General features: G+C 71.3%; 188 protein-coding genes, 4 pseudogenes and 1 riboswitch. Of the genes and pseudogenes, 100 read left to right on the top strand and 92 right to left on the bottom strand.

What is annotated here, in order from left to right; genetic code table 11:
* On the bottom strand, positions 1 to 506 hold a 506-nt coding region (locus tag ACTOQ2_RS23210; RefSeq protein WP_440102094.1), incomplete at its 3' end, for a helix-turn-helix domain-containing protein.
* Positions 507 to 980: 474 nt separating this feature from the next.
* Between ACTOQ2_RS23210 and ACTOQ2_RS23215 the strand changes: the two genes are divergently transcribed.
* Together ACTOQ2_RS23215 and ACTOQ2_RS23220 are read left to right on the top strand one after the other, a co-directional pair.
* Entirely contained in the window at positions 981 to 1778 is a 798-nt protein-coding gene (locus ACTOQ2_RS23215) for a GntR family transcriptional regulator (protein ID WP_440102095.1), read from the top strand.
* 295 nt (positions 1779 to 2073) lie between these two features.
* Positions 2074 to 3354, top strand: a complete 1281-nt coding sequence (locus ACTOQ2_RS23220) for an MFS transporter (RefSeq protein ID WP_440070257.1) — start codon at positions 2074 to 2076, stop codon at positions 3352 to 3354.
* Positions 3355 to 3404: 50 nt separating this feature from the next.
* Here the strand turns inward: ACTOQ2_RS23220 and ACTOQ2_RS23225 are convergent, their stop codons facing one another.
* Complete coding sequence (locus tag ACTOQ2_RS23225) at positions 3405 to 4367, bottom strand: endonuclease/exonuclease/phosphatase family protein (protein ID WP_440102097.1); 963 nt, start codon at positions 4365 to 4367, stop codon at positions 3405 to 3407.
* A 136-nt stretch (positions 4368 to 4503) separates the two neighbouring features.
* On the bottom strand, positions 4504 to 5565 hold the full coding sequence (locus tag ACTOQ2_RS23230; RefSeq protein ID WP_440102099.1) for an LLM class flavin-dependent oxidoreductase: 1062 nt from the start codon (positions 5563 to 5565) through the stop codon (positions 4504 to 4506).
* Between the two features lie 155 nt (positions 5566 to 5720).
* Between ACTOQ2_RS23230 and ACTOQ2_RS23235 the strand changes: the two genes are divergently transcribed.
* Entirely contained in the window at positions 5721 to 6182 is a 462-nt protein-coding gene (locus ACTOQ2_RS23235) for a cupin domain-containing protein (protein WP_440102101.1), read from the top strand.
* Between the two features lie 170 nt (positions 6183 to 6352).
* Here ACTOQ2_RS23235 and ACTOQ2_RS23240 read toward each other — a convergent pair whose 3' ends face one another.
* A complete protein-coding gene (locus tag ACTOQ2_RS23240) occupies positions 6353 to 6934 on the bottom strand; it encodes a class I SAM-dependent methyltransferase (protein ID WP_440102103.1) in 582 nt (193 codons plus the stop codon).
* Positions 6935 to 7231: 297 nt separating this feature from the next.
* Between ACTOQ2_RS23240 and ACTOQ2_RS23245 the strand changes: the two genes are divergently transcribed.
* The 5 genes from ACTOQ2_RS23245 (at position 7232) to ACTOQ2_RS23265 (ending at position 15049) form a co-directional block, all read left to right on the top strand.
* Positions 7232 to 7780, top strand: a complete 549-nt coding sequence (locus tag ACTOQ2_RS23245) for a hypothetical protein (RefSeq protein ID WP_440102105.1) — start codon at positions 7232 to 7234, stop codon at positions 7778 to 7780.
* Between the two features lie 398 nt (positions 7781 to 8178).
* Positions 8179 to 10716: a glutamate--cysteine ligase gene (locus ACTOQ2_RS23250; protein ID WP_440102107.1), complete on the top strand. Its 2538-nt coding sequence runs from the start codon at positions 8179 to 8181 to the stop codon at positions 10714 to 10716.
* 121 nt (positions 10717 to 10837) lie between these two features.
* Positions 10838 to 12625: an N-acetylglutaminylglutamine amidotransferase gene (locus tag ACTOQ2_RS23255; RefSeq protein ID WP_440102109.1), complete on the top strand. Its 1788-nt coding sequence runs from the start codon at positions 10838 to 10840 to the stop codon at positions 12623 to 12625.
* Positions 12625 to 14796 (top strand): S9 family peptidase, encoded by a 2172-nt coding sequence (locus ACTOQ2_RS23260; protein ID WP_440102111.1) that lies wholly within the window; start codon positions 12625 to 12627, stop codon positions 14794 to 14796. The genes ACTOQ2_RS23255 and ACTOQ2_RS23260 overlap by 1 nt, the downstream gene beginning before the upstream one ends.
* Positions 14797 to 14866: 70 nt before the next feature.
* Entirely contained in the window at positions 14867 to 15049 is a 183-nt protein-coding gene (locus tag ACTOQ2_RS23265; RefSeq protein ID WP_440102113.1) for a nucleotidyltransferase domain-containing protein, read from the top strand.
* Between the two features lie 84 nt (positions 15050 to 15133).
* On the opposite strand, the gene ACTOQ2_RS23270 is transcribed toward ACTOQ2_RS23265, so the two are convergent.
* From ACTOQ2_RS23270 to ACTOQ2_RS23320, 11 genes are all read right to left on the bottom strand, one after another.
* On the bottom strand, positions 15134 to 15334 hold the full coding sequence (locus tag ACTOQ2_RS23270; RefSeq protein ID WP_440102115.1) for a hypothetical protein: 201 nt from the start codon (positions 15332 to 15334) through the stop codon (positions 15134 to 15136).
* Between the two features lie 51 nt (positions 15335 to 15385).
* Entirely contained in the window at positions 15386 to 15685 is a 300-nt protein-coding gene (locus ACTOQ2_RS23275) for a hypothetical protein (protein ID WP_440102117.1), read from the bottom strand.
* 38 nt (positions 15686 to 15723) lie between these two features.
* Positions 15724 to 16467 carry a respiratory nitrate reductase subunit gamma gene (gene narI, locus ACTOQ2_RS23280; protein WP_440102119.1) on the bottom strand — a complete coding sequence of 248 codons (744 nt, stop codon included), beginning with the start codon at positions 16465 to 16467 and terminating at the stop codon, positions 15724 to 15726.
* A complete protein-coding gene (narJ, locus tag ACTOQ2_RS23285; protein ID WP_440102121.1) occupies positions 16464 to 17135 on the bottom strand; it encodes a nitrate reductase molybdenum cofactor assembly chaperone in 672 nt (223 codons plus the stop codon). The genes narI and narJ overlap by 4 nt, the downstream gene beginning before the upstream one ends.
* Positions 17132 to 18793: a nitrate reductase subunit beta gene (gene narH, locus ACTOQ2_RS23290; protein WP_440102123.1), complete on the bottom strand. Its 1662-nt coding sequence runs from the start codon at positions 18791 to 18793 to the stop codon at positions 17132 to 17134. The genes narJ and narH overlap by 4 nt, the downstream gene beginning before the upstream one ends.
* Positions 18793 to 22503 (bottom strand): nitrate reductase subunit alpha, encoded by a 3711-nt coding sequence (locus ACTOQ2_RS23295; RefSeq protein ID WP_440102125.1) that lies wholly within the window; start codon positions 22501 to 22503, stop codon positions 18793 to 18795. Before ACTOQ2_RS23295 ends, narH begins: the two co-directional genes overlap by 1 nt.
* A gap of 90 nt (positions 22504 to 22593) precedes the next feature.
* Positions 22594 to 23643 carry an MFS transporter gene (locus tag ACTOQ2_RS23300; RefSeq protein ID WP_440102127.1) on the bottom strand — a complete coding sequence of 350 codons (1050 nt, stop codon included), beginning with the start codon at positions 23641 to 23643 and terminating at the stop codon, positions 22594 to 22596.
* 41 nt (positions 23644 to 23684) lie between these two features.
* The gene (locus ACTOQ2_RS23305; RefSeq protein WP_440102129.1) at positions 23685 to 23837 is read right to left on the bottom strand and encodes a hypothetical protein; all 153 of its coding nucleotides are present in this window, start codon (positions 23835 to 23837) and stop codon (positions 23685 to 23687) included.
* A 474-nt stretch (positions 23838 to 24311) separates the two neighbouring features.
* Entirely contained in the window at positions 24312 to 24569 is a 258-nt protein-coding gene (locus ACTOQ2_RS23310; RefSeq protein WP_440102131.1) for a hypothetical protein, read from the bottom strand.
* Between the two features lie 177 nt (positions 24570 to 24746).
* Positions 24747 to 25985 (bottom strand): ROK family transcriptional regulator, encoded by a 1239-nt coding sequence (locus tag ACTOQ2_RS23315; RefSeq protein ID WP_440102133.1) that lies wholly within the window; start codon positions 25983 to 25985, stop codon positions 24747 to 24749.
* Positions 25986 to 26236: 251 nt separating this feature from the next.
* On the bottom strand, positions 26237 to 27169 hold the full coding sequence (locus tag ACTOQ2_RS23320; protein ID WP_440102135.1) for an AraC family transcriptional regulator: 933 nt from the start codon (positions 27167 to 27169) through the stop codon (positions 26237 to 26239).
* Between the two features lie 113 nt (positions 27170 to 27282).
* On the opposite strand from ACTOQ2_RS23320, the gene ACTOQ2_RS23325 reads away from it, so the two are divergent.
* Positions 27283 to 28149, top strand: coding sequence for an NmrA family NAD(P)-binding protein (locus tag ACTOQ2_RS23325; protein ID WP_440102137.1), 867 nt, complete (start codon positions 27283 to 27285; stop codon positions 28147 to 28149).
* 124 nt (positions 28150 to 28273) lie between these two features.
* Here the strand turns inward: ACTOQ2_RS23325 and ACTOQ2_RS23330 are convergent, their stop codons facing one another.
* The 3 genes from ACTOQ2_RS23330 to ACTOQ2_RS23340 form a co-directional block, all read right to left on the bottom strand.
* Entirely contained in the window at positions 28274 to 29464 is a 1191-nt protein-coding gene (locus ACTOQ2_RS23330; protein ID WP_440102139.1) for an FUSC family protein, read from the bottom strand.
* 302 nt (positions 29465 to 29766) lie between these two features.
* Positions 29767 to 31248, bottom strand: a complete 1482-nt coding sequence (locus tag ACTOQ2_RS23335; RefSeq protein WP_440102141.1) for a cryptochrome/photolyase family protein — start codon at positions 31246 to 31248, stop codon at positions 29767 to 29769.
* 249 nt (positions 31249 to 31497) lie between these two features.
* Positions 31498 to 32133, bottom strand: a complete 636-nt coding sequence (locus ACTOQ2_RS23340; RefSeq protein ID WP_440102143.1) for a TetR/AcrR family transcriptional regulator — start codon at positions 32131 to 32133, stop codon at positions 31498 to 31500.
* 113 nt (positions 32134 to 32246) lie between these two features.
* On the opposite strand from ACTOQ2_RS23340, the gene ACTOQ2_RS23345 reads away from it, so the two are divergent.
* The 3 genes from ACTOQ2_RS23345 to ACTOQ2_RS23355 all read left to right on the top strand — a co-directional run bounded on the left by ACTOQ2_RS23345 (position 32247) and on the right by ACTOQ2_RS23355 (position 34772).
* On the top strand, positions 32247 to 32489 hold the full coding sequence (locus ACTOQ2_RS23345) for a hypothetical protein (RefSeq protein WP_440102145.1): 243 nt from the start codon (positions 32247 to 32249) through the stop codon (positions 32487 to 32489).
* A gap of 38 nt (positions 32490 to 32527) precedes the next feature.
* Positions 32528 to 33088 carry a hypothetical protein gene (locus ACTOQ2_RS23350; RefSeq protein ID WP_440102147.1) on the top strand — a complete coding sequence of 187 codons (561 nt, stop codon included), beginning with the start codon at positions 32528 to 32530 and terminating at the stop codon, positions 33086 to 33088.
* A 565-nt stretch (positions 33089 to 33653) separates the two neighbouring features.
* A complete protein-coding gene (locus ACTOQ2_RS23355) occupies positions 33654 to 34772 on the top strand; it encodes a hypothetical protein (protein ID WP_440102149.1) in 1119 nt (372 codons plus the stop codon).
* Positions 34773 to 34925: 153 nt separating this feature from the next.
* Here the strand turns inward: ACTOQ2_RS23355 and ACTOQ2_RS23360 are convergent, their stop codons facing one another.
* Complete coding sequence (locus ACTOQ2_RS23360) at positions 34926 to 35849, bottom strand: AraC family transcriptional regulator (protein ID WP_440102151.1); 924 nt, start codon at positions 35847 to 35849, stop codon at positions 34926 to 34928.
* A 114-nt stretch (positions 35850 to 35963) separates the two neighbouring features.
* Here ACTOQ2_RS23360 and ACTOQ2_RS23365 point away from each other — a divergent pair, with 114 nt between their 5' ends.
* Entirely contained in the window at positions 35964 to 36515 is a 552-nt protein-coding gene (locus ACTOQ2_RS23365) for an NADPH-dependent FMN reductase (protein WP_440102153.1), read from the top strand.
* A 238-nt stretch (positions 36516 to 36753) separates the two neighbouring features.
* On the opposite strand, the gene ACTOQ2_RS23370 is transcribed toward ACTOQ2_RS23365, so the two are convergent.
* Entirely contained in the window at positions 36754 to 38358 is a 1605-nt protein-coding gene (locus ACTOQ2_RS23370; RefSeq protein ID WP_440102155.1) for a phospholipase D family protein, read from the bottom strand.
* 396 nt (positions 38359 to 38754) lie between these two features.
* On the opposite strand from ACTOQ2_RS23370, the gene ACTOQ2_RS23375 reads away from it, so the two are divergent.
* A complete protein-coding gene (locus ACTOQ2_RS23375) occupies positions 38755 to 41637 on the top strand; it encodes a carbohydrate-binding protein (protein WP_440102157.1) in 2883 nt (960 codons plus the stop codon).
* Positions 41638 to 41703: 66 nt separating this feature from the next.
* Positions 41704 to 42867, top strand: coding sequence for a ThuA domain-containing protein (locus ACTOQ2_RS23380; RefSeq protein WP_440102159.1), 1164 nt, complete (start codon positions 41704 to 41706; stop codon positions 42865 to 42867).
* Between the two features lie 178 nt (positions 42868 to 43045).
* Here the strand turns inward: ACTOQ2_RS23380 and ACTOQ2_RS23385 are convergent, their stop codons facing one another.
* Both ACTOQ2_RS23385 and ACTOQ2_RS23390 read right to left on the bottom strand, forming a co-directional pair.
* Positions 43046 to 43906, bottom strand: coding sequence for a class I SAM-dependent methyltransferase (locus ACTOQ2_RS23385; protein WP_440102160.1), 861 nt, complete (start codon positions 43904 to 43906; stop codon positions 43046 to 43048).
* Positions 43903 to 44199, bottom strand: coding sequence for a hypothetical protein (locus ACTOQ2_RS23390; protein WP_440102162.1), 297 nt, complete (start codon positions 44197 to 44199; stop codon positions 43903 to 43905). Before ACTOQ2_RS23390 ends, ACTOQ2_RS23385 begins: the two co-directional genes overlap by 4 nt.
* A 62-nt stretch (positions 44200 to 44261) precedes the next feature.
* Between ACTOQ2_RS23390 and ACTOQ2_RS23395 the strand changes: the two genes are divergently transcribed.
* Entirely contained in the window at positions 44262 to 44897 is a 636-nt protein-coding gene (locus tag ACTOQ2_RS23395; protein WP_440102163.1) for a TetR/AcrR family transcriptional regulator, read from the top strand.
* A gap of 135 nt (positions 44898 to 45032) precedes the next feature.
* On the opposite strand, the gene ACTOQ2_RS23400 is transcribed toward ACTOQ2_RS23395, so the two are convergent.
* Positions 45033 to 45389, bottom strand: a complete 357-nt coding sequence (locus ACTOQ2_RS23400) for an ArsR/SmtB family transcription factor (RefSeq protein WP_440070289.1) — start codon at positions 45387 to 45389, stop codon at positions 45033 to 45035.
* 56 nt (positions 45390 to 45445) lie between these two features.
* Here ACTOQ2_RS23400 and ACTOQ2_RS23405 point away from each other — a divergent pair, with 56 nt between their 5' ends.
* Together ACTOQ2_RS23405 and ACTOQ2_RS23410 are read left to right on the top strand one after the other, a co-directional pair.
* The gene (locus ACTOQ2_RS23405; RefSeq protein WP_440102164.1) at positions 45446 to 46210 is read left to right on the top strand and encodes an SDR family NAD(P)-dependent oxidoreductase; all 765 of its coding nucleotides are present in this window, start codon (positions 45446 to 45448) and stop codon (positions 46208 to 46210) included.
* A 131-nt stretch (positions 46211 to 46341) separates the two neighbouring features.
* Positions 46342 to 46797 carry an N-acetyltransferase family protein gene (locus ACTOQ2_RS23410; protein WP_440102166.1) on the top strand — a complete coding sequence of 152 codons (456 nt, stop codon included), beginning with the start codon at positions 46342 to 46344 and terminating at the stop codon, positions 46795 to 46797.
* A 133-nt stretch (positions 46798 to 46930) separates the two neighbouring features.
* Here ACTOQ2_RS23410 and ACTOQ2_RS23415 read toward each other — a convergent pair whose 3' ends face one another.
* On the bottom strand, positions 46931 to 47662 hold the full coding sequence (locus ACTOQ2_RS23415) for an SDR family oxidoreductase (protein WP_440102167.1): 732 nt from the start codon (positions 47660 to 47662) through the stop codon (positions 46931 to 46933).
* 120 nt (positions 47663 to 47782) lie between these two features.
* Between ACTOQ2_RS23415 and ACTOQ2_RS23420 the strand changes: the two genes are divergently transcribed.
* Together ACTOQ2_RS23420 and ACTOQ2_RS23425 are read left to right on the top strand one after the other, a co-directional pair.
* A complete protein-coding gene (locus tag ACTOQ2_RS23420; RefSeq protein ID WP_440070293.1) occupies positions 47783 to 48259 on the top strand; it encodes an Rrf2 family transcriptional regulator in 477 nt (158 codons plus the stop codon).
* 324 nt (positions 48260 to 48583) lie between these two features.
* On the top strand, positions 48584 to 51772 hold the full coding sequence (locus tag ACTOQ2_RS23425) for an AfsR/SARP family transcriptional regulator (protein WP_440102169.1): 3189 nt from the start codon (positions 48584 to 48586) through the stop codon (positions 51770 to 51772).
* 190 nt (positions 51773 to 51962) lie between these two features.
* Here the strand turns inward: ACTOQ2_RS23425 and ACTOQ2_RS23430 are convergent, their stop codons facing one another.
* Genes ACTOQ2_RS23430 through ACTOQ2_RS23460 form a run of 7 tightly spaced genes read right to left on the bottom strand, consistent with a single transcriptional unit; the run spans position 51963 to position 60759 of the window.
* Complete coding sequence (locus tag ACTOQ2_RS23430; RefSeq protein WP_440102170.1) at positions 51963 to 53234, bottom strand: Zn-dependent hydrolase; 1272 nt, start codon at positions 53232 to 53234, stop codon at positions 51963 to 51965.
* The gene (locus ACTOQ2_RS23435; protein ID WP_440070296.1) at positions 53231 to 53407 is read right to left on the bottom strand and encodes an MbtH family protein; all 177 of its coding nucleotides are present in this window, start codon (positions 53405 to 53407) and stop codon (positions 53231 to 53233) included. Before ACTOQ2_RS23435 ends, ACTOQ2_RS23430 begins: the two co-directional genes overlap by 4 nt.
* A gap of 1 nt (position 53408) precedes the next feature.
* Positions 53409 to 54167, bottom strand: a complete 759-nt coding sequence (locus ACTOQ2_RS23440) for a thioesterase II family protein (protein ID WP_440102171.1) — start codon at positions 54165 to 54167, stop codon at positions 53409 to 53411.
* Positions 54164 to 57199, bottom strand: coding sequence for a condensation domain-containing protein (locus ACTOQ2_RS23445; RefSeq protein ID WP_440102172.1), 3036 nt, complete (start codon positions 57197 to 57199; stop codon positions 54164 to 54166). The genes ACTOQ2_RS23440 and ACTOQ2_RS23445 overlap by 4 nt, the downstream gene beginning before the upstream one ends.
* 20 nt (positions 57200 to 57219) lie before the next feature.
* Positions 57220 to 57909, bottom strand: coding sequence for a TIGR00730 family Rossman fold protein (locus ACTOQ2_RS23450; RefSeq protein WP_440102173.1), 690 nt, complete (start codon positions 57907 to 57909; stop codon positions 57220 to 57222).
* A 10-nt stretch (positions 57910 to 57919) separates the two neighbouring features.
* Positions 57920 to 59260 carry a crotonyl-CoA carboxylase/reductase gene (gene ccrA / locus ACTOQ2_RS23455; protein ID WP_440070300.1) on the bottom strand — a complete coding sequence of 447 codons (1341 nt, stop codon included), beginning with the start codon at positions 59258 to 59260 and terminating at the stop codon, positions 57920 to 57922.
* Positions 59257 to 60759: an amino acid adenylation domain-containing protein gene (locus tag ACTOQ2_RS23460; RefSeq protein ID WP_440102174.1), complete on the bottom strand. Its 1503-nt coding sequence runs from the start codon at positions 60757 to 60759 to the stop codon at positions 59257 to 59259. Before ACTOQ2_RS23460 ends, ccrA begins: the two co-directional genes overlap by 4 nt.
* A 143-nt stretch (positions 60760 to 60902) precedes the next feature.
* Here ACTOQ2_RS23460 and ACTOQ2_RS23465 point away from each other — a divergent pair, with 143 nt between their 5' ends.
* Genes ACTOQ2_RS23465 through ACTOQ2_RS23500 form a run of 8 tightly spaced genes read left to right on the top strand, consistent with a single transcriptional unit; the run spans position 60903 to position 79856 of the window.
* Positions 60903 to 65348 (top strand): SDR family NAD(P)-dependent oxidoreductase, encoded by a 4446-nt coding sequence (locus tag ACTOQ2_RS23465; RefSeq protein ID WP_440102175.1) that lies wholly within the window; start codon positions 60903 to 60905, stop codon positions 65346 to 65348.
* Positions 65345 to 67045: a fatty acyl-AMP ligase gene (locus tag ACTOQ2_RS23470; protein WP_440102176.1), complete on the top strand. Its 1701-nt coding sequence runs from the start codon at positions 65345 to 65347 to the stop codon at positions 67043 to 67045. Before ACTOQ2_RS23465 ends, ACTOQ2_RS23470 begins: the two co-directional genes overlap by 4 nt.
* Positions 67042 to 70074, top strand: coding sequence for a type I polyketide synthase (locus tag ACTOQ2_RS23475; protein ID WP_440102177.1), 3033 nt, complete (start codon positions 67042 to 67044; stop codon positions 70072 to 70074). The genes ACTOQ2_RS23470 and ACTOQ2_RS23475 overlap by 4 nt, the downstream gene beginning before the upstream one ends.
* Entirely contained in the window at positions 70071 to 71702 is a 1632-nt protein-coding gene (locus tag ACTOQ2_RS23480; RefSeq protein WP_440102179.1) for an amino acid adenylation domain-containing protein, read from the top strand. Before ACTOQ2_RS23475 ends, ACTOQ2_RS23480 begins: the two co-directional genes overlap by 4 nt.
* A gap of 8 nt (positions 71703 to 71710) precedes the next feature.
* Entirely contained in the window at positions 71711 to 74851 is a 3141-nt protein-coding gene (locus ACTOQ2_RS23485; protein ID WP_440102181.1) for an amino acid adenylation domain-containing protein, read from the top strand.
* 13 nt (positions 74852 to 74864) lie between these two features.
* Positions 74865 to 75293 (top strand): aspartate 1-decarboxylase, encoded by a 429-nt coding sequence (gene panD, locus ACTOQ2_RS23490; RefSeq protein WP_440070382.1) that lies wholly within the window; start codon positions 74865 to 74867, stop codon positions 75291 to 75293.
* On the top strand, positions 75290 to 75646 hold the full coding sequence (locus ACTOQ2_RS23495) for an acyl carrier protein (protein WP_440102183.1): 357 nt from the start codon (positions 75290 to 75292) through the stop codon (positions 75644 to 75646). Before panD ends, ACTOQ2_RS23495 begins: the two co-directional genes overlap by 4 nt.
* Positions 75627 to 79856 carry a non-ribosomal peptide synthetase gene (locus ACTOQ2_RS23500; protein WP_440102185.1) on the top strand — a complete coding sequence of 1410 codons (4230 nt, stop codon included), beginning with the start codon at positions 75627 to 75629 and terminating at the stop codon, positions 79854 to 79856. Before ACTOQ2_RS23495 ends, ACTOQ2_RS23500 begins: the two co-directional genes overlap by 20 nt.
* Before the next feature lie 69 nt (positions 79857 to 79925).
* On the opposite strand, the gene ACTOQ2_RS23505 is transcribed toward ACTOQ2_RS23500, so the two are convergent.
* The 4 genes from ACTOQ2_RS23505 to ACTOQ2_RS23520 form a co-directional block, all read right to left on the bottom strand.
* On the bottom strand, positions 79926 to 80276 hold the full coding sequence (locus tag ACTOQ2_RS23505; RefSeq protein WP_440102187.1) for a hypothetical protein: 351 nt from the start codon (positions 80274 to 80276) through the stop codon (positions 79926 to 79928).
* A gap of 1079 nt (positions 80277 to 81355) precedes the next feature.
* Entirely contained in the window at positions 81356 to 82561 is a 1206-nt protein-coding gene (locus ACTOQ2_RS23510; protein ID WP_440102189.1) for a WD40 repeat domain-containing protein, read from the bottom strand.
* 154 nt (positions 82562 to 82715) lie between these two features.
* Positions 82716 to 83162 carry a cytidine deaminase gene (locus tag ACTOQ2_RS23515; RefSeq protein ID WP_440102190.1) on the bottom strand — a complete coding sequence of 149 codons (447 nt, stop codon included), beginning with the start codon at positions 83160 to 83162 and terminating at the stop codon, positions 82716 to 82718.
* 79 nt (positions 83163 to 83241) lie between these two features.
* Positions 83242 to 84168, bottom strand: a complete 927-nt coding sequence (locus ACTOQ2_RS23520) for a hypothetical protein (protein ID WP_440102192.1) — start codon at positions 84166 to 84168, stop codon at positions 83242 to 83244.
* Positions 84169 to 84441: 273 nt separating this feature from the next.
* Between ACTOQ2_RS23520 and ACTOQ2_RS23525 the strand changes: the two genes are divergently transcribed.
* The 3 genes from ACTOQ2_RS23525 (at position 84442) to metH (ending at position 90946) form a co-directional block, all read left to right on the top strand.
* Positions 84442 to 84612: a hypothetical protein gene (locus ACTOQ2_RS23525; protein WP_440102194.1), complete on the top strand. Its 171-nt coding sequence runs from the start codon at positions 84442 to 84444 to the stop codon at positions 84610 to 84612.
* 417 nt (positions 84613 to 85029) lie between these two features.
* The gene (locus tag ACTOQ2_RS23530) at positions 85030 to 86964 is read left to right on the top strand and encodes a nucleic acid/nucleotide deaminase domain-containing protein (RefSeq protein ID WP_440102196.1); all 1935 of its coding nucleotides are present in this window, start codon (positions 85030 to 85032) and stop codon (positions 86962 to 86964) included.
* Positions 86965 to 87169: 205 nt separating this feature from the next.
* Positions 87170 to 87245: riboswitch (S-adenosyl-L-homocysteine riboswitch) on the top strand.
* Positions 87246 to 87349: 104 nt separating this feature from the next.
* A complete protein-coding gene (metH, locus tag ACTOQ2_RS23535) occupies positions 87350 to 90946 on the top strand; it encodes a methionine synthase (RefSeq protein ID WP_440102198.1) in 3597 nt (1198 codons plus the stop codon).
* A gap of 204 nt (positions 90947 to 91150) precedes the next feature.
* Here metH and ACTOQ2_RS23540 read toward each other — a convergent pair whose 3' ends face one another.
* Complete coding sequence (locus ACTOQ2_RS23540; RefSeq protein WP_440102200.1) at positions 91151 to 91783, bottom strand: ATP-binding protein; 633 nt, start codon at positions 91781 to 91783, stop codon at positions 91151 to 91153.
* A 344-nt stretch (positions 91784 to 92127) separates the two neighbouring features.
* Here ACTOQ2_RS23540 and ACTOQ2_RS23545 point away from each other — a divergent pair, with 344 nt between their 5' ends.
* From ACTOQ2_RS23545 to ACTOQ2_RS23560, 4 genes are all read left to right on the top strand, one after another.
* Positions 92128 to 93504, top strand: coding sequence for a helix-turn-helix domain-containing protein (locus ACTOQ2_RS23545; RefSeq protein ID WP_440102202.1), 1377 nt, complete (start codon positions 92128 to 92130; stop codon positions 93502 to 93504).
* Positions 93505 to 93691: 187 nt separating this feature from the next.
* On the top strand, positions 93692 to 94345 hold the full coding sequence (locus tag ACTOQ2_RS23550; RefSeq protein WP_440102203.1) for a DUF433 domain-containing protein: 654 nt from the start codon (positions 93692 to 93694) through the stop codon (positions 94343 to 94345).
* Positions 94326 to 94754, top strand: coding sequence for a hypothetical protein (locus ACTOQ2_RS23555; RefSeq protein WP_440102205.1), 429 nt, complete (start codon positions 94326 to 94328; stop codon positions 94752 to 94754). Before ACTOQ2_RS23550 ends, ACTOQ2_RS23555 begins: the two co-directional genes overlap by 20 nt.
* 172 nt (positions 94755 to 94926) lie before the next feature.
* Positions 94927 to 95079, top strand: a complete 153-nt coding sequence (locus ACTOQ2_RS23560; protein ID WP_440102390.1) for a hypothetical protein — start codon at positions 94927 to 94929, stop codon at positions 95077 to 95079.
* A gap of 385 nt (positions 95080 to 95464) precedes the next feature.
* On the opposite strand, the gene ACTOQ2_RS23565 is transcribed toward ACTOQ2_RS23560, so the two are convergent.
* Positions 95465 to 97657 (bottom strand): MMPL family transporter, encoded by a 2193-nt coding sequence (locus tag ACTOQ2_RS23565; RefSeq protein ID WP_440102207.1) that lies wholly within the window; start codon positions 97655 to 97657, stop codon positions 95465 to 95467.
* Positions 97658 to 97752: 95 nt separating this feature from the next.
* Here ACTOQ2_RS23565 and ACTOQ2_RS23570 point away from each other — a divergent pair, with 95 nt between their 5' ends.
* The gene (locus ACTOQ2_RS23570; protein WP_440102208.1) at positions 97753 to 98367 is read left to right on the top strand and encodes a TetR/AcrR family transcriptional regulator; all 615 of its coding nucleotides are present in this window, start codon (positions 97753 to 97755) and stop codon (positions 98365 to 98367) included.
* 390 nt (positions 98368 to 98757) lie between these two features.
* Here the strand turns inward: ACTOQ2_RS23570 and ACTOQ2_RS23575 are convergent, their stop codons facing one another.
* Positions 98758 to 99471, bottom strand: coding sequence for a hypothetical protein (locus ACTOQ2_RS23575; RefSeq protein WP_440102210.1), 714 nt, complete (start codon positions 99469 to 99471; stop codon positions 98758 to 98760).
* 108 nt (positions 99472 to 99579) lie between these two features.
* Complete coding sequence (locus ACTOQ2_RS23580) at positions 99580 to 99705, bottom strand: hypothetical protein (RefSeq protein ID WP_440102212.1); 126 nt, start codon at positions 99703 to 99705, stop codon at positions 99580 to 99582.
* A gap of 104 nt (positions 99706 to 99809) precedes the next feature.
* Between ACTOQ2_RS23580 and ACTOQ2_RS23585 the strand changes: the two genes are divergently transcribed.
* The 3 genes from ACTOQ2_RS23585 (at position 99810) to ACTOQ2_RS23595 (ending at position 104496) form a co-directional block, all read left to right on the top strand.
* Complete coding sequence (locus ACTOQ2_RS23585; protein ID WP_440102213.1) at positions 99810 to 102113, top strand: polysaccharide lyase 8 family protein; 2304 nt, start codon at positions 99810 to 99812, stop codon at positions 102111 to 102113.
* A 476-nt stretch (positions 102114 to 102589) separates the two neighbouring features.
* Entirely contained in the window at positions 102590 to 103063 is a 474-nt protein-coding gene (locus ACTOQ2_RS23590; protein WP_440102214.1) for a hypothetical protein, read from the top strand.
* Between the two features lie 329 nt (positions 103064 to 103392).
* The gene (locus ACTOQ2_RS23595) at positions 103393 to 104496 is read left to right on the top strand and encodes a lytic polysaccharide monooxygenase auxiliary activity family 9 protein (RefSeq protein WP_440102216.1); all 1104 of its coding nucleotides are present in this window, start codon (positions 103393 to 103395) and stop codon (positions 104494 to 104496) included.
* A gap of 95 nt (positions 104497 to 104591) precedes the next feature.
* Here the strand turns inward: ACTOQ2_RS23595 and ACTOQ2_RS23600 are convergent, their stop codons facing one another.
* The 6 genes from ACTOQ2_RS23600 to ACTOQ2_RS23625 all read right to left on the bottom strand — a co-directional run bounded on the left by ACTOQ2_RS23600 (position 104592) and on the right by ACTOQ2_RS23625 (position 112067).
* On the bottom strand, positions 104592 to 106019 hold the full coding sequence (locus tag ACTOQ2_RS23600; protein WP_440102217.1) for an MFS transporter: 1428 nt from the start codon (positions 106017 to 106019) through the stop codon (positions 104592 to 104594).
* A 23-nt stretch (positions 106020 to 106042) separates the two neighbouring features.
* Positions 106043 to 107140, bottom strand: coding sequence for a GntG family PLP-dependent aldolase (locus ACTOQ2_RS23605; protein ID WP_440102219.1), 1098 nt, complete (start codon positions 107138 to 107140; stop codon positions 106043 to 106045).
* Positions 107141 to 107279: 139 nt separating this feature from the next.
* Entirely contained in the window at positions 107280 to 108638 is a 1359-nt protein-coding gene (locus ACTOQ2_RS23610) for an ATP-grasp domain-containing protein (RefSeq protein WP_440102221.1), read from the bottom strand.
* Positions 108635 to 109666, bottom strand: a complete 1032-nt coding sequence (locus tag ACTOQ2_RS23615; protein ID WP_440102223.1) for a PLP-dependent cysteine synthase family protein — start codon at positions 109664 to 109666, stop codon at positions 108635 to 108637. Before ACTOQ2_RS23615 ends, ACTOQ2_RS23610 begins: the two co-directional genes overlap by 4 nt.
* Complete coding sequence (locus ACTOQ2_RS23620; protein ID WP_440070338.1) at positions 109663 to 110571, bottom strand: GHMP family kinase ATP-binding protein; 909 nt, start codon at positions 110569 to 110571, stop codon at positions 109663 to 109665. Before ACTOQ2_RS23620 ends, ACTOQ2_RS23615 begins: the two co-directional genes overlap by 4 nt.
* Entirely contained in the window at positions 110568 to 112067 is a 1500-nt protein-coding gene (locus ACTOQ2_RS23625) for a lyase family protein (protein ID WP_440102225.1), read from the bottom strand. The genes ACTOQ2_RS23620 and ACTOQ2_RS23625 overlap by 4 nt, the downstream gene beginning before the upstream one ends.
* A gap of 126 nt (positions 112068 to 112193) precedes the next feature.
* On the opposite strand from ACTOQ2_RS23625, the gene ACTOQ2_RS23630 reads away from it, so the two are divergent.
* Together ACTOQ2_RS23630 and ACTOQ2_RS23635 are read left to right on the top strand one after the other, a co-directional pair.
* The gene (locus ACTOQ2_RS23630) at positions 112194 to 112934 is read left to right on the top strand and encodes a helix-turn-helix domain-containing protein (RefSeq protein ID WP_440070340.1); all 741 of its coding nucleotides are present in this window, start codon (positions 112194 to 112196) and stop codon (positions 112932 to 112934) included.
* 7 nt (positions 112935 to 112941) lie between these two features.
* Positions 112942 to 113601, top strand: coding sequence for a LuxR C-terminal-related transcriptional regulator (locus tag ACTOQ2_RS23635; protein ID WP_440070341.1), 660 nt, complete (start codon positions 112942 to 112944; stop codon positions 113599 to 113601).
* Between the two features lie 162 nt (positions 113602 to 113763).
* On the opposite strand, the gene ACTOQ2_RS23640 is transcribed toward ACTOQ2_RS23635, so the two are convergent.
* Positions 113764 to 115140, bottom strand: a complete 1377-nt coding sequence (locus ACTOQ2_RS23640; protein ID WP_440102227.1) for an alpha/beta fold hydrolase — start codon at positions 115138 to 115140, stop codon at positions 113764 to 113766.
* Here ACTOQ2_RS23640 and ACTOQ2_RS23645 point away from each other — a divergent pair.
* Positions 115127 to 116926, top strand: coding sequence for a sensor histidine kinase (locus tag ACTOQ2_RS23645; RefSeq protein WP_440102229.1), 1800 nt, complete (start codon positions 115127 to 115129; stop codon positions 116924 to 116926). The genes ACTOQ2_RS23640 and ACTOQ2_RS23645 overlap by 14 nt on opposite strands.
* Before the next feature lie 11 nt (positions 116927 to 116937).
* Entirely contained in the window at positions 116938 to 117582 is a 645-nt protein-coding gene (locus ACTOQ2_RS23650; RefSeq protein ID WP_440102231.1) for a response regulator transcription factor, read from the top strand.
* Here ACTOQ2_RS23650 and ACTOQ2_RS23655 read toward each other — a convergent pair.
* Both ACTOQ2_RS23655 and ACTOQ2_RS23660 read right to left on the bottom strand, forming a co-directional pair.
* Positions 117567 to 118244 (bottom strand): 4'-phosphopantetheinyl transferase family protein, encoded by a 678-nt coding sequence (locus ACTOQ2_RS23655; protein ID WP_440102233.1) that lies wholly within the window; start codon positions 118242 to 118244, stop codon positions 117567 to 117569. The genes ACTOQ2_RS23650 and ACTOQ2_RS23655 overlap by 16 nt on opposite strands.
* The gene (locus tag ACTOQ2_RS23660; RefSeq protein ID WP_440102235.1) at positions 118241 to 119080 is read right to left on the bottom strand and encodes a metallophosphoesterase family protein; all 840 of its coding nucleotides are present in this window, start codon (positions 119078 to 119080) and stop codon (positions 118241 to 118243) included. Before ACTOQ2_RS23660 ends, ACTOQ2_RS23655 begins: the two co-directional genes overlap by 4 nt.
* 273 nt (positions 119081 to 119353) lie before the next feature.
* Between ACTOQ2_RS23660 and ACTOQ2_RS23665 the strand changes: the two genes are divergently transcribed.
* Entirely contained in the window at positions 119354 to 120445 is a 1092-nt protein-coding gene (locus tag ACTOQ2_RS23665; protein WP_440102237.1) for a M4 family metallopeptidase, read from the top strand.
* A gap of 49 nt (positions 120446 to 120494) precedes the next feature.
* Here ACTOQ2_RS23665 and ACTOQ2_RS23670 read toward each other — a convergent pair whose 3' ends face one another.
* Together ACTOQ2_RS23670 and ACTOQ2_RS23675 are read right to left on the bottom strand one after the other, a co-directional pair.
* Positions 120495 to 121091: a hypothetical protein gene (locus ACTOQ2_RS23670; RefSeq protein WP_440102239.1), complete on the bottom strand. Its 597-nt coding sequence runs from the start codon at positions 121089 to 121091 to the stop codon at positions 120495 to 120497.
* On the bottom strand, positions 121049 to 122695 hold the full coding sequence (locus tag ACTOQ2_RS23675) for a PHP domain-containing protein (RefSeq protein ID WP_440102241.1): 1647 nt from the start codon (positions 122693 to 122695) through the stop codon (positions 121049 to 121051). The genes ACTOQ2_RS23670 and ACTOQ2_RS23675 overlap by 43 nt, the downstream gene beginning before the upstream one ends.
* A 254-nt stretch (positions 122696 to 122949) precedes the next feature.
* On the opposite strand from ACTOQ2_RS23675, the gene ACTOQ2_RS23680 reads away from it, so the two are divergent.
* From ACTOQ2_RS23680 to plsX, 5 genes are all read left to right on the top strand, one after another.
* Positions 122950 to 123279: a protealysin inhibitor emfourin gene (locus ACTOQ2_RS23680; protein ID WP_440102243.1), complete on the top strand. Its 330-nt coding sequence runs from the start codon at positions 122950 to 122952 to the stop codon at positions 123277 to 123279.
* Between the two features lie 293 nt (positions 123280 to 123572).
* The gene (locus ACTOQ2_RS23685; protein WP_440102244.1) at positions 123573 to 125294 is read left to right on the top strand and encodes a S8 family peptidase; all 1722 of its coding nucleotides are present in this window, start codon (positions 123573 to 123575) and stop codon (positions 125292 to 125294) included.
* 336 nt (positions 125295 to 125630) lie between these two features.
* Positions 125631 to 127091 carry a phytoene desaturase family protein gene (gene crtI, locus ACTOQ2_RS23690; RefSeq protein WP_440102246.1) on the top strand — a complete coding sequence of 487 codons (1461 nt, stop codon included), beginning with the start codon at positions 125631 to 125633 and terminating at the stop codon, positions 127089 to 127091.
* On the top strand, positions 127088 to 127987 hold the full coding sequence (locus ACTOQ2_RS23695; RefSeq protein WP_440102248.1) for a phytoene/squalene synthase family protein: 900 nt from the start codon (positions 127088 to 127090) through the stop codon (positions 127985 to 127987). Before crtI ends, ACTOQ2_RS23695 begins: the two co-directional genes overlap by 4 nt.
* A gap of 133 nt (positions 127988 to 128120) precedes the next feature.
* A complete protein-coding gene (gene plsX, locus ACTOQ2_RS23700) occupies positions 128121 to 129092 on the top strand; it encodes a phosphate acyltransferase PlsX (protein WP_440102250.1) in 972 nt (323 codons plus the stop codon).
* A 108-nt stretch (positions 129093 to 129200) separates the two neighbouring features.
* On the opposite strand, the gene ACTOQ2_RS23705 is transcribed toward plsX, so the two are convergent.
* Positions 129201 to 129884, bottom strand: a complete 684-nt coding sequence (locus ACTOQ2_RS23705) for a spheroidene monooxygenase (RefSeq protein WP_440102251.1) — start codon at positions 129882 to 129884, stop codon at positions 129201 to 129203.
* Between the two features lie 67 nt (positions 129885 to 129951).
* Here ACTOQ2_RS23705 and ACTOQ2_RS23710 point away from each other — a divergent pair, with 67 nt between their 5' ends.
* On the top strand, positions 129952 to 130548 hold the full coding sequence (locus ACTOQ2_RS23710) for a glycerol-3-phosphate acyltransferase (protein ID WP_440102253.1): 597 nt from the start codon (positions 129952 to 129954) through the stop codon (positions 130546 to 130548).
* On the opposite strand, the gene ACTOQ2_RS23715 is transcribed toward ACTOQ2_RS23710, so the two are convergent.
* Genes ACTOQ2_RS23715 through ACTOQ2_RS23725 form a run of 3 tightly spaced genes read right to left on the bottom strand, consistent with a single transcriptional unit; the run spans position 130499 to position 134125 of the window.
* Complete coding sequence (locus ACTOQ2_RS23715) at positions 130499 to 131770, bottom strand: glycosyltransferase family 2 protein (RefSeq protein ID WP_440102255.1); 1272 nt, start codon at positions 131768 to 131770, stop codon at positions 130499 to 130501. The genes ACTOQ2_RS23710 and ACTOQ2_RS23715 overlap by 50 nt on opposite strands.
* Before the next feature lie 2 nt (positions 131771 to 131772).
* Positions 131773 to 133266: a phytoene desaturase family protein gene (locus tag ACTOQ2_RS23720; RefSeq protein ID WP_440102257.1), complete on the bottom strand. Its 1494-nt coding sequence runs from the start codon at positions 133264 to 133266 to the stop codon at positions 131773 to 131775.
* A gap of 34 nt (positions 133267 to 133300) precedes the next feature.
* Complete coding sequence (locus ACTOQ2_RS23725) at positions 133301 to 134125, bottom strand: carotenoid biosynthesis protein (protein ID WP_440102259.1); 825 nt, start codon at positions 134123 to 134125, stop codon at positions 133301 to 133303.
* Positions 134126 to 134476: 351 nt separating this feature from the next.
* Between ACTOQ2_RS23725 and ACTOQ2_RS23730 the strand changes: the two genes are divergently transcribed.
* Positions 134477 to 135064 (top strand): hypothetical protein, encoded by a 588-nt coding sequence (locus ACTOQ2_RS23730; RefSeq protein ID WP_440102261.1) that lies wholly within the window; start codon positions 134477 to 134479, stop codon positions 135062 to 135064.
* Positions 135065 to 135273: 209 nt separating this feature from the next.
* On the opposite strand, the gene ACTOQ2_RS23735 is transcribed toward ACTOQ2_RS23730, so the two are convergent.
* Complete coding sequence (locus ACTOQ2_RS23735; RefSeq protein WP_440102262.1) at positions 135274 to 135480, bottom strand: hypothetical protein; 207 nt, start codon at positions 135478 to 135480, stop codon at positions 135274 to 135276.
* A 98-nt stretch (positions 135481 to 135578) separates the two neighbouring features.
* On the bottom strand, positions 135579 to 136301 hold the full coding sequence (locus ACTOQ2_RS23740; RefSeq protein ID WP_440102264.1) for a sulfotransferase family protein: 723 nt from the start codon (positions 136299 to 136301) through the stop codon (positions 135579 to 135581).
* Positions 136302 to 136559: 258 nt separating this feature from the next.
* On the opposite strand from ACTOQ2_RS23740, the gene ACTOQ2_RS23745 reads away from it, so the two are divergent.
* The 11 genes from ACTOQ2_RS23745 (at position 136560) to ACTOQ2_RS23795 (ending at position 151060) form a co-directional block, all read left to right on the top strand.
* Positions 136560 to 138119, top strand: coding sequence for a class I adenylate-forming enzyme family protein (locus ACTOQ2_RS23745; RefSeq protein ID WP_440102265.1), 1560 nt, complete (start codon positions 136560 to 136562; stop codon positions 138117 to 138119).
* 70 nt (positions 138120 to 138189) lie between these two features.
* Positions 138190 to 139758 carry an NAD(P)-binding domain-containing protein gene (locus ACTOQ2_RS23750; RefSeq protein WP_440102267.1) on the top strand — a complete coding sequence of 523 codons (1569 nt, stop codon included), beginning with the start codon at positions 138190 to 138192 and terminating at the stop codon, positions 139756 to 139758.
* A gap of 20 nt (positions 139759 to 139778) precedes the next feature.
* A complete protein-coding gene (locus tag ACTOQ2_RS23755) occupies positions 139779 to 140954 on the top strand; it encodes an alpha-hydroxy acid oxidase (protein ID WP_440102269.1) in 1176 nt (391 codons plus the stop codon).
* Positions 140945 to 142492, top strand: coding sequence for a cytochrome P450 (locus tag ACTOQ2_RS23760; protein WP_440102270.1), 1548 nt, complete (start codon positions 140945 to 140947; stop codon positions 142490 to 142492). Before ACTOQ2_RS23755 ends, ACTOQ2_RS23760 begins: the two co-directional genes overlap by 10 nt.
* A 28-nt stretch (positions 142493 to 142520) precedes the next feature.
* A complete protein-coding gene (locus ACTOQ2_RS23765; RefSeq protein ID WP_440102272.1) occupies positions 142521 to 143861 on the top strand; it encodes a cation:proton antiporter in 1341 nt (446 codons plus the stop codon).
* Positions 143862 to 144003: 142 nt separating this feature from the next.
* Positions 144004 to 144693 (top strand): response regulator transcription factor, encoded by a 690-nt coding sequence (locus ACTOQ2_RS23770; protein ID WP_440070366.1) that lies wholly within the window; start codon positions 144004 to 144006, stop codon positions 144691 to 144693.
* On the top strand, positions 144690 to 146048 hold the full coding sequence (locus ACTOQ2_RS23775) for a sensor histidine kinase (protein ID WP_440102274.1): 1359 nt from the start codon (positions 144690 to 144692) through the stop codon (positions 146046 to 146048). Before ACTOQ2_RS23770 ends, ACTOQ2_RS23775 begins: the two co-directional genes overlap by 4 nt.
* A 128-nt stretch (positions 146049 to 146176) precedes the next feature.
* Positions 146177 to 146938 carry a sulfite exporter TauE/SafE family protein gene (locus tag ACTOQ2_RS23780; RefSeq protein WP_440102275.1) on the top strand — a complete coding sequence of 254 codons (762 nt, stop codon included), beginning with the start codon at positions 146177 to 146179 and terminating at the stop codon, positions 146936 to 146938.
* 189 nt (positions 146939 to 147127) lie between these two features.
* Positions 147128 to 147475 carry a bifunctional 3-phenylpropionate/cinnamic acid dioxygenase ferredoxin subunit gene (locus ACTOQ2_RS23785; RefSeq protein WP_440102277.1) on the top strand — a complete coding sequence of 116 codons (348 nt, stop codon included), beginning with the start codon at positions 147128 to 147130 and terminating at the stop codon, positions 147473 to 147475.
* A 69-nt stretch (positions 147476 to 147544) separates the two neighbouring features.
* Complete coding sequence (locus tag ACTOQ2_RS23790; RefSeq protein ID WP_440102279.1) at positions 147545 to 148675, top strand: aromatic ring-hydroxylating oxygenase subunit alpha; 1131 nt, start codon at positions 147545 to 147547, stop codon at positions 148673 to 148675.
* 51 nt (positions 148676 to 148726) lie between these two features.
* Positions 148727 to 151060 carry an FdhF/YdeP family oxidoreductase gene (locus tag ACTOQ2_RS23795; RefSeq protein ID WP_440102280.1) on the top strand — a complete coding sequence of 778 codons (2334 nt, stop codon included), beginning with the start codon at positions 148727 to 148729 and terminating at the stop codon, positions 151058 to 151060.
* A 682-nt stretch (positions 151061 to 151742) separates the two neighbouring features.
* On the opposite strand, the gene ACTOQ2_RS23800 is transcribed toward ACTOQ2_RS23795, so the two are convergent.
* Complete coding sequence (locus ACTOQ2_RS23800) at positions 151743 to 152549, bottom strand: response regulator transcription factor (protein WP_440102281.1); 807 nt, start codon at positions 152547 to 152549, stop codon at positions 151743 to 151745.
* A 105-nt stretch (positions 152550 to 152654) separates the two neighbouring features.
* Between ACTOQ2_RS23800 and ACTOQ2_RS23805 the strand changes: the two genes are divergently transcribed.
* Entirely contained in the window at positions 152655 to 153497 is an 843-nt protein-coding gene (locus ACTOQ2_RS23805) for an SDR family NAD(P)-dependent oxidoreductase (protein WP_440102283.1), read from the top strand.
* A gap of 330 nt (positions 153498 to 153827) precedes the next feature.
* Here the strand turns inward: ACTOQ2_RS23805 and ACTOQ2_RS23810 are convergent, their stop codons facing one another.
* Positions 153828 to 154046 (bottom strand): DUF397 domain-containing protein, encoded by a 219-nt coding sequence (locus tag ACTOQ2_RS23810; RefSeq protein WP_440102285.1) that lies wholly within the window; start codon positions 154044 to 154046, stop codon positions 153828 to 153830.
* Positions 154037 to 154840, bottom strand: coding sequence for a helix-turn-helix domain-containing protein (locus ACTOQ2_RS23815; protein WP_440102287.1), 804 nt, complete (start codon positions 154838 to 154840; stop codon positions 154037 to 154039). The genes ACTOQ2_RS23810 and ACTOQ2_RS23815 overlap by 10 nt, the downstream gene beginning before the upstream one ends.
* Before the next feature lie 108 nt (positions 154841 to 154948).
* Between ACTOQ2_RS23815 and ACTOQ2_RS23820 the strand changes: the two genes are divergently transcribed.
* A complete protein-coding gene (locus ACTOQ2_RS23820) occupies positions 154949 to 155410 on the top strand; it encodes an ATP-binding protein (protein WP_440102289.1) in 462 nt (153 codons plus the stop codon).
* A gap of 75 nt (positions 155411 to 155485) precedes the next feature.
* Here the strand turns inward: ACTOQ2_RS23820 and ACTOQ2_RS23825 are convergent, their stop codons facing one another.
* Complete coding sequence (locus tag ACTOQ2_RS23825) at positions 155486 to 156100, bottom strand: TetR/AcrR family transcriptional regulator (RefSeq protein WP_440102290.1); 615 nt, start codon at positions 156098 to 156100, stop codon at positions 155486 to 155488.
* Positions 156101 to 156186: 86 nt separating this feature from the next.
* Here ACTOQ2_RS23825 and ACTOQ2_RS23830 point away from each other — a divergent pair, with 86 nt between their 5' ends.
* Positions 156187 to 157203 carry a hypothetical protein gene (locus ACTOQ2_RS23830; RefSeq protein WP_440102291.1) on the top strand — a complete coding sequence of 339 codons (1017 nt, stop codon included), beginning with the start codon at positions 156187 to 156189 and terminating at the stop codon, positions 157201 to 157203.
* Positions 157204 to 157290: 87 nt separating this feature from the next.
* Here ACTOQ2_RS23830 and ACTOQ2_RS23835 read toward each other — a convergent pair whose 3' ends face one another.
* Both ACTOQ2_RS23835 and ACTOQ2_RS23840 read right to left on the bottom strand, forming a co-directional pair.
* The gene (locus tag ACTOQ2_RS23835; RefSeq protein WP_440102293.1) at positions 157291 to 158115 is read right to left on the bottom strand and encodes a hypothetical protein; all 825 of its coding nucleotides are present in this window, start codon (positions 158113 to 158115) and stop codon (positions 157291 to 157293) included.
* Positions 158116 to 158834: 719 nt separating this feature from the next.
* Positions 158835 to 159551 (bottom strand): SDR family NAD(P)-dependent oxidoreductase, encoded by a 717-nt coding sequence (locus ACTOQ2_RS23840; RefSeq protein WP_440102294.1) that lies wholly within the window; start codon positions 159549 to 159551, stop codon positions 158835 to 158837.
* A 296-nt stretch (positions 159552 to 159847) separates the two neighbouring features.
* Between ACTOQ2_RS23840 and ACTOQ2_RS23845 the strand changes: the two genes are divergently transcribed.
* Positions 159848 to 160243 carry a winged helix-turn-helix transcriptional regulator gene (locus tag ACTOQ2_RS23845; protein WP_440074177.1) on the top strand — a complete coding sequence of 132 codons (396 nt, stop codon included), beginning with the start codon at positions 159848 to 159850 and terminating at the stop codon, positions 160241 to 160243.
* 434 nt (positions 160244 to 160677) lie between these two features.
* Positions 160678 to 162240: a pectate lyase family protein gene (locus ACTOQ2_RS23850; RefSeq protein ID WP_440102295.1), complete on the top strand. Its 1563-nt coding sequence runs from the start codon at positions 160678 to 160680 to the stop codon at positions 162238 to 162240.
* Between the two features lie 160 nt (positions 162241 to 162400).
* Here ACTOQ2_RS23850 and ACTOQ2_RS23855 read toward each other — a convergent pair whose 3' ends face one another.
* From ACTOQ2_RS23855 to ACTOQ2_RS23885, 7 genes are all read right to left on the bottom strand, one after another.
* Positions 162401 to 162727 (bottom strand): DUF1048 domain-containing protein, encoded by a 327-nt coding sequence (locus ACTOQ2_RS23855; protein WP_440074180.1) that lies wholly within the window; start codon positions 162725 to 162727, stop codon positions 162401 to 162403.
* A gap of 1 nt (position 162728) precedes the next feature.
* The gene (locus ACTOQ2_RS23860; RefSeq protein ID WP_440074181.1) at positions 162729 to 163085 is read right to left on the bottom strand and encodes a DUF1048 domain-containing protein; all 357 of its coding nucleotides are present in this window, start codon (positions 163083 to 163085) and stop codon (positions 162729 to 162731) included.
* Positions 163082 to 163408: a PadR family transcriptional regulator gene (locus tag ACTOQ2_RS23865; RefSeq protein WP_440074183.1), complete on the bottom strand. Its 327-nt coding sequence runs from the start codon at positions 163406 to 163408 to the stop codon at positions 163082 to 163084. Before ACTOQ2_RS23865 ends, ACTOQ2_RS23860 begins: the two co-directional genes overlap by 4 nt.
* A gap of 142 nt (positions 163409 to 163550) precedes the next feature.
* Positions 163551 to 164474, bottom strand: coding sequence for an RNA polymerase sigma-70 factor (locus tag ACTOQ2_RS23870; RefSeq protein WP_440102297.1), 924 nt, complete (start codon positions 164472 to 164474; stop codon positions 163551 to 163553).
* A 154-nt stretch (positions 164475 to 164628) separates the two neighbouring features.
* Complete coding sequence (locus ACTOQ2_RS23875; protein ID WP_440074187.1) at positions 164629 to 165102, bottom strand: carboxymuconolactone decarboxylase family protein; 474 nt, start codon at positions 165100 to 165102, stop codon at positions 164629 to 164631.
* Between the two features lie 107 nt (positions 165103 to 165209).
* Entirely contained in the window at positions 165210 to 165929 is a 720-nt protein-coding gene (locus ACTOQ2_RS23880; RefSeq protein WP_440102299.1) for an ABC transporter permease, read from the bottom strand.
* Positions 165930 to 165962: 33 nt separating this feature from the next.
* Positions 165963 to 166847 (bottom strand): ABC transporter ATP-binding protein, encoded by an 885-nt coding sequence (locus ACTOQ2_RS23885; protein WP_440102382.1) that lies wholly within the window; start codon positions 166845 to 166847, stop codon positions 165963 to 165965.
* Positions 166848 to 167320: 473 nt separating this feature from the next.
* Here ACTOQ2_RS23885 and ACTOQ2_RS23890 point away from each other — a divergent pair, with 473 nt between their 5' ends.
* Together ACTOQ2_RS23890 and ACTOQ2_RS23895 are read left to right on the top strand one after the other, a co-directional pair.
* A complete protein-coding gene (locus ACTOQ2_RS23890) occupies positions 167321 to 168385 on the top strand; it encodes a sensor histidine kinase (protein WP_440102384.1) in 1065 nt (354 codons plus the stop codon).
* Between the two features lie 19 nt (positions 168386 to 168404).
* A complete protein-coding gene (locus ACTOQ2_RS23895) occupies positions 168405 to 169007 on the top strand; it encodes a response regulator transcription factor (protein WP_362694354.1) in 603 nt (200 codons plus the stop codon).
* A 201-nt stretch (positions 169008 to 169208) separates the two neighbouring features.
* Here the strand turns inward: ACTOQ2_RS23895 and ACTOQ2_RS23900 are convergent, their stop codons facing one another.
* Positions 169209 to 170081 (bottom strand): helix-turn-helix domain-containing protein, encoded by an 873-nt coding sequence (locus tag ACTOQ2_RS23900; RefSeq protein WP_440102302.1) that lies wholly within the window; start codon positions 170079 to 170081, stop codon positions 169209 to 169211.
* 188 nt (positions 170082 to 170269) lie between these two features.
* Between ACTOQ2_RS23900 and ACTOQ2_RS23905 the strand changes: the two genes are divergently transcribed.
* The gene (locus ACTOQ2_RS23905; protein WP_440102304.1) at positions 170270 to 171127 is read left to right on the top strand and encodes an SDR family NAD(P)-dependent oxidoreductase; all 858 of its coding nucleotides are present in this window, start codon (positions 170270 to 170272) and stop codon (positions 171125 to 171127) included.
* A gap of 147 nt (positions 171128 to 171274) precedes the next feature.
* Complete coding sequence (locus tag ACTOQ2_RS23910; RefSeq protein ID WP_440102306.1) at positions 171275 to 171835, top strand: YciI family protein; 561 nt, start codon at positions 171275 to 171277, stop codon at positions 171833 to 171835.
* 117 nt (positions 171836 to 171952) lie between these two features.
* Here ACTOQ2_RS23910 and ACTOQ2_RS23915 read toward each other — a convergent pair whose 3' ends face one another.
* Complete coding sequence (locus tag ACTOQ2_RS23915) at positions 171953 to 172753, bottom strand: IclR family transcriptional regulator (RefSeq protein ID WP_440102307.1); 801 nt, start codon at positions 172751 to 172753, stop codon at positions 171953 to 171955.
* A 130-nt stretch (positions 172754 to 172883) separates the two neighbouring features.
* Between ACTOQ2_RS23915 and betA the strand changes: the two genes are divergently transcribed.
* Positions 172884 to 174530, top strand: a complete 1647-nt coding sequence (gene betA, locus ACTOQ2_RS23920) for a choline dehydrogenase (RefSeq protein WP_440102309.1) — start codon at positions 172884 to 172886, stop codon at positions 174528 to 174530.
* A 106-nt stretch (positions 174531 to 174636) separates the two neighbouring features.
* Positions 174637 to 174816: a hypothetical protein gene (locus ACTOQ2_RS23925; protein ID WP_440102311.1), complete on the top strand. Its 180-nt coding sequence runs from the start codon at positions 174637 to 174639 to the stop codon at positions 174814 to 174816.
* A gap of 191 nt (positions 174817 to 175007) precedes the next feature.
* Here the strand turns inward: ACTOQ2_RS23925 and ACTOQ2_RS23930 are convergent, their stop codons facing one another.
* Positions 175008 to 175361, bottom strand: a complete 354-nt coding sequence (locus ACTOQ2_RS23930) for a MerR family transcriptional regulator (protein WP_440102312.1) — start codon at positions 175359 to 175361, stop codon at positions 175008 to 175010.
* A gap of 60 nt (positions 175362 to 175421) precedes the next feature.
* Between ACTOQ2_RS23930 and ACTOQ2_RS23935 the strand changes: the two genes are divergently transcribed.
* Both ACTOQ2_RS23935 and ACTOQ2_RS23940 read left to right on the top strand, forming a co-directional pair.
* Positions 175422 to 176204 carry an alpha/beta fold hydrolase gene (locus tag ACTOQ2_RS23935; RefSeq protein WP_440102314.1) on the top strand — a complete coding sequence of 261 codons (783 nt, stop codon included), beginning with the start codon at positions 175422 to 175424 and terminating at the stop codon, positions 176202 to 176204.
* 48 nt (positions 176205 to 176252) lie between these two features.
* On the top strand, positions 176253 to 176504 hold the full coding sequence (locus ACTOQ2_RS23940; RefSeq protein ID WP_440102316.1) for a hypothetical protein: 252 nt from the start codon (positions 176253 to 176255) through the stop codon (positions 176502 to 176504).
* A 41-nt stretch (positions 176505 to 176545) separates the two neighbouring features.
* On the opposite strand, the gene ACTOQ2_RS23945 is transcribed toward ACTOQ2_RS23940, so the two are convergent.
* From ACTOQ2_RS23945 to ACTOQ2_RS23965, 5 genes are all read right to left on the bottom strand, one after another.
* Positions 176546 to 176971, bottom strand: a complete 426-nt coding sequence (locus tag ACTOQ2_RS23945) for a tautomerase family protein (RefSeq protein WP_440102317.1) — start codon at positions 176969 to 176971, stop codon at positions 176546 to 176548.
* A gap of 142 nt (positions 176972 to 177113) precedes the next feature.
* A complete protein-coding gene (locus tag ACTOQ2_RS23950) occupies positions 177114 to 178544 on the bottom strand; it encodes a vanadium-dependent haloperoxidase (RefSeq protein ID WP_440102319.1) in 1431 nt (476 codons plus the stop codon).
* Positions 178545 to 178782: 238 nt separating this feature from the next.
* Positions 178783 to 179418, bottom strand: a complete 636-nt coding sequence (locus ACTOQ2_RS23955; RefSeq protein WP_440102321.1) for a pyridoxamine 5'-phosphate oxidase family protein — start codon at positions 179416 to 179418, stop codon at positions 178783 to 178785.
* Positions 179419 to 179455: 37 nt separating this feature from the next.
* The gene (locus tag ACTOQ2_RS23960) at positions 179456 to 179977 is read right to left on the bottom strand and encodes an HPP family protein (protein WP_440102323.1); all 522 of its coding nucleotides are present in this window, start codon (positions 179975 to 179977) and stop codon (positions 179456 to 179458) included.
* A 185-nt stretch (positions 179978 to 180162) separates the two neighbouring features.
* A complete protein-coding gene (locus ACTOQ2_RS23965) occupies positions 180163 to 180705 on the bottom strand; it encodes a carboxymuconolactone decarboxylase family protein (RefSeq protein WP_440102325.1) in 543 nt (180 codons plus the stop codon).
* Between the two features lie 113 nt (positions 180706 to 180818).
* Here ACTOQ2_RS23965 and ACTOQ2_RS23970 point away from each other — a divergent pair, with 113 nt between their 5' ends.
* A complete protein-coding gene (locus tag ACTOQ2_RS23970) occupies positions 180819 to 181460 on the top strand; it encodes a CGNR zinc finger domain-containing protein (protein WP_440102327.1) in 642 nt (213 codons plus the stop codon).
* Positions 181461 to 181533: 73 nt separating this feature from the next.
* Here the strand turns inward: ACTOQ2_RS23970 and ACTOQ2_RS23975 are convergent, their stop codons facing one another.
* The gene (locus ACTOQ2_RS23975) at positions 181534 to 182100 is read right to left on the bottom strand and encodes a DoxX family membrane protein (RefSeq protein WP_440102328.1); all 567 of its coding nucleotides are present in this window, start codon (positions 182098 to 182100) and stop codon (positions 181534 to 181536) included.
* 1107 nt (positions 182101 to 183207) lie between these two features.
* On the opposite strand from ACTOQ2_RS23975, the pseudogene ACTOQ2_RS23980 reads away from it, so the two are divergent.
* From ACTOQ2_RS23980 to ACTOQ2_RS24010, 7 genes and pseudogenes are all read left to right on the top strand, one after another.
* Positions 183208 to 183387, top strand: a pseudogene (locus ACTOQ2_RS23980) (helix-turn-helix domain-containing protein); the annotation flags it as partial.
* A 57-nt stretch (positions 183388 to 183444) separates the two neighbouring features.
* On the top strand, positions 183445 to 184170 hold the full coding sequence (locus ACTOQ2_RS23985; RefSeq protein WP_440102386.1) for a substrate-binding domain-containing protein: 726 nt from the start codon (positions 183445 to 183447) through the stop codon (positions 184168 to 184170).
* 227 nt (positions 184171 to 184397) lie between these two features.
* A complete protein-coding gene (locus ACTOQ2_RS23990) occupies positions 184398 to 184814 on the top strand; it encodes a cupin domain-containing protein (protein ID WP_440073694.1) in 417 nt (138 codons plus the stop codon).
* A gap of 69 nt (positions 184815 to 184883) precedes the next feature.
* The gene (locus ACTOQ2_RS23995; RefSeq protein WP_440102330.1) at positions 184884 to 185366 is read left to right on the top strand and encodes a cobalamin B12-binding domain-containing protein; all 483 of its coding nucleotides are present in this window, start codon (positions 184884 to 184886) and stop codon (positions 185364 to 185366) included.
* Complete coding sequence (locus ACTOQ2_RS24000) at positions 185363 to 186691, top strand: methylaspartate mutase (protein WP_440102331.1); 1329 nt, start codon at positions 185363 to 185365, stop codon at positions 186689 to 186691. The genes ACTOQ2_RS23995 and ACTOQ2_RS24000 overlap by 4 nt, the downstream gene beginning before the upstream one ends.
* A gap of 55 nt (positions 186692 to 186746) precedes the next feature.
* The gene (locus ACTOQ2_RS24005; protein WP_440102333.1) at positions 186747 to 188729 is read left to right on the top strand and encodes an FAD/NAD(P)-binding protein; all 1983 of its coding nucleotides are present in this window, start codon (positions 186747 to 186749) and stop codon (positions 188727 to 188729) included.
* Positions 188726 to 190381 (top strand): AMP-binding protein, encoded by a 1656-nt coding sequence (locus ACTOQ2_RS24010; protein ID WP_440102335.1) that lies wholly within the window; start codon positions 188726 to 188728, stop codon positions 190379 to 190381. Before ACTOQ2_RS24005 ends, ACTOQ2_RS24010 begins: the two co-directional genes overlap by 4 nt.
* A gap of 208 nt (positions 190382 to 190589) precedes the next feature.
* Here the strand turns inward: ACTOQ2_RS24010 and ACTOQ2_RS24015 are convergent, their stop codons facing one another.
* Positions 190590 to 190760 carry a fasciclin domain-containing protein gene (locus tag ACTOQ2_RS24015; RefSeq protein ID WP_440102388.1) on the bottom strand — a complete coding sequence of 57 codons (171 nt, stop codon included), beginning with the start codon at positions 190758 to 190760 and terminating at the stop codon, positions 190590 to 190592.
* A complete protein-coding gene (locus ACTOQ2_RS24020; protein WP_440102337.1) occupies positions 190699 to 191658 on the bottom strand; it encodes an RNA polymerase subunit sigma-70 in 960 nt (319 codons plus the stop codon). The genes ACTOQ2_RS24015 and ACTOQ2_RS24020 overlap by 62 nt, the downstream gene beginning before the upstream one ends.
* A 207-nt stretch (positions 191659 to 191865) precedes the next feature.
* On the opposite strand from ACTOQ2_RS24020, the gene ACTOQ2_RS24025 reads away from it, so the two are divergent.
* The 11 genes and pseudogenes from ACTOQ2_RS24025 to ACTOQ2_RS24075 form a co-directional block, all read left to right on the top strand.
* On the top strand, positions 191866 to 192483 hold the full coding sequence (locus ACTOQ2_RS24025) for a dihydrofolate reductase family protein (protein ID WP_440102338.1): 618 nt from the start codon (positions 191866 to 191868) through the stop codon (positions 192481 to 192483).
* A 173-nt stretch (positions 192484 to 192656) separates the two neighbouring features.
* Positions 192657 to 193460 carry an IclR family transcriptional regulator gene (locus tag ACTOQ2_RS24030; RefSeq protein WP_440102340.1) on the top strand — a complete coding sequence of 268 codons (804 nt, stop codon included), beginning with the start codon at positions 192657 to 192659 and terminating at the stop codon, positions 193458 to 193460.
* Positions 193461 to 193547: 87 nt separating this feature from the next.
* Positions 193548 to 195005 carry an aldehyde dehydrogenase family protein gene (locus ACTOQ2_RS24035; protein ID WP_440102342.1) on the top strand — a complete coding sequence of 486 codons (1458 nt, stop codon included), beginning with the start codon at positions 193548 to 193550 and terminating at the stop codon, positions 195003 to 195005.
* Positions 195006 to 195044: 39 nt separating this feature from the next.
* Positions 195045 to 196322, top strand: coding sequence for a betaine/proline/choline family ABC transporter ATP-binding protein (locus ACTOQ2_RS24040; protein WP_440102343.1), 1278 nt, complete (start codon positions 195045 to 195047; stop codon positions 196320 to 196322).
* Positions 196322 to 198316 carry an ABC transporter permease gene (locus ACTOQ2_RS24045; protein WP_440102345.1) on the top strand — a complete coding sequence of 665 codons (1995 nt, stop codon included), beginning with the start codon at positions 196322 to 196324 and terminating at the stop codon, positions 198314 to 198316. The genes ACTOQ2_RS24040 and ACTOQ2_RS24045 overlap by 1 nt, the downstream gene beginning before the upstream one ends.
* Before the next feature lie 142 nt (positions 198317 to 198458).
* Positions 198459 to 199454 (top strand): ABC transporter substrate-binding protein, encoded by a 996-nt coding sequence (locus tag ACTOQ2_RS24050; RefSeq protein WP_440102346.1) that lies wholly within the window; start codon positions 198459 to 198461, stop codon positions 199452 to 199454.
* Between the two features lie 273 nt (positions 199455 to 199727).
* Positions 199728 to 202154: a GcvT family protein gene (locus tag ACTOQ2_RS24055; protein WP_440102347.1), complete on the top strand. Its 2427-nt coding sequence runs from the start codon at positions 199728 to 199730 to the stop codon at positions 202152 to 202154.
* A 132-nt stretch (positions 202155 to 202286) separates the two neighbouring features.
* Positions 202287 to 203507, top strand: a complete 1221-nt coding sequence (locus ACTOQ2_RS24060; protein WP_440102349.1) for a sarcosine oxidase subunit beta family protein — start codon at positions 202287 to 202289, stop codon at positions 203505 to 203507.
* A 13-nt stretch (positions 203508 to 203520) separates the two neighbouring features.
* Positions 203521 to 203799: a sarcosine oxidase subunit delta gene (locus tag ACTOQ2_RS24065; protein WP_362850066.1), complete on the top strand. Its 279-nt coding sequence runs from the start codon at positions 203521 to 203523 to the stop codon at positions 203797 to 203799.
* A gap of 109 nt (positions 203800 to 203908) precedes the next feature.
* A pseudogene (locus tag ACTOQ2_RS24070) lies at positions 203909 to 206968 on the top strand (2Fe-2S iron-sulfur cluster-binding protein); the annotation flags it as partial.
* A 345-nt stretch (positions 206969 to 207313) separates the two neighbouring features.
* A pseudogene (locus ACTOQ2_RS24075) lies at positions 207314 to 207697 on the top strand (sarcosine oxidase subunit gamma); the annotation flags it as partial.
* A gap of 84 nt (positions 207698 to 207781) precedes the next feature.
* Here ACTOQ2_RS24075 and ACTOQ2_RS24080 read toward each other — a convergent pair.
* The 3 genes and pseudogenes from ACTOQ2_RS24080 to tnpA all read right to left on the bottom strand — a co-directional run bounded on the left by ACTOQ2_RS24080 (position 207782) and on the right by tnpA (position 210608).
* Complete coding sequence (locus ACTOQ2_RS24080) at positions 207782 to 209221, bottom strand: MFS transporter (protein WP_440073713.1); 1440 nt, start codon at positions 209219 to 209221, stop codon at positions 207782 to 207784.
* Positions 209222 to 209780: 559 nt separating this feature from the next.
* Positions 209781 to 210170, bottom strand: coding sequence for a VOC family protein (locus ACTOQ2_RS24085; protein WP_440102351.1), 390 nt, complete (start codon positions 210168 to 210170; stop codon positions 209781 to 209783).
* Between the two features lie 9 nt (positions 210171 to 210179).
* Positions 210180 to 210608: pseudogene (tnpA, locus tag ACTOQ2_RS24090) on the bottom strand (IS200/IS605 family transposase).
* A gap of 25 nt (positions 210609 to 210633) precedes the next feature.
* Between tnpA and ACTOQ2_RS24095 the strand changes: the two are divergent.
* Positions 210634 to 211776 (top strand): RNA-guided endonuclease InsQ/TnpB family protein, encoded by a 1143-nt coding sequence (locus ACTOQ2_RS24095; protein ID WP_440102353.1) that lies wholly within the window; start codon positions 210634 to 210636, stop codon positions 211774 to 211776.
* Between the two features lie 375 nt (positions 211777 to 212151).
* Here ACTOQ2_RS24095 and ACTOQ2_RS24100 read toward each other — a convergent pair whose 3' ends face one another.
* From ACTOQ2_RS24100 to ACTOQ2_RS24115, 4 genes are all read right to left on the bottom strand, one after another.
* Positions 212152 to 212967 carry a S1 family peptidase gene (locus ACTOQ2_RS24100; RefSeq protein ID WP_440102355.1) on the bottom strand — a complete coding sequence of 272 codons (816 nt, stop codon included), beginning with the start codon at positions 212965 to 212967 and terminating at the stop codon, positions 212152 to 212154.
* Between the two features lie 24 nt (positions 212968 to 212991).
* Positions 212992 to 213186: a hypothetical protein gene (locus ACTOQ2_RS24105; protein ID WP_440102357.1), complete on the bottom strand. Its 195-nt coding sequence runs from the start codon at positions 213184 to 213186 to the stop codon at positions 212992 to 212994.
* Complete coding sequence (locus ACTOQ2_RS24110; protein WP_440102359.1) at positions 213176 to 214105, bottom strand: polysaccharide deacetylase family protein; 930 nt, start codon at positions 214103 to 214105, stop codon at positions 213176 to 213178. Before ACTOQ2_RS24110 ends, ACTOQ2_RS24105 begins: the two co-directional genes overlap by 11 nt.
* A 546-nt stretch (positions 214106 to 214651) precedes the next feature.
* Entirely contained in the window at positions 214652 to 215674 is a 1023-nt protein-coding gene (locus ACTOQ2_RS24115) for a LacI family DNA-binding transcriptional regulator (protein WP_440102361.1), read from the bottom strand.
* Positions 215675 to 215781: 107 nt separating this feature from the next.
* On the opposite strand from ACTOQ2_RS24115, the gene ACTOQ2_RS24120 reads away from it, so the two are divergent.
* From ACTOQ2_RS24120 to ACTOQ2_RS24140, 5 genes are read left to right on the top strand one after another with little or no spacing between them, the layout of a single operon-like run.
* On the top strand, positions 215782 to 217143 hold the full coding sequence (locus ACTOQ2_RS24120) for an ABC transporter substrate-binding protein (protein WP_440102363.1): 1362 nt from the start codon (positions 215782 to 215784) through the stop codon (positions 217141 to 217143).
* A gap of 1 nt (position 217144) precedes the next feature.
* Positions 217145 to 218035 (top strand): carbohydrate ABC transporter permease, encoded by an 891-nt coding sequence (locus tag ACTOQ2_RS24125; RefSeq protein WP_440102365.1) that lies wholly within the window; start codon positions 217145 to 217147, stop codon positions 218033 to 218035.
* On the top strand, positions 218032 to 218856 hold the full coding sequence (locus ACTOQ2_RS24130) for a carbohydrate ABC transporter permease (RefSeq protein ID WP_440102368.1): 825 nt from the start codon (positions 218032 to 218034) through the stop codon (positions 218854 to 218856). The genes ACTOQ2_RS24125 and ACTOQ2_RS24130 overlap by 4 nt, the downstream gene beginning before the upstream one ends.
* Entirely contained in the window at positions 218853 to 219707 is an 855-nt protein-coding gene (locus ACTOQ2_RS24135; protein WP_440102370.1) for an ROK family protein, read from the top strand. Before ACTOQ2_RS24130 ends, ACTOQ2_RS24135 begins: the two co-directional genes overlap by 4 nt.
* Positions 219704 to 220768, top strand: coding sequence for a glycoside hydrolase family 68 protein (locus ACTOQ2_RS24140; RefSeq protein WP_440102372.1), 1065 nt, complete (start codon positions 219704 to 219706; stop codon positions 220766 to 220768). Before ACTOQ2_RS24135 ends, ACTOQ2_RS24140 begins: the two co-directional genes overlap by 4 nt.
* Before the next feature lie 151 nt (positions 220769 to 220919).
* Here the strand turns inward: ACTOQ2_RS24140 and ACTOQ2_RS24145 are convergent, their stop codons facing one another.
* The 5 genes from ACTOQ2_RS24145 to ACTOQ2_RS24165 form a co-directional block, all read right to left on the bottom strand.
* Positions 220920 to 223655 carry a beta-L-arabinofuranosidase domain-containing protein gene (locus ACTOQ2_RS24145; RefSeq protein ID WP_440102374.1) on the bottom strand — a complete coding sequence of 912 codons (2736 nt, stop codon included), beginning with the start codon at positions 223653 to 223655 and terminating at the stop codon, positions 220920 to 220922.
* Between the two features lie 150 nt (positions 223656 to 223805).
* Positions 223806 to 225458, bottom strand: coding sequence for a glycoside hydrolase family 27 protein (locus ACTOQ2_RS24150; protein ID WP_440102376.1), 1653 nt, complete (start codon positions 225456 to 225458; stop codon positions 223806 to 223808).
* A 21-nt stretch (positions 225459 to 225479) separates the two neighbouring features.
* Entirely contained in the window at positions 225480 to 225665 is a 186-nt protein-coding gene (locus tag ACTOQ2_RS24155) for a hypothetical protein (protein WP_440102378.1), read from the bottom strand.
* A gap of 13 nt (positions 225666 to 225678) precedes the next feature.
* Positions 225679 to 227514 carry a family 43 glycosylhydrolase gene (locus ACTOQ2_RS24160; protein WP_440102380.1) on the bottom strand — a complete coding sequence of 612 codons (1836 nt, stop codon included), beginning with the start codon at positions 227512 to 227514 and terminating at the stop codon, positions 225679 to 225681.
* 229 nt (positions 227515 to 227743) lie between these two features.
* Positions 227744 to 227914, bottom strand: a 171-nt coding sequence (locus ACTOQ2_RS24165; protein WP_440100479.1) for a non-reducing end alpha-L-arabinofuranosidase family hydrolase, incomplete at its 5' end; no start/stop codon positions are given.

The raw sequence follows: 227914 nt of genomic DNA on the forward strand, positions 1-227914 counted from the left end.
CGGGCCAGTTTCCGGGTGGACTCGCCCGTGCGGATGGTGCCGAGCCGGGGCAGTGTCACGTGGCGGCGGTCGGCCTCCACCCGGATCGCGCCGGTGGTGAACCGGCACGAAAGGGCGGCGCGGTGCTTGGACCTGAACCGGGCAAACCCCATCTTCGGCCCCTTACGGGTGCCGTGACGCGAAGCCGCCCAGTTCCTCAGCGCCCGCGCCACCCCGTCCAGGCCGGTGGTGTAGGCCTCTTTGGAGTGCTCGGCCCACCACGGCGCGACGGTGTTCTTGGCGGTGTTCCAGGCCCGGCGCAGACCGTACAGCGACCACGGCACCTCGGTCAGCATCTCATCCGCGAGGCCGTAGGACTGCTCAGCCGCACGCTGGGACAAGGCGGCCTTGACGCGGGCCAGGCCCCAGTTGAAGGCGAACCGGGCCGCGCCGCAGTGGGAGGCGAGCAGGCGCGCCTGCTCGGGGGTGGGGTCCAGGGCATAGCGGTAGGCCTGGTGGACCCGCATCAACCCTCCCCCTCACGCTACGTCACCGACCGCCAACGTAGCGTAGGAGTCATGATCAATGACTCCCCGATCGGCGAACAGACCGACGCCCGCCTCGGGAGCGCAGGAAGCCGCAGACGGAGCCGGTGGCCTTGCCAGCCGTGACGGTGGAGGGGTCGGTGGAGGCGGGCACGTCGATGAAGACGCCTGCGCCTTAACCCACTCTTTCACGTTCACTCACACATCCTGATACATGCTCAACCACCAACTGCTTCCAACCCCCAGGCCAGAGTGCCCGTTGACCGCGCGTCCTCTCCCGGAGTGAACGGCTCGCGCCTCCGATGGAGAACGACCCGTGCCCCGGGCGGGCGCGTGCGACGGCCCGGCGGCCGTCGCCGGGGGGCCTTCCGGGCCGTCGGTACCGGCACCGGCCCGGCCCGGAAACAGGGAGGACTAAAATCCCCGGTGGTGTTGAGCGCGAGGAGGCGGGCCCCGATGGATCTGGAGACGTTGCGCGATGTTTCCGGGCTGAGCGACCCCGTGGAGCGCGCACGGGTTCTGAGCCGTCTCATCACCGAAGAGCAGGGACTCCTCGCGGAGGCGGCGAAGATGCGTCGTCAGGCGATCGCCGAAGCCCGCGACTCGGGGATGAGCCTGGAGGACATAGGGACGAGTCTGGGCGTGTCCCCCGGCCGCGTCTCCGAGGAGTCTGTGGTCCGCACGTCCGAGGAGTTCGTGGTCCGCACACCCAGGGTCCTGGTGCGGCGGGCGCTGCCGACCGACCCCGCCGTGCGGGCTTCCGCGTCCCTGTTCCTCGCCGAGGCGGAACGGCAGGGCGTCACACCGGGCCGCAGGATGCTCTACGTGGGCCCGGAGCCGGCCGGTGAGCACGTGGCCGCCTGTCTGCGAGTCGAACCCGGCGCCGAGGTGATCGCCCGGCGGAAGATGATGACGGCCGACGGGATCCCGGTGCGCATCGCCACCAGCTACTTCCGGGCGGACCTGTTCGGGGGCACCCGCCTCGCCGAGCCCGGGTTCGTCAAGCCGTCGCTGCAGTCGGCGCTGGTCGCCCTCGGCCACACCTTCGGCCGAGCCGAGGAGACCCTGACGGCCCGCCCGCCGACATCCTTCGAGTACGAGACCCTGGAGCTCGAACCGGGGGAGTGGGTCGTCCAGGTCCTTCGCGCCGGCTACTCCGACGAGGACGTGCCCGTCCACGTCCTGGAGACCGTCTGCGCCGCGAACAGGCACGTCTTCCCGATCGGCCAGGTCTCCGGGCACGACGAGTTCTGACCGGCCCCGCCCGGTCCGGTCCGGTCAGGCGGGCCGGAGGCGGAGCGGGCTCGGCTGCCCGCGGTGCCCGCGGCGGCCTGACGCGCGGCCGCGCCCTCGCCGGGGAGGCGTTCCCCGCCCGAGGAAAACCCGCCCGAGGAAAAGGGGAGGCCGGGGCGGGCGGGGCGGCTGTATGGTCTGCGGTATGACCTGGCGACATTGATCCTCAACGATCGGTCGGTCCGGCGCGAGCTGCCGTGGACCCCCGGAGATGCCGAGCATCCCGAGTCCGCCCAGCCTCCGCGAGAAGGACCTCATGACCACTTCTTTTCACCGTGCGCCCGAAGGGCGTGCGAAGCGCCTGGCAGCGACGCTCTACGCCTACACCCTCCTTGATGAGTTCGTCCTGTTCTACCCGTTCTACGCATTGCTGTTCGTCGACACGGGTCTGTCGACCGCCGAGATCTCCTCGCTCCTGGCGATCTGGTCGGTCACCTCCGTCGCGTTGGAGGTCCCCTCAGGGGTGTGGGCCGACGCCGTCTCGCGGCGCGCGCTGCTCGCCCTGGCGCCGCTGCTGGCCGCCGCCGGCTTCGGCCTGTGGGTCGCGGCCCCCTCCTACTGGGTGTTCGCCGCGGGCTTCGTGCTGTGGGGCGCCTCCGGAGCGCTGCAGTCGGGCGCGCTGGAGGCGCTGGTCTACACCGAGCTCGACCGCCTGGGCGCGGCCGGCCGCTACGCCGCGATCATGGGCCGCGCCCGCGCGATCGGCACCGGCGCCGTCGTGGTGTCCACGGTCGTGGCCGCCCCGGTGTTCGCCATGGGCGGCTATCCGCTGGTCGCCGCCGGCAGCGTCCTGGCGTGCGTGCTCGCCGCGGTGGCCGCGCTGGCCTTTCCCGAACACCGCGTACGCGCCGGGCGGGAAACCGGACGGGAAGGCGAGGGGGCCGCGGAGGGGGCCGATGAGGAGGAGGTGCCCGCGGGCGGGTATGCCGCGATCCTGCGCGAGGGGCTGCGGGCGGCGCGCGCCGACCGGCCGACGCGCCGGGCGCTGCTGCTGGTGCCGGCGGTGACGGCCCTGTGGGGCTCGCTGGAGGAGTACACCCCGCTGCTCGCGATCGGCACCGGCGTCGCCACGCACCTCGTGCCGCTCCTGGTGCTCCTGGTCTCCGTGGGGATCGCGGCCGGTGGCCTGCTCGCGGCGGCCGGGCGGAGCTTCACGGACCGGGAGTTCGCCGCGCTCCTCGCGTTCGGGGCGCTGGCGCTCGGCGCGGGCGCGGCGGGCGGGACCGCGGCGGGGTTCGTCGCCCTCGCGGTGGCCTTCTGCGTCTTCCAGATGGCGAGCGTGCTGGCCGACGTACGGCTGCAGGAGAGCATCACCGGCCCGGCCCGCGCCACCGTGACCTCGCTGGCCGGGCTGGGCACCGAGCTGGGCGCCGTCCTCGTCTACGGCGGCTACGCCGCGGCCTCGGCGCTGGCCGGCCATGCCGCGATCTTCACCGCGTCCGCGGTGCCGTACGCCGTCCTCGCCCTGGTCCTGTTCCTCGGCGGGTCCCGCTCGCGAAGATCGGCGACCGCCCGGGTCCCGCTCGGCGGTCCGTGAGGCGGGCCGGGTTCAACGCTTCGCGAAGCGGTTCGTGAAACGGTCCGGGTTCAGCGCTTCGTGAAGCGGGGCAGGCCCAGCTCGGCGAAGACCGGGCGGTGGTCGGTGTCCGGGAGGCGGTGGACGCCGAAACTCCTGATCGCCATGCGCGAGTCGGCGAGCACGTGGTCGATCGTCACCCCGGGGACGGGTTCCCAGCCCTGCTGCGGCCAGGTGGGCGTCAGGCCGTGCCCGGTGACGTCGGCCGCGTCGCGGTAGCCGCTGTCGAGCAGGTCGCGTACCAGCCGGTGGTCGAGGGTGGCGTTGAAGTCGCCCGCGAGCACCCGCAGCTGCCCGCCCGCCCTGGGCAGCGCCCGCAGTCCCTGCTCCCAGCACGGCACCTTGTCGCCGTACCGGGGCGCGCAGGGGTGGACCGAGACGACCTCGATCTCGTGGCCGCTCGGGTGCTTGACCACCCCTCGCGCCTGCCGGAACCTGCCCAGCGCGATCAGCGGCTTCTCGGCGACGGGGTGCTTGGAGTAGATGCCCGAGCCCCACACCCCGTCGACCGCGCGGTCCACGACGTGGGGCATGCGCCGGCGCAGCCCGGCCGCCTCCAAGCGGTCGCGCGCGGTCGGGGTGACCTCCTGGAGGGTCAGCACGTCCGGGTCGAGGGAGCGCACGAGCCTCATCAGGACGTCGGTGTCGCCCGCGCCGACGGCGAGGTTCGCGGCGAGCACCCGCAGCCGTCCCCCGTCGGCGGCGGGCTGATCCGTGTCGCCGAAGTACCGGGGGAGTACGGCCGTCGCCAGCACCGCGCTCGTGACCAGGGCGACGGCCGCGGCCGCCCAGCGGCGCAGCCCCAGCGCCAGGAGCAGCGGGATCGCGGAGGCCGCCGCCACGTACGGCGTGAACGCCACCAGGGCGACCCACTGCCAGAGCGGGGTCCACCCGCCGGCCCTGAGCGCCGCCCAGGCCGCGAACGGCAGCACCACCGGCCAGACCAGCAGGCCCACCCATCTCGATCTGATCATGCACCCGGAGCGTAACGGCCTTCTGTGCAGATTCGGTGGAGATCTACGTCTTTACCGGCGCAGATGGGCGATATCCGTCCAGCGGCCCTCGTCGAAGCACAGAAACGAGAGCCGGCGGAGGCGGTGGGTTCCCGGGTCAGGAGCCGCCGGTGAGGTCGTACGCCTGGGCGATGAGCTCGAAGGAGCGGGCCCGGTCGGCGGTGCCGTGGACCATCGTGGTGATCATCAGCTCGTCGGCCTCGGTGCGCTTGCGGAGATCCTCCAGCCCCTGCCGCACCCCGGCGGCGTCCCCCAGCACCACCTTGGACAGGTGGTCGTCGAGGAAGTCCCGCTCTATCGGGCTGTACGGGTAGTTCTCGGCCTCCTCGGGCGTGGGGATCGGCTGCGGGGTCCCGCGCCGCAGCCGCAGCATGGACAGCCCGCCGGAGCGGGCCAGGCGCAGCGCCTGCTCGGGGGTCTCGGCGGCGATCGCGGAGACGCCGATCATCGCGTACGGCCGGTCGAGGACGGCGGAGGGCTCGAAGGACGACCGGTACAGCTCAAGGGCAGGGATGGTGTTGTTCCCGCTGAAGTGGTGCGCGAAAGCGAACGGCAGGCCGAGCATCCCGGCGAGCTGGGCGCTGAAGCCGCTGGAACCGAGCAGCCAGATCGGCGGGCGGCCCGACTCGGGCGAGCGGGGCACCGCGACGACCCGCTCCAGCGGGTGGCCCTGCGGGAACGCGCCGTCCAGGAAGGCCGTCAGCTCGGCCAGCTGCTCGGGGAAGTCGTCGGCGTCCAGGCCGTGCCGCCCGCGCAGGGCCCTCGCCGTGGCGGGGTCGGTGCCGGGGGCCCGGCCGAGCCCGAGGTCGATACGGCCCGGGTGCAGCGCGTGCAGGGTGCCGAACTGCTCGGCGACGACCAGCGGGGCGTGGTTGGGCAGCATGACGCCGCCGGACCCCAGCCGGATGCTCCTGGTCGCGGCGGCCAGATGGGCGATCAACACCGCGGGCGAGGAACTCGCCACGGAGGGCATGCCGTGGTGCTCGGCCACCCAGATCCGGTGGTAACCCCACTCCTCCGCGCGCCTGGCCAGCTCGGTGCTCGCCTTCAGGGTCTCGGTGGGCGTCACTCCCGAACCGACGGTCGCCAGTTCGAGGATCGACAGGGGCACCTCGGAGGAGCCGCGGGCCGTCCCGCGGATGTTGTCGTCATCAGCCATGTAGGCGGCAACCAGGCCGGACAGAGGTTTATTTCTGTTGACCGCCCGATTTCGATCTTGCATGAGCCGGCGAGACCGGTTCGCGGTTCGGCGAGACTTGACGGGAGTCGTGGGGCGCTCGCGCCGCGCAACTCCGACCGAACCAGGAGCGACCGATGCCGATCGTCCTTCCCGAAGATCCGTTCCACCGCCGCCTGCACCACATCGCGCCCGGCGGCCTCACCTCCGAGACCGCCCAGACCGGCGGCATGCGCCGCCGCGCGGCCATCAGCGGCGCCACCGTCGGTTCCAGCCGCCTGTGGATGGGCCAGACCCACGTGGCGCCCGCCACCGTCTCGGCGAACCACCATCACGGCGAGTCCGAGACCGCCATCTACGTCGTCAGCGGCAACCCCTCGTTCGTCTTCGCCGACATCGAGGGGGAGGAGCCCGTCGAGGTGCGCATCGACACCGAGCCGGGCGACTACATCTTCGTGCCGCCCTTCGTCCCCCACAGGGAGGAGAACCCCGACCCCGACCTGGAGGCGATCGTGGTCATCGCCCGCAGCACCCAGGACGCCATCGTGGTCAACCTGGACGATCTCACGTGGACGGGGCCGGTCCTGACCTCGCGATGACGGCGGGCCCCGCCGTCATCGCGAGGTTCCCACCCGCCCCCGGCCCGCCCGGCCGGGAGGAACCCCGCCCGATCACCTCCGCCGTCGTCTTTCACCCGTCCGCCCGCCGGTGGATCCCGGCGGGCCGTTCATTCGCCGCCGGTGTCCCCGGCGGGTCGCCCGCCGGCCACTCAGCCGCCGGCGGTCCCCCCGGCCAGCCGATCGCTCGCCACGACTCCGGTGTACACCAGGGCGGGCGGTACGTTGCGCCAGATCGGGCCCAGGGTGTCGACGGTGGTGAACGTGCTGTTCATGAGACCGCGGAAATGCCGGAAGCGCCGGAACGGCATCACGGTCAGCGTCGTGATGGTGCTGAAGGCGCCGCCGGGGGTGAGTGAGGCCGCGATCTCCTCCAGAACGCGTTTCTGCTGGGCGTCCTCGAACAGGGTCCAGGGAAGCGAGGAGACGATCGCGTCCGCGTGGGACAGACCGGCCTCCCGCAGCAGCTTGCCGAGGTCGCCCGCGTCGCCGGGGATCACCTCCAGCCAGGGTCTGCTGCGCCGCAGGTGGTCCACCATGCCTTCGTTGACCTCCACGGCGAGCTGCCGTCCCCCCGGGGGCAGCCGGTCGCGGATCGCGTCGCTGATCACTCCGCCGCCGGCGCCGAGTTCGACGACCACGGCTCCGGGGGTCGTGGGGACGATCGAGGACACCAGCCGGGCGACGGCCTTCGAGCTGGGAGCGATCGCCCCGAGTTGGTGGGGATTACGCATGATCGCGCCGAGGAATGTGAGCGTGTCACTGCCGGCAGGACGAGTTTGAGAGAGCATCGACAGCTTATTCCCCCAGTTGAGGGGGTTATGCCAGTTTAACGGGCTTTGATGATCGGGTCTCCGCCGCCGTGCGGCTGCCGTACCACTGCTGTATCACCGCCGTACCAACGCTGTACAGCCGCCGTTCCGGTGATCGGGGAAACGACACCGCGAAGACGGTTCCCACCCGCCCCTGCCCGGGGGAGGTGGGGCGAGGTACCGTCGTCTTATCGGATCCCGGTCATGAGGGGAGCCGCCATGCCAGACGATTCCGATCACGTGCTCGACTCCATCGACGGCGCCGTCGACGAATGGCTCGCCATGAGCGACGACTCGATGCGCTGGACGCCGCCGGAGAAGGCGCGGCCGAAGCCCCAGTTCGGTCTGCCGGTGCCGCCGCTGCCGCAGGTGCTGGAGGAGTTCCTCCAGGAGGTCGGCACCCGCCTCGGCCCGCCCGCCCAGGCCGTGGTCGACGCGTTCCGCCCGCTGGGGGAGGGGGTGGTCGACGCGGTCTCCACGTTCCTGGACAGCCCGCCCGTGCGGCAGCTCATCGATCCGCCCGATCCGTCGGACGATCGTCCGGAGGCCCTCGGGATCCGCGCGTTTCCCGACACGTTCGGGCCGCCGCCGGAAGACGCGCCCCGGCCACCGCGCATGATCGAGTCGCGTCCGGACGAGGCCGAGCTGCTCCCCGGCCCGTCCGGCCAGTCGGACCCGCCGGGTTCGCCCGACCCCGCCGAAGCCTCCCCGGCCCGGGAGCGGCCGGACGCCGGGCCGTCAGGGCGTGACGAGTCCCCGGCCGGGTAGCCCGCCCGCGTGGGCTCTGTTCACCGGGCCGGGCATGAGGGGGAGCCCGGCCGTGGTTCCCGCCGCGGTCAGGGGTGATCACGCCGGGCCGGGCGTGGCCGGGGACAGGGATCGTCACGCCGGGCCGGGCGTGGCGGGGTCGCGTCCTGACCTCGGGCGGAGTTTCGCCGGAGAGGTCCGTCCCGTCGCCGGCGGCCATCGATGTCATCTTCGAAACCCGCGTGACATCTCCCGCCCGAAAGAGGTGAGTCCGCGCGCCGAAAGGGAAGCGGGTCTGTCCGGCAGGGGGCGACCTCACGGCTTCACTTTCTCGCAAAGTGCCTCGTGAAGTGCGGAACTCCTTTTTTCGGGCAAAGAACAAAAAACCCCATGAACCGGCGTACTTCAGGAGTGATGAAATGGCGGGTCTGGCGGGGCCGATCGCGGTCGGTGTCGAAGAGGAGTTCCACGTCGTCGATGTCGACACCCGGCACCTCGTCCCACGGGCCGGCGTCCTGCTTGAGCAGTTGCCGGCGAATCGCTTCACCCACGAGCTGCAGCGTTCGGTCGTCGAGGCCAACAGCAGGCCCTTCATGCATCTGGAGGACCTCGGGCACGACCTGACCGCGCTGCGCCGCACGGTGATCCAGGCCGCGGACGGCCTCGGCCTGGGAATCGTGGCGGCGGGAAGCGTGCCGCTGGTGGATCTGGAGGCGTTGAAGATCTCCCCTGATCCCCGCTACGAACAGATGCTCGCCGACTACCAGCTGCTCACCCGCGAGCAGCTGATCTGCGGGACGCAGTTCCACGCCGACGTCGAGGATCGCGACCTGGCGGTGGCCGTCGCCCACCGCTTGGCCCCCTGGATCCCCCCGCTGCTCGCCCTGAGCTCCAGCTCGCCGTACTGGCTGGGCTCCGACACCGGGTACGCCAGCTACCGCCCGCTGCTGTGGCAGCGCTGGCCCACCGCCGGTCCGGTGCCCAGGTTCGAGTCGGCCGCCGAGTACGACCGGGTGGTGCGGGACCTCGTCGCCTCCGGGGTGATCACCGACCCCGGCATGATCTACTTCGACATCCGGCCCTCGGCGCACCTGCCCACCATCGAGCTGCGGGTCTGCGACGCCTGCCCCCGGGTGGGCGACATCGTGCTGATCGCCGGGCTGTTCAGGGCGCTGGTGGCCAGGGAGCTGGAGGCGGCGCAGAAGGGCCCCGAGCGCACGGTCCGGCTGGAGATGGTCCGCGCCGCGTCGTGGCGGGCGTCGCGCTCCGGGCTGGAAGGCGATCTCGTCGACCCGGTCGACGGCACCCCGGCGCCCGCGGGCGAGGTGATCCGGCGGATGATCGACGGCCTGCGCCCGCAGCTGGAGCAGTGCGGCGACTGGGAGCTCGTCACGTCCCTGGCCAGGGAGTCGCTGGCGCGGGGAAGCTCCTCGGCCCGCCAGCGCGAGGCGTACGCCCGCAGCGGCAGGCTGTCCGACGTGGTCGACCTCGTCATCGCCGAGACGCGCTCCGAGGAGTGGGAGACCGCCTTCGGCGGTCCGATGCCGAGGATGCACACCAGTCTCCTCGACGGCTACGAGGCTCCCGGCGACGAGGCGATCATCGAGGGAACGGTGCGCGAGTCCTACCAGCCGGTGCTGCGGGTCCTCGACCGCCTGGGCGTGGAAGGACTGCGCGACCGGGAGGAGAAGCGCGACGCCTACCAGCGCCGCAACGGCATGACCTTCCAGGTCGAGGGCGGCGGCGAGAGCCGGATCTACCCGTTCGACCTGGTCCCCCGCCTGGTCCAAGGCGGCGAGTGGGCCGAGATCCAGCGGGCACTGCCGCAGCGGGTGCGCGCGCTGGAGGCGTTCCTGCACGACGTCTACGACGGGCGCGAGATCATCAGGGACGGCACGATCCCCGCCTGGGTGGTCGACGAGTCGCCCGGCTACCGCAGGCCCGGCCGCAGGGTGCCGCAGGGCACCATGCGCTGCGCCGTGGCCGGGCTGGACCTGGTCCGCGACAACGTCGGCCGCTGGGCGGTGCTGGAGGACAACCTGCGGGTGCCCTCGGGCCTCGGATACGCCGTGACCAACCGGCGGCTGGTCGCCGAGCTGATGCCGGAACTCGTCCGCGGCGAGGAGCTCGCCGACCCGAGGGAGGGCCTGCGGACGCTGCGGGAGGCACTGCTCGCGGCGGGCTCCGGCGACCCGTCGGCTCTCGCCGTGGTCTCGGCGGGGCCCGAGGACTCCGCCTACTACGAGCACAGGATGCTCGCCGAGGAAATGGGGGTGGTCCTGGCCGTACCGGCCGACCTGTCCTTCAAGAACGGCAACCTGGAGATCGACGGGCGCAGGATCGAGGTGCTCTACCGCAGGATCGACGAGAGAGACCTGCTCGACGGCCGCCTCGGGCTGGAGATCATGGACGCCGTCGAGCGTTCCGCGCTCGTCCTGGCCAACGCGCCGGGCAACGGCGTCGCCGACGACAAGTGCCTGTACCGGTACGTGCCGCGCCTCATCGAGTACTACCTGGGCGAGCGGCCCCTCATCGACAACGTCCCCACCTACCTGTGCCGGGACGCCGAGGACCGGGAGCAGGTGCTCGACCGGCTGGCCGAGCTGGTCGTCAAGCCGGTGGACGGGTTCGGCGGGCAGGGCGTGGTCGTCGGCCCCGACGCCTCCGCCGAGGAGCTCGAGCGGGTCAGGAAGACGATCCTCACCGCACCCGAGGGCTGGGTCGCCCAGGAGACGGTCCGGCTGTCGACGCACCCGACCTTCGACGGGCGGCGGCTGAGCCCGCGCGTGGTCGACCTGCGGGCCTTCGTCTGCTCCGGCGAGACGGCGACGGTGCCGCCGACGGCGCTGACCCGCGTCGCCCCGGCCGGCAGCATGATCGTCAACTCCTCCCAGGGGGGCGGTTCCAAGGACACCTGGCTGCCGAGGAGGGCCGCCGGTGCGCGGCTTGAGCGGTGAGCTCAGGCGTGGGCCGGTCACCGATGCGTGAGATGCGTGAGATGCATGAGATGCATGAGATGCGTGAGATGGGTGATCTGGGTGACGGGCTCCGGCCCGAGCCGGTCACCGGGGGGTTTCGATGTGTGGTCTGAGCGGTGAGCTCCGGTTCGACGGCCGCCCGGCGGACGTCGCCGCCGTGGCCCGGATGAGTGACGTGATGCACGACAGGGGACCCGACGGGGCCGGCCTGTGGTCGCTGGGGCCGGTCGCCCTCGGCCACCGGCGCCTGAAGATCATCGACCTGTCGGACCGGGGCGCCCAGCCGATGGTGGACAGCGACCTCGGCATGGCGGGGGTCTTCAACGGGTGCCTGTACAACTACCGCGAGCTGCGCGAGGAGCTGGAGGGCCTGGGCTACCGCTTCTTCTCCACCTCCGACACCGAGGTGCTGGTGAAGTCCTTCCACCGCTGGGGGACCGGCTGCGTCGACCGCTTCAAGGGCATGTTCGCCTTCGTGGTCGCCGAGCGCGACACCGGCAGGCTCACGCTCGGCCGCGACCGGCTGGGGATAAAGCCGCTGTACCTCACCCAGGACGCCGGGCGGCTGCGCTTCGCCTCGTCGCTGCCCGCGCTGCTCGCCGGGGGAGGGGTGGACACCGGCATCGACCGGGTGGCCCTGCACCACTACATGACCTTCCACTCCGTGGTGCCCACCGAGCGCACCATCCTCGCCGGGGTGCGCAAGCTTCCCCCGGCCACCGTACGCACCTTCGAGCCCGACGGAACCGTCACCGACCACCTGTACTGGCAGCCGCCCTACACCCGGTCGGCCCTGCCCGAGTACGCCGGGCTGACCGCGGACGAGTGGGGCGAGGTCGTGCTCGACCGGCTGCGGGCGGCCGTACGCAGGCGCATGGTCGCGGACGTGCCCGTGGGCGTGCTGCTCTCCGGAGGCCTGGACTCCAGCCTGATCGTCGCGCTGCTGGCCGAGGAGGGACAGCCGGGCCTGTCGACCTTCAGTATCGGGTTCTCCTCGGCGGGAGGGGAGCGGGGGGACGAGTTCGCCTACTCCGACCTGGTCGCCGCCGAGTTCGGCACCGATCACCAGCGCATCCCCATCGACGACGCCCGGCTGCTGCCCGCCCTGGAGCACGCGGTGCGGGCCATGAGCGAGCCGATGGTCAGCCACGACTGCGTCGCCTTCCACCTGCTGTCGGAGGAGGTCTCCAAGCACGTCAAGGTCGTCCAGTCCGGCCAGGGCGCCGACGAGGTGTTCGCCGGCTACAGCTGGTACCCGCCGCTCGCCGGCGTGTCGCGCGAGGACGCCGCCGTCGTCTACGAAAGGGAGTTCTTCGACCGCTCGCACGGGACGCTGGGCGCGATCCTGTCGCCCGACTACATGCCAGCCGAGGACGTCAGCGGCGATTTCGTCCGGCGCCACCTCGCGCGGCCCGGCGCCGACACCGCGCTCGACGCGGTGCTGCGCCTGGACACGAACGTCATGCTCGTCGACGACCCGGTCAAGCGCGTGGACAACATGACCATGGCCTTCGGGCTGGAGGCCAGGACCCCCTTCCTCGACCACGAGTTGGTCGAGCTGGCCGCGGCCTGCCCGCCCGAGCTCAAGCTCGCCTCCGGCGGCAAAGGCGTCCTGAAGAGCGCCGGCCGCAAGCTGCTGCCCGCCGAGGTCGTCGACCGGCCCAAAGGATACTTTCCCGTCCCGGCCATCAAACACATCCACGGCCCGTTCCTGGAGCTCGTCAGGGACGCGCTGACCGGTCAGACCGCGAGGTCCCGGGGCCTGTTCGACCAGCCGTACGTCGACAAGCTGCTCGCGGCACCGGACGAACACCGCACTACCCTGGGTGCCAACGCGTTGTGGCAACTCGGACTCCTGGAGCTGTGGTTGCAGGCACAAGGAGTTTGATGACCGAAATTCTTGGCGCCCGTTCTGGTCCCTCGATGGGCACGGGCCTGACCGCCTGGAGCTGCCGGGCGCCCGCGCTGGCGCCCGACCTGAGCGCCGTCGCCTTCGTCGGCGACCGGGACGGCTCGCCGCAGGTCTGGATCCAGCCTCTCGGCGCGGAGCTGGAGGCGTGGCCCCCGGGGGAGACTCCGGAGGCCTTCCAGGGGGAGGACCCGGAGGCCTGGCCGGTCGACACGGGACCCGAGCCCGTCGCCGACGTGAGCTGGTCCCCCGACGCCCGGCGTCTGGCCGTCCTCGTCGTGCCGGGCGGCGGGGAGCACACGCAGGTCTGGACGGTGCGGCCCGACGGCGGCGATCTGCGCCCGCTGGCCGCGCCCGAGGGCGGATCGGCGTCGTTCGTGCGCTGGACCGGCCAGGGAGAGGTCCTCCTCGTCGCGGAGGTCTCCTCCTGTGGCCGTACGGACGCGGTGCTGATCGACGCGGCCTCGGGAAGCCGGGAGGTCATCGCGGGCGGGGCACTCCTGCAGCCGGCCGCGGTCAGCCGCGACCACCGGCGGATGCTGCTGCGACGCGGCCCGCGCGGCGTGCGCCGAATGTACGTGGCCGATCTTCCGGCCCTTCCCGGCGAGCCCACGGGCCACCATCCCGCCCATCCCGGCGGTCTCGTCCCCGGCCTGCTCCATCCCGGTGATCTCGTCCCCGGTCTCTCCCATCCCGGGGATCTCCCCTCGGACCCGCCCGGCGGGCTCTCCGCCGACCTTCCCGCCGTGATCCGCTTCGATCTCCCTCCCGGCGATCTCCACGACATCTCGCCCGGCCTCACTGTCGACCCTCCCGCAGGGATCCGCTTCGACCTTCCCCCGGGCCATCTCTCCGACGTCCCGCCCGGCCTTCCCGCGAGCCTTCCCGACGAGGCCGCGGGCGACCTGCCGGGCCACGGGGAGCGGCCGTTGCTGGCCGGGCTGACCGGCACCACCGACTACGGGATCCTCTCTCCCGACGGGACGACCGCCTACCTGCTGTCCGACGTCGGCCGCGACCGGGCCGCGCTGGTCGCGGTGGGCGAGGACGGGGCGGGGATCGTGCTGGCAGAGCGTCCCGACGCCGAGCTGGACCAGTTCGCGCTGAGTGCCGACGGCCGCATCGCCGTCCTGGTGTGGAACGACTCCGGCCGGTCGGAGCTGGAGGTGATCGAGACGGCCACCGGCGAGACGCGCCCGCTCCCGCCCCTGCCCGCCGAGGTGGTGTCCTCGATCAGGGTGTCCCTGGACGGCAGCCTGGCCGTCCTGGCGGCCGAAGGGCCCGGCCACCCCTCCCACGTGCTGCTCTGCGACCTGGCGACCGGCGGTTACCGGCGGATCGCGGGATCCGGGCGGATCCCCGGGGCGGCCGACGCGGAGCTGATGCGCTTCCAGGCGCGAGACGGCATGGAACTGACCGGCTGGCTCTACCGGGTCCCGGGCGTCCCGGGGCCGGCGCCCTTCGTCGTCTACCTGCACGGCGGCCCCGAGAGCCAGGAAAGGCCCACCTTCAACCCGCTGTTCCAGAACCTGCTGGCCGCCGGGATCGGGGTGCTCGCGCCGAACATCCGCGGCTCGTCGGGATTCGGGCGGGCCTTCCGCAACGCCGACAACCACGCCCTCCGCTTCGACGCGATCGACGACGTCGCCGACTGCGCCCTGGAACTGGCACGGGCGGGCCTCGCCGACCCGGCCAGGATCGCGTGCATGGGACGCTCGTACGGCGGCTACCTGACGCTGGCCGCCCTCGTCACCCACCCGCGCCTCTTCCGCGCCGGAGTCGACGTCTGCGGGATGGCCGACTTCGAGACCTTCTACGAGCGGACCGAGCCGTGGATCGCCGCGGCGGCCGTCAGCGAGTACGGCCACCCCGTCGCCGACCGCGAGCTGCTGCGGGCCCTGTCGCCCCTGCACTCCTTCGACCGGCTGGCCGCTCCGCTGCTGATCGTGCACGGTGCCCGCGACACCAACGTCCCCCTGTACGAGGCCGAGCAGGCGCTCCAGGCGGCGCGGGCCCGCGAGGTGCCCTGCGAGCTCCTGCTGTTCGAGGACGAGGGGCACGAGATCCGGCAGATCGCCAACCGGGTGACCTTCGTCAAGAACGTCGTCGAATGGCTCAGATGGCACCTGGCGGTCCCCGACCCGGCGTGAGGCCTCGTTCCCCGCGTTTCCGGCGTGACGCCTCGTTCCCCGCCCGGCTCGCCTCGGTGACAATGGCGGTATGCCGCGTACGGAAACACCGTGGGGACCGTGGGAACCAGCTCCGCTGGCCGAGGTCGTCGAGCTGTTTCGCGGGTTGGGGACACCCTGGTGGATCGCCGGAGGATATGCGATCGAGCTGGAGGTCGGCCACGCCTACCGCGAGCACGCGGACATCGACGTGGATCTCCTCCGCCACGACTAGGCCGCGGCGCGTGGGCTGCTCGCGGGATGGGACCGCTGGGCCGCCGACCCGCCGGGCACTCTGCGACCGTCCTGGTGGCGGCCATCAACGAGTGGCTGTGACCAGTGCATTCGACCGAGTGAGGAGTTGGACGACGGCGAGCGGCCGGGCACGTATCAGCGCACCGGCCGCGGCAGTCCAGATGATCCAGGTGGACACCGAGTTGGTGGCCCGCTCCAACAGGGGTGTCGTCCCGTGCAGGCCGTACGCTGCCCAGCCGAGCAGCAGCCCGAAAGCCGCGGTCACGGTGAGGATGATGACGGGAGGGACGCGGCGGGGCGGTTGGTTTGCTGTGGTTCAGGCGGCTTGGGGCGCCGGGTGTGGTTCGAAGAAGGTGCCGTCGTGGAGCATGGCGAACAGCACGTCCACCCGGCGGCGGGCGAGACGCATCAGGGCCTGTTCAGGGTGTTCGACCTCGGCCTTCTTCCGCTCGCAGCAGGCTCTGGAGGCGGAGCCGGCCAGGTCCGCGTCCTCGGCCAGGGTGAGGGCTGTGGTCCGTGGCAAGGCGCCCCCGACGATCGTCTTGGCGGCGCGGCGGGAGTGGTGCTCCCGGGCCTGGGCGAGAAGATCGGCGGTCAGGTCCTTCAATGAGGTCACGCTGGTGGGCTCACCCGGAATGCCCTGTGTGGAATGGGTTATTTCACTCTTTCCCATCCGCGGCGAGGGGCCCGGTTCCCGAGCTGGTCATCGCGGCTGCGATAGACGATGTAGGGCCGGGCGAAGTAACCCAGCGGGGCGCTGAAAACGTGGACCAGGCGAGTGAAGGGCCACAAGGCGAAGAGCAGGAACGCCGCGAGGCCGTGCAACTGGAACCCGAGAGGAGCCTGCGCCATCAGCTCGGGATGCGGGCTGAAGCGGAAGACCCCGCGAAACCACACCGACACACCTTCCCGGTAGTCGTAATGGCCGAACAGGTTGGCGATGACCGTGTTGACGAGCCCGAGCACGATGACCGTGCCGAGCACGGCGTACATCACCTTGTCCGTCTTGGTTGTGGCGCTGAACACCGGACCGACCATGCGCCGGCGGTATATCAGAATGCTCATCCCGGCCAGGGTGCAGAAGCCGGCGACGGTTCCCATGCCGACGGCCATGATGTGGTAGAGGTCCTCGGATATGCCGACGGCCTCGGTCCAGCTCTTGGGAATGCCCAGGCCCATCACGTGGCCGAGCAAGACGATGAGAATGCCGAAGTGAAACAGCGGACTGCCCAGGCGCAGCAGCCGGTTCTCGTAGAGCTGCGAGGACCGGGTGGTCCATCCGAACTTGTCGTAGCGGTAGCGCCAGAAGTGCCCGACGACGAAGACCGTGAGGCAGACGTAGGGCACGACCACCCACAGCAGGATGTCCATACCACCGGTGGGCTGTGGGGCGTTCATCGGCGAGCTCCCATGGTGTTGGGCATGTACTCCGGCGGGGCGAACGGCTGCAGGCCGACCTCTTCGTTTGGGGGGCCCGCCGCGGCGAGTCGGGCCACCGCGTCGCGGTCCTTTCCCTGGAGAGGAGGCAGTGTGCGGCAGACGGCGACGACGACGTCGGCGTAGGGTGACGTGGCGTCGGTGAGCGCCAGACGCAGCAATTCGAGGCCCGCGCGGTGCTCCAGGAGAAGACGCCGTCCTTCTGCGAGGTTTCCGGTGGCGCCGAACTCCAGCAGGACGGCGAGATGGTCGGGCAACTCGTGGTCCGAGAGTTCGAGGCCCGCGGCGCGGTAGGCCTGTTTGAATCGCAGCAGAGCCATGCCGCGTTTGCGGGTGTCACCGTGGGCGTAGTAGCTGAGGTAAAGGCAGCATCGGCGACGGGTGTCGAACATCTCGACGTAGTGGGCGGCGAGGCGGATCGAGGTCGTCGACTCGGCGTGGTCGAGGAAGTCGTTCAGCGGGACGCACAGGTCCTCGGGCAGTTGCGCCACCCCTGATCGCAGAAGCGGCAGTTGCCCGAAGAGCTTGTCGTCGGGGTAGTCCAGCAGCAGGGAGGCCGCCTGCCAGGCGATCGCGTGCTGCCGATCCGTCTGGGCGCCCCGGGTGCCTGCCCGTCGTGTGCGTTTCATCGCTTCGGCCCTTCCCTCGGCGGGAACAGTCCGGCCGGGGTGCCCTTGCCGTCCCAGTTGAGCAGGTTGACCCGCGTCTTCTTGTCGTCGGGGGAGGAGACGGTGTCGGAGGTCTGGCGTTCCTTGAGCATGTGGAAGTTCTCCACCGCGATCGGAGTCGCCCCGCCCGACCCCTCGCCGAACGGTCCCGATCCGCCCATGCCCGGGCCGCCCTCGTAGCTGAGGCTGCACTCGGTGGCGATCTCCTCAAGTTTGTGCGCCTGCTCGGCGTGCGCGGGCGGGATGACGTAGCGCTCGTCGTATTTGGCGACCGCGAGCAGCCGGTACATGTCGTACATCTGCTCGCCGGTCATTCCGACCGCGCCGGGGATGGTCTCGTCGGGGTCTCGGCCCATGTTGATGTCACGCATGTAACAGCGCATCGCGGCCAGTCGCCGCAGCACGGCGTTCACCGGCTCCACGTCACCGGCGGTGAACAGCTCGGCGAGGTATTCGACCGGGATGCGCAACGCGTCGATGGCCGCGAACAGGTTTCCCCTGTCCTCGGCGTCGTGGCCGGTGTCCTTCACGACGTCAACCACCGGCGACAGCGGCGGTATGTACCAGACCATCGGCAGGGTTCGGTACTCCGGGTGCAGCGGCAGGGCCACCTCGTACTTGTTGATCAGTGCCCAGACGGGGGAGCGCTGTGCCGCCTCGATCCAGTCGCGCGCAATCCCCGCGCGTTCGGCCTCGGCCATGACGGCGGGGTCGGACGGGTCGAGGAAGACGGAGCGCTGCGCGGCGAACAGGTCCCTGTCGTCCGGTGCGGACGCCGCCTGCAGGACCCGGTCGGCGTCGTAGAGCACCAGCCCGATGTAGCGAAGCCTGCCGACGCACGTTTCGGAGCACACGGTGGGCAGGCCTACCTCGACGCGAGGGAAGCAGAACGTGCACTTTTCGGCCTTGCCGGTCTTGTGATTGAAATAGATCTTCTTGTAAGGGCAGCCGCTGACACACATGCGCCAGCCCCGGCATCTGTCCTGGTCAACCAGGACGATCCCGTCCTCGGAGCGTTTGTAGATCGCACCGGACGGGCAGGACGCGGCGCACGACGGGTTGAGGCAGTGTTCGCAGATACGCGGCAGGTAGAACATGAACGTCTGCTCGAACTCGAACTTCACCTTGTCGGCGATGTTCCTGAGCATGACGTCCTTGTCGCCGTGGTCGGGTGATCCTCCGAGGTCGTCGTCCCAGTTGGCCGACCACGCGATCTTCATGTCCTTGCCGGTCAGCAGTGACTTCGGACGGGCGACGGGAGTGTGCTCCTGCAGGGGCGCGTTGGTGAGCGTCTCGTAGTCATAGGTCCACGGCTCGTAGTAGTCCTGGATGGACGGCAGCTTCGGGTTCGAGAAGATCGTGATCATCTTTTGGAGGCGCCCGCCGCCTTTCAGCGTGAGCCGTCCTCGCCGGTTCAGCTTCCACCCGCCACGCCAGCGCTCCTGGTCCTCGTACTGGCGCGGGTAGCCCTGTCCCGGGCGGGTCTCCACATTGTTGAACCACACGTACTCGACGCCGCCGCGGTTGGTCCACGCCTGCTTGCATGTCACCGAGCAGGTGTGGCAGCCGATGCACTTGTCGAGGTTCATCACCATCGCCATCTGGGCCATGACGCGCATCAGTACTGGACCTCCTGGTCGCGGCGGCGGATAACCGTCACCTCATCACGCTGGTTGCCGGTCGGGCCCAGGTAGTTGAAGGCGAACGACAGCTGCGCATAGCCGCCGATCAGGTGTGTCGGTTTGATGAGCAGACGGGTGAGCGAGTTGTGGATGCCGCCGCGTTTGCCCGTCGTCTCGGTCCGTGGCACGTCGATGAGGCGGTCCTGCGCGTGGTGCATGTAGACGGTCCCCTCCGGCATGCGGTGGGAGACGACGGCCCGGGCGACGACGACGCCGTTGCGGTTGACAGCCTCGATCCAGTCGTTGTCATGCACGCCGATCTTCGCGGCGTCCTCCTTGCTCATCCAGATCGTCGGTCCGCCTCGCGACAGGCTGAGCATGAACAGGTTGTCCTGGTATTCGGAGTGGATGGACCACTTGCTGTGCGGGGTGAGGTAGCGGACCGTGATGCCCAGCACCCCGTTGTCCCCGATGCGCGGCTCGTCGAACAGCGTGTGCATGTTCAGCGGGGGACGGAAGACCGGCAGTTCCTCTCCGAGTTCGGCCATCCAGTCGTGGTCGAGGAAGAAGTGCATGCGCCCGGTGAGGGTGTGCCACGGCTTGAGGCGCTCGACGTTGATGGTGAACGGGGAGTAGCGCCGCCCCCCGGCCTCGGTCCCGGACCACTCCGGAGAGGTGATGACCGGTACGGGGCGGGCCTGGGTGTCGGCGAAGGTGATCTGCTTGCCCTCGTGCTCGGCGGCGAGGTCGGCGAGCTTCGTGCCGGTCCGGGCCTCCAAGGTGTGGAAACCCTGAACGGCGAGGCGCCCGTTGGTGGTACCGGACAAGGCGAGGATCGCCTCGCACGAGTCGATGTCCCGGGCCAGCGACGGTCGGCCGTCACCTGCGCCTCCCCGGACCGTGCCGTTCTTATGGCGTAGGTAGTCGACCTCGCGGGTGACGTCGAAAGTGATGCCCTTCGTCGTGGCGCCGAGAGTGTCGACCAGGGGCCCAAGTGAGGCCATCTTGTCGCCGATCGCCTCGTAGTCCCGCTCGACGACCACCAGTTTCGGCATCGTGACGCCGGGTACCGGCTCGCACTGCCCGGCCTTCCAGTCGCGGACAACGCCGTGCGGAGTCGCCATCTCGTCGGGCGTGTCGTGCAGCAGTGGCACCGCGACGACGTCGCGCCGTACTCCGAGATGGCCGGCGGCCAGGCGACTGAACGCGCGGCCGATCGTCAGGAAGGCGTCGTGGTCGGTGCGTGTCTGCCACGGAGGGGCGATCGCCGGGTTGAACGAGTGTACGAAGGGGTGCATGTCGGTGGTATTGAGATCATGCTTTTCGTACCATGTCGCAGCCGGCAGGACCACGTCGGAGAACACCGTCGAACTGGTCATCCGAAAGTCCAGGGTAAGCAGCAGGTCCAGCTTCCCCGTGGGGGCCTCTTCGTGCCACACGACGTCTTTCGGGCGAAGTCCGGGCGGCGACTCCGCGGCGCGCACGGAGGAGTCGGTGCCGAGAAGATGCTTGAGGAAGTACTCGTTGCCTTTGGCGGAGGAGCCGAGCAGGTTCGCGCGCCACATGGTGAGGATGCGGGGGAAGTTCTCCGGCGCGTCGGGATCCTCGCACGCGAACCGCATGCGGCCTGCCTTGAGCTCGTCCACCACGTAGTCGCCGACGGATACGCCGGCGGCCTCCGCGTCGTCGGCCAAGGTCAGGGAGTTACGGTTGAACGTCGGGTAGGACGGCATCCATCCCATGCGGGCGGACTGGGCGATGATGTCCGCCGTCGTCTTGCCGGCGAGCTGTCCTGCTCCGCCTGTGCCGGCGAGGGTGTCGGCGCCGAACCGGTCGTAGCGGAACTGGTCGGTGTGCAGGTACCAGTAGGCAGTCTGGATCATCTGGCGTCCCGGCCGGCTCCAGTCGGCGGCGCCCGCGAGTGTGGAGTAACCGGTGATCGGGCGGACCTTTTCCTGCCCCACGTAGTGGGCCCAGCCGCCACCGTTGACGCCCTGGCAACCGGTGAGCGTGGTGAGCGTGAGGAAGGAGCGGTAAATGGTGTCGGAGTGGAACCAGTGGTTCGTCCCCGCCCCCATGATGATCATGGATCGGCCGCGGGACTCCTCGGCGTTCGCGGCGAACTCCCGGCCGATGCGCGCCGCCTTCTCGGCGGGCACACCGGTGAACTGCTCCTGCCAGGCCGGCGTGTAGGGCTCGGCGGCGTCGTCGTAACCGCTCGGCCACTGCCCGGGGAGTCCCGGGCGTGCGACGCCGTACTGGGCCAGGAGAAGGTCGAAGACGGTGGTGACCAGGCGCCCGGCGATCCGGCGTACCGGTACCCCGCGCACCATCGCAGCCGCCGAGCCGTCCGGCTCGTCGAAGCGGGCCAGGTGTACCACCGCGGTGTCCGCGTCGTCGGCGTGGAGGCTGAGCAGCGGCTCGACGTCACCGAGCTCGAGGTTCCACCGTTCCTTGCCCTCCTCGCCGAAACGATGCCCCAGGGAGCCGTTGGGCACGACGGCCTCGCCGGTGCGCCCGTCGATCAGGACGGTCTTGAACGCGGCGTTTTCCTGCGCCGCCGTGGCGTCGCCGAGATCGGCGGCGGTGAGGAACTTCCCGGGGACGCAGTGCCCGGCACGCTCGTCGAGACCGACCAGGAAGGGCAGGTCGGTGTAGCGCTTGACGTAGTCGGTGAAGTACGGAACCTCACACCGGACGAAGAACTCGGTCAGGATCACATGACCCATCGCCATCGCCAGGGCACCGTCGGTGCCCGGATGAGCAGCGAGCCATTCGTCGGCGAACTTCACGTTGTCGGCGTAGTCGGGGGAGACGGCGACGACCTTCTGTCCCCGGTAGCGGGCCTCGGCCATCCAGTGCGCGTCCGGCGTACGGGTCACCGGCAGGTTCGAACCCCACATGATGAGGTAACCCGCGTCCCACCAGTCGCCGGACTCGGGAACGTCGGTCTGGTCTCCGAAAACCTGGGGCGAGGCGACCGGCAGATCGGCGTACCAGTCGTAGAACGACAGCATCGCCCCGCCGATGAGCGACACGAACCGTGACCCGGTGGCGTGGGAGACCATGGACATCGCGGGTATCGGCGAGAATCCGGCGACCCGGTCCGGCCCGAACTCCTTGATCGTATACACATGGGCGGCGGCGATGAGTTCGGTGGCCTCCTCCCAACTCGCGCGCACAAGGCCGCCCTTGCCGCGGGCGGCCTTGTAGCGCCGCGCACGTTCGGGGTCGGAGACGATGTCGCCCCAGGCCAGCACCGGGTCGCCGAGCCGGGCCTTCGCCTCGCGGAACATCTCCAGCAGCACCCCGCGGACGTACGGGTAGCGCACCCGGGTCGGGGAGTAGGTGTACCAGGAGAAGGCGGCGCCGCGGGGACAGCCGCGAGGCTCGTACTCGGGCCGATCGGGGCCCACGCTCGGGTAGTCGGTCTGCTGGGACTCCCAGGTGATGATGCCGTCCTTGACGTACACCTTCCACGAGCACGATCCGGTGCAGTTCACGCCGTGGGTGGAGCGCACCACTTTGTCGTGACTCCACCGGTCCCGGTAGAAGGAGTCCGCCTCGCGTCCACCGATCTGGTACATCGTACGCAGGTCCTTGGAGACCTCGGCGCGGGTGAAGAACCGGCGCGTGCGTACCAGCGCCTGGCTGAACGGGTCGTCCAGCCCGTCCCCGGACGCCCCTGACCACGAATCACTGCTCACGCCTGATGCCTTCCGTTGATTTCATCGCCGCCTCGCCACTGCGTTCGAGTGCGTTGAAGCCGTCTCCTCCCAGTCGCCGTACCGCCCGCATCAGGCACCACCCGAACCCGCCCCGGCCACACGCCGTAACGCGGCCGAACGTATCGCCGTCACCGTCAGCGCGGCGGTCAGCGCGGCGACCACGGCCAGCAGTGCCAGGCCCAGGGCGTAGGACCCGAACCGACCGTAGACGAAACCCATCACCAGGGGCGGGACGAACCCGCCCAGACCACCGGCGGCTCCGACCAGGCCGGTGATCGAACCCACCTTGTCGGCCGGGGCGCCCTGGGCGACCAGCGCGAAGGTGGCTCCACTGCCGATGCCGAGAGCCGCGGCCATGGCCAGGAACGCGATCGTGCCCACGGGCATCAGGGCCGGGGTGAAGGCTTGCGTCGTGGCTCCGGTGACGACCACGAGATAGCCGAGGGCCAGGATCGGCACCGGCCCGAACCGATCGGACAGCCAGCCGCCGACGGGACGCATCAGGACCGCCAGCAGCACGAAGCCCGCCATCCGATTAGCCGCGTCGGCCTGCTCCAGCCCGTAGGCGGTCTGCAGGTAAGCCGGCAGGTAGACCGAGAACGCGACATAACCGCCGAACGCCACCGCGTACAGCACGCAGGCCTGCCAGGTGATCGGCAGTCTCGCGGCGGCCCTCAGGCGCGCCCCGAGTGGCTGGGACGGGACCGTGCGCCCGGGTGCGTCACGCATCATCGTCCAGGCGATGACGGCATAGACCGCCAGCACGATCGCGGTGAGCAGGAAGGGCGCCGCCGAACCAGCGGATTTCACAAGCTTGACCGTGGTCAGGGCGCTGATCGCGGTGCCACCCATGCCCACTCCGAAAACCCCGATGGCCAGACCCCTGCGGTGCGGGGGAAACCAGGCGCTGACGAAGGGCACTCCCACGGCGAACACGGTCCCGCCGATGCCCAGGAAGAAACCGCCCGCCAGCAGCGCCGCGAATGAATTCTGCCCCGCCACGCCAATGAACAGGACCGGGACGATGGTGGCGGCCGAGACCAGCGGGAACATCACCCTGCCGCCGAAGCGGTCGGCGAGCGCGCCGACGGGGATACGCCCCAGCGAGCCGACGATCACCGGGATCGCGACCAGCAGAGCCTGCTGAGAGGCCGACAGGCTCAGCAGTTCCTTGAACCTCGGGCCCAGAAGTTCACCGCGAAGCCCAGCGTCGCCAGCCCGAGCATCACCAGCGATTGACGGCCGGCGCCGGTCGGCGCTTCATCTTCGGCCTTGGCGGCGCTCGTCACGTCTCCCCGTGTCGCATCTGTCATTAACCTGCTTCTCCCCCGTTTGGCGGTGGTATGCCCAAGATGGCGGCCAGACCCCTGCCATCACAGTGCCAACAGGCTCACTTCGGACGCCGCCCAAAGTCCCTTTCGTGAGTGACTTTCGACCTGTTCCACGACGGAGCTGTCAATAAACGCATAAATAGGAGGCGCTGCACGCCTTCTTTGACTCCGCCAGGGCCCCGCCGGCGCGCCTCGATCGAAGGGTGCGCCGCCCATACCGGTTACCGCATCGTCCGCTGGATCGAAGACCCTCTCTGTCGGACTGCTGCGAGATGTGGGACGTATAAGCCTTTTAATGTGAAGCAGGACGAGACAGGACCACCAAGACAGTGCCGGGTTCCCCGGCTCTGCGGGACCTTCGGAGTCGGTGTTCCCCTCGGATCCCGGCCGGTGCCGGGATCAGTATCGTCGCGGCACGCTCCGCGCCCACCCACAGGCCATCGGCCCGAAGCTGTTTCAGCGACGACCGGGTATCCGGGTAGAGATCATCCTCACTGAACCACTCGGCCGTCCCGCAGCGGCACGCTTCTCCCGCTCCTCGTACAGGTCGAAGCCCGGACGAAAAATCTGGAACGTCTCTCGGTAGTCCAGCTCGCGCGCGATCACCGCACCGAAGGTATGCCGGGGAACGCCCAGCCAGTCGGCCCACGTGCTGTACTCACGCGTCTCGTCCACCAGACACTCACCGACGTCGAACACCACAGCTCTGATCACGACCAGCAGCCTACGACGCACCACCGGCCTCTATCCATCGGCCTCGGGCGGTGAACCTGCCTGAAGTCGCGATCCTGTCTCTCTCGTCGGGGGTTGTTCGGCGGATGGCCTCCGCCTTGCGGCTGGGCGGGGTGCGGAGGCCCTGGCATGGGCCGCTCGTTCACCGGGGAAAGCCGGTCAACGTGGGGCGGAGTACGCCCCTCCGGCCCGGCCGGCACTTTGGGTGAGCACCTCCAGGGGGTTGGCCAGTACCTCGGAGAAGGCGAGCTCGGCCGCGCCGGTCAGGGTGGCGTCGTCGCCGAGGGCCGAGGTGCGCAGCCGCACCCTCTCCCGGGAGATCACCAGCACGTTGGCCTCGACCCGGCTGTGGACCTGGGCCGCCGAGCCCTGGTAGACCTCGCGCAGCATCCCGCCGAAGATCACAAGGCCGGGGTTGAAGAGGTTGATCAGGTTCGCCACCCCGATGCCGAGCCAGTCGCCGATCCGGCGCAGCGCCTCCACGGCCGCGACGTCCCCGCGCCCGGCGGCGTCCACCACGGCCCGTACGCCCTCGCGGCCGGTCAGCTCGGAGGAGCGGCCGGCGGCGTCGATCAGGGCCTGCTCGCCGACCTCCGCCTCCAGGCAGCCGTGCGAGCCGCACCCGCAGGGCCGCCCGTTGTACGGGTTCACCATCATGTGCCCGAGCTCGCAGCCGTACCCGCCGTCGCCGTCGAGCAGCTTGCCGCCGACGATGATCCCGCCGCCCACGCCGACGTCCCCGTGCAGGTAGACCAGGTTCCGGAAGCCGACGCCCACCCCGCGCTCGTGCTCGGCCAGCGCGCCCAGGTGGGCCTCGTTGCCCACCGACACCGGCAGCCCGAGCCCCAGCCTGAGACCGAGCTCGGTGCCGAAGGCCTGGTCCACCCAGCCCATGTTCGGCCCGAAACGCACCATCCCGTCACCGGGCCGGATCATGCCGCAGTAGGCCGCGCCGACCCCGACGCACACCGCGTCCGGGCGTGCCTCGCGGTACATCTGGCGGGCGAACCCGGCGAGGGTCCCGACCACGTCGTCGAGGTCGGCCCCGGCGCGCGGCCGGACCGCCTCCCTGCGGTCCAGGACCGTTCCGCCCAGCCCGACCCTGGCGGCGACCAGCCGGTCCACCCGGACGTCGAAGGCGATCACGTAGACCCGGTCGGACTCCGGCCGGACCACCAGCGACGGCCGGCCCGCCCTGCCGGTGTCCTTGGGGAGTTCCTCGCGGACCAGGCCCGCCGCGGTGAGCTCCCCGGTCAGCCCCATGATCGTGCTGCGGTTCAGGCCCATCCGGTCGGCCAGTTCGGTGCGGGAGAGCGGGCCGCCCAGGTGCACGTGCCGGAGCAGGGCGCCAAGGTTGTGCTGGCGGATCTCCTCCTGGGACCGACCGGCTTTCAGCATCGTGGGGATCCTGACGACTCGGGGCTTGCCATCGTTGCGCGCCGCATCGGCGGGACGGGGCGGCCACGCCGACCGCGAGCACTGGAACAGATCCTGTCACACCAGGACAACACCGGCCGGTGGCCGCGAGAGTATTTCCCCGTTGCTCCCGGCCGGTGGGTGCGGGATGTCCGGATGTCCACCTTCGGGCCGGTGGAGGGCCGGTGGAGGGCCGGTGGAGGGCAGGGCGTCGGCGATCGTGGCCGGGCGTGCTACCCGCCCGTCCGATGGCGGCTCGGGGACACGCCGCGTACTCGTTTGAAAGCCACGCTCAGCGCGAAGGCGTTGGCGTAGCCGACGTCCCGGGCGACCGAGTCGATCGTGGTGTCGGAGGAGCGCAGCAGATCGGCGGCGAGCGCCATTCGCCAGCCGGTGAGATACGCCATGGGGGGCTCCCCCACGAGGGTGGTGAACCGGCGCGCGAACGCCGCGCGCGAGGCGCCCACCTTTTCCGCCAGTGAGGCCACCGTCCACGGGCGGGCCGGGTCGTCGTGGATCAGCCGCAATGCCGGACCGATCAACGGATCGCTCTGCGCCCGGTACCAGCCGGGCACCTGAGCCTCGGGGCGGGCGAACCAGGCGCGCAGGGTCGCGAGCAGCGCCAGATCCAGAAGCCGGTCAAGGACGACCTGCTGGCCGGGCCCTTCGCTGTTGACCTCTTGAGCGAGCAGCTCCATGATCGGGGACTGCTCGCTCGACCGCGGCACGAGCACGACCTCCGGCAGGGCGTTCAGGAGCCGCTCGCTCACATCTCCGCTGACCTGGTAGGTCCCGCTGGCCACGATCGCCGACCCGTCAGGGGTGCGTCCGCTCGTGCGCGGCCCGAGCCGCAACTCGTCGGTGACGTCGATGCCGTCCATGGTGGTCAGCCGGTTGCCCGGATGGACGATGATCTCCGGCGGGGTCGATGGATCGTCGCTGATCGTGTACGGATCCGGGCCCTTGACGATGGCCACGTCCCCGGTGCGCATCAGCACCGGCTCACCCCTGTCGAGCATGATCCAGGCGTGCCCGCGCAGCGTGGTGGCCAGGGCGAGCGGGGCGCCGTCGGAGATCCGCAGCGACCACGGTGGTTCCAGGATCGCCTGACAGAACGCCGCGCTTCGGGCACGAACGCCGTCGAGCAGGTCAGCGAGCGGATCCACCACCTCAGTTTAGACGGACAGAAATGGAAGTGAGCGTACGGAATATGGATCGTCTCTCCCGGCGCGTGTTCACTGGGGTGTGACCCACCTCGACGACTCACCGGAGGTATCCGATGTACGCGATCACAGGAGTGACAGGCCACGTGGGAGGGGCGGCGGCCCGGGACCTCCTGGCCAAGGGGGAACCGGTGCGAGCCGTGGTCCGCGACGCGGCCAGGAGCGCGGAATGGATCGGAGCGGGAGCCGAGGTCTCCGTCGCCGACTTCGGCGACAGGGCGGCGCTGGCGGAGGCGTTCCGCGGTTGCCGCGGGGCGTTCGTCCTGCTGCCGACGGATCCGGTGGCGGCCGACGCCGACGTCTACCATCGCCTGCTGGCCGACTCGATCGCCGGTGCGGTCCTGGACAGCGGCGTCCCGCACGTGGTGATGCTGTCCTCGATCGGGGCCGAGCTGGCCGAGGGCACCGGTCCCATCCGCTGGCTCCACCATATGGAGAACAGGCTGCGAGAGACGGGCGTGCTCCTGACCGCGATTCGCTCGTCGCACTTCCAGGAGAAGGTCGAAACGGTGCTCGGCGCCGCTCTCGGGGCCGGCGTCTACCCGGTCTTCGGCGCGTCGGCCGATGTGCCCGTCCCGATGGTCGCGACACGCGACATCGGCAGGGTGGTCGCCGAATCCCTCACGGCGCCCGCCACGGCCGGCGAGATCATCGATCTGGACGGTCATCAGTACTCGGAACGGCAGGTGGCCGAAGAGCTGGCGGCCGTTCTCGGCAGGCCGCTCACGGTGGTGACCATCCCGCAGCCCGCATGGGTCGGCACGATGGTGGAGGCGGGCGTTCCGCCCCAGCTCGCCGAGGAACTCGCCGGCCTGTACGACGCCGAGCAGCGAGGCATCCTCCAGCCCGGAGGCGACAGGCGGTTCACGTGCACGACCCCGCTCGGCGAGACACTGCGCCATCTCGTGAAGACCACTCTTTGAGCTGGGCCGAAGGGCTCTCACCGGATGGTCTCGGCGCTGAGCCCGAGGCCGGCGACGTCGCGACCGGCTGAGATCCGGTACGCGACGGCCGGGCCGCAGCGGGAATTCAGCGGGGCGGTCGGCCTCACACCACGGCATCGGCGACATCGGCGACATCGGTGGCCTCGGCGATTTCGGCGGTGGCGTGCAGGGTGGTCAAGATGGTCAGGATCCGCTCGGCGTCGGTGAGCAGGCTTCCGGTCACGGCCCAGCCATGCGGCTGGTCCAGCCGGCCGGTGCGGACCTCTTCGGTCATCTGTTCCTGGATCGCGCCGGCCCGCTCCAGCGCGGCGGAGATCACCGCGTTCAGCCTCGCGGGCTCATCGGCGGTGCGCATCTGCGCCTGGAGCGCCTGGGCGAGCAGGTCCAGCAGCGCGGCGTAGTCGCGGGCGAACTCGTCGCTGATCCACGGCGGAGCGTCGGCGTGGCGGTGCCGGCGCTGGGCGGCATAAGCCAGCGCTCGTACCAGGGCGTGGATGTGCACGCCGATCTCGCTCATCGCCTCCAGCAGCCCTTCGTGATCATCGTTCGTCTCGGGGACGCGGGTGCGGCGCAGGTTGTAGCGGCGGCTTTCCGCGCCGGCGGCGATGGCCGCACTCGCTCGGGCCAGATGGGAGTCCAGCCGGGCGGCGTGGCGCTGCCAGCCGGGCAGGTCCGACAGATCACAACGCTCGCGCAACCCGCCTGCCACGGCCTCCAGCAGTTCGGCGGCCTCCTTGCTCAGCCGGCGCACCGCATCATAGGGGCGGCGCTGGTACAGCGGCGGCCACAGCATCGCGTTGACCACTCCTCCGGACAGCGCGCCGATGCCGGTGGCCACCACATAGGCCAGCAGATAACGCTCCTGGGAGGCGGCGCCGAACGACAGCATCAGCACCGCGGTGGTCGCCACGTCCGTGCCGTGCCGGCCCATCCGCCGCCAGCGAGCGGCCACCAGCGCCGGTGGCACGACCAGCACCAGGCTGAAGGCGTTGAGGCCGATCAGGTGGCCGACGCTGCCGGCCAGGATGACACCGGCGGCCACCGCGCACACCCGCCGCACCCCGTTGGTCAGTGTCTGGTACACCGTCGCGTGCACCATGATCACAGCGGTGGCCGGGGCGATCCACACCGTCTCGCGCGGCAGCAGCCGATCGGCCAGGAACCAGGCCAGCACCGCGGCCAGGGTCGCCTTGGCGATCTGGCGCAGCTCGAAGCGCTGCTCGGAATCTCGCCGGCCCAGCCCGGCCAGCTGGCCACGCAGATACCGCACCTCACGGCGAACCGTTGTCCGCAACCAGTTCATGTTCCGGTTAATCACCATGTGGCATTTACCTAATGTTGTGACCGGAAACCTGCGCCGGGCTCGCGACGACCAAAGGCCGGAAAGATCATCAGATGTCGACCCGGCGACCCCCTCCAGTCTCGGCACCAGCGACCATCGCCTGGCGAACGGTGAACGACACACGCCCCCTCGGGCAGTGTTTCCGCAGGTCGCGGTGACCATCCGCACCACGATCCATCTCACCGCCAACGGCTGTGTTCGCGGTCCTCGACCCCGCATCCGTGCCGCCCACCGGACCGGCGGGCGGGCCGGGGTCAGGGGGGTGCGTCGCCGCGTGCGGCCTCCTGGGCGCACACCTCGTCCAGGTCGTCGAGCCGCCGCATGCCGTGCACGCCGCGGGCCGTGCGCGGGTTGGCGGCCAGCCACTCCTGGTTGCGGGCGAAGAACCACCAGTAGCCCGCGGTGAACGGGCAGGCGTCCTCGCCGGTCCGCCGGGAGGGCCGGTAGCGGCAGGGCGCGCAGAAGTCGCTCATGCGGTTGATGTACGCGCCCCCGGCCGCGTACGGTTTGGTCGCCAGCATGCCGCCGTCGGCGTGCTGCGACATGCCGATCACGTTGGGCACCATCACCCAGTCGTACCCGTCGACGAAGCAGCGGTGGAACCAGTCGGTCAGCCGCGCGGGGTCGTACCCCCGCTGGAGCGCGAAGTTCCCGAGCACCATCAGCCGGACGATGTGGTGGGTGAATCCGGTGTCGCGCACCTGGGCGAGCGCCCACGACAGGCAGCGCGCCTCGACGGCGCCGGCGTCCAGCTCCTCGAACCAGGCGGGCGGCGCCGCGCGGGCCGACAGCCGGTTGAGGTCGCGGTAGTCCTCGCCGAAGTGCCAGTACAGGTGCCAGATGTAGTCGCGCCAGCCGATGAGTTGCCGCACGTAGCCCTCGACGCTCGCGAGCGGGGCGTGGCCCGCCCGGTAGGCGGCCTCGGCGGCCCGTACGCACGTCATGGGGTCGAGCAGCCCGAGGTTGATGGCGGGCGAGAGCATGCTGTGTGCCATGAACGGGTCGCCGGCGAGCATCGCGTCCTGGTGCGGGCCGAAGGCGGGCAGCCGGTGGCCGACGAAGCGCCGCAGCGCGCTGCGGGCCTCCGCGGCGGTGGCGGGGAACGTGCGCGGGCCGTCGCGCCCGACGAAGGACATCTCGCCGTCGCGTTCCCACCGGTCGAGGTCGTGGCGCACCCGCTCGTCGACCTCGTCCTCCTCGGCCGTCCACGGGCCGGGCACGTCCAGCCCTCCGGCGGGCGGCGGCTCGCGGTTGTCCGCGTCGAGGTTCCACCGGCCGCCGGCGGGCTCGTCGCCGTCCATGAGCACGTCCAGGCGGCGCCGGGCGTCGCGGTAGAAGTCCTCCATGAGCAGCCGGTGGCCGTCTCTGCCCTTGGCCCAGGCGGCGAACTCCTGCGCGGTGCTGGTGAACCCGCGCGAGGGCAGGACTGTCACCTCGGCGCGGCCCCGGACGAACGCGTCGGCCGCGTGGCTGGTGGGCCCGCAGACGGTGACCCGGCCGCCGGCGCGGCCGAGCGCCTCGGCGAAGGTGTCGGTCCGCAGGAACAGCGCGCGGTCGCCCAGCTCGGCCGCCCGGTGCCGCAGCGCCGAGAGCACCAGGTGCGCCTTCTGCCGGTGGTAGCGCCGCCGCCGCAGCACCGACCTGGCCTCGACCAGCAGCACCGGCTGGTCGTCGGAGTCGAGGAAGTGGTCCCCGAGCTGATCGGCGAAGAGCCATCGCCTGCCGTGTTCCCCCATGCCGCCATCTTGGCAGCTCGGCGCGCCGCTTCCTCCGCGCCTCGCTGGTCGAACCGCGTACGATACGGCTCCTCGTAGCGGCCGCGCCCGGCCGGCAGGGCGGCGTTCGCGCCGCCGGCTCGACGCCCCGGCCGGCAGCGGGCGCGGGTGGTCGTCGGAACGCGTCGTCGAGCCGGCGGCGCGGCTACTCGCGTGAGGATCCTTCCTCGACGCCGACGTCCCACGTCACAAGATCGGCGACAGGGCCGGTCAGCGTGCGGGCGCGTCAGCGGCGTCTTCGGGCCCCGCCGGTCCGGTGTCGCCGGTGGCGGCGTGAACCCGCAGGAGCCTCTCGACTCCGTGCAGGAAGGTCTCGCAGATCAGCACCGGGTCGAACAGGCAGCCGGCGGCCATGGCGCCGTCGCGCATCATCACGAAGTGGCGGCCGGCGGGCTCGGCTCCTGTCTCCCGGACCTCGGCCAGCAGTTCCGTGACGGTTTCCAGGAACCACTGGCGGTGGGCGAGCACGGCCTTGCGCACCGGGGACTCGGGGTCGGGAAACTCGGCGGCGGCGTTGAGGAAGGCGCATCCCCGGAAGCCGGGGGACCGGATGCCTTGGGCGATTGATTCGCCGAGGGCTCGGACGGTGCCGGCGGCCGGGAGCCCGGCGGCGAGGGCCTCGTCCGCCTGGCTTCGCATGATCCGGTCGACCACGTTCAGGTAGGCGAGGACGAGGTCTTCCTTGCCGGGGAAGTGCCGGTAGAGGGTGGCCCGCGTCACCTGCGCTTCCGCGACGATGCGATCGATGCCGACGGCGTGGATGCCCTCCGCGTAGAAGAGCCGGGTGGCCGTGTCGAGCAGCCGCGATCGCGCTTCGGACGGCCGGCCTTCGGATTGGCTGCGCATGCCGCCATTCTAATAGGTAGAACGTTCGGTCTTGACAGTCCGCGCCGCAGGTTGCCATGCTGTGTCGCGATAGAACGTTCTGTCTTGCGGGGAGTTGTTCCAGTGGTTCGTACATGCGAGCACGCACCGCCCCGCTGTTCATCGGTACAGCCGTGGTCACCCGCGGCCGGCCTGTCGGCGGCGACCCCGACGTCAAGGCCCTGGTCTACGTGGCCGGCCAGGTCCTGGACGCGGGAGAAAGCCCGGGCTCGCCGGCCCGGATTCCCGCTGAGCACCCCATGCCGGCACCGCGGACGACCGAGATCCTGACCGTCGCCGCCGACCTGATCGAGAAGGCCGGCCGCGGGACGCGCTGAACCGCTCTCCTCGTCACTTCTCCACTGAAAGGCTCACCATGAGCACCATCGTTGCTTCGCCCCATGTTTCCGGGACCGCGTCCGCGCTGCGGCGGCTGTACTTCGTCCGGTTCGCGTTCGCCATCGTCTGGGCCCTCGCGATGTTCACGACCGCCTCGCAACTGGGTCCGGTCGCGGTCACTCTGCTCGTGCTCTACCCGCTGTTCGACGTGGCCGCCGCCGTCATCGACGCCCGCGCGACGCGCACCACCGGATCACCCGCCCTGCTGTACGTGAACATCGCGGCCAGTCTGATCACCGCCGTCGGCGTGGCCGTCGCCTGCGCGTCCGGTATCCCGGCGGTGCTGCGCGTGTGGGGCGCCTGGGCGATCGTGGCCGGGCTGGTCCAGCTGATCGTGGGTGTCACCCGCCGCAAGATGGGCGGCCAGTGGCCGATGATCATCAGCGGCGGCATCTCCGTACTCGCCGGTGCGTCGTTCATCGCCGGTGCCTCCGCGGCCAACCCGACGCTGATCAACGCGGCCGGCTACGCCATCCCCGGCGGCATCTTCTTCCTCATCTCGGCCCTCCGTCTCGGCCGCGCCGCGAAGGGGAACTGACGCGACTCCTCCGCTTCCTGAAGGAAGCGGCTTCTCGCTGAGCTGCTTGCGCAGCCCGACGAAGGGCAAGCCCTGCCCTGAGAACGTCGATCCCCACTGCGGCGCCCGCTCCACCGGTCAGGCCGGTTTTTCACCGTATTTATTTATCTTTGCGGCCTGCTGCTGATAACAGATCGGTAAGACCGTACTGTCATGGGCCGCATACAGTGGGTGATTTTGCCAGGGTGAGGAGGCCAGACGCGACACGGGAGGCGAGATGCACGGTGAGCACGATCGCACTCACGGCCACGGCCTCAAGGCGAGACCGCGAGGGCGCATGCCGTACGCCGACCCGCCGCTCCCGCCTCCCGCAGAACCTCCGCACCCCGCCGGGTTCCCCGGCTCCGCGGGGCCTCCGGAGCCGGCCGGGCCGCCGCGATCCGTACGCCTTCCGGAGTCTTCGCGCGCCGGGCGCGTTCCGGCGCCCTCGGAGCCTCCGCGACCCGGGGGGTTTCCGGAGTCCCGGACGCCCGCGGAGCCGGCGCTTCCCTCGGATCCCGGCCGGAGCGAGGGGGAGGGGGCGTCGGTGCCGCGCGGGCCCGCGCGGCACTGGAAGGACGAGGAAACGGGCAACGCGAACGACGCGGGCGACGCGGGCGACACGGATGACGCTGCCACCCGTCCGATGGTCCGCCACTCCTGGACATACCTCGACAGCAGGCCGTTCTCCATGCCCCCGCCCCCCAGCCCGTGGCGGCGGCCCTGGGCCCGCCTCTCGCGCGACCAGCTTCTGAGGCCCGCGCTGATCGCCGGGTTCCTCGCCGCCGCGGGGGTCGGCGTCTGGTCGTCCGGCTGGTCCCCGTGGGGCGGGGTGCCCATCGCCGGCACGTCGCCCGCGTCTCCCGGGGAACGCCTCCTCGCCGGGCGCGACATGGTGATCACCCCCTCGCGGGCCCCGGTGGTGGCCGAGACGGACGCGAAGGCGCCGGCGGGGAAGCGGAAGGCCCTCGAGGGCGAGAAGGGGCCGGGCGCGGCGGGAGCCGGCGGTGGCGGCGGGAAGAAGGTTCCGGGGCGTGATCCGGAGCGGGTGCTCCCGGCGGAACGGGCCCTTTCCGGCGCCGGAAACATCCGGGACGAGTGGGTCGAGCGGGTGGAGCGTGCCCAGACCGTCAAGAAGCCGGCCAAGCGGGCCGGGCGGCACCGCGAGGGTGAGGGCTCCGCGCGGGCCGGTGCCGGGCCGGGAGGGACGGGCGGGGCGGGAACCGCCGCGCCGGGGACCGGTGCCAGGCGGGCGAACGGAGGCGCCGGGCATGAGAGCGGAGGCCGGGGGGGCGGAGGCGCCGGGCGGCGCACCGCGAGCACCGGCGGGGACGCGGGGAGTGCAGGGACGGCGGGACGGCCGCGCTCAGGGAAACAGGGCTCAGGGAAACAGGGCTCAGGGACGCAGGGCTCAGGGACGCAGGGCTCAGGGACGCAGGGTTCCGCCGGGCAGGAGGGCAGGTCACAGCCCCGGGCGGGCAGGACGGGCACGCCGGCCACCAGGTCGCCGTCGCCCTCGGCCTCCAGGAACAGGCCGTCGGCCACCGGGGGCGCCGCCGGCATCAGCGCCGCCTACGCCTGCCGCCACCTGCCTTCCGGGGACTGGCGCCACGCCTACTGCGTGCGCGTGTGGAACGACTACAAGACCAGGAACGGCCTGCCCTGAGGCCTGGCTGACACCTCGAGGTGGCGGAGCCGGAGCATGACGGATGCCAGGGTGGCACCTGCGAGCCGGCGCCCGGCGAGCTTGCCCGGAGCGGGTGGCGACGGCTCGCCACCCGACCCCCGGGCACGTGCCACGCCGCTTGACCGACCGGGCTCAAACCACCGCGGCTCGGCGGCGGTACCGGCCGGGCGCCACACCGAACTCCCGCTTGAAGGCGTTGCCGAAGGCGAACTCCGACCCGTACCCCACCCGCTCGGCCACCTCCGCCACCGACGCGTCGGACTCGCGCAGCATGCGCGCCCCGCTCACCAGCCGCCACCAGGTCAGGTACGCCAGTGGCGGCTGCCCGGCCAGCCCCGTGAAGCGGCGGGCGAAGCCGGCGCGGGACATGCCCGCGTGGGCGCCGAGCGACTCGACCGTCCAGCGGCGGGCCGGGTCGCGGTGGATGGCGTCGAGCGCGCGGCCGATGGCGGGGTCGGCCAGCGCGGCGGCCCAGCCGGACAGCGTGCAGGGCTCGTCCTGGGTCTCGAAGTAGGCCCGCAGGACGTACAGCTGCAGCATGTCCAGCAGGGACGACACGACGGTGTCCGTGCCGGGGCGCGGGGTGTCGATCTCAGCGGCCAGCAGCTCGATGGCGGCCCGCAACTCCGGATGGCTGCCGAGCGTCGCGGGCAGGTGGATCACGCTGGGCAGCGAGGCCAGGATCGGGTGAGTCCTGCCGAGGTCGAGCTGGTAGCCGCAGGCCAGGATCACCGTCTCGGGCCCGGCGCCACCGAAACCGGCCGAGGCGAACAGCTCCGAGTGCGAGGCGCAGTCCGACTCGACGAGCGGTCTCGCGGGATCGTCGGCCAGTCCGAACGAGTCGCTGTGCGGTATGAACACCACGTCGCCCACGCTCAGCGGAACGGGCTCGCCATCGGGGGGAATGAGCCAGCAGGACCCGCGCAACACCACCTGGAAACCCGCGGAACCGGGCGCCGCGCGAAACGACACGCCCCAGGGAGCCCGCCAGGAGACGCGGGCGGAGGAGGGGCGCCCACTTCGCATGAAGGACACCACGTCGCTCAGCATATCCATACGTCGAGTCTATAGTCTGAGACGCTCGCGTATAAATATTGGACAGGCACGCATTCAGTATCTCAGCAGCTCTCCCTACTGTTGGTTCGCGTAACCAATCGAGGGAGCATCGACATGCTGAAGGTAGGCATCATCCTGGGCAGCACCCGCCCCGGCCGCAACGGCGAGGTGGTGGCGCGATGGGTCCGCGATCTGGCGGTCAAGCGAGGCGACGCCGAGTACGAGCTCGTCGATCTGAAGGACTACGACCTGGGCAACCTGGACGAGCCCGAGCACCCCGCCACGGGCGACTACCGGCACGAACACACCAAGCGCTGGTCGGCCAGGATCTCGCCCCTGGACGCGTTCGTGATCGTGACCCCCGAGTACAACAACTCGTACCCCGGCGCGCTCAAGAACGCCCTCGACTTCCTGTACGCGGAATGGCACAACAAGGCGGCCGGTTTCGTCGGCTACGGCGTGGACGGCGCGCCCCGGGCGATCTCGCACCTGCGGCACGTCCTGGGCCTGCTCAGCGTGGCCACCGTGTCGAACCAGGTGGGGCTGTCGATCCACACCGACTTCGCGGACGGCTTCAAGCCCGCCGCCGCCCACGAGGACCGGCTGAACCTCGTCCTCGACCAGGTCCTCGCCTGGGGCTCCGCCTTGCGCCCGCTCAGGGGCTGAGCGGAACCGGCAGGAGTCCTCGTCCGCTACCTCGTCGCCCTCCTCTGGACGGTCCTCATGTCCGTGGGCCTGTTCGCCGGATACGCCTCGAGCGACCTCCCGGGCCCCTGGGGCGATCTCGCTCTCGTGCTCGGACCCGGCCTGCTCGTGACAGTGGTGGTCTTGCGACATCTCCGCATGTGTAGGCCTCGGTGCGCCGGCGCCTTATCTGGTCGCCCGACCGCCCGGTCGTGCGGGATCAGTACCTCCCGGCGCGGCGCATGGCGCGGGGGCGGCCGTCGGGGTCGCAGAGGAAGCGGTAGAACGGGGTGGCCCAGGCGGTGGTCCACGGGGACATCCGCGGCACCTCGTAGGCGCGGAGCCGTCCGGGGGGCCGGGGGTCGCGGCGGCCCTCGGCGTACCAGCGTTCGAGTTGCGCCGCGGAGGAGGCGAAGGCGTCGAAGAAGGAGGCGGGGTCGAGCAGGTCCGCGTCGGAGCCCTCGTGCCGGTCGAGGTGCTCGCGGGCGAGGGTGAGGCGCAGGTCCCTGGGCAGGCGGCGGGCGCCGTCGCCGAGGCCTCCGGGGTCGAGTGGTTCGCGGCCGTCGGGGGTCTCGTCGAGCACCGCGCAGGTCAGCTCGGAGTCGTAGGTCCAGGAGCGCCGGTTGAAGTTGTCGGAGCCGATGGTCGACCACACGTCGTCGATGACGCAGACCTTGGCGTGGACGTACACCGGGGTGCCCTCCCGGTTCTCGACCCCGTAGACCGCGACCCGGTCGCCGCCCGCGCGCTTCAGGACGTCCAGCGCCTGGTTGCGGCCCAGGATCTGCGGGACACCGCTGATCAGGCCGTCCTGGTCGGGGTGGAGCGGCAGGACGCTGATCATCCTCAGTTCCGGGTTGGTCTTCAGCGCCTCGGCGAAGGACTCGGCGACCTGGGGCGACCACAGGTACTGGTCCTCGATGTAGATCAGGCTGCGGGCGCGGCGCAGGGCCTTGAGGTAGCCGCGGGCGACGCTGCGCTCCCCGCGCGGCGCGAAGGAGTAGCGGGTCCTGCGGTGGGCGTAGGTGCGCAGGAGCTGTACGGCGTGCGGGCCGCAGGCAGGCGGGTCGGGCGGCTGCGGGGGCAGCGGATCCGGCTGGGTGTCCTCGCGCCGGACCAGGTCGGCGACGCGGTGCACGGGGTTGCGGGTCAGAGGCTGGGGATCCTCCCAGCGCTCCCTGAAGACGGTCTCGACGTCGCCGACGGCCGGTCCCTGGATCGCGGCCTGCACGTCGTGCCAGGGCGGGCGGCTGCCGTACACCTTGGCCATGGGGGCGGCCTGCGCGTCGCCCTCGTGGGAGGAGTCGTCTCGGCGGCTCCAGCACAGGTCGATGCCGCCGACGAACGCGATGTCGCGCCGGGGGTCGTCGCGGTGGCGCAGCACCACCAGCTTTTGGTGGTGCGAGCCTCCCATGGGGACGCGCATGTCGCGCAGGCACTCCCCGCCCGCCTCCTCGATGGCGTCGCCGAGGTGGCGGTTCTCCTCCGCGCTGAAGAAGAGCTTGTCCCAGTGCGAGCGCCACAGGAGGCCCTTGACCACGACGCCGCGCCTGGCGGCCTCGGCGAACACGCCGGCGACCTCCGTGCCGGGGCCGTCCAGCCTTTCTCCGGGGTCGCCGCGCCAGTCGGTGAACATCAGCAGGTCCCCCGAGCGCAGCTCGCGGACGCGAGAGAGCAGCTCGGTGAAGTAGGGCGCGCCGTGCGGGATGGGTCGCACGGTGTTGCCGTGCGACCAGGCGGTCCCGCCGTCGTGCCGGGTGTCGATCCGGGACGCCGGGTTGCCGCGCTCCTCGCGGTCGAGAAACCAGTTGTCTTCGGTCACCATGCCCGATCTACCCAATTTTTATATGTTTCCACCCGTCGGGGCTGGACGATCACCGCTTCGGCTCGCAGCCCCCGGGGCCGCGGGGGCGCAGGCGCGTAACTTCCGGCGCTCCCGCATCAGGGGACTGACCTGGGAAGCCCTGACAAGGGGTTTACACGAAGTTGCCTGCGTGTTAAAAATCTGTAACTCCTACATCGGGTCGCGAAAAAAACAGACTGCTGGTCTCCATCGGCCTGTCCCGGAGACGGCACCCTCCGGGACCGCGCGCAACAACCGCACCACCGCACCACCAGACCCGGCATCATCCGGTAGCGCGTGACAGCGCTGCCGGACGGCATAAGCGCGGCGGCGCGCGCCTTGCCTGACTGATCCCCCCAAGTCAGGAAAGGACCCTCCATGTCCCCACGCCCTCGGCCGTGGGCCAGGCTGCTGACCGCGGCCCTGCTCATCACCACCGGCGCCGTGGCCACCGGCCCGGCGGCCCACGCGGCCACCGGATCGACGGCCTCGGCGGCCACCGGATCGGCCACCGGCGCGGCGGCCCGCGCGATGGTCGACATCCCGGCCTCCGACTACCAGCAGGTCCCCCTGGCCACCGGCTCGAGCGAACTCGGCGAGGCCATGTCGCTGACGGTGCTGCCCGACAGGTCGATCCTGCACACGGCGCGCGACGGCACGATCCGCCGTACGACCGCCGCCGGCGACACCACGACCGCCGGCAAGCTCGACGTCTACACCCACGACGAGGAGGGGCTGCAGGGCATCGCCGCCGACCCCGCCTTCGCCACCAACCGCTACGTGTACGTGTACTACTCGCCGAAGCTGAACACCCCGGGCGGTGACGCGCCCACCAGCGGCAGCGCGGCGACCTTCGAGGCGTGGAAGGGACACCTGAACTTGTCCCGGTTCACTCTCAAGGCCGACAACACCCTGGACCTGGCCAGCGAGAAGGTCGTGCTGGAGGTGCCCAATGACCGTGGCCAGTGCTGCCACGTGGGCGGTGACATCGACTTCGACGCGGCCGGGAACCTGTACCTGACCACGGGCGACGACACCAACCCGTTCGAGTCGAACTCCTACACCCCCATCGACGAGCGCACCGACCGCAACCCGCAGTTCGACGCCCAGCGCTCCTCGGGCAACACCAACGACCTGCGCGGCAAGGTGCTCCGCATCAAGCCGCAGGCGAACGGCACCTACACCATCCCCAGCGGCAACATGTTCGCCCCGGGTACGGCCAAGACCCGTCCCGAGATCTACGCGATGGGTTTCCGCAACCCGTTCCGGATGTCGGTCGACAAGGCCACCGGCATCGTCTACCTGGGCGACTACGGGCCGGACGCCGGCAGCACCAACTCCAGCCGCGGCCCCGCGGGCCAGGTGGAGTTCAACCGCATCACGGCCCCGGGCAACTACGGCTGGCCGTACTGCACCGGCACCAACACCACCGCCGAGACCTACAACGAGTACACCTTCCCGTCCGGACCGTCCCAGGCCAAGTACAACTGCGCCGGAGGCCCGACGAACAACTCGTTCCGCAACACCGGCCTGACCACCCTGCCCGCGGCCAAGCCCAGCTGGATCCGCTACGGCGGTGACGCCGGATCGCCGCCGGAGTTCGGCAGCGGCTCCGAGTCGCCGATGGGCGGCCCGGTCTACCGCTACGACGCGGCCCTGAACTCGGCCGTCAAGTTCCCCGCCTCGCTCAACGGCCGCTACTTCGCCGCCGAGTACGGCCGCCGCTGGATCAAGGCCATCGAGGTCACCTCCTCCGGCGCGCCCGGCACGATCGACGCCTTCCCGTGGACCGGCACCCAGGTCATGGACCTGACCTTCGGCCCCGACGGCGCCCTGTACGTGCTCGACTACGGCACCGGCTCCGGCAACCAGGCCCTCTACCGCGTCGAGTACATCGGGGGCAGCAACCGCAACCCGATCGCGAAGGCCGCCGCCAACAAGACCTCCGGGCCCGCCCCGCTGGCCGTCACCTTCTCCTCGGCGGGCAGCTCCGACCCCGAGGGCGGCGCGCTGACCTACTCGTGGAACTTCGGCAACGGCGCCACCTCCACCGCGGCCAACCCCACCTACACCTACACGACGAACGGCACCTACACCGCCACGCTGACCGTCAGGGACTCCGGCGGGCTGACCGGCACCGCGAACGTCACCATCACGGTCGGCAACACCGCGCCCACGGTGAACCTCGCCCAGCCCGTCAACGGGCAGCTGTTCTCCTTCGGCGACACGGTGCCCTTCCAGGTCAACGTCAGCGACCCCGAGGACGGGACCATCGACTGCACCAAGGTCAAGGTCACCTACCTGCTGGGCCACGACAGCCACGCGCACGAGATCACCAGCAGGAACGGCTGCTCGGGAAGCATCGCGGTCCCGACCGACGGTGAGCACGACAGCGCCGCGAACATCTACGGCGTCTTCGTCGCCAGCTACACCGACAAGGGCGGCCTGACCAGCGAGAGCACCCGCACCCTGCAGCCTCGCCACCGTCAGGCCGAGCACTTCGGTGCCCAGTCCGGCGTCCAGATCGCCGATCACGGCCCCGCCGAGGGCGCCAAGACCGCCGGGTTCATCGACAACGGCGACTGGATCTCCTTCACGCCGTACGCGCTCGGCAACGCGACCTCCATCACCGCCCGCGTCTCCTCCGGCGGTGTCGGCGGAACGCTCGAGGTGAGGGCGGGGTCGGCCACCGGCACGCTGCTCGGCACGGCCACCGTGCCGGTCACCGGCGGCTGGGAGACCTTCCAGAACGTCTCGGCCAACCTGAGCAACGCGCCCTCGGGCACCACCACGCTGTTCCTGGTCTTCAAGGGGGTCACGGGTCAGGGCAACCTCTTCGACCTCGACGCCTTCACCCTGAACACCGGTGGCAGCGGGACCAGCACCACGGTCGAGGGGGAGGCCTACACCTCCAGCTCCGGCGTGCAGCCGGCCGCCCACGCCGCGGCCAGCGGCGGCACCACCATGGGCTACATCGACAACGGCGACTGGGCCGGGTACGCCACGCTGACCGCTTCGGGGGCGAAGACCTTCAGCGCGCGCGTCTCCTCGGGCGGTCCCGGCGGCACCATCCAGGTGCGCGCGGGCTCGCAGACCGGGACGGTGCTCGGCTCGGTGGCCGTGCCCAACACCGGCAGCTGGGACACCTTCCAGAACGTCACCACCACCCTCACCGGGACGGGTTCAGGGTCGATCTTCCTGACCTTCACCGGCGGCTCGGGTTCGCTGCTGGACGTCGACACCATCACCATCACCAAGTAGTGACGTATCCCCGGTGCGGCGGTCTCCCGCCGCACCGGGGATACGTCCGCACACGAAAGGACAGCGATGCGCAGTCTCATCGCACGCGGGCTGGCGACAGTCGCGGCGGCCACCATGGCGGCCGCGACCGTGCTCGTCCCGGCAGCGGCCCAGGCCGCCGCCCCGTACGAGGTGCTGGTCTTCTCCAAGACGGCCGGGTTCCGCCACGACTCCATCCCGACCGGCATCCAGACCATCAGGGACCTGGGCGCCGCCAACGGCTTCACCGTGACCGCGACCGAGGACGCCAACGCCTTCAGCGCGTCCAACCTGGCCACGTACGAAGCCGTGATCTTCCTCAGCACCACCGGTGACGTCCTCAACGACACCCAGCAGACCGCGTTCCAGAACTACGTCAACGGCGGCGGCGGCTACCTCGGCATCCACGCGGCGGCCGACACCGAGTACGGCTGGGCCTACTACGGCCAGCTCGTCGGCGCCTGGTTCAACGGCCACCCCGCGATCCAGCAGGCCACCGTCAGGACCGAGGACAACACCCACCCGGCCACCTCCCACCTCGGCGCCACCTGGAGCCGCAGCGACGAGTGGTACAACTACGGCACCAACCCCCGCTCCACCGCGCGCGTCCTGCAGTCTCTCGACGAGAGCAGCTACAGCGGCGGCACCATGAACGGTGACCACCCCATCACCTGGTGCCACCCGCAGGGCTCTGGCCGCTCGTTCTACACGGGGCTGGGCCACACCATCCAGTCCTACGCGGAATCGGCCTTCCGCAGCCTGCTCCTCGGCGGCATCAGGTACGCCGCGGGACAGATCGCGGCCGACTGCAGCCCGAGGACCGGCGGCACCGGCACCACGGTCGAGGGGGAGGCCTACACCTCCAGCTTCGGCGTGCAGGTGGCGAACCACGGCCCGGCCAGCGGCGGCAGGACGGTGGGCTACATCGACAACGGCGACTGGGCCGGATACGCGTCGGTGAACGCCTCCGGGGCGAAGACCTTCAGCGCCCGCGTCTCCTCGGCGGGTGCCGGCGGCACCATCCGGGTCCGCGCCGGTTCGCAGACCGGGACGGTGCTCGGCTCGGTGGCCGTGCCCAACACCGGCAGCTGGGACACCTTCAGGACCGTCTCCACCACCCTCACCGCGACGGGCTCGGGGCCGATCTTCCTGACCTTCAGCGGCGGCTCCGGCTCGCTGTTCGACGTGGACACCTTCACCATCACCAGGTAGTGCCCGGCGGTCGGCGAGTGCCTCACACGATCGTGATCAACTTGATCGGTTGCTCGCGGAAGTGGTCGTACTCGTCGACCGCGCCCAGCAGGACGCCGGAGTCGCGCTCCTCGCGGCGCGCCACCGGGTGTCGCGGCCCGATGATCCTGAAGCCGCGAGAGTCACGGCGGCGCCCGCCTCACGGGGCCACCGCGGTGATGAGCCAGATCCCGGTCGTCAACCGGTAGCCCGACGGCGGCTCGCGGAAGCGGGCCAGCAGCCGGCCCGCCCCGGCGCGTGCGGCCGCCTGTTGTGGCGGTGTGGCGTCACGGTACGCGGCTCCGGCAGGGCCGATCTCGATCAGCCATTCGGCCACGGTGCCGGGGTCGCCGGGGGCGTCCAGGGCGATGTCGTGCGGCTGGACGGTGACGGCCTCGAAACCGGCCTCGGTCAGGACGCGGATCACCCGTCCGGAGTCGGCGAACGCGAACGGGCCCGGCTCGTCGCCGGCGGGCATCGGCGCGAGCGGCCCGAGATACGGCGCGGCGCCGAGCAACACCGCGTGCATCCAGGGGCTGGTCGCGCCGTCACGGAAGACGGTGGCGGCCATGCGCCCACCCGGACGCAGCGCCCGCCGGATCGTGGAGCAGCCGGCGACGGGGTCGGCCAGCAGCATGAGGGCCGTCCGGGAGAAGACCGCGTCGAAGGGCGCCCCCGCGACGGTGCCGGCGGTCTCGATGTCGGCGGCGGCGAAGCTCAGGCCGGGATGGCGGTCACTCGGGAACCGCGCGGCCGCGGCCGCCACCATGGAGTCGTCCAGGTCCAGGCCGACCACCGCGCCGGTCGGGGCGACCGCCGCCGCGAGTTCGGCGGTGGTGCCGCCGCACCCGCAGCCGACGTCGAGGATCCGCTCTCCGGGCCGGGGGCGCAGCCAGTCGAGCGCCGCGGCACCCAGCGGCCGGCCGTACTCGTCCTGACGGTCGGCGTGGTGTATCCATCCCGGCGCGGCCTGCGCCCAGAACGTGGCGTTGCGGGCCCGCACAGCGGCGATGTCGGTCACGGGAAGGGCATCTCGGCGCCGTCGACCGTCACGGACCGGAAATTCGCGGCCTTGCCCGCGTCGAACCCGTCCATCTGGGCGGCCAGACCGGCGGCGCGCATGAGCCGCTCGGACTGGAAGCGCCGGAACGCCTCCGCGTCCTGCCAGACGTTGATGATCCGCCAGCCGCCTTCGACCGGCCCCGCGACATGGGCGAGCAGGCCCGGCGGCCGGTCCGGGCCCAGGTTGCGCTCCACCGCGAGGTATTCCTCCTCGGTCACGCCGGGCATCTCCTGCAGCACTCCGAACGGCATCGCGACCACCTCTCTATTGGATAGAGTGAGACTCTATCTAATGGAACCTTATACTAACGCGGGTGGACGGCAAGCGGAGCTACCAGTCGGAGCGACGCCGGGAGCAGGCCCGCCAGACCCGGCGGGCGATCCTGGAGGCGGCCGGCAGGCTGTTCGTCGACCCCGGCTACGCGGCCACTCCGCTGACCGCCATCGCCACCGAGGCCGGCGTGGCGGTCCAGACGATCTACGCGGCCTTCGGCAGCAAACAGCAGTTGCTGTCCGAACTCGTCGACGTCACCGTCGCCGGCGACGACGAGCCGGTCGCGCTGCCCGACCGGCCGTTCGTGGCCGAGATCCGGGCCCTGTCCGATCCTCGCGCCAAGCTCGCCCGCTACGCCCGGCACCTCGTCGTCACCCACGCCCGCCAGACCGAGGTGATGATCGCGCTGGCCGGCGCGGCCACCGCGGACGCCGACGCCGCGCGCATCTGGCACAAGAACGTCGAAGACCGCAGGCGCGGCATGACCATGCTCGCCGCCGAGCTCGTCGCCACCGGATCCGTGCGTCCCGACCACGACGTCGACAGCGTCGCCGACGTCCTGTGGCTGGCCATGGACTTTCGCAACTACGACTGGCTCGTACGCCGGTGCGGCTGGCCGGCCGAACGGTTCGAACGCTGGTACACCGACACGGTCGCCGCCGCGGTGCTGGCTTGAGCACCCCGAGGCGGGAAGGGCGGGCAGGGCGGCCCGGCGCCCCGCGCGATCCTCAAGGGGCCACGGGTGCCACCGGTCACCTGGACGGGCCGCCCTGCCCGCCGCCGGCATCCGTCCCGGCCACCTGACAAGGCACTACCGGGCGGTGTCGGGGTCTTCCTGCACGCTGACGTGGCCGCCGACGTCGTCGCTCTGGGCCGCGGCCAGCACCGTCCGCACCAGCCCGGGAAAGCGCGCCTGCAGATCCTCCCGGCGCAGGACCACGTAGCAGCGGGTCCCCTCCTGCCGGGTGCGGGTCAGCCCGGCGTCGCGCAGGACTCGCAGGTGGTGGCTGAGCGTCGACTTGGCCACGGGTGCCCGTAGCTCTCCCCAGCCGCGCTCGCGCCCGTCGGCCAGCACGCGCACCAGCCCGACCCGGATCGGGTCGCTGAGGGCGGCCATCACCTTGGTCAGCGCGATCTCGCTTGGTTCGGGGTGGTGTGCCTGCCTCATCCTGCGATGTTATACGTTGTTCGATGTTTCATAAACATCGAACAACGGGGAATTGCATGAACGAGCAGCCCACCGGCCGCCTGCGGGACCGTGCCGTGATCGTGACCGGAGCCGGGTCCGGGATCGGCCGCGCCACCGCCCTCGCCTTCGCCCGCGCCGGAGCGCACGTCCTCGGGGTGGGACGCCGCGCGGAAACCCTGCGGGACACGGCCGCCCGGCATCCCGGCATCGACGTCCTGGCCGCGGACATCCGCGCCGACCGGGCTCCTGGGGCGATCGTCGACGCGGCGATCGAGCGGTGGGGGCGCCTGGACGTCCTGGTGAACAACGCCGGAGCCACCGCGATGATGTCGCTGGCCGACACCGACGCCCAGCGCGTCGGCGACCTGTTCGCCCTCAACGTCACCGCGCCCAGCATGCTCGCCCGCGCCGCGCTGCCGCACCTTCGCGCCGGTCGCGGCACGATCGTCAACGTCTCCTCCACCTACGGGCATCGGCCGCTGCCCGGTGCGGCCCACTACGCCGCGTCCAAGGCCGCCCTGGAGCAGCTGACCCGCAGCTGGGCGCTGGAGCTGGCCGCCGACGGCATCCGGGTCAACGCGCTGGCCCCCGGTCCCACGGAGAGCGAGGCCCTGGCCGCCGCCGGGCTGTCCGAGGCGGCGGTCGAGCAGATCAAGCAGGACGAGGCCGCGAGCATCCCGCTCGGCCGCCGCGGGAGCCCCGAGGAGGTGGCCGCCTGGATCGTGCACCTGGCCGACCCCGCGGCCACCTGGATCACCGGCCAGATCCTCACCGTCGACGGCGGCCTGGAACTCACCTGAGGCGGCACGCGGTGCCGGCGTACGACTTCCGGTCCAGAGCCAGGCACAACTAAACGTGCGGAGAGGTGCGAGCGTGTTGGCCGGCCGATCGGAAACCAGGCGTCTCCACGCGGAGTGAGAAGATCGCGCCCATGAACAACGTTCATGACTTGCGCGCGCTCACCATCCGAGCCGGCACGCCGGCCGATGCGCCCACTCTCGTGGCCCTCGACCCGGTGGCGCGATCCGACGGTGATGAGCGGCGCACCCATATCCAACGCTGGTGTCGCGCGGGCTCGATCCTTCTCGCCGACACTCCGACCGGCCCAGCGGGCTACTGCGTACTGGAATACACCTTCTTCGACCAGGGCTTCGTGACGATGCTCATGGTCGCCGAGTCCGGGCGGGGTCATGGCGTCGGCGAGAAACTGCTGCGCGCCGCGATGGCCTCATGCCTGACCGACAAGCTGTTCACCTCGACCAACCTGTCCAACCAGCCCATGCAGCGGCTGCTCCAACGCGTCGGCTGGCGATCGGTGGGCATGGTCCACGGCCTGGACGACGGCGATCCTGAGGTGTTCTACCTCTGCACCCCCCGGACTCGATGATCAGGCGGTGCCGGACGTCTGTCCGTACCGGCCTCTGCGCGCGCGGCCGTCACCCTCCAGCCGTCCTCCTCATGCCGGGGCCGGCCTCGGGTGACGGCTTCCCGCCGTCGGGCGTCTGCGCGCGGAGCGCGGTCTAGTTCTTCAGCCAGTCGGTGTAGTGGGTGGGGGCGATGCGGGCGCCGTCCTTGGCGATGAGGACGTCGCCGGGGACGGCGGCGAACATGCCGCCGTCGTCGTCGGTGGTCACCGAGCGCTTGTCGTCCCTGGAGGCGAGGGTGATCCGGCCCAGTTCGTCCAGCGGGTACACGTCGGGCCCGGCCAGGTCGAGGACGCCGCCCAGGGGTGCCCCGGCCGCGACGTCGGCGACGGTGGCGGCCACGTCCGCCGCGGCGACCGGCTGGAGGGGGGTGCGAGGCAGGCGGACGGTCTCGTCGTCGGCGGTCCAGGACAGGATGTCGCCGATGAACTCCATGAACTGGGCGGCGCGCACGATGGAGTAGGGGATGGGGCCGGCCTTGAGGAGGTCCTCCTGGAGGGTCTTGGCGCGGTAGTAGTCGGTGGGGACCTGGTCAACGCCGATGATGGACAGGATGACGAAGTGCCCGGCGCCCGCACGCTCGGCCGCTGCCAGCAGGGTGTCCATCGAGGTCTGGAAGAACGCGGGGGAGGCCTCGTCGAAGGTCGGGGAGTTGGTCAGGTTGACGACCACGTCGGCGCCGGTCAGCGCCGCGTCCACGCCCTGGCCGGTGAGCACGTCGACCCCGGTGGACAGCGAGTGCGGCACCGCCTCGTGCCCGGCCTCGTTCAGGATCTTCACGACCTTCGACCCGATCAGCCCGGTTCCGCCGATGACTGCGAACTTCATGGCACGTCCTGCCCTTCCTCGGTGATCCATGCCCGCTAACTCGGACATCTGTTATCCGAGATGCTACACGGATATTTTTTGTCCGAGTCAAGGGGGGGCGGATAGGGTGAGGAGGTGAAGATGTCCGGTGGGGTCGAGTGGGCCCTGCACTGCTGTGTCGTGCTGACCTCGGTGGAGGAACCGGCGCCGGCCGCGCGGCTGGCGCAACTGCACGACGTCTCGCCCAGTTACCTCGCCAAGCAGCTCCAGGCCCTCTCGCGCGCCGGACTCGTCCGCTCGGTCCAGGGCAAGGCGGGCGGCTACGTCCTCACCCGCCCTCCCGAGCTGATCACCGTGCTCGACGTCGTCGAGGCCGTCGACGGGCCCGGCCCGGCCTTCGTCTGCACCGAGATCCGCCTGCGCGGCCCGCTGGCCGCCTCGCCGGAGTCGTGCACCGCCCCCTGCGCCATCAAGCGCGCGATGGCCGGTGCCGAGAACGCCTGGCGGGACGCCCTGCGATCCATCACGGTGGCCGACCTGGCCCGCGACGTCACCTCCGACTACGGTCCCGGCGCGCTGGCCGGGATCAGCGCGTGGCTGGGCGCGGCCGAGGCGTAGCCCCTGACGCCCCTGACGCCCCTGACCCCTGGTCCCAGGGGGGCGCGCCAGGCTGTTCGAGGGCGGCGGGCCAGGGAACGCCGGCGGCGATACCGGGGAAGGCGCCGCCCGCCCTCCTTCGCGGTTCCGGCCCCGTCGTTCGGCGTGGATACGGACGTCCGGTCGCAGAAAAGCCCCGACAATCCCGCAAGTGAGACCGTACTCGAGGGCGCTTGCACCATAAAGACTGGACATGCCAGGACAAATGCTGTTGGAATGGGGTTTTTCGCGAATAAATGATTCACCCTGCGTAAGGGGCAGTCGAACACTTCCCGATGGTGGCGCATGGACACTGCTCTGTCGTTTCGAGTTCTCGGTCCACTTGAAGTCCTGGTAGGTGAGCAAAGGGTCTCGATCGGCGGGTCACGCCAGCGCATCATTCTCGCCACCCTCATCCTGCGTGCGGGCCGGGTCGTCCCCGTCGACCTGCTCGCCACGGCGATATGGGGCGAGCGTCCACCTCCCACCGCCCGCAGCCAGGTGGTCATCTGCGTCTCCGGGCTCCGCCGCGCCTTCCTGGAGGCGGGGGCGCCGGCGAACCTGCTCGGCACCTCCTCTCCCGGGTACGTCCTGCAGGCCGACCCGTCGCAGGTCGACGTCCTGCTCGCCGAGCGCCTCGCCTCCCAGGCGCGGTCCGCGGAGAGCGCGGGCGACCTCGCCGGCGCCGCCCGGATGTTCGCCGAGGCGTGCGGCCTGTGGCGCGGCCCGGTCCTGGCGGGCATCGAGAGCGCGTTCGTCGAGTCCGAGGCGCGCAGGCTGGACGACCGCCAGCTGACGCTCACCGAGGAGCGCGTCCAGCTGGAGCTGGCCCTGGGCCGGCACCGGGAACTCATCGACGACCTCTCCGTCTTCGTCGACGCCAACCCGCTGCGCGAGCGGCTGCGCGCCCAGCTGATGCTGGCCAGATACCGGTGCGGGCGCCGGGCCGAGGCGCTCGACACGTACCGGATCGGGCGGATGCAGCTGGTCGAGGAGCTCGGCATCGAACCGGGAACCGAGCTGCAGGAACTGCACGACGCGATCCTCCGCGACGACCCGGACCTGACCCCGGCGCCCGCGCCGCCGCCCGCCAGGAAGTCGGCGCCCGCCCCCGAGGCCGTCGCGGAATCCGGGCTCGCGCCCGCCGAGCCCGCGGCGGCGGTGGCTCACGCCGAGCACGGGGTGGTGCCCGCGCAGCTGCCCGCGGACGTGCCGCACTTCGTCGGCAGGGCCACCGAGATCGCCGAGCTGGACGCCCTGCTGGACAAGCGGCTCGGGCAGGGGCTGCTCACCATCGCCCTCATCACCGGGGTGGGCGGGGTCGGCAAGTCGGGGCTCGCCGTGCACTGGGCGCACCGGGTCGCCTCCCGCTTCCCCGACGGCCAGCTCTTCGTGAACCTGCGCGGCTACGACCTCAACGCCCAGCCGCTGACGCCCGGCGCGGTCATGGACCGCTTCCTGCGGGCCTTCGGCATCGGCGGTGAGCGCATCCCCGAGGACCTGGACGAGCGCGCGGGCCTGCTGCGCACCGTCATCGGCAAGCGCCAGGTGCTGCTGGTGCTGGACAACGCCCGCGCCATCGACCAGGTCAGGCCGCTGCTGCCCGGCTCGGGCACCTGCTGCGTGATCGTGACCAGCCGGGACCCGCTGGGAGACCTGGCCCCCAGGGAGGGGGCCAGCGTGATCCATCTGGAGGTGCTGGGCTCGGCCGACTCCGCCGCGCTGCTCTCCGGGGTCGCCGACTCCGTGGTGATGGACGAGGATCCCAAGGCCGCCACCCTGCTCGGCGAGCTGTGCGACGGCCTGCCGCTGGCGCTGCGGATCGTGGGCGCGCGCCTCACCGCCCGCTCGTACTGGACCCCGGCCCGCCTGGCCAAGCGCCTCGCCGACGAGCGCCGCCGCCTGGACGAGCTGAGCTACGGCCAGCTGACCGTACGGGCCAGTTTCGCCCTCAGCTACCGCGACCTGAGCCCCCGGGCGGCGCTGATGTTCCGCAGGCTGGGGCTGCTGGAGGCACCCGACTTCGCCTCCTGGGCGGGGGCGGCGCTGCTCGGCGTCGACGACCTCGACGCCGAGGACCTGATCGACCAGCTGGTGGACGCCCAGCTCGTCGAGGTGCTGGGCCGCGACGGCGCCGACCAGATCCGCTACCGCTTCCACGACCTGGTCAGGTTGTACGCCAGGGAGTGCGCCCACGCCGAGGAGCCGGCCGAGGACCGCCTCGCCGCGACCACCCGCGCGCTGAGCTGCTGGCTCGCGCTGGCCGAGGAGGCACACCAGCGGGAGTACGGCGGCGCCTTCACCCAGCTGCACGGCTCGGTGCCCCGCTGGCGGCCGGCCGACGCCGACGAGCTCCTGGAACGGCCCCTCGACTGGCTGGACGCCGAGCGCGGCGCCATCGTCGCCGCGATCTCCCAGGCCGCGCACCTCGGCGCGTCCGAACTGTGCTGGGACCTCGCCGTCACCGCCACCACCCTCTTCGAGGTCCGCAGCTACTTCGACGACTGGCGCACCACCCACGAGACGGCCCTCGAGGCCGCCCGCAAGGCCGGTGACCCGCGCGGCGAGGCGGCCGTCCTGTGCTCGCTGGGAAGCATGCACCTCTTCCAGCAGGTCCCGGAGCGGGCGGGCGAGTGCCTGAGCGCGGCGCGCGAGCTGTTCGAACGGCTTGAGGACCCCTACGGGATGGCGCTGGCGCTGCGCAACATCTCGCTGCTCGACCGGCTCGCGGGCCGCTTCGACACGGCGCTCGACGGGTTCCTCACCGCGAAGAGGATCTTCGCCGAGGTCGGTGACCACTTCGCCGAGGCCCACGTGCTCGGCGGCATCGCCCAGGTCCACGTGGACCTGGGGAGGCTGGAGCTCGCCGAGCCCCTGCTGCGGCAGGCGCTGGAGGTGTTCCGCCGGCTGGGCAGCGAGCGGGGGCAGGCGCAGATCCTCAACAGGCTGGGGGAGGCGCTGCTGCGCCAGGACCGGCCCGCGGAGGCCGAGGAGATCGTGCGGGCCGCGCTCGCCCTGGTCAGGAAGCGGCAGGACGGTATCGGGCAGGCGTACATCCTGTGCGGGCTGGGGGAGATACAGATCCGCCAGAACCTGCTGGCCACCGCGGTGGAGAGCCTGGACGAGGCGCTCGTCATCGCCCAGGGGGTGCGGGAGAGGTTCGTGGAGGCGCGGATCCACCTGGCCTTCGGCCAGGTGCACGCCCGGTGCGGCCGGTTCGACGAGGCGGTGGCCCACCTGCGGGAGACACTGGAGATATCCACCGAGCTGGACACCCGGTTGTGGCGGTTCAGGGCCCTGTCCGCGCTGGGCGAGGTGTTTATCCTCAAGGGGGACGAGCCCGCGGCCTTCGACGCGCTGAATCGTGCTCTGGATTATTGCGCCGGCACCGGATCCGAGGATTATCGGCGAATCACGGAGCGGTTGGCGACTTTATCCGTAATGCCCTTGGAATCGTCAGGTCCATGTGCTGTCGCCGGTGGTGTGGGCGATTGACGCCGCCGCGGAGACCGTGCCCTGAACGACGGCCAGGGGGAGTGCGAAGAGCGCGGCAGTGGCGGTGACTTTCGCGACCCAGGTAATCCACCGAGACATTTTCGACCTCATTCATCCGTGTTGTTTTCTTTCCTTCTTCCGTTCTGCGACAAACGTAGAATGGGGCACGATCGAGTCGGTATCGCATCGGCTACCGGTCGATATCCGGGGCCGCGTCGCGCATCAGCACCGCCGTGAGCAGCACGTCCGCCCCCCACGCCAGGTGCTCCGGCGCGGTGTACTCCGCGGGCGCGTGGCTCACGCCGCCCCTGCTCGGCACGAATATCATCCCGACGGGCGCGATCCGCGCCACGATCTGCGCGTCGTGGCCGGCCCCGCTGGGCAGGCGGTGGTACGGCAGGCCCTGCCCGGCCGCGGAGCGGGCGACGATCTCGCGCAGACCGGCGTCGCAGTCGACCGGCGCGGTGCGCGCCCCGGGCACGACCGTGACGCGGGTGCCGGTCGCGCCCGCGACCTCGGCGGCGACCTCGGCCAGCCGCGCCAGCGCCGCGTCCAGGGCCCCGGCCGAGGTGTCGCGGAACTCCACCCCCAGCCGGACCCTGCCGGGGATGACGTTCCACATGCCGGGCTCGACGGCGCACGTCCCGGTGGTGGCGCGCAGCACCAGCCGCTCGGCGGCGGCGATGGCCCGCACGGCCAGCACCAGCCGGGCGGCGCCGTCCAGCGCGTCCGCCCGGTGTTCCATGGGCGTGGTGCCCGCGTGCCCGGCCGTGCCCTCGACGGTGACCGAGACGTTCACCCGCCCGGTGATCGTCTCGACCACCCCGATGGGCACGCCCAGGCGCTCCAGCACGTCTCCCTGCTCGATGTGGAGTTCCAGGTAGGCGGCGACGTTACGGGGCGACCAGGCCGCCTCGGCGAGCCGGCCCGCGTCGCCCCCGACCGCCGCCAGCAGGTCGGCGACCGGGACGCCGCGGTCGTCGAGGGCCAGCGCCGCCTCGGGCGGCAGCACCCCGGCGAACCCGTGCGAGCCCAGCATCCCCATCGTGCCGTGGGCGCCCTCCTCGTCGCAGAAGGCCACCACCGCGAGCGGGTGGTTCAGCCGCACGCCCTCCTCGTACAGGGTCCTGGCCACCTCGATGCCGGCCAGCACCCCGTAGGCCCCGTCGTAGGCGCCGCCGTCGGGCACCGTGTCGATGTGCGAGCCCAGGACCAGCGCGGCCGCCCCCGGCACGGAGCCGGGGCGGCGGCCGATCAGGTTGCCGGCCGCGTCGACCTCCACGGTCAGCGCCGCCTCCTCCATGAGCCGCGCGACGTACGCGCGCCCCTCCACGTCCTGGGGCGTGAACGCCAGCCGCGTCACCCCGCCGCCGGGGACCGCGCCGACCGCGCCCAGCCGGGCCACGTGCTCCACCAGGCGCCCGGCGTTGACACGGGGCCGGGTCCCCTGCAGGACGGTCATGGCGTGCGCAGCGATCGGGGACGCATGTCGGTCCACACCCGCTCGATGTGCGCCAGGCAGTCGTCACGGCCGCCGACGGTCCCGGTGGCGGTCCACCCGGCGGGCAGGGCCCGGCCGTGCGGCCACAGGGAGTACTGCTCCTCGTCGTTGACCACCACTGCGTACGTGCTCACGTCAGACCTCCAGGTCGCGGATGATGTGGCCGAGCAGTTCCGCCCGGCGCTCGTGCAGGAAGAAGTGGCCGCCGCCCAGCACCCGGAGCCGGAGTTCCCCGGCGGCGTGCGGGCCCCACAGCAGGGCCTCGCCGGGCGAGACGACCTCGTCCCCGTCGCCGGTGTAGACGACCAGCGGGCACTCCAGCGGCGCCTCGGCGGCGGGCAGGTAGGTCTCGGTCACCCTCAGGTCGGCCCGCACCCGCGGCAGGACCACCGCCAGCAGCCGCGGGTCGTCCAGCGGCAGGCCGCCGCTGCCGCCCAGGCGGCGCATCCAGGCCACCAGCTCGCCGTCGGGGGCGTTGTGGACGGCGGGGGCGCGCGGGCCGTCCGGCGCGCCGGCCGCCGCGGCCAGCAGCGTCAGCGGCGCGGGAGCGCCCCTCCGCCGCAGCTCCCTGGCCAGCTCGAACGCCACCCAGGCGCCCATGCTGTAGCCGAACAGCGCGTACGGCCGTCCCAGGTGCGGGGCCAGGGCACAGGCCAGCTCGGTGACCAGGCCGGCCATCACCGTGTGCGGGGCCTCGCGGAACCGGCGCTCACGCCCCGGCAGGTGCACCGGCACCACCTCCACCCTGTCCGGCAGCAGGTCGGCCCACTGCTGGTATTCCACGGAGCCGCCGCCCGCGTACGGCAGGCAGAACATCCGGACCGCGGCCCGCGGCCGGGGGGCGGGGAAGCTCACCGCCCGCGCCGCGCGGTCGAGCACGCGCGTCGTCGTCATGCCGTCACCTCGAGGGGAAGGCCGGGGCCGGTCACCAGGGCGGTGATCGACCGTTCCATCTCGGCGGCCATCGCGGCGACCGTCGCCGGGCGGAACAGCGCCGTGTCGTACTCCAGCACCGCCCGCGCCGCGCCGCCCAGGTCGGTGACCTCCAGGGCGAGGTCGAACTGCGAGGTGCCCAGCGGCGTGACCAGCCGCTCGGCCGTCACCCCGGGCAGCCCGTCGTCGGCCGACTCCAGCAGGCGCTCGTCGTGCAGGGTGAACAGCACGTCGAACGGGGTCGCGCGGCCCATGCCCAGCTCCGCGGCCAGCCGCGACAGCGGCAGCTCCTGGTGCTCGTAGGCGCCGAGCAGGCTCTGCCGCACCCGGCCGACGACCTCGGTGAAGGTGCGCGCCCCGCCCAGGTGCGTGCGGACGGCCACCGTGTTGACGAAGTGCCCGACCAGGTCGGCGACCTCGGCCCTGGACCGGCCGGAGACCACCGAACCGACCACCACGTCCCGGGTGCCGGCGCGGCGGGCCAGCCAGACCTTGAACGCGGCCAGGTAGACCATGTGCGGTGTGGTGTCGGTGGCGCGGCACAGCTCCCGGACGTCGACCGGAAGGTCGAACGCGTGCTGGGCGCCCTGGAACAGCGGCCGCCTCGGGCGCGGCAGGTCGGTGGGGAGCGCGGTGCCCTTCGAGCCCGCCAGCCGTTCCCGCCAGTAGTCCACCAGGCCGGCCAGCCGGTCGCCGGTGAGCGACTCGCGTTCCCAGACGGCGAAGTCGACGTACTGCACGCCGGGCGGCGCCGGTTCCGCAGTGCCGCCGGCACCCTCGACCCGCAGGCGGTAGAAGGCGCACAGCTCCCGCCAGAAGACCGCCGTCGACCAGCCGTCGAAGACGATGTGGTGCACCAGGACGAGCAGCACGTGCTCGGTGGGGGAGACCCGGTACAGGACGGGCCGCAGCAGCGGGCCCATGGCCAGGTCGAACGGCCTGCGGTACTCCTCCAGGACGAGCCCGGCGGCGTCGGCCGTCTCCACCACCGGCAGCGGCACCGGCGCCGGGTCGGCCACCCGCTGCACCGGCCCCCGCCGGGTCATGGTGAACGTGGTCCGCAGCGACTCGTGCCGGGCGGTCACCCGCCCGATCGCCCACTCCAGCGCCTCGACGTCCAGCGGGCCGCGCAGCCGGAACGCGTGCGGCGCGTTGTAGGCGGGACTTCCGGGGGCCAGCTGGTTGAGCACCCACAGGCTCTCCTGCGCGTGGGAGAGCGGGTAGGTGGCGCCGGGTGTCCTGGGCACCGGGCGCGGCCCGGTCCCGGTGGGCCCGGCCAGCCAGCCCGCCAGCCCGGCGGGCGTCAGGTGGTGGAAGACGTCGGAGATGGACACCTCCACGCCCAGCCGGTCCTGGATCCGCATCGCCACCTGGACCGCGGCCAGGGAGTGGCCGCCCAGGTCGAAGAAGTCGTCGCCCGGGGCGATCTCCCCGGCGTCCAGGCCCAGCACCTCGCTCCAGATGCCGGTGACGGCCTCCAGCAGCTCGGCCGGTGCCCGTGCGGCCGTGGAGACCGGGACGCCGTCGCGTGTCACGACGCCGGGACGCGGCTCCCACGGCACGGCGCCGACCGGACGGCCGGGGTCCCGGGCCACGGAGTCCAGCACCCGTAGGTAGCCCTCGGCGAGCCAGGCGATCGTGGCCTCGTCGAACAGGCCGGTGGCGTAGCGCAGCAGGCCGGAGATCTCGCCGTCGGCGGAGACCAGCTCCAGCTCGACGTCGAAGCGGACGGTCGCCTGGTCGAGGGGGTAGGTCGACAGGGCCAGCTCGCCCAGCCGCAGCAGCATGCCCCGCTCGCCCGCCGAGGAGGCGCCCAGCGGCGACACCGCCTCGGGCGACTCGGCGCGGACGATCTCCCCCCGCTGCGAGGCGCGCAGCGTGAACGCCACGTCGAACAGCGGGGAACGGCTCGGGTCGCGGTGCGCGCCCAGCCGCTCCACCAGCAGCGGGAACGGGTAGTCCTGGTGGTCCAGGGCGCCGAGCACCGCCTTTCTGGTGCGGCCGAGCACCTCGGAGAAGCCCGGGTCCCCCGACAGGTCGGCGCGCAGCACGACCGGGTTGACGAAGTAGCCGGCCACGTCGGAGAACTCCGGGCGGCTGCGCCCTGAGGTCCAGGTGCCGAGCAGGAAGTCGTCCTGGCCGGCCGCCCTGCCCAGCAGCACCTGGAAGGCCGCCAGCAGCGTCGTGTACAGCGTGGAGCCGCTCCTCGCGGCCAGCTCCGCGACCGCCGCCGACCGCTCCGCGCCCAGCCGGAAGGCGTACGAGGAGCCTTGGAAGCCCTGGTCGGCGGGGCGGGGCCGGTCGGCGGGCAGCGCCAGCACCGGCGGCGGGTCGGCCAGCAGCCCGGTCCAGTACGCCTCCATCCGGGCGCCGTCGGGACCGGCCAGCATCGCCGCCTGCCACGCCACGAAGTCGGCGTAGGTCGCGGCGGGCGGCGCGCCGGACGGCTCGGCCCCGTCGCGCAGCGCCGTGTACGCCCGCCCCAGCTCCTCCAGCAGCTGGAACAGCGACCAGCCGTCGATCGCGATGTGGTGGGTGACCCAGAGCAGCACGGGCGCCGCCGCCGGGCGCCGCACCAGCACCACCCGCAGCACCGGCCCGCGCTCCAGGTCGAACGGGCGGGCGGCCTCGGCGCCCAGCAGGGCCGCGAGGTCCTGGCCGGGCGCTAGGGCTGCGATGCGGAAGTCCAGGCCGCCCTCCGGGGCGACCCGCTGCACCGGGGTCCCCTTGACGTGCCCGTACGTCGTGCGGAAGATCGGGTGCCGCGCCACCAGCCACTCGAACGCGCCGCGCAGCGCGCCCGGGTCGGCGTCGTCGTGCACCGTCCACGCGAACGGCATGTTGTAGGCGACGCTCGCCTCCCTGCGCACGCGGTCCATGAACCACAGGGACTGCTGGCCGTACGAGAGCGGGAAGGGTGTGGCGCCCGACTTCATCAGCCTGGCGAGCAGGGCGCGCTTGTCCGCGGGGGACAGCGGCGCTCGGGTCTCCATCGGAGTCCTCCAGTAGGGGGTCAGGCCGCCGGGACGGCCAGCTGCTCGACGAGGGCGAGGGCCGCCTCGGGAGAGTCGACGGAGTGGAACACCGGCTGCGCCGACGAACCGGCCGGGGCGACCAGCTCGTAGCGCCGCAGCGTCTCGACCAGGCTGACGAAGCCGTCCCAGAAGCCGCCGGTGTTCACCAGGACCAGCGGCTTGGCCGACGTGCCCAGGTAGGTGGCGGAGATCACCTCGAGGATCTCGTCCAGCGTCCCGTAGCCTCCGGGCAGCGCGACGAAGGCGTCGGAGCCGCGCAGCATGTGCTCCTTGCGCCGGTGCAGGGTGTCGGTCAGCTGCGTCTCCTGGACCGGCGCGGCGATCGCCCGCTCCCGCTCGTACAGGAAGCGCGGGATGATCCCCCGGATGGCCGCGCCGCTCTCCGAGGCCGCCCACGCCACCTCGCCCATCAGGCCGGAGCCGCCGCCCCCGTAGACCAGGTGGTGGCCGCGCTCGCCGATGAGCCTGCCGGTGGTCCTGGCCACATCGACGATGGCCTGGGAGTTGCTCCGTCCCGCGCCGCAGAAGACGCAGATGTCCAGCGGCCTGCCGCTCCCGCCGCCCGGCGCTGTGCCGGGCCCGCTGTCCAGTGGCCTGCCGGAGCCGCCGCCCGGTGGCTCGCCGGCCCCGCGCACGCCCGCGCCGGGTTCGAGGATTGTCGAGGTCATGGCTTGCTCCTTAGGAGGACCGGTAGCGCGTGATCGCCGGCAGGTGCCGCTCGCGGAGCTCCTGGTCGCGCACGCCGAGACCCTCGGCGGGGGCGAGACAGAGAACGCCGATCTTGCCCTGGTGCACGTTGCGCCGGACGTCGTGCACGGCCTCGGCGCTCTGCTCCAGGGGGTAGGTGCGTGACAGGGTCGGGTGGACGCGCCCCTGGGCGACCAGCCGGTTGGCCTGCCAGGCCTCGTGGTAGTTGGCGAAGTGCGTGCCGACGACGCGCTTGAGGCTCATCCACAGGTACCGGTTGTCGAAGGAGTGCATGAACCCGGTGGTGGAGGCGCAGGTCACGATCGTCCCGCCGCGGCGGCAGACGTAGACGCTCGCGCCGAAGGTCTCCCTGCCGGGGTGCTCGAACACGATGTCCGGGTCGTCGCCGCCGGTCAGCTCGCGGATGTGCCCGCCGAAGCGCCGCCACTCGGCGACGTCGGGGGTGTGCTCGTCGCGCCAGAAGGAGTACTTCTCGGCGGACCTGTCGATGATCAGGGAGGCGCCCGCCCTCCTGGCCAGCTCCGCCTTCTCGGGGGAGGAGACCACGCAGACCGGGGTGGCGCCGCCGTTCAGCGCGTACTGCGTGGCGTAGGAGCCGAGCCCGCCGGACGCGCCCCAGATCAGGACGGTGTCACCCTGCTTCATGGCCGCGCCGTTGCGCGAGACCAGCTGCCGGTAGGCGGTGGAGTTGACCAGCCCCGAGCAGGCCGCCTCCTCCCAGGTCAGGTGGGCGGGCATGGGCATCAGCTGGTTCGCCTTGACCAGCGCGAGCTCCGCCAGGCCGCCGAAGTTGGTCTCGAAGCCCCAGATCCGCTGCTGCGGGTCGAGCATCGTGTCGTCGTGCCCCTCGGGGTCCTCCAGCTCCACCGACAGGCAGTGCGCGACGACCCGGTCGCCCGGCCTCCACTTGGTGACGCCGGGCCCCACCCGCAGCACCACGCCGGAGACGTCGGAGCCGAGCACGTGGTACGGCAGGTCGTGGCGGCGGGCCAGCTCGCTGCGGCGGCCGTAGCGGCGCAGGAACCCGAAGGTGGCCACCGGCTCGAAGATCGCCGACCAGACGGTGTTGTAGTTGACCGAGCTGGCCATCACCGCGAGCAGCGCCTCGCCGGGCCCGACCTCGGGGGTGGCGACCTCCTCCACGTGCAGTGACTTGCGCGGGTCCTTGTCCTCGCCGCGCATCCCGGCGAACATGTCGACCTCGTCGGCGTGCACGGTGACGCCCCAGTAGGACTCCGGCACGGCCAGCGCCGCGAAGTGGCCGGGGTCGCTCTCGCCGGACAGGACGGCGTCTCTGATCGCGTCGGTCATCGCGTTGCCTCCAGGGCGAGTCGGTCGAGCTTGCCGTTGGGGTTCAGGGGCAGGACGGGAACGGTGTGGAACCGGGCCGGGATCATGTGCGCGGGCAGCCGCTCCCCGCACAGGGCGCGCAGCTCGCGGGGGGAGACCGGCTCGCCGACCAGGTAGGCGGCGATCAGCGGCTCGCCGCCCGGCGGGGTCCGCACGACCACGGCCGCGTCACTCACGCCGGGGGTGTTCCGCAGCACGGACTCGATCTCGCCCAGCTCGACGCGGAACCCGCGGATCTTGACCTGGGAGTCGATGCGGCCCAGATACTCGAACGACCCCGACTCCAGCTGCCGCACCAGGTCGCCGGTGCGGTACCAGCGCCGCTCCCCGTCGCCCAGGTCGGCCAGCGGGAACCGCTCGGCGTTGAGCTCCGGGCGCCCGACGTAGCCCGCGGCCAGGGCGGTGCCGCCCACCCACAGCTCTCCCTCGGCGCCGGTCGGCACCGTGCGGCCGTCCGCGCCGACGACGGCGGTGCGGACGTGGCGCAGCGCCCGGCCGATGTTCGTGGGCCCGGAGGTGTCCTCCACCGTCGCGCGGTCCACGACCGTGCAGGTGGAGAAGACGGTCGTCTCGGTGGGGCCGTAGATGTTGACGATCTCCTCGCGCCCGCCGGTGAGGTCCATCCAGGCGCGGATGGTGTCGCGGTCGATGGCCTCGCCGCCGAAGATCAGGTAGCGCAGCGCGAGCGGGCGGGGGCTCTGCTCCATCGCCCAGGCCAGGTACTTGAACATGCTGGGCACCTGGCAGAGCACGGTCACCCGTTCGGCGTCCAGCGTCTCCAGCAGCAGCCGGGGGTCGCGTCCGGCCGAGACGGGGATGGCCACCACGCGCCCGCCGTGCAGCAGCGCCCCCCACATCTCCCAGACGGAGAAGTCGAAGCAGTGGCTGTGGAACCAGCTCCACACGTCGTCCCCGCTGAAGGAGAACCGCTCGCGGGCGGAGCGGAACAGCTCCAGCACCGCCCCCTCGGGGGTGGCGACGCCCTTGGGCGTCCCGGTGGAGCCGGAGGTGTAGATGATGTGGGTGGGGATCTCCGGGGAGCGCCGGACGGGCGGCAGGACGTCCCCGCCCGAGAGCGCGCCGGTCACCTCGATCCTCGGCACCCCGGCGAAGGGCCACGGCCCGTCCGGGTCGGCGCAGATCGCGCGCAGCCCGCTGTCGCCGGCCATGAACCGTACCCGCTCGGCGGGGTAGTCGGGGTCGAGGGGGACGTACGTGCAGCCGTGGCCGATCACCGCCACGACGGCGGCGACGACCCGCCAGGAGCGCCGCATGAAGACGCCGACCCGGTCGCCGGGGACCAGCCCCAGCTCGTCGAGCGAGCTGCGGATCCCGCAGGCGGCGTCCGCCAGCTCGGCGTAGCTCACGGATCGGTGTTCGTCGGTGACGGCGAGCGCGTCGGGCCGCCGCAGCACGTGCTCGTAGAAGGCCGAGGCCAGGGAGCCGAATTCTTCGTCCACAGGTCAGGACGATCTCCAATGGCACGACATATGGGTATTCGTCGGCGGGCTAGGCTTCCCCCGGCGACCCGGCCTGACGGCTAGGTACCGTCCGCGCCCTGCGACGGAAGACGCCGGCGCCGCGCCTGGCGATGCTTCTCGGCATGAACGGTGTCGTTTTCGTCTTCCCCGGCCAGGGTGCCCAGTGGCGCGGCATGGGAAGCGCCCTGCTGGAGCAGGAACCGGCCTTCGCCGCGGCGATCCGGGAGTGCGAGGTCGCGCTCGAACCGTATCTGGACCGATCCGTCACCGATGTACTCGCGGGCAGGGCCGGCGCCGACCGGATCGACGTCGTCCAGCCCGCCCTCTTCGCCCTCCATGTCGGGCTGGCCCGCCTGTGGGAGGCCAACGGCGTCGTGCCGGCCGCCGTGGTCGGGCACAGCCTGGGCGAGGTCGCCGCCGCGCACGTCGCGGGCGCCGTGACCCTGCGGGAGGCGGCCCGGATCGTCGGCGTCCGCAGCCGCCTCTACCGCAGGCTCAGCGGGACGGGCGCGATGGCGCTGCTCGGCCTCGGCTGGGAGGAGGCCGCCACCGTGGTCGCCGAGCAGAACGACCGGCACGGCGGACGCATCTGCCTGGCCGCCGCCAACGCGCCCGGCTCGACCGTGGTCGCCGGCGACCACGACGCCGTCCACGCGCTCGTCGAGCAGCTCCGCTGGGAGGACGTCTTCTGCCGCCTGGTCGGCGCCGACGTCGCCGGCCACAGCCACCACGTCGACCCGCTCCTGCCCGAGCTGCGCGACGCGCTGGCCGCCCTGGCGCCGGTCCCCGCCACGATCCCCCTCTGGTCGACCGTCACCGGCCGCCCCGGCACGGCGCCCGACGCCGCCTACTGGTGCCGCAACCTGCGCGAGCCCGTCCTGTTCTGGCCGGTGATCCGGCAGCTGCTGGCCGCCGGACACGACACGTTCGTCGAGCTCAGCCCGCATCCCACCCTGCTGTCCGGATTGCGCGACGTCGGCGCCCTGCTGCTGCCGTCCGTGCACAAGGAGGACGCCGCCGCCTTCGCCGGCTCCCTCGCCCGGCTGCGCGAGGTGGAGCTGACCGCGGAGGGCCCCCTGGGCGACCACCGGGTCGAGGGCCGGCCGCTCTTTCCCGGCGCCGGGTACGTGGCGGCCGCCCTGGAGCACTCGGACGCGCTGGCCGGGGTGGAGTTCCACGCCCCGCTGGTGCTGGACGTCCCGCGCCGCCTGGGCGCCGTCCTCGACGGCGACGCGATCGACCTCGTGGCGGAGGGGCGCGTGCACGCCTCGGCCTGCTGCACGACACCGGAGCCCGCGGCCGACCTGGACCTCCCGCTGATCAGGTCCCGCTGCGCCACCCGGGTCGGCGCGCGGGAGCTCTACGCGGGCTTCGAAGCCAGGGGCATGGGGTACGGGCCCGCCTTCCAGCGGGTCGAGGAGGTCTTCGCCACCCCCGGCGAGTCCCTCGCCCGCCTGCGCGCCGTACCCTCCTGCGCCGCGCCCTCCGACACAGCCGGGCCGTACCGCCTGGACATGGCGCTGATCGACGCCTGCCTGCAGGCGGCGGCGCCCGCCCTCGGCGGCGGGGACGGCCTGCTGCTGCCCCGCGCGGTGGCCCGGGTGTCGGTGCTGGGCGAGCTCGGCACGGCCCGCTGGGCGCACGCCAGGGTCACGGGAGCGGGTACGGGCACACGAGGGGGCGCGAGCGGCGGATCCGAGGGCGGGGCGGACGTGCTGCTCGGTGTCGACGCCTGCGACGAGGACGGCCGGGTCGTCCTGGCGCTGCGCGGGGTGCGGCTGCGGGCGATCGAGCGCGAGGCCGGGGCCGGCGGCTGGACGTACGCCACGCGCTGGGTGCCGGTGGAGCCCGGCATCGGCGAGCCGTTCGACGGCGTGGTCCACCGGGTCGAGCCGGGACGGCCCGCCGAGGAGGCGCTGCGGTCGCTGCTGGAGCTGGTCCAGGAGCTGGCCGCCGCGCCGGAGCCGGAGCGGTTGTGGGTGGTGACCAGGAACGCCCAGCCTGTGGAGCCCGGCGACCCGGTCGACCCCGACGCCGCCGCCGTGTGGGGGATGGCCCGCACGGTCAGGCACGAGCACCCCGAGCTGCGCTGCGCCCTGATCGACCTGGACGCCGGGCACGACCCGTCCACCTGGACCCCGGCCGGGCACGAGCCGTCCGCGCGGACCCCGGCCCCGGGCGAGCCGTCCGCGCCGGGCCAGGACGCCCCCGGTGCCGTGGACGGGCCGCCGACCTGGCACCTGGGGGGCGAGAACGAGGTCGCCCTGCGGGGCGGCAGGGCGTTCGCGCCGCGCCTCACCCCGCGACCGGCCGGGCCGCGCGGCCCGCACCGGCTCCTCCAGCGCGTCCAGAAGGACCTCGCCACCCTTTCCCTGGTCGAGGAGCCCCTGGCCGGGAAGGACCCGGCCGGGCGGGATCCGGTGGGGGAGCCCCTCGGAGGGGTTTCCTCCGGAGCGTCCCTCGCCGGAGAGGTGTCCGCCGGAGGCGTTCCCGGCGCGCCCGGAGCGGGCAAGGTGCGGATCCGGGTGCACGCCGCCGGGCTCAACTTCAACGACGTGCTGCGCGGGATCGGCATGCTGGGCGAGCAGCCCGAGCCCCTCGGCTACGGCCTGGAGTGCGCCGGCGAGGTGACCGCCGTCGGCGACGGCGTCACCGGCCTGGCCCCGGGCGACCGGGTGGCGGCCCTGGTCGCCGAGATCGGCGCGATGGCCTCGCACGTCACCGTGGACGCCCGCCTCGCCGTGCCCATCCCCGCCGACCTCGGCTTCACCGAGGCGGCGACGCTGCCCGCGGCGTACGTCACCGTGGTCTACGGCATGGAGCGGCTGGCCCGCCTGGAGGCGGGGGACCGGGTGCTGGTCCACGCCGCGGCAGGAGGCGTCGGCCAGGCGGCGGTGCGGCTGGCCCGGCGCGCGGGCGCGGAGGTCATCGCCACCGCGGGCTCTCCCGGCAAGCGGGCCTGGCTGCGGGAGCAGGGTGTCGAGCACGTCTTCGACTCGCGCTCGCTGGACTTCGCCGACCAGGTCATGGAGGTCACCGGCGGCGCCGGCGTCGACATGGTGGTCAACTGCCTGGCCGGGGAGGCCGTCGATGAGGGCCTGCGCGTCCTGGCGCCCTTCGGCCGGTTCGTGGAACTCGGCAAGCGCGACATCGCGGAGAACAGGCCGCTGCCGCTCGCGCCGTTCGCCAAGAGCCTGTCCTTCCACGCCGTGGAGGCGTTCTCGCTGGCCGGGCGGCGCCCGGAACTGGCCGGGGCGATGCTGCGCGAGGTGGTGGACGCGGTCGCGGCCGGCACGCTCGGCCCGCTGCCGGTGACGGCCTTCCCCGCGGCCGAGGCCGAGGCGGCGTTCCGCCACATGGCGTCGGCCAGGCACATCGGCAAGGTGGTCCTCACCTTCGACAGGCCCCGGCTGCGCGCCGACGGCACCTACCTGGTCACCGGCGGTCTGAGCGGTCTCGGCCTGGCCGCGGCCGAGGGCCTCGTCCGGCAGGGCGCCAGGCACCTCGCCCTGATGGGCAGGAGCGAGCCGGGCCCGGACGCGCGGGAGCGGATCGCCGCGCTGCGCGAGGAGGGCGTGCGGGTCACGGTGCTCGCCGCCGACGTCGCCGACGCGGACGCGCTGGAGAGCGCCCTCGACGGCCTCCGCGCCCAGGCGCCGCCCCTGCGCGGCGTCCTGCACGCCGCCGGGGTGCTGCGCGACCGCACGATCGCCGCCACGGACTTCGACGAGGTACGCGAGGTGCTGCGCCCCAAGGTGGACGGCACCCGCAACCTGCACCGGCTCACCTGCGGGGACCCGCTGGAGCTGTTCGTGCTGTTCTCCTCGGCGGCCGGGCTGCTGGGCTCCGGCGGCCAGGCCGGCTACGCGGCGGCCAACGCCTTCCTGGACGGCTTCGCGCACTGGCGCAGGGGGCAGGGCCTGCCCGCCACCAGCGTCGACTGGGGCGTCTGGTCGGAGATCGGGCTCGCCGCCCGGCCCGACCGGGCGGGCCGCCTCGCGGAGAAGGGCATGGGCTCGATCGACCCCGCGTCGGGGCTGCGGATCCTGGCGGGCCTGCTGGCGGAGTCGCCGGCCCAGGTCGCGGTCGTCCCCCTGGACGCCCCCGCCTGGTTCGCGCACAACCCGGGGCAGGAGCGCTGGTCGATCTTCGTCGGGCTCGCGGGCGGCCACGCCGCGACCGGCCCGCTGAGCGTCGCGACCCCCGAGGAGCTGGAGAGGGCGCTCACCGGGTGGGTGGCGGGCGTGCTGCGCACCTCCCCGGCCGCGATCGACCCGGAGGTGTCGCTGACCCGCCTCGGCCTCGACTCCCTGATGGCCGTCGAGCTGCGCAACCTCCTGGAGGCCCGGCTCGGGGTGCGGCTGCCGACCCCCGCGTTCCTCGACGGCCCGACCGTCGCCGAGCTGGCCGGGCGGGTGAGCGCTCACCTGGGGGAGCGGCCGGCCGTCGGCGACCCCGTGGCGGACGCCCGCGACCCGATGGCGGCGCGGCTGGACGCCCTGTCCGACGCCCAGGTGGACGCCCTGCTGGACGAGCTTCTCAACGACCACATCGGAGGAATGGCATGACATCTCATGATTCGGTGCTGGCGTCCCTGCTGAGCACCGTCGACGAGCACGGCGAGCGACCGGCCCTGACCTTCCTGGGCAGGGGCGGCGAGCGCACCGGGTGGACCTTCGCCGAGCTGGCCCTGCGCGCCCGCCAGGTCGCCACCCGCCTCACCGAGGCCGGCGCGTGCGGCGAGCGCGTACTCCTGGTCTGTCCCTCCTCCATCGAGTACGCGCCCGTCTTCTACGGCTGCATGCTCGCCGGAGCCGTGCCGGTGCCCGTCTACATGCCCTCCATCGCGCACTTCAGGTCGGCCTGGTCGAAGATCGCCTCCATCGCCCGCGACTCCGGCGCCGCCTACGTCGTTGCCCCCGAGCCGCTCCCCGACGCCGGCGCGCTGGAGGCCCTGCCCGGGTTCCGCGGCTGGCTGCACTTCGCCGACCTGCTCCGCGGCGACGCCGCCGACCACTGGTCGCTGCCCGCCCCGGGGGACCTGGCGTTCCTGCAGTACACCTCGGGCTCCACCGGCAACCCCAAGGGCGTCATGGTGACCCACGGCGGCCTGACCCACAACGCCCGCGCGGTGGCCTCGGCCGTCGGCGCCACCCACGAGACCACCACGGTCTCCTGGCTGCCGCTCTACCACGACATGGGGATCATCGGCTCGCTGGTGTCGCCGCTGCTGTGGGGCGCCCACGTGGTCAAGATGTCCCCGCAGGCGTTCGCGGCACAGCCGGTCGGCTGGCTGCGGGCCATCTCCGAGTACCGCGGGCACCTCTCCTACGCGCCCAACTTCGCCTACGAGCTGTGCGCCCGCAAGGTCACCGACGCCGAGCTCGCCACCCTGGACCTGAGCGGCTGGCGGGTGGCCATCAACGGCGCCGAGCCGCTCAGGTCGGCCACCCTGCGGCGCTTCGCCGAGCGGTTCGCGCCCGCCGGGTTCGACGCCTCGGCGCTGCGCGCCGGATACGGAATGGCCGAGGCCACCCTGGTGGTCTCCACCGGGCGGCTGGACGTCGCCGACCCCGGCGTCCAGGTGGGGGAGCGCCCCTACGTCCGCTGCGGCACCCCGCTGGAGGACATGACCGTCGAGATCGCCGACCCCGCCACCGGCCTGCCCTGCCCGCCCGGCGAGGTGGGCGAGGTCTGGGTGTCCGGGCCCTCGGTGGCGGACGGCTACTGGCAACGCCCCGACGCCACCGCCGAGACCTTCCACGCCCGCCTGCCGGGACGGCCGGAGAGCTTCCTGCGTACGGGAGACCTCGGCGTGCTGGACGGCGGCGACGTGGTGATCGTCGGCCGGCACAAGGACCTGATCGTCATCAACGGGGTCAACCACTATCCGCAGGACGTCGAGTACACCGTCGAGCAGGTCAGCCCCGCCGTGCGGGGCGGCTGCGGCGCCGCGTTCGCCACCGAGCCCACCGGCGACGTGCCGCAGGCCGAGGCCGCCGTGGTGGTCGCCGAGGTCACGGCTCGGAACGCCGGGAACCTCGACGAGCTGATCACCGAGATCCGCCTCGCCGTGGCCAGGGAGCACGACGTGATGCTCGACGGGGTGTTCCTGGTCGAGCCGCGCAGCGTCCCCAAGACCACCAGCGGCAAGATCCGGCGCCGCGAGTGCCGCGCGATGCTGCTGGACGGCGAGTTCACCGTGCTGGCCGGATGGACCTCGCCCGCGCTCGCGGGTGCCGGCCCGGTGGCGGCCCTGCGATGAACATCCAGGACCTGCTGGTCTCCCTGGTCGCCGAGCGCACCGGCCTGGCCGGCGTCGACGCCGACCGGCTGTTCATCGACTGCGGCATCGGATCGGCCGACGCGGTCGCGCTCGCGGCCGAGCTGGAGGCCCGGCTGGGCGTCCCGCTGCCCACGACCGTCTTCTACGACCACCCCACCCCCCGCGCGCTGGCCGCGTACCTGACCGCGTCGGCGCCGTCAGCGTCCTCGGGGTCCTCGGGGTCCTCGGGGTCCTCAGCGTCGGCGTCGTCGGCGCGGCGGTCCGGGCGGGAGGCCGCCGGGTACTCCCTCGAACCGGTGGCGATCGTCGGCATCGGCTGCCGCCTTCCGGGCGCGGACGGCCCCGGCGGCCTCTGGAGGCTGCTCGCGGACGGCGTCGACGCGGTCGGCGCGGTACCGGGGGAGCGGGCCGCGCGGCACCCTGGCTGGCGCGAGCCGGGGGTGGGCGAGGGCGGGTTCCTGCCGGACGTGGAGGCGTTCGACCCGGCGTTCTTCACGGTCAACGCTCGCGAGGCCGAGGCGATGGACCCGCAGCAGCGGATGCTGCTGGAGGTCGCCCACGAGTCCCTGCAGGACGCCGGGCTGCGCCTGGACGGCCCGGCCGGCCTGGCCGGGACCCGGACCGGCGTGTTCGCCGGCATCAGCAGCGGGGACTTCCTGGTCCGCAGCTTCTCCGGGACGGCAGAGCCCGGTCTCTACACCCCGACCGGCGTGGCGCACAGCGTGGCCGCCAACCGCATCTCCTACGTCTTCGACCTGCACGGTCCCTCGATGTCGGTCGACACCGCCTGCTCGTCGTCGCTGGTCGCCGTGCACCAGGCGGTGACGGCCCTGCAGACGGGCCAGTGCGACACCGCCCTCGCCGGCGGGGTCAACGCGATCCTCTCGCCCGACATCGGCCTGTGCTTCCGCACGGCCGGAGTGCTCGCCCCCGACGGCCGCTGCAAGTCCTTCGGAGCCGGCGCCGACGGCATGGGCCGTTCCGAGGGGGCCGTCGTGGTGACGCTCAGGCGCCTGGGCGACGCGCTCGCCGCCGGGGACCGGATCTACGCCCTCATCCGTGGCGGCGCGGTCAACAGCGACGGGCGTACCAACGGGCTGATGTCGCCGAGCGCCCCCGCGCAGGCACGGCTGCTGCGCGCGGCGTGCCACGCGGCCGGGGTCGACCCCGGCGACGTCGGCTACGTCGAGGCGCACGGCTCCGGCACCCGGCTGGGCGACCTGATGGAGCTGCGCGCCCTGTCGGAGGTGATGGGCACCACCGCCGGTCGCCGTACCCCGCTGCGGATCGGCTCGGTCAAGAGCAACGTGGGCCACCTGGAGGCCGCGGCGGGCGCGGCGGGCCTGGCCAAGCTGGCCCTGGCGCTCTTCCACGGCACGCTCCCGGCCAGCCTGCACGCCGCGAGGCCCGCCGAGGACTTCGACTGGTCCGGTGGCGGCCTGCGCGTGCAGGAGCGCCTCGAACCCTGGACCGGGCGCCTGGCCGGGGTCAGCTCCTTCGGCTTCGGCGGCACCAACGCCCACCTGATCCTGGAGACGCCCCCGGCCTCGTTCCCGTCCCCGTTCCCGGTCGCCGCTCCGGTCGCGACGGGACGTGCGGGCGAGGTCTCGGGACAGGCGCGCCCCCGGGCCCGCACCCGTCCCCGGCGGCAGGTCTGGGAGGACTGCGAGGGACTGCCCCCCGACGAGATGTGGTCGTATCCGAACAGGCCCGCGGAGCCTTCGGCTCCCACCGAGATCTCCTCCCCGAAGGGGACCGGGGAGACGGCTCCCGTGGCCTCCTCGGGCAGGCGCCACTACCTGCCGCTGTCGGCGCACACCCACACCGCGCTGCGGGAGCTGGTCGTGCGCTGGCGGGCCGCGCTGCGGGACCCGGGGCTGGACCTGGCGGCGGCCTGCCACACGGCGGGGGACCGGCGCGACCACCACGCCCACCGGGTCGGGGTGATCGGCGCCGGCGCCGCCGAGCTGGACCGCGAGCTCGACAGGGCGCTGACCGACCTGGCCGCCGCGACACCCGGCGGCGTCGCCCCGGGCGGCCTGGCCTTCGTCTTCGCCGACGAGCCGCACGCCGGTGAGCCGCACGCGGGAGAGTCGTACGCCGACGAGTCGCACGTTTGCGAGTCGTACGCCGGCGTGCCCGGTGGGTCCGCCGGGCTCGCCGACGAGTTGCGCCGGGCGGGCATCCGCCCCGACCTGGTGATCGGCCACGGCGCGGGGGAGGTCGCCGCCGCCCGCCACAGCGGTGTGCTGGCGCCCGCCGCCGCCGGCGCCGTGGCCAGGCACCGCGCCAGGCTGCTGGCAGGGCTGCCGCCCGTGCACGCCCTGCGGGTCCGGCTGGCGCGCAGGCTGGCGGAGGCCCTGTGCGCCCGCGTCGGTTCCGCGCTCACGGTGGCCGCGGTGGAGGACCCGCAGACCTGCGTCATCGTCGGCCCCCGGGCCGCTCTGGCCGCTCTGGCCGCCACCCTTTCCGCCGGGGCCGTGCTCTGCGGCGACCTCGGACCCGCCACCGCCGACCACAGCGGGCTGGCCGGGCCGCGCGCCGCCGAGCTGGAGGCGGCCCTGGAGGGGCTGCCCGCCAACGTCGGGGAGACGGCGTCGCTGTCGACGCTCACCGGCGGGCCGATCGACGGCCGCGCGCAGGGCGCCGGGTACTGGGCACGCCACCTGGCCGGGCCGAGCCTGCTCGGTGACGCGCTCGCCGGCGCGCTGGACCGGGGCGTGCGCACCTTCGTGGAGATCGGCGCCGTGGGACTCGGCCCCCGGCTGCGCGGAGTCGCGGGCGGCAGGCGGGCCCGCGTGGTGCGCTGCGCCGCCGCGAGCGACCTGCCCGGCGTGCTGATCCGCCTGTACGAGCTCGGCCACGACCCCGACTGGGCCGCGCTCAACCCGCCGGGGGCGGTGACGTCCATCCCGCTGCTCCCCTGGTCCCGGGACTGGTCCGCTCCGCTTCCCCCGCCGTCCCCGGCCGGTCCGGTGACCGCCGTTCCCCAGGAGGTGACCGCATGAGCACCGTCGAGACGGCTCGATCGGGAGACGGCGGCGTGGACGCCGTCCCGTACGAGGAGCCACGGACGGGGGACGACGGTGTGAGCACCGTTCTGCACGAGGTGGCCCGCCAGGTGGAACGCACGCCTGACGCGCTCGCGGCGCTCGACCCGGGCTCCGAGATCACCTACGGACGGCTCGCCGCCCGCGCCGGAGAGGTGGCCCGCGCCCTGCGGGACCGGGGCGTGCGCCCGGGAGACGTGGTCGGCGTCGCGCTGCCCCGCTCCGCCGACTACGTGGCCGCGATCCTGGGCCTGTGGCAGGCCGGCGCGGTCTTCCTGCCCCTCGACCTCGCGCTGCCGCCCGAGCGGCTCCGCTTCCAGCAGGAGCAGGCGGGCATGAGCCTGCTCCTCGACCGCCTGCCCCCCGCGGAGGGCGCTCGTGAACCGGGAACCGGGGAGGCGCGGGAGCCGCGGGAGCCACGGCCGGGACTTGAGGGGGCGCCGGGCGGCGCGGAGGCGCCCGAGCCGCCCGATGGCGGCGAGCCCGAGCCGCGAGACGGCGCGTACCGGCTGCCGACCGGTGACGTCCGTCCCGAGCAGTGCGCGTACGTGATGTTCACCTCCGGCTCCACCGGGCGGCCGAAGGCGGTGCGGGTCTCGCACGCCTCGCTGCACAACTGCGTGCGGGCCGTCGTCGAGCTGCTCGCCCCCGGCCCCGCCGACCGGTACGCCGCGAACCAGACCTTCTCCTTCGACATCTCGCTGCTGGAGATGTTCGTCCCGCTCTGCCACGGCGGCGCGACCCTGGTGACCTCCGAGGCGCTGCAGGCCGACCCCGGGCGGCTGGTGGGCTGGCTGGAGCAGCACGGCGTCACCGTCGTGCACGCCACCCCCACCGCCTGGCGCGCGCTGCTGCCGCACCTGACGCAGGGGCGCGAGGCGCTGCAGGCCGTCTGCGGCGGCGAGGTGCTGACCGCGCGGCTCGCCGCCGAGCTGGCCAGGCACGCCGGGCGCGTCTGGAACTTCTACGGCCCCACCGAGGTCACCGTGTGGTGCACCGCCGGGCTCGTGGACGCGGCGGAGCCCGACCCGCTGCCGGTGGGCAGGCCGCTGGCCGGCTACCGCGTCCTCGTGCTCGGCGACGACGGCGCGCGGGTGCCGGACGGCGAGCAGGGCGAGATCCACGTCGGCGGGCGCGGCGTGGCCCTCGGCTACGGCGGCGCCCCCGAGCTGACCGCCGAGCGGTTCTTCGACCACCCCGAGCACGGCAGGCTCTACCGGACCGGCGACCTGGGGCGGCTGCGCCCCGACGGGCAACTGAGGTTCGACGGGCGCCGCGACCGCCAGGTGCAGCTGCGCGGCTACCGGATCGAGCTGGGCGAGATCGAGTCCGTGGCGCAGGAGCACCCGCTGGTCGAACTGGCCGCCGCGCACGTCGTGGACGGTGTGGCCGGTGTGGACGGTGCTGACGGCGACCTGCTGCTGTTCGCCCAGGGAGGCGTCACCCCCCGGGCGCTGCGCAAGCACCTGGCCGCCCACCTGCCCTCGTACATGATCCCCGCCAGGATCGACGTGCGCGGCGCCTTCCCGCTGACCCCCACCAAGAAGATCGACCGCGTCGCGCTGCTGGCGTCGGCGAACCGATAGGAGAAGTCGTGGCCGGATTGCACGAGCTGGTCGAAGCCCAGGTGGAGCGGACCCCGCACGCCGTGGCCGTCATCGACGCCGACGGCAACACCCTCACCTACCGCCAGCTGGAGCGGCGCGCCAACCAGCTCGCCCACCACCTGCGCGACCTGGGAGTGGTCGCCGACACCCCCGTGGCGGTGTGCGTGCACCGGGGGCTGGACCTGGTCATCGCGCTGCACGGGATCCTCAAGGCCGGTGGCGCCTACCTGCCGGTCGACCCCGACGCGCCGCCCGCCCGGGTGCGGCTCATGCTCGCCGAGGGCGCGGTGCCGTTCGCGGTGGGGGAGCAGGCGCTCGCCCACCTGCTGCCCGGCGACATCACCCGTGTCGTGCTGCTCGACCGCGACAGCGAGCTGATCGACGGCCGGCCGGTGACGCCCCCCGGCGCCGGGACGCGCCCGGACCACCTGGTCTCCCTCTACTACACCTCCGGCTCGACGGGCACGCCCAAGGGGGTGGCCAGCACCCACGGGGGCTGGGTCAACCGGATGCGGTGGATGCAGGCCGAGCACCGCCTCGAACCCGGCGAGACCGTGCTGCACAAGACGACGCTGAGCTTCGACGACTCGGCCGTGGAGGTGTTCTGGCCGCTGTCGGCCGGCGGTGTGGTGGCGATCCTGCCGCCGGGCGAGCACCGGGACCCGGTCGCGCTGCTGGAGGCCACCCTCCGCTTCGGCGCCGCGGTGGTGCAGTTCGTGCCCAGCATGCTCTCCCTGTTCCTGGAGGCGCACCGCAGGGCCGGGCTGCCGCCGCTGCCGCACCTGCGCCACGTGGTCTCCAGCGGGGAGGCGCTGACCGCGCCCCTGGCCCTCGCCTTCCACGAGCAGATCGGCCTGTACGGCTGCCGCCTGCACAACCAGTGGGGCGCCACCGAGGTGTCGATCGACTCCACCCTGTACACCTACGACCCGCACGACCCGCACGCCGGCCCGGTCGTCTCCATCGGGGCGCCCTTCACCGGCAACACCGTGCACGTGCTGGACGAGGCCGGGGAGCCCGTACCCGACGGCGAGGCGGGGGAGCTGTTCATCGGCGGGATCGGCCTGGCGCGCGGCTACCACCGCAGGCCCGCGCTGACCGCCGAGCGCTTCCTGCCCGACCCGTACGGCCCGCCGGGATCGCGGCTGTACCGCACCGGGGACCTGGGGCGGCGCCGCCCCGACGGCGCCCTGGACTTCCTCGGCCGCACCGACCACCAGGTCAAGATCCGCGGCGTCCGGGTCGAGCTGGGCGAGATCGAGGCCACCCTGGACGCCCACCCGGCCGTCCGGCGGTCCGCCGTCACGGTCACCGGGGAGCGGCTGCTTGCCTACGTCGTCGCCTCGGAGACCGATCCCGGCACCGGCTCCAGCCCCGACCCGGTGGAACTTCGCGCCCACCTCGCCGAGCGGCTTCCCCCGTACCTCATCCCCGCGCAGATCGCGGTGATCGCCGAGATGCCGCTGACCACCAGCGGCAAGGTCGACCGGGCCGCGCTGCCGGAGATCGTCGCGCCCGCCGAGCGGCCCGAGGGCAGGCCCCCGGTCACTCCCGTGCAGAAGACGCTCGCCGCGATCTGGGCCGACGTCCTGGACCTGGACCAGGTGTGCCTGGACGACAACTTCTTCGAGCTGGGCGGCAACTCGCTGCTCGCCACCCAGGTCATGTTCCGCATCCAGGACGACCTGCGCATCGACTTCCCGCTCTACCTGCTGTTCTCCGCCGAGTCGCTGGAGGAGCTGGCCGAGGAGGTGGCCGAGACCCGCGCCGAGCAGCTCCCGCCGCTGCCGCGCGCCTCCCGCGAGGGGCCGCTGCCGCTCTCCTACGGCCAGGAACGCCTGTGGTTCCTGCACCGGCTGGCCCCCGCCTCGACCGCGTACAACGTGCCGACCGCCTGCCGCCTGCACGGCCGCCTCGACGTGGCGGCGTTCCGCCAGGCGTTCGACGAGCTGGTCGCGCGGCACGAGATCCTGCGCACCCGCTACGTCGAGAGCCCCGAGGGGATCCCCGAGGTGCGCATCGACGCCAGGGGACCCCGGCTGGCGGTGGGCAGCGCGCCCGGCGAGACCCGCATCGCCCGTGAGAGCGCCGCCTCCGACGCCCTGCAGGCCGACTGGGACGAGCCGTTCGACTTCGCCGCCGCCGCGCCGGTGCGGGCCAGGCTGACCAGGCTGGACGACTACGAGCACGTCTTCTCCATGGTCGTCCACCACATCGGCTACGACGCGGGCTCCGAGCAGCTGTTCTGGCAGGAGCTGGCCACCCTGTACGAGGCCGCGCTGTCCGGCCGGCCCGCCGTGCTGCCCGAGCCGGCCGCCCAGTACGCCGACTACGCCGCCTGGCAGCGCGGCCAGGCGGCCGACGGCGAGCAGCTCGACTACTGGCGCGGCCGGCTGGCCGGGCTCGTCCCGGCGGAGCTGCCCATAGACCGGCCCCGGCCGCCCGTGCAGACCTACGCGGGCGCCAGGACCTCCTTCATGATCGAGGAACGGGTCACCGAGGAGCTGCGCGGGCTCAGCCGGGAGGCGGGCACGACGCTCTTCGCCGCCCTGCTCGGCGCGTTCCAGGCCACGCTCTCCCAGGCCTGCGGCGGCGACGTCGCGGTGGGCTCCCCGGTGCCCGGCCGCACCCGCCCGGAGACCGAGCAGATGATCGGCTTCTTCGCCAACACGCTGGTGCTGCGCACCCCTTGCGGCGGCGACCCGACCTTCGCCGAGCTGCTGGAGCGTGTCCGCGAGGTCGTCCACGGCGCCTACGCCCACCAGGACGTCCCGTTCGAGCGGCTGGTCCAGGCGCTGCGCCCGCCGCGCCGCCCCGGCCGCACCCCGTTCTTCGACGTCATCTTCAACGGCGTCCCGCTCAGCGCGCTCACCGGCGCCGAGAGCGTGCGCCTGCCCCAGCTGACGGTGACCCCCATCGACCTGGCGACGCGTACCACGGTCGCCGACCTCGTCTGCTCGGTCGCGGAGACCCCGGACTCGATCATCGGCGAGGTCGCCTACAACACCGGCCTGTTCGACGGACCCACCGTCGAGGGCCTGGTGGATGCATGGCTGCATCTGCTGGGAGCGGCGGTGCGCGAACCGCACGCGCCGCTCTCGGCACTGTCACCGGTCCCCCATGCGTGAACGGAAGTTCGAGATGCTGCGCACGATGTTCAAATCCAAGATCCACCGAGCGACCGTCACCCACGCCGACCTGCACTACGTCGGTTCGGTGACGATCGACGAGAACCTGATGGACGCCGCCGACCTGCTGGAGGGTGAGCAGGTGGCGATCGTCGACATCACCAACGGCGCCCGCCTGGAGACGTACGTCATTACCGGCGAGCGCGGCAGCGGGGTGATCGGCATCAACGGCGCCGCCGCCCACCTGGTCTCGCCGGGGGACATGGTGATCCTGATCTCCTACGGCCAGTACTCGGGCGGCGAGCTGCCGGGCTACCGGCCCCGGGTCGTCCACGTGGACGGCACCAACCGGATCGTCGACGTCGACCACGACCCGTCCCGCCCGGTACCGGGCGCGGAGGACCAGCTCGTGCCCGCGGGCGCGGCGAGGAGATCACGATGAGCACGCCCACGCACACCTCCGGCCAAGCGTCCACGCACGCCTCTGTTCAAGCGTCCGTGCACACCTCCGTCCAGTCCGTCCAGCGGGCCCTGGCCGACGACTGGGCGCTGCTGCTCGGCCTGGACGACGTCGGCCCCGACGACGACTTCTTCGAGGCCGGAGGGCACTCGCTGGTCGCCGTCCAGATCGTCGCCAGGATCCGGGCGCGGCACGGCGTCGAGGTCCCGGTCGCCGACGTGTTCACCTACCCGACGGTGGGCGAGCTCGCCCAGGTGGTCGTCGGGATGCTGGAGGCCGGGACGTCACCCTCGTTGTCGCCACTGGGGGTGGAAGGTGCCGGTCGCAGCGCCTGAGACGCCCCTGACCGGGGTGCCGCTGTCGTACGCCCAGGAACGCATGTGGCTCGGCCACCAGCTCGACCCGGCGGGCACGGAGTACAACGTGTGCCTGGCACTGCGCCTGCGCGGCACGCCGGACGTCCCGGCGCTCGCCGGGGCGCTCGGCGACCTCGTCGCCCGCCACCAGGTCCTGCGCACCGTCTACGCGAGCGCCGGCGGGCTGCCGGTGGCGTCGGTGCTGCCACCGGCCCCCGTCGAGCTGCCCGTGTGCCCCGCGGAGTCGGAGGAGGCGGTCCGCGAGACGGCCGCCGCCGAGGCGCGGCGGCCGTTCGACCTGACGGCGGGGCCGGTGCTGCGCGCCCGGCTCGCTCGCCTGGCCGGCGACGACCACGTCCTGGTGCTCACCGTGCACCACATCGCCTTCGACGAGTGGTCGATGGGCGTGTTCCTCCGCGAGCTCGACGCCCTCTACCGGGCCCGCGCCGAGGGCCTGCCGGACCCGCTGCCCCCGCTGCCCGCCTCCTACGACGAGGTCGTGGCGGCCGAGCGGGCGGCCGACCTCGGGCCCGCCCGCAGACACTGGCGGGCCGCCCTGGCCGGGCTCCCCGGGCTCGACCTGCCCGCCGACCACGTACCCGTCTCCGAAACCTCCGCGCGGGGCGCCGTCGTCACCTTCACTGTCCCCGCGGCGACGGCCGCCGCGCTCGGCGCCGTCGCCCGGCGCTGCCGGGCCACCCCCTACATGGCCGGGCTCGCCGCGTTCGCCGCCCTGCTGTCGCGCCACTGCGGTCAGGACGACGTCGCGATCGGCAGCACCGTCGCCAACCGCGCCACGCCGCACTCCGAGCACCTGGTCGGGGCCTTCTTCAACACCGTCGTGATGCGCGCCGACCTGTCGGGCGACCCGAGCTTCACCGAGCTGCTGCGCCGCACCCGCGCCTACTGCCTGGACGCCCTCACCCACCAGCACCTGCCGTACCCGATGCAGGTCGAGGGCCGCACCCCGCCGTTCCGCGTCCTGTACGAGATGCACGCCGGCCTGGGAGGCGCCACGGCGCTCGGGGACCTGGCCGTGGAGCCGTTCGAGTTCCCCGACACCGCCGCCAAGTACGACCTCGCCCTGTCCCTGATGCCCGGGGACGGGCACCTGGTGGGACATCTCACCTACCGCACCGACCTGTTCGAGCCGGGCACCGCGCGGCGGCTCACCGAGTCCTTCGTCCACCTGCTCGCCCAGGCCGCGGCCTCGCCCGACGCGCCGCTCGCCACCCTGGAGATCCTCCCGCCCGGCCGGCGCGAGGCGCTGCTCGCGGCCTGCCGGGGGCCGGAACCGCTGGGCCCGCTCGACGCCCGCGCCCACGAGCTCTTCGAACGGCAGGCCCGGCTCACGCCCCAGGCCCTCGCGCTGACCTTCGGCGCCGTCCGGCTGAGCTACCGGGAGCTGAACGCCAGGGCCAACCGGATCGCGCACTGGCTGCGCGGCCGGGGCATGAGCACCGAGAGCGTCGTCGCCGTCCGCCTCGAACGCTCCGACTGGCTCGTCGCCGCCTTCCTCGGCGTGTGGAAGGCCGGGGCCGCCTACCTGCCGCTCGACCCCGGGCTGCCCGCCGAGCGGCTGGACCACATGGTCGCCGACTCCGGCGCCCGCCTGGTCCTGGACGACATGGCGGTCCTGGAGGCCGAGACCGCCGGGTACCCCTCCGACGACCCCGGGACGACCGGCACGCCGGAGAGCATGGCGTACCTCATCTACACCTCCGGCTCCACCGGCAGGCCCAAGGGCGTCATGGTCCCGCACCGGGGCCTGGTGAACTTCCTGCGCTGGTGCGTGGCCGCCTACGCCGTCGGCGGGGTGGGGGGCGCCCCGCTGTTCTCCTCCGTCGCCTACGACATGGTCGTGCCCAACGTCTACACGCCGCTGGTGGTCGGCCAGTGCCTGCACGTCGCGGCCGAGGACACCGCGCTGGACGAGCTGGGCGCCGCCCTGTCGGAGCGGCCGTACGGGTTCGTCAAGCTCACCCCCGGACACCTGGAGGTCCTGGCGGGGCAGCTGTCCGCGGAGCAGGCCGCGGGACTGGCCGGGGTCCTGGTGGTGGGCGCCGACGCCTTCCCCAGCCGGGCGCTGGCGTTCTGGCAGGCGCTGGACCCGGCGCCGGTGCTCCTCAATGAGTACGGCCCGACCGAGGCGTCCGTCGCCAACTGCGTGCACACCGTGACCGGCCCGATCGGCGGCGAGCTGGTCCCCATCGGCAGGCCCATCCCCGGCACCACGATGTACGTGCTGGACGACGCGATGCGGCCGCTCCCGATGGGGGTGCCCGGCGAGCTGTACATCGGCGGCGAGTGCGTGGTGCGCGGCTACCACGGCAGGCCCGCGCTGACCGCCGAGCGCTTCCTGCCCGACCCCTTCGGCGCGCCGGGCTCACGGCTCTACCGTACGGGCGACCTGGGCAGGCTCCGGGCCGACGGGGAGTTCGAGTTCCTCGGCAGGATCGACGACCAGGTGAAGATAAGGGGGTTCCGTGTCGAACCGGGAGAGGTCGAGGCCGCCCTGGACGAACTGCCGGGGGTCGAGCAGTCGGTGGTCGTCGCCGCCCCCTGGCCCGGGACCGGAGCCGGGGTCGGAGCCGGGGTCGGACCTGGAGCGGGAAACGGATCCGCGGGACCTGGAGCCGGACCCGTACGGGAGGGCGGACCCGGCGGGTTCGGTGAGGGATCCGGCGCCAGACCCGGTGGCGGATCCGGTACCGGACGCAGGCTCGTCGCCTACGTCGTCGGTACCGCCACGGCGGCCGAGATGCGCGCGGGCCTGGCCCGGAGCCTGCCCGAGTACATGGTGCCCTCGGTCTTCGTGCCGCTGCCCGCGATCCCGCTCAACCGCAACGGGAAGGTGGACCGATCCGCGCTGCCGGAGGTGAGCGCCGCCACCGCGCGGGACACGGCGGGGAGCACGGCGGAGGCGCCCGTTCCGCCCCGGCCGCGCACCGCCGTCGAGGGGCAGATCGCCGACCTCATCGCGGGACTGCTCGGGATCGGCTCCGACGACGTCGGCGCGGACGAGGACCTGTTCGCCAGGGGCATCGACTCGCTCGGCGCGGTACGGCTGATGGCCGGGGTGGAGCAGCGGCTGGGCGTGAAGGTCAAGCTCCGCAAGTTCCTCGCCAACGCCACCGTCAGCGGCCTCGCCACCCTCGTTTCGGCCGCCGTTCCCGACCGGCTCTCCGGGCACCGCCCCGATCCCGGCCAGGATCCCGGCCGGGCCCCTGAACAGGATCGTGGCCCTGGCCCCGGCGACAACCCTGGTCACGACCGCGACCCTGACCGCGGTTCGGGTCACGGTTCCGGCTACGGCCCCGCTCACGACTCCGGTCCCGGGTCCGCTTCCGGTGACGTTCGCGGACGGTCCGAGGGACGCGCCGGCGAGCGGGAGGCCGACGCCTCTCCCACCGCCCGGCTTCCCGTGATCACCCCGCTGGCCGTGTCCTCGCCTGTCGGGGATCCGCTCTACTGCTTCCACCCCCTCGGCGGCTCCGCGCTCTGCTACGCGGGGCTGGCGGCCAGGCTCGCCGCGCACCGGCCCGTCTACGCGCTGCAGGCGCTGGAGTCGGGGGTGAGCGCCGGTTCGCTGCCGGACATGGCCGCCACGTACGCCGGGGAGCTGGCCGGGTCCGGGCTGGACCCGACGCGTCCGTACACGCTCGCGGGCTGGTCGGCGGGCGGGGTGCTGGCCTTCGAGACGGCCAGGAGGCTCCAGGCGCTCGGCCACCGCGTCGACCACGTGGTGCTGATCGACTCGGTGCTGCCCGAGGTGTTCGTGACCGACCTCCTGGGCGAGCTGGCGGAGCTGGAGGCGCTGATCGACCGGCTGGCCCCGCTGGGGGCGTCCGAGGCCGGGCAGGCCCTGCTCGACTCGCAGGTGGGATTCTTCGCGGGCCTGGGCATGACGCCCTCCCAGGTGGCCGCCTACCACGAGGCGTACGGGCCGGGGCTGCTGCGGCTGTGGCGCGACAGCCTGCGCGGGCTGGCCGACTACCGCGCCGGATGGTTCCACGGGCGGGTGACGCTGCTGACCAGCGGGCTCCACCCGCCCAAGCTGCGGGCCGTCCAGGAGGCCGGGTGGCGGCAGACCGTCTCGGACCTGACCGTGCACGAGATCCGAGGTGAGCACCACGAACTCCTGCGCGCCCCGCACGTCGACCAGATCAGCCGCCTCCTCGCCACCTGAGGTTCGCCCCCCGAGCGGGGGCGTGGTTCCCCCGGACGACCGGCGGCGGGGGCCGGTTGTTCCGTGCCCCTACGCCGCCACGAGGCGACGGGTTCTCAGCAGGCCGCGGGCGAGGGCGGCGCCGCGTCTCACGTCCGCGGTCGGGGCGGGTCTCCCGCTCCGCGCGGTGTCGTCGCACCGGGAGCACACGCCGGGGGAGGTCACCGGGCGCCCGCACTCGTCGCACTCGGCGCGGGTCACCGGCCCCGGAGCCGTCGGGACACCGGCAGGAGCGGGCATCTTGCTCCGCAGCCGGTGAACGATCAGCTTCGCGGGGGAGCGGACCTCGTCGGGCAGCCCGACGGTCAGGACCGTCCGGATCTGCGCCTCGGTGCCGCCCCGCGCGAGCCACTCGGCGAGGAGGGGCAGCACAGGGGCCATCTCGGACTCGCCGACGGTCAGCCGGGGTTCGGCACGGCCGAGACAGGTGAGGAGCGCGACACATGGAGCCGCCGATCGAGGGACGGCGCCTGGAGCCGCCGGTCGAGGGACGGCGCCTGGAGCCATCGGTTGATGGACGGAGCCGGGAAGCGTCGGCCCGTCCTCGCCGTCCCCCGTCGGGAGCGGGGCGGACCGCACGGGATCGCCCGGCGCGCACTCCCGCGGGAAGGGGGTGGTTTCTTTCTCTTCTTTCTTCACTCCCGTAGGGAGAGCGCTCAGTTCTCCGGGACTCGGCTCACCGGGTCTCGGGGAACCGAGACGCGGTCTGACCTGCTCTTTGACGCCTCGACGGCCATCTTGGGGGGTGTCGTAGACGTTCACCACGGTGGAGATCTGTCCTGACGCGTTCCGGACGTGCTCGCGAGTCAGGTAGCCGTAGGTGATCAGCTCTCGCATGGCCCGCGCGATGGCCACCTGGCCCTCGGGGTTGCCGGCGGCGAGAGTCTTGATGTCCTGGCGGATGCTCTCGGGATGGGACAGAAGGTAGGAGAGTAGACCGCGCGCGGCGAAGGACAGCCGCCGGTCTCTGAGGCAGAAGTTCGGCAGAACCGTAAAACCGGCCGTGTGCTTGGTACGGTGTACTCGCATGCGGAATTTGACTCCGTGTGCCGTGTCCCGGGGGTGTTGCCAGCACCCGCCGGGGCTTTTACTGTTTCGACACGAACAGTAGCCCTGCGTGATGGTCCAGTGGGTCGTAATTTCTACTTGCGCTGCGTGACAATCCCCAGCTCCTGGCCCTTTTATCCCTCTCGCCCATTTACTACGACGGTCGCGCGGCCCGGACGAGGAAACGAATCTACATCGTAAAGGCGTGAGGGTCGCACAGCCCTTGCGCCCCTCGGGCCGCTGTGGCCGGACGCGGTACGGGGCAGAGTGACAACGTCACGTCGCAGCAGGCCAGGGGTGGGTTCGTTGGATTCCGCTCCATTGCCACCGGCCCCCCGGAGCGCGGACGTTACTAGTGATCGATACGGCACCGCGCCGAGCTCGCGGAGCCGGGTGACCGCTTTGGCCGGTGGTCACCAGGCTGCTCGCAGCGAGCCGCCCTTCCCCGGATGCTCGTCGACCGTGATCGGCACCGAGGTGATCGCGCCGTCGGTGAGGCCGGCCCGGTAGGCGCGCCACTTGTGCACGTACAGCAGGTGCTCGCCGGTCCCGTCGATGTTGAAGCGCAGGGTCAGCGAGGCGCCGGGCGGCAATTCCGGCCGGGCCAGGACCTGCGCGGGCCCGCCCGCCAGGGGGACGCGTTCGATGGTGTGCCCGGACGAGTAGATCAGCGCGCTGCCGTCAGGGGTGTGGGCGACCGACTCGAGTGCGGACGGCGGGGCGCCCGTGGTGTTCATGACGATCCGGGATACGGCGTCGTCCGGGTCGGTGCCCAGGCGGGCGAGGTCGAGCAGGGCGATGGACCGGTGCCCCAGCACGTAGGCGAGCGAGCGGCCGTCCGGAGCCCAGGACAGGCCACTCACCCCCGGGTGCGTCGACGTCTTCCAGTCCAGGCGCCGGCCGGTGGCGACGTCGAGCACGGAGATCTTGGCGCCGCCGCCGATGAGCGGCGTGGCGTAGGCCAGCCGGGTGCCGTCGGGGCTGAGGGCGAGGTCATAGACAAGATCCAGGTAGTCAGGGTCGGCCTGCGTGATGGCCACCGGCTTCCCCGGTCGCCCGTCCTCACCGAGGCGTACCACGAAGAAGCGAATGCCGGAGTTCGTCGGCTCGGTCCAGCCGGCGATGGCGAACGTGCGGTTGTCCGGGGCGGCGTCCACGAGGTGCCAGGAACCCTCGATGCCGGGCGGCAGCGGGATGTTCGCGATGAACGCCCCGGTCTCGGCGTTGTGCACGGCGGGCGGCACCGGGGTGAGGACAGCGGTCTTGGACCTGCCTGGGAAGCGGGCGAGCGGGGTGCGCGCGGAGACGAAGAACCGCGGCGGGCCCGTCGCGGTCAGGGGTGCTCCGGTCGCCATGGGCTCGGCCAAGGAGGTCGCCATCGGGAACGGGTGCTCTGGAGCCGAGGTCAGCATGGGTGAGGGCGGCGGGACCGCGGTGAGTGACGGCAGTGGCGAGGGCGGCGGGACCGCGGTGAGCGACGGCAGTGGCGAGGACGCCGGGGGCTGGGGCGCGCTGACAGGCGGCACCCGGTCGGCGGCCGGATCGGTGCATCCGGCGGCCAGGACGGCGAGGGCAGCCAGGGCTATGCCCGCCAGCGCGGCGGACGTATGGGGAGACATACAAAGATCATCATACGGAGCGGCCTTCACGACCAGCGCGAGACATGATCGGTTGAGAACCGTGAGGGGTGACGGGGTGATCAGGCGGGCGGCCGGCGATCGGGCGAGGTGGGCCCTGGTCGTGCCGCACACGGCGGTGGCGTGGGCGCGCCGGTCAGGAGAAGTGGACCTCGGGGGCCGGCCAGGTCCCGTCCTCGGTGAACTGCGATCCCCAGTAGAACGGGTTCACCTCGCGAAGCGTGCGAGCGCTCCATCCCGTCACGCTGGAGTCGTCGGGCACACCGACCTGGACATCAGGCCCCCACAGGGCCAGACGCTCCTGGCAGATGCCACACGGAGGAAGGACGAGGACGCGCCCACGTCCGGGGTCCCGATATACGCACACAGAGGCGGTGACCTTCTTGTCGAGCGTATAAGCCTGGCAGATGGCGCCGGTCTCATGGCACAGGGACACTCCGCCGTTGAGGTTGTCCAGGCCGACGCTGGTGAGAATCCGCCCGTCCTCCAAGAAGACGGCCGCGGCACCACCGTGCTCCCCGGGGGGCCATCGCCGATCCATTTGCGCGATGGCCGCGTCGACAAGGGTCTGATCAAGCTGCATGGAGGAATGGTGGCAGATCAACCCGGTTCCGGTTCTCGCCATCCTCGGTGACATGCTCGTGGTCGCCGGTCGTCGCTTCTCATTCGCGGCGTTCGGGGGCGCTGAGGACGTCGGTGAGGTCGTCCACCGGCAGCCCCCGGCCCGGCTTCGCCCTGGGTGCGGTGATCGTCATCGGCCTGTCCCAGTTCCAGTACTGCGTGGCGAAGTGCCCCCGCAGGATCCGGTCGTGTCCGAGCCCCGGGACCTCGGGTCGCGGGTGCGCGTAGAACCGCCAGCCGACCCGGTACGGCCATCCGCGGTCGTCGTACATGTACGTCCATGTCACCTCGGACGTCCCGAGGGCCGAGGTTCCCGCGGCCTCGCGGAAACTGGGCGAGACGCGATGGAGATCCTTGAGCGTGATCGTCCCGGTCAGGGTGTAGATCTGCTGCTTGCGGCCGGTGGTGTTGTTTTTGACCCATGGCGCGACGATCTTGCGGCTCTTGGTGGACAGCAGTTTGCGCAGCGTGGCCGGTTCCAGGACATTGATGATCTGATCGCCGTACGCGGCGGCGGCGCCGCTGGCCCGGCCGGTGCGCACCCAGGTCTTCGCCCCCGGCGCGAGCTGGTACTGCCAGCCGCCCACGCTGATCGTGCGCAGTGTCCCCACCGTGCGGAGCAGACCGGCGAAGTAGGGGTCCTTGGGGGCCTCCTCCACCATCAGCTCCTTGTTGTTCACGCTGAGCCGCCGAACGTGCTCCGAGGCGATCACGCCGGCCCGTCCCAGCTTGACCTTGCCGGTTCCGCCCATTGCCATGTCGCTCCCGATGAAGGTGCGTTTGCCGTTGCTCAGCTGCACCTCCTTGGACAGGTCTGTGGAGAACTGACCGTAGAACTCGGTCGTCGCGCCGGCGCCGCGGGCGAGCAGCGAGCGCAGGACCGCCACCGGGTCGGGTTCGGCTGCCTGGGCGTGAGCGGTGGTGGGAGCGGCGGTGACGAGGGCCAAGGCGATGACGAGGGGGTGCATGCCGCACATCCTGGTGGTGAGTGAAGATCAGGTTTGGGTGAGGTGAATTTAGCGTGTGATCACGCCAATGGGCGAGAAGGGGCCCTTGCCGCCCGGCGCGGTGACCAACTCGTCGATGGGGATGCGCCGACGCCTGCTGCGGCGCCGAGACGCCGCTGTCAGCGCCGGGAACCTTGATGTCAGGTCCTACGTTGTGGAGGAAGATGGTCGCGCATCCGCCGTGATGGGCCGCCAGATCGTCAGCCTTCCGCCCACGCCCCCGGGAGAGATGCGATGACGAGCAAGAACATGCCCCCGGGCGCCGGGTTCTGTTTCGGGATCGGCCTTGGCTTGGTCTTCGGTGCCGTCTTCGGGATTGCCTTGGACAACCTCGCCATCGGTGTCTCGCTGGGGGTTGCCCTGGGTGCGGCCTTCAGCGTGCGGAAGAATGACGGCGAATCCTGAGCGTCGCGCCCGCGTATTCGGCATGGAGCCTCCGACAGGGCGCCGTTGATTCCGCTTCGTGCTTTTATGCTTTTTGCGCAATGCCTGCTCCCAGCAGGCAAGTCACCGCCCCCGCGGAAGGATCCCGTCGTAAGACGGCGGATGGCACGAGAACGGTCCGATGGGAAAGGGTCACATCCGGAGCAGGCCTTTCCCATTATCGGATGAATGGGTTTAATTTTCACAAAAGAGCCGCCGAGGCTCTCCTGGCCTCCCCGGGAATGCCTAGGTAAAATATCGATCATGTGCCTGGCGAGGACACGTTTTCTGGCAGGGATCGCATTCTTCACGATTTCGGTCACCGGGATGACGGGGCCCGCCGCGCCGGCGGCGTCAAAGACGGAGACGCGGACGGCCGATCCGTGTCCGCCCGGATACGTGCCGCCCCGTCTCGCCCAGCCCGGCGCCCCGGCCGCGCACATCCCTTACAGCGACCCCATCGCCCAGGTCGGCTTCTCCTACCGCGACATCATGGACCGCGACCCGGATCTCGGCCGTGACGTCGAACCGGATCTCGGCGACCACCGCAACGGCGCGTTCAACCCCTACCTCAACGTCGCGGTGGGATTCGTCGACGTGACCGGATGCGTCACCGACGAGTTCGACCGGAGATTCCTCCGGACGGTCGACGAGCTGCGCCGGGAGAACCCCGCCCTGCTCAAGGCGCTGAAGCTGCCGCCGGAGGTCAAGGCGCTCCTCGTGGTGCCCCGGTTCAACGCCAACAAGACGCGCAAGGGCAAGAAGGGGCAGGTCGAGTGGATCGCGACGGCGATCGAGCACTCCGAGCAGCGCATCCTCAAGAGCCTCGCCCAGCGGGGCATCGACGAGGGACGACTGCTGGCCCTCTACACCGACCTCGCCCCGTGCAGCCCGAGGAGCGCGGACTGCAGGGCACGCCTGCTCCGCACGAACGCCGCCGTCTACCATTCCTTCGCCTCCCCCTTCGGCGATCTGCTGCCCGCGTTGAGAGAGGCTCTGGCCAACATGACGCGGGCCGACGTGCTCGCCACCGACCCGGACACCCTGGCCGATGAGATCGCGGCGGGCCGGCGGTCGGTCCCGTCGATCTTCCAGCCACGTGACGACGCCTTCGGCGCCCCGCCGACCGGCGACGCGGATGACGCCGGCCTCGCCCGGGCCGCCGCCGACCCGAACGGCGGCATCGATTTCTCCTCCCTGGAGCTGCGCTACCTCGCCGACGCGGGCACCGACCGTCCCGACGGCGTCCGGTACGGCTTCACCAGGAAGACCGCGAAGGAAGCGGGGGACGGCGACCCGGACACCGATCCGGCGACCGCGCTGCGGGTCACCCGGCAGGCGTCCGACGCCTTCTTCGTCTGGCTCGCGCTGCGGCCGTCGACGTTCACGGTGAACCTCAACCCCTCCGAGCCCGACCGGATCATCGACGCGGACCTGGGCAGGACCGACGCCGGCCGGATCCTGCTGGAGGCCGACTTCCGGATGAAGAAGACCGTGGCCAGGCTCATCCACCCGGACAGCGCGACCGGTAGACGGTACTGGAGGGCCGGTGACGGCACATGCCTGGTGTTCCGGCAGTGGATCGTGCCGGGCCCGGCCACCGTGCACGAGCACGGCGACGAGCTGTACATCCTCGACGCGCCGCTGCGGGTCAAGCTGGAGAACGAGTATCTCGCGGGCCGCGACCCCGGCCTGACCCTCCCCGAGGGTTGCGCGGGACAGTCCGAGCGGCAGAGCAGGCAGTCGGAGCGAGTCTTCCGCGAGATGATCCTGTCCCGGGTGGAGAAGGCGGTCAACACCGCTCCCGAGTACGCGGCGCTGCGGCGCGTCTACCTCAGCCGCGTGGCCGCCGAGTGGTACCGCAAGCGCAGCCGTACGGCGAGCACGACCTTCACGCCCCTGATCGACAGCGGCGACATCGGCCCCTGGACCTCCCGCCAGGCGTGGAAACCGGTCGACGTCTTCGACGCCTATGTGCGCTCGTACAAGAACGGCGAGTTCAAGGTGACCCGTGACGTCGGTGGCTTCCGCTACTCCTACTTCTACGGCGGCATCGACTTCACCACCGTCTCCTACGGCACCGTGACCGAGGCGGACCTGCGCCGGAGATGGAGCACGTTGCCCGGCGCCCAGGGCGCCCGGTCGACGTGGCTGACCGGGGCGTCCCGGAGCGCGGAGAACCCGGCACGGGAGATGACACCGTTACGCGCGATGACCGTCATCGCCATGTGGGTGGGCTCGTTCGGCCTGGCCGTGGTCGTGGTGCTGGCCTACCACCGGCGCCGCCACCGTCCGCGCCCGCCCGTGCCCTACGGCCCGCCGAGAGACGGATGACGACGACCGACCGGCGCTCGGCGTGACCCCGCGGGCGCCGAACCGATGTACCCCGGGTCCGGTGGAACCGGGGCGGTTCAGCCCGGGACGGGGAAAACGGCGATCTTCGCGCGATGAGGGTCTCATGACGGTATTTGGACAGGATCTTTCCGGATTGTGGACCGTTGTTTGGCGTCTCGTTCCAACCCTCGGTATTCTCGATCTCAAGGCCGAGAGGCGCTGCAACGGGCTCAGGCCCGCCACGCTCGGCCTGGATCTTCCGGTAAGGGCGCCTCCCACGACGGGAGGCTGACCGGTGAACGGATCTTTGAAGCACGACGGGCACGACCTCGTACCCGGCGGTGATACGCGTCCCGGAAACGGCGCGCGAGAGGCAAAGGTCCGCGTGGAAGCCCTGCGGGAGCTGCTGGGTCAGCGGATCCTGGTGCTCGACGGGGCCTGGGGCACGATGCTGCAGGGAGCCTCGCTCACCCCGGCCGACTACCGCGGCGACCGGTTCCTCGACCACCCGCGCGACGTGACCGGCGACCCCGACCTGCTGAACCTGACGCGTCCCGACGTCATCCTGGACATCCACCGGCAGTACCTCGCGGCCGGCGCGGACATCACCACCACCAACACCTTCACCGCCACGAGCATCGGCCAGGCCGACTACGGGCTGGAGTCGCTGGTGCGGGAGATGAACGTGCGGGCCGCCCAGCTGGCCCGCCAGGCCGCCGACGAGGCGGGCGGGCGGTTCGTGGCCGGTTCGATCGGCCCGCTGAACGTCACGCTGTCGCTGTCCCCGCGTGTCGAGGACCCCGCCTACCGGGCGGTGTCGTTCGACGAGGTCCGGGCCGCGTACGCCGAGCAGATCAGCGCGCTCGCCGAGGGCGGCGTCGACCTGCTGCTGATCGAGACGATCTTCGACACGCTCAACGCGAAGGCCGCGATCGCCGCCGCGCGCGAGGTCGCCCCGCACCTGCCCCTGTGGATCTCGGTGACGATCGTCGACCTGAGCGGGCGCACGCTGTCGGGACAGACCGTCGAGGCGTTCTGGAGCGCGATCCGGCACGCCGAGCCGCTCGTGGTCGGCGTGAACTGCTCGCTGGGCGCCGAGCAGATGCGCCCGCACGTCGCCGAGCTGTCGCGCCTGGCCGGCACCTACGTCGCCTGTCACCCCAACGCGGGCCTGCCCAACGCGTTCGGCGGCTACGACGAGACCCCCGAGGAGACGGCGGCGCTGCTCGACGAGTTCGCCAGGTCGGGGATGGTCAACGTCGTCGGCGGGTGCTGCGGGACCTCGCCGGGGCACATCGAGCGGATCGCGGCCGCGGTGTCCGGCCTCCCGCCCCGCAAGGTCGCGGAGCCGTCGGCCCGCACCCGTTTCAGCGGCCTGGAGCCCTTCGAGATCGGCCCGGACACCGGGTTCGTCATGATCGGTGAGCGCACCAACGTCACCGGTTCGGCGCGCTTCCGCCGCCTGATCGAGGGCGGCGACCACCAGGCGGCTGTCGACGTCGCGCTGGAGCAGGTACGCGGCGGGGCCAACCTGCTCGACGTCAACATGGACGCCGACCTGCTCGACAGCGTGCAGGCCATGACCACCTTCCTGAACCTGATCGCGACCGAGCCCGAGGTCGCCCGCATCCCGGTCATGATCGACAGCTCGCGGTGGAGCGTGCTGGAGGCCGGGCTCAAGTGCGTGCAGGGCAAGGGCGTCGTCAACTCGATCAGCCTCAAGGAGGGCGAGGACGCCTTCCTGGAGCAGGCCCGGATCATCCGCGACTACGGCGCCGGCGTGGTGGTGATGGCCTTCGACGAGCAGGGCCAGGCCGACACCGTCGAGCGCAAGGTGTCGATCTGTGCCCGCGCGTACGACCTGCTGACCCAGCGGGCCGGGTTCGCCCCCGAGGACATCGTGTTCGACCCCAACGTGCTCGCGGTCGCCACCGGCATCAGCGAGCACAACGGCTACGCCAAGGCGTTCATCGAGGCGCTGCCGCTCATCAAGGAGCGCTGCCCGGGGGCGCTGACCAGCGGCGGCATCTCCAACCTGTCGTTCTCCTTCCGCGGCAACGACGTCGTGCGCGAGGCGATGCACTCGGCGTTCCTGCTGCACGCGGTGCGCGCCGGGCTGGACATGGGCATCGTCAACGCCGGGCAGCTCGCGGTCTACCAGGACATCCCCGCCGACCTGCTCGAACTCGTCGAGGACGTCATCTTCGACCGGCGCGAGGACGCCACCGACCGGCTCGTCGCCTTCGCCGAGACGGTGAGCGGCTCCGGTACGCGCCGCGTCGTGGACCTGGCCTGGCGCGACGCCCCGGTGGAGGAGCGCCTGTCGTACGCGCTCGTGCACGGCATCGTCGACTTCATCGAGGCCGACACCGAGGAGGCATGGCAGCAGCGGGCACGCCCCCTGGAGGTGATCGAGGGGCCGCTCATGGACGGGATGAAGGTCGTGGGCGACCTGTTCGGGTCGGGGAAGATGTTCCTGCCGCAGGTGGTCAAGAGCGCGCGGGTGATGAAGCGCTCGGTCGCCTACCTGGAGCCCTACATGGAGGCCGAGAAGGAGCAGGCGCGGCTGGAGGGGCGCGTCGACACCGGCCGCGGCCAGGGCAAGGTGGTGCTCGCCACCGTCAAGGGCGACGTGCACGACATCGGCAAGAACATCGTGGGCGTCGTCCTCGGCTGCAACAACTACGAGGTCGTCGACCTGGGGGTGATGGTCCCCGCCTCGGTCATCCTGGACACCGCGGTCGCCGAGGGCGCCGACGTCATCGGGCTCTCAGGGCTGATCACCCCGTCGCTGGACGAGATGGTCACCGTCGCCGCGGAGATGCAGCGCCGCGGGTTGAAGCTGCCCCTGCTGGTCGGCGGCGCCACCACCTCGCGCCAGCACACCGCGGTCCGCATCGCCCCCGCCTACGACAACCCCACGGTCCACGTGCTCGACGCCTCCCGCGTCGTCGGCGTGGTCTCCGACCTGCTGGACGCCGACCGGGCCGAGGCGCTCGCGGTGAGCAACAGCGCCGATCAGGAGCGCCTGCGCGAGCAGTACGCGAACAAGCAGCGCACCCCGCTGCTCACCGTCGACCAGGCCCGCGCGAACCCCGAGCGGGTCTCCTTCGAGGACCTGCCGGTCCCCGCCTTCACCGGCGTCCGCCTCGTGGAGCCGGACCTGGAGACCCTCCGGGCGATGATCGACTGGCAGTTCCTCTTCCTGGCCTGGGAGCTGAAGGGCAAGTATCCGGCCATCCTCGACCAGCCGGTGGCCCGCGAGCTCTTCGACGACGCCAACACCATGCTCGACCAGATCATCGCCGAGGGGAGCTTCCAGGCCAAGGGCGCCTACGCGTACTGGCCCGCCCACTCCGAGGGCGACGACATCGTGCTCGAGCACGGTCTTCGGCTGCCGATGCTGCGCCAGCAGACGGCCAAGCCCGACGGCCGGCCCAACCGGTGCCTGGCGGACTACATCGCCCCGGCCGGGGACCACCTGGGCGGGTTCGCCGTGGCCGTGCACGGTGCCGAGGAGCTCGCGGCCCGCTACGAGGCCCAGAACGACGACTACCGGTCGATCATGGTGAAGGCCCTCGCCGACCGCCTGGCCGAGGCGTTCGCCGAGCACATCCACCTACAGGCGCGGCGCGGCTGGTTCGAGCCCGACGCCGATCCCCTCATCGAGGACCTGCACGCCGAGCGCTTCCGCGGCATCCGTCCCGCGCTCGGCTACCCCGCGAGCCCGGACCACAGCGAGAAGCGGGAGCTGTTCGAGCTGCTCGGCGCCGACAAGCTCGGCATGGGCCTGACCGAGTCCTTCGCGATGACCCCGGCCGCGAGCGTCAGCGGGCTGATCTTCGCCCACGAGTCGTCGAGGTACTTCACCGTGGGACGCCTCGGCAGGGACCAGGTCGATGACTACGCCCGGCGCCGTGGCCTCGACCTCGCCGAGGTCGAGCGCTGGCTGCGCCCCAACCTCGCCTACGAGCCCAGCTGATCCCAACCGTCGGCCGGTGCCGAGGGCCGATGAACGGCCCCGGCCGACGGGATTCACCTCTCCTGGAGAGGCGCTTCCTCGTTGACCTTCCAGGAAGCGAACTCGGCTTCTTCGGTCATTTTGGACGTAACCACACCAAGTTCATCATCGTGGACCACAGATTCTTATGAGGGTGGGACCGCTGGAAGCACGGGGTTTCAGGAGTCAGGGGAGAGGGGGCCGGTCGGCCCAGCGGCTGAGGGCGGCGAGGCCGGTGCCGAGGTCAGGGAGAGGTGAGAAGGTGCGCCGGTTGTCGGGGCGGGTGGGCAGGGTGAAGGTGACGGCCTTGGCGGGGGTGCCGGTGGTGAGGGTCGTGGTGGCGTGGACGTGGCAGTGACCGTGCGAGAGCCGGTGGGCCAGGAGCAGGCCCCGGCCGTTCTCGGCGAGTAGCGGCAGGCCGATCTCGTCCACCGAGCGGAGCAGGTTGAAGATGATGCCGATCTCATAGAGGTCGGGGTCGCCGTCGGAGATCTCGCACCAGGTGGGGACGGCGTCCACGCTGATGACACGCAGTTCGTACGGCGGGCAGGCGTGCTTCTCGGCGTTGGCGGCGAGTTCGGCGACGACGAGTTCGGCGTCGGAGATGGCGTCCTCGTCCAGGCTGGTGTCCTGGAGCACCTCACGGAGGAGGGCGCGGGCCCGGCGGGAGGCCGAGCCGGGCTGGAGAACCTTGACCATCACCCGGACGTCGCTGGGCTGCTCTCCGGTGGCGTACCGCCCACCGAGGTCTGCCCGAGGCGGCAGCGGGCGAGAGGGTTGGTCGGGTGGACCTGGGGGCAGGCCGTCGGTTGGCCGCATGGGACGACTCCGTTCGCTGTCGATGACGGTGCACAGCAGGAAACGGCACGGCACGGAGAGAGATGAACGCCGAGGTCAGCCCGTTGTTCACAGGAGGACGAGCCGAGAGCCTGAGGAAGGCGTTTGGTGGTCGTTGAGCGGCACGGTGCGAGGGATGGCCGTCGCGGTCGGCTCGTTGCTCACGTTCCTGAAGGGGAGGTTATGCCCCAGGCTGGCCCTTTACCACAGGTGGGCGGTGTGCAGCCGAAGGGGGCGTTTGGTGGTCGTTTCGCTGTCTACGGTAGCGCGATGAGACTCACCGCCATGACAATGAGTAGTCAATCGATTACCTCAGGGAGGCGGTTGTGGGTGAGTCGCGGCAGCGTGAGGGGCGTCCGGAGTTGATCAGGGCGCGCAGGCAGCGTGGGCTGAGTCAGGTGGCGGCGGCGGAGGCGGTCGGGGTCGGGCAGACAACCTGGGCGCGGTGGGAGCGTGGCGAGCAGGGCGTCCGAGCTTCGCACCGGGCGAAGATCGCCACCGCGTTCGAGGTGGACGCGCTGGAAGTCGAACGCTGGATAGATGGCTGGTCCTACGGGGAGACATCATCGTGGCCGATCACGGACTACGGCGACATCTCGGTGGCGGCTACGGTGAAGTCGGCCGCGATGTTGTGGAGGTACGAGATGGATGCGTCCCGGCGTCGTTTACTGGCCTCGTTGCCGTTCGTGCCCTCGGTGCTGGGTGAGTGGCTGATGTCGTGGAACTACGGCATCACGCCCAGGACGGTCGCGCAGCAGGAGGGCAAGTGCACGGTGGATCTGACCGACGTCGCTGGGATCGACGAGGCCTGCAAGGCGTTCGGCCAGATAGACCAGCAGTTTGGGGCCGGACTGGTCCGTCCGGTGGTCGTGCGGTATCTGCACGAGACGGTGACCCCATTGCTGCGGGGCCGCTACGACGACCGGGTGGGATCGGAGCTCATGCGAGCAGCAGCGGGAATGGCCTGGCTGGCGGGCTGGACCGCCTTCGACCTGAGCCGTCACGGCCAGGCGCAGCAGCACTTCGGCCAGGCGCTGCGGCTGGCGAAGACGGGGGGTGACCCGTTGACCGGGGCCTGGGCGCTGGCGACGCTGACCCGCCAGGCGATTCACCTGGACCAGGGCACCGTGGCGGTATGGCTGGCGCGAGCCGCGACCGACACCGCTCGCCGGGCGCAGGCGTCTCCTCGGGTCATGGCGTTGATGCTGACCCGGGAGGCGTGGGCGATGGCTCTGCGTACCAGACCGGCCGAGACTCGCGACGGGCACGACGCCAAACAGATCGAACGCCTGCTGGTGGAGGCGGAGAACGTCCACGCCCAAGGTGCCACCGATCGCGATCCGGTGTGGACGAGTAGGTACGAGGAGACGGAGCTGAACGCGGAGGCGGGCAACTGCTGGCGGCTGCTCGGCGACCACACGCGGGCGGTGAACTACGCGGAGGCGGCCGTGACCGCTTTCAGTGCACGTCTCCCCAGATCCGCCCAGCTCAATCGGGTACATGCCGCCGAGGCGTACTTGGGGATGGGTGAGCTGGAGCAGGCCATCGACGTCGCACGGGCCACGATTCCGGCGGCGAAGGCGTTGACCTCCACCCGTTCGGTCGAGCTGATCCAACGGTTCGCCGACCAGCTTGAGCCGTACAAGGGCAGCATCATGGTCCGTGAGTTCCACGACCACCTCAACCACGCTCTCGCCGCCTGAACACACGAGAGTCATGCGGACGGGCGGTCCCTGGCGGAGCGCTGATGTCCTGTGGGACATCAGCGCTCCGCCAAAAGCCCTCGAAACAGTGCAGGGCGAGGTCGCATAGTGCCTGACCTGCTCGGCGGGATTTGCGATGATGTCCGGGCAGGGGTTCGGATCACGGAGTGGGGGAGGGGCTGAGGTGATGGCGTTTGACTCGAAGCTGGCGGCGGCGCTGTCGGGTGCCACGCTCCGCCAGCTCGCCCATTGGCGCAAGGCCGGAGCCAACCGTGGCGCGGTGCTGATTCCGGAGATCTCCAGCACCCGGCCCGTTCTCTACTCCTTCCGCGATGTGGTGGCGTTGCGGACCTGCGTCAAGCTGCGCAACGACGCCTCGCTGCAAAAGATCAGGCGGGCGCTCGATACCCTCCGCGGCGATTTGCAGGAGCACGATCACCTTTCGTCGTACACACTGGTCGCCGACGGCAGCAGCATCTACCTGGCCGAGTCCGACCAGGCGGTCGACCTGGTACGCAGGAAAGCCAACGTGGTCATCCACGAGATGGTCGATGTCCTGCAGCCGTTCTACCGCGACGGCAGGCACATCCCGCCGTTGCTGAGGCCTCGCGCGCATGTGACGGTGAACCCGGCGGTTCGCGGCGGAGTGCCGGTGATCGAGGGCACCCGCGTTCCCTATGACGAGGTCGCCGCTCTCCTTCGAGACGGGCTCCCCCCGGAGCGGATCTCCGAGTACTACCCGAGCGTCACCCCTACGGCGGCCCTGGATGCCGCCGACTTCGCCGACTACGTCAACAGCTACGATCCCCCCAAGGAATCACGTGAGGCTGCTGCTGGATGAGAACGTGTCCCGGCCGCTCCACCAGGCCATCATCGCCTTCGTGCTGGGGCATGAGATCGTCCATCTGCTGGATCTCGACCGCTGGTCTGGGACCCGGGACGAAAACCTCTACCCCCGAGCGGTGGCCGAGGGATTCCACGTCATCCTGACCAACGACGCCCGGCAGATGCAGCGCCCCCGGGAGGTCGAGGCGATCGCCGCTTCCGGGCTGCACCGGATCGAATACCCACACAAGCACCCCGGCATGATCGGAATCGGCCTGGCGATCGCCACCGTCGCCGCCGGACTGCCCGCTGCGTTGAATCTCCTCACCGGGGCGGACGGGCAAGCGCCTGGTGACCTTACGCGGCATCGACCCGACCCCGGCCAGTCGCCTGCGCGTCGTCGATCCCGCTTTCGCTCCGCCTAAGTACTGGCCGAAGCCGTCCCAGGAGTAACACTTTGATCGGATGGACCGATCCGTGGCGGAACACGCATCTGTCGTTGTTCATTGCGTTTGCCTGATCACTTCTGGGGGCAGGCTGGGCGTGCCGCACCCCCGGTGGGTGTTGGAGGTGAGGCCGGGCCTTCTACGGAATCGGGTGTCCGACCTTCGCGCTTTCTACGCTCAGCCGGAGTATGAGCCTGAACCGCGCCGGATCGTCGGCTGGGCGATGGCCGAGCACATGCGCACCGAGTTGGTGACCGATGCGCTGGCGATGGCGCTGCACCAGCGCCGCCCCGAGGCCGGGTGATTCCCCACAGCAATAAGGGGGTCAATACACCTCGATTGCCTTCGGTCAGCGCTGTGAGCAAGCAGGCGTGTCGACTGTCTTCGGCTACTCGGTCCCTGAGCCTGGATCCACGGCGTGAATTTTTGTGATCATTCTTCGGTCCAATTCCTCCGCGAGGGCCGTTTCGGCTGGTGAGACGCGGCCCCGCACCCCGGACAGGCCCGCGCTCACCCGCTCCAGGATCTGGTCCTCGTTGTCGACCTGACCGTCGGTGACCAGCACCAGGACCCGGCCGCGTGCGGCGTCGCCGAGTAGCGCGAGCCCGTCGTGGAGCAGATCTGGGCCCGCTACCTCACCTGAACCCCGGGCGCGTCCGGGTGGACGCGAACAACCGGGCGCGCACGGATCACTCGCTCAGCCCGATCCGCGCGTGCAGCCGCCGCAGGGGGCCGGGCGCCCACCAGTTGGCCCGGCCCGCGAGCCGCATGAAGGCCGGCACCATGATCGCCCGGATGATCGTGGCATCCACCAGGATCGCCACCGCCATCCCGACGCCGAGCATCTGCACGAAGGAGACGCCCGCGGTGACATAGGCCGCGAAGGAGATCGCCAGGATCGCACCGGCGGCGGTGATCAGCGGAGCACTGCGCTGGAGCCCTGCCGTGACGGCGGCGACGGTGTCGCCCGTGCGGTCGTACTCCTCCTTGATCCGCGACAGCAGGAACACCTCGTAGTCCATCGAGAGCCCGTACCCGATGCAGAACATCAGGATGGGAATGCTCGGATCGAGGGTGCCCGTCGCGGTGAAGCCGAGCAGGCCCGACAGGTTCCCATCCTGGTAGATCCACACGAGCGCGCCCAGCATCACCGACAGGCTCAGCAGGTTGAGCACCGTGGCCTTCAACGGGATCAGCAGGCTTCCCGTCATCAGGAACAGGATGACGAACGTCACCACGAGGATCAGCCCGAGCAGCAGCGGGAGCCGGTCCACCACCGCCTGCCGGTAGTCGCCGAGCTCTGCTGGGTAGCCGCCGACCAGCACCTCGAACGGCGCCGCCTGCGCCCGCACGTCCCGCACCAGGCCCACCGGATCGCGCTCCATCAGCTCCGCGGCCGGCACCACGGACAGCCAGGTCCCCTCGTCGCCCTGGAACCGCCCGGGATCGCCGTCGCCGACCCGCTGCCCCCCGGCGTAGGATCCCGCCGCCGAGTCCACCTGGGCGACCCCGGGCAGCCGCGACAGCGCGGCCGCGTAGCCGGGCACCTCCGCCGCGTCGGCGGCCCCGGCGGAGACGACCTGCAGCGCGTCGCTCTCCTCCGCGGGGAACTCCGCCCGGATCACCTCGGAGGTCTGCCGCGCCGGCGCCGAGGTGGGCAGGATGCGGTCGTCTGCGACGCCGAAGTTCAGCCCGAGGAAGGGCGAGCCGAGCAGCAGGAGCACCACCGTCGCCACTCCGCCGAAGATCAGCGGCTTGCGCATGACGCGCGTGGCCAGGCCGCGCCAGAACGTGCCGTTCTCCTCCTTCGTACGGCGGGGCAGCACCCGGTCACCGATCGCGGCGAGCACCGCGGGCAGGACGATCATGGCACCGACCACTCCCCCGATGACCACCGCGATCCCCGCGTAGCCGAAGGACCGGAAGAAGCCGAAGGGCATCAGCAGCAGCACCGCGAGCGAGGCCGCCACGGTCACCCCACTGAAGATCACCGTACGGCCTGCCTTCTCGACGCTTCTGGCGACCGCCTCATGCCGGTCATGGCCCAGCCGTACCTCCTCGCGGAACCGCGAGACTATGAACAGCGCGTAGTCGATGCCGAGGCCGAGGCCGAGCGCCAGCGTCAGGTTGAGCGCGAAGGTGGAGACATCGGAGTAGAGCAGCGGCAGGCGGATCAGAGCCAGCGAGACCACCATCACGAAGACGCCCAGCACGATGGGCACCACGGCCGCCACCAGGCGGCGCAGGAAGATCCAGAGCAGTATGAACACCAGGGGAAAGATCACCATCTCGGCCCGCACGAAGTCCTGCCTGGCCAGCGGGACGGTCTGGCGGTAGACCTCCTCCCCGCCGCCCGCCTGAACGGTGATCGTGTCGTCGCCTCGGGTCACCTCGGGGATGATTCGCGGCAGGATCTGTCCCCTGACCAGGTTGGCGTCCCCCGGGATGCGCGCGAGCACGAGCGCGTGCGCGCGGTTCTCGCTGCGCAGCGTCGCGGGGGTACCCCGCGACCAGTAGGAGGCGGCCTCGGCCACGCCGTCGAAGGCGGCCAGCCGGCTCGTCAGCTCCCGGCCGGCGGCGGCCACGGCGGGGTCGTCCACGTTCCCGCCCCTGGCGGTGACGAGCAGGACGAGGTCGGCACTACCCGTGCCGAACCGCTCGGCCAGCTCGTTCTGCGCCTGGTCGGACTCCGAGCCCGGCGCGTCGTAGCGGGCGAGGGACAGCCCGCTCACGGTACCGGCCGCCAGCGTGCCCATGACGACCGTGCCGAGCAGGGCCAGGATCATCACCAGGCGGCGGCGCCGTACCAGCAGGTAGCCGAGGCGGCGCAGCGGGGGCACCGGCGGCGCGGCCAGCGGAGGGGCATGGGTGCGGACGGTCATCTTGATCAACCCCGAAGTCGGTAAACTACTCGTATTTAGCGTTGGAATCAGAAATACAAGTAAAAGCTCGCATTTGTCAACGTGGACGGTGATCCGTGGTCGAGACACGCAAGCCTGTACGCCGCCAGGCGCGCGGCCTCAAACGCATGGAGGAGATCCTCGACGCGGCGGAGGAGGTGATCGCCGACATCGGCTACGCCGAGGCGACCACCAACGCGATCGCCGCGCGAGCCGGGATGTCGCCGGGCTCGCTGTACCAGTTCTTCCATAACAAGGAAGAGATCCTGGAGGCCCTGCTCGCCCGGTTCACCGACGGCAGGCGGCAGCACTGGAACGAGCGGCTGACCGGCGACGTGACGCGGATACCGCTGCCCGAGCTGGTCGGCCAACTCGTCGATGAGATCGCCGACTTCAAGGGCGGCCGCCCCGCCTACTGGGCACTGCTGCACGGCTCGGCGACCGGCGACCGCCTGGCCTGGGCCTCCGAGCAGCTCCACACGGGCATCGCCACGCGCGTCGCGCAGGTCCTCTCGATACGCGCCCCGCACCTGGACCAGGAGCGCTGTCTCACGCTGGCCACCATGTCGCTGGCGACGGTGAAGGCGGTCATGCCGCTTGTCGCCTCGGCGCCGCCGCAGCGCTCCGCCGAGCTCATCGCCGAGCTGAAGACGATGCTGGTGGGCTACCTGACCCCCGCACTCGGCGAGTGAGGGGCGGGTCGGCGCTCGCCACGTGCTCGCCCACCCGCCCGTCCAGACCGCAGCGCTCGGCCGGCCGCATCACCGACACCAGCCCCGCATAGGCGACCAGGTACTCCTCGTCGAAGATCGCATGGGTCTTGGCCGGAGCATGAAAGACTTGTACTTTGGAGGTGCCATCTCGAACTGGTTGACGGAAGCCTCAGGAACTCCCATCATCCCAGGCCGGAGGGCAATTCCTCGTGTTTTACGGCATTCGTGTCAGATTCGGCTCGGTGGATCCAGGCTGAGATGCTCCGCCGGGGCGTTGGCGATGAAGACGGGCGGGCACTGCTACGGATCGGCCTCCGCCGTGGACAGCGGGGCCACCCTGCCCCGCTGCCCGGCAGAGGCCGAGCTTGATCAGTCGACGCACATCGCCTGGTGAGTGGACTGGAAGACCCACGTGCCGCCGCCCGGGGAGATATAGGTCGTTATGGTGCTATAGGTCCCAGGGGTGCAGTCGTGGCCGACCGCGAGGACGGCCGCCCGAGCCCGCTGTTCGGCCGCCGCCAACCCGGCCGCGTAGGTGTTGCCCGCCCCCACGGCAGTGGCGCTGCGGGGAGTGTCATAGCCGTCGGCGTGTGCGGCCACGGGTGTGGTCGCCAGGCCGGCCGCCACCACCGCTGAGACGAGGCCGAGCCGGCGGAGCCGAGTACCTTTTTGCATGCTTCTCCTATAGGACGGATCTTTTGATCGACTGAGGATAATTTTCAAACGGGCCGAGGTAAAGACGGTATTGAACACTCGGCTACCGGAATCTGGCCCATCATGTGTTTCTTCGTGGCGGGTCATGTAATTTACAGGCGGACGAAGCTTCCGCCGAGGCGGCCCGCTGTGCGGTCGAAACAGCGGACGCGGTGGTGGCGGATCTATCAATTGCCGCTCCTCGGCGAGTTCGACTCCCCGCCGCCGGGTGTCCATCAGGATGTGGAAGGCGACCTTGGGATTCTTCGTCGGCATCCCAAGCCGATACCCCTGCCGCTCGACATGACGAGCAAGCCCCTGCAAGACAGCGAAGACACGCGGAAACAATTCCGGAGAGACGCGGATACGCGACGGATCTGCGGTCAGCACCTCGGCGATCGCCGCAGGATCGAAGATCTTGTGGGGTGCGGAAATCCGGGTGTGGCCTCTGGTCTGCGGTTGTCCGCCTCGTCCATGCGGGCCGCCGGTACTGGTCGATCAGGCCGTCGAGTATCTGTCGGCGTTGCAGGCGGACCTGATCGAGATCTCCGGGTGGAGCAGGGGCACGTGGTGGTTGAGGTGGTCGACGGTCTCGTGAGCGATGGGGACGGTGCCGGTTGTCATGCCGTTCGTACGCCCGCTCACCGTCACCGGGGTTGAACAGCCCACTCACCTGTCCACCTATGATCTTTTCATCTGATATCTGCCCTACCGCCGGAAGAGCCTTCATGATCCACCCCCTCAGCCGGCGGTCCGCCCTGCTGGGCGCCGCGACAGTGGCCGGTCTCGCCCTGTGGGACAGACCGGCCGAGGCGGCCGGCGCCGCGGCGTTCGACGCCGCGCGTGAGCGGTGGGTGAGCCTACTGGCCGGTGGGTCGCACGACTCCGCTCATACCGACAGTTCTTATACCGACAGGACGCGGGCGCTCGAGGGCTCGGCCAACGCGGTGCTGCGCAAGCTGAAGCCCGCCGCCGGTCGCCCGAGCCTGTGGTCCGACCTGCCGCTGTCGGACCCCCGGACGGGCAACTTCAACCGCTCCTACAACCGCATGCGCACGCTGGCGCTGGCCTGGGCCACGCCGGGCACCGCCATGCACCAGGACGGCCAGGTCGCCCGGACCGCTGTCAGGGCGCTGGACTTCCTCTACGAGCACGCCTACCACGAGGGGCTCGACCGGCGGGGTAGCAACTGGTTCTGGTGGGAGATCGGCGTCCCCCGCGCGCTGACCGACACCTGCGCCCTGCTGTACGACGGCCTGCCCTCAGGCCGCATCGAGCGCTGGTTGCGCCCCGTGCGCCGCTGGTGCCCCGACCCGGAGCGCCGCGTCAGCCACCCCGGGGTCGTCGAGACCGGCGCCAACCGTGCGGGCAAGGCCATGGCGGTGGCGATGCGCGGAGTGCTCACCCACGACGCCCGCCTCGTCAGGCGGGCCAGAAACGCGGTTTCCGACCTGCTGCGGCCGACCAGGGGCCCGGGCGACGGCTTCTACCGTGACGGATCGTTCATCCAGCACGACGTGTACCCCTACACCGGCAGCTACGGCGTGGACTACCTGGAGAGCGTGGCCAAGCTGATCGCCATGCTCTCCGGGTCACCGTGGGAGATCACCGGCATCGGCGACGTCTACGACCTCGTGGACCGCTCGTTCGTGCCGTTCGTCTTCGACGGGCTGATGATGGACTGCGTACGCGGCCGGCAGATCTCGGTGCAGGGCCACCGTGACCACCACTCGGGACACAAGGCGGTCGAGGCCGTCCTCACCCTGCTGGAGACGGCACCCGAGCGCCATGCCCGGCGTTGGCGACCGCTGGTCAAAGGCTGGCTCACCCGCAACCAGGCCACCCCCTACGGCGCGTTCGCACCGCCGGCGAGCATCGCCAGGGCCACGGCCCTGCTGGCCGACCCCTCGGTGCCGGTCGGCTCGCGCACGACGGGCACGTACGTCTTCGCCGACATGGACCGGGTCGTGCACCGCCGTCCCACCTGGGCGTACGCGATCGCGATGAGCTCGCAGCGCACCGGCGCGGCCGAGGCCATGAACCGGGAGAATCTGCACGGCTGGTACACCGGCGACGGCATGACCTACCTCTACACCGGCGACCTCACCCACTGGAACGACGACCTGTGGCCCACGATCGACCCGTACCGGCTGCCGGGCACGACGGTCGACACCCGCAGACGCGCCGATCTCCCGCACGACCACCGTCGCCTGCCCCCCACCCCGTGGGCGGGCGGCGTGGCACTCGACGGCGAGTACGGCGTGGCGGCCATGAGGCTGATCGCCGGTGGCTCCTCGCTGCGGGCCAGGAAGGCGTGGTTCCTGCTCGACGACGCGGTGATCGCCCTCGGCGCCGGCATCACCGCCTCCGACGGCCGCCGTGTCGAGACCATCGTGGAGAACCGCAACACCCACGACCGGCATCCACCGCTGACCCGGGGCGAGGGCTGGATCCACCTGTCCGGTGTGGCCGGCTACGCGCTGCTCGACGGCGCCGATGCGAAAGTGATCCGCAAGGAGCGCACCGGCCGCTGGCGCGACATCGACAAGGGCGCCACCACCGGTGGCGACACCTCTGCTGTCACCAGGCACTACACGACGATCCTCATCGACCACGGCGTCGATCCCCGCAGGGCCCGCTACGCCTACGCCGTACTGCCCGATGCCTCCATCACGCAGATGGAGGCCTATGAGGGGCGGATCGAGATCCTCGCCAACTCGGCGGCGGTGCAGGCCATCTCGCGCGACGGCGTGATCGCCGCCGTCTTCTGGCGCGCGGGGACCGTCGAGACCCAAGATGGACCGCTCACCGTCGACGGTCCCTGCGCGCTGCTGGTCCACCGCGCCGGCGAGCGGGTACGGCTCGCGGTGTCCGACCCGTCCAGGACCGTCGACGAGGTGAAGATCACGTTGCCCTGGCCGGTGAGATCGGTCAGGGAAAGCGACCGTAGCGTGCGCAGGGCCAGGACCGCGCTCAAGGTGGAAGTGGGCGGCAGCCGCGGGTACGCCCACACCGCGGAGGTGCGCGTCTGACTCAGAAAACCGCTCGTCCAGACCTGCGATCTGGTGTTCCGGCGTGAGTTCTGTCCGGTCAACGCCATTTCGGAGGCTTCGGCGAAATCGGACGTGCCCGAACCGTCGCGTCCGGTGGCGACGACGAGGCCGTTGCCCCGGGGGAGGGGGATCGTTCGGGGCGCGGTGCTCGGGATGCCGACCCGATGAATCTTTCAAGGGTGGCGGATGCGGCGCGCGACCGGCAGACCGAAACATCAGGCATATGCCTTCCGGTCCGGCATCCGTAGGAATTGCGTCAACGCCGCTGGTTGTAAGTTCTACCCGGCGGTCGTTCCCCGGAAAAACACCGAATTGACCGGCGATGGATTCGGTCTTCGGGATATCGCCGCCGTGATGGTTGTGGCTCTGTTGAAATCGCTCGGCCGTTGACCGTGCCGTACGAAGGATGCTGAATTCGCGGTGGCCGATGTCAGAGGCATTGAGGAGGAACGGCGATGTTCGCTGCGACACTGGTTCGTCGAGGGCTGGCGCTCGGATCCGCGCTGGTCGTCACCGGCACGTTGGGCATCGTGGGCCTCGCGCAGCCCGCCGCCGCGACCACCGCCGTACTGCATGCCACAGTGGACTGCGTCAGTTCCAACCACTTCGGAGACATTCGCGACTGGTATCCCTCGAACGTGCGGCTCTCCACCTCGCCGCCCTCGGCGACCCCCGGCCTGGTCGCGGTCCCCGCCACGCACGCGTTCCAGTTCACCCAGACGCTGCCCGACGGGGCCACGTCCATGGGGGTCACGGCCCTGTGCAGCAGCGGCCACTACCCGTACGGCGACTTCAGCGGGTCGGCCAACCTCACCGGCATTCCCGCTGGAACGACCGGCATCACCGCGAGCTGGGCCTGCTCCGCGGCACCGGTCTCCCCCGGGCCATGGCTCACCAACTGCAGCCTGCGGTCGGTGTCGTTCAGCTAGATCTCGTTATGTCCCACGCGAGACCGCACGTCTCCGGTCGGGCCCGGCCCGGGCGGTGTGACGCCCCCGGGAGGACGGCCATGCGGCGGGTCGCACGTCAGTTCCGCCGGAGGCTGCCCCCGGGGAAAATCATTCGGAAATGAACCTTTCATACGTTTTGTGGCGTATGGCCAGCTCCAGGCCGGTCTCCCTTCGGGAGCCGTAGATCACTGTTGCCCCCCGTATGCGGATTGGGCGACGGTGGGGACCCTCTGGCGTGAGGACTCCGCCCTCACTTGGCGCGCCAGGACTCGTCCCCCCCCCGGCACTCGAAAAGGAGACCTGCACCGATGAGGTCACGTACGCTCCGACTCCTGCGCGACCAGTCCCACGCGCCCGGCGTCGCCTCCCTCCACCGGATCCCGATCTGGCGGATGGTCGTCGCGGCGGCGGTCGCGGTCGCGACCGCGCTCGCGCTCACCACCGTGACGGCGGGCCCCGCCGCCGCGCACGGCTCGATCAGCGATCCGCCCTCGCGCAACTACGGCTGCTGGGAGCGCTGGGGGGGTGACTTCCAGAACCCGGCCATGGCCCAGCAGGACCCCATGTGCTGGCAGGCCTGGCAGAGCAACCCCAACGCGATGTGGAACTGGAACGGGCTGTTCCGCGAGGGCGTCGGCGGCAACCACCAGGCCGCGATCCCCGACGGGCAGCTGTGCAGCGGCGGCCGGACCGAGGGCGGCCGCTACAACTCCATGGACACGGTGGGCGCGTGGAAGACCGTGGACCGTCCCGCCTCGTTCACGATGAACCTGCTGGACCAGGCCTCGCACGGCGCGGACTACATCCGCGTCTACGTCACCAAGCAGGGCTTCAACCCCAAGACCCAGCAGCTGAGGTGGAGTGACCTGGAACTCGTCAACCAGCTGGGCAGCAGGCCCACCGGCACCAGCACGGCCATCCCGGTGAACGCGCCCGGCCGTAGCGGCCACCACATCGTCTACACGGTCTGGCAGGCCAGCCACCTCGACCAGTCGTACTACTTCTGCAGTGACGTCAACTTCACCGGCGGCACGGACCCCGACCCGACCCCCACGCCGACCCCGACCCCCACGCCGACTCCCACCCCGACCCCCACGCCCACCCCGACCCCGGGCCCGGGCGGCTGCTCGGCCACCTACCGCGTCACCTCCCAGTGGTCCGGCGGCTTCCAGGCCGACGTGAGCGTGACCGCCGGCTCCAGGGCGATCACCGGCTGGACGGTGAACTGGACCTTCGCCAACGGTGAGAGGGTCAACTCGGCGTGGAGCGCGACCGTGACGACCAGCGGGTCCGCGGTCACCGCCCGCAACGTCGCCTACAACGGTTCACTGGGCGCCGGCGCCTCCGCCTCCTTCGGATTCACCGCCTCCGGCACCGGCGGCACCCCCACCCCCACCTGCACGGCGACCTGACTCCCACCCTCACCTGCACGGTGACCTGACCCCCTCCCTCCGGGCACGCACGCGCCGGCCCGCCACCTCCCGGTGGCGGGCCGGTTTCGGTGTCCTCACCCGCCGTTCGCGGCCCCGAGGCGGTCCCGTACCGGACTCCCGGCCTCCCCGCCGCGCGGGACCAGGGCGGCGCCGAGCAGGGAGAGCGCGCAGGCGGCCCAGAAGACCGCGGGCAGGCCCGCGAGGGCGGCGACCAGGCCGCCGGCCGCGGCGCCCAGCGGCATGGCGCCCATGCCGATCAGGCGGCAGGTGGCGTTCACCCGCCCGAGCAGGCCGTCGGGGATGAGCCGCTGGCGCAGCGAGACGGAGACGACGTTGGTGACGGCGTTGGCCGCGCCGATGCCCGCGGCGGCGGGGAAGACCGCGAGCGGGGAGGGCACGAGCAGCGGCACCAGCAGCAGGAGGCCGTTGAGCAGCGTGACGCCCACTAGAGCGCCGTTCTCACCGGCCAGCCGGGTGAGCCGCCCGGCGAGCACAGACCCGGCCACCGCTCCCGCCGCCAGCGTGGCCGCCAGGAAGCCGTACTGGCCAGGGGTGAGCCCCACCCGGGAGCCGCCGCCGACCACCCACAGCACGAAGACGGCGAAGTACGCGCCGTAGGCCAGGTTGAGCACGCCGGAGTACGCGGCCAGGCCGCGCAGGGCGCGGTGTCCCCACAGGTGGCGCATGCCGTCGGCGATGTCGGCGCGCAGCGCCTGCGCCGGTGCGCTCTCCGGTCGGAACCGGCCGCGCATGCCGAGCAGCAGGAGCGCGGCGCCCGCGTACAGCAGGGCGGCCGTCCCGAAGACGGCGGTGGAGGCCATGCCGGCCAGGCCGACCAGCAGGCCCGCGAGCGGGGCTCCGAGGAAGTGGTTGCCGAGCGTCTGGGTGGCGACGAGCCGCCCGTTGGCCGCCTCCAGCCGGTCGCCGGCCACGGTCGTCGGCAGCGCCGACTGGGCGGAGGTGTCGGCGAACACCTCCGCGGCCCCGGCGAGCAGCACCGCGGCCACCAGCACCGGCAGGGTCAGCACACCGGACCACGCGGCGGCGGCCGTCGCAGCCAGTACGGCCGCACGCGACCAGCCCGCCAGGATCATGATCCGGCGCCGGTCGTGGCGGTCGGCGATCGCGCCCGCGTGCAGGGCCAGCAGCAGCCACGGCAGCGTCGTGGCGGCGCTGACCAGCGACACCAGCAGCGGCGAGCGGGTGAGGGAGATCGCCAGCAGGGGAACGCCGACGAGCAGCACGCCGTCGGCGAGGTTCGACAGGCCGGACGCCGCCCACAGGTGGTGGAACGGGCGCCCCAGCCCGGCGGGGACGGCGCTCCCTCCCGTCTCGGGCTCCGGGCTCCCCGCGGTGTTCCCTCTCGTCTCCCGTTCCGGGCTCCCGGCTGCGCTCGTCGTCCCCGCCTTCTCGGGTTTCTCCCCGGCCTCCGGCCTTTCCGCCGGTGCGTTCCCGGCACTGTGTGAGGTGCGCCCCGCCGCGTCGCTCCCGCTCGTTCTCATGGTTCCTCCGCCCCGGCGGGTTCTCATCGGCCGCTGGGGGCGAGCAGTTCGGCGAAGACCTTGACCGCCCGGTCGACGGCGTCGGTGCCGACCCCCGCGTGGGTCACCGCGCGGATCCGCCCGTGGCCCAGCTCCTCCACCCGGACACCCCGGCGCCGGGCCGCCGCGATGAACGACCGGGTGGTGTAGCGCTCGTCGCGCACGCGGAAGAACACCATGTTCGTGATCGGCGGGCCGGGGCTCAGCCGGACGCCCGGCAGCCGCGACAGCCCGCGGGCGAGGCGGGCGGCCTTCTCGTGGTCCTCGGCGAGCCTCCCGGTCATCTCGGTGAGGGCGATGATGCCGCAGGCGGCGATCATGCCGGCCTGCCGCATGCCGCCGCCGAGCATCTTCCGCATCCGCCTGGCCTGGGCGATGATCGCCCGATCGCCCACCAGGACCGACCCGATCGGCGCGCACAGGCCCTTCGACAGGCAGATCTGCACCGTGTCGGCGTAGAAGGCGATCTCCGCGGGGGTGACGCCCAGCGCGACCGAGGCGTTGAAGATGCGCGCCCCGTCCAGGTGCAGCGCCACCCCGTGCGAGCGCGTCAGCTGGGCCACCTCGGCGAGGTAGTCCAGCTGGAGCGGCAGGCCGCCGCACCGGTTCTGCGGTGTCTCCAGGCTGACCAGCGCCGGAGGCGCGATCTGCGGGTCGGTGCGGTCGACCGTGCACGCCTCGGCGATGTCCTCCAGGCTGATCGTCCCGTCCGGCAGGTTGGCGAGCGGCTCGTAGACGATGCCGCCGCACATCGACGCGCCTCCGGCCTCGTAGACGTACAGGTCGGACTCGTGGCCGACGATCGCCTTGCCGCCGCGCGGGCAGTGCGCCAGCAGCGCCGCGAGGTTGGCCATGGTGCCGCTCGGCATCAGGCAGCCCGCGGCCTTGCCCAGCAGGTTGGCGGCGAGCCGTTCCAGCTTGGCCACCGTCGGGTCCTCGCCGTAGACGTCGTCGCCCAGCGGCGCGTTCGCGGCGGCCTCCAGCATCTCGGGGGTCGGCAGCGTGAAGGTGTCGCTGCGCAGCTCGATCTCGCCGCCGCCGTCGTCGTTCTCTCCGGCGACCAGGTGGGGTGTGTCCAGCACGCTCGTCATGGGATTCCAATCGGGGGTTCCGGGAGGGGCGGTGACGGTGAGGGGGACGGGGTGACGGCAGGAGGGGGTGGGTGCCCCGGGGCGGGGGACGGGCGCCGAAGGGTGGTGACGGCAGGGGGGCGGGGGACGGTCAGGAGGGTGAGATGCGATACCCCTGCCGGGGGATCTCGATCGACGGCAGCTCGCGGAGCAGGACAGGCCGCAGGTGCCCGAGCGCGGTGTCCAGCGCGTCGTACAGCTCGCTGTGGCCGGGCGCGTGCGCGATCACGTAGCCGAGCCGGTCGTAGCTGCTGCGGGCCGGCCGCACCTCCGAGCCCGGCGGCGCGGTGACCGTCACCGCGTCGACCCCCGGCACGGAGCCCGCGTCCTGCACCCCGGCCACCTCCCGCAGCGTGACCTTCCCCCGTCCGCCCCCGGCGCCGTCCGGCGCCAGCAGGAAGGCGATGCCGGCGGGGGTGAAGCGGTCGGGCAGCGGCAGCTGGTCCAGGTCGGCCGCGGCCCGCAGGTGCGCGTCGAGCAGGTCGAAGCCGCACGCCCGCGCGATGACCTCGGGGATCATGCCGCCCGCGGGCCGGGCGTTGATCTCCACGACGTACGCGTGACCGTCGATGAGCTTCATCTCGATGTGGGTGGCGCCGTGGGTGATCCCGACGGCGGCCAGCGCCCGCAGCGCGGTTCCGGTGAGCACCCGGACCTCCTCCGCGGGCAGCGGCGCGGGGAAGACGTGCCCGCGCTCCACGAAGTGCGGCGGCGACGTCACCCGCTTGGCGGTGATGCCGACGCACCGGTGGAACCCGCCGGAGCTGACCGTCTCGACGCTGAACTCCGGGCCCGCCAGGTATCCCTCGATCAGCGCGGTCCTCGCGGTGGCCTGCCCCCGCACGTTGACGCCGGCCGAGATGATCCGCCGGCAGTGGGCGGCCACCTCCCCGGGCGTGGAGCAGAGCACCACGCTCAGCGAGCCGGTGTCGTCGACGGGCTTGACGACGCACGGCAGGGCGATCCGCGACAGCGCGACCACGATCCGCGAGTCGAAGTCGTCGCCGGGGCCGACCAGCTCGAAGGCGGGGGAGGGCAGCCTGGCCGCCGCCAGGGTACGGCGCATCCGCCCCTTGTCCCTGCAGGCGGCGACGGCCTCCGGCGGGTTGCCGGGAAGCCCGAGGTCGGCGGCGACCCTGGCGACCGCGGCGGTGTAGAACTCGCTGGTCGTGGTCACCCCGGCGATCTCGGCGATCTCCCCCAGGGCGTGGCACAGCTCCGCGGCCAGGGTGTCGGGGGAGCCGGTGGCGCACGTGACGACCCGCACCCCGGTGGCCGCGAGCCCGCTGTAGCGCGAGGGGGTGTCGGTGGCCAGCACCGGGGTGAAGCCCAGCGCCGCCGCCCTGGCGAAGGCGAGCATCCCCGAGCCGGTGGTGTTGGACTCGACGAAGACGAGGACCGGGGCCGGAGACGGGGCCGGGGTCGGAGACGGAGGCGGGGCCGGGTTCATACGTACTCCAGGGCCCGGCCCAGCGTCGCGTAGGACCAGGTCACGGCGGTGTCGGTGAGCTGGATCGGGTCGGGGGCGAGCGGCGGGCGCAGGTCGGTCAGACCGTGCGCGGCCCGGTACTCGGCGCTGTAGATCGTGTTCACGTACCGGTCGCCCCGGTCCGGGAAGATCACCACCACCGAGACGTCCGGGTCGAGCCGCGAGGCGAGCCAGCGCGCCACCTGGTAGGCCGACCCCGAGCTGTTGCCCGCGAACACCTTCTCGTACGAGGCCAGCTCCAGCGTCGCGGCGAACGCCTCCCGGTCCGACAGCCAGTGCACCTCGTCGATGACCGAGAAGTCCACGTTGGCCGGGACCAGGCTGTTGCCCAGCCCGCTCTGCAGCCGCCTGGGCACGTCGGGCTGGCCGAAGATGGCGCTGCCGACCGCGTCGACGGCGACCACGCGCAGCGCGGGGTTGGTCCGCCGCAGGGCCCGCGCCGTCCCGCACAGCGAGCCGCCGCTGCCCACCGCGCCCACCAGCACGTCGACCCGGCCGATCTCCGAGACGACCTCCTCGGCGAGGCGGTCGTAGGCGGCCGGATTGGCCGGGTTGTCGTACTGCCGGGGCCAGAACGCGCCCGGGTTGGCGGTCATCACGGCCTGCAGCCGCTCCAGCCTGGCGCTCTGCCAGCCGTTGCCGGTCATGGCGGGCACGATGTCCAGGGTGGCGCCCAGCGCCTCCAGCTTGGCCATGGTGATCGGGTCGATCCGCGGGTCGGTGACGATGTGCACCTCGTGACCGAGGTACGTGCCGACCAGGGCGACCCCCATGGCCAGGGTGCCGGAGGAGCTCTCCACGATCAGGCCGCCGTCGGCCAGGACCCCCTCGGCCCTCGCGGTCAGGATCGCCTGCCGGGCGACGCGGTCCTTCATCCCGTACGGGTTGGCCAGCTCCAGCTTCGCGTGGACGGTCGCCCCGCCGGTCGCCCGCAGGCGCATCAGCGGGGTTCGGCCGATGGCGTCGATCGCGTCGGTTCTCAGTGTCATGTCCGGCTCGTGCTCCTACAGACGATGAGGGGCCGCCCCAACCGCTCCAGTTCCGTGAGGGCGCGGGCCAGCCGGGGACCGTGCTCGGGGTCGTGCCGGGCCAGCAGGATCCCCAGGCACGTACCGCTGTGCCCGACGACCGTGCCGAGCCCGCCCACGTCGCGGCAGATCTCCTCCACCGCCGCCAGGTGGGGTTTGGGGTTGAAGGTCTGGAACAGCCGCGCGCTGGCGGAGGCGACCCTGCCGACCGCCGCCAGGTCGTGGTCGCGCACGGCGCGCGTGAGGTCGTCCAGGAGCTCGCCGTAGCGCACCGCCCAGTGGGCGGGGATCGGTTTCCTCGACCGGTTGAAGGCGACGGTGTCGACGCTCTCCCCGTCGTCGATCCCGGCGATGGTCAGCTGGGGGAGCGCGCCCATGCGCCGGTGCAGCCGCACCTGCCGGTGGAAGAACGCGGTGATCCCCGGGTGCATCACCCCGTCGGACGGCTCGATCTCGGCCATCATCTGTTTCAGCAGCCGGTTGGGGAGCTTCAGGCGGAAGGCCGAGTCCACCGCCCGCGCGGTGGCGACCAGGTCGGCGGTGGAGCTGGCCATGCCCTTGCCCTCCGGCAGCGCGCTGTTGAGCATCAGCCAGCCGCCGGTGTGCACCCCGTACCGCGACAGGATCCCGGTGGCCAGGCGCCGCGCCTTGTTCTTGTGCGGCGGCGAGACGATCACCTGGTCCAGCTGCGGGTCGGGTTCGAAGACGGCCTCCACGTACAGGTCGACGGGGAAGGTCACCAGGAAGTCCGTACCGGGTCCCAGGATTCCCTGCAGGAGCTCGCCGAACGTGCCGGGGGCCCGCCCCCGCCCGACCCCGCCGGCCCGGCCGGCGACGGTCTCCTCGATCGGCATCTGGATGGTCATGACAGATCGCCCGCCTTCGTGCCGGTGGTGTGTTCCCAGGCCTCCCGCAGCCACCCGGACCGCTCCGCGGCCCCCCGCTCGGCGGCGGCCAGCCGGTCGCCGGTCTGCTCCAGGAGGAGACGGACCTGCTCGGGGCCGGTCGAGCCGCCGGTCCGCTTGCGCCACACGCTCGCCTCGGCGTCCAGCAGTCCGCGCACCTCGGTCTCCCCGACGGCCAGGGTGAAGCCGAACCGCTCGCCCGCGGCGACGAGATCCGGTGCCGAGAGCAGGTCGGGGGTGAGGGTGGCGGCCGGGTCGAGCCGGTCCATGGCGGCCGAGATCCAGGAGCCGACGACGACCTGCGCGCTCCTGGCCGGCACGCCGTGTTCGAGGGTGAGGTGGTTGGCGACGGTCGAGGCGGCCGTCAGCTCGTCGCGCGCCACCCGGCCCGCCCGCTCGGGGTGGAACCGCACGTTCGCGACCACCCGCTCGAACAGCGCCAGCATCGTGCCGCAGGTCGAGAAGAGGTCCTCCAGGAAGCGGGTGCTCTCCTTGGAGACCTCCACCAGGTTGGTGTAGCCGGTGTTGCGCTGCCCGATCATGATGTCGTACGAGAGCCCGACCAGGTGGCCGGTCATCCCGCGGGCCCGCTCCAGGATCGGGAAGTTCCGCTTGTGCGGCATCGCCGAGGAGATCCCGGCGAGCTCGTCCGGCAGGTCGACGAACCGGCAGCTCGACCCGCTCCACCAGATCAGGTCGGTCAGGAACCGGCTCAGCGTGGTGCCGAGCACCGACAGCTCCCCGGCCGAGCGCAGCACCCAGGCGCGGGAGGCGACCGAGGTGAGCGCGTGCGGCTGCGGGCCGTCGAAGCCCAGCGCGACGGCGATCCGCTCCCGGTCCCACGGCAGCTCCAGCCCGGCCATCGCCCCGGCGCCCAGCGGGCAGAGGTTGACCGTGTCGAACAGCGCGAGCAGCGACTCGGTGGCGTCGGTCGCCGCCTCGGCGAGCGCGGCCAGGTAGAAGCCGAAGGTCATCGTCTGCGCGGTCTGGTGCTGGGTGTAGCCCGGCATGACCGACTCGGTGTGCCCGGCCGCGGTCCCCAGCGTGGCGCGGGCCAGCCCGCCCACCGCCGCCGCCGTCTCCAGCAGCCGTTCCCTGCCGAGCATCAGTTGCGCGCACGCCTGGACGTCGTTGCGGCTGCGGTCGACGTGCCAGGCGTGCGCGCCCTCGGGGACGCGTGCCTGGACGCACCTCTCCAGGGCGAACAGCGGGTCCGACATGGCCGCGGCGCGCTCGGCGCCGACCTGCTCGGGCGTCAGGTCCAGCACCGTCCGGCGGATCCGCTCCGCCGCATCGTGGCCGAGCAGGCCCATCCGGGCGTACTCGCCGGTCTGGGTCAGCTCGATCCACCGGTAGTGCCGGAGCAGGGTGCGCATCTCCCAGTCGAACCGCTGGGTCAGGACCGCGTCGTCGAGTAACCGCGCCGGGGGCCGCCGTATCCGTCCTGTCGGAAGCATGAGGCTCACGCTGCCAGCGCCCGTACGGGGTGACCAGGCGGAATGACCGGCGATATCGCGGCGATATCCGGCGATAATCGGCTTTTCCTACGGTGACGGCATCTGATCGTCACCGGGAGGGCTCACGTGAGGTCTGCACTTCTGTCCGACAGCCTGGGATTCGCCCAGCTGTTGCGTACCCATCGGGACAAGGCGCGGCTGACGCAGGAGGAACTGGCGGAGCGCGCCCGCCTGAGCGTGCGCACGCTGCGCGACCTGGAGCGGGGCCGTACCCGCTACCCGCACCGCACCTCGGTGCGCCGCCTGGCCGCCGCCCTGGAGCTGACCGGAGAGGACCGCCTCACCTTCGAGGCCACCCCGCCCCGCTCGCTCGGCGCCCCCGCCGTGGCGCCGCCTGCGGAGTGGGCGCTGCCCTCGGTGAGCGGTACGGTCGCGCTGAGCCGGCTCCCGCTGCTGCGGGAGGTCGAGGACACGCTGTCGGTCGCCTCCGGTGGCGGGGAGCCCGCGCTGGTGACCGTCACCGGCCCCGCGGGGGTCGGCAAGACCACCCTCGCCACCCAGTGTGCCCTGGTGCTGCGCCAGCGGATGGGGCTGGACGTCCTCTTCCTCGACCTGGGCCGCGACCGGCGCGACCCCCGCGAGCTGCGCGACGCCGTGCGGCCGGCCCGCATCGCCCGCATGACGTCCCCGGTCTCGGGCGGGCGCTGCCTGCTCCTGCTCGACGACGCCCGCGCCGACGACGGGCTGACGGCGGGCCGAGTGCCGCCGCTGCTGGCCCTCGGCTTCACCGGCGTCGTCGTCACCGGCAGGGAACCGCTCACCGACCTCGTCCCGTCACGGCACATCGCGCTCGCGCGCCTGAGATGAGACACCGATGAACAACGGGGTTGGAACGGACATCCGGGTGCTGATCTGCTACTCGGAGAGACTGCTGCGCACGGCACTGTGCTCGATCCTCGCCGCCGAACCGGGGCTGCGCGTCGTGGGGGACGCCGGAGACGGGTTCGAGGCGGTGTCCAAGGCCAGGGGCCTGCGGCCGGACGTGGCCCTCGTCGACGAGCGGCTCACCGGCCTTGACGGCGTCCAGGTCACCGAGCGGCTCCGCGCCGACCCGCTGGCGGGCTCGGTGCGCAGCGTCATCCTGACCGAGCACCCGGAGGCCATGTTCGACGCCGTGCGCGCCGGGGCCCGCGGCTTCCTGTTGCGCTCCAGCGCCCAGGACGAGCTGGTCGGGGCGATCAGGGCGATCGCGCGGGGGGAGGCGTTCTTCGCGCCGCAGGTCGCCAGCAGCTTCCTGAGCCGCTTCGAGAACGGGCTCCCGTACCGGCCGCCCGAGGCCGTCAAGTCGCTCACCGAACGCGAGCACGAGGTGCTGGCCCTGGTCGCCGACGGGCTGAACAACACCGAGATCGCGAGCAAGCTGTACGTCAGCCAGGCGACCGTCAAGTTCCACGTGTCCAACCTCCTCAGCAAGCTCAACCTCCGCGACCGCCTGCAGATGGCCGTGTTCGCGCACAAGGCCGGCGTCGTCTGACGCCCGCCGGGCCGGCCCGCGCCCCCGCGCCGGACCGGCCGGTTTCCTGCGAACGGCTTCTCACGAGCGGCTTCTCCGGACCGCTCCTCGGGGGACACGAACCCCTCCGCCACCGGGGGCGAAGGGGGGCACGCGGCAGATCGGGGGACGAGGACGGGGGCGTCACTCGCCGGGGCGGCAGACGGTTCCCGGGGCGGGGAGCGTCAGGTCGACGAGGTAGCGGGTGGCGTGGCCGATCACGCAGCGGCTGGCGGGCCCGTTGTTGCCCGGCATGTACAGGACGTGCCCGGGACCGTCGTACTGGACGGTGACCGAACCGGGCACCATCCCGGCCAGGCTCGCGGTCATGGTGTGGTCGGTCCAGGACCCGGCTCCCAGGAACGGCGGCAGGCCGCGGACCGGCAGCGGCCGGGACGGGTTGGCGACGGGCCGCGGCCAGCCGGCGCAGCCCAGCATGTCGAACGGCGCGGCGCCCAGGTGGGGGGAGGCCTCCCGCATCCGGCGGGAGACGTCGCGGAACTGGTCGTACCCGGTGAAGCCGCGGTCGTCGGGGCAGGTGATCGCCCGCAGGGCGGGCGTCGCCCAGATCCGCGAGTTGCCGTTGACGGACTCCGCGAAACCGGAGGCGTCACCCTTCCTGAGCTTGTCCACCGACGTGGCGAAGGCCTTCCACCAGGCGTTGTCCGGGCCCGGGTTCGCCTGGAAGCTCATCAGCCTCAGGTGCCACCCGCTCAGCTTCCCCTCGCCGAACTCCGGGGACGAGATCGGGATCGGGGAGCGGTCGAGCTTCTCGATGAGGGCGCGCCAGACCGCGCCCGCGTCCTCCCCGTGCAGCGCGCAGGCGCCGTCGGCCGCGCACCAGGCGACGAACCGCCCGAACATCCGCTCGCCGATGGAGGCGTTGTCCAGGTGCACCTTGGCCCACCCGTTGACCTGGTCGGCCGCCCCGTCGAGGTACATCGCCCGGATGCGCCCGGGGAACAGGCGCGCGTACGCGGCGGCGGGCACCCCTCCGTAGGAGTTGGCCATGAAGCTCAGCCGCCGCTCGCCCAGGGCCTCGCGGACCGCCTCCATGTCCCGTGCCACCGACAGGGAGTCGAGGTTGTCGAACAGGCCGCTGGAGTCGGCGTCCCGGCACTTGCGCGCCGCCGTCTCCACCCTCGCCACCTGGGCCCGGTACTCCTCGCGGTCGCGGGGTTCCAGCAGCTGCGTTCCCATCCCCCAGCACACCGCCGGCAGCCTCTCCCTGAGCCCGGTGTTGCGCGGGTTGTAGCCGACGAGGTCGAAGCGGCGGCGTAGCTCGGTGAGGCCGGGCGCCGAATCCTTCAGGTCCTCCACCCCCTCGGCCCCGGGGCCTCCCGGCACCTGCAGCACACTCCCGATCCGGTTCGCCGGATCGGTGGCGGGAAGCCGTGCCAGGTCCAGGGTGAGCTTCCGCCCGCGCGGCCTCCTCCAGTCCACCGGCACCGTGACGGTGGCGCACCGGATCCCCTCCGGGAGGTTCTCGCCCGCACACGCCTTCCACGTGAGCCGCTTCACCCGCGAAACCGCCCCCGGCGACGACGCGGAGGCCGGAGCCCGCGCGGACCCCGTCGCGGGTGAGGGCGCCGACGACGGCGAGGGTGCCGGCGTGGGTGACGACGCGGGCGAGGGCGCTCCCGCCGGGACGAGCAGCGCCGATGCCGCCAGCAGTCCGGTGAACAACGATCCGATCTTCCCGTACATCCGTGGCTCCTTCGTCTGGACGGCGGTTGGCGCGCCGTACGGTCGTCTCCCGCCGGCTCCCGAACGCCGGCTCCCCTCCACCGTCGCGAACCCGCCCGCCGGAGACCACGGGGACGTCCGCCGGGAAACCTCGGGATATCCCCCACAGGCCCGCCAGATGTCGGGCGGGAGCGTGGTGCGGCACGCTGAAGGAATGAGCCGTCCTCCCTCCGGCCCTCCACCCCCGGCCGCGTCGTCCCCGCCTCCGCCAGGCCCGCTGCCGGAACCGGGACCAGACCTGGAGCCGAGAACAAACCCGGAACCGGGACCGGACCTGCAACCGAGACCAGGCCTGGAACCGGGGCAGAGACCGGGCCAGGGATCGGGCCGGGGAACGAGGCGGAAGCCGGGGCGGGTCTGGCGCGAGCTGGGCTACGCACTGGCCGGGTTGCCGCTCGCCGCCATCGGTCTGGTCCTCGTCCTCGCCATGCTGCTGACCGCGTTGTGGTCGACGGCGATCGTCGGCCTCCCGATGCTGGCCGTCACGGTCCGGGGAGCCCGGTACCTGGGGGCCGTCCACCTCGGCCTGGCCCGCCTGCTGCTGGACGTCCGGACGCCCGCCCCCGCCCCCTTCCGGCCGGGACCCGGGCCGATCGGCTGGTTCGTGTCGGCGCTCGGCGACGGAGTGGGGTGGCGGGCGGCCGCCTACCTGCTGGTCAAGCCGCTGACCGCGCTGCTCGCCCTCGGCGTCGCCGCCGGATTCTGGGGTGGCGGCCTGTGGCTGCTCTCCTATCCCGTCCGCTGGGCGGCGGGGTACACCGGTGCCTGGGGCCCGCACACCGACACCTGGCCGGGCGTCCTGCTGGTGGGCGTGGCCGGTCTGGCGCTGCTCGCGCCGGCGCCCCTGGCGCTGCGGGCCGCGCTGCTGCCCGAACGGTTCCTCGCGCGCACCCTGCTCGGCCCGACCAGGATCTCGGCCAGGATCGGTCACCTGGAGGAGACGAGGGCCCGGATGGCTGAGGACGCGACCGCGACCCTGCGCCGGATCGAGCGCGACCTGCACGACGGACCGCAGGCCCGCCTCGTGGCGCTGGCGATGAGCCTGGGCATGGCGAAGGACGAGCTCGCCGCCTCCCCGGGGGAGGACCGGCTCCGGCAGGCGCGCGACCTGGTGGACGCCGCCCACCGCGACGCCAAGGAGATCATCGCCGACCTGCGCCTGCTGATCCACGGCATCTACCCGCCCGTCCTGGACCAGGGGCTGGAGGCCGCGCTCGCCATGCTCGTCACGCGCTTCACGCTGCCCGTCGACCTCCGCGTCGACCTGCCCCGCCGCCCCTCCGCCGCAGTGGAGGCGATCGTCTACTTCTGCACCGCCGAGCTGCTCGCCAACGTGGTCAAGCACAGCGGCGCGCGGCGGGCGATCGTCGAGGTGGGGGGAGGTGGCGGCCTGCTGCGGCTGCACGTCGGCGACGACGGGACGGGCGGCGCCTCGGTGGGCGCCGGGACGGGACTGCCGGGGCTGATGGCCCGGGTGGGCGTCGTGGACGGGCGGCTGGAGATCGACAGCCCTCCCGGAGGGCCTACCGTGGTCACCGTGGAGGTGCCGCTCCCCACCTGAACGGAGATCGCATGCGCGTCGTCGTCGCCGAGGACTCCGCAGTGCTCAGAGCCGGGCTCACCCTGCTGCTCACCACACGGGGACACGAGGTCCCCGCGGCCGTGGGCGACGGGACCGCGCTGCGCGCCGCGGTGGACGAGCACCGGCCGGACGTCGCCGTGGTGGACGTGCGCATGCCGCCGACCCACACCGACGAGGGCCTGCGCGCCGCGATCGACATCCGCCGCGACCACCCCGGCATCGGGGTGCTGGTCTTCTCCCAGTACGTGGAGACACGCTCGGCGACCCTGCTCCTCGCCGAGGACTCGCGAGGGGTGGGCTACCTGCTGAAGGAGCGGGTCGCCGACGTCGGCGACTTCCTGGCCGCGCTCTCCCGGATCGCCGCGGGCGAGACCGTGCTGGACCCGGAGGTCGTCACCCGGATGATGGCGACCGGCAGGCGCGCCGACACCCTCGACACCCTCACCCCTCGGGAGCGCGAGGTGCTCGTCATGATGGCCGACGGACGGTCCAACGGCGCGATCGCCGAGGCCCTGTTCCTGTCGTACGGGTCGGTGGAGAAGCACGTCACGCACATCTTCACCAAGCTCGGGCTGCCGCCGTCGCAGAGCGACCACCGCCGCGTGCTCGCCGTGCTGCGCTACCTGGAGTCCTGACCTCCCGCCGGGGGCGGCGTGGGCTTCCCCGGCACGGCGATGGCGGTCACGACCAGGCCGTCGGACACCAGCCAGCGGCCCGTGAAGCCGGTCAGCTCCCGGCCCTCCACCCGGGGGCCCGGGACGAGGAGGCTGGCGGTGAACGTCCCGGAGGGGGAGAAGGTGAGGTGGGCCTCCTCGAAGCCGAGCCAGCGCCTGGCCAGCGGGAACCACGCCTTGTAGACGCTCTCCTTGGCGCTGAACAGCAGCCGGCCCCAGTGCACGCCGTCGTCGAGCTCCGCGATGGCGGCCCGCTCCTCGGGCAGCGAGACCGCGGGCAGGACGCCGTCGGGGAGCGGCTCGTGAGGCTCCGCGTCGATGCCGACGGCCAGCGCCTCGAGGGAGACGGCCGCCGCACGGTATCCGGCGCAGTGGGTGATGGCGCCCACCACACCCGCAGGCCACCCGGGGGCGCCGCGCTCGCCGGGCAGGATCGGCGCCGGGGGCAGTCCCAGATCGGCCAGGGCCCGGCGGGCGCAGTGGCGCGCGGTGCCGAACTCGCGGCGCCGCTTGTCCACCGCGCGGGCGACGGCCGCCTCCTCCTCGGGGAACAGCACGACGTCCGGCGGGTCCTCGAAGCACTCCGAGCTCGCCACCCACGACGGCAGGATCTTCTCGATCATGCGACGGGCCTGGGGGCGGGCAGGATGCGCCGCAGCTGGCCGGGCGCGGTGGGCCTGGGACGCCACTCGCGGGGATAACCCAAGGAGACCTCCTCGAAGCGGACACCGTCGTGCCAGGTGGTCCGGGGGATGTGCAGGTGGCCGTAGACGACCGTGGCGGCGTCGAAGCGCAGGTGCCAGTCGGCGGTGCGCTCGGTGCCGCACCAGATCGCGAACTCCGGATGGTACAGGACCAGGGTGGGCTCGCGCACCAGAGGATAGTGGTTGACCAGCACCGTCGGAACCCCGGGCGGCCTGGCCTCCAGGCGCCGTTCGGTCTCGGCGATCCTGGCGTCGCACCAGGCGTCCCGGGTCGGGTACGGGTCGGGGTGGAGCAGCATCTCGTCGGTGCAGACCACACCCTTGTCGTACGCGATGGCGAGCGCCTCCTCCTTCGTCGCGACGCCGGGCATGCGGAAGGTGTAGTCGTACAGCACGAACAGCGGGGCGACGGTGACCGGGCCGCCGGGGCCGGTCCAGGTGAGGTAGGGATCCTCCGGCGTCGCCACCCCCAGGTTCCGGCACATCTCGACCAGGTGCCGGTAGCGCTCCTCGCCACGCAGCTGGACGGGGTCGCCGGGATGGGTCCACAGCTCGTGGTTGCCGGGCGCCCACACCACCTTCTCGAACCGTCCGGCGAGCAGCCCCAGGGCCCATTCGACGTCGGAGACCTTCTCGGAGACGTCCCCGGCGACCAGCAGCCAGTCGGAGGCGGAGGTGGGCCGCAGCTCCTCGACGATGCTCCGGTTCTCCTGGTAGCCGATGTGCAGGTCGCTGATGGCCAGCAGTGACGTCATGCGCGGCCCGTCCCCGCGGAACCGGTGGCCGGAGCGGGCCGCAGGCCGCGCGCCGGCGGCGTGAGGGCCCCCGCCGTCCCCTCGTTCGTTTCCACGTTCCCAAGCACCGCCGCCTCCGTCTCGCCCGCTTCCCGGGCGCGGTCACGAACTCGTGATCGCCGAGCAGAAGAACCCTCTCACGACCGCTCCCGGCGGCACACCCCACCCTGCCGCGAAGGCATCGAGTACGGCGATACTCATGCGGCCGGCGGAGGCGGCGGCGATTCTTGACGTATGACGACATTCGACAGCATGCCCCAGTGCTGCATCGCACCCCCCGACCTGCTCGAGGCGGTCGCCGACCAGGGAACCCCCGAGGAGCGGGAGGCCGCGCTCAGGACCCTGGCCACCTCGGAGACCGCCCGTGCGCAGCGCGCGTCGTTCGCCGGCGCGCTGCGCCAGCTCAACCTCACCGTCGCCGACGTGGCGCCCGCCCCCGGCATGGTGCGCACGGTCTACGACGTCGAGAACGGCGGAGACTTCGACCTGCCCGGCCGCAAGAGGCGAGGGGAGGGCGACGGGCCGTCCGGTGACGCGGCGGTCGACGACGCCTACGACGGGGCGGGCATCACCTACGACTTCTACCGGAAGGTCTTCGAGCGGGACAGCATCGACGGGCGGGGACTGGAGATCGTCTCCTCGGTCCACTACGGGACCGACTACGACAACGCCGCCTGGATCGGCTTCCAGATGATCTACGGTGACGGCAGCGGGCAGATCTTCACCAAGGGCTCCCTCACCAGGGCCGTCGACATCGTGGCGCACGAGCTGACCCACGGCGTCACCCAGTTCACCGCGAACCTGGTCTACAGCAAGCAGTCCGGCGCCCTCAACGAGTCGTTCTCCGACGTCCTCGGGTCGCTCGCCAAGCAGTACGGCCGCGGGCAGACCGCCGAGCAGGCCGACTGGCTCATCGGCGACGGCATCCTGGGCAGCGCGCTGCGGGGGACGGCCCTGCGGTCGATGAAGGCGCCGGGAACCGCCTGGTCGACCCCCACGGGGGGACGCGACCGCCAGCCGGGGCACATGCGCGACTACGTGGACCTGCCCGACGACGGCAACCCCTCCAACGACCACGGAGGCGTCCACATCAACTCGGGCATCCCCAACCACGCCTTCTACCTCGCCGCCACCGCCATCGGCGGCAACGCCTGGGAGCGCGCCGGACGCATCTGGTACGTCACGCTCACCGAGCGGCTCCGGCCGCGCTCGGACTTCCGGGAGGCCGCGGAGGCGACCGTGGAGGTGGCCGGAGAGCTGTTCGGCGTGGACGGGGACGAGCAGAGGAAGGTGCGCGCCGCGTGGCAGCAGGTCGGGGTCCTTTAGGGAGGATCCCCCGTGGCGGGGAGCCGCGGACGGGTCCGGGCGCGCCCCGTCAGTCGTGGTCGGCGCAGCAGGGCGTCGGGTTCGGCACCTCGGCGGGCATGAGGCGCCCGCCCGAGGCCGGCATGGTCAGCAGGACCACGTGCCCGCCGCGCAGCTGCGGCCGTACGTGGTCGTTGGTCGTGACGAGCGTGTCCGGCGCCGGGTCCTCGGCCTGCGCCAGCACGACGACGCGGTCGATCGCCGAGCGGGCCAGCACCTCGGCCACGCTGAGCGTGCCGGTGAGCTCGGCCCGGCCGGGGAACACGACCAGGCGCCCGCCGGACCCGGCGGCGTGCTCGGCCGCGGCGAGCGCGGCCCCCTCCGCCAGATCCTCCGGGCCGGTACGGCTGTCGCCGAACGTGGCGCCCACCCCGGCGGGGAGCGCGGCCAGGTCGACGGTCTCCCGGACGGCGAGGGAGCAGGCGACGTGCGGCGGTCCGCCTGCGGTGCGGACGAAATGCGTGCAGCCCACGGTCCCGGCCGGGAGGCCGAGCGCCTTCTCCACGTCATGAAGAAGGTGCTCGGCCTCCGCGACCGTCCGCGAGCCTCCGTCGAGGCCGAGGATCATCCGCGCGGCACGACCCAGATCGGGTTGCTGTAGAACCACAGGTCCTTCCAGGGGTCGCCGTCGCCGAAGACGTCGATCTGGGGCCCGGCCGGGTCGATCGCCGCGCCGAGCAGCCCGGGCGCGCTGCGGTTGCCGTCGGTGCCGCGCAGCCGCACGTAGACCGGCCGGTCGACGGCGCCGAGCTGGTAGGTGAACGTCACCGTCCCGGTGTTCCTGCCGACCTCGAAGGACTTCACGACCTTGGTGGCCGAGGTCGTGAAGACGTCCTTGTCGGCCGCGGGGCCGGTGACGTCGCCCTGGATGACGTCCACGCGGGCCAGGGTCGGGACGTACTGCGCCCAGTTCGGCTGGTTCGCCAGCGTGATCTCGATGACGAGCTCGACCTTGGCGCCCTTGCGGACATGCAGGGTGTCGCCGAGCGAGACCCCGCGCTGCCCCCTGCCGGCCTGCCGGGCGCGCACGACCAGGGCGCTGATCAGACCGCCGTGGTCCACCCACACGCGGCCCTCCCGGAGACCGTCCATGACCGCGGTGTAGGAGAAGTCCTTGGCCCCGACGTGGGTCCGGCTGTAGAAGCCCGGCCAGAAGTCGCCGGCCGCCAGGTTCTGGGAGCCCCGGTAGACGGGGTCGTTGTACTTGCCGTTGGCGTTGAAGTCGCTGCCCGGCCCGCGGTCGCTCGTGTCGGCGTAGACCGAGTGCGAGTCGGAGTTGGCGGTGATCCACCAGCTCTTGCCCTCGGCGAGCAGGCTGTCCCACAGCCCTCCGACGGTCGAGGTCATCCAGTCGAAGCCGCCGAAGGTCTTGTAGCTCTCTGCGGGGTACGCGGGGAACGAGTCAGCGCCCGGGTTGCTGTCGTAGAAGCCGCGCCCGCCGCCCGGACCGTGCGGCTTGGGGATCCCCGCCGCCTGGTGGCCCGGCGCGCCCTCCATGCCGACGGCGATGCCCGGCTGGGCGTCGCGCCAGGCCCGGATCTCGTGCGGGGAGTCGAGCCCCTTGCGCGAGGGGTGGTTGGCGAAGAACAGCGCGGCCTCGACGCGGCGCCGCCTGACGGCGTCCGCCAGGAAGTTCAGCCCGGCGATGGCGAGGGCCTCGTTCTGCGGGGTGGAGGCCCCGGCGTTCTTCACCCCGCCGTCGAAGGAGTTCTCGAACTCCTTGAGGGTGGCCACCTCGTTGCGGCCGGGGGCCACGAACACGGTGCCGTGCTCGGCGCCCGGGATGTTCCACTCCAGCCCCTGGAAGACCAGGGCGTCCTTGACCGCCTGCCGCGCGGCGACGATGTCGGGGTTGACCTTGTCCACGCCGATCTTGGCGTGGGTGGTGCCTCCGTGGTCGGTGATGACCATCCAGTCCAGCCCGTACGCGTTCCCGTGCTGGACCTGGTCGCTGACCTTGTAGATCCCGTCGGAGCTGTACTGGGTGTGGATGTGGTGGTCGCCCGCGAGCCAGAGGTAGCCGTCGCGCGGCTCGGGCCCGCGCGTGACCCGCGCGGGGGTGGCGGCCGCGGCCTGGCCCTGCGTGCCGAGAACGCCGGCCGCGCCCAGGCCGGCGCCCAGCAGCCCCGCGCGCCGGAACATCTGGCGCCGCGACAGCTGCCCGGGGGAGAGCTCGGCATCGGGAACCGAGAAGTCCACGACCGGAGCCATGTCACCCTGGTCGAGGGCGTGCTCGGCACCGTGAGAGTGGTCGTGCGGGTGAGCATGAGTGTGATCGTGAGGGTGATCGTGGCCGTGGCCCATGTCGTGCCTTTCCATTCCCGCCGGAGAGATCTTGCTCCGGCTACGCATGGACCCTCGCAAAAGCACCTGAACCGCACGTTAACTGGTCATATCTATAGGGGGGTGAACTGCTGGCGGTCGGCCGATGCCCGGGTCGCGCGGGCCGGTCTAGGATCACTCCCATGAAGGTCTCGATCGTCCGGGGTGGCGGCATCGCCGGTCTCGTCACGGTCATCACGGTCGACTCCGCGTCGCTGGCGCCGGAGGCCGCCACCGGGTTGCGCGCCAGGGTGGAGCTGGCCGGGCTGTCCGGCCCGCCGGAGCGGCCGGGGCCACCGGAGGGCCGGGCGGCCGGGCCCGACCGCTTCGACTACGAGCTGACCGTCGAGGACGGTGGCCGCGTGCTCACGACGCGCGCCCGCGAGGGCGACCTTCCCGGCCCGCTCCGCGCGCTCATCTCGTACGTGACCTCGCTGCCCGAACGGCAGGAACGGATCGGCCCGCCCGGCTGAGCCCCGTTCCGCCCCCTTCTGTACCCTTTGACCCTTTTGTGTACCTCCTCGCTCGCACAAAAGCGGGCCTGACCATGCGAAACTCCGCGCCGTCACCGGTTTTGGCGCGAGAATTTCCAGGTAACGGTTCCCCGATGACACGATTCGCCGATGTGTGCAGGTCGCAGGGGTGGCGGGGTTTCCCGGCGCCTGCTGGCTTTATTACACCTTGGCGGCAAATGTGGGCACGACTGGATTGTTGGTGCGCGTGAAATCACATTTGCGGGGAGCTCTTCGGATATACGGAGGTATATGTGAAACGCGTCATCATCACCGCAGCTGTCGCCGCCCTTACGGCAGCCGCGCTGGTGCCCCCGGCGCAGGCCCGGCAGGTGATCGCCGAACCGGGCGCGGAAGCCGAGTACGTCGTCCTCTACACGGAAGGCGCGAGTTCCGTCGACGCCCAGCGGGCCATCAGGGCGGCGGGCGGAAGCATCCTCAAGGAGAACGCCGCGGTCGGCGTCGCCACCGTCACCACGACGAACACCCGCTTCGCCGAGGCGGTGCGCGACGCCGCCTCGATCGACGACATCGCCCACAACCGGTCCATCGGCAGCGTGCCCACCGCCAGGCGGGGAGCCGCCGGCCTCGCCGTGCAGTCGAGGGCGGTGGAGAAGGCCGGTGACGGCGCGCCCGCCACCTCCACCTTCGGCAGGCCCGCACCCGCCGCGGAACCGCTGTCGGAGCTCCAGTGGGACATGAAGCAGATCCACGCGACCGTGGACGGCTCCTACCGTCACCAGCAGGGCGACCCGGGCGTGCTGGTCGGTGTCATCGACACTGGTGTCGACGGCTCCCACCCCGACATCGCGCCGAACTTCAACCGCGAGCTGAGCCGCAACTTCACCGTCGACATCCCCGTCGATGCCAACGGCGACGAGATCGACGGCCCGTGCGAGGCCGAGCCCGACCGCTCCTGCAACGACCCGGCGGACGTCGACGAGAACGAGCACGGCACGCACGTGGCGTCGTCGATCGCCTCGCCCGTCAACGGGCTCGGCACCTCGGGCGTGGCGCCCAAGGTCTCGATCGTGAACCTGCGGGCCGGCCAGGACTCCGGATACTTCTTCCTGCAGCCCAGCATCGACGCGCTGACCCACGCAGGTGACGTCGGCATCGACGTGGTCAACATGAGTTACTACATCGACCCGTGGCTGTTCAACTGCGTCGACAACCCGGCGGACTCCCCGGCCGACCGGCAGGAACAGGCCACGATCATCAAGGCCATGCAGCGGGCGCTCACCTACGCCCACGACAGGGGGGTGACCCTGGTGTCCGCGGCGGGCAACGGCGCCTCCGACTACACCAAGACGATCGTCGACGCCTCCAGCCCCGACTTCGCCAGCGTCCCCGGCGAGTTGCCCTACTCGCGCACGATCCCCCCGAGCTGCGTCTCCATGCCGAGCGAGGGCAAGCACGTGATCTCGGTCTCCTCGACCGGCGTCAGCAAGCGCAAGTCGTACTACTCCGACTACGGCAACGGCTACGTCGACGTCTCCGCCCCGGGCGGCGACGTCTACGACACCGCAGACAACCACCGCGACGTCACCAGGGCGACGCTGGCGGCCTATCCCCGGTCCGTGGCCGAGGCGCGCGGCCAGCTCAACCCCGACGGCACGCCCAACGTCACCAACGTGGTCCGCAGCTGCAAGGGCGACGTCTGCGCCTACTACGTGTACCTCCAGGGCACCTCGATGGCCTCCCCGCGCGCCGCCGGGGTCGCCGCGCTGATCGTGAGCAAGTACGGCCAGCGCGACCGGGTGCACGGCGGCAAGAAGCTCCACCCGGCCGTCGTGGAGACGGTCCTCAAGGGCACCGCGACCAGGACGGCCTGCCCCACCCCGCCCGCCTACACCTACACCAGGCACCTGCCGGACGGCACCACGGCGACCTCGACGCACACCTGCGAGCGAGGCGCCCTGAGCAACGGCTTCTACGGCTACGGGATCGTCGACGCCCTCAGGGCGGTCCGCTGATCCGAACCCGGTGCCCGGCGTCCGCCACTCGGCGGGCGCCGGGCCTCGCCGTTTTTACGCCTTCTTGCGCGATGGGTTGATTTACCCGCAGCCCGGTCCGGGGATGGGTCGTCAGACGCCATCGGTCGCCATCGGGTCATGGCCGTAAGCCTGCCGCCGGCCAAACGCATCCGAACGCGGTCTCGCTTGCGAAGTCCTTCGTGGACGTTAAGGAGTGATGCCCATGGCCGCCGTCACGTGTGAGACCGATCGGCCCGGTAACCGGATCGACCCCCCTGCCGGGCGGGAGGCGACCTCGCCGGCCGGTCGCGGAGACTCGGCGACGAGGAGGGGCGCGTGAGCCAGGTGGTGGTGATCGGCGCCGGTCTCGGCGGGCTGGCCGCCGCGGTCCGGCTGGCCGCCGCCGGGCGGGACGTCACGATCGTGGAGGCGAACGACGTGCCGGGCGGCTGCTGCGGCACGGCCACCCTCGGCGACTACCGCTTCGACACCGGCCCCTCGGTGCTGACCATGCCGGAGGTCCTGGCCGACGTCTTCGCCGCCGCCGGACAGGACATGGAGAGCATGCTCCCGCTGCGGCGGCTGGACCCGTACTACCGGCTGCGCTACCACGACGGCTCCCACCTGGACGTGGTGGCCGGCGAGGACGCCATGGCCGAGCAGGTGCGCGCGCTGAGCGGCGCCGCGGAGGCCGAGAGGTACCGGCGTTTCCGCGCCAGGCTCGGCGAGCTGTTCGACGCGGAGTGGCCCGCCTTCATCGACCGCGATATGACGCGGCTGCGTGACCTCGCCCGGCCGCGCGTCCTGGCCCGCCTCGCGGCGCTGGGCGGCTTCCGCAGCCTGGACTCCCTCGTCAAGAGCCACCTCACCGACCACCGGCTGGTCAAGGCGCATACCTTCCAGGCCCTGTACGTGGGCCTGCCGCCCCGGCAGGCGCTCGGCATCTACGCGGTCATCGCCCACATGGACACCGTCGGGGGCGTCTTCTTCCCGCGCGAGGGCGGGATGCACGCCATCCCGCGCGCCCTGGCCGCGCTGGCCGAGAAGGCGGGCGCGCGCCTCCGGTACGGCGTGCGCGCCGTCAAGGTGGAGACCGGGTCCTCCGGCGTCTGCGGGGTCAGGCTCGACACCGGGGAACGCCTGGCCGCGGGGAACGTCGTGGTCGCCTGCGACCTGTCCCGCGCCCACACCGGGCTGCTGCCCAAGGGCGCGGGCGACTGGCGGCTCCGCCGTCCCCGCTACTCGCCCTCCTGCCTGGTCCTGCACTTCGGCCTCGACCGGCGCCTGGCCGGGCAGGCACACCACACCCTGCACTTCGGCAGGGAGTGGGACGCCACCTTCGCCGCGCTGCGGGCCGGGCGGCCGCAGCCCGACCCGAACCTGCTGGTCACCTACCCCGAATCCGACACCGGCGCCGCGCCACGTGGTCACGCCACCCTCACCGTGCTGGAGCCCACGGCCAACCTGCGCGGCGGCGCCGACTGGGACCGGCTCACCCCGCGACTGGAGGACCGCCTGCTCGGCAGGCTGGCCGACCTCGGTTACGGCGACCTGTCCTCCGCGCCGAGGCTCACCCTCGACCCGCCCGCCTGGGCGCGGCTCGGCCATTCGGCGGGCACCCCGTTCGCCCTGGACCACCGCTTCACCCAGACGGCCTGGTTCCGGCCCGCGGGCGCGGCCAGGCGCGTCCCGGGGCTGCACTTCGCCGGAATGTACACCGCGCCGGGAGTGGGGGTGCCCCCGGTGCTGATCTCCGGCAGGCTCGCCGCGGAACGTGTACTGGAGACCCCCCGATGACCCTCACCGCGAGTTACGAACTGTGCCGCAGGCTCAACGCCCGCCACGGCCGCTCCTACTACCTGGCGACCCTGCTGCTGCCCGCCTGGAAGCGCCCGCACGTGCACGCCCTGTACGGCTTCGCGCGCTACGCCGACGAGATCGTGGACTCCTTCACGATGACCGACAACAGGGCGCGGGCGCTCGACGGCCTGTCCTCCCGGCTGGCCGTCGTCCTGGCGGGCGGGAGCACCGACGACCCGGTGCTCCCCGCGTTCGCGCAGACCGTGCGTTCCTTCGGCGTCGACCACGGCGACATCGACGCGTTCCTGTACTCGATGCGGGCCGACCTGACCGTCACCCGCTACGCGACCTACGACGACCTGCTCGTCTACATGGAGGGCTCGGCCGCGGTGATCGGCACCATGATGCTGCCCGTCCTCGAACCGCTGCCCGGCATGGAGGACAAGGCCCGCGAACCGGCCCGCCAGCTGGGGCTGGCCTTCCAGCTGACCAACTTCCTGCGCGACGTCGCCGAGGACCTGGAACGCGGCCGGGTCTACCTTCCGATGGAGGACCTGGACAGGTTCGGGGTGACGGTGGCCGACCTGGGGCGCGGCGTCACCACCCCGGCCCTGCGCGAGCTGCTGGCCTTCCAGACCCGGCGGGCCAGGGACCACTACGCGCGGGCCGAGGAGGGGTTCGACATGCTGACCCCCTCCTCCCGGCCGTGCATTCGCGCGGCCTTCCAGCTGTACGGCGGCATCCTCGACCGGATCGAGGCCGCCGGCCACGACGTCCTCGGCGCGAGGGTCGTCGTGCCCCGGCGGCGAAGACTGGCGATCTTCGCTCAGCACCTGCTCGCGGCGTCCGCGGCCGACCGCGCCGAGCGCCGCCTGATCGCCGAGATCCCGTGAACCGGCCTGGTGGAGCGGCTGCGGGGGCGTCTGTCGCCGAATGGTCTGTCGCCGGGAGGTCCGTTGCCGGGTGGTCCGTCACGGGACCGTCCTCGGTCGCGGGGGCGTCCAACACTGTCGTCAGGAGGGCGTGATGTCGGAACCTGTGGTCGTCGACGCGATGGGCGGAGACCACGGACCGGTCGAGACGGTCGCCGGGGCGGTGGCGGCCCGGCGCGAGCTGGGGATCCCCGTGCTGCTGGTCGGCAGGGCGGCGGACATCCGGGCCGAGCTCGACCGCCACGGCGCCGTCTCCGAGGTCGGCGTGGTGCACGCCGAGGACGTCGTCCCGATGGCCGAGCGGGGCGCCGGGGCGGTCTCCTCCGCCACGACCAGCCTGACGGTCGGCTGCGATCTCGTACGGCGCGGAGCGGCGTCGGCGTTCGTGTCGGCCGGATCCACCGGCGCGGTCGTCTCGTGCGCCATCCGCGGCATCGGCCGCGCCACGGACGTCCTGCGGCCGGCCCTGGCCATCGCGCTGCCCTCGGTCACCGGCGGCGCCACCGTGCTGATCGACGCGGGAGCGACCTCCGACCCCACCCCGGAGATGATCGCCCAGTTCGCGCTGCTCGGCGTCTCCTACGCCCAGCTCGTGCTCGGCGTCGCCGACCCGTCGGTGGGCCTGCTGTCGATCGGCTCGGAACCGGGCAAGGGCAACCGGCTGACGCGCAGGGCCGGCGAGCTGCTTCCCGGCCTGCCGTTCCGCTTCCACGGCAACGTGGAGGGCCACGACGTGCTCGCGGGCACGGTCGACGTGATCGTCACCGACGGCTTCACCGGCAACGTGGTGCTCAAGAACGTCGAGGGCTCCGTACGGGCCGCGCTGACGCTGGTGGCGCGGTCCGGTGTCGCCGGGGCCGAGGAGTTGCGGGAGCTGGCCCGCCGCTACGACCCCGAGACCCACGGCGGGGCGGCGCTGCTCGGGCTGAGCGGCACCGTCGTGGTCGCGCACGGCTCCTCACGGGCGGCGACGATCGCACGCGCCTGCGCGGTGGCGCACGATCTCGCCGAGGGCGGGGTCGTCACCCGCTTCGGGGACCACCTCGCCGCGGAACCCGCCCGTTGAGCGGGAACGGGCGGCCGGACGGTCTCGCGTTCCCCCTCGCGGTGCTCGCACCTCGTCATGGAACGCGTCCACCGGACGGGGGCGGGACGCCGGGCGGGGCGGGCCGGGTCAGGCCAGCGGGTCGGCGCCGTCCCAGGTGCCCTCGCTGGCGTACGGGGAGAACCGGGCGAACAGCTCCTCGGAGTACCAGTCCTCCGCGCGCGTCCTGCCGATCACCCTCCGGTGCTCCCGCCCCCGGTGCGCGAAGTCCCGCACCGCGGCGGCGTCGCGCCACAGCGAGAACGTGCCCTGCCTGGCCAGCGGCCACTCGCCGACGCCGACCGAGGCCAGGCAGCCGTCCTGCTCCGCCAGGAGGCGATCCACCCCGGGGACCGAGCGGTAGAACGGCACCAGGCGGGAGGGCCGGATCGACGCGCGGGTCAGCACGGCGACGGGGCCGCCGGGGCCGCCGGGATCGCCGGGATCGGGTCCCCGCGCGCCCTCGGGAAGAAGGCCGGGCGGGCTCGCGGGGAGAGGGCCGGGCGGGCTCGCGGGGAGAGGGCCGAACGGGTCCACCTCGTTCCAACGGCCACGCGAGGCGAGGGGGGCCAGCCGCACCTGCCAGGACTCCCGAGCCTCACTTCGCCAGCGCTCCGCCACCGGGGAGTCGCTCAGGAAGCGGTCCAGGTCCCGCTCGTCGCGCCACACCGCCAGCAGGGCCCAGCGGCGCAGGTCAGCGCCCACGCTCATCGAGGCCCCGCGGCCGGAGCCGAGCAATCGCCAGAACGTCAGTCCCGGCGTCCGACCCAGCACCGGCCGGTCGTACGCCATATACCGCATAGCCCCCATATCCGCATATTTCGTGAGATGGAAGGAAGCGATGGTTCCCCTGCTCGTCTCGGTCATCGGCGGCTACCTTCTCGGATCCGTGCCGGTCGCCGTGCTGGTCGCCCGCGCGCACGGGTTCGACCCCCGCGAGGTCGGCGACCGCAACCCCGGCTTCTGGAACGTCAGGCAGCGGCTCGGCTGGCGGGCCGCCGTGCCGGTCTTCGCGGGTGACACGCTCAAGGGCACGCTCGCGGGACTGCTCGGACTGTGGACCGGCGGCGCGCACCTCACCTGGCCCGGCGGGGTGAGCGGAGACAGCGTGCTGCCGGTGTATCTGGCGGTGGCCGCCGCCATGGCCGGGCACGCCTGGCCGGTCTTCGCCGGGTTCGCGGGCGGCCGGTCGATCCTCGCCTTCGTCGGCGGCTTCGCCGTCATCTGCCCACCGGGTTTCCTGCTCGGGGTGGCCGCCCTGGTCGCGGTCGCCGTGGTGACGCGGTCCTTCGCGATCGGGGCGCGCGTCGGCGTCTTCGGCATCCCGCTGTTCCAGCTGCTCTTCGCGCCGGTCGTGTACGTGGCCGGGACGGGCCTGCTGATGTGCCTCATCGGGCTGCGCTTCGGCCAGGCGGCGCGGACCGGCCGCCCGTCGTGACCGGTGCCGTGTCCGGTCCCGGCCGCGCGTCCGGTCCAGGCAGGGTGCCGGGTCCCGGCCGGTCGTCCGTCGCGGCCCCGCCGGAGCGGGTGCCCCTCGTGCCCCGGCCTGACCGTGCGCCCGTCATGCCAGGGCCGGGGCGGGAGACCAGCGTGGCGGCGGGGTAGACGCGGCCCCGCCAGTTGCGCACCGGGCGCAGCGTGGCCTGCGTCAGCCGCAGGGCCGCCAGCGGGTCAAGCAGCGGGGAGAGCAGCACGCCCGGCCCCGGCCGCGTGTAGCTGCCGCGCAGCGCGCCGGCCAGCAGCAGCCGCACGGCCAGCAGTCCCAGGTCGAGCCGGGTAGGACGGCCGGCCACCAGCCGCAGCACGGGCAGCGCGGCGGCCAGCCAGACCACGGCCAGGTCGGCGGCCTGCCAGCCCGGCGCGGTGGCGTCGCGCAGCGACAGCGACCGCCCCCACTCCCGCCACACCCCGGCGGCCGAGTCGTGCATGTCGACCTCCAGCAGGCCCCCGGCCTCCAGGAACCCCACCGCCCAGCCGTCCGCCGCCAGGACCCTGGCCAGCGCCACGTCGTCGGCCATGTGCCCGCGCACCCGCGCGAACCCGCGGGCGTCCAGCATCGCCGTGCGGCGGAAGGCCGTGCACTGGCCGTTGGCCATCGCCCGGTGCGAGGCCGGGGGAGTGGCCGGCCCGATCGGGCCGAAGCGGTAGACCAGCGTCGCCAGGAACGAGGCGTGCAGCGCCTGCTCGACCGCCCCGTCGCACACGAACCGGGGTCCCGCGCTCACCAGGTCGTATTCCCCCAGGGCCGCCGTGAGCGCGCCGAACAGCCCCGGCACGGGCCGGGCGTCCGCGTCCAGGGTCACCACGACGTCACCCCCCGCCGCCTCGACGCCCTGCCGCAGCGCCCACTGCTTGCCCACCCAGCCGTCGGGGAGCGGCGCCCCCGTGACGACCTTCGCGCCGAGCCCGGCCGCCAGCCGTGCCGTGCCGTCACGCGACTCGTCGTCGACGACGATGACCTCCGCGACGTCCGGATCGGCGAGCACCGCCGACAGGCACGGGCCCAGGCGGGCCTCCTCGTCGCGGGCGGGGATCACCACGGACACGCGCGGCGACGCCGTCCGTACGGGGGCCAGCGCGGGCCGGCGACGCCGCCCCCGGGCCAGCCGCACCGCCACGGCCAGCGCGGCGGCGGCCTGCAGCGCGGTCAGGAGCCTCATCGTCACGCCTCTCCGGCCGGGACGGCCCCGGTCCCGCGGCCCCGGCCGCCTGCCGCGCGGGGGGAACCGGCGGGGAAGTCCTCCCGTACGAGCGAGGCGACGATGCGGGCGCCCATCGCGACCAGCGGCAGCCCGCCACCGGGATGCGCGGAACCGCCCACCAGGTACAGGCCGTGCCGGGGACCCCGGTTGCCGGGGCGGCGGAAGGGCGCGAGCCTGCCCGAGTAGGCGCCGCCGTAGATCGAGCCGCCCCACGCGCCGTACCGGTCGCGCAGGTCGGCGGGGGTGAACAGGTCCACGAAGCGCAGTCGCCCCGACAGGTCGTGCCCTCTGGAGGCCAGGCGGTCGAGCACCAGGTCGCGGTACGCCTCCGGGGACATCGGCCACCGGCCGGGGTCGCGGGACGGGACGTTGACCAGCATGACCCAGTTCTCCGTGCCCGGCGGGGCCTGCGACGGGTCGTCCACGACCGAGCAGCCGATGTAGACGGTCGGGTCCTCCGGAGGCCTGCGCCGCCGGAAGATGTCGCCGAACTCCCGCTCGTAGTCGCCGGAGAAGACGATCGAGTGGTGGCCCAGCCCCTCGGTCCTGCCCTCCACCCCGGCCAGCAGCAGGAACGCCGAGGAGGAGGTGCCGAGCCCGGCGATGCGCCGCAGCCGCCGCCGGTCGGGCAGCAGCCGCCCGTACAGCGCCGCCGCGTCGGTGTTGGCGACCACGACGTCGGCGCGCTCGCGCTCCCCCGAGGCGAGCCGCACCCCGTTGACCCGCTCGGTGTCGGCGAGCACCTGGGCCACCTCCGCGCCCAGGACGACCTCCACCCCCGCCTTCTCCAGCATCAGGGCCAGGGCGTCGGCGATGCGGGGCAACCCTCCGGGGACGTACCAGCCGCCCTCGCCGTGCTCGATCGCCGGGACGCACCCCAGCGCGGCCGGGGCGCGGTACGGGCTGGAGCCCGCGTAGGTGGCGTAACGGCCGACGTACTGGCGCAGGCGCGGGTCGGTGAAGAAGCGGCGGGCCAGCCCGTCGAGGGTCCGGCCCGGCGCCACCGCCAGCAGGTCCGACAGGCGGGCCTCGGCGGGCGGCCGGGTGAGCGGGCCGGTGAAGAAGGTGCGGCGCGACGCGGCGAAACAGTCCCGCGCCCAGTCGAGGAAGGCCAGCCAGGCGCGGCCCTCGCCGGGGGCGAGCCGGTCGATCTCGGCGGCCGTCCGCGCCGGGTCGCGGTACGCCGCCAGCGTCGAGCCGTCCGCGAAGCGGTAGCGGCACAGCTCGTCGAGTTCCACCAGGTCGAGCTCCAGCCCGAGATCGGTGAAGACGGCGGGCAGGGTCAGCAGGGAGGGGCCGACGGAGAAGGTGAAGCCGTCCCTGGTGTGCTCGGCGAGCTTGCCGCCCAGCCGGGGGAGCCGCTCGTACAGGCGTACCCGGTGCCCCTGCCTGGCCAGCAACAGCGCGGAGACCATGCCTCCGACGCCGCCGCCTATCACCGTTACCTCGGGCATCCGTGTTTCCTTCCGATGGGTGCGGCCGTCGACATCACGCCGGGTCCGCCTCGGGAAGCGGCCGTCTCCGGCGTCCGCGCCGCCAGGCGAGCAGGGTGAACAGTCCCATCGAGAGCCCTCCGGCCGTGGCCACCAGCGGGTCCGGTGGGACGAAGACGGCCGCGAAGCCGATGGTCTCCATGACCGCCATCACCGTGTAGATCGACACCAGCCCGGCGCTCCACGCGGCGGGCTCGGCCAGCACATGTTCCAGCAGGGTCATCACCAGCAGGGAGACGACTAGCCAGCCCGCGAAGTTGCTGAGAGGAACGTCCCGGTAGGGGCCGGGGTCGTGCCAGACCCACAGGCCCAGCCGGATCATCTGCGGGTCCAGGAACAGGTCCCAGGCGGTGAGGGCCAGCGCCCCCGTGACGATCCGCGCCGCCCGGCTCCCCGGTGCCACGGCGGCGGCCACCGCGTGGGCCGCCAGCCCCATGCCGCCCCACGCCAGCGCCACGATCACCGGCACCCCGCCGGGCGCGGGCCACAGCACGCCGGTGTAGTGGTAGTCGCCGAACGGCAGGCCCGTCCTGATCCCGACCCACTCGGCGGCGTACCCGGTCGCGACCACGGCCGCGAACGCCGCGAAGACCCTGGCGGGGGAGTGGGTCGCGCAGGCGAAGGCCAGCGCGCTCGCCGCCAGCAGCAGGACGACCACGCTGGTCAGCACGATCGGCGGGGGCTGCAGCCCCGAGGCGACCTGCGCGACGACCATCGCGGCCAGCAGCGCCGCGCCGAGCACGCTCGCCACGCGTGCTCGCGGTCTCACCGGCGAAGGCGGCTCCCGCACCGCCCCGCGCCCGGGCCGTCCGCTGCTCATCTGATGACTGTGCCCCATGGACGGTCATTCGATCGGCCGGGTGCGGTCAGATTCACTTTGAGGTCACGATCTTTCACGTCGAGGTGACGATCTCCGGCGAGTGCGAGTGCGAGTGCGAGTGCGAGTGCGAGTGCGAGTGCGAGTGCGAGTCCGGTGTGGACGGTGTTCCCCGGTCCTCATGTCGGCAGGTTTCTCCGCCTTCGCCCCGACAGCCTGTCCTGGTCTCGTCCCGGGCGCCCGCACATCGTGACGTGTAATCACCCTGCAAGGACCGTGCATGCCCGGTGCCGTACAAACCTTTCACCACCTCGAGCACCCGCCTCCCGCGCCCGGTTGAAAGGACGACCCAGCATGCGCACGACACACTCCACGGCCTCCGAGTGGACGGACCACGAGACGTTCCGTGGCCCCGGGCGGGGGACGGCGGGGATGGTGCACGGTTTCGGCTCGTGGGCGTGGGTCCTCGCCGCGGCCCCGATCGCGCTGGCGCTGGCGCTGATGGTGGCGTTCTCCGTGGGGAACGCCACGAACGCGCCCGAGCAGACCGTCTATCCCGGGATCCGCAGCCTCTCCGTGGACACCGACCACGGGAACGTGGAGATCGTCGGTGCCGACGTCACCGACGTCCGCGTGACGCGACGCCACCACGGGGACGCCCCGCGCAGCGAGTCGTCGGGAGGCGGGTCCCTCGCCGTCGGCCTCCTGTGCGACGAGGGGTCCGTCTGCACGACGATCCGCGACACCCCGCGGGACCGTACCGACTACGCCTTCGTCGTCCCGGTCGGCATCGACGTCACCGTCCACAGCCGCAACGGCGACGTCGTCCTGCGCGGGCTCACCGGGAAGGTCGTCACCCGCCCGGGCAACGGCTCGATCACCCGCCAGAACGGTCAGGACGCCCAGGGCGCACAGGATGCCCAGGGCGGCCAGAACGACTAGGGCGTGGCCTCTAGGTCTCCGGATATGAGGTTCTTCTTCGTCGATGAACCCTCCACCGGAGACCTCTTCGCCTACCCGGCTACGACACGCCGTTGATCGACTTTGAGACAGGCTCCAGGTGCTGCTGTGCGGCCGCCTCGCAGCCCCGCACAGCAGGCGGCGCCGGGAAGGCGGCGGCCAGAAGAGAGGTTCGGGGAACGGGCGTCACGTTACTCATTTCTTCGGTGCCCGTCCACGGTCAGCGTTTCCGCCTTGACGTAGTCGGAAAATCCGGTGGCGTCTCCCTTTCCCGCCCGCCTGATCGCCTGGGCCAGTTCCTTCCACCGGGCGTTGTCCTCACCGGGCGTGACGATGTCGGGCACGGCGGCCACGGTGATGTCGAAGCCGCTGTAGGCGACTCCCTTCTCGGCGGGCACAGGAGAGCGGTCCGCCGGTCGGCCGCCCGCGCACCCGCCCTGCCGCGGTGGCCGCCGACAAGGCCTACTCCTCCCGGTCCGGCGGGGGAGCCGTAGGCTCAGCGCCCGAAAAGTATCAGGCGCAGCTGTCTGCCGAATCTTCCGCGCCGGAACGTCGCGCGTTCGTTGACCCGGGGAAAGGGCTCGGCCGGGACGGGGACCGCGAGGAACTCGCACAGGGGCGCCCATCCCTCCCGGATGTCGAAGACCAGCAGCCGGTCGGGCGGGATCGTGGCCCTCACCTCGGCGACATGCCGTTCGAAGACCTCGACGGCGTACGCGCGGTCGCCGACGCGGCCGTCGAAGACACGGTCGACGATGGTCGCTCTGGCCATGCGCGGGTAGAGGGCGAAGTCCGGGGCCCGGCGGGCCACCAGCCACCTGATCACCCGGCGGTGCGGTGGCGGCGGCCCTTTCGCCAGGGCGCCCGCGAAGACGGTGGCGCCGACGCTGTCGTACCACCGTTGCGGGTCGCGGACGGTGAGGATGACCTTCGCGTCGGGATGGTGCCCGGCCAGTTCCCGCCAGTAGGCGGCGGCGGGCCAGTCCAGCGTCGCCTGGAAGCCGGTGAACACCTCGTCCCAGTCGGGGGTGCGGCCCTCCCCGATGTCGAGCCACTGGCGGATCCGATGTGGCTCCTCGATGACCACGGACATGTGGTAGCAGGGGCCCTGACCCAGCATTTCCAGCGCCGCCTTCAGCGCCGCCGTGCCCGTCCGGCCGAAGCCCGCGCCGATCACCTTCACGTCGTGCTCCCCTCGGTGTTCCGGTGGTACGTCCATGGTCGCTCTCCGGAGCCCGGATGGCCTTCCCGCGGTCGTCCCCATCCCGGGCGGGATCTCTGATGATTCTCTGATCTGCGCTGTCTAGCTTCGTGGTGAGCGACATACCGGTTATACGACGGCACACCGCTTCAGACGAGTCCAGAAGCCGGCCGCAGGGACCCGGAAACGCCTCGGAAGAGACCAGGGAAAGACCCCGAAGAGATCCGGGACCGCGAAGACGCCGCGCCGACCCGCGTGAAACCAGAGGAGCCGACCATGAGTGGTCCCGCCGAACCGCCGTTCCCGCACCCCCTCCTCGAAGCGCTGCGGAGCTCGCCCGGCGACCCGGCCTTCGAGCAGGGGGACAGGATCGTCTCGCGAGGTGAGCTACTGGAGACGATCCGGCGGCTGGCGGGGGCGATGCTCGACGCCGGGCTGGGACCCGGCCGGGCCGTCGCCGTCCGCACGGCCGTCTCCCCCGAGGCGTTCGCCGCCCACATCGCCGCCCACGCGCTGGGCTGCCGGGTCGTGGGCGTCCGGCCCGGCTACCCGGAGGGGCACCTCGCCCACGTGCTCGGCATGGGGATCGACGCCCTCCTCGTCGACCGGTCCACCGTGACGCCGGAACTGCTCCGGGCCGCCGGGCCCGTCACGCTGCTGTCGCTCGGGCCGTGTCCCCCGCCGATGCCGGTGTCGGCGATCGACCTGCTCGCCCACACCGGCGAGGGGAGGCCCCTCGTCCTCGCGGCCCGCCCGGACGACGTGGCCGCCCTGACCTTCACCAGCGGCAGCACCGGCCGCCCCAAGGGCTGCGCGATCACCTACCGCGCGCTCGGCGAGCACTGGTCGTGGCAGCCCCGCCTGTGGTCCCCGGTCGCGGACGAGCTCGCCGCGGGCTTCGGACGCTACATGCTGTTCGGCACCCTGGCCAGCATGGTGGTCATAGAGTTCCTGGGATTGTGCCTGCTGGGCGGCGGCACCGCGGTGATCCCCGAGGACGACGGGCGGCCCCTGTTCCCTTACGCGATCGAACGTCACCGGATCACCGGCTCCATCGTGACCGTGCCGCGGTTGTGCCAGATGCTCGACCTGCTCAGAAACGGGCCGGTCGACGTCGGCTGCCTGCGCGCGCTGATGGTCTCCGGGTCGCCGATCGGCCCGGGGCGTCTGGCGGAGGCCGTGGACCGGCTCGGTCCCGTGGTCTACCAGGGGTACGGGCAGACCGAGGCGGGCCTGATCTCGTTGCTCACCCCCGGGGACATCGCCGCGTTCCCGGACCAGGTCCTGTCCTCGGTGGGGCGGCCGATCCCGGGCGTCGAGATCAGCGTGCGCGACGAGGAGGACCGCGAGGTGGCCCCGGGGGACACCGGTGAGATCCACGTGCGCAGCCCGTACCTGATGTCGGGTTACTGGGGGGATCCGGAGGAGACCCGCGACACCCTGCGGGACGGCCGGCTGCGCACCCGGGACCTCGGCCACCTGGACAAGGAGGGGTTCCTGCACCTCGCCGGCCGGACCCGCGACGTGATAATCGTCAACGCGATAGTGGTGTACGCGGGAGCCGTCGAGCGGGTGCTGAGCGGCCATCCCGACGTCGCCGAGGCGTACGTGGCCGGGGCCCCGGACGAGCTGACCGGAGAGGCCGTCCACGCGTTCGTCGTACCGGCCGAGGGCGCGGTGCCGGACTGCGACGCGCTGGCCGCGCTGGTGGGCGACGAACTCGGTGAGGGCAGCGTCCCCTGGACGATCACGGTGCTGCCCTCCGTCCCGGTCGCCGCGAGCGGCAAGCCCGACAAGCGCGCGCTGCTGGACCTGCTCGACCCGCGGGCTCTCTGATCGTTCTCTGAGAATTCCCCGCCAACACTGGGGACGTCCGTTCGACCGGATCGCTGTGACGGAGGTGTACGTGCCGGACAATGCGCTGGACTACGTGGTGATCGGTGCCGGCCCCGCGGGGCTGCAGCTGGGGTACTTCCTCGGCAAGGCGGGACGGAGCTATCTGATCCTGGAGGCGGGCCCCGCGCCGGGCACCTTCTTCCGGACCTTCCCGCGCCACCGACAGCTCATCTCGATCAACAAGAGGTACACCGGGTCGGACGACCCGGAGCTCAACCTCCGGATGGACTGGAACTCGCTGCTGTCGGACGATCCCGGCCTGCTGTTCACCGGCTACAGCGACCGCTACTTTCCCGAGGCCGACGACATGGTCCGCTATCTCGCCGACTTCGCCGCGGCCTGTGACCTGCGCGTCACCTACGACGCCCGCGTCTCCCAGGTCACCCGGGCCTCCGGCACGGGTCACTTCCTGGTGACCGACGAGCGAGGCCGGACCCACGAGGCCAGGCGGCTGGTCGTCGCGACCGGGGTCAGCCGGCCCAACATCCCGTCGATACCGGGCATCGAGACGGCCGAACCCTACGGCACCGTCTCCACCGACCCGTCCGACTACGTGAATCAGCGGGTGCTCGTCATCGGCAAGGGCAACTCGGCGTTCGAGACGGCCGACAGCCTGGTCGCGACGGCCGCGGTGATCCACGTCGCCGGGCCGAACTCCATCCGGCTGGCGTGGCGCACCCACTTCGTCGGGCACCTGCGCGCGGTCAACAACAACTTCCTCGACACCTACCAGCTCAAGTCCCAGAACGCGGTGCTGGACGGCGACATCAAGCGGATCGAGCGCCAGGCCGACGGCTCGTACCTGGTGACGGTGAGCTTCGTCCGCGCCGACGAGGTCACCAAGGACATCCCGTACGACAGGATCATCGTCTGCACCGGCTTCCGGATCGACGCCTCGATCTTCTCCGACGAGTGCCGCCCGGAGCTGACGATCAACGACAGGTTCCCCGCGCTCACCCCCGCCTACGAGTCGGTGAACGTGCCCGATCTCTACTTCGCCGGGACCGTGACGCAGTCCCGCGACTTCAAGCGCGGCACCAGCGGGTTCATCCACGGCTTCCGGTACGGCACCCGGGCGCTGCACCGCATTTTGGAGAACAGGTACCACGGTGCCGGGTGGCCCGGCCGCGAGCTCCCGGCCGATCCGGAGGCGCTCGCGGCGGCGGTGCTCGAACGGGTCAACCGCAGCTCGGCGCTGTGGCAGCAGTTCGGGCTGCTGGGCGACGTCGTGGTCCTCGACGGCCACGGCGGGGCGCGCTATCTGGAGGAGCTGCCGGTCGACCTGGAGGGACCGCCGATCGGCGACGGCGGCCACTTCACGATCACGCTGGAGTACGGGCCGGAGCACGACCAGGTCGATCCGTTCGACATCGGGGTGGGCCGGATCCGGCAGAACGACGCCGAGCGCGCCGCCGAGGGCCACTACCTGCACCCGGTGGTGCGCCACCACCGGGCCGGCGTGCCGCCGGCCGTCCACCACGTCACCGAGAACCTGGAGAACGAATGGACCTCCCGGGAGACCCACGTGGAACCGCTCCGCGCGTTCTTCGCCCGCCAGGTCGCCTCGGTCCCGGCGTGACGGACGCGAGGACACCGCACATGGCGGGTGAGCGCCCCCCGCACATTGCGGACGCGAGGACGCCGCAGGGGGCGGGTGAGCGCTCCCCGCACGTGGCGGACGCGAGGACATGGGCGGCCCCGGCGGCCCTGGCGGCCCCGGCCGCACCGGCGGCCCCGCGTACCCTCCGCGAGTTCGAGGCCGCGGCCCGCGCGCGCCTCGCCCCGGAGTACTACGGCTACTTCGCCGGCGGGGCCGGGGACGAGGTCACCGTACGGGCCAACGAGGCCGCGTTCGAAAGGCTCTCCCTGCTGCCGCGGGTGCTGCGCGGCGCCGGGAGACCCCGGACCGACGTCACCCTGCCCGGCGGCCGGGCGGCCATGCCCGTGCTGGTGGCGCCGACCGCGTTCCACCGGCTCGCCGACCCCGAGGGCGAGCGGGCCACCGCGCGGGCGGCGGCCACCGCCGGGACGATCATGATCGTGAGCATGGCCTCCACCGTCGCCGTCGGGGACGTGGCCGCGGCGGCGCCCGGGGCCACCCTGTGGTTCCAGCTCTACGTCCAGCCGGACATGGCCTTCACCGAGACGCTCGTGCGGCGCGCCGAGGCGGCCGGGTGCCGGGCGCTGGTCGTCACGGTGGACTCACCGGCCCATGGCCTGCGGGACCGGGAGCGCCACCACGGCCTCCAGGACCTGCCCGAGGGCATGGCCTGCGAGAACCTGCGCGACGGCGGGCGGGTACGGCCGATCGTCATGTCGCCGGAGATCTCCTGGGAGCACATCGACCTGCTCCGGGAGATGACGGCGCTCCCGATCGTCCTCAAGGGCGTCGCGCATCCCGCCGACGCGCGCCTGGCGCTCGGCCACGGCGTCTCGGGGTTGCTGGTGTCCAACCACGGAGGCCGCCAGCTCGACACGGTCCCGGCCGCCGTCGACCTGCTGCCGGAGATCGTGGCCGCCGTCGGCGGGGCCGTCCCGGTGCTGATGGACGGAGGCGTCCGGCGCGGCACCGACGTGCTGAAGGCGATGGCGCTGGGCGCCTGCGCGGTCGCGGTCGGCCGCCCGGTGATCTGGGGGCTGGCCGCGGACGGCGAGCGCGGTGTGACCCGCGTCCTCGACCTGCTCCGCTCGGAGGTCGAGCACGCGCTCACCCTGTGCGGCTGCGCGTCGGTCCACGATCTCGATCCGGGCATGGTGCGACGGTCATGCCGGTGACCGCGCCGGTCAGGGCGGTGGTGGTCGGGGTCGCCGCCGCCACCGTGCTGAGCCTGCCCCGATGGCTCCCCGCCAGGATCGTGGCGTTGCGGACGCGGGTCTTCGCCCGGATCAACGGGGAGGAGGGGATCACCGTCCCCGGAGACCTGGTCGGCGTCGAGAGGTTCAGGGAGGTCTACTCCCACCCGGCGGCCGACGGCCGGAGCCGGGGGGCCGCGCTGTCGGACCTGTTCTGGTACTGGCTGTCGCCCGGCGCCGAGTTGCACCAGGAACACCTCGAGGCGGGAGAGCGCTACGACGCGGTCGCCCGCGCCACGCGCGGCTTCCTGTCCGTGCCGCGCGTGGAGGCCGAGGAGCTCACCCGCCGCTGTGTCGCCCGGACGCTGCGGGACGCGGGAGGACTGGTCCGGCTGCGCGACCTGATGATGCCGGTCTGGGCGGAGTTCTACTACGAGCTCGTCTTCGGCGAACCGTGCCCGCCGGCGGCGCGCGACCTGATCGTGGGCAACGCGGACGACGTCGTCACCGCGCTCAAGTGCTGCGGGCTGCGGCACATGGACCGGCGCGACAAGCTGACCCGGCACCTCGCCGGCCTGCTGCCCAAGGTGCGGGACCGGCTCCCGGCGGGGTTGTCGGCCCGGGAGCAGGCCCTCTACCTGCAGGGGACCTTCTTCAACACCGCGGTCGTCCAGATGTCGGAGGCCATGGCCCACCTGCTGATGGTCCTCGCCCAGCACCCGGACGCCCAGGCCGGGGTGCTCGCGGGCGACGAGCGGGGTGACGAGCGCCACCTCGACCGCGTCATCTCCGAGACGCTGCGGCTCTACCCGCTCTTCGGTGTCGCCCACCGCGTCACCACCGGCGACATCCCCCTCGACGAGCACACGACGATCCCGGCCGGCTCGGTGCTGTGCTTCGACTACCCCGCCTTCCACCGCGAGGGCTTCCCCGACCCCGACCGTTTCGATCCCGGCCGTTTCGGCACGGACCGCTCGCACGCGGACTACTCGCATCTGGACCGTTCGGGCCGGGCCCGTCCGGAGCCGGACCGCTCCGGCCGCCGGGGCGACCAGCCGGACCGCTCAGACCGGGACGGTCCCGCCTCGGGCCGCCCGGCCCCCGGCTGCCCCGCCTCCGGCCGTCCCCACCCGGGCAGGCCCGCGGTCCGGGAGCTCAACCACATCCCGTTCGGCGTCGCCGCCAACCGCCCCTGCCCCGCCTGGCGGCTGGCGCCGATCACCATGCGGGTCGCGGCGCGGGAGGTCCTGCGCGCGTACACCCTCGACTCCTCCGCCTCCCACACCCGGTCGATGCCCAACCGGGGACCGTGCCTGCTCGTTCCGCGGGGTGTCCCCAAGGGGGCGGCCCACCGGGCGGTGCTGCGGTTCATCCGGTTCCGCGACCGCTGGGAGGACGTCTGGCGCAGCCTCGTGCAGCTCGTCCTCGGCACCTACATGGTCTGGGACGCGCGCAGGCAGCGGCTGTGTGAGCGCCACTTCGCGGAGGCCGACCATTCGGCCGCCGCGGAGAGCAGATGATCGTCCGGACCACGAGCGGAGAAACGGTATGCCCACCCTGGCGCAGGTAACCGCCGGTGACCCGAACCTCGAACTGATCCTCAAAGTCCTGCCCGCCCTGGTCGTCATCCTGCTGGCCGCGGCGATATGCGGCCGGCTGGCGCTCATGATGATGCAACCGCGGGTCCTCGGCGAGATGGTCGCCGGCGTCCTCCTCGGCCCGACGCTGTTCGGCCAGTTGTTCCCCGAGGCCCAGGCGGCCGTGTTCCCCGCCGAGGTCAGGCCGGTCCTGTACGTGCTGAGCACCATCGGGCTGACGCTGTACATGTTCCTGGTCGGTGCCGGGCTGGACCACGGCGCGTCGCCGCCCGGCCAGGGCCGCAGGGCGGCGACGCTGGCGTTCTCCGGTATCGTCCCCTCCCTGCTCCTCGGCTCCTGCGTCGGTCTGCTCCTGTGGGAAATGCTCTCGCGCCCCGACGTCAGCCGGTGGGAGTTCGCCCTGTTCGTCGGGGGAGCGCTGTCGCTGACCGCGTTCCCCATGCTGGCCAGGATCCTGTACGAGCGGGGGCTGGAGAACTCCCCTCTCGGGAAGCTGACCCTGGTGGCGGCCGCCATCGACGACGCCCTCGCCTGGTGCATCCTCGCCGTGCTGTCGGCGATGCACCTCGACTCGGGTCCCGGCGACGCGGTGCGCACCATCGTCCTGACGGCGTTGTTCGCGGTGGTGATGCTGAAGGTGGTCGCGCCGCTGCTGCGGCCCCTGGGCGAGGGCGTCGCGCGGACCGGCCGGATCGGCCCCGGCGCCATGTACGCCGTCGTCCTCATCCCGCTCACGGCGGGCTGGCTCACCGACTGGATCGGGGTCTACGCGGTCTTCGGCGGCTTCCTCGCCGGGCTGGCGATGCCCCGCGACGCGGCGTTCCGCCGGGCGCTGCACGGCCGCATGATGGACGTCGTCTCGACGCTGCTGCTGCCGGTCTTCTTCACCTTCTCCGGGCTGAACACCCATCTCGACGGCATCACCGGCGGTCCCATGCTCCTGGCGTTCGCCGCGATCCTGGCCGCGGGTTTCTGCGGGAAGTACTTCGGCTGCTCGCTGTCGATGAGGGCCCTGGGATTCGGCTGGCGCGAGTCCTACGCGGTGGGGGCGCTCATGAACGCGCGGGGACTGATGATCCTCATCTTCATCAACATCGGCCTGGCGCAGGGCATGATCACGCAGGAGCTCTTCGCCATTCTCGTGCTCGTGGCCATCATCACCACCGCGGGAGCCCTGCCGCTGTACAAACTGGCGCTGCCGGAGCGTCACGAACGTGCCCACGGATCCGAGCCCGCCGGCCCGGATACCCGCTCTCTGGAGGAACAGACCGAGAAATCCCATTCCTCGTGACCGCTCGAATCCGTTGAACGCCCTGAATGCAGTGCGGATATCGTCTTGTGATCAGCCGAACACGGTGCGAGCATTGCTGTGTAACTTTCAATTATTCTGGGAACCCTGGTAATTCGGCGGGAGGAATGCCACGGTTGTTTTCGTGGCTGTGACATCGGGGACATCCGGCACGCTCGCTCGCCGGCTGCTCCTCGTCGAGGACGACCCCGAGCTCGGGCACATGCTGGTCGGGTTGTTCATCGAGCAGGGGTACATGGTCGATCTGGCCCCGGAGGGACAGCGCGGCCTTCACCTGGGCCTGAGCCGCCCGTACGACGTGATGATCGTCGACCGGGGTCTCCCGGCGGTCGACGGCATCGAGCTGCTGACACGGCTGCGCCGCCGGGCCGTCACCGTGCCGGTGCTCGTGCTGACCGCCTTCGGCACGGTCGCCGACCGGGTCGCCGGGCTCGACGCGGGCGCCGAGGACTACCTGGTCAAGCCGTTCGAGATCGACGAGCTGCTGGCCAGGGTGCGGGCGCTGCACCGCAGGAACCTCGACCACGCCAGGCTGCTGCCGCTCGGCGCGGGCTGGCTGGACTCCGATTCCCACATCGTGGGGCTGCCGACCGGCGAGCAGGTGACGCTCTCGGGGCAGGAATGCCGGCTGCTGAGCGCGCTGGCGACCCGTCCGCGGCAGGTGCACACGCGCGCCTCGCTGCGCCAGCGCGTCTTCGACGGCGCCCGGACGGAGTCGATCGTGGACACCTACGTCTACTACCTGCGCAACAAGCTGGGGGCGGACGTCGTACGCACCGTGCGGGGTGTGGGATACCGCCTGGGCGGATTGTGAGGAGGCGTCCGCCCCACGAGCCGGAGCGGTACCTGCTGCTCCGGGCCCGCCGCCGGGTCACCATGCAGGTGGCGGGCGCGATCTCCGTGATGCTCGCGCTCGGCGGGATGATGGTGTACTGCGTCATCACCAGCGACCAGGACACCTCAGCGCGGCGCGACCTGGCCGTCGCGGCCCAGCACGCGTACCTCTCGCGGCCCCCGCCCTGCGTCTGGCTGTTCGAACTGCACGGTGACACCGTGCTGAGGTCTCCCGGCGCGCCGGCGGTGCTGCCGGTGCGCGCCGCGCTGCATCAGGCCGCCGCCGGACGCGAGCCCCGGGTCGGCCAGATCGAGATCGCCGGGCAGTCCTATCTCGTCCACACCCGGCGGCGCGGTGGCGTGGCGGTCCAGGCGGCGATGGACCTGCGCTACCAGGCCGCGGAGCGGCACCGGCTGCTGCGCACCCTCGCCGCCGCGGAGCTCACCGGCCTGCTGGCCGCGCTGATGATCGGCCAGATCGTCGCCCGGAGGGCGATCGCGCCCCTGGGCGAGGCCCTGGCCCGCCAGCGCCGGTTCGCCGCGGACGTCAGCCACGAGCTGCGCACCCCGCTGACCCGCCTGCACATCCGCGCCCAGATCGTCGCCCGCGGGCTGCGGCGGGGGAACGACCCGCTTCTCGCCGCGGCCGAGGTCGACCGGCTGGTGAACGGCACCCGGCAGCTGGGCGACGTGGTCGAGGACCTGCTGCTGACGGCCCAGTTCGGCCAGCTGCGCCGGCCGTTCGCCCCGGTCGACCTCGCCGCGCTGGCCGAGGAACTCGTCCTGGCCGAGGCGGCCCGCGCCGAGGTGCACGGCGTGACGATCGAGGTACGGCGCCAGGGGCCGGGCGGCCACGTCGTGCGCGGGGCACAGTCCGCGCTGCGCAGGGTGATCTCCGCGCTCCTCGATAACGCGCTCACCCACACCCGTGCGGGCGGCCACATCTGGGTGATCCTCTCCGGCGGCCCGGAGACGGTCAGGCTCGACGTCCGCGACGACGGCGTGGGCCTCGACCCCCGCGACGCCGAACGCCTCTTCACCCGGTTCGTCGGCGGTTCCCGCAGCGGGGGCCTGGGCCTCGGTCTCGCCCTCGTCCGCGAGGTGGTGGACGGCCACGGCGGGACCGTCACCGCGGACGGGCGCCCGGGAGCCGGGGCGGTGTTCACCGTCCGGCTCCCCGCGGACCCCGCCGCGGCGGCGCGGCCCCCGTACCTCCCGGAGCCCGTGGGCCACCCGATCACGCTGCCGGAGGACTCAGGCGGCGGACCCCACCTGGAGGGCCGAGGCGTGCCCGGCCGGTCGGGAGCCCGCTCCGGTCCCGGGCCGGAGCCGTGACCCCGTACCGGTGCGCCGACCGGCGTCCGGCACCTCGCGAGATCGAACGATCACCCTGAAAGGCGATGCAGCCTCGACCGGCCGACGAAGGGATGGGCCGGGGGCCGGGGCACGCCGTGCGGGAGCGTGTGATTGGCTATGGCCCCGTGGACGTGGCCGAGATGCTGGGACTGTTGGGGGCCGGGACGCTGGCCGGGGTGGTCGGCACGGTGGTGAGCCTGGCGTCGGTCGTCTCCTACCCGGCGCTGCTCGCGTTCGGCCTGCCCCCGCTGGCCGCGAACGTCACGAACACGGTGGCGCTGACGTTCCACGGGGTGGGCGCGGTGCTCGGGTCGCGGCCCGAGCTCGCCGGGCAGGGCGGCAGGGTCATGCGGCTCGGCGTGATGACCCTGATCGGAGGGGCGGTGGGGTCGGCGCTGCTGCTGATGACCCCTTCCGACACGTTCGAGGCGATAGCGCCGTGGCTGATCGCCATCGCCGCGCTGCTGCTGATCCGCCCGCCCAGGGTCGGGGGAGGGTTCGGCGGCGAGGACGGGTGGGCGGCGCGCGCCGCGCTGTTCGGCGTCGCCGTCTACATCGGCTACTTCGGGGCCGCGGGCGGGATCCTGATGTTCGCGGTGCTCTCCGCCGTGCTCGACCAGGCGCCGGTCAGGGTCAACGCGATCAAGTCCGTCGTGTCCTCGCTGGCGAACGCGGCGTCCACGGTCGCCTTCGCCCTCTTCGGCCCGGTGCAGTGGTCGGCGGTGGCGCCGCTCGCGCTGGGATTCTTCCTCGGCGGCCTGCTCGGGCCGCCGATCGCCCGCCGCCTGCCCGGCCGCGCGCTCCGGTTCGGCGCCGCCGCCTGCGGGCTGCTCGTCGCGATCAAACTCGGCGCCGACGCCTACGCGTGAACCGCCGCCGTCGATGGCGGCGCCCGAATCCCGGGCGGCGGGTCGGCGGGTCCTCCCGGTCCCGTCCGCGAAACCCTGCGTGACCATGGGGGAGACCCCGGTGACGACCCTTGACATCGGGATTTCCTGGGGTCACGCTGTTGCGTATAGCGCTGTGTGTTCCGCCTTCCGAAACTGGGGTTTGTTGCGATGATCCCTGCCTGTCCCCTCGCGGCCCTACCGCCAGGTGAGGCCCACCGGCTCGACGTCGACCCGCCCATCGCCGTCTTCCACACCGAGGACGGCGAGATCTACGCCGTGGACGACACCTGCACCCACCAGGACGCCTCCCTTTCCGACGGGTGGCTGGAGGGCTGCGAGATCGAGTGCCCGCTGCACTCGTCGAGCTTCGACCTGCGGACGGGACGGCCGAGCTCTCCTCCCGCCAAGCTGCCGCTGCGCACCCACCGGGTGGTGGTCGAGGACGGCACCGTCTACGTCCTCCCCTCAGAGGAGCCCCCGAACCTGCCGCCCGGCGTCCGCGCGAGCACCGCGTAGGGCGCGAGCACCGCGTAAAGCCGCGAACGCCGCGTGAGAACGTGAGCCCCGTGTGAAGAGGAGCCGACCGTGACCGCGAGAAGCCTGCCCCCCAGCGTGATCGCCACCCTGCCAGGCGGCTACTACACCGACGAGAACATCTTCGCCCTGGAGCAGGTCCGCGTCTTCGAGACGATGTGGTTCTGCGTCGCCCGCGCGTCCGATCTCGGCAGGCCGGGAGCCTTCAGGACCGTCCAGGTGGGCCGCGAGAGCGTCCTCGTCACCCGGGCCAGGGACAACTCGATCCGGGCCTTCCTCAACGTGTGCCGCCACCGGGGCGCCCGGATCCGCACCGAGGAGTCCGGCGAGGTCAAGCGGTCCTTCCAGTGCCCGTACCACGCGTGGACCTACGACCTCGAGGGCAAGCTGATCGCCGCGCCGAACCTCACCAAGATGCCCGACATCGACCGGGTGGAGTACGGGCTGATCAACGTGCACGTGCGCGAGTGGATCGGGTACGTGTGGGTGTGCCTCGCCGACGAGCCGCCGTCGTTCGAGGCGGACGTGGTCGCCGAGGCGACGCACCGGCTGGGCGACGAGCGGTCCATCGAGAACTACGACATCGCCAACCTCCGGGTGGGCCGCAGGATCGTCTACGACGTGAAGGCGAACTGGAAGCTCATCGTCGAGAACTTCATGGAGTGCTACCACTGCGCCACCATCCACCCCGAGCTCACCGAGGTGCTGCCGGAGTTCGCCGACGGGTACGCGGCGCAGTCCTTCGTCGGGCACGGCGCGGAGTTCGGCGAGGAGATCCGGGGGTTCACCGTCGACGGCTCCGAGGGGGTGGACCGCATCCCCGGGGTGGGCGAGGACCAGGACCGCCGCTACTACGCGATCACCATCAAGCCGCAGGTCTTCGTCAACCTCGTGCCCGACCACGTGATCCTGCACCGGATGTTCCCGCTGGCGGCCGACCGGACGATCGTGGAGTGCGACTGGCTCTTCCTCGGCGACGTCGTGGACTCGGGCAGGGACCTCGACCCGTCCGTCGAGCTCTTCCACCGCGTCAACGTGCAGGACTTCGAGGCCTGCGAGCGGTGCCAGCCCGCGATGAACTCCCGGGCGTACGCTCAAGGGGGGGTCCTGGTGCCCAGCGAGCACCACATCGGGGCCTTCCACGACTGGGTGCTCGACAGGCAGGGGACCGGCCCCGGCTGAGCACCTGTAGGGTGCGCTTTCAAGGGTGATCGGCCGGAAGGAGGCGCGAGGATGGCCAGGAAGGCCCCGCGCGACGACGTCAACGAGGATGGCATCGAGGTCGGCCCGCCCAAGGAGTGGGCCGCCGGCATCCCGGGGGTGACCCGGTCGCTGGTGGCCGCGAACGCCCAGATGGGCGTCGGCCGCACCCTGCGCACCCTGGCCGTGGTCAACCAGAAGGAAGGCTTCGACTGCCCCGGCTGCGCCTGGCCCGAGGGCGGGCACCGCAGCCCGGCCGAGTTCTGCGAGAACGGCGCCAAGGCGGTGGCCGAGGAGGCCACCGTCCGCAGGGTCACCCGCGACTTCTTCGCCCGGCACACCGTGGACGACCTGGCCCGGCACACCGACTACTGGCTCGGCCAGCAGGGACGCCTCACCGAACCGATGCACCGGCCCGAGGGCTCCGACCACTACGTGCCGGTGAGCTGGGACGACGCGTTCGCCATCGTCGCCCGTGAGCTGCGCGCCCTCGACAGCCCCGACGAGGCGCTGTTCTACACCTCAGGCCGCACCTCCAACGAGGCCGCGTTCGCGTACCAGCTCCTGGTGCGCAGGTTCGGCACCAACAACCTGCCCGACTGCTCCAACATGTGCCACGAGTCCAGCGGCTCGGCGCTCAACGAGACGCTCGGCATCGGCAAGGGCACGGTCTCGCTGGAGGACCTGCACCGGGCCGACCTCGTCTTCGTGGTCGGCCAGAACCCCGGCACCAACCACCCCCGCATGCTGTCGGCGCTGGAGCGGGCCAAGCGCGACGGCGCCCGGATCGTCGCGGTCAACCCGCTGCCCGAGGCCGGGCTGCTCCGCTTCAAGAACCCGCAGAAGGCCTCCGGCCTGGTCGGCAAGGGCACCACGCTGGCCGACCGGTTCCTGCAGATCCGCCTCAACGGCGACCTCGCGCTCTTCCAGGCCATGTCGCTGCTCCTGCTCGAAGCCGAGGACGCCGCCCCCGGCACCGTGGTCGACCGCGACTTCGTCGAGGCCCACACCCACGGCTTCGACAAGTGGGCCGAGGACCTGCGCTCCCTGGACTGGGCGGAGGTCGAGGAGGCGACCGGCCTGGACCGCCCGGCCGTCGAGGACGCCGTACGGGAGGTGCTCGGCGCGAAGTCGGTCATCGTGTGCTGGGCGATGGGGCTCACCCAGCACAAGAACTCCGTCGCCACCATCAGGGAGGTCGTCAACTTCCTGCTGCTGCGCGGCAACGTGGGCCGCCCGGGGGCCGGGGTGTGCCCGGTCCGCGGCCACTCCAACGTCCAGGGCGACCGCACCATGGGCATCAACGAGAGGCCCCCGGCGTGGTTCCTCGACGCCCTGCGCGACGAGTTCGGCTTCGAGCCGCCCCGCGACCACGGTCTCGACACCGTGGAGGCGATCCGCGCGCTGCGGTCGGAGCGGGCGAAGGTCTTCGTCGCGATGGGCGGCAACTTCGTGGCCGCGACCCCCGACACGGCGGTGACCGAGGAGGCGATGCGCCGGGCCCGGCTCACGGTGCAGGTCTCGACCAAGCTCAACCGCTCCCACGCCGTGTGCGGGCGGGAGGCGCTCATCCTCCCCACCCTGGGACGCACCGAGCGCGACGTCGCGCCCGGCGACCGCGCGGGCCGCTTCGTCACGGTCGAGGACTCCATGGGCATGGTCCACGCCTCGCGGGGCAACCTGCCGCCCGCCTCCGGCGACCTGCTCTCCGAGGTGGACATCGTCCGCCGCCTGGCGACGGGGCTGTTCGGCGCCGACCCGCAGGTGCCCTGGGAGCGGTTCGCCGACTACGACGTGATCCGCCACCACATCTCCCGCGTGGTCCCCGGCTTCGAGGACTTCAACCTGCGCGCCCGCCTCTCGGGCGGTTTCACGCTGCCCAACGCGCCCCGCGACGAGCGCCGCTTCCCGACCGCGACGGGGAAGGCCAACTTCACCGTCAACCCCCTGGAGGTGCTGCGGGTCCCGCCGGGGCGGCTGCTGCTCCAGACGGTCCGCAGCCACGACCAGTACAACACCACGATCTACGGCATGGACGACCGCTACCGGGGCATCCGCAACGGCCGCCGGGTGGTCTTCGTGCACGCCGACGACCTGGCCGAGCGAGGTCTGGCCGACGGCGACATGGTGGACCTGGTCAGCGAGTGGCCCGACGGGGAGCGCACGGCGGAGTCCTTCCGCGCGGTCGCCTACCCGACCGCGCGCGGCTGCTGCGCCGCCTACTTCCCGGAGACCAACGTGCTGGTGCCGCTGGACTCGGTCGCGGAGACCTCCAACACGCCCACGTCCAAGAGCGTCGTGGTCAGGCTCGTCCGCCGCCCGGACACTTCGGTCCGGTTCCGCCAGCCGCCGGCCCGGCTGAGGTAAAAGATCTCCTCCCGCGCCGGAGGGCTGCCGTTGATCTTCAAGCGATACATGTCAAGAGGGCATTCGGACGTTTCAGGCACGGACCAGTGCCCCTTCAGCCCGATCTGAATGTGGTCCGGCCGCAGGTCGCCCCCCGGAACACCAGTTCGTCGAGGCCCCCTCGGTCCTCAAGCGCGGGTCCCAGGTCTGTCCGGACGATGTCGGCCAGGAAGTCGAACACCCTCAGCACGTTCGTCTTGCCCGCGCCGTTGGCCCCACCAGCACGTTGACCCGCCCCAACGGCAGCGACACCTTCCGCAGGCTCCGGAAGTTCTCCACTTCCAACTCGACCAACCGCCCGGCCATCAGCCCCACCTCTTTCCGCCTGTGCCCGCGAGAGGCGTCCGGCGAGCCGCTTTTCGAGCCTCACGGGATCATCTTGCCTGTCCCCCGCGTCCAGTGCTCCGAACTGCGAACGGAGTATTCGATCACCCGGCGAGCCGGTACTCGCAAGGGGTGGGGCGTGAGGTGTTGTGCGCGGAGAAACTATCGGTGGCTTGCGCGGAATTAATGTCAGGGACTTTCGATGAGTGCCCGGCGAAACAACAAGAGCGTCCGTTCTGTGTAGGTCTTGCCAAATCCTAGGGCGTTGACCTGCACAGGGCGCAGTACACCCGGACGGCGGCGGCCGGGCCGTTCAGAATCACCCCGCCTCCGTGCCGTGCTCGTACTGCCGCCAGCGCGCGGCGAGCTGGACCCGGCTGGTGCAGCCGGTCTTGTCCAGGACCCGGCTGAAGTGCTTCTTGATGGTGTCGACTCCGACGAACAGCCGGTCGGCGATCCGCTGGTTGGTCAGACCCTGGGCGGCGAGCCGGGCAACCTCCCACTCCCGGGGCGTCAGCCGCCAGTTGGCGCGGGAGGCCGTCCGCTCGCGGTGCCGGGTGAACTGCTCGACGGCCAGCGGGGCGAGGTGGCGCCGCAGGGCCCGCAGCACCGCCAGGTCGCGGGCGGGCACCTGCGGGGTGTTGCGCAGCGCCATGCCGATGTAGAGCACGCCGGCCGGTCCGCCGTCGATCACCATGCCGGCCTTGCCGGTGATCCCGTATGGCCTCAGGAACCGCTCGGCGTACTCCCGGTCCGGCGCCACCTCGTCCAGAGTGGCCACGCCGGCGGTCGTCAGCGTCCGGCGGGCCCGCTCGGTGCGGAACGGGTCGGCCGCCGCCCAGCGGTCGGCGTATTCGGCCAGGAAGCGTGAAGAATAACCGCCATGGACACCGCAGCCGCTGTCCATGGCCTCGCGCAGGGTGCCGCCGTACAGGACCGCGATCCCGGCGTAGCCGAACCAGCTCTGCAGGGCCCGTGCCAGCCGTTCCTGGAACGCGCGCAGGTCCGTCACGCGGTCGACCGTCTCCAGCACGCCGACCAGGCGCCGGTAGTCGGCCACCGTCATCGGTTCGACGGCCGGCAACGGGCAGGGAACGGGAAGCGGTCCCTTGAGTGCGTCTGCCATGAGTCAATCTTCCACTTTCGGGCCATACCGCGGTAGCGGCGGCGGGGGCATCGTGATCGCAGCGCCTCGGCACCCGGCCGGAGGCGAACCGAGAAGAGATTGACAATGAGCACTGTCCTGAGCCCCCGCCGGTGGTTGATCACCGGTGCCAGTAGCGGCCTCGGAGCCGCCTTCGCCCGGGCCGCACTCGCGGCCGGCGACGTGGTGGTCGCCGCGGTCCGCCGGCCACAGGCCATGGCAACAACGGCCGCCGAGCATCCGGACCAGGTGGAGGTCGTCAAGCTGGATGTGCGCGACGCCGTCGCCTGCCGGCACGCGGTCGAGGCCGCCGGCCGCGTCGACGTGCTGGTCAACAACGCCGGTTACGGGATCGTCGGCGCGATCGAGGAGACCACGGAGGAGGAGGTCCGTGACGCGTTCGAGGTGATGTTCCACGCCCCGCTGCGGCTGACCCGGCTGGTGCTGCCGCAGATGCGCGAGCGGCGCAGCGGGACGATCATCCAGGTCAGCAGCATGGGCGGCCTGCTGTCCTTCGCCGGTGTCGGGGCCTACTGCGCGGCCAAGGGGGCGTTGGAGCAGGCCAGCGAGGCGCTCGCGGCCGAGGTCGGGCCGCTGGGGATCAACGTCGTCATCGTCGAGCCCGGCGCCTTCCGGACCGGGTTCGCCGGATCAGCGCTGCGCCTGAGCGCGCCGATGCCCGGTTATGAGGACACGGCGGGCCCGACCCGGGTCGCGTTGACGGCCTCTGACGGCAACCAGCCCGGAGACCCGGACAAGGCCGCCCGTGCGGTCCTGGCCGTGCTCGACCTGCCGGAGCCTCCGCTGCGGCTGGCGCTGGGAGAGGACGCGATCTCCGCCATCCGAGCGAAGCTCGCCGCGGTGGCCGCGGATCTGGACGCTACGGCCCATCTCGGCCACCACACCGCTGTGGTCGGCAAGATGGACTGAACAATGGCGAAAGCCGGCATCGCCGTTGATATCGTCGGCGCCGCGGGGATCGCGCCGTACGGCGACGACCAGGCGTGCCGGTGGATCGCCATCAGGCACGCCGTCGACCACATCCACCTCGTCGCGACCCTCACCCGCCAAGACGGCAGGAAACCTAACCTGCGCAACAACTGGTTCGCGATGCGCGTCGCCTGCTGCCGCGCCGAGGTCCGATACGGGCTACGCCGTACGCAGCGTTACCGCCCGTCGATAACGTCCGGCGTCGCTGACAACAAGTCCGCGCGCAACATGAGGTTCGGCAACGCCTGTCGATCGCCGGAAGTGGCGATCTCAGCCGATGTCGAACCTGCCGGTCTTCACGCCGCCGAGGAACGTGCCCCACCCGGCGGGGCTGAAGAGGAGCTTCGGGCCTTCGGGGTCCTTGGAGTCGCGCACGGCGACCAGGTCGGGGTGGCCGGTGGTGTCTCCGAGCTTCGCGACCTCGACGCAGTCGCCGCCGTTGTCTCCGGAGAAGCTTGATTTGATCCACGTGACGTTGTTCAGGTCCACTTTTCCTCTACCGCCCTTTGGATGAGCTCGATGGACATGCTTAGCGGCAGCGCTTCGGTCCGGATGGCCTCAAAACGCTCCACGGCCGCCGTAACGTCTTCCTGATCGCTCGTGGTGAGACCGCGCACAGCCGTCTCCGCATACAGTACGTCGCCTCCTCCGTCCAGCGTCGCGATTACGAACCCGCCCATCAGGCCGGAATGCATCCCGTGGGGTATCACCTGAACGCTCAGGCGTGGATTGACCACCGAAATCAGGTGCTCTAACTGCTCTTTCATTATCTTGTGGCTACCGATCGGGCGATGGAGAACTCCCTCGTCGACCACGCATCGGTAGGTCGGTGGTGAAGGATTCTCGCGGAAGAGGATGGCCTGGCGGTGCAGGCGGGCCTCCACCGCCGCCTCGTCTCCACGTAGCACCACGCGGGCATATGCCTCGGTCTGAAGCAGACCGGGAACCACCAGAGGTTGATAGGTCCTGAGAGTGGCCGCGACCTGCTCCTTGTCATGCCACTTCCCGAACCAGGGAGGGAAGGACCGCCCTTTCCTCCAGTCGAGCAGCCGGGACAGCGCGCCACCGGTTTCAAGGGCCTCGTCGCAGGTCTCGGCGAACTCCGGGCTGGCCGGGAGTTGTCCCGTCTCCACCCCGCTGATCAGGGACTCGCTGAAGTGGATCCGCTCGGCCAGCTGGCCCTGGGTGAGGCCCGCCGCCTTCCGGTAGTGGCGCAGCTCCCTGCCCCAGATCGCCTGAGGCGTATAGAGATTGGAGATGATGCCCTCCTTGTCGGAGTTCAACAAAAGGCCGGTGAACTCCAGCCCGTAGGTTTCGTAACCATTCGACTACCAAGAGTGGTGGCGTCTGGGCACGCTGAACATACGAAATCCGAGGCGGAGAGAGAAAACATGGAAGAGGCACTCAAGGCGAGCGCGGCGCTGACCGAATATCGCTACACGATGAATCCCGGCCTTTCCCCGCTGGGGGAGAAGTGGATACCGCGCGAACCGAGAAGTGTCGCGTCCGCCCGCCGGTTCGTGCGCGACGTCGCCACCGACTGGAAGGCGGCGGGGGACATCCCGGAAATCGCCGAACTCCTGGCCTCGGAACTCGTCACCAACGCGCTGGCGTACGGATCGCCGGACGTTCCCGCCGCGAGCCCCGTCCGCGTCACGGTCGGCAGGGAGAGGGAGTTGCTGACCGTGGACGTCCACGACGCCTGCATCGCGATCCCGCGCCTGAGGCGGGTAGGCGACCTGGAGATCTCCGGCCGCGGTCTCGCCATCGTCCAGGACCTCTCCCACAACTGGGGCTGGACCCTCAACCCCTACGGCAAGTCGGTATGGTTCCAACTGGCGGCATGGCCGTAGGAGGGGAGGGGGTCCTCCGGTTCCGTGCACGCCGTCGGGCGGGCTGATGGAGCCCTCGGCTGCCCGAGCCGTGGATCACGGCCGTGAGCCGTCGATCGCCGATCGGCCGGTCCCGGTGTCGATGCCGCCGACGATCAGGTCGGTGAGCGCGGCGACCGCGTCGGCGACGGTTGCCCGCCCCCGGTTCAGCTCCGCGGCGATCGCCTCGGCCGCGCCCAGCGCGCCGACACAGCGCAGCCGAAGGGCTTCCGGCGTGAGGTCGGAGTACGGCAGCAGTGCCGCGGCCATCAGGTCCGTGAAGCTGTCGAACATCTCGCGCTCGATCACTTCCATTTCCGGATTTCCCTTCAGTGCGGCGGAAACGGCGTTCCACTCCGGCATGTCGGTGGAGCACGCGAAGTACGCGGTGCTCAGGACGCGGGCTGTCTCGCCGAGGATGGGCTCGGCCTCCCGCAACGCCTGTGCCGACGCGGTCCGGTGTCGTTCGTCGAGTCGCTGGTAGAGCGCGAGCAGCAGGCCGGGGCGGGTGCCGAAGTGGTCGTAGACGATCGGCCTGCTCACTCCGGCGGCCTCCGCGAGGGTGAGCAGGGTGAGGCCGTCGGCGCCCTGGGCGCGCACGATCCTCAGGGCGGTGTCGAGCAACTGCTCCCGCCTGGCCTGTCTGGACAGGCGCGTCGATGCCGTGGCCATTGCGCTCCCTTGCGTTGCCGCCCAGCCTAGGCTACAAAGTGTAGGTTACAAAATGTAAGTTAATGGGAACGCGAGAGGAGAACGCGATGGAGCACTCGAAATCGGTACTGATCATGGGTGGTTCCGGTCAGGCGGGCGCGGGGACCGCGGCCATCCTGCGCCGGTGGTATCCGACGCTGCCGCTCACGATCGCGGGCCGCGATCTGGAGCGCGCGCGGCGTGTCGCCGACGAACTCGGCGACGCGACAGCGGTGACCATCGATCTGCGCCGCGACGACCTCGGCCTCCCCGCAGGCCATGAACACTCGGCGGTCGTCGCGGCACTGTGGGACAGCCATCTGAACGGACTGCGCTACGCCCAGGACCGCGGCCTGCCGTACCTCAGCCTCTCCAGCGGCCTGACGGACATCGCCCCCGAGGTCGTCGCGGGCGGGCAGCGGGCCGGCGCCGCCCCGATCCTGCTGGCCAGCCACTGGTACGCCGGTCTCGTCGTCCTCGCGACACTGCACCTCGCCAGGGAGTTCGGCCGGATCGACACCATCCGGGCCGGCGCCGTACTGGACGAGCCGGACATCGGCGGGCCCGCGGCTGCGGCGGACATGGAACGCCTGACAGCCTCCACCTCGGCGGGGCTTGTCCGCCGCGACGGCGTCTTCAGCTGGGTCGACGGTCCCGAAGCGCGGGTGGAGGTCACCGGAGCCGACGGCGCCGTCCTGCCCGGCCAGATCATGGCCACCCTCGACGTTCCGAGTCTCGCCATCGCGACGGGCGCACCGAACGTCCGCTTCGCGTTCGCGGCCGGTGAGTCCGCCGAGAACAGGCGCCGAGGCGAGCCCGCCTCCAGCGTGGTCGGGATCGATCTCGAAGGAGAGGATCGCAGGGGCGCACCGCTCAGGAGGAGACGCCACCTTCGCCACCCGGAGGGGCAGCGCGACCTGACCGCGCTCGCCGTCGCCCTCGGTGTCGAACGACTGCTCGGCCTGCGCGGCGAAGCCGTGGCGCCGGGCCTTCACACTCCCGAGGCGTTGATCGACCCCGCCTACGCGGTCGAGCGGATGATGGAGATCGGTGCCACGTTCGCCGAAGCTCCGGGTGATCGATGAACAGCCCCGCGTGTCCCGCCTTATCGGGGGCAGGGCAATGGGGGAGCCCCTCCATCGGCACCGATGGAGGGGCTCCGTGTCAGGGAATCAGCCCGGCGGGAAGTTGCCGTTCTTGGCGACTGGCAGGGCCAGCTGGCTGGCGCCGCTGAGGACGGCCCGCTCGGCCGGGAGACCGGCGAGGACGGGGTTGATGTGCCGCAGGGTGAGCGAGACCGTGGGCAGGGCCGGGGTGACCAGGTCGAACTTCTCCAGGTCGATCCACCGGACGATTTTGAGCACCTCGTCCGGGATGATGTCGCCGGCCTTCTGCACCGGGACGCACAGCTGGCGGGCGGTGAGGACCTGCGCGCCGTGCGTGGGGATGATCGGGCTCAGGACGGGGTTGAGCTGGCGCAGGGACAACTGCTGGTTCAGCGGGTTGTTGGGGGTGATGCCGTAGCACTTGAGGTCGATGTGGCGGACGAGCGACAGCACCTCCGCGGGCGGGACCGCGTTGTTCTTGATGACCGGCACGCACAGCTGCTGCGGGGTGTTCAGGGAGATCTGCGTACGTGGCAGGCTCTGGAACAGCGGGTTGAGGTGGCTGAGCACGAGGCCCGCGTTCACGGTGGTGCCGGAGATCTTGTAGCAGGCCAGGTCGATGTACCTGATGAAGTCGAGCGCGGGTGACGGCGGTATCTGGTTGTTCTTGGCGACCGGGACGCACAGCTGCTGACGCTCGCCGAGGGTTACGGTCTCGATCGGCAGGGTGCTGAGCACGGGGTTGATGTGCCGCAGTTTGAGCGTGGTGGCGGGCGGCTGGTACGGGCTGGTCTTGAAGCATTCGAGGTCGAGGAAGGCGGTCAGATCCTTCGGTGTCGGCAGCGCGAGGGCGCTGGCGGGCGGCACGCAGAGGAATGCGACGGCGAGCATGGCGACGACGGCGGATGTGAGGCGCCGGAGCATCGTTTTTCTACGCCCGTGAATTCGGGTTACGGCTCGGTCCATCGTGGCTCCAAAATCTGAGGGGTGGATCTTCGTAACGCCGAGTGTGTGCCGCCGCGACCAGACTTTCAATATCTCTGACACTTTTTGTTGCGCGTAAAATTCGGGCCGACGGGCCGGGGATTTATCATCAGGTATAAAAGCGTTATCGGCTCGCCGGTAATCGGAACGCGGCGGCTTTGTTGAGGCTCCGTCAACCTGATTTCCCGGGTCGCGAGAAATGCGTATGGGATGGGTTGACCCGAGAGCCGGATCGCGGTAAAGCGGTGGTCGGCCAGGTTCCGGCGCCCTGGCCGGAGGGCCTCATCCCGCCGTGATGCCGCCGCCGAACAGCCGAAGTCGAGAGGGAGCGGCCCGGGGCTCTCATTTCCGGAATGAAATCCTTTTCAAGGAGGTTCGCGGGCCGAACAGTCCGAACGCCGTCATTTCTTCCTCGAACGAAACCAAGATTTACGTCAGGTTCGAACTTCGGGACGGCGTGCCGGAGCCTTTTCAACCGTGAGACCGGATATGGCAGGGGATCCGCGGATCGATTCCGGCATCATGTCCATTGTTCAGGACTTCCCGGGGAGTGCGAATCGTTCGACCTGGGAAAGAGGAGACCTCCGGCTCCCCGCCCTCGCGTTCCTCGGCCCGGCGAAGGGGTGTCAGGGCAGGCCGACGGGCGGGAAGATCTGCTCGGCCCGGTCGCGCTTGGTGAGCAGGTCCCAGTACTGCTCGGCCAGTTCGGCGGGGTCGACGGTGGGATTGCCGCCCAGTGCCGGGTCGGCCTGCGAGGCGAGCCGGTGTCCGAGGCTGCCCTCCACCCAGGCGGCCACCGTGACGGTGCCCGCGTAGACGCCCTTGCCGGCGAGTTCGGCGTTGAGCGAGTGGATCCAGTTGCGGGCCGCGGCCATGACCGGGCCGACCCCGCTCATGCCGGGGGCGGCGAGCACGGCGGACAACCCCTGGCCGAGCAGAATGCCGCCGTCCCCGCGCTCGATCATCTGTGGCAGGACCGCGTGGGCGATCTCGACGGGTGTGTACAGATAGAGGTCGACGATGGCGCGCAGGGCGTCGGCGGTCAACTCGGCGGCGGGGACGAACGGCGCGCTCGCCCCGATGGGCGCGTACTCGACCACGTCTATCCGCCCGAACCTTCCCATGATCGCGTCGATCAGCGCGGGGACGGCGGCCGGGTCCGACAGGTCGGCCGTGAACGGTGCGGCGTCGATGCTTTCTTCGGCGAGCGCGGAGACCAGCGCGTCGAGAGGTTGCCTGCGGCGGGCCACGAGCGCCACGGCGTAGCCCTCGCGGCCGAAGCGGCGGGCGACGGCCGTTCCGAGGCCGCTGCCCGCACCGAAGATCGCGATTGTCCTGGACATGAGGTACTCCTCGAAGTGAATGGTGAGGCGGCCGGGCGATCCGGCGGGCCTCGTGGTGGGCCGCCCGCGCGATCACGGATTTCTCGTGCGGCGGGATGAGGTCGTTCGTCGTCGGGGGGGATTCTGGGGCAGGACCCGCGGGCCGAGGTCGAGCAGGTGGCCCAGGACGTCCTCCGGAAGCCTTGAGGGGCTGTGACCTCCAATTCCTCTCATCAGTGCGGTAGCGACATGATGCGTTAGAATCGGAACCCCTACAAAAGGCACACAGGTGTTCGTACCGAACGTGAAGGTGTGAAATGAGCGATGCCCGCCTTGCCCGTCCGGCCGCGGGCCCCTGTGCTCTGTGGCCCGACGACACCGACTTCATCCGGGAGGTCCTCGAGCGCGCCGGCGACAAGTGGAGCACGCTTGTCATCGCGACCCTCCAGGACGGCCCGCGGCGTTACACCGACCTCTACCGCTCCGTTCCCGGCATCTCCCAGCGGATGCTCACCCTCACGCTCCGCCACCTGCGGCGTGACGGCCTCGTCGAGCGCACGTCCTATCCGGAGGTCCCGCCGCGGGTCGAATACGCTCTCACCCCTTTGGGAGCCACCCTGCTGGACACCGTGCTCGCCCTGGCCGCGTGGGCCGTGGACCACCACCTGGAGATCCGCGAGAACCGGGCTCGCTTCGACACCCTCACCCGGTAGGACGGCGGGCAGGGCTGAGGAGGCCGGCCGGGCCGGAGGCGCCGGCGGCGATTGGCGCCGCGACTGTGACGCCTCGTCGCCCGGCCGGCATGCGGAAGCGGAACGCCGTACCGGGCTCACATGTGCGTGTGCAGGTTTGTTGCAGCTTTCACTCTCTCCATTGACGCCTTTTGACGGCCGACGCTATGGTTCAAATGACCGGAAAGCGCTTTCCGTACCGATCTATGTGGATTCGTGTGCCCTCTACCCGGTTCAGGAGAGGCGGCACCGGTGCCGGCCTCTGCCCCCCGCCGGTGGCCGCCGGTACCGGTCCCCGGGTGCCGGCGTGATCCCGGAACAAGCCCGATGCGCGGGCCCCGCGCGGCAGCAGGCCTCCGGCATCGATCGCACGAAGAAGAACGCATTCGGTATCCGACGACGAAAGTGAGACAAGGATGAGACGAGCAGTCGCGTTGCGACTCCAGGCGGCCCTGGCCGCGGCGGTCACCGCGGCCGCGGTCGGTGTGGCCGTGCCGGCGATCCAGGCGTCGGCGGCGGTCGGCAGCGCCACCGGTTACGCGACCGCCAACGGCGGGACCACCGGCGGCGCGGGCGGGCAGACGGTGCGGGCCACCACGGGGACCGCGATCCACGCGGCGCTGTGCGGCCGGGCCAGCGCCGGCACCCCGATCACCATCGAGGTCGAGGGGACCATCAACCACGGCAACACCGCCAAGGTGTCGGGCGAGAGCTGCAACACCGCCGCCGGTGTGATCGAACTCAAGCAGATCAGCAACGTCACGATCATCGGGGTCGGCAACGGCGCCGTCTTCGACCAGCTGGGCATCCACATCCGCGACTCCAGCAACATCATCATCCAGAACGTGACCGTCAGGAACGTCAAGAAGTCGGGCTCGCCCACCTCCAACGGCGGCGACGCCATCGGCATGGAGAGCACCGTTCGCAACGTCTGGGTCGACCACGTCACCCTGGAGGCCTCGGGCGGCGAGTCGGAGGGGTTCGACGGCCTCTTCGACATGAAGGACAACGTCCAGTACGTGACCCTGTCCTACAGCACCCTGCGCAACTCCGGCCGCGGCGGGCTCATCGGGTCCAGTGAGAGCGACCGCTCGAACGGCTTCATCACCTTCCACCACAACCTGTACGAGAACATCGACTCCCGTACGCCCCTGCTGCGTGGCGGCATAGCCCACATCTACAACAACTCCTACACAAACCTCCACGAGTCGGGCATCAACTCCCGGGCCGGGGCCCGCGCCAAGGTGGAGAACAACTACTTCAAGGACTCCAAGGACGTCCTGGGCACCTTCTACACCAGCGAGGCCGGCTACTGGCAGGTCGCCGGCAACATCTTCGACAACGTGACCTGGTCCGCCCCCGGCAGCGACAACGCCCCCGCCGGCCCCAACCCGCAGTCCAACACCACCGTCAGCGTCCCGTACTCCTACAGCCTCGACGGGGCGAGCTGCGTGCCGGACATCGTCCGCCAGACGGCGGGCGCCAACAAGGGGATGCGGGTGTCGAACGGCAGCTGCTCACCGCAGACGCCGACGCCGACCCCGACGGTGACGCCCACGGTGACGCCGACCCCCACGCCCACCCCCACGCCGACGATCACCCCTTCACCCGGCGGGCCCAACCTCAGCATCGGGGCCGGTTCCGACGGCTCCAGCAAGGCCGACGGGACGAGCTACGGCAATGTGCGCGACGGCAACCTGAGCACCTACTGGTCGCCGGCCGGCTCGACCGGTGACATCTCGATCAAGTGGAGCTCCGCCAGGACGGTCTCCAGGGTCGTCATCCGTGAGGCGTCAGGCTCCGCGGGCGTCATCGGCTCCTGGCAGCTCGTCAACGCAGGTAACGGCGCCGTGCTGAAGTCCGGCAGCGGGGCGGGCGCCATCACCTTCACCCCGACCTCGCTGAGCAAGATCACCTTCAGGATCGCCGGCTCGACCGGCACGCCGAGGGTCGCCGAGTTCGAGACCTACGCCGGGTAGTGGGCCGAGTTCCACCACCGATCACCGGTGACGGGGGCGGGGGCCATCGGACGAAGGCCCCCGCCCCCTTCGGGCATGGACGGTCGAGGGCCCGAAGGGGCCGCGTCCAGCGGCGGCGGGCTGCTTCGGCCGGTGTGGCGTCGCGTTGGGTCGACGGTTGTCACTTCCCGGCCATGCCGGGTTCCCCGCTGATGGACTCCTGGTAGATGTCCGCGTAGGTGCGCGAGTCCTTGATCAGGTCGTCGCAGAAGGCGGCGACGTCGTTGCCGATGAGTTCCAGGACTCCCTTGCCGGCCGCGACGCCCTCCTCGAAGAAATCGATGATCCCTGAGAGCAGGGACCCGTCAGGCAGGTCGACCGGGCCGACCTTGAAGAGGTACCTCTGAATCTCCTTGTAGACGATCTGGTAGTCCGGCGGGAGCGCCTTGACCCGCGCCACGTGCGCCCGCCACTGCCTCTTGCCCTCGATGATGTCCTGGATGCCCACGTCAGCCTCCCAGCCGGTCCAATTTCCTTGCGACGTTCCTGTTCAGCTGCTCGCGCCACCGGTCGCGATGGCTCCGACCGCCTTCTCCGCCGGCCAGCGCCGCGCAGAAGCCCCCGATGTCGTCACCCAGCACCTCGTGAACGCTCTGCCCGTCGGCCGCCGTCTCTTCGAGCAGTCCCAGAACACCGTCGAGAATCGGCATCAGGTTTCGACCGGTGAAGTCCGAGTAGGGAGAAAGGTGACCCTTGATCTCTCCCCACGCCGCCCGGTGACCGGCGGGCAACGCCTCGGCCCGAGCTTCGAGCGCCTTCCATTCCCTGGTGAGATCGCTGCCGGTGATGGTCTCCCAGAAGTTCATCTCCCGCCCTCCTTGAGCTTGTCGATCCGTGAGGTGACGTACTCCCATTTCGCCCAGAACGTCGCGAGTTCTTCGCGCCCCGCGTCGTTGAGCGCGTAGAACTTGCGTGGCGGGCCCAGCCCGGACGGTCGTTTCGTCACCTGGACGAGCCTGTTCTTCTCCAGGCGCAGCAGGATGGTGTAAACCGTCCCCTCGACGACGTCGGCGAAGCCGAGTTCGTTCAGTCGGCGCGTGATGGCGTACCCGTAGGTCTCCTCGTTGCCGATGATTTCAAGCACGCAGCCCTCAAGCGTGCCCTTCAGCATCTCCGTCAGGTCGTCCATCGCGGGTCCTCTTCGGTCTCCCGGTACTTGGTGGTACCGAGTACCACTATACAGTATCACAGAGTAGTAGACCGGTGCCCGGCGAGCGGCGAGCACAGGCTGCGGAAGCGATTCGAACCATCGGCGTGGCCGGCCGGCGCGGTCATCTCGTGGGCCGGTGTGCCCGTCTCACCTCGCGGTCGATCGCCCAGGCGTCCGCCACCGGGCCCACGTGCCCGAGCTTGTCGGGATTGATCACCGAGCGGATCGTCTGGATCCGCCCGTCGAGTACGTCGAGCGCCAGGGTGTGGAGCACCCTGCCGTCCCGGTCGCGGAAGATCGCGCCCGGCTCGCCGTTGACCTCGTGCGGCTCGAACGTCACGTCGACCCGGGCCAGCCGGGGGAAGACGGAGGCGAGCAGCCGGGCCACGTTCTCGGCGCCGACGACGGCCCTGGCCAGCTGCGGGGCCTTGCCGCCGCCGTCGCCGACCATCGACACGTCGGCGGCGAGCAGGTCCCGCAGGCCGGCGACGTCGCCTTCGCGGAGGGCGTCGAAGAAGCGCGACGCCAGCTCCTCCCGCTCCTCGCGGACCGCTTCGAAGCGTGGCCGCCCAGCCTCCATGTGGCGCCGCGCCCGCACCAGCAGCTGCCGGCACGCCGCCTCCGACCGTCCCACCGCCGAGGCGACCTCGTCGAATCCGAAGCCGAACACCTCCCGCAGCACGAAGACCGCCCGCTCCAGCGGGCTGAGCCGCTCCAGCAGCAGCAACGCCGCCATCGACACCGAGTCGGCCAGCTCCGCCGACCGCGCCGGATCCTCGTAGGGGTCGCCGAGCAGCGGCTCGGGCAACCACGGCCCCACGTACTCCTCCCGCCGCACCCGCGCCGAGCGCAGCACGTCGATCGAGACCCGGGTCACCGTGGCCGCGAGGAAGGCCCTGGCCGACCTGGGGCGCGCCGGGGAGCCGTCAAAGCGCAGCCACGTCTCCTGCACCGCGTCCTCGGCCTCGCCGACACTGCCCAGAATCCGGTAGGCGATCGAGAACAGCAGCGGCCGCAGCTCCTCGAACTCCTCGACCTTGCTCACGTCCGGTCCCCGCCCCTCGAACCTCTCGCCCGGCCGTACTCACCGGCGCGCGCATCTTCTGGTGATCGTCCAGGCCGCCGGCGGGCCGGAGCAACGCCCCGAGCCCGGGGGCTCGGGGCCCGCAGCCGGACCCCGAGCCGGTCGCCGACGCCGTTCAGTGGAACTGCCCGGGCTCGTAGTCACCGGCCGGCTGCCGGGTGATGATGTTCAGCCGGTTCGCCGTGTTCATGAAGGAGACCAGGATCACCAGGGCGGCGAGCTGCTCGTTGTCGTAGTGCTTGGCGGCATGCGCCCACACCTCGTCGCCGACCCCCCCGGCCGCGTCCGCGACCCGGGTCCCCTCCTCCGCCAGCTCCAGCGCGGCACGCTCGGCCTCGGTGAAGACCGTGGCCTCGCGCCACGCCGCGACCAGGTTCAGCCGCACCGGGGACTCGCCGGCGGCGACGGCCTCCTTGGTGTGCATGTCGAGGCAGACGGCGCAACCGTTGATCTGACTCACGCGAAGCGCCACCAGCTCCTGCGTGGCGGCCGGCAGCGGCGACTCCTTGAGCGCCTTGCCCGCCGCCATGAAGTGCTTGAGGATCTTGCCGGCGGTCGGGTCGGTGAAGTAGTTCAGTCTCGCGTCCATGGTGTGCCCCTCCGTTGTCGTTGACGGCTACACCCTCTGAGACGAGGCGGCCCGGCTCCCTGTGACACCGGCGAACGTGACCTGCGTCTCCCGGCCGCCGGGCGTCGTCATCGGCGCGGCTCCCAGCGGAAGATCCGGGAGGCCAGCACGACGGCGACGACGACCCAGCCCAGCGTGGGTGCCAGGAGGATCAGGGAGTCCGTGACGGGAACACCGCCGTTCCAGGCGTTGACGGCCAGTTCGGTGGCCGAGCCGCCGGGAAGCAGCCGTTTGAGCAGGGTGAGGTCCTCGGTGCCGGTGATTCCCACCCAGCTGGCCACGGCGATGGCGCCGAGGCTGACGGGCAGCGTGGTCACCTGGGCGTGCTCGGGGGAGTTCGTCACTCCCGCCGTGGCCAGTCCCAGGCCGAGCATCATGATCAGCATTGACAGGACAGCCGCCGCCAGGAGGAGGACGTTGTCCGGCCCGCTCGCGACCATGGCCAGGACGGTCATGATCGCGACCACCTGGACCAGCGAGATGACGGTGATCGGCAGGAGCAGCCCGGAGAGGATGCCGGTGTCGCCGGCCGCGGTGGAACGCAGCCGCTTGAGGAAGAGGTTCTGCCGGCGTGAGGCCAGGGTGGTCACCGCAGTGGTGTAGAGCCCGAACGCCCCCACGGTGAACATCATTATCGCCGCGATGTACCCGAGGCTGCCCAGGGCCGCGAAGACCTCGTGCCGGTAGATGAAGAACCCGCTGACGGCCACGGGCATGATGAGACTGGTGACCAGAACCAGCCGGTTGCGGAAGATCTGGACCAGCTCGCTGAGAGCGATCGAGAGCATGGCGAAGCTCCTTTCCTGGAAGGTTCGGGGTGGCTAGTCGCTGCCGATGGCGCGGAAGACGTCGTCGAGCCGGGTCGGCCCGGCCTGGAGTCCCCGCAGCTCCACCGAGTGGTCCTGCGCCCAGCGGAGCAGGGTGTGCAGGTCCTTCTGCAGGCCGAAGGTCTCGATGAGGAACGTGCCGTCGCTGTCGCGGGTGGCCTGCAGCGGCGGTGCGGGGGCGGGGACGGGCAGGGAGAAGCGGATGGCGGCGGGCATGGTCTGCGTCAGTTCGGAGACGGTCCCCTCCCGGTGGAGGATGCCTTTGTGCATGAGGCCGATGCGGTCGGCGTGCTGCTGTGCCTCTTCCAGGTAGTGCGTGGTGAGAACGATGGTGGAGCCGTCTTCGCGCAGCTTGCCCACGGTGTCCCACAGATCGTCCCGGGACTGGATGTCCAACCCGGTGGTGGGCTCGTCCAGGAAGATCAGCTCAGGCGTTCCGTACACGGCGGTGGCGAAGTCCAGACGTCGCTTCTCGCCGCCGGAGAGCTGGGACACCTTGGTGCCGGCCTTGCGGGTGAGATTCACGATGCCGAGCACGCGTTCGACCGTGTCCGCGCGCCGGGTGAGGTTTCCGATCAGCCGAACCGATTCCCTCACCGTCAGGTCCGGGGAGAATCCGCTCTCCTGCAGCATGATGCCCATCCTGGGCCGCACCGCCCGCCGGTCGCGGGGGCTCTCCCCGAAGACCCGCACGGTGCCCGAGGTGGCCCTGCGGTGACCTTCGACGGTCTCCAGGGTCGAGGTCTTCCCCGCCCCGTTCGTGCCGAGCAGCGCGTAGAGCTCCCCTCGCCGTACCTGGAAGGACAGGTCCTTCACGGCGTGGAAGTCGTTGTAGGTGATGTTCAGACGTTCAACGTCGATGACCGGTGTCGAGGACATGTCGTCGATCTCAGCAGCCGCCGCGCTCACCGGGCAGTGCGGCCACGTCATGACCTCGCCATGACATTCCTGGGGCTGACATATGACGCAGCGTCACTGGTGTCGTCACGGGGCCGGAAGAATACTGGGCGGACTCAGTCGTTCGATCCCGGAGGGCCACCCATGGACACCAGGCCCCCGCGCATGCCGCTGACCGGGAGAACGACCGTCCTTCTCCCGGTCTGCGCGGCGTTCCTCCCGCACCGCCTCGGTGCCGGCCCCTTTCCCGACGGCACGGAGTCGTGGCCGCAGGAGGACCGGTGGCCGAGGTGGACGGCCGAGACACTCACCGCGGCGAGCGCTCCGGCGGTTCCGGTGCCCGGCCCGACGACTCGGCGACCGGGTGAGGGCCGGTGAGGCCGGTACGGGCGGCACACACGGGGTCCGAGCACGCCGAGGCGTCGCGGGATCGGCTGCGCAGGCTCAATCTCGTCATGTTCCTCCCGCTGCTCGCCGCCGTAGGGGCGCTGCTGGTGGCGAGGGATGCCGAGACCTGGTGGCAGGCCGTCGTCCTGGGCCTGGGCGTGGTCGCGGCCCTGGTGGCCTTCGTGTGGTGGGCGGCGCGCGACATCTCCCGCGTCGCGCTTCCCTGCCTGATCATCACCGCGGCCGTGTGGCTCCTCGGCGTGCTGGTGATGGACAGCCGCACGTCGTTCTACGGCCTTTCGGTCGTGGGCTCCCTCACCGTTCCCCAGCTACCGCGCCACCGAGGCGCGGCGGCCCTGGGGCTGACCGCCTACGTCGCCGCCGTAGGCGCGGCGAGGCTGTTGATCACACAGGAGGACGTCTCCGGCGTTCTGATCGGGTACGTCATCGTTCCCGCGGGCGTCACAGCGGTGCTGACCGGCTTCATGTTCCCCAACCAGAGGTTCTACGGCCTCGTCGCGGAGCTGGAGGAGGCACGAGAACGTGCGGCGGAGCTGGCCGTCGTCCGGGAGCGCATGCGTTTCGCCAGTGATCTGCACGACATCCAGGGCCACACGCTCCATGTGGTGAAGCTGAAGATCGCGCTGGCCCAGAGGCTGGTGCACAGCGACCCCGAACGGGTGGAGCAGGAACTACGCGAGGTGCATGCCCTGGTCAGCGACACCATCACCCAGACCAAGCAGCTCGCCTACGCACAGCGACGGCTCAACCTGTCCGCGGAGCTGGAGAACGCGAAGAACCTCTTCGAGGCCGCGGGCATCCACGTGCGCGTCGACCGTGAGGCCGAGGTCGACGCGCACGTGGGCGAGCTGCTCGGCCAGGTCCTGCGGGAGACGACGACCAACATCCTGCGGCACGCGCAGGCAGGGCAGGTGCGCATCACCTTGTCGGAGTCGGGCATCACCATCGTCAACGACGGCGCGCCAGAGGCTCCGCTCCCCGAACTGCGGGGGCTCGCCACGCTCAGGGAACGAGTGGTGGGCAACGGAGGCGAGCTGACGGTGGAGCAGAAGGACGGGCGTTTCCTGACGGCTGCGGCATTCCCGCACGGCCGTTCGGGCGCCGCTCTCTGAAACGGGGAAAGGACGACCGATGACCACCGTGGTGCTCGCCGACGACGAGGCACTCCTTCGCAAGGCGCTGGCGGCGTTGCTCCCGCTCGAGGGCGAGATCACCGTGCTCGCCGAAGCGGAGGAGGGCGGGGCGGCCGTCCAGGCCACGCTGCGACATCGGCCCGATGTGCTCGTCATCGATCTGGAGATGCCCGGTGTGGACGGGCTCGATGCCGTCGCGGAGATCCGCCGTGCGCTGCCGGAGCAGGTGATCCTCATGCTGACCCGCCACGCCAGGCCCGGCGTGCTGCGCAAGGCGCTGAAGCTCGGCGTCCAGGGCTTCGTCAGCAAGTCCGCGGAACCGGCGCACATCGTCTCCGTCATCAAGACCCTGCACGAGGGCAGGCGATGGATCGACCCGGACGTCTCCGCCCGCGCCGTCGTCGACGACTGCCCGCTCACCGACCGCGAGCTCGACGTGCTGCGAGTGACCGGCGAAGGCTACTCGGTCGCCGACATCGCCACCCGGCTCCACCTGGCGGAAGGCACGGTGCGCAACTACCTCTCCAACGCGATGCAGAAGACCCAGACCCGGACCCGGCACGAGGCGGCGCGGTACGCGCGTGAACACGACTGGCTGTGAGCGAGGCCGAACAGGCCACCGAACCGACGGCCGGGGCCCCTCGGATCGGCACCCCGCTCACACCTCGCCGAGCAGACCCCCGACGACGGCGGCGGCCTGTGACCCACGGCCTTCGCCGTGGCCGAGCCGAGCCGAGCGACAAAGCCGAAAAGAGACGATCACCGCCCCCGTGGAGAAGGCCGTGAGCCGGCACTGCGCCGGCTACCCGGTGCGCCGTCCGCGTCCGGCGGCGCCGTCGGAAAGAACCCAGCCGGCCAGGAGATCCATGGCCTGCCGCGATGCCGTCCCGGCCTCGGTCGTGTAGACGAAGAGGGTCTGATCGGGATCGCCGGGCATCGTGAACGTCTCGTAGTCGATCGTCAGTTCTCCGGCGACCGGGTGCCGGAGGTGTTTGGAGCCGAACGTGCGCCGATACACGCCGTGTTCCTCCCACCACCGCCGGAACTCGGGGCTGCGCGCCGCGAGTTCGGCCACGAGATCCTTCGCGGCCTGGTCGCCGGGGTCGTTGCCGATGTCGAGCCGGAGGCTCTCGACGGCCGCGCGCGCCTGCACGTCCCAGTCCAGGAAGAGGTCTCGCGCCTCGTCGGTGAGGAACATCCACCGCGCGTAGTTCCGTTCCCGCGGCCGGAGCGCGTCGAAGTCCGTCAGCAAGGCCCTGGCCATGCGGTTGGTGGCCAGCACATCGGTCCGGCGGCCGAGGATCAGTGCCGGGTTGCCGTCCAGGGCGTCGAGGAACCGGTGGAGCCCCGGGCGGACCCTCTGGACGGTGGGGACGCGGCGGCGCGCCCCGGAGACGGGTCCGACCAGGTGTCCGAGGTGATCGCGGCCGGCCGCGTCCAGGCCGAGCGCACGGGCGATCGCGTCGAGGACCCCGGCGGACGGGGTGATCGGCCGGCCCTGCTCCAGCCGGGTGTAGTAGTCGGTGGAGACCCCGGCCAGCAGCGCAACCTCCTCGCGGCGGAGTCCGGGCACCCTCCGGACCCGGCCGTCGGCCGGCAACCCCGTGCGAGACGGGTCGACTCTGCCCCGAGCGCGCCGGAGGAAGTCCGCGAGCTCCCTGTTACCCACCGTCATGCCCACATTCTCGCAGGAACTGCACGGATCAACCTGGTCCGCCGCGTCCTAGGTTGTCCGGTCCGAGGATGAGAAGGGCAGGTTGTGGCCCTCCTCGGGGTGATCTCACCACGAAGACTGGAGTCCATGCCGCCGCCGAGCGGGGCCCGGCGGCGGAACACCGGCCCACCATCGAGGAGACGATCGACATGACCTACCCCACCGGCACTCCGGCGACCTGGTTCGTCACGGGTACCTCCCGTGGCCTCGGCCTCGAGCTCGTGCGGCAGCTGCTCGAGCGTGGCGACAACGTCACCGCGACCACCCGCTCGACCGAGCGCCTCGCCGAGGCCCTCGGGGGCGTGGACACCGAGCGGTTGCTGGCTCTCGACGTCGACCTCGCGGACGAGACCGCGGTCGCCGAGGCCGTTCGCCGCACCACCGAGCGCTTCGGAGGTCTCGACGTCGTCGTCAACAACGCCGGCTACGGCTTTCTGGCCTCGGTCGAGGAGACCACCGACGCCGAGGCCCGGCGGATGTTCGACGTCCAGATCTTCGGGCTGTGGAACGTGCTGCGAGCGGTGCTGCCCATCTTCAGGACCCGGAGGAGCGGCCACATCCTGAACATCTCCTCCGTGCTCGGCCTGGTCGCCCTTCCGGGCTGGGGCCTCTACTGCGCGGGCAAGTTCGCGCTGGAGGGTCTGAGCGAGGCGCTCACCGGCGAGGTCGCGGAGTTCGGCGTCAAGGTCACCGTCGTGGAGCCCGGCTACTTCCGGACCAGCTTCCTGACGAGCGACTCGCTGGCGCTGCCGGTCTCGACGACGGAGGGCTACGAGTCCATCCGCGAGATGACCAGGAACCACCTGGACCTGCAGGGAAGCCAGCTCGGCGACCCCGTGAAGGGCGCCGCCGCGATCATCTCCCTCGCCGTCTCCGGCGACGGGCCGCTTCGCCGGCTCCTGGGATCGGACGCCTACTCCTACGCCGGAGGCAAGGTCGAAGCCCTCAAGGCCGACATCGAAGCCGGCCGCGAGCTGGCCCAGACCACGGACTTCCCTCAGCCGTAGCCCGGGGCCGGCCGTCGGCGCCGAAAGTGATCACGACTCGGCCTGCCCCCGCGCCCGGATCGGCACCGACCGGCCTCGCGTACGCCGGTGGCGAACCCACCGGCGTACGCGAGGGGCCGCCGCCACGATCATCTAGGCTGCACGGTCGTGGAGTATTTCGTATACGGTCGTGACCGCCCCGGCGCCTTCGAGCTCAAGATGAGCCTGAGCGAGGAGCACTGGTCCTTCATGGACGGGTACGGGGAGACGCTGGTCGCCCGCGGCCCCACGTTGACCGGCGACGGCGACGAGGCCGTGTCGACGGGCAGCCTGCACATCGTCGACCTTCCGGACGCGGACGCCGCCCGCACGTTCGCCTACGCGGAGCCCTACCACCGCGGCGGAGTCTTCGAGTCGGTGCTGCTGTGCCGCTTTCGCAACGCACTGGGCCGCACCATGTGGGACTTCACCGAGGCCGTCGCCGGCTACGGCCGGTTCCTGGTGATCACCATGGGCGGGTCCGGCCCCGTGCCGGCCCCGTCGAGGCACATGATCGTGTGCGGCGAGCTGCTCGCCCTCGACGGCGAGGCGCGGATCGGCCGGGCGGCCGTGGTGGAGGCGCCGGACCGCGAAGCCGCCGCGGCACTGCTGCCGGCCGGCGGCGGCCGCACGGAGGTCCATCCCTGGCGCTTCGGCGGCAGACCCGCCCAGCGCTCGCCCGGCCGATGACGGCACGCCGCCGCGACGGCATGGCGGCGCCGCGGCTCACCCGATCCGCGGTGAAGCGGGGCTCGGGGCCGCCGGGGTCCCTGGGGTGGCGTACGGCGACCAGGAAGGACCGGGCGCTCAGATCCGTTCGGTGTGGCCCAGGCGGTGGCTGATGTCCAGGGCGCCGGCGATCATGACCGGCGCCAGCTCGTGCAGCCGCTCCTCGCTGAAGCGGTAGGCCGGGCCGGACGCGCTGACCGCGGCGACGATCTCGCCGTCATGGGAGCGGATGGGGGCCGCGACGGCGTTCAGGCCGATCTCGTACTCCTCGACGGTGACGGCGTAGCCCCGCTCGCGTACCTGGAGAAGCTGCGTCTCCAGCGCGGCGGCCGAGGTGATCGTGTGCGGGGTGTACGGCTTCAGGCCGCCCGCCGCGACCAGCCGGGCCCGGTGCAGGTCGTCGAGGTGGGCCAGCAGGACCTTGCCGCTGGAGGTGGCGTGCAGCGGGGTGAGCTCCCCGACCCAGTTGTGCGTGGTGACCGCCGCCGGGCCGCGTACCTGGTCCAGGTTGACCGCGTAGTGGGAGCGCAGCACGGCGATGTTGACCGTCTCGCCGATCTCCTCGGCGAGACGGCGGCAGACGGGGCGGCTCTGCTGGGTGAGGTCGAGCCGGGAGGCCACCCCGCCCGCGAGGCGGATGATCCCGAAACTGAGGCGGTACTTGCCCCGCTCCTCGGCCTGCTCGACCAGGCCGCGTGACTCCAGCGCGCCCAGCAGCCGGAACGCCGTCGACTTGTGCACCGATATCTCCTGGGCTATCTCGCTCACCCCGGCCTCGCGGCGCTCGGCGAGGATCTCCAGGATGGTGATGGCCCGGTCGACGGACTGGACTCCGCCACTGCTGTCGGCGGTACGGCCGCCGAGGAGATCGTTGCCCATAGCGGGACTGTAGGCGCTGGGGGGCAGCGAATGCCACCGGAGGAACAATCGCCGTTGCGAATGGTGCAGCTTATTGCGCTATTCGCTACAATTTTGGGCATTACCTCCTGCTGAACGAGGCGAGGCAGACATGTACGACTTCGTCATCGTCGGGGGCGGCTCGGCGGGAAGCGCCCTCGCGAACCGGCTGTCCGCCGATCCCGCCAACCGGGTGCTGGTGCTGGAGGCGGGCCGCCCGGACTATCCGTGGGACGTCTTCATCCATATGCCCGCCGCGCTGCCCTTCCCCATCGGGAGCCGCTTCTACGACTGGAAGTACGAGTCCGAGCCCGAGCCGCACATGAACGGCCGCCGGATCTACCACGCCAGGGGCAAGGTGCTGGGCGGCTCCAGCAGCATCAACGGGATGATCTTCCAGCGCGGCAACCCGATGGACTACGAGCGCTGGGGTGCCGACGAGGGCATGAAGACCTGGGACTTCGCCCACTGCCTGCCGTACTTCAAGCGCATGGAGAACTGCCTGGCCGCCGACCCCGCCGATCCCTGGCGCGGGCGGGGCGGCCCCCTGGTGCTGGAGCGCGGGCCGGTGCGCAACCCGCTGTTCGGCGCCTTCTTCGAGGCGGTGCAGCAGGCCGGATACCCGCTGACCGACGACGTCAACGGCTACCGCCAGGAGGGCTTCGCCCGCTTCGACCGCAACATCAGCAGGGGTCGCCGCCTGTCGGCCGCCCGCGCCTACCTGCACCCGGTCATGAACCGCCCCAACCTGGAGGTCAGGACGCGGGCGCACGTCACCGGCATCCTCTTCGAGGGCAGGCGCGCCGTCGGCGTCGAGTACGACGGCCGGACGGTCCACGCGGGCGAGGTGATCCTGTGTGGCGGCGCGATCAACACCCCGCAGCTGCTGCAGCTCTCCGGGGTGGGCAACGCCGCCGAGCTGGACGCCCTCGGCGTCGACGTCGTGCACGACCTGCCGGGCGTCGGTGAGAACCTCCAGGACCACCTGGAGGTCTACATCCAGTACGGCTGCAAGCTGCCGGTGTCGATGCAGCCCGCGATGAAGTGGCGCAACCGGCCGCTGATCGGCGCGCGGTGGCTGTTCCTGCGCAGCGGCCCCGGCGCGACCAACCACTTCGAGGCGGGCGGCTTCGCCCGGAGCAACGACGACGTCGACTACCCCAACCTGATGTTCCACTTCCTGCCCATCGCGGTCCGCTACGACGGCTCCGCGCCGGCGGGCGGGCACGGCTACCAGGTTCACATCGGGCCGATGTACTCCGACTCGCGCGGCTCGGTGAAGATCACGAGCACCGACCCCGCGGTCCACCCGGCGCTGCGCTTCAACTACCTGTCCACCGACCAGGACCGGCGCGAGTGGGTGGAGGCCGTCCGGATCGCCCGCGACATCCTGAACCAGCCCGCGATGGACGCGTTCAACGCGGGGGAGCTGTCACCGGGCCCCGGCGTCGAGACCGACGAGGAGATCCTCGACTGGGTGGCCAGGGACGGCGAGACCGCGCTGCACCCCTCGTGCACCGCCAGGATGGGCGTCGACGCCATGTCCGTGGTCGACCCGCTGTCGATGCGGGTCCACGGTCTCGAGGGGCTGCGCGTGGTGGACGCCTCGGTGATGCCGTACGTGACCAACGGCAACATCTACGCGCCGGTCATGATGGTGGCGGAGAAGGCGGCCGACCTCATCCTGGGCAACACCCCGCTCGCCGCCGAGCACGCGGACTTCTACCGGCACCGCGACGGCACGGCTCAACGGCCCTGACACTCACCGGTCGTTCGGTTGTTGTGCAAGGCGATGTCAATGCGAAGGCATGGGTGAGAGTCGACGACCGCGACCATCACCCCGGGCTCGCGCGGCCACCGAAATCGTGTGGGAACTCGGCGACCCCAAGGCGACGCGCGGGCCGATCCTGCAGTTGGCCGACACCGACGACCCGCCGGCCCGGGTCTTCTTCGGCACGTCGTTCGAGCCGGTCGCGGCCGAGTACGAGGAACGACTTGCCGCGTGGCGCAAGTGGCAGCCGGTCGCGCCGGCCGCATTCCGTTGATCCATCGTGTTCGACGGCCTGCGCCCCGAGGTTCGCGGCACGGCGGTACGTCAATCCGTTCCTTCCTCCTCGTCACTGTTGCCGCGCAGCTGTTCCAGGACGGCCAGGGGCGGCTCTCCCGTCCACTCCGGCCGTACGGGCGGAGTCTCTTCCCGTGGGACGGCCGGACACGTTGCCGGGCCGAGGGCCTCTCAGTCAGAGGGGCGCAGGGCGTCGGTGTAGGCGGTCAGGGCCTCGTGGCGACGCTGGAGCTCGGCGATGTCCCGGGCGAGGCGGGTGCGGTGGGAGTCCAGCATGTCGGTGTAGCGGGTGCAGCCGGAAGGTTCCGGCCCGTTCTCGGCACAGGGCAGGAAGTCGCGAATCGTGTCGGTGGGAAGGCCCGCGGCGAGTAACTCGCGGATGCGCCCGACCCGCTCGACGGACTCGGGGCGGTAGCGGCGGTAGTCGTTGCCGTCCCGTTCGGGATGCAGGAGGCCCTGATCCTCGTAGTAGCGCAGCAAGCGAGTGCTCACACCGGTCAGCCGGGACAGTTCGCCGATCCACATCGCATTCCCTCCAGGAAGGACTTGACCTTTACACCGATGTGAAGCCTCAACCTCATACGCATGAAACGGATTCCTGATCTCGTCACCACCGTCGTCGGCTCCGGCCCCGGCATCCTGCTCGCACACGGCGCGAGCGGCAGCGTCGCGGACAACTACGGGGCGTTGATACCGGTCCTGGCCGAGGGTCACACCGTCGTCGGCTCCGACTACCCGGGGTCGGGCGCCACCCCTCGGGCGGCCGCGGGCCTCACCTTGGACGAGCTGACCGACGCGGTGGTGTCCCGCGCAGTCGACGCCGGGGTGGAGACCTTCACCGTGATCGGCTTCTCCCTGGGCACCACCGTCGCCGTGCGGGCCGCGGCCCGTCACCCGGAACGGGTACGGGGGCTCGTGCTGACGGCGGGTTTCGCCAAGGCCGACAACCAGATCGACCTCTCCCTGGGGCTCTGGGAGTACTTGCTGAACCGCGGCGACGCCGAGGGGTTCGCCAGGATGCGTACGGTGAACGGTTTCAGCGTCGAGTTCCTCAACGGGCTGCCAGAGGAGCAGCTCGCCGAGTTGCTGGAGCCGGGCCCCGCCGGACCGCCGCTCGGGGTGGTGGAGCAGGCGGCCCTGGGCCGGTCCGCCGACACCCGGGAGAACCTGGCCGGGATCACGGTGCCGACACTGGTCATCGCGGCGACCCGCGACATCCTGGTCGACCCGGCCAACTCCCGCTACCTGGCGGACCACATCCCCGGGGCGCGATACGCCGAGGTGGACGCGGGGCACGTGGTGATGGCCGAACGGCCCGCCGAGTGGCAGGAGACGATCGAGAAGTTCCTGGCCGAGCACGGGCTCTGAGGAAGCCGTCGGTGAGGTCGCCGAGCACGCCGTCGGTGGGATCCGCGCTTGGTGGCCACCGCTTCGGCGAGGTGGTGCCGGGGCGCCCTGGCCGACCAGGACGCCGAAGGACACCAACAGGCGCAGGGCATCGACCCCGCGCTGATGGCGGCCCTGTGCCTGCCCAGGCGGCAGCGGGAGGTGGCGGCGCTGCGAGTCTTCCTCGACCTGGACACCGAGGCCACCGGCAAAACCCTCGGCATCGCTCCGGTCGCCGTAACCGCACGGTCCCCCGGGCCCCGGCGTACAGCAGCACGGTGAATCCACAGCATGCGGACAGTTTCGGTGATGGGTGTACTCGACTACTGTCCGTGCCTCTCTGGAGCGGAGGCAAGATGCGGGGGCAGATGGTAGGCGAACTGGGCTTCACCGTTGCCGAAGGAGAAGTTCTCCGCCGATGCCTCGACCAAGGTCACGAAGATGTCTTGGGGGCGGATGCCAGGAGTCTCGGCGAGGAGCTCGGCGATGCGAGCGAAGAGTGCGGCTTTGAGTTGACGGCTGCGCCCGGTGGCGAGCGTGATCTGGATCATGATGATCCCGTCAGTGCGGTCAATGCCGAGAAAAGAGGGATCGTAGACGAGTTCGCCGCTGCTGTGTTCGGTGAGGATCTGAAACTTGTCATCAGCAGGGATATCGAGGGTCTCGACCATGGCCTGGTGTACGCGGTCGCCCACTTGGCGGGCACGGCCGTGCTGGCTGCGATACAGCGATATCTGGACGAACGGCATGGCCTGCTCCTGATCGTGCTCTGGTTGGGTAAGTGGTTACGACGGTTTGTTTTCAAGCCGTCATGACCGAGGGGAAGCACTGTGTCCGCTCCCGCCGGGTGGGCGAAAGCGGACACAGGGCAGGCATCGCGGGATGCGATGGTCAGCCGAGCGGGCGGGCGTTCCAGACGTAGGCGGAGATCTTCTGCCCGCCGGCGACACCCGCGACGGTGTCGAAGCGGAAGTGGACGCCGTTATAGACGCGGCTGATGGCGTTCTCGGCCGCGGCGGAGCTGAAGGAGACGACGTTCCGGGTGACGCCACTGGCGTTCGGGTCGTCGGTGGTGCCCTTGTAGGGCATGGTGTCGGTGCCGAACCAGTTCTTCATGATCCCGGCCCAGGTCGCGCCGAAGGTGGAGTGGCCGGACTGGAAGGCCGCGAACGGCGGCGAGAAGTTGACGCCGTTGGCGTTGGAGGACAGGGGCAGCCAGTTCGGGTCGCCGACGGTCTTGTCGTTGTAGTCGTTGTCGGCGAGGGTCACCGCGCTCTGCGGGCGCCAGAGGTCGAAGTCGGTGTTCCACTTGGCGTCCCAGGCGACGATCGCGGCGTCGGCGAGGGCGACGGACAGCACTCCGAAGAGCTTGGCGGTGTAGAAGGAGCTTGCCTTCGGCTTGTAGGTCTTCAGTACGACCAGCGTGTGGTCGTACTGCTGGCCGGTGGGCTTGTAGGTGCCGTCCAGGTCGTTGGCCCAGAACCGGGCGATCTGGGTCTGGTCCGCGGTACGGACGGTGGAGTTCGCGGCGCCCAGGGCCTTGACCTCATTCAGGTTCTCGGCGTAGATGTCGCTGGGCAGCAGGGTCTCGGTGGTCTCCAGGCCACCCGGCTTGGCGGGGCGGAACTGGTCGGAGGAGGCGATCACCCAGGGCTTGACCTTGCCCCAGTTGGGGGCGCCGGGGGCGACGCCCGGAGTGGTCGGACGCCAGTGGCCGGGGGCCATGTTCGGGACGTAGGGGGTGGTGTCGGCCGAGCCGTCGTTGGCGCGGTGGGCGATCAGTGCCTTGGCGATGCGCGTGCCCTGGACCTTGCCGAGCTCACGGTCGCCGGCACTGGCCGAGCTGGGCAGGGCGAGGGCCGCGGCGAGGTCGTCGTCGAGGTTGACGGTGGGGAAGGCGGCCTTGAGGGCGTTGTAGGCGGCGTGGTCGATCGCCGAGTCGAGGGCGCCGAAGCGACGGAACAGTTCGCGGGAGCGGCTGAGGTACGGCTTGCCGACCGGATAGATGGAGTTGACGGTGTCGTAGACGGCGATGTTCATGAGGGCGCCGGCGCGGGTGATCGGGCCTACGATGCCGCCCGCCTCCCGGGTGGCCTGGAGCATGGCGCGCTCCCAGAACAGGACGTGGTCGGGGCCCGCCTTCTTCGCCACCTCGGCGGGAACCGACTCCACCGGGTTGATCGTGTGGTAGCCGGGCGGTTCGGTCGGGTAGTCCGCGGCGAGAGCCGCCTGGCCGGGGATGGCGGCGGTGAGGGCGGCGAGGAGGATCGTCGCTGTCAGGGCTTTCCTGCCGTTGAGGCGGGAGGGGGAGGAGCTGGGCATGCCGGGTCCTTTCCGGAGCCGGAAGAGGGGCCACGCGCCGGTCGGCGGGTGTGGGCGGGGGCGATCGCCGGGCTGTGCCTCGGGTGTCGTCCCGCAACCGAAGTTAGTTGTCCGGGGGGGTGGGTGACGGTCGCCTCCTCGATGCGAGAAATCGGCATTCTTGATGAGGTGCCGAGGAGTGCGGGCATGCCGAAAGGGGCCCCGCGCGGTCGGCGCGGGGCCCCTGGGTGGCGTCGTCTCAGCGTGCTGCGGCGCGCAACCTCGTGTTCTCCGCCTCGAGGTCGGCGATTCGCCGTTCGAGGTGGACGAGGTGAAGGTGGAGTGGCTGTGCCATGGCCTCCACCTCCTGCAGGCTGTAGCGGGGAGTGATGTGCTGGGGGCAGTTCCAGTCGTAGGCCTCGACGGTGATGAGGATGACCCGCTCCACGACGCCCCGGTGGTCGGCCGGTGTGACGACGCTCAGGAGGTCGGGGGCTGGGTCTTCCTCGGAGGCGGCGGTGCCCAGGATCTTCAGCCGGCTTCGGTTGGGATAGTCCATGAGCAGCAGTGCCACCCGGTCGTTGCCGTGGAGGTTGCCGGTGGTGATGTACTGCCGGTTGCCGCGGAAGTCGGCGAAGGCGAGGGTGGCGCCGTCCAGAACGTGAAGGAAGCCCGGCGGGCCGCCGCGGTGCTGCACGTAGGGCCAACCGCTCTCGCCGGTGCTGGCGAGGTAGAAGCTGTCTCGGGAGGCGATGAAGTCGGCCTCCTGGTAGGTGAGCCGGTCGGCCTCGGAGGGTCCTTGTTCGGTTCGCGCGTACGCGGTGCGGCTGCCGTGCCGCACCTGTCGGGCGCGTACCGGCGGAGTGAACGCGAGCTGGGCGTAGCGGCTGGTCACTGTAACCCTCCTGGCTGGACGGCGAGGTCGGTGTTGTTCACCACCAGTAGGTGGGGTAGCGCGCTGTCACCCCGGTGCGTCCGGCGAGGAGGCCGACGACCACGAGGACGAGGGTCGCGGCGGCCAGGATCGGGAGGAACGGCACCGGGGGCGACTGCTGGACGACCACGATCACCGCGGTGGCGGCGGCGGGTGAGTGCGGCGTCCGGGCGAGGGTCATGACACCGAGGGCCAGGCCGCCGGCGACGGCCGCGGCCCAGTTGGAGTGACCGAACAGGGCCAGGACGGTGAATCCGGTGAGCGCGGACAGCAGCTGGCCGCCGATCACGCTGCGTGGTTGCGCCAGTGGCAGGGCGGGCGCGCCGAAGACCAGGGCGGCACTGGCGGCCAGCGGGGGGATCAGCCAGGCCTGGTCCAGCAGGGCACCGAATGCGACGAGGGCGAGCAGGGCCAGGACGGCCCCCAGGGTGGCGACGGTGGTGACGGCCATCTTGGGCCGGGCGGGTGCTCGGCTCGCGAGCTTGTGCCTCGCGGCCGCCGTGACGGTCTGGTCGGACATCGGCTTTCCTTGTCGAGGCGAGGGCGATGAGGCGGAGGAGTGCCCGCGAGCACCCTGCCGAGACGGCAGCGGTGCTCGCGGGCGGGCGGTCTGGCCGGTACGGGGGGGAAACCGGCCGACCCGGCCCGGAGAAAAGCCGTCCGGTCCGTGGAACGCGACGGTTGACCTTTCCGGCGTCGCGGGGCTCAGCTGTTGTGGCTGACCAGCGGCCAGTCGATGGCGACGTCGGTTGCCTTGTTGAAGTAGTTGGTGAAGATGTTGAGCGCGGCGTTGGCGATCACCTCGGCGATCTCGGCGTCGTCCAGGCCGGCCGCCGCGGCGGCCTTCAGGTCGGCGTCGTCGAGGCTGCCGCGGGTGCGGACCAGGGTGGTGGCGAGCTTGAGCGCCGCGGTGGTCTTGGGGTCGGCGGACCTGGCATGGCGCGCGTCCTGCGCCTCGGCCTCGTTCAGGCCCGCCAGGTTGGTGGCGATGTAGGTGTGCGCCGACAGGCAGTAGTCGCAGGAGTTCTCCTGGGCGACGGCGAGCGCGATGCCCTCACGAACGCCCGCCGGCAGGACGCCCGCGCCGAGCGCCCCCGAGAACTCCAGGTAGGCCTTCAGGACGGCCGGGCTGTTGGCCATCACCTTGGTCATGTTCGGAGTGACGCCGAGTGCCTTCTGGACCGCGGCGAGCAGGTCCGCGGCGGGGCCCTTGGCGGTCTCGGGGTCGATGATCGGCAGGTGGGACATACGGTCCTCCGGGGGGTTGGCAACCGCCTGTATATAACGGTTGGTCGGCCTTCTTTTCGTTAGAAGCATGACACACCTTTCTCATGCCTGCAAGGCAGGCGTACCATTAGAAGATGAGAGTGGAAAGGCTTGAGGGCGGGGGCGCCCCGATGTTGGGCGAGCCCCTGCCGATCGAATTGGCGAACGCGAGCTATGCCGTGCGCGGCACCCTCGTGGACGGACTGCAGCGGGTGGAGCATGTGGCCGCCTGGTTTCGGGACCAGCGGGATCGGTTCGCCGTGCCGTTCGACGACCGTGATCTGCTGTCGGTGACCGCCGAGGACCTGGCGGCCACCCGTGCGCTCAGGGACGCCGTCCGCACCCTGATCAAGGCGGCCGTCCAGCGTGCCGAGATGCCGCCAGGGACCACGGGGACAGTGGGGGCCGTGGGGGCCGCGGAGACCGCGGCGGCCGTCGAGGTGATCAACCGGCAGGTGCGGGTGGTGCCGCGCTGGCGTGAGCTGTCGTGGGGCGAGGGACCGCAGGCGCTGGCGCGCAGCTCGGCCGACCTGATGGCCACGGCGCGCGCGGAGATCGCCCAGCAGGCCGTCGATCTGCTCGGTGGTTCGGACATCGCCCTGTTGAAGGCCTGTCACGCTCCAGGGTGCGTGCTGTACTTCCTGAAGGACCACCCTCGCCGGGAATGGTGCTCGGCGGCGTGCGGGAACCGTGCGCGGGCCGCACGGCACTACAAAAACGTCAAGCAGACCCGTTGACGCCGTCCGCAGGGTGGGAGCGCACGGTTCCCGCCCCGCCAGGGCCGAGCCGTCCACCTCCGGTGGGCCGCGCTCAGCGCACCGACCGGACCTCTTGCCCGGCCGCCGGCACGCTGTGGTCCGGGTCGACGGCAAGGGGCGGGGCGGGCGTGCCGCCCGAGGCGACGGCGCGCGGTCCCAGCCTGGCCGCGACCGCGAGACAGGCCGACACCAGCACGATGTTCTTGATGATGTACTGCCCCTCCAGCGTGGGCACCAGCAACGTGCCGTGCTCCCAGACCGCGTCGGGCGCGATGACGAGCGTGGCGAAGACGCCGCTCATGTGGACGAAGAACACCGCGAGCGTCGTCCGCAGCAGCAGGCCCGTGATCAGGCCAAGGCCGATGGCGACCTCCATGACGGCCAGCAACGGCAGGCTGACCTCGGCGGGGACCAGCCCGAAGGAAAGCACCCCCATGCACCGGGCGGCGATGTCCTCGGCCGGACTGGCGCCCGGGATGAATTTCAGGGCGCCGAACCACACGAAGACCACCCCCACGCTGATCCGCAGGGCGGTGTCGCTGAAGGGGCGGTAGCGCGCCGCGAGGGCCGCGGCGCCGGACGTCGCGCGCCGGTGGGCATGTTCCATGGCAGAGCTCATGTGACCCGTCCTTCGGTCGTTCCGGGGCCAGCCGGAGACAGGGGCGACCGCACGTTCGACGGCGTGCGGCCCGGGAGGCGCGGAAAGGTCCGCGGTGCGGCAGGAAGGACGGAACGCACGGGGGAAAGGCCGCCACATGGTGAGGACGGAGGCCGGCCCGGGATGCGCCACGTGCCCTTGCGCACCCCGGACGTTAGCCGCGTGTCGTGGCCCGCGGCGTCCGCGTCTTCGATATCTGAGATCGGGGTGGCCGATCTGTGCGCGCGGCGTCGTCGGCCGGATCCGACGGTGCCGCTTGGCGCCCGGTCTCCGACGGGTCTCGACGACGCCTCTGGCGCGTCCGGGTCAGATCCACCGCGAGCCGGCCCACGCCGCCCCTTCGAGGATCGCAAGACGGCGCCGGCCCCATGGGCGTCCGCCGTCGCCTTTCGGGGTACGGCCTTGCCGCATGGCGAACACGCGACGACGCGATGAACTCTTCTTCTCCGCCGGGAAGCCCCAAGGAGGGGTGACCCCCATGGGCGAGCCGTGCAACCCGGTTCGGAAACGCGGCCGTTCGGCCTGTTCGCACCCCTGAGGCTGAGCGCGCGCTCAGCATCGAACCCTCGCGATCGCCTCAAACGGCGAAGTTGGCCTCCTGTTTCCGGAAAGGTAATTTCCGGGCGGGGGGTGTCACGGATCGTGACCGTGCGCGGGGTGAGGGGCACCGGATGGTCGTCGTCGCCTCCGGCGAGCCCTCTTCGACCCTGCCCGCCCTCCACGCGCCGAGGAAACCGGGGCGGTGAGAGTTTCCCAGAGGCCGTCCATCGACCGGCCGGCGCCGTGACAAGCCTCTTCACTACTATGGGCCTCGAAGATCGGGCCGCCGCCAGGGGGCGCCGTCGTGGCCGTCTCACATCCGGCCGGGCGCGGCGCCGGTCTCGCGGACGAAAACGGGTCACCAAAAAAAGTGATCTTGATATGTGACTCTCGGTCGACCCTTACTCGCGAGGGCGCCCCCTGGGGGCCTATTGCCAAAAGGGTCACCTCGTGCAAACATTCCTAACGGTAGAGAGTCATTACAAGCATTACAAAGAGCTATCAGGTGGCCTTTTGCTGCGGGGAGCCATGAACCTGACCCTGTACCAACTCAAAACATTCTGGGACGTCGCCAAAACAGGAAGTCTCACCAGAAGCGCAAAAAACCTTGGATATTCACAGTCGAGCGTCACCACGCACATACGCGCCATCGAAAACAGGGTGGGCGCACCGTTGTTCTATCGGCTCCCGCACGGGGTGCGGCTCACCACGGCTGGAGAGACTTTCCGGGTTTATGTCGGGAAAATATTCTCAGTCATGGATGAGATGTCTACAGCGATGAGGTCCAGCGGGGAGGCCGCCGGCCGGGTCGTGGTCGGCTCCACGGTCTTGCTGATGGAGTACGAGATGAGCGAACTCGTCCGGGAATGCCGCTACCGCTATCCCGGCGTGCAGGTCTCGCCCAAGGTCATGGCCGCGGCCGAGATAGAGAACGCCGTCGCCGCGGGCGACATCGACATCGGCCTCACGCTCACCACCGATCCGGCCGACGAGGTCCCCCGCATTCCCGGTATCAGCCGCCAGTCGCTGTTCAGGGTGCCGCTGGTGCCGGTCGGCCTATCCTTTTCCCCCTCCTCCCCGGCGTCCCTCCTTCCAGAGCGGCCCGGTCCGTGTGTCGAGCGGGTGCTCGTCGTCGATCCCGACTGCGCCGCCCAGGAGGTGTTGCTGCGCCATCTCAAGGTCGAGTACGGCATCGATCCCCCGATCATGGAGACCGGCTCCACCCGCAGCGCGCTCTCCCTGGCCGGGGCCGGGCTGGGAGTCGCCATGGTTCCCGAGACGGCCATCGACGCCGACCTGACCCGAGACGGCCTGACCGTGCTGGAGGATCTGCCGCGCACCGACACCTACGTCCAGGCCCTCTGGGCGGGCAGCACGTGGCTGTCACCCGCGGTCTCCGCCTTCTTGGAATTGGTCCGCAAGGCGCGCGGCACCGTGGCCCAGACCCGTACCGGCATGCGGACCCTGCAGGCCGAGGCAAGCCTGTCGTAAAAGGCCCACGACTCTTTCGGATCAGCGCTCCATCCGGTCGGCACAGACGATGTGCCGGCCGTCGCTTTTTCCCGGCCCGGCGACCCTGCTGGTCACATCGGGATTTCAAAAACACCGATGCCTGATATCAACTCCTTGCGAAAACCTGCACCAGAGGCGCTCATAGAGTACTGAGCGCGGTTTGCGCGGCCATGACGCGAAAACCAATTCGACGCGAGGAGAAGAACATGAACGGCGTTCATTACATCCAGAACGTATTCCGTAGTGGTTTCGAGCTTGACACCCTGGAATGGGTACCGTGGACCGAGCCCGGCCGCATCGGCGTCGAGCACCACGTCCTGTGGGCCCCGGACGCCGAGCAGGGGGAGGACTCGGTCGGCCTGCTCCTACGTTTCCCGCCCGGCGCCCACGGTGACTACCACGAGCACCTCGGTTTCGAGCTCATGCTCGTCCTCGACGGCTCGCTTGACCACAGCGACGGCAGCAGCTACGGCAAAGGCGACCTTGTCGTCGAGGCACCTGGCACACAGCACCAGATGTCCAGCAGCAAGGGCTGCACCGTCTTGGCCATCCGTACCCGGCCGGCCGCAGCCCGCACCCCCGATCGGCCCATCCGCCCGGTCGGCGCCGCCGCCGGCGCCTGAACTCAAGGCAGTGTTCCCGCGTTCCCGCGTTCCCGCCGTTCCGTTCCATCGAGCACGTGAGGCCCTGTCATGCACCCACCTGCCATTCCCGCGCCGACGCTAACCCCTCATGCCGGGCGGGTCCGGCGCATCCTGGTGTCGAGTGTCTCCTCCGACTCCCACACCTGGAATCTGGTGTTCCTTCAGCTTCTTCTGGAGGAGACCGGTGCACAGGTCGTCAACCTGGGCGCCTGTGTACCGGACGATCTCCTGCTCGCCGAGTGCCGGCGCCTGCACCCGGACCTCGTCGTCATCAGCAGCGTCAACGGCCACGGCCACCTGGACGGCCGCCGTCTCATCGCCCGGCTGCGGGCCGAGCCCGATCTGGCTGATCTGCCCGTTGTCATCGGCGGCAAGCTCGGAACTCAGGGCGTGGCCAATACGGCCCTGGGGCCGGGCCTGCTCGCCGCCGGCTTCAACGCCGTCTTCGAGGGGTCCGGCGGCGTGGAGGAGTTCCAGCGGTACCTGGCGGCCCCCACACAGGCCCTCGCATCCAGCAACGCCGCATCGTGACCACTCATCACACTCCCCGTCTCGGGCGCTTCGCCGCTGCGGTGGCCGAGGCTCGTGCCGCCGGTGAGCTCCTCGTCCAGCCACGCATGGGCTTTTCCACACTTACCGAGATGGCCGCCGGCCTGAATGCGGTCGGTCGTGCCCAGGCCCGCACCGTCGGCACCATCACCCTCGACAGTTACACCCGGGTGGGAGACCACAACTCCGCCCGACGCGCACTGGTTGAAGGCGCCGAGCTCAACGGCTTCCCGATCGTCGCCCACGGCGGTGCCGCCACTCGCGCCATGATCGTCGGCGCCGGAGCAGAAGGCCTGCCCATCCAGGTGCGTCACGGCACCCCGTTGCCGCTCGGCGTCGTCGAGGCCCTGATCGACGCGGGACTGGACGCGACCGAGGGAGGTCCGGTCTCGTACTGCCTGCCCTATAGCCGTACTCCTTTGAACGAGGCCGTCCGCGCCTGGGCACACAGCTGTGAAGTCCTCGCCGAGAACGTCCCCGGTGCCCACCTGGAGAGCTTCGGCGGCTGCATGCTCGGCCAGCTGTGCCCGCCCTCGCTGCTGGTGGCGCTCTCGGTGCTGGAGGGATTGTTCTTCCGCCAGCACGGCCTGTACAGCATCTCGCTCAGCTACGCCCAGCAGACCGACTTCACCCAGGATGTGTACGCCATCCGCGCCCTGCGTCGGCTCGCAGCCGAGCACCTGGGCGACACCGACTGGCATGTTGTGCTCTACACCTACATGGGCGTCTTCCCACGTACGCCTCACGGCGCCCTGGAACTGCTGCGCCGCAGCGCCCGACTGGCCGCGCATACCGGCACCGAACGGCTCATCGTCAAGACACCCGCCGAGGCCCACCGCATCCCCACTATCGGAGACAACGTTCAAGCCCTCGAAGAAGCCTGGGCCACCGCGCGCACCACCCCCCACCCCGCCGTCCCCGCCGACGACGAAGACGGCGACCCAGAACTCGGCCTGGCCGTCCATCAGGAGGCCCGCGTATTGGTCGAGGCTGTGCTCAACCTGCACCCGAACCTGGACCGGGCCCTGCGCGAGGCCTTCCGGCTGGGCATTCTCGACGTCCCGTACTGCCTGCACGCCGACAACGCCCAACGCGCCCGTAGCTACCTCGACGCCGAGGGCCGGCTGCGCTGGCTCACCGTTGGCCGCATGCCACTGCCTGTTGTGCAACGGGCCGGCGCGGCACCGCTGAGAGCGGACGACCTGCTCGGCATGCTCTCTCACCTCCAGCGCACCTTCGACCGCCAGGCGCTCACCGGGCACCACCGCCAGGCCGCCCGCCGACTCACCGCGCCCGGCACGGCCTGACCGGCCGCCGCTGCCGCCACGACCAGCCCAGCCTTGGTAAACGAGGGAAACTATCGTGACCAGAGACGCCTATCGAGCGCGTCCGCTCAGTATCGCCATCATTGGTACCGGCCCCCGAGGCCTCTCCGTCCTGGAACGCCTCATCTACCGCCTACGCCGCCTCGATCTTTCCGATCGGGTGGTGCGCGTCTATGCGATCGACGCCGTCGAGGTCGGAGCCGGGCGTATCTGGCGTACCGACCAACCCGACTGGTTCACCATGAACACCGTCGTCGGCCAGGTCACCATGTACTCCGGTGAACCAGATGACGGCCCGGCGCGGCCCGGCGCCGGGCCCTCGCTCGGACAATGGATCGCTGAACAGGCCCGCGCCCATGGCCAGCAGCCGCTCGGCTCCGACGACTATGCCTCCCGGCAGCGCTACGGCCAGTACCTGCGCTCCGTTTTCGACACCATCCGACAGCACCTGCCGGCCGGCACTGAACTGCTGCCCATCCACGACCGGGTCACCGCGCTCACTCCCCGGCCCGAGGGCGGCTACCATCTCGAACTCGAGCACGGCCAGAGCCATCTGACAGTGGACAAGGCCGTCCTGGCCACCGGCCACCCCACCAATGCCCCCACCGCGTTCGAGCGGGAGCTACTTGACTTCACCGCGCGCCACCCGCACCTGCACTACCTGCCAGCCGACTCCGCCGCCGAAATGGACCTGTCCACCACCAGTGTCCCGCCTGGAACCGCCGTCGGCATTCTCGGCATGGGCCTGTCCTTTTACGACGTGATGCTCAGCCTCACCATTGGCCGTGGTGGAACGTTCACCACGGCCGACGGCTCACTGGTCTACCATCCGAGCGGTGCCGAGCCTCATCTCATCGCCGCCTCCCGTAGCGGTCTGCCCATTCCCGCGCGCGGCCGCAACCAGAAAAGCCCCCAGTACAGCCACTTGGCCCGCTTCCTCACCCGCGAGGCCCTGGCCGCCGCCCGCGGCCGCCGATACCTCCTGACCGGCAGCCCCAGACTGGACTTCGACGAGGACGTGCTCCCGCTACTGCTACGCGAAGTCGAGCACGTCTACTACACAACACATGTGCGCAACCGCTCCGGCGAGGCTGCCGCCGAGACCTTCGCCCGCGGTCATCTCGCTGCGGCGGGCGACCCGCGGGCCGTCCATAAGCTGCTCGCCGACACTGGCCTGACCGATGTGGACCCGCTCGACATCTTCGCCCTCGCCCGCCCTTTCGCCCACCGCCACTACCCCACTCCTGCCGCCTTCCGCGCCGAGCTGCTCCAGCACATCCGACACGACCTCGACCAAGCGGAACTCGGCAACCACGACGGCCCGCTCAAGACCGCTCTCGACGTTCTGCGCGACATCCGCAACATAGTCCGCGAGGCGGTCGACTACGGCGGTCTGCTGCCAGACTCCCACCGCCAGGCCTTTCTCACACGTTTCCTGCCCGTCAACGCACTGCTGTCGGCCGGGCCGCCCCGGGATCGGGTACGCCAGATGCTCGCACTGATCGAAGCCGGACTGGTCGAGGTCGTCGGCCCCGACGCCCGTTTCACCCTCGACGAGAAAGCCGCCCACATCCACGTCCACTCGCCGCAGGTTGACGGCTCCGGACGCCACCTCCACACCCTCATTGACGCCCGCATCCCCACCCCGCACCTCGCCAGCGACACCTCCCCGCTCATCCGCCAGCTCGTCGCCGACGGCATCGTCAGCGAGTATGTCGTCGAGGATCTGGCCTGCAGCCAACGCCGCGACACCGGAGGGATGGCGGTCACACCCGCCCCGTTCTACGTCGTCAACCACGCTGGCAAGGTGCTCACCGACCTCTACGCCATCGGCATCCCCACCGAGCACACCCGCTGGTTCACCCAGGTCGGCAGCAGCCGGCCCGGCGTCAACACCCTCTTCTACCGAGACGCCGACGCGATCGCCGAAGACCTGCTCACCACCCCAGCACCACATCCGGTCGCCGTTTCCTCGCCACGGACCGCCGTGGCCCTGGCCAGTCGCACGGACCAACGGTGAGCCGCGCCCTGTCGCCGGCCGGACAGGAGTTTCGCAAGGCCCGCGATTTCCTGCTGGCCCGGCGTGACGACCCTGAGGGCGCCTACCGGCAATTCCGCTGGCCCCGGCCGATGTACTTCAACTGGGCTTTGGACTGGTTCGACCCGATGGCGAGGGGAAACCACTGCACCGCCTTGCAGATCACCGGCAACGGTGAGAACCACATCGTGACGTTCGACCAGCTGGCCCACCGCTCCGATCAGCTCGCCGGCTGGCTGGGCGCCCACGGCGTGCAGCGCGGCGAGGCGATCTTGCTTCTGCTCGACAACCGCGTCGAACTCTGGGAAAGCATGCTGGCGGCTATCAAGATCGGCGCGGTCATCGTGCCTACCTACACCACCGCCACCGTCGACGACCTCGCCGACCGGATCAGCCGTGTGGACATCCGTCATGTCATCGCCGAAAGCCGCCTCACTGCCCGGGTCGCCGCCGTGCAGGGGGGAGCAGTGACCAAAATCGCCGTCGGACCGCCAGCTCCGGGCTGGCTGGAGTATCACGACTCCCATCGCCACGCCCCAGGTTTCCACCCGCATGGCCGTACCCGCGGCGACGACACGCTCTTCTTCTACTTCACCTCCGGCACCACCTCCCAGCCGAAGATCGTCCGCCACACCCACCTCAGCTACCCAGTCGGCCACCTGTCCGGCATGTACTGGAACGGCCTGCGCCCCGGCGACCTCCACCTCAACATCTCGGCCCCGGGCTGGGCCAAACACGCCTGGAGCTCATTCTTCGTGCCCTGGAACGCCGAGGCGACCATCCTGGCCCTGGCCCCCGGCGCCGACACCCCACCAGACATCCTCGACACCCTGCACCGGCACCCTGTCACGGCTTTTTGTGCTCCGCCGACCGTCTGGCGTTCACTCGTCGCCCACGGGCTGCCCGAGCCTCCCGCCCACCTGCGAGAGGCGACCAGCGCCGGCGAACCGCTCGACTCGGCCACCTTCCACGCCGTACGGCACGCCTGGGGCCTAGAGATCCGCGACGGCTACGGCCAGACCGAGACCACCGCCCAGATCGGCAACCCCCCGGGCAGGCTGGTCACCCCCGGCCGGATGGGGCTGCCGTTGCCTGGTTACCGTCTTGCCGTCCTCGATCCGGATACCCGGGAGCCTGTTTCAGACGGGACCGTGGGGGAGCTCTGCATCGATCTCTCAGACCAGCCTGCCGGTGTCATGACCAGCTACCAGGGGGATAAGGCCCGCACCGACGCGGCCTTCATCAGCGGTCACTACTGGACCGGTGACCTGGTGACCCGTTCTGCCGATGGTTACCTGACCTACGTCGGCCGCGTGGATGACATGTTCAAGTCCTTCGACCACCGCATCTCACCGCTGGAACTGGAACACGCACTGCGTTCCCACCCGGCTGTGGCCGACGTCGCCGTCGTCCCGGTGCCGCATCCCATCGGTCAATGGGTACCGCATGCGTTCTTGGTGCCAGCTACTGGATGGCGAGCTGAGGAGGCCACCACCCGGGCCGTTCTCGCCGCGGCCCATGCCCGCCTTCCGGTCGAAAAGCACATCCATTCCGTGACCTTCACCGATAGCCTGCCCAAAACACTCTCCGGCAAGATTCGCCGAGCTGAACTACGTACCACGGCGACCTGTTGACCTGGGGTACCGCTAAGAAACCGGAAACAGCCGCTTACCTCCTGCCGGAGGGGTGGGCCGGCCGGTGTAACAGCTCGAGCTGCTTGGCCTGCAGGTCGGTCACGTACCTACTCCCGAGTCGGTGGACGGCGATCGTGCCGCGCGGCGGAGGTGAAGTCGAGGTGGGCCGGGTTCGCCGCAGGCGTGCGGCGAACCCGGCCGCCGGGGATCACTGCTTGGGCATCAGCACGGTGTCGATGATGTAGACGGTGTCCAGCGTCTCCTTCGGAATCTTGGCGAAGGCGTCGTTGGTCGGGGCGAAAACGGTGACGCCCCGGTCACAGGGCGGCGGGCAGGCCGAACGCCGGGAACATCGACGGTTGTTCGAAGGCGGTGATATCGGTCAGCCGGCCGTGCTCGATGTGGAGGACGGTGAGGACGAACGGACGGAACGCCTCGTCGCCGGGCCGGCGCAGGTAGCCGGCCGCGCCGGGCCGGCCGTTGGCGGTGATCGGCAGCAGCCGCCAGCCGCCGAGGGCGTTCATGCCGGCCCGCAGGGCGCGGGCGGTCTGCTCGCGGCCCGTCCACCGCCCGATCGCCGGGGAGATGGACAGCCGGACGTCCTCGTGCAGTACCGCGATCAACGCCTCCGCGTCGGCCTGTTCGTGGGCGGCGATGTAGCGCTGGAGCAACCTGCTCTGGTCCGCGTCGGGTTCGGCGGCCGGGGCCCAGTCCAGCCGGCCGCCGGGCCAGTGCCGGTGCAGCGTGGCGTGGGCGCGTTGCAGGGCGCTGTTGACCGCGGGCACGGTCGTCTCGATGAGGGTGGCGACCTCGCCGGCGGGCCAGGTCAGCACGTCGCGCAGGATCAGCACCGCTCGCTGCCGCGGCGGCAGCACCTGGATCGCCGCCAGGAACGCCAGCGACACCGTCTCCCTGCTCACCGCCGTCGCCTCCGGGCCCGGCTGGTCGGCGGCCGGCTCGTCCAGCAGGGCGTCCGGATAGGGCTGCAGCCATGGCATGGTCGCGACGGACGGCTCGGTGCCCGACGGCGCCCCGATCGCCCGGCGGGCGTCGCGGCGCAGCGTGTCCAGACAGGCGTTGGTCGCGATCCGGTACAGCCAGGTACGCGCGCTCGACCGGCCCTGGAAGCTCCCGCGCGAGCGCCAGGCCCGCAGGAACACCTCCTGGACATGATCCTCGGCCTCGTCGAACGAGCCGAGCATCCGGTAGCAGTACACGTGCAACTCGCGCCGGTGGCGGCGGGTGAGATCGTCGAAGTCCGGCTCGTCGCCGCTCACTGTGCTCCTCCTGTCCGGGGCCCGGGCCAGGCCCATTCTGGCGCGGCCGGATGTGCGGGTGCTCGCGCGTTCGCGTGCCGGGGGCCGGGGGAGTGGCGGGCCGGCGAGCGACCGATGAGTTTCGCCGGCCCGCACGTCTGTACGGATGAACGGCCTCACGGAGGACGACTGTGCAGATGAACGGCCTCGTGGAGGACGACTGTGCGGATGGACGGCCTCGTGGAGGACGACGCGACGACGGAAGGGAGCAAGACGATGACGCTTGTGGAGGCGAACATCTCGATGTCGCTGGACGGCTTCGTCACCGGCCCGAACCTCGACCGGTACCCCGGACTGGGCGAGGGGGGCGACATCCTCCACGCCTGGATCGACGAGGACCGGAGCATGGACCTCGCCATCGGGGAGGAACGCCAGATCGCCGGGGCGGTCATCACCAGCCGGAAGGTCTACGACGAGACCGAGGGCTGGGACGCCGAGGACGGGTTCTACCGGTTGCCGGTGTTCGTGGTCACCCACCGCCCGCACGACGTGGTCGTGAAGGGCGAGACCACGTTCACGTTCGTCACCGGGGGCGTCAAGCACGCCGTCGAGCAGGCGATCGGGGTCGCCGGGGACAGGCGGGTGCACATCATGGGCGGCGCCGGCATCATCCGGCAGGCGCTGGCGGCCGGGCTGGTCGACGAGCTGTTCCTGCACGTCGCCCCGGTGATCCTGAACGGCGGGACCCGGCTGTTCGATCACCTCGGCGGTCCGATCCGGCTGGAGCGGGCCGAGGTGATCGAGTCCCGCCACGCCACTCACCTGCGGTACCGGGTCCTGAACTAGCGCGCCGGCCGAGCCCGGGTCCGCCGGTGGCGGGCCGATGACACCGGCTCGCCGGTGCGGGTGACGCGGCGGCGAGATCATGACGTGCCGTGCTGGGAGGTGCGACGGGGCGCGGCGGCGTCAGGGAGCGCCCGGGAGGCGGGCCTCGTGCGTAACCCGCTTAAAGTTGTGTCATGAGCAACGAGCTGGAGAGAGATGGCGCTGCGGTGCAGTCCGTCGACCGCGCGCTGTCCGTCCTGCGGCTGCTCGCCCGGCACGGCGACCTGGGCGTCAGCGAGATCGCCGCGGAGCTGGGGGTCCACCGCTCCACGGCGTTCCGCCTCGTCATGACGCTGGAGCTGCACGAGCTCGTCGAGCAGACCGCCGACCGGGGAAAGTACCGCCTGGGGGTGGGGATCGTCAGGCTCGCGGGCGCCGCGACCGTCAGGCTCGACGTCGTCCGCGAGAGCCGCGCCACCGGCGAGCGGCTCGCGGCGGCGGTCGGCGAGACCGTCAACGTGGCCATCCTCGATCGCGACGAGGCCCTGTACGTCGACCAGATGGCGGGCCCCTCGGCCCTGCAGGCCTACAACTGGGCGGGACGGCGGGTGGCGCTGCACGCGACGTCCAACGGCAAGGTGCTGCTGGCCCACGCCCCGAGGGAGCGGTTCGAGCGGCTGGCCGCCGGGCCGCTGCGCCCGTTCACCGACCTGACCGTCACCGACGCCGGGCTGCTGCGTGAGGAGCTCGACGCCGTCAGGAGGCGCGGGTACGCCACCGCCGCCGACGAGCTGGAGATCGGCCTGACCGCGGTGGCGGCGCCGATCTTCAACGTCGAGGGCGCGGTCGTCGCCTCGATGAGCGTGTCCGGGCCGACCTTCCGGCTGCCGTCCGAGCGACTCCCCGGGGTGGCCGAGCAGGTGATGGCCGCCGCGAGTGAGGTCTCCTCACGATTGGGCTGGCACGGTAATGAAGACCGTAAAGCCTTGACTGCATGAACAAAAAGGGTCGATTCTGTTCCTCGTTAAGCATTCTGATGCGTCATACGCAACGGATCATGCGGTAACCGGAAGGACGGCCGCTCGATGTCAGATCTCTACCTCGGTGGCACCTGGAGGGATCCCGTCGCGGGCGGCCACCGTGAGATCCGTTCACCGGCCGACGGCGGCCTGGTGGCGACCGTGTCGGAGGCCACCCGGGCCGATACCGAGATCGCGATCGCTGAGGCCCGCGCGGCCTTCGACGAGGGCACCTGGGCGTCCACCCCCGAACGCGAGCGCGGCGCGCTGCTGCTGAGAGTGGCCGACCTGCTCGAACGAGACGTCAAGAACGTGGCCAGGGCCGAGTCGCTCGACACCGGCAAGCGGCTCGCCGAGAGCGAGTACGACGTCGCCGACGTGGTGGCCTGCCTGCGCTACTTCGGCGGCATCGCCGGGACCGACGCGGGCCGCGTGATCGACACCGGCCGCGACGACGCGATCAGCCGCGTCGTCCACGAACCGGTCGGGGTCTGCGGCCTCATCACCCCGTGGAACTACCCGCTGCTGCAGGCCTCCTGGAAGGTCGCCCCCGCGCTGGTCGCGGGGAACACCTTCGTCCTCAAGCCCAGCGAGCTCACCCCCTCCACCGCGATCCTGTTCATGCGCCTGCTGGAGGAGGCCGGGCTGCCCCCGGGCGTCGGCAACCTCGTCCTCGGGGCGGGCGCCGAGGTCGGCGCCCCGCTGGCCGAGCACCCCGGCGTGGACATGGTGTCGTTCACCGGCGGCCTGGCGACCGGCCGTACGATCATGGCGTCGGCGGCGGCCACGGTGAAGAGAGTCGCGCTGGAACTCGGCGGCAAGAACCCCAACATCGTCTTCGCCGACGCCGACGTCGAGACCGCCCTCGACTTCGCGCTCACCGCCGTCTTCCTCCACTCCGGGCAGGTCTGCTCGGCCGGCGCCCGCCTGCTGGTCGAGGACTCCCTGCACGACACCTTCGTCGACGAGCTCGTACGACGCGCCGCCCGCATCCGCCTCGGAGGCCCCTTCGACCCCGAGGCCGAGACCGGCCCGCTCATCTCCGCCGCGCACCTGGCCAGGGTCGAGGCGTACGTCGCGTCCGGCGTCGCGGAGGGCGCGGTGCTGCGGTGCGGCGGGGAGAGACTCCCCGGCGCGGGCCACTTCTACCCGCCGACCGTCCTCGACGAGTGCCACCGGGGCATGCGGGTGGTCCGCGAGGAGTCCTTCGGCCCAGTCCTCACCGTCGAGCGCTTCGGCGACGAGGACGAGGCGGTCCGCCTCGGCAACGACACCGACTACGGCCTGGCCGGGGCGGTGTGGACGCAGGACGCGGGGAAGGCCCAGAGGGTAGCCGGGCGGCTCAGGCACGGCACCGTCTGGATCAACGACTACCACCCCTACGTCCCGCAGGCGGAGTGGGGCGGTTTCAAGCAGTCGGGCATCGGCCGCGAGCTGGGCCCGGCCGGCCTGGCCGAGTACCGGGAGACCAAACACGTGTGGCAGAACGTCCGCCCCCGCCCGCAGCGGTGGTTCCGCAGCTGACGGACGACCCCCCGTCCCCAGACGACCCGTGAGGTGGTCATGACCATGACATCACCGACCCAGCAGGCGCGGCCCGGAGCCGCCGCGCGGAACGAGGACCGGGCCGTCCTTGACGTGCGAGGTCTCTGGAAGGTCTTCGGCCCGCGTCCCGACCGGGTCGTCGGGACCCCGCTCGCGGAACTCTCGCGGAGCGAGCTGAGGGCGAGAACGGGCTGCGTGACCGCCGTCCGCGACGTCTCCTTCACCGTGCGGCCCCAGGAGGTCTTCGTCGTCATGGGCCTGTCCGGCTCCGGCAAGTCCACCCTCGTACGCTGCCTGACGCGGCTCGTCGAGCCGACGGCCGGAGAGGTCCTGTTCGACGGCGAGGACATCCGCAAGGCGGGCGACAGGCGGCTGCGCGAGCTGCGCCGGCACCGCTTCGCCATGGTCTTCCAGAACTTCGGGCTGCTGCCGCACCGGCGGGTCCTGGACAACGTGGCCTACGGGCTGGAGATCCGCGGCATGAGGAAGGAGGCCCGCTACGAACGGGCCGGGGAGATGGTCGAGCTCGTCGGCCTCTCCGGTTCGGAGAACTCCTACCCCGACCAGCTGTCCGGCGGCATGCAGCAGCGCGTCGGGCTGGCCAGGGCCCTCGCGGTGGACCCCGACGTGCTCTTCTTCGACGAGCCCTTCTCCGCGCTCGACCCGCTGATCAGGCGGGACATGCAGAACGAGGTCATCCGCCTGCACCGCGAGGTCGGCAAGACGATGATCTTCATCACGCACGACCTGAGCGAGGCGCTCAAGCTCGGCGACCGCATCCTCATCATGCGTGACGGCGAGCTCGTCCAGATGGGCACGCCGGACGAGGTCGTCGGGGCGCCGGTGGACGACTACGTGCGCGAGTTCGTCAGCGACGTGCCCCGCGCGAACGTGCTCACCACCCGCTGGGTCATGCGCCCGCCCCGGCCCGACGAACCGCTGGACGGTCCCGAGGTCGGGCCGGACGTCGTCGTCCGCGACGTCTTGCACACGGTCCTGCGCACGACGCGCCCGGTGAAGGTCGTCGAGGGCGGCGAGCTGCTGGGGGTCGTCACCGCGGAGGAGGTCCTGGGCGTGCTCGCCGAGCCGTCTCCGGCCGGGACCTCCGGCAAGCCCGCCGAGCGGTCTTCTCCGGACGAGGTCTCTGGTGAGCCCGTCGAACCGTCTCCGGAGGGGGCCTCCGGCAGGTCCGCCGAGCCGTCTCCGGACGCGCCCTCCGGTGAGCCCGGCGAGCCCGGCAAGCCCGATGGGGCCGCCGGGTCCTCCGGGTCCGGCGGGTCCGGGGGGCAGGGGTGATGGCCACCCCGGCCACCCCGGCGGGCGGCCTGCGGCGCCTGCCCGCCTGGCCCCGCCGCTACCTGCTCGCCGCCGTCGTGGCGGCGTGGGTGCTGATCTGGGTGTTCGTCCAGGGCCGCGACACCTTCCAGCTCGGCGGCGCGGAACTGACCCCGCTGCACGTGAGCATCAACGAGGCCAGTGAGGTCATCGACAACAGCAGGAACGAGAACCCGTTCTTCCTGTACTTCGTCAACTACATCCGGCTCTTCCTCGACGAGTCCGTCACGTTCGTCCAGGCGCTGATCAGCCAGCCGTCCTTCGGGAGGCCGCTGCCGGTCGTCGGCTGGCTGGGCGTGGTCGCCGTCGCCACGGCGGTCGCGCTGCTGTGGGGCAACCTTCGGGTCGCCCTGCTGACCGCGGCCGGCTTCGCCTCCTTCGGCCTGCTGGGCCTGTGGCAGGAGAGCATGGACACCCTCGCCCTCACCCTGGCCGCCGTCGTGCTCTCGCTGCTGATCGGCATCCCGCTCGGCGTCTGGGCCGGGGTGAACGACCGGTTCAACCGCCTGGTCACCCCGCTGCTCGACTTCATGCAGACGATGCCGACGTTCGTCTACCTCGCGCCGCTCACCCTGTTCTTTCTCATCGGCCCCGCGAGCGCCACCGTGGCGACCGTCATCTACGCCGTCCCGCCCGCGATCCGCATCACCGCGCACGGCATCCGCGAGGTGCGGCCCGCGATCCTGGAGGCGAGCACCTCCCTCGGCTCGACCGCCTGGCAGTCGCTGAGGAAGGTACGGCTCCCGCTGGCCAAGCGGACCATCATCGTCGGCGTCAACCAGACCATCATGGCCGCGCTGTGCATGGTCACCATCGCCGCGCTGATCGACGCCCCCGGCCTGGGCAAGACCGTCGTCAAGGCGCTGGAGACCCTCGACGTCGGCAGCGCCTTCAACGCGGGCCTGGCCATCGTCGTGATGGCCATCGTGCTCGACCGGGTCACCTCCGCCGCGGGGCGCCGCGTCGAGGCCCGGCACCGGGCCGGACGCTCGCGCGGACCCGGCCGCCGCCGCGCGGAGATCGGCGCGGTCCTGGCGGTCACCGGCGTGCTGGTCTACCTCTCCCACGTCTACGTGTGGGCCGCGGAGTTCCCGGACGAGGCGAACCTGGGGCGATACGTCCGCCAGGGGGTCGACGCGGCCACCCTGTGGGCGCAGGACAACCTCGCCGTCTACACCGGAGCGTTCAGGAACGCCGTCTCCTACGGCCTGCTCAACCCGTTCGAGGCGCTGCTCACCGGCTCGCCGTGGTGGCTGGTCGGCGCCGTGCTCGTCGCGTTCGCCGCGATCCTGGCGAACGTCAGGATCGTGCTCGTCACCGCGGTCTGCGTCGCCCTGCTCGTCGCGCTCGGCCTGTGGCAGGACAGCATGGTGACGCTGGCCTCGACGCTGGTGGCCACCGTCCTGGTGATGATCCTCGGGGTGGTGCTCGGCGTCTGGATGGGGCGCAGCGACCGCGTCGACCAGCTGGTGCGGCCCGTCCTCGACGCCGGGCAGACCATGCCGCCGTTCGTCTACCTGGTGCCGATCCTCGGGCTGTTCGGCGCCACCCGGATCACCGCGATCATCGCCGCGGTCGTCTACGCGGCCCCGGTGGCGGTCAAGCTCACCGCGGACGGCATCCGCGGTGTGGCGCCGAGCGCGGTGGAGGCCGCCACGGCCGCGGGTTCCAGCACCTGGCAGCTCATCACCAAGGTGCAGCTGCCGATGGCGCGCAGCGCGCTCACCCTCGCGGCGAGCCAGGGGCTCATCTACGTGCTCGCCATGGTCGTCGTCGGCGGCCTGGTCGGCGCGGGCGCGCTCGGCTACGACGTGGTGGCCGGCTTCTCCCAGCTGCAACTGCGGGGCAAGGGACTCGCCGCGGGCGTGGCGATCGTCGTACTCGGGATCATGCTGGAGCGCATCACCCGGACGGCGGCGCGGCGGGCCGACGCCGAGACACACGGCGCCCATTGAGAAGCATCGAGAAGCGGGGCGAGGCAGGGCGGGATCGAGAGAGACCGAGAGAGAGCACCGGAGAACGAGAGAGAACCGGCGTGGCCGGACACCCGCCGGGCGGAACCGAACAGGGCACACGAACCCAATACAGGAGGACCTGGTGACAGTTTCGAGGATCGGGCGACCGCGGGCGGTGGCGCTCCTGGTCGCGACCGGCCTCCTCGTCTCCGCGTGCGGCGGGGCGAAGGTCGGCGAGAGCGACGGCGGGGCCGCCCCGGCGGCCTCCGGCGCGGACGGGAAGAAGGCGTGCGGCGCGGTCAACATCGCCATCAACCCGTGGGTCGGGTACGAGGCGACCGCGGCGGTCATCGCCCACGTGGCCGAGAAGGACCTCGGCTGCTCGGTCACGAAGAAGGACCTCAAGGAGGAGGTCGCCTGGCAGGGCTTCGCCACCGGCGAGGTCGACGCCATCGTGGAGAACTGGGCCCACGACGACCTGAAGAAGAAGTACATCGAGGACCAGAAGGTCGCCGTCTCGGCGGGCCCGACGGGCAACAAGGGCGTCATCGGCTGGTACGTGCCGCCGTGGATGGCCGAGAAGTACCCCGACATCACCGACTGGAAGAACCTCAACAAGTACGCCGACCTGTTCAAGACCTCCGAGTCGGGAGGCAAGGGGCAGTTGCTCGACGGCGACCCGTCCTTCGTGACCAACGACGCGGCTCTGGTGAAGAACCTGAAGCTGGACTACAAGGTCGTCTACGCGGGCAGCGAGGCGGCGCTCATCACCGGCTTCAGGCAGGCGGAGAAGCAGAAGACCCCGATGCTCGGCTACTTCTACGAGCCGCAGTGGTTCCTGTCGGAGGTCAAGCTCGTCAAGATCAAGCTGCCCGAGTACACCGAGGGCTGCGACGCCGACGCCGAGAAGGTGGCCTGCGACTACCCGCTCTACGACCTCGACAAGATCGTGAGCAAGAAGTTCGCCGACTCCGGCAGCCCGGCGTACGACCTGGTCAAGAACTTCACCTGGACGAACGAGGACCAGAACCTCGTGGCCAAGTACATCTCCGAGGACAAGATGACGGCCGAGGAGGCCGCGGAGAAGTGGGTCGGCGACAACCCCGACAAGGTGAAGGCCTGGCTTCCCACCTCCTGAGCGCCCACCCGGGAGTCAAGGGGGCGTGAGGTTCCCCCCGTAGCCCGGCGAGGGTGCCACCCGAAAGGGATGCACCCTCGCCTCCGTTGACAGGTGGGAACGCGGAGGAACGGAACGTACCCCGGGCGCCCCCAACCGCCGTCTCCCGTGAACGACCGTCGGCCCGTCCTTGACGGTGTTCCGCAGGTCCGTCCTTGACAGTGTTGTCGACGGGAGGACAATCTGTTGCGGGAAGCGCACTTCGTTTCGGACTGCGCAACGACGGAGGTGGGTATGACGGGCCGGCGCGTCGTCGTCATCGGAGCCGGGGTCGTCGGGGCGGCCCTCGCCGACGAGCTCTCGGCCAGGGGCTGGGACGACATCACCGTCGTCGACCAGGGGACCGTACCCGCCGCCGGGGGGTCGTCCTCCCACGCGCCGGGGCTGGTGTTCCAGACCAACCCTTCCAAGACCATGACGGAGCTGGCCCGCTACACCGTCGAGAAGCTCGTCGACCTCGACTGCTTCCTCCAGGTGGGCGGCCTGGAGGTGGCCACCACGCCCGAGCGGCTCGCCGAGCTGCACCGCCGCCACGGCTGGGCGACCTCCTGGGGGGTCGAGGCGCGCCTGCTCACTCCCGAGGAGTGCGTGGAGCGTCACTCCCTGCTCGACGGGGACAGGGTCCTCGGAGGGTTGCTCGTCCCCACCGACGGCCTGGCGAACGCCGTGCGTGCCGTCGAGGTCCAGCTGGCGCGCGCCCGGGAACGGGGCGTCCGCGTCCTCGACCGGCACGAGGTGCTGGACATCCGCGTCGAGGACGACCGGGTCGTGGCCGTCGTCACCGACCGGGGCGAGATCCCCGCCGACCTCGTGGTCTGCTGCGCCGGAATCTGGGGCCCCAAGGTCGCGGGCATGGTCGGCATGGCACTGCCGCTCACCCCCCTCGCCCACCAGCTCGCCTGGACCGGCCCGGTTCCCGCGCTCGCCGGGCAGGCCGTGGAGGCCGTCCGGCCGATCCTGCGCCACCAGGACGCCGACCTGTACTACCGGGAGCGGTTCGAGCGGCTCGGCATCGGTTACTACGGCCACCGCCCGATGCCGATCACCGCCGAGGAGATCCTCCCGATCGCCGACGCCGAGGTCATGCCCTCGGTGCTGCCGTTCACCGACGAGGACTTCGCCCCCGCCTGGACCGAGACGAAGGCGCTGCTGCCCGCCGCCGGGGAGGCCGGGCTCGAAGAGGGGATCAACGGCCTGTTCTCCTTCACCACCGACAACATGCCGCTGCTCGGGCAGTCGCGCGACGTGCGGGGCTTCTGGGTGGCCGAGGCCGTGTGGGTCACCCACTCGGCGGGGGTGGGCCGCGCGATGGCCGAGTGGCTGGCCGACGGCCACTGCTCGTCCTTCGACCTGCACGAGTGCGACGTCAACCGGTTCGAGGCTCACCAGCTGGCCCCCGAGTACGTCCGCACCCGCGACTGCCAGAACTTCGTCGAGGTCTACGACATCATCCACCCGCTCCAACCGGCCGAGAACCTGCGCCCGCTGCGCACCAGCCCCTTCCACGCCCGCCAGCGCGAGCTGGACGCGTACTTCCTGGAGGCCACCGGCTGGGAGCGCCCCCAGTGGTACGGCGCCAACGCGCCCCTGCTCGACGGCCGCGACATCCCCCGCCCCAACGACTGGGCCGCCCGCCACTGGTCGCCGATCGTCGGCGCCGAGGCCCAGGCCTCGCGCGAGACCGTGGCCCTGTACGACATGAGCGCGCTCAAGCGGATCGAGGTCGCGGGCCGCGGGGCCGCCGCCTTCCTCCAGCGGGTCTCCACCGGAGACGTCGACAAGTCCGTCGGCTCGGTGACGTACTGCCTGCTGCTCGACCACGACGGCGGCATCCGCAGCGACATCACGGTGGCCCGGCTGGGCCGCGACCTGTTCCAGGTCGGTGCCAACGGCAACCTCGACCTCGACTGGCTGCACCGCCACCTGCCCGCCGACGGGTCGGTCACCGTCACCGACATCACGCCGGGAACCTGCTGCGTCGGCGTCTGGGGCCCCCGGGCCCGCGAGGTCGTGGCCCCGCTCGCCGGTCCCGGCTTTGGGCCCGGCGGTTTCCGCTACTTCCGCGGCGCCCGCGCCTACGTCGGCACCGTGCCCGTCACCGCGCTGCGGCTCTCCTACATCGGGGAGCTGGGCTGGGAGCTCTACACGACGGCCGACATGGGCGCGAAGCTGTGGGACACCCTCTGGGAGGCGGGACAGGAGCACGGGATCATCGCGGGGGGCCGCGGCGCCTTCAACAGCCTTCGGCTGGAGAAGGGCTACCGGTCCTTCGGCACCGACATGACCTACGAGCACGACCCGTACGAGGCCGGGCTCGGTTTCGCCGTGCGCAAGGCGGATAAGGGCGACTTCATCGGCCGCGCGGCCCTGGCCGAGCGCGGCGCGGCCCCCCGGCGCAGGCTGACCTGCCTCACCGTCGACGACCCCGCCGCCGTGGTCATGGGCAAGGAGCCGGTGTACGACGGCGCGTCCTGCGCCGGATACGTCACCAGCGCCGCCTACGGCTACACGATAGGCAAGGGCATCGCCTACGCCTGGCTGCCCGCCGCGCTGTCCGTGCCGGGGAGGGAACTGCACATCGGCTACTTCGACCGGCGGGTGGCCGCCGTCGTCGCCGAGGAGCCGCTGTACGACCCGGCGATGGAGCGCCTGCGTGGCTAGCGGACCGGCGGGACGGAAGGACACGCCGACGCGCCCCGTGACTCCCGCGGATCCGGAGTCCGTGGCGCCGAAGTCCATGACGACGGGACCCGCGACGCCGGAGCCCGCCGGCGGGATCGAGAGGGGACGACGATGAGCACCGAGGCGCCGCCCGAGCACCCCGACCGGCTGTGGAGCAGCCCCGAGCCGAAGGCCTCCTACGACGTGGTGATCGTCGGCGGCGGAGGCCACGGCCTGGCCACCGCCTACTACCTGGCCAAGAACCACGGGATCACCAACGTGGCCGTGCTGGAGAAGGGCTGGCTGGCGGGCGGCAACATGGCCCGCAACACCACCATCATCCGGTCCAACTACCTCCTGGACGAGAGCGCGGGCATCTACGAGCACTCGCTCAAGCTGTGGGAGGGGCTGGAGGAGGACCTCGGCTACCCGATCCTGTTCAGCCGGCGCGGCGTGCTCAACCTCGCGCACAGCCCGCAGGACGTCAGGGAGAGCGTCCGCCGGGTCAACGCCAACCGCCTCAACGGCGTCGACGCCGAATGGCTCGGCCCCGAGGAGGTGAAAGAGGTCTGCCCGATCGTCGACGTCTCGCCCAACGCCCGCTACCCGGTCCTCGGCGCCACCTACCAGCCGCGCGCGGGGATCGCCAAGCACGACTACGTGGCCTGGGGATTCGCCCGCGCCGCCGCGGCGATGGGCGTCGACCTGATCGAGCACTGCGAGGTCACCGGCATCGACGTCGTGGACGGGCGGGTGGAGGCCGTACGCACCACCAGGGGCCGCATCGCCGCGGGCAGGGTCGCGATGTGCGCGGCCGGGCACTCCTCGGTCGTCGGCCGGATGGCGGGGGTGGAGCTGCCGGTGCAGAGCCATCCGCTGCAGGCCCTGGTCTCGGAGCTGCTGGAGCCCGTACACCCCACGGTGGTCATGTCCAACGCGGTGCACGTCTACGTCAGCCAGGCCCACAAGGGCGAGCTGGTCATGGGGGCGGGCATCGACGCGTACAACTCCTACCGGCAGCGCGGCGCGTTCCACATCATCGAGCGGCAGATGGCGGCGGCGCTGGAACTGTTCCCCGTCTTCGCGCGGGCCCACGTGCTGCGTACCTGGGGCGGGGTGGTCGACGTCACCCCCGACGCCTCGCCCGTCGTCGGGCTCACCCCCGTCGACCGTCTCTACGTCAACTGCGGCTGGGGGACCGGCGGCTTCAAGGCCACCCCGGGCGTCGGGTGGTGCTACGCGCACACGATCGCCCACGGCGAGCCGCATCCTCTCAACGCCGCCTTCACCCTCGAACGATTCACCACCGGCGCGCTCGTGGACGAGCACGGCGCCGCCGCGGTGGCCCACTGAAGGAGCCCGACCGATGCTGCTGATCCCCTGTCCGTGGTGCGGTCCACGGGACGAGGCCGAGTTCCACCACGGCGGGCAGGCCCACGTCGCCTACCCCGGCGACCCCGCCGCGCTCTCCGACGAGGAGTGGGCCCGGTACCTGTTCTTCCGCGACAACCCGAAGGGGCCGTTCGCCGAGCGCTGGCAGCACGCGGCCGGATGCCGCCGCTGGTTCAACGCGGTCCGCGACACCGCGACCAACGAGTTCCACGCCGTCTACCGCGTGGGCGAGCCAGGGCCGGTGGGCGCGTGAACCGCCGGGCGACCGGCACGGCGGGCCACCCGCCGCTCCCGGGCGGCGTGAACGTCCAGGCCACCGGCGGCGCGGGTGTTCCGGCCACCGGTGAGAGAACGGTGTGCCGGTGAGCGGGCAGCCGTTCCGCCGGGCGGGCCGTCACGGGGAGGTACTGCCGTTCCGGTTCGACGGCCGCGACTACGAGGGGTACCGGGGCGACACGCTCGCCGCCGCGCTGCTCGCCAACGGCGTCCGCACGGTCGCGACGAGCGTCACGCTGGGCCGCCCCCGAGGGATCTTCGCCGCCTGGACCGAGGAGCCCAACGCCGTCGTCCAGATCGAGCAACCCTTTCCCGAGCCGATGCTCCAGGCCACCGTCGTCGAGCTGTACGCGGGACTGGTGGCCACCGGCCTGCCGGGCAGGGGCAGGCTCGCCGCCGAACCCGACCCGGCGCGCTACGACGGCGTGTACGCGCACTGCGACGTCCTGGTGGTCGGCGCGGGCCCGGCGGGCCTGGCGGCGGCGACCGCGGCGGCCGGGTCGGGCGCCCGGGTGATCCTCGCCGACGACCGGCCCTCGCCCGGCGGCAGCCTGCCCGACACCGGCGAGACCGTCGGCGGCGTACCGGGCACGGCGTGGGCCGCCACCGCGCTGGCCGAGCTGGAGAACCACCCGGAGACGCGGGTGCTCACCCGTACCAGCGTGTTCGGCCACTACGACGACAACTACCTGGTCGCGGTGGAGCGCAGGGGAGAGAACGCCTCCTCCCGCGAGCGCCTCTGGCGCATCCGGGCCCGCCGCGTCGTCCTCGCCACGGGCGCGCACGAGCGCTCGATCGCCTTCGCGGGCAACGACCTGCCGGGCGTCATGCTCGCCGGCTCGGCACGCGCGTACGCCAACCGGTACGGGGTCCTGCCCGGCCGCCGCGCGGTGGTGTTCACCACCGGGGACGGCGCCTACGCCGCGGCCCGCGACCTGGCCGCCGCGGGCGTCGAGATCGCCGCCGTCGTGGACACGCGTGCCCCCGGCGACCCGGGACGGGACGGCCTGGGCGGCCCAAGTGGTCCGGGCGGCCTGGACGGTGCGGGTGGCCTGGGTGACGCCGAGGTGCTCACCGGTCACTTCGTCACCCGCGCGAACGGCGAGCACGGCGTCACCTCCGTGACCGTCTCGGAGAGACCCGTCGCGGGCGGCAGGCCTTCCGGGTCGGCCGCTTCCGGGGCGGTCGGTTTCGGGGCGGCGCGTTCCGGGATGATCGGTTCCGGGGCGATTCCTTCCGGCGGGCGTGAGATCGAGGCCGACCTGCTGCTCGTCTCGGGCGGCTGGAACCCCGCCGTCCACCTGTTCAGCCAGGCCGGGGGAACGCTCCGCTACGACGAGGCGCTCGGTTCCTTCGTCCCCGGGAGCATCCGCCAGGCCGTCGAGGTCGCCGGGGCCGCCCGAGGGCTCCGCACCCTGGCCGCCTGCCTGGAGGACGGCGCCGCCGCCGGGACGCGGGCCGCCGGGGCGGCCGGTCTCCGAACCCCTTCCACCTCCGGCGCGTCCGTCAGGGAAGCGGGGGAGGCCCCGCGGCCGGGGGAGACGTCACCGGGCGCGGAGACCCCGCGAGCAGGGGAGGCGTCCCCGGACACGGAGATCCCGCAGGACGGGGAAGCGCGGGAGCCGGGGGCGGTCTCGCCCGGCGGAGAGCCTTCCGGGACCACCCCCGCAGAGCACGTGTGGCTCGTTCCCGCCGACGACTACCGGACCCACTTCGTCGACCTGCAGCGAGACGTCACCGTCGCCGACGTGATGCGCGCCACCGGGGCCGGGCTCCGTTCGGTCGAGCACGTCAAGCGCTACACCACCGCCGGGACCGGGCACGACCAGGGCAAGACCTCCGGCGTGCTCACCAGCGGTATCGTCGCCCACGCCCTCGGCGTGGACGTCTCCGAACTCGGCACCACCACCTTCCGCGCCCCCTACCTGCCGGTCTCCTTCGCCACCCTCGCCGGGCGCGACAGGGGGGCGCTGCACGACCCCGTCCGGGTCACCGCGCTGCACGAGTGGCACGTGGCGTACGGAGCGCCGTTCGAGAACGTCGGCCAGTGGAAGCGGCCCTGGTACTACCCCCGCGAGGGCGAGGACATGGAGGCCGCCGTCCTGCGCGAGTGCCGGGCCGTGCGGGAGGCCGCCGGGGCCATGGACGCCTCCACGCTCGGCAAGATCGACATCCAGGGACCGGACGCCGCGGAGCTGCTCGACCGGCTCTACACCAACATGATGAGCACCCTGAAGGTCGGCTCGATCCGCTACGGCGTGATGTGCCGCCCCGACGGCATGGTCTTCGACGACGGCACGGTGATCCGCCTGGCCGAGGACCGTTTCCTGGTGACCACCACCACCGGCAACGCCGCCGCCGTCCTCGACTGGATGGAGGAGTGGCTGCAGACCGAGTGGCCCTCGCTGCGGGTCTACTGCACCTCGGTCACCGAGCAGTGGGCGACGGTCGCGCTCGCCGGGCCGCGTTCCCGCGAGGTGCTGGCCGGGCTCGCCCCCGGCCTGGCCGTGGACAACGCGAGCTTCCCGTTCATGACATGGCGCGACACCCGGGTGGCGGGCCTCGACGCGCGGGTGTGCCGGATCAGCTTCTCCGGCGAGCTGGCGTACGAGATCAACGTCAGCTCATGGGACGGGCTCGCCCTGTGGGAGGCCGTCCAGGCCACCGGCGCGGTCACCCCGTACGGGACCGAGACCATGCACGTGCTGCGGGCCGAGAAGGGCTACCCCATCGTGGGCCAGGACACCGACGGCACGGTCACCCCCGCCGACCTCGGCATGGAGTGGGTGGTGTCCAAGAAGAAGGCCGACTTCCTCGGGAGGCGTTCCTTCGCCCGCGCCGACACCGCCAGGCCCGACCGGAAGCACCTGGTCGGCCTGCTGCCGCTCGACCCGGACGTCCTGCTGCCCGAGGGCTCCCACCTGGTGGCCACCGACCGGCTGCCCGAGCCGCCGGTCCCCATGCTCGGCCACGTCACCTCCAGCTACCGCAGCGCCGCGCTCGGCAGGACCTTCGCCCTCGCCCTCGTCAACGGCGGGCGCGAACGCGTCGGCGAGCGGTTGTACGTGCCCGTCGGAGGGGAACTGCTGCCCGTCACCGTCACCCACCACGTCCTCTACGACCCCGAGGGAGCGCGCCGCGACGGCCCACCGGCCGGGACGCGACCGGGCGCGCCGTACGGAACGGAGCCGCCCGCGACGGAGCCCTCCGGGACGGCGGAACTCTCCGGAACAAAACCGCGGGGAACGGAGCCGCGGGGAACGGAGCCGCGGGGAACGGAGCCGTCCGGGCGGTCGAGCCCGGCGGCCCGGCTGGAGCCGGTGTCGAGCCCGGACCTCCGCATCGAGGAGCTGCCCTTCCTCACCCAGGTCGACCTGCGGGTGGAGCCCGGGAGCGACACCGCGGCCGGCATCGCCCTCGCCCTCGGCGTCCCGCTCCCCACCGAACCCGGCACCTTCGCGAGCACCGGCACCGATGTGTCACCGTCCGGTACGGCCGCGAACGACACCCGGGTGCTGTGGCTCGGGCCCGACGAGTGGCTGGTCGTCGGGCCCGCGGGCGGCACCGGCCTGGAGGCCCGCCTGCGAGCCGCCGCCGGAACCGGTCACGCCGCCGTCACCGACGTCTCCGCCCAGCGCACCGTACTGCTCGTGACCGGCCCGAGGGCGCGCGACCTGCTCTCCCACGGCTGCGCCCTCGACCTGCACCCCCGCGCGTTCGGCCCCGGCCGCTGCGCCCAGACCATGCTCGCCCGCGCCCAGGTCGTCCTCGCCGCCCGCGAGGACGGCGGGTTCCACGTCTTCGTACGCCCGTCCTTCGCGGACTACCTCGTGGCCTGGCTCCTCGACGCGGCGGGGGAGTACCTGGGTGGTTGAGGTGATCGCCGGGGGCCTGGGCGGACACGGCGGAAGGGCCGGTCCCGGCGTGCGCCGGGACCGGCCCTCGAACGTGCGAAAGACCTACCGGCCGGCCACGGGGGCGGGCTTGGTCTCCGGGGCGGAGGCCGCGGGAGCGTCAGGAGCCGGCTTGCGCACCGACGGCACGACGGTCGCGGAGACGATCGCGATCACCACGGAGAGCGCGGTGGAGAGCCAGAACGCCGTCTGGATCCCGCCGATGGAGATCCCCTGCCCGGACCCGGCGGCCAGCGACGCCACCGCCACCGCGATACCGAGGCACAGCCCGACCCCGAGCTGGCGGTTCGAGTTGTAGAGGCCCGACGCCAGGCCCATCTGGGCACCGGCCACACCGGACGTGGCCGCCACCGCGGTGCTGATCATCATGACCGTCACACCGACGCCGATCAGGATGCCGCCGGGCAGCACGTTCAGCAGGTACGAGCCGTCTGCGGGCGCGAGGGCCAGCACCAGTGAACCGGCCACCAGGAACAGGGCGCCGACGGTCAGCACCGGACGAGCCCCGATCCGTGCGGTCGTCTTCGCCACCGGCAGCGACGCCAGCACGACCACGAGGGCCTGGGGGAAGAACGCGAGGCCGGTGAGGATGGCCGAGAAGCCCAGGATCTGCTGCATGTAGAGCGTGATGAAGAACGTCGAGATGGACATGACACCACCCGACAGGAACGCGACCAGGTTGCCGCCCGTCACCCCGCGGTTACGGAAGATCGAGAGCGGCACCAGCGGCGCGGACACGCGGGTCTGCACGAACAGGAACACGGCCAGCAGCACGAGACCGGCGATCAGCGGGGTCAGCACACCGGCGGTGCCCCAGCCCTCGTCGGACGCGATCGTCAGGGCGTAGGCGATCGAGCACATGCTCGCGGTCACCAGGATGGCACCGGGCACGTCGATGCGCGCGGACCTGGTCCGCACACTGTCGTCGTCGAGGCGGATCGCGGCGCGCACGACCATCGCGATACCGACCGGGACGTTGATGAACATGACGGCCCGCCAGCCGAAGATCTCGGTCAGCACGCCGCCGGCGAGCACGCCGCCGGCGAAGCCCACCGAGGACACGGCGCCGAACACGCCCATGGCCTTGGCCCGCGCCTCTCCTTCGGGGAAGCCCGCGCCGATCATCGCCAGCACGGCAGGGGCCACCGCCGCGGCCGAGAAGCCCTGCAGGGCACGGGCGATGATCAGCACGATGGAGCTGGTCGCGAAGCCACCCACCAGGGACGCGATCGTGAAGATCGCCAGGCCCCACACGAACATGCGCTTGCGGCCGATGATGTCGCCCACGCGTCCACCCAGCAGCAGGAAGCCGCCGTAGAACAGCGCATACGCTCCGACGACCCACGGCAGGGCGCCGGCGGTGAAGGACAGGTCGGTCTTGATCCACGGCAGAGCGACGTTCACGATCGCGAAATCGAGTGTCAGCATGAACTGGGCGAGGCACAACAGAAGCAGTGGTGGTGGCTTCTTGACCTGAGAGTCCATGGTTTTTCTCCTGTCTCCTGGTGCGGCTTAAGTCATTCTCAGCATTGATTCCGGGCCGAATGAATTCGTGACCGACGACGGCCTGGGCGGCTGGTTCGAGCGCCACGGCCTCGACGGCCATCCGCGGACCACGGGCGAATACGCGCGTCCACCGGCGGGCGAAGCACGGCCAGGGCTGACAATTCTCGCTCCCCTCGGCGCCGACATAATTGTTCCTGATGTAAATCAATTATGTGGTCGTGGCCAAGGGGCAGCCAGAGCATCAATCATCAAAAGGGCGTGCATCTTTCACGCCGGTCAAGATGAATAATTCAGCAATCGGACGTAGCGGCAGGAACCGCTTGGCGGGCGGGCGGGCGGGTGGCGCGCCGCCTCCGGCGGCTCCGGCGAACCGCGGCCCGATCACATCGCGCGGCCTCCGCGCGATCGGCCGTGGAGGCCGTGGAGGCCGTGGCGGCCACAATGGTCCGTAAGGCTCGGGGCGGTCATGGCGGCCACAACGGTCCGCAAGGCTCGGGGCGGCCTGGCGGTTACGGGGTGCCGCGCCGGCCCGGGGCGGTCACAGCGGGGCGCCGCCGAACCCGATCTCGTTCCCGTCGGGGTCGCGGTAGGTGACCTTGCGCACGCCGTTGGAGTAGGTCTCCCGCTCCGCGGGGTCGAGCCCTCGCTCGGCGACCTGCGCGACGAGCGCGTCGAGGTCGTCGACGAAGACCGTGTGCATGGCGTGGCCGGCGTGCTCGGGCAGCTGCTCGATGAACACGGACCGATGTTCCGCGAGCTCCCACACGGCCTCGGTGTCGCTCGCGACGAACGTCGGCGGGGAGCCCAGCAGCCGTTCGTACCACTTCAGCGGAATCTGGCGTGGAACCCCCGGGGCGTTTACGCCCGGGAGGAAACGACGGCGCGGGAGGGCCTCCAGGCCCGAGCGGTGCCGTGACGGCCGGTTCATGTGAGCGGATCAGTCCGGCCGTTTGCGGTGTTCGATGTACTCCTTGACGATCGACGGTGAGGCGCCGCCGCAGGAGGCCGCGAAGGAGGACGGGGACCAAAAGCGCCCGCCCCACAGCTAGTGACGCACGTGCGGGCCGGACGCTTTGCGAAGGAGCCGGGCCGAGACGCCCTTGAGGGCGTTGACCAGGACCGACAGCGCCACTGTGGGCGGGTGGCGGACCAGCGGGTGCACATGATCGTGCTCGCCGTTGAACTCGACCAGGACGGCGCCGAAGTCGTCGCATACCTCGATCATGGTGGCTTCGCAGCGGTGCAGCATCTCGTCGGTGAACCCTTTCCGCCGGTATCTGGGGATGAACACCAAAGGGGCATGGAGGCGGCAGACAACAGTGCGGCCCCTGCGAACATCAGGATCGGATTCCCGCCGCGGTGACATGGACCGGACGATAATGTGTTCGATCGTGAAACTGGTGGTGCAGGTGAAACTCCTGCCGACGCCCGAGCAGGCGACGGCGCTGGAGGCGACCTTGCGCGCGGTCAACACGGCCGCCTGCCAGGTCTCCCGCCACGCCCACGAGCACCGCACGTTTCGCAACTACGACCTGCGCAAGCACACCTACACGCAGATCAAGGACGAGTACGGGCTGGCCGCCCAGGCCGCGCAGCACGTCATCAAGAAGGTCGCCGACGCCTACACCACCCTGCACGCCAACCTCCGAGCCGGGAACCTGGGCAAGGCGGGCTCTGCCCGCCGAATACGGGTCGAATCCACGCCGATCGCCTTTCGCGCCGCAGCCGCCCAGCCGTTCGACGACCGCTGCCTGTCCTGGCAGATCGACGCGCGGACGGTGTCGATCTGGTCGGTGGCCGGGAGGCTGAAGAACCTCGCATTCACCGCCTCCGCCCAACAGCTCACCACCTTGTCGGCGCACCGCAGGGGCGAGTCCGATCTGGTCTACCGCGACGGCATGTGGTTCCTGATCGCGACCTGCGAGGTGCCCACCCCCGGCGTCAAGGACCCAGAGGCCTTTCTGGGGGTGGATCTGGGCATCGTCAACCTCGCCACCACCAGCGACGGAGCCCGTCATTGCGGCAAAGCTCTGAACGCGCTCAGGCACCGCCGCCGCGAGCTACGCCGCCGCCTGCAGGCCAAGCGCACCACGTCCGCCAAGCGGTTGCTCAAGCGGCATCGCCGCAAGGAAGCGCGGTTCGCCGCCAACACCAATCATGTCATCGCCAAGCAGATCGTGACCGAGGCAGAACGCACCGGCTCCGCCATCGCCATGGAAGACCTCCAGGGCATCCGGGACCGGGTACGGCTTCGCAAGCCCCAGCGGGTCATGCTGCATTCCTGGAGCTTCCATCAGCTCGGGGCTTTCCTCGTCTACAAGGCGGCCCGGGCCGGGGTCGCTGTCATCTACGTCGATCCGGCTTTCACCTCCCAGCAGTGCTCGTCGTGTGGGCAGGTGGACCGCAAGAACCGGCTCGATCAAGCCTCTTTCTCGTGTACGTCGTGCGGCTTCGCTGAGCACGCCGACGTCAACGCAGCCCGCAACATCGCCGCACGCGGTGAGACGGGCTGGGCAGTGAGTCACGCTGCCTGACGCGGACCGGACCGTCGAAGCCATCGACGGCCAGGAGCTGCGAGCTCGGTCGTTCACGACCGAGAAGCTGACGGCCATCGTGTAGTCGGTGACCAGGATTCCCGCGTACAGGTCGAGGGCCATACCGTGATCATATGGACTTCGTCCGGTTCCCGCGGCCCCGCGGATCCGGACGCGCCCGCCTCGCCGCGTGCGCTCGGCTCGGCTGACGCCGCGACCACCGTAGACGCCCGCGCCCCTGGCCCGGCGGTTCCTCCGGCCGGCCGCAAGCCGTCGGCCTGGGCCGGCGGGTGACCCCTTGGGGCGGGGGTCCGCCGGGGCGATCACCCGTTCAGGGGCGTGACGGGGTGGGGATCCGCCGGGGCGATCACCCGTTTAGGGAAGCGTGACGAACTTTTTGAGGAAGGACCGGGCCTGGGGGGTGTCCAGGCGATAGTCGTAGTTGGTCATCCTGCACGCGTCGTCGTCTCCGCTGATGGTGGTGGCCACGAGCAGGTCCGAGGTGGGTCCGCCCAGGAAGTTCGGGCCGCCCGAGTCGCCGAAGCAGGTGCTGCCGTCGCCCTTGGAGGAGAGCGACAGTTTGAGCCACCTGCGGGTGAGGTCCTCGAAGGAGATGGACGCCTGGTGGCGGGTGTCGGTGTAGGTGAGCCGCACCTTGTGCTTCCCCCTGGCGGAGGCGTGCTTCCCCTTGGCCGAGGCCTTGGTCGAGACCATGGCACCGTACCCGACCGGGGTGAACCGCGTTATTTTCAGGGCGTTGGCGGCTTCGAGGCGGTCGAGCAGACCTTCGGTGGGCAGTCTGGCGGGCTTGATGCCCGGGATGGCCGTGTCGAAGACGACAACGGCCATGTCATGAAGATCGGACTTGTCCTTGTAGCGCGAGTCGATGACGTAGCGGCCGGTGTAGATCTTGTCGCCGTGCCGGTAGCGGCTGGAGAAGGAGACCCGGGCGGTCTTCTGCCCCTTTTCCGCGCAGTGGGCGGCGGTGAGGAAGACGGTGGGCGAGATGAGGGTGCCGGTGCAGTAGGACCATGTGCCGTCATCGTTTGGCTTGTCGCCGATGACGGCTCCCACCTGCGGGTGAGCGGTCAGGTCGGGTGATCCGTTCGTGATGGCCCAGGCGGGGGAGGCGGGGAACGCGGTGGTAGCGGCGAGGGCGAGGGGAATCATGACAAAGGGGATGAAACGCACGCAGGAACTGTAACCGCCCAAGGGTTACATTTGATACAGAGCACGGAAAGATCTACGGATCCAATGTGCTGACGGCACGCCGGCCGCGATCATCGGCTTTCCGATCACGTTTCCCCGGGTGCGGGCGCCGATGCGGATGTGACCGCCGTAGTCGACCCGCAGCGGCGGCCGGATCTCCGTGCCCTCGCCGATCGCTGAGTTCATCGGTTCATCTGTCATGAGCTGCGATTTGAGCCTGAAAAAGGCTCCGGGGGGCGCCGATCTGCGACCAGGCCTGCTGGACGATCCTGTAGTCGATCACGACGATCCCCTCCTGCCGGAGGAGTTCGCGGGCCTGCGGCGATGTCAGGAACTCGTAGTCGGTCCGGCGTACGCGCCAACCGCCGTCGATCGCCTGCGACTCCTCGTTGCCCAGGCCGGGATGCACCGCCCACTCACTCAGGCCCACCGGCAGGTCGCGCAGCAGCTCGGCGTATCGCGCCGCCTTGCCGTCGATGTCGAGACTGAAACTGTCCAGGAAATCATTGTCGGTGATCGGCAGGCCCCGTCGTCGCGACTTCTGGCGTCCAGATTCGAGCCAGACCCGCACCGCCAGGCCGTACTCCTCGGCCAGCGCCACGGTCAGGTCGAAGATGTCCTCGCGTCCGCCATCGGCCAGACAGTGCCAGTCCAGATGGGTGGGCGTCAGCCCGGTGCCGACCACGGCCTCGACCTGTGCGCGGAACTCGAGCTCCACCTCGTCCAGACGAGCTCGAGCCAGAAGCTCGGGAACCTGGGCGGGCGTGAACAGCTCGCCCGTCTCGTCGAGCAGCGAGGGCACCTTCTCCTTCGCGGTCAGCGGCCCCCACCGGTAGTGGGTCGTGTCGCAAAACAGTGTGAGGTGGATCCCGAACGGGATCTCCGGTCGATGGCGGAGCAGGTGCATGGCGTGCGACGCCCACGGACACGGCACCATCAGGCTGCATGAACTGGCGATTCCCTCTTCGATCGAGTCGACGACCGCGGCGTTGATCGCGTGGTACATCCCGAAGTCGTCGTTGTTCACGATGAGCACCCGGGTATCGGGAGGGAAACCCAGCAGCTCGCTCGACAGAACCGGGGGAGTGGCGGCCGCGGGCTCAAAGGCATGGTCATCCATGACCGCAGCGTGATGGAGTGCGGAAAGCACGTCCACTCAATTGTTTTGAACGGATCCGGCAAGAATCACGCGTGGAGGAACCGCGCTCACATGGAGGGTTCCGCACCCGGTGCCGGGGTGGCGGCCCTGGACTCGCGGCGCAGCAGGGCCCGCGACCTCTTCTCGAGCCGATCGCGGCCAGTTTCGCCGCGGCGGGCAGGCGACGGTCCGGGTCGTCGCCCACTTCGTCGAAGTGCGCTGTCAGCAGCACCCGAGGCCCTCCGCCGCCCTTTCCCCCGACCTCTCGTGCGGCACGCCCGGCCCAATCGCCGTAGCCCAGCAAAGGAGGAAGTCCAGGCCGCGCTCGACCAGGTGGGCGGCAGCCAGGCCCACCGGGCCCGCACCGATCACCACCACGGGCAGCGCGCCTGCAGGCTTACCTGAAGGCCGCTCGGCGCGCACATCCACCACTGGCCGGCCGCGACAGGCCTCGACGACCTGTCCCCGAACGGCCGGCCGCGCCGGCCGCCACCGGCGTGAAATGCCGGGCCGGCTCACCCCCGCGGGTCACGCGGGCGCGACCGACTCCCGGTGTCTCACCGGCATGGCGACCCGGTGCACCTGGCCGGGTTCGGCCTGCTCGCCCATCTGGGCGAACAGCACCTCCACCGCCTTGCGTCCCAGTTCGTAGTGCGGCAGCGCCACGGTCGTCAGCTTGGGGCGGATCCACGACGCGATGGGGTGGTCGTCGAACGACACCACCGACACGTCCCCGGGAACGGAGAGCCCGGCGTCGCTCAACGCCTGGTAGGCGCCCAGGGCCAGCCGGTCGTTGAGGCAGATCAGCGCCCGGGGCCGGTGGTCGGCCAGCAGGGACCGGGTCGCGGCCAGGCCCTCCTCGGGCTGCCAGTCGGCGCAGACGCGGGCTCCGGCGATCCTCAGGCCGGCCTCCTCGATGCCGGTCAGGCGTTCCACCGCCGCGACGCTGGCGGCGGGCACGTCGCGCGCCCTCGGTCCCTCCCCGATCAGGTAGACGTCCTCGTGGTGGCCCGCCTCCAGGAGCACCCGGGCCGCAGAGCGGCCGGCCCCGACCTCGTCGGGCACGATCGACGGCAGGGCGGAGGCCGGCCTGGGCAGCGCGTTGAGCAGCACGGCGGGGCCGATGCCCTTCGGAACCTTGATCATCCGGGTGTACATGGCGGCCAGGATGATGCCGTCGACCTGGCGGTCCTGCATGGCGTGCAGCAGGCCGCGCTCCAGCTCGGGGTCGCCCTCGGTCTCGCCGATGAACAACATCACGCCGCGTTCGCGGGCGGCCTCCAGGGCACCCTTGATCATGTCTCCGGCGAGGCGGGAGGTCGCGACGGTGTCGGAGACGAAGCCGATCGTGCGGCTCGTCCCGGTGCGCAGCCCGACGGAGACCGCGTTCGGGCGGTAACCCAGCTCGTCGGCCGCACGCAGTACCCTCTGCTCGACGTCGTGGGAAATGCGCAGCTCACGGCCCCTGCCCGTCATCACGAGCGAGGCGGTGGTACGGGACACTCCGGCCGCCTGGGCCAGATCGGCCAAGGTGACCCGACGTCGACTCACAGGAGAGACCTCCAACATTCCAACCGGATTACGGGGCCTTGACACCGTCGGATGCGTGCGGTGAGACTATCGCATCGCTAATCCGATTTAGCAAAGGGAGACGCACCATGTCTCGTCGAGTTCACTCCCGCCGGAGCCGCGTGGCGATGGTGGTCATCCTGGGGGGAAGCCTGGCCGCCGCCTGCGCGGCGCCGGGAAGCGGCACCGCGCAGCCGACGGCCGCCGCGTCGTCGTTGTCGGCCGCGCCGACCTGCGGCACGGCGCCGGTCACGCTGAAGGGATACTTCGAAACCGGGTTTCCCCTGCCCAAGGCGCTCACCGCCGAGTTCACCAAGCAACACCCGAACGTCACCTGGGACATCCGCGAGGACCAGTTCGCGGTGATCACCCAGAACGCCCCGCGCGTGCTGGCCGACGACCCGCCGGACCTGATGCGCCTTCCCCAGGTCTCCGAGCTGGTCAAGAACAACCTGCTCAAGAACCTCGACGAGTACGCCAAGGTCTACGGCTGGGACAAGTGGCCCGCCTCCCAGCTCGAACAGATGCGCCTGGCGCCCGGCGGCGCCGTGCGGGGTGAGGGCTCCCTCTACGCCATGGGTCTGAACTTCTCCATGACCGGCGTGTTCTACAACAAGAAGCTGGCCGAGCGGATCGGCATGACCGACCCGCCGGAGACCCTCGCCGACCTCGACGCCGCCCTGGCCAAGGCCAAGGACGCGGGCCTGGTGCCGATCGCCCAGTTCAACGGCGGCGCGACCGGCGGCCTGGCCTTCCCGCTCCAGGACCTGATGGCCTCCTACGGCCCGCCCGCGCCGATCAACGAGTGGATCTTCCAGAAACCCGGTGCGACCATCGACACCCCGGCCAACCTCCAGGCGACCCAGCACCTGGAGAAGTGGGTCAAGGCCGGATACTTCTGGAAGGACGTCAACGCCGTCGACTACGCCACGATGATGAGCCGCTTCATCGGCGGCGACGGCCTGTTCATGTTCAACGGCGACTGGGAGTCGGGAAACCTCGACAAGCAGATGGCGGGCGACATCGGCTTCTTCCTGATGCCACCGGCCCAGGCCGGTGGGAAGCGGGCCACCATGTCGGCCCCGCTGACGTTCGGCATCGGGGCGAACGCAAAGAACGCCGACTGCGCCGCCGCGTTCCTCGACTGGGTCGCCACCGACACGCAGGCACGCACGATCGGCGTCGAGGTCGGCGGCTCCCACCCGATGGGCCCGGCCGACGGGCCGATGCCGCCGGTGGCGGCGGGCAGCGTGACCGAGAGCACCCTCGCGGCGGGCGCGCGGATCGCGCAGGACAACGGCGCGATGGACTTCATCGCCAACGCCACCGGCGCGATCTACGCCAAGAGCTGGACCCCGAACCTGCAGAAGCTGGTGGCCGGGGAGCAGACTCCCGAAGGCCTGCTCAAGAGCGTGCAGGCCGACTACCAGAGCCAGGTCAAGGGAGGCTGAGATGAAGGCGGCCGCCAAACGGCGGAGCGGGCCGAGATGGGCCGGCTGGTTGTTCGTGCTGCCCGCGGCCGCGTTCTACGTCGTGTTCGTGATCCAGCCGCTGGCCATGACGGTGCAGTACTCCCTCTACAAGTGGGACGGCATCGGCGTGGCCACCTGGACCGGGGTCCAGAACTACCTGCGGGTCTTCACCGACCCCGACCTGTTCGCCTCGATCCTCAACGCGGTGAAACTGATCGCGTTCTTCAGCGCGGTCCCGGTCGTGCTCGGGCTGGCCATCGCGGCGACGATCCGTCGCATCGCCACCAGCCGCCTCGCGCTGGTGGCCCGCACGGTCATCTTCCTGCCGCAGGTCATCCCGCTGGTCGCGGCCGGGATCGCCTGGAGCTGGCTGCTGTCCTCGACCGGCCTGGTGAACCAGATCCTCACGGCCATCGGACTGGAGAAGATCACCCGCGCCTGGCTGGGCGACTTCTCGACGGCTCTGCCGGCGGTCGGGGTGATCGGAGCCTGGGTGCTCCTGGGACTGTGCACGCTCCTGCTGCTGGCCGGGATGAGCAAGATCGACCCAGCCCTGTACGAGGCCGCGCGCCTCGACGGCGCCGGACCCTTCCGCGAGTTCTTCTCGATCACCCTGCCCAGCCTGCGGCAGGAGATCGGGGTCTGCGTCACCGTCACGGTCGTGGCCGCGCTGGCCAGCTTCGACATCGTCTACATCTCGACCCAGGGCGGGCCAGGCAACGCCAGCATGGTGCCCGGCCTGGAGATCTACTACCTGGCCTTCTCCGAACGCCAGGTCGGACTCGCCTCGGCCCTCGCGGTGGTCCTCACCGTGCTGGTGATCGCGTGCGCACTGCCGATCCAGTGGCTCACCAGGGAACGTAAATCATGATCTTCGATCGTCGTGAGGCCTGGACCGGCCGGGTGTTGCTGCTGGTGCTGATGGCGGCCACGCTGATGCCGTTCGTCAGTCTCCTCGTCACCGCGCTCCACCCGTCGGGCAGCTACCCGATGGGTCTCGAGTGGCCCGACGACCCGCAGTGGGGCAACTTCGTCACCGCGTTCACCGCCGCCCGGATGACCGAGCTGGTCACGTCCAGCGTGCTGATCGTGCTCGGGGTGGTGCCGATCTCGCTGGTCATGGCCACCATGGCCGGATTCGCCATCGGGCACCTGCGCATCCCCGGGCGGCGGTTCGTCTTCGTGGCGTTCGTGCTGGGACTGACGTTGCCGTTCGAGGGCATCATCACACCCCTCTACTACCTCGTGCGCGACATGGGCGTGCTGAACACCCGGTGGGCGATCATCCTGCCGCTGATCGGGCTGTTCATGCCGTTCTCGGTGTTCTGGATGCGGGCCCACTTCGTGAACATGCCCGAGGAGCTGTCCGAGAGCGCCCGCATCGACGGCGCGGGGACCTGGCAGCTCTTCTGGCGGGTGCACGTGCCGCTGGCCGCCCCGGCGACCTCGTCGCTGGCGATCCTGCTGTTCCTGTGGACGTGGAACCAGTTCCTGCTGGCCATCGTGCTGGTCGACGACCCGCTGCAACGCACCATGTCCGGGGCTCTGGGGGCCTTCCAGGGACAGTGGGGCACCGACATCCCGCTGCTGTGCGCGGGCTCGCTGCTCATCCTTACCCCCACGCTCGCGGTGTTCCTGATCTTCCAGCGGCGTTTCGTCACGGCTCTGCTCCAGGGTTCACTGAAGGGATGACCATGTACGGAGCAGTCGAGGCCGGCGGCACGAAATGGGTGTGCGCGCTCGCCGACACCGACGGAAGGATCGTGGCCACCGAGGTGGTCCCGACGACGACCCCCGACGAGACCATCCCGGCCGCCGTCGACTTCTTCCGCCGCCATCCCGCCCCGGCGGCGGTCGGCGTCGCCACCTTCGGGCCGGTCGACCTGGCGAGCGGGCGCATCACCACCACCCCCAAACCCGGCTGGTCGGGCACCGACGTGGTGACACCCTTCCGGGAGGGGCTCGGGGTGCCGGTCGGGCTCGACACCGACGTCAACGGTGCCGCCATCGGCGAGCTGCGCCACGGCGCCGGGCGGGGGCTGCACACGCTCGCCTACATGACCGTCGGCACCGGCGTCGGGGTCGGCGTGATCGTCGGCGGGCGCCCGCTGCACGGGCGCACCCACCCCGAGGCCGGGCACATGCGGCTGCCTCACGACACCGCGCGCGACCCCTTCCCCGGCGCGTGCCCCTTCCACGGCGACTGCCTCGAAGGGCTGGCCTCGGGGACGTCGATGCGGCGGCGCTGGGGGCGGCCCGCCCAGGAGCTCGGGGACGGCGAGCCGTGGGAACTGGAGGCGGAGTACCTGGCGCTGGCCGTGCACAACCTGGCCGCCGTCGTGTCTCCGCAGGCGGTGATCATCGGCGGCGGGGTCGGCGGCCGGCCGGGCCTGCTCGACCTGGTCCGGGCCCGCACCGCCGAACTGGCCGGTGGCTATCCCCTGGACACCGTCATCACCCCGCCGGGACTCGGGAACCTGTCCGGGATCACCGGCGCGGCGGAACTGGCCCGAGCGGCCCTGAACGGAAACGAGAACGAGTGAGCACGACGACCCGGTGGACGCGCCGCCACCTCGACCTGATCACCGAGGATCCGGCGACGACCGCGCCGCCCATCCTCGGCCCCGTCGAGGCGGCGCTGCCCGGCCTGGACCTGTGGGACATGTGGCCGATCCAGGAGGAGGACGGTGCCACGGCCCTCTTCGAGGGCCGCGAACTCTGGATGGGCCTGACCGCCCCGGCGGCCGGCCATCCGGAGGACCGCCACGACGTCGCCCGCATCCGCCTGCTCGCCCTGGAGGAAGGCAAGTGGATCGACCTCGGGAACGTCTTCCCCGACGGCGAGTCACCGGGCAGCCGCGAGTGGTCCGGCACGGCGATCCGGCGTGCGGACGGCACCGTGTCGGTCTTCTACACGGCGACCGGGCACCGCGACGAGAAGCGGCCCACCTTCGTGCAACGAGTGGTCGAGGCGCGTCTGCCGCTCGACGGGAGACCCGGACGGCCGGGATCGGCCGAGCATCGGGAGATCGTGCGTTCCGGCGGCGAGTTCTACCTTCCGTCCGACGAACGCGAAGGGGGGCCGGGGAGGATCCGGGCCTTCCGCGACCCGGCCTGGTTCCGGGGCCACCTGCTGATCGCGGCCTCCGTCCCGTGGGGCGACCGCCACATGGGCGCCGTCGCGCTGGCCGGCCCGGAGTCCGAGGGACTGCCGCTGCGCCCGCCGCTCCTGGTCGCCGACGGGATCAACCGCGAGATCGAACGCCCGCACATCGTGGTCCACGGCGGCCTGCACTACCTGTTCTTCTGCACCCACCGCCAGTCGTTCGAACCGGAGGGCGCCGCCCCGACCGGCCTGTACGGCTTCGTCTCCGCGACGATGGAGGGCCCCTACGAACCCCTGAACGGCTCCGGCCTGGTCATCGGGAACCCGGCGGCCCAGCCCGACCAGGCCTACGCCTGGATGGTGCTCGACGACCTGCGCGTGGTCAGCTTCCTCGACTACCGGGGCCCGGTCGAGCGGGCCCACTTCGGCGGGACGGTCGCTCCGATGTCGAGACTGCGCCTGGAAGGCCCCCGCACCCGGCTCGAACCGGTCACCTGAGGAGGGGGGCCGGGCCGAAAGCCCGGCCCCCCTCCTCGCGTCGACGCGCGAAGGGCCGTGCGGTCACACGCCCGTGACGGTCCACCGGTCGCGGGCGATCAGGTCCCGGTTCCTCGTGACCGTGGCGGCCGCGTCGTCCATCGTGGATCGCTCACAGGAATCGCCACAGGCGGTCGTTGGCGCCGGTGTCGTCGGCCAGCACGATCTGGGCGCCCTGCGCGGTGGATCCGCCGCTGACGCCCAGGACGCGGCCGCCGTTGGCGCACTGGATGCGGAAGGAGCCGTTGGAGCCGTACCGCAGCCGCCAGCGGTGGTCGTTGGCGCCGGTGTCGGACCACTGGAGCGCCCGGGCGCCCGCGCTCGTCGAGGCGTTCTCGATGCCGAGGACCTTGCCGCTGTTGGAGTTGCGCAGCTTGAAGTAGCCGCCCGTGCTGGTCACGGCCGTCCACAGGTGGTCGGCGGTGCCCGTGTCGCCCCACTGGATCACCAGGCCGCCGTCGGCGGTGGACATGTTCGTCACGCCCAGCACCATGCCGCTGGCGACGTTCTGGATGCGGCGCGCGCCGGTGGGCAGGAAGCGCCACTGGTTGTCGCCGCTGCCGTTGTCGGCGTCCTGGACGGCCTGCGCGCCCTGGCTCGTGGAGCCGTTCAGGATGGCCAGCAGCTTGTTGCTGTTGACGTTGCGGATCTTGTGGGTCCCGTCCCCGACGTCCACGAGCGTCCACCGGTGGTCGGCGGTGCCCGTGTCGCCCCACTGCAGCACGCGGGCGTTGTCCGTGGTGGCCATGTTCTCCACGCCCAGGACCTTGCCGCTGTGGACGTTGCGCAGCTTGACGGCGTTGCCGTCCACGACCAGGACCCAGTCGTGGTCGGCGGTGCCGTTGTCCGCCCACTGCAAGGCCAGGCCGCCGTCGGCCGTGGACATGTTCTGGACGCCGAGGACGAGCCCGGTCGCCGCGTTCTGCAGCCGGAAGCTCGCCGTCCCCGAGCCGACCTGACCGTTGGTGCTCCAGTAAACGGTGTAGTTGTGGCCGTGGGCGTCGTGGAACGGGATGAGGTTGACGGTCGCGGAGTTGGCCGTCGCCGTGAACGTGAGCGCCGAGGTGCTCGTCCGGGTGACCGACGCGGGGTTCAGCGACGGCAGCGCCGACAGCGCGGTGTTGCCGTAGTTGCCCGACAGCACCAGCGGCCCGTAGGTGACCGCCTGGACGTTCTGGTTGTCGTTGGCGGCCTTCATGACCACGCGCATCGGCAGGCGCACGGTCACGGTGTCGCCCGAGGTCCACGACCGGGTGATCGTCGCGTACGAGCCGGGCGTGGTGGCGATGTCCTGCTGGACGTCGTTGACGCTGATCGTGGCGCCGCTCGTCCAGGAGGGGATGCGGACGCGCATCGACCACGAGCTGCCGACGTCGCCGGTGACCTGGAGCGAGACGGTGTCGCTCGCCGGGAAGGAGGTCGTCTGGGTGACCGTGATGCCGCGCTGGCTCCAGTCCAGCACCGACGGGGTGAACAGGTTCACCGTCAGCGTCGTGCCGTTGTGGAAGTAGATGGAGTCCATCAGCTTGGTGTTCACTTCGATACCGGTGCCCTGGCAGCACCAGAAGGAGTTGTAGTCAGTGCTCCAGGTGCCGCCGCCCCAGGCGGGACCGACGCCCCGGCGGCCGCCGGGGTTGAGCGGGGTGAAGTAGGTGATGTGCCCGTGGGCGTCGGCGGGGTTCTGCTGACCGATGAGGTGGTTGATCAGCGCCCCCTCGTAGTAGTCGAAGTAGTCCGCCCGGTTCGGGTCCAGCTGCCACAGTTCCCGCGTCAGTTTCAGCATGTTGTAGGTGTTGCAGGCCTCGGCGGTGTCGCGCGACAGGTACCCGGCGATGGCGTTGGGCGGCCGGAAGTGCTCGGCCTGGCTGTTGCCGCCGATCACGTAGGTGTGCGCGCTGGTGGTGATACGCCAGGCGTTGGAGGCGATGTCGCGGTAGCGGGTCGTGCCGGTGGCCTTGTACTCCCGGGCGGCGCCGATCCACTTGGGCACCTGGGTGTTGGCGTGCAGGCCGTTGAGCTGGTCCTGGTTCGCCGCGAGCGGGTTGAACACGTTGTTGTGGTCGAACCGCTGGGCGGCGGTCAGCCAGCGCGCGGTGCCGGTCTGCTGGTACAGGTCGGTCAGGACGGCGTTCATCCCGCCGAACTCGGTGCCCAGCATGGCCTGCATCTGGCTGGAGGTCAGCCGGCTCGTCCGCCAGTCGACCCACCCGGCCAGCGCCAGCAGCACGTCGCGGGCCTGGAGGTTGCCGATGTAACGCCACACGTCGAGCAGCCCGGCCAGGGTCTTGTGGATGCAGTAGTACGGCACGTTGCCGTTGCTCAGGGTGCGGTTCTCGACCGCGGTGATGTCGGACTCGGGAAAGCCGGAGAGGTATCCGGTGTTGAAGCCGGCGGCGCCGTTGTTGGCCTGGCACTTGGCCAGCTCGGCGACCATGGTGTTGGCCTTGTCGCGGCAGGTGGTGTCACCGGTCACCGCGTACGCCTGGGCCCAGGCGGTCAGGAAGTGCCCCTGCATGTGGCTGCGGAAGGGGAAGTTGGGGGCGTCCCAGCCGCCGTTGGCCGCCGCGCCCTGGGTGGACAGGCGGTGGTTGGCGCGGAAGACGTACATCAGCCGGTTGACGTCGACGAACCGCAGGTAGGACAGGGTGCGGTTCTGGTTGTCCAGCCAGCGGCCGGAGGTCAGGCGCACCTGCCCCAGCTCGAACGCGTGGGCGGACACGCCGATGTCGGCGCGGACGGGGGGGATCTCGGCGAAGGCGGGTGCGGTGCCGGTGAACTGGCCCGCGGCGGTCGCGGCGACGGTGAGGCCTGCCGCCTGGAGCAACTGGCGTCGGCTGAGGGGTGACATGTGAACTCCCAGGGGGGTGGAGTGGAGGTGGCCACGTGAACCGCCGGCGTCCGCCGCCGTCTCGGGGCCGGCAGGGACGGCGTCGACGGCGGCGAGCGGGTTCCGGCGGTTCACGTGGTCATGAGGAATCGGACTTCGAGCGTGTTGTGATCAGATGCGGTTCCACCGCTGGTTGCTCTGGCCGTTGCAGGTCCAGATCTGGAGCTTGGTGCCGTTGGCGGTGGCGCTGTTGGGCACGTCCAGGCACTTGTTCGCACCGATGGCGGTGATGCTGCCGTCGGAGTTGAACCGCCACTTCTGGTTGTTCTGCCCGTTGCAGTCCCAGATGAGGACGCCGGTTCCGTTGGCGGTGCCGTTGTTGTTGACGTCCAGGCACTTGTTGCCGTAGACCCGCAGCTCACCGGCCGCCGTGGAGGTCCACTGCTGGTTGCTCTGGCCGTTGCAGTCCCAGATGTTCACCAGGGTGCCGTTGGTCTGGGAGGCGCCGGTCACGTCGAGGCACCGGCCCGATCCCACGCCCTGGATGCGGGACGTGGACGCGGTGGGCGTGGGGGTGGGGGTGGGGGTGGGGTTGGGCGTGCCGCCGCTGACCCGGTACACGACGGTGCCGTGCGCCGGCACGCTCGCCGAGATGTTCCCGGTGGTCGAGGTGACGGCGTTGCTCCAGGCGTCGCGCAGGCCGAAGGAGTTGCCGGACAGGCCGATGGCGGACGTGGTGGTGCTGATCGTGGTCGTGCTGCCGCCCTGGTTGAACAGGGCGACCGCGACGTCGCCGTTGCTCAGGCGCTTGGCCAGGATGCGGCGGGTGCCGTCATTGCTGATCTGGGTGGCCTGGAGGCCGAGCGTGTCCTGGTTGATGGCGATCAGGTTCTGGTTCTTCAGGATCGTGCTGGTCGCGTTGTCCATGTTCCGGACGTCGTTCCCGGCGATCAGGGGCGAGGCCATCATGGCCCACAGCGCGAAGTGGCTGCGCATCTCGGTGTCGTTCATGCCGCCGCGGCCGACTTCCATCATGTCGGGGTCGTTGAACTGGCCGGGCTTGGCGTACGAGGCCAGCGGGACGGTGACGTTGACGATGTTCTGGATGCCCATCGGGTAGCCGTTGGTCTGACCGGTGTTCCAGGCGTTGGTGATGTCCTCGGTCGTGCGCCAGATGTTGGCGACGTCGCCCCAGTTGCGCATCGGGCCGGTCTTCTCGTGGATGCTGTTGGGGTTGATGCTGTAGAGGATCGGCCGCCCGGTCGCCGCCAGCGCGTCGCGCATCTTGGCGAAGGTGCGCACCTGGTCGTCGATGGTGCCGGTGGGGGAACACCAGTCGTACTTGAGATAGTCGACGCCCCAGGCGGCGAACTGCCGGGCGTCCTGGACCTCGTGGTTGAGGCTGCCGGTCGCGCCCGGGTAGGCGTTGAAGTACTGGGCGCAGGTCTTGTCGAGGGGGGCCTGGTAGAGGCCGAACTTCAGGCCCCTGGCGTGCAGGTAGTCGCCGAGCGCCTTCATGCCGCTCGGGAACCGCGAGAGGTTGGCCTGGAGGTTCCCGGCCGAGTCGCGGTTGGGGTCGAACCAGCAGTCGTCGACGACGACGTACTGATATCCCAGGTCGCGCATGCCGTTGTTGACCAGGGCATCGGCCGTCTGCTTGATCAGGGTCTCGTTGATGTTGCAGCCGAAGGTGTTCCAGGTGTTCCACCCCATCGGCGGGGTACGGCCCACGCCGTTCTCCAGGGCCTGCGCCTGGGTGGCGGGGGTGAGCGCCAAGGTCAGCGCCGCCAGGCTCAGCAGCACACGTGCTCGTTGTTTTCTCATTGGTGTCGCTCCTAGCGATGGTCAGGCGCAGGGGACCGGGGGGGTGGTCGCGCTGTCGCTGGTCATGGGGCCGAAGGTGGTGCTCGTACCGGCTGCGGGCGAGCCGTTCCACCGGGGCGGGACGAAGGTGGTGCTCTCGTCGGCCGGCCGCTGGACGACGAGGGTCGTGACCGCGACGGCCGTCAGCGGTGATCGGTGTCCTGACATGGCGCGTCTCCTGTCACTGGAAGGAGGCGTCGTCGATGTAGAGGTTGTCGGTGCCCGCGGCCGTCTCCACGTAGAAGGAGGCGTTGGTCAGCGTTCCGGTCCACGAGACCGTCGCGGTGCCGGTGAGCTGGGTCCACCCGCCGGCGTTGACCGTCTGCGCCGGGGTGAGCTGGACGTAGCTCGTCGTGCCGTTCGCGGTGAGCGTCAGGGTCGCCTTCGCGCTGGGGGTGCCGCTCTGCGAGCGGACCCACACGCTCGTGGTGTAGCTCTTGCCGTTGGTGAGCCGCGCGGTCACGTTCTGGTGCGGGCCCTGCCAGGCGGACGTACGGCCGGAGTTGAGCAGGGAGCGGCTGCCACCGTGGGCCACGGTGGTGGCCGAGGACAGGGTGCCGCCGGAGCTGGTCCAGCTCGTCGTGCCGTCCTCCATCGTGCCGTTGGCCAGCAGGTTCCCGCCGCTGCCGCCGCTCGGGGCGAACTGCCACCAGTTGAGGTTGAACAGGTAGCCGCTGCCGCCCGCGAAACGCAGGTAGAGGTCGCGGGTGCCGGTCGCGCCCGACACCGGGCAGGTGACCGACGTCCAGCTCTGCCAGCCGCCGGTGCCGGGGACGGTGCAGGTGCCCACGAGGGTGCCGGTGGCGCTGCCGAGGCGCACTTCGATCCGGCCGCCGCTGGTACCCGAGGCCACCCGGGCGGTGAAGGAGGACGCCCCGGTGCCGAAGGCGACGCCCTTGACCTTGATGTTGTCGCCGTTCTCGATGAAGCCGACGTTCATGCCGCCTTCGCCGGAGGCCTCGGTCTCCACCCCCGATGCCCAGGCGATGGTCTCGGCCTCCTGGCGGACGTACGGGTCGAGGGTGCCGACCTGGGGTGGTCCGGCGGCGGTCATGTTGATGGTCGGGATGGTGCCGTCGGCGTTGTAGGTGAACTTCTCCACGGCCACCGAGCGGGTGTAACCGCTGCCACCCGGCAGGGCGCCGTTGTGGTAGAAGAAGTACGAGCTACCGGCGAAGTCGACGATCCCGGCGTGGTTGGTGAAGCTCGACCCCTGCCTCGGCATGATCGTTCCCCGGTAGGTCCACGGCCCGGTGGCGCTGGGGGCCGTCGAGTAGGCGATGAACTCCGAGCAGCACTCGGCGGCGAACACGTTGTAGTAGAGGCCGTTGCGCTTGAAGACCCACGGCCCCTCCTCGTAGAGGGTGGGGCGGCTGGCGTTGCCGTTCCGCGTGCCGAACCCCGCCGTGGTGAGCGGAATCTGGGTCGCGCCGCCGGAGAAGGAGATCATGTCGGTGTTCAGCCGGACGTACCACAGGCGGGGGTTGCCCCAGTACAGGTAGGCCTGGCCGTTGTCGTCGATGAACGCGTGCGGGTCGATCTCGCCGTTCTCGACCAGCGGGCGGCCCAGCGCGTCACGGAAGGGCCCGGTGGGGCTGTCGCCGACCGCGACCCCGATGGCCATACCACCGGTCGCCCGGTTCCGCACCGGCACGTACCAGTAGAACTTCCCGTTGCGGGGAATGACGTGGCCGGCCCAGGCGTTGGCGTCGGCCCAGGCGAAGGTGGCCAGGCTCATGGGGGAGCCGTGGTCGGTCCAGTTGGCCATGTCCGTGGAGGAGAAGACGCGCCAGTCGCGCATGGTGAAGTAGGTCGAGCCGTCCTCGTCGTGGCCGGTGTACACGTACACGCGGCCGTTGTGGACGAGCGGCGCCGGGTCGGCCGTGTAGATCGTCTGCACGATCGGGTTGTCGGCCCTGGCCAGGGACGGGAGCAACGTGGTCAGCAAGAACAGGCTCACGGTCCAGAGAACCAGGCGGCGAGATCTCCTCCCGGCCGCGCGAAGTACGGGTCTCACCTGTTGTCTCCCTCAGGCGGTTTCGACGGGGGGTGTTGGTGGCCCCGGACGCGGCGGGTCAGAGCGCTCGCCGCGTCCGGGGCTGTTCAGGGGGTGATCAGCAGGGGAGTTGCTCCGGGTCAGCAGGATGATCTGGGCTCCCTGCGTGACCCGGGGGCGGGCTCGGCCTCGCGCCGAGCCCGCCCGCTCCAACGTCAGGAACGTCTGAGCCGGATCGGTGTCACACCGGTCAGCGCTGGAGTGTCAGCAGGCCCGGCCGGTAGGGCAGGAGGCCGTAGTCGACGCCGTCGGAGTTGGGGTTGCGGCCCTGGTAGAGCAGCTGGAGGTTGCAGGGGTCGACGGTCATGGTCTGGTCGGCGCTGGTGCGCAGCAGTTCGCCGTGGCTGATGTCGTTGGTCCA

The organism is Streptosporangium sp. H16 (genome assembly GCF_051918855.1).
GTDB lineage: Bacteria > Actinomycetota > Actinomycetes > Streptosporangiales > Streptosporangiaceae > Streptosporangium.

Coding starts and splice junctions, on each gene's coding strand:
- ACTOQ2_RS23800 (WP_440102281.1), bottom strand. CDS start 152,549: ATGGCAGACGCACTCAAGGGACCGCTTCCCGTTCCCTGCCCGTTGCCG.
- ACTOQ2_RS23390 (WP_440102162.1), bottom strand. CDS start 44,199: ATGCCGTTCGGAGTGCTGCAGGAGATGCCCGGCGTGACCGAGGAGGAA.
- ACTOQ2_RS23470 (WP_440102176.1), top strand. CDS start 65,345: ATGACATCTCATGATTCGGTGCTGGCGTCCCTGCTGAGCACCGTCGAC.
- ACTOQ2_RS23965 (WP_440102325.1), bottom strand. CDS start 180,705: ATGTCCCACCTGCCGATCATCGACCCCGAGACCGCCAAGGGCCCCGCC.
- panD (WP_440070382.1), top strand. CDS start 74,865: ATGCTGCGCACGATGTTCAAATCCAAGATCCACCGAGCGACCGTCACC.
- ACTOQ2_RS24045 (WP_440102345.1), top strand. CDS start 196,322: ATGGCCACCCCGGCCACCCCGGCGGGCGGCCTGCGGCGCCTGCCCGCC.
- ACTOQ2_RS23825 (WP_440102290.1), bottom strand. CDS start 156,100: ATGGCCACGGCATCGACGCGCCTGTCCAGACAGGCCAGGCGGGAGCAG.
- ACTOQ2_RS24130 (WP_440102368.1), top strand. CDS start 218,032: ATGATCTTCGATCGTCGTGAGGCCTGGACCGGCCGGGTGTTGCTGCTG.
- ACTOQ2_RS23245 (WP_440102105.1), top strand. CDS start 7,232: ATGCCAGACGATTCCGATCACGTGCTCGACTCCATCGACGGCGCCGTC.
- ACTOQ2_RS23885 (WP_440102382.1), bottom strand. CDS start 166,847: ATGTCCTCGACACCGGTCATCGACGTTGAACGTCTGAACATCACCTAC.
- ACTOQ2_RS23740 (WP_440102264.1), bottom strand. CDS start 136,301: ATGGACGTACCACCGGAACACCGAGGGGAGCACGACGTGAAGGTGATC.
- ACTOQ2_RS23415 (WP_440102167.1), bottom strand. CDS start 47,662: ATGAAGTTCGCAGTCATCGGCGGAACCGGGCTGATCGGGTCGAAGGTC.
- ACTOQ2_RS23405 (WP_440102164.1), top strand. CDS start 45,446: ATGAACGAGCAGCCCACCGGCCGCCTGCGGGACCGTGCCGTGATCGTG.
- ACTOQ2_RS23820 (WP_440102289.1), top strand. CDS start 154,949: ATGGAAGAGGCACTCAAGGCGAGCGCGGCGCTGACCGAATATCGCTAC.
- ACTOQ2_RS24105 (WP_440102357.1), bottom strand. CDS start 213,186: ATGACAGATGAACCGATGAACTCAGCGATCGGCGAGGGCACGGAGATC.
- ACTOQ2_RS23215 (WP_440102095.1), top strand. CDS start 981: ATGGATCTGGAGACGTTGCGCGATGTTTCCGGGCTGAGCGACCCCGTG.
- ACTOQ2_RS23895 (WP_362694354.1), top strand. CDS start 168,405: ATGACCACCGTGGTGCTCGCCGACGACGAGGCACTCCTTCGCAAGGCG.
- ACTOQ2_RS23730 (WP_440102261.1), top strand. CDS start 134,477: ATGCGCACGACACACTCCACGGCCTCCGAGTGGACGGACCACGAGACG.
- ACTOQ2_RS23970 (WP_440102327.1), top strand. CDS start 180,819: ATGAGAGTGGAAAGGCTTGAGGGCGGGGGCGCCCCGATGTTGGGCGAG.
- ACTOQ2_RS23250 (WP_440102107.1), top strand. CDS start 8,179: ATGGCGGGTCTGGCGGGGCCGATCGCGGTCGGTGTCGAAGAGGAGTTC.
- ACTOQ2_RS24150 (WP_440102376.1), bottom strand. CDS start 225,458: ATGAGAAAACAACGAGCACGTGTGCTGCTGAGCCTGGCGGCGCTGACC.
- ACTOQ2_RS23400 (WP_440070289.1), bottom strand. CDS start 45,389: ATGAGGCAGGCACACCACCCCGAACCAAGCGAGATCGCGCTGACCAAG.
- ACTOQ2_RS23315 (WP_440102133.1), bottom strand. CDS start 25,985: ATGCTGAAAGCCGGTCGGTCCCAGGAGGAGATCCGCCAGCACAACCTT.
- ACTOQ2_RS23340 (WP_440102143.1), bottom strand. CDS start 32,133: ATGCGCAGCCAATCCGAAGGCCGGCCGTCCGAAGCGCGATCGCGGCTG.
- ACTOQ2_RS23590 (WP_440102214.1), top strand. CDS start 102,590: ATGTTCGCTGCGACACTGGTTCGTCGAGGGCTGGCGCTCGGATCCGCG.
- ACTOQ2_RS23760 (WP_440102270.1), top strand. CDS start 140,945: ATGCCGGTGACCGCGCCGGTCAGGGCGGTGGTGGTCGGGGTCGCCGCC.
- ACTOQ2_RS23975 (WP_440102328.1), bottom strand. CDS start 182,100: ATGAGCTCTGCCATGGAACATGCCCACCGGCGCGCGACGTCCGGCGCC.
- ACTOQ2_RS23235 (WP_440102101.1), top strand. CDS start 5,721: ATGCCGATCGTCCTTCCCGAAGATCCGTTCCACCGCCGCCTGCACCAC.
- ACTOQ2_RS23680 (WP_440102243.1), top strand. CDS start 122,950: ATGAAGGTCTCGATCGTCCGGGGTGGCGGCATCGCCGGTCTCGTCACG.
- ACTOQ2_RS23360 (WP_440102151.1), bottom strand. CDS start 35,849: ATGGATATGCTGAGCGACGTGGTGTCCTTCATGCGAAGTGGGCGCCCC.
- ACTOQ2_RS24085 (WP_440102351.1), bottom strand. CDS start 210,170: ATGAACCGGCCGTCACGGCACCGCTCGGGCCTGGAGGCCCTCCCGCGC.
- ACTOQ2_RS23305 (WP_440102129.1), bottom strand. CDS start 23,837: ATGACAGATGCGACACGGGGAGACGTGACGAGCGCCGCCAAGGCCGAA.
- ACTOQ2_RS23785 (WP_440102277.1), top strand. CDS start 147,128: ATGATCCCTGCCTGTCCCCTCGCGGCCCTACCGCCAGGTGAGGCCCAC.
- ACTOQ2_RS23595 (WP_440102216.1), top strand. CDS start 103,393: ATGAGGTCACGTACGCTCCGACTCCTGCGCGACCAGTCCCACGCGCCC.
- ACTOQ2_RS23410 (WP_440102166.1), top strand. CDS start 46,342: ATGAACAACGTTCATGACTTGCGCGCGCTCACCATCCGAGCCGGCACG.
- ACTOQ2_RS23370 (WP_440102155.1), bottom strand. CDS start 38,358: ATGGTGACCGAAGACAACTGGTTTCTCGACCGCGAGGAGCGCGGCAAC.
- ACTOQ2_RS24025 (WP_440102338.1), top strand. CDS start 191,866: ATGGACGGCCTCGTGGAGGACGACGCGACGACGGAAGGGAGCAAGACG.
- ACTOQ2_RS23720 (WP_440102257.1), bottom strand. CDS start 133,266: ATGCCCGAGGTAACGGTGATAGGCGGCGGCGTCGGAGGCATGGTCTCC.
- ACTOQ2_RS23960 (WP_440102323.1), bottom strand. CDS start 179,977: ATGTCCGACCAGACCGTCACGGCGGCCGCGAGGCACAAGCTCGCGAGC.
- ACTOQ2_RS23260 (WP_440102111.1), top strand. CDS start 12,625: ATGACCGAAATTCTTGGCGCCCGTTCTGGTCCCTCGATGGGCACGGGC.
- ACTOQ2_RS23710 (WP_440102253.1), top strand. CDS start 129,952: ATGGTTCCCCTGCTCGTCTCGGTCATCGGCGGCTACCTTCTCGGATCC.
- ACTOQ2_RS23465 (WP_440102175.1), top strand. CDS start 60,903: ATGAACGGTGTCGTTTTCGTCTTCCCCGGCCAGGGTGCCCAGTGGCGC.
- ACTOQ2_RS23520 (WP_440102192.1), bottom strand. CDS start 84,168: ATGCACCCCCTCGTCATCGCCTTGGCCCTCGTCACCGCCGCTCCCACC.
- ACTOQ2_RS23715 (WP_440102255.1), bottom strand. CDS start 131,770: ATGAGGCTCCTGACCGCGCTGCAGGCCGCCGCCGCGCTGGCCGTGGCG.
- ACTOQ2_RS23615 (WP_440102223.1), bottom strand. CDS start 109,666: ATGACACTGAGAACCGACGCGATCGACGCCATCGGCCGAACCCCGCTG.
- ACTOQ2_RS23365 (WP_440102153.1), top strand. CDS start 35,964: ATGCTGAAGGTAGGCATCATCCTGGGCAGCACCCGCCCCGGCCGCAAC.
- ACTOQ2_RS23950 (WP_440102319.1), bottom strand. CDS start 178,544: ATGCCCAGCTCCTCCCCCTCCCGCCTCAACGGCAGGAAAGCCCTGACA.
- ACTOQ2_RS23325 (WP_440102137.1), top strand. CDS start 27,283: ATGTACGCGATCACAGGAGTGACAGGCCACGTGGGAGGGGCGGCGGCC.
- ACTOQ2_RS23990 (WP_440073694.1), top strand. CDS start 184,398: ATGAACGGCGTTCATTACATCCAGAACGTATTCCGTAGTGGTTTCGAG.
- ACTOQ2_RS23345 (WP_440102145.1), top strand. CDS start 32,247: ATGCGAGCACGCACCGCCCCGCTGTTCATCGGTACAGCCGTGGTCACC.
- ACTOQ2_RS23440 (WP_440102171.1), bottom strand. CDS start 54,167: ATGACGACGACGCGCGTGCTCGACCGCGCGGCGCGGGCGGTGAGCTTC.
- ACTOQ2_RS23480 (WP_440102179.1), top strand. CDS start 70,071: ATGAGCACCGTCGAGACGGCTCGATCGGGAGACGGCGGCGTGGACGCC.
- ACTOQ2_RS24080 (WP_440073713.1), bottom strand. CDS start 209,221: ATGGACTCTCAGGTCAAGAAGCCACCACCACTGCTTCTGTTGTGCCTC.
- ACTOQ2_RS23945 (WP_440102317.1), bottom strand. CDS start 176,971: ATGCCGTTCGTCCAGATATCGCTGTATCGCAGCCAGCACGGCCGTGCC.
- ACTOQ2_RS23220 (WP_440070257.1), top strand. CDS start 2,074: ATGACCACTTCTTTTCACCGTGCGCCCGAAGGGCGTGCGAAGCGCCTG.
- ACTOQ2_RS23850 (WP_440102295.1), top strand. CDS start 160,678: ATGAGACGAGCAGTCGCGTTGCGACTCCAGGCGGCCCTGGCCGCGGCG.
- ACTOQ2_RS23745 (WP_440102265.1), top strand. CDS start 136,560: ATGAGTGGTCCCGCCGAACCGCCGTTCCCGCACCCCCTCCTCGAAGCG.
- ACTOQ2_RS24110 (WP_440102359.1), bottom strand. CDS start 214,105: ATGGATGACCATGCCTTTGAGCCCGCGGCCGCCACTCCCCCGGTTCTG.
- ccrA (WP_440070300.1), bottom strand. CDS start 59,260: ATGACCGACGCGATCAGAGACGCCGTCCTGTCCGGCGAGAGCGACCCC.
- ACTOQ2_RS23445 (WP_440102172.1), bottom strand. CDS start 57,199: ATGGAGACCCGAGCGCCGCTGTCCCCCGCGGACAAGCGCGCCCTGCTC.
- ACTOQ2_RS23830 (WP_440102291.1), top strand. CDS start 156,187: ATGGAGCACTCGAAATCGGTACTGATCATGGGTGGTTCCGGTCAGGCG.
- ACTOQ2_RS23725 (WP_440102259.1), bottom strand. CDS start 134,125: ATGAGCAGCGGACGGCCCGGGCGCGGGGCGGTGCGGGAGCCGCCTTCG.
- ACTOQ2_RS23655 (WP_440102233.1), bottom strand. CDS start 118,244: ATGATCGAGAAGATCCTGCCGTCGTGGGTGGCGAGCTCGGAGTGCTTC.
- ACTOQ2_RS23240 (WP_440102103.1), bottom strand. CDS start 6,934: ATGCGTAATCCCCACCAACTCGGGGCGATCGCTCCCAGCTCGAAGGCC.
- ACTOQ2_RS23845 (WP_440074177.1), top strand. CDS start 159,848: ATGAGCGATGCCCGCCTTGCCCGTCCGGCCGCGGGCCCCTGTGCTCTG.
- ACTOQ2_RS24035 (WP_440102342.1), top strand. CDS start 193,548: ATGTCAGATCTCTACCTCGGTGGCACCTGGAGGGATCCCGTCGCGGGC.
- ACTOQ2_RS23890 (WP_440102384.1), top strand. CDS start 167,321: ATGTTCCTCCCGCTGCTCGCCGCCGTAGGGGCGCTGCTGGTGGCGAGG.
- ACTOQ2_RS23335 (WP_440102141.1), bottom strand. CDS start 31,248: ATGGGGGAACACGGCAGGCGATGGCTCTTCGCCGATCAGCTCGGGGAC.
- plsX (WP_440102250.1), top strand. CDS start 128,121: ATGTCGGAACCTGTGGTCGTCGACGCGATGGGCGGAGACCACGGACCG.
- ACTOQ2_RS23420 (WP_440070293.1), top strand. CDS start 47,783: ATGTCCGGTGGGGTCGAGTGGGCCCTGCACTGCTGTGTCGTGCTGACC.
- ACTOQ2_RS24125 (WP_440102365.1), top strand. CDS start 217,145: ATGAAGGCGGCCGCCAAACGGCGGAGCGGGCCGAGATGGGCCGGCTGG.
- ACTOQ2_RS23375 (WP_440102157.1), top strand. CDS start 38,755: ATGTCCCCACGCCCTCGGCCGTGGGCCAGGCTGCTGACCGCGGCCCTG.
- ACTOQ2_RS24055 (WP_440102347.1), top strand. CDS start 199,728: ATGACGGGCCGGCGCGTCGTCGTCATCGGAGCCGGGGTCGTCGGGGCG.
- ACTOQ2_RS23985 (WP_440102386.1), top strand. CDS start 183,445: ATGTCTACAGCGATGAGGTCCAGCGGGGAGGCCGCCGGCCGGGTCGTG.
- ACTOQ2_RS23620 (WP_440070338.1), bottom strand. CDS start 110,571: ATGACCATCCAGATGCCGATCGAGGAGACCGTCGCCGGCCGGGCCGGC.
- ACTOQ2_RS23425 (WP_440102169.1), top strand. CDS start 48,584: ATGGACACTGCTCTGTCGTTTCGAGTTCTCGGTCCACTTGAAGTCCTG.
- ACTOQ2_RS23865 (WP_440074183.1), bottom strand. CDS start 163,408: ATGGACGACCTGACGGAGATGCTGAAGGGCACGCTTGAGGGCTGCGTG.
- ACTOQ2_RS23230 (WP_440102099.1), bottom strand. CDS start 5,565: ATGGCTGATGACGACAACATCCGCGGGACGGCCCGCGGCTCCTCCGAG.
- ACTOQ2_RS23350 (WP_440102147.1), top strand. CDS start 32,528: ATGAGCACCATCGTTGCTTCGCCCCATGTTTCCGGGACCGCGTCCGCG.
- ACTOQ2_RS23515 (WP_440102190.1), bottom strand. CDS start 83,162: ATGCAGCTTGATCAGACCCTTGTCGACGCGGCCATCGCGCAAATGGAT.
- ACTOQ2_RS23875 (WP_440074187.1), bottom strand. CDS start 165,102: ATGGACGCGAGACTGAACTACTTCACCGACCCGACCGCCGGCAAGATC.
- ACTOQ2_RS23580 (WP_440102212.1), bottom strand. CDS start 99,705: ATGACAACCGGCACCGTCCCCATCGCTCACGAGACCGTCGACCACCTC.
- ACTOQ2_RS24060 (WP_440102349.1), top strand. CDS start 202,287: ATGAGCACCGAGGCGCCGCCCGAGCACCCCGACCGGCTGTGGAGCAGC.
- ACTOQ2_RS24155 (WP_440102378.1), bottom strand. CDS start 225,665: ATGTCAGGACACCGATCACCGCTGACGGCCGTCGCGGTCACGACCCTC.
- ACTOQ2_RS23565 (WP_440102207.1), bottom strand. CDS start 97,657: ATGACCGTCCGCACCCATGCCCCTCCGCTGGCCGCGCCGCCGGTGCCC.
- ACTOQ2_RS23550 (WP_440102203.1), top strand. CDS start 93,692: ATGGCGTTTGACTCGAAGCTGGCGGCGGCGCTGTCGGGTGCCACGCTC.
- ACTOQ2_RS24120 (WP_440102363.1), top strand. CDS start 215,782: ATGTCTCGTCGAGTTCACTCCCGCCGGAGCCGCGTGGCGATGGTGGTC.
- ACTOQ2_RS23840 (WP_440102294.1), bottom strand. CDS start 159,551: ATGTCCAGGACAATCGCGATCTTCGGTGCGGGCAGCGGCCTCGGAACG.
- ACTOQ2_RS23540 (WP_440102200.1), bottom strand. CDS start 91,783: ATGCGGCCAACCGACGGCCTGCCCCCAGGTCCACCCGACCAACCCTCT.
- ACTOQ2_RS23860 (WP_440074181.1), bottom strand. CDS start 163,085: ATGAACTTCTGGGAGACCATCACCGGCAGCGATCTCACCAGGGAATGG.
- ACTOQ2_RS23510 (WP_440102189.1), bottom strand. CDS start 82,561: ATGTCTCCCCATACGTCCGCCGCGCTGGCGGGCATAGCCCTGGCTGCC.
- ACTOQ2_RS23900 (WP_440102302.1), bottom strand. CDS start 170,081: ATGACGGTGGGTAACAGGGAGCTCGCGGACTTCCTCCGGCGCGCTCGG.
- ACTOQ2_RS23380 (WP_440102159.1), top strand. CDS start 41,704: ATGCGCAGTCTCATCGCACGCGGGCTGGCGACAGTCGCGGCGGCCACC.
- ACTOQ2_RS23650 (WP_440102231.1), top strand. CDS start 116,938: ATGCGCGTCGTCGTCGCCGAGGACTCCGCAGTGCTCAGAGCCGGGCTC.
- ACTOQ2_RS24040 (WP_440102343.1), top strand. CDS start 195,045: ATGACCATGACATCACCGACCCAGCAGGCGCGGCCCGGAGCCGCCGCG.
- ACTOQ2_RS23255 (WP_440102109.1), top strand. CDS start 10,838: ATGTGTGGTCTGAGCGGTGAGCTCCGGTTCGACGGCCGCCCGGCGGAC.
- ACTOQ2_RS23475 (WP_440102177.1), top strand. CDS start 67,042: ATGAACATCCAGGACCTGCTGGTCTCCCTGGTCGCCGAGCGCACCGGC.
- narH (WP_440102123.1), bottom strand. CDS start 18,793: ATGCGCGTCATGGCCCAGATGGCGATGGTGATGAACCTCGACAAGTGC.
- ACTOQ2_RS23675 (WP_440102241.1), bottom strand. CDS start 122,695: ATGGCTCCGGTCGTGGACTTCTCGGTTCCCGATGCCGAGCTCTCCCCC.
- ACTOQ2_RS24065 (WP_362850066.1), top strand. CDS start 203,521: ATGCTGCTGATCCCCTGTCCGTGGTGCGGTCCACGGGACGAGGCCGAG.
- ACTOQ2_RS24145 (WP_440102374.1), bottom strand. CDS start 223,655: ATGTCACCCCTCAGCCGACGCCAGTTGCTCCAGGCGGCAGGCCTCACC.
- ACTOQ2_RS23265 (WP_440102113.1), top strand. CDS start 14,867: ATGCCGCGTACGGAAACACCGTGGGGACCGTGGGAACCAGCTCCGCTG.
- ACTOQ2_RS23600 (WP_440102217.1), bottom strand. CDS start 106,019: ATGAGAACGAGCGGGAGCGACGCGGCGGGGCGCACCTCACACAGTGCC.
- ACTOQ2_RS23665 (WP_440102237.1), top strand. CDS start 119,354: ATGACGACATTCGACAGCATGCCCCAGTGCTGCATCGCACCCCCCGAC.
- ACTOQ2_RS23915 (WP_440102307.1), bottom strand. CDS start 172,753: ATGGGCAACGATCTCCTCGGCGGCCGTACCGCCGACAGCAGTGGCGGA.
- ACTOQ2_RS23625 (WP_440102225.1), bottom strand. CDS start 112,067: ATGCTTCCGACAGGACGGATACGGCGGCCCCCGGCGCGGTTACTCGAC.
- ACTOQ2_RS23905 (WP_440102304.1), top strand. CDS start 170,270: ATGACCTACCCCACCGGCACTCCGGCGACCTGGTTCGTCACGGGTACC.
- ACTOQ2_RS23835 (WP_440102293.1), bottom strand. CDS start 158,115: ATGCTCGCCGTCGCATTCCTCTGCGTGCCGCCCGCCAGCGCCCTCGCG.
- ACTOQ2_RS23935 (WP_440102314.1), top strand. CDS start 175,422: ATGAAACGGATTCCTGATCTCGTCACCACCGTCGTCGGCTCCGGCCCC.
- narI (WP_440102119.1), bottom strand. CDS start 16,467: ATGAACGCCCCACAGCCCACCGGTGGTATGGACATCCTGCTGTGGGTG.
- ACTOQ2_RS24135 (WP_440102370.1), top strand. CDS start 218,853: ATGACCATGTACGGAGCAGTCGAGGCCGGCGGCACGAAATGGGTGTGC.
- ACTOQ2_RS23765 (WP_440102272.1), top strand. CDS start 142,521: ATGCCCACCCTGGCGCAGGTAACCGCCGGTGACCCGAACCTCGAACTG.
- ACTOQ2_RS23695 (WP_440102248.1), top strand. CDS start 127,088: ATGACCCTCACCGCGAGTTACGAACTGTGCCGCAGGCTCAACGCCCGC.
- ACTOQ2_RS23430 (WP_440102170.1), bottom strand. CDS start 53,234: ATGACCGTCCTGCAGGGGACCCGGCCCCGTGTCAACGCCGGGCGCCTG.
- ACTOQ2_RS23525 (WP_440102194.1), top strand. CDS start 84,442: ATGACGAGCAAGAACATGCCCCCGGGCGCCGGGTTCTGTTTCGGGATC.
- ACTOQ2_RS23585 (WP_440102213.1), top strand. CDS start 99,810: ATGATCCACCCCCTCAGCCGGCGGTCCGCCCTGCTGGGCGCCGCGACA.
- ACTOQ2_RS23495 (WP_440102183.1), top strand. CDS start 75,290: ATGAGCACGCCCACGCACACCTCCGGCCAAGCGTCCACGCACGCCTCT.
- ACTOQ2_RS24030 (WP_440102340.1), top strand. CDS start 192,657: ATGAGCAACGAGCTGGAGAGAGATGGCGCTGCGGTGCAGTCCGTCGAC.
- ACTOQ2_RS23450 (WP_440102173.1), bottom strand. CDS start 57,909: ATGACCTCGACAATCCTCGAACCCGGCGCGGGCGTGCGCGGGGCCGGC.
- ACTOQ2_RS23505 (WP_440102187.1), bottom strand. CDS start 80,276: ATGGCCCCTGTGCTGCCCCTCCTCGCCGAGTGGCTCGCGCGGGGCGGC.
- ACTOQ2_RS23795 (WP_440102280.1), top strand. CDS start 148,727: ATGGCCAGGAAGGCCCCGCGCGACGACGTCAACGAGGATGGCATCGAG.
- ACTOQ2_RS23635 (WP_440070341.1), top strand. CDS start 112,942: ATGAACAACGGGGTTGGAACGGACATCCGGGTGCTGATCTGCTACTCG.
- ACTOQ2_RS23610 (WP_440102221.1), bottom strand. CDS start 108,638: ATGAACCCGGCCCCGCCTCCGTCTCCGACCCCGGCCCCGTCTCCGGCC.
- ACTOQ2_RS23805 (WP_440102283.1), top strand. CDS start 152,655: ATGAGCACTGTCCTGAGCCCCCGCCGGTGGTTGATCACCGGTGCCAGT.
- ACTOQ2_RS23995 (WP_440102330.1), top strand. CDS start 184,884: ATGCACCCACCTGCCATTCCCGCGCCGACGCTAACCCCTCATGCCGGG.
- ACTOQ2_RS23660 (WP_440102235.1), bottom strand. CDS start 119,080: ATGACGTCACTGCTGGCCATCAGCGACCTGCACATCGGCTACCAGGAG.
- ACTOQ2_RS23225 (WP_440102097.1), bottom strand. CDS start 4,367: ATGATCAGATCGAGATGGGTGGGCCTGCTGGTCTGGCCGGTGGTGCTG.
- ACTOQ2_RS23930 (WP_440102312.1), bottom strand. CDS start 175,361: ATGTGGATCGGCGAACTGTCCCGGCTGACCGGTGTGAGCACTCGCTTG.
- ACTOQ2_RS23880 (WP_440102299.1), bottom strand. CDS start 165,929: ATGCTCTCGATCGCTCTCAGCGAGCTGGTCCAGATCTTCCGCAACCGG.
- betA (WP_440102309.1), top strand. CDS start 172,884: ATGTACGACTTCGTCATCGTCGGGGGCGGCTCGGCGGGAAGCGCCCTC.
- narJ (WP_440102121.1), bottom strand. CDS start 17,135: ATGAAACGCACACGACGGGCAGGCACCCGGGGCGCCCAGACGGATCGG.
- ACTOQ2_RS23755 (WP_440102269.1), top strand. CDS start 139,779: ATGGCGGGTGAGCGCCCCCCGCACATTGCGGACGCGAGGACGCCGCAG.